Below are 227,604 nucleotides of genomic sequence, written 5' to 3'. Positions count from 1 at the left end.
AGGGCGAGGTGCTGCGCACGCGTCCCGTGCAATGCACTCTGGGCCAGGTCGTTGAGGTGCTGGACCGCTTCATGGGCCCGATCGCTCAGGTCCCCCCCATGCACAGCGCGCTCAAGAAGGATGGCAAGGCACTCTACGAATATGCCCGCGAAGGCCGGACGGTCGAGCGCGAGGCGCGCAATGTGGTGATTCACGAGCTGGAAATGCTGGATGTGCGACTGGAGGGTGACGAACCCTTCCTGCACCTGAAGGTTCAATGCTCGAAGGGCACGTATATCCGCACACTGGGTGAAGACATCGGCGAGGCACTGGGCTGCGGCGGCCATCTGCGCATGCTGCGGCGCGTGGACACGGGCGGCATCCATGTGGATCGCTGCGTCGGGCTCGCCGATCTGGAAGCCATGACCGAAGAAGAGCGCATGCAGCATGTGCATCCGGTCGAGACACTTTTGAACAAGCACACAACTGTCACGCTTGATGGCGAAAATGCCGGGCGTTTTCTCTCGGGCATGCGTCGTCGCGGCTCCTGGCCCGATGCGGCGGCTGTTGCGGTGTTCGGGGAGCAGCCGCGTGCGCTGCTCGGAGTCGGTCACGTCACGGGGGGAGAGCTGGTACCAGACCGCTTGCTCAGCCCCATTGAAATTCAACAAATTCTGGAAAGCTCGCCGCGGGCTGAACGCGGCACATTGGAAACAACGCTATGAGCACACAAATCCGCAATATTGCGATCATCGCGCACGTTGACCACGGCAAAACCACCATGGTCGACCAACTGCTGCGCCAGTCCGGCACCTTTGCCGAACACGAAAAAGTCGTGGACACCGTCATGGACAACAACGCCATCGAACGTGAGCGCGGCATCACGATTCTGGCGAAGAACTGCGCGGTGAGCTGGCAGGGCACGCACATCAACATCCTCGACACACCCGGTCACGCGGACTTCGGCGGCGAAGTGGAGCGTGCGCTGTCCATGGTCGATGGCGTGGTGCTGCTGATCGATGCGCAGGAAGGCCCCATGCCCCAGACGCGCTTCGTGACCAAGAAGGCACTGGCCCTGGGTCTCAAGCCGATCGTCGTGGTGAACAAGGTGGACAAGCCCGGTGCGCGCCCCGACTACGTGGTCAACGCGGCATTCGACCTGTTCGACAAGCTCGGCGCGACCGACGAGCAGCTCGACTTCCCGGTGGTGTATGCATCGGGCATCAACGGCTGGACATCGCTGGAAGAGGGTGCTCCGGGCGAACAATGGGGTCCCGACATGTCGGCCCTGTTCGACACCATCCTGAAGCACGTGCCTTCGGTGAAGGGTGATCCGACTGCTCCGCTGCAGATGCAGATTTCCGCGCTCGACTACTCCACGTTCGTGGGCCGTATCGGCGTGGGCCGTATCAACGCCGGTACCCTCAAGCCCGGCCAGGACGTGCTGGTGATGGCAGGCCCGGATGGCAATACCTACAAGGGCCGCGTGAACGAAGTGCTGAAGTTCCAGGGTCTGGATCGCGTGAAGGTCACCGAAGCCGGCCCGAGCGACATCGTGCTGGTCAACGGTATCGAAAACGTCGGTATCGGCGAGACGCTCACCGACCCGACCAATCCGCAGCCGCTGCCGATGCTCAAGATCGACGAGCCCACGCTGACCATGAACTTCTGCGTGAACACCTCGCCGCTCGCGGGCCGCGAAGGCAAGTTCGTGACCAGCCGCCAGATCTGGGACCGCCTGCAGAAGGAATTGCGCTCCAACGTGGCGCTGCGCGTGAAGGAAACCGACGAAGACGGCATCTTCGAAGTGGCTGGCCGCGGTGAACTGCACCTGACCATCCTGCTGGAAGAAATGCGCCGCGAAGGCTACGAGCTGGCTGTCTCCAAGCCGCGCGTGGTGTTCCGCGACATCGACGGCGTGAAGCACGAGCCGATCGAACTCGTCACGGCCGACCTCGAGGAAGGTCATCAGGGCGGCGTGATGCAGGCCCTGGGCGAGCGCAAGGGCGAACTGGTGAACATGGAGTCCGACGGCCGTGGCCGCGTTCGCCTTGAGTACCGCATTCCGGCCCGTGGCCTGATCGGCTTCACCAACGAATTCCTGAACCTCACACGCGGTTCCGGCCTGATCTCCAACATCTTCGACAGCTACGAGCCGCACAAGGGCGACATCGGTGGTCGCAAGAATGGCGTGCTGATCTCCATGGACGACGGTGAAATCTTCACCTACGCCCTGGGCAAGCTCGACGACCGTGGCCGCATGTTCGTGAAGGCCGGCGATCCGGTGTACGAAGGCATGATCGTGGGCGTGCACAACCGCGACAACGATCTGGTGGTGAACGCCACGCGTACCAAGCAGCTGACCAACTTCCGCGTGTCCGGCAAGGAAGACGCGATCAAGATCACGCCTCCGATCGACCTCACGCTGGAATACGGCGTCGAGTTCATCGAGGACGACGAACTGGCGGAAATCACGCCGAAGTCGGTGCGCCTGCGCAAGCGCCACCTGAAGGAACACGATCGCAAGCGCGCATCGCGCGAGTGATCGATGGATGGGGAGGGCAGCGGGATGTCCCGCAGCTTTCCCCATTCGCAATAAGAAAAGCGCACCTCGCAAGAGCGTGCGCTTTTTTCTTGGGTGATCGGTTCTCGCAGGATCCGCCCCGCCGCCGGGCGCGGCTTAAAAGGCTTTCGCTGATGTCGCCTCGCTTTTCAGGGCTGCCGCGCACGCGCGCCGAAGTATCCGAAGCTTGATCGGGCCAATGCCCTTGATTCCCAGCAGCTCATGGTCCGACGCCTGCATCAGGGATGTCGGCAAGACCAGCTTTCTTTCCCGCAAGACCTTTCTTGCGCCTATCGGCAGGTGCTCGATGTTGGTCAAAAAATCCATGGCTGGTCCCTCATAGTCAAATGGATAACGCAGGCTTCCTACGCAGTAACCGTGCCATGGGGTGGAATGCCGGCTGAGCCCTGTCTCTGGGGGCGGTGGCAGGTCTGTCTGACCTTATTTCGCTGGTTAACCCTGATCGGTATTCATACAGTTGTCTGATGTTTAGGCATTGCAAATGTCCGAGTATTGGTCAGTTATTTCATCCGCCTGTCATCTTTCCTTCATGTTCAAGGTGCCGTCTCCTGGCACGGAGCGTGCATTGGGCCTGCAACACAACGGGAGGGATTGCATTCCGTTTGGCGAGGCTCGGGGCATCTTCCATCCGGATGCGCCGGGACACATCCCGCAGGCGCGGCCGCGCCTTTTTTCCAGCGACTTCCATGAAGCGGAACCCCGGGCTACACGGGGCATCTGGAGGGCCTTCACGTACGAGGAACAGTGCGGGAAGGCCCCTGACGTCAGACCACATCAGGAGACAGACACATGGCTTTTTCACTCTTCCGCCCGGCGGCGCTTGCGGCTGCCTGCGCACTCTGGGGCGCCAGCGGCGCCTTTGCCGCGGTCAATCTGCCGGCGCTGAACATCGACAAGACCCAGACCACGGTATCGGGCCTCTCGGCGGGCGGCTTCATGTCCGTGCAGTTGCACGTGGCCTACTCGGCCACGTTCGCCAAGGGTGCCGGCATCGTGGCTGGCGGCCCGTTCTACTGCGCCGAGGGCTCCATCGTCAATGCGACGGGGCGCTGCATGGTCACGCCGACGGGCATTCCGACCAGCACCCTGGTCAGCACGACCAACACATGGGCCGGCCAGGGCAGCATCGATCCGGTGAGCAACCTGCAGAACTCGCGCGTCTACCTGTTCTCAGGCTCGCTCGACTCGGTGGTCAAGCCTGGTGTCATGGATGCCCTGCGCAGCTACTACGGCAGCTTCGTTCCAGCGGCGAACATCGTCTACAAGAAGGACCTGGCCGCAGAGCACGCGATGGTGACGGATGACTATGGCGGCACTTGTTCCTACAAGGGCGCGCCCTACATCAACAACTGCAATTTCGACCTGGCCGGCACACTGCTGCAACATCTGTACGGCCCGCTCAACGCACGCAATGCCGCGGCGCTGCCAGAGGACAACTTCGTCGAGTTCAACCAGGCCGAGTTCATTGCCAACCACGGGATGGGAACCACGGGTTGGGCCTATGTGCCCCAGTCATGCAAGGCGGGCAGCACCACGGCCTGTCGCCTGCACGTGGTGCTTCACGGATGCAAGCAGAACCTGACGGACGTGCAGCAGAAGTACGTGCGCAACACGGGCTACAACCGCTGGGCGGACACCAACAACATCGTGGTGCTGTATCCGCAGACAGGCACGGGAGCCACCAACAGTTGCTTCGACTGGTGGGGTTATGACAGCGCCAACTACGCCAAGAAGAGCGGCCCGCAGATGGTGGCCATCAAGGCCATGGTGGACCGCCTCGCGAGCGGCGGCGGCGGAACGACACCTACCGATCCCACGCTGCCCGCGCCCACGGGCCTGACACTCTCGGGCGCCACGGCGACCAGCATGAACCTTGCATGGACCGGTGTACCGGGGGCCAGCGGATACAACGTCTATCGCAATGGAAACAAGGCCAATGCGCTGACTGTCCCTGCCACCAGCTACACCGACACGGCGCTCGCCGCATCGACCACCTATGGCTGGACGGTGCGAGCCGTGGGCACCAGTGGCGCCGAAAGCGAGGCCTCGGCGGCCGTGAGCGGAACCACGCTGGCATCGACCACCCAGCCAGCGACCTGCACCACGGCCAGCAACTATGCCCACACGCAGGCGGGGCGAGCGTACCAGCAGGGAGGCTATGCGTATGCCAACGGCTCCAACCAGAACATGGGCCTGTGGAACCTGTTCGTGACCACGACGCTCAAGCAGACCGCATCGAACTATTACGTGATCGGCACCTGCCCCTGAGCGTCCGCGAAGCCGATACGAAACTCGTATCGGCTTCGCACTTTTTAGAATTGGACGCATATTCGGCCAATCCCAATAATCCCCTGACACGATAGACCGAGATGTCAGGAGACACTGCAGATGCAAGCAGATTCGCCCTACGCCGGGCCACTGGCCGGCGTGCGCGTGCTGGATTTGTCCAGCGTGATCTTTGGGCCCTACGCCAGCCAGGTGCTGGCGGACTACGGTGCCGAGGTCATCAAGATCGAGCCGCCCTCGGGCGACTCCACACGCCATACGGGTCCGGCGCGGGAGAAGGGCATGGCCGCCATGTTCCTCGGCAGCAACCGCAGCAAGAAAAGCGTGGCACTCGATCTCAAGCAGGCCGATGCGCAGCAGGCTCTGCAGGCGCTGCTGGCCACCGCCGACGTGTTCATGCACAGCATGCGCCCGCAGAAGCTGGCAGGGCTCGGGCTCGACGTGGCCACGCTGCGCAAGCGGTTTCCGCGGCTGGTCTATGTGGGCCTGCATGGCTTTGGTGAAGACGGTCCCTACGCCGGCCTGCCTGCTTACGACGATGTGATCCAGGGCATGAGCGGCCTGGCCGACCTGATGGACCGGCAGACAGGCGAGGCGCGCTATCTGCCGACCATTGCGGCGGACAAGACCTGCGGCCTGGTGGGGGCGCATGCCATCCTGGCCGCACTGTTCCAGCGCGAACGCACGGGCGAGGGCTGCTTTGTCGAGGTGCCGATGTACGAGACCATGGTGGGCTTCAACCTGGTCGAGCATTTCTACGGCATGCACTTCAATCCGCCGTTGAGCGCGCCGGGCTACCCGCGCGTGATGGCCGCCTCGCGCAGGCCCTACAGGACGCGCGATGGCTACGTCTGCATGATGCCCTACACCGACCAGCACTGGCGAAGGTTCTTCGAATCCATGGGCCGGCCCGAGTTGGCCTCGGACGAGCGCTATGCGAGCCAGGCGGCACGCACGCGGCATATCGATGAGCTGCTGAATCTGCTGGGCAGCTTTCTTGAGCAGAACGACACGGCGCACTGGCTTGCGTTGTGCGATCGGCTCGAGATACCCGCCGCGCCCGTGGCCCGGCTGGACGACCTGCCAAGCGACGAGCACCTGCGGGCCACGCAGTTCTTCGTATCGTTGCAGGACAAGGCCATGGGCGAGCTGCGTTTTGCGCGCTCGTCCGTGCGCATGGACGGCCGGCAGGCCCCGATGAGCGTGCCGCCGCGGCTGGGTGAACACACGGACGAGCTGCTGCGGCAGGCCGGCCTGAGCGATGCGCAGATCGCCGCGCTCAAGCGCTGAGCAACCCCATGAACAAGGACAGCAATACATGACACAGACCGCATTGCCCGATCCCGCCACCCTGAACGCCATCCCGCGCATGGGGCAGGGCGTCTATTGGCAGGACATTTCCGTGGGTCAGCAATGGCGCACGTTCCGCCGCACCATCACCGAAGCCGATCTGGTGGGCTTCATCAACGTGACGGGCATGGTGGAGGCCATCTTCATCGACGCCGCCTTCGAGTCCGGTGCCATCAACGGCCGGCCGGTGCCGGGCGCTCTCACGTACACGATGATCGAAGGCTTCATCCTGCAGTCGATGATCCAGGGAACGGGCCTTGCCATGCTGGAGCTGCACCAGAAGATCCTCGGCCCGGTGCTGGTGGGCGACTCGGTGCAGGCCCTGGTCGAGGTGACCGCCATACGTCCCACGAGCAAGAGCAACCGCGCCGTGGTGACCTCGCAGATCACGGTCTACAACCAGCGGCAGGAAGTGGTCATGGAGTACACGGCCACCCGGTTGCTCGCCGGACGGCCCTGATTGACTCTCTCTCGAACCCTGCGCATTCGATCCATTCAAGACATTCAAGACATTCAAAAAAAGGAGACAGACACCATGCATCATTCCGCTTCCCGGCGATCCACGGGCGCGCAGCGCCGGCTTGCCCTGCAGCTCATCGCAGCAGGCCTCGGCATGGCCGCCCTGGCCGGTGGGCCGGCCGCACGGGCCGACACCTGGCCTGCCAAGCCGATCACGCTGGTCGTGCCGTTCCCGCCAGGAGGCCCTACCGACATGGTGGCGCGTGTGCTCGCGCAGAGCGTGGGCGAGCAGCTCAAGCAATCGGTCATCGTGGACAACAAGCCGGGGGCCAATGGCAACATCGGCAATGCCTTCGTGGCCAAGGCAGCCGCTGACGGCTACACGGTGCTCTACAACACCTCCTCGATCGCGCTGAGTCCGTCGCTCTACAAGAAGCTCAGCTACAACCTGAACACCGAACTGGCCCCCGTGGTGCTGACGGCGGTGGTGCCGTTGGCGCTGGTGGTGAATCCGGGCAAGGTCAAGGCGGACACCGTGGCCGAGTATGTGCAGTTCGCCAAGGACCAGAAGGGCCGTATTTCCTATGGCTCGGCGGGCAACGGCAACGTGACGCACCTGGCGGCATACCAGTTCGTGCAGCACTACGGCATCGAGGCGACACATGTTCCCTACAAGGGCAGCGCGCCCGCGGACGTTGATCTGGTGGCCGGGCAGATCGATTTCCTGACCGACACGATCAATTCCGTGTCCGCCTTCATCAAGGATGGCAAGCTCAAGCTTTTGGCGGTGTCCACGCCCAGGCGCCTGCCCAATTTCCCGCAGGCGCCGACGCTCGCGGAGAGCGGCATGACCGGCTATGAGTCCGGCGCATGGCAGGGTGTGATGGTGCCCGCAAAGACGCCCAAGGAAGTGATCGACAGGCTCAACCAGGCATTCAACCATGCACTCAAGGACCCGGAGGTGCTCAGGAAGCTCGCCATCCAGAGCACGGAGCCGCTGGGTTCGACACCCGCCGAGTATGGCGACTACATCCAGAAAGAGCTCAAGCGCTGGGCGGGAGTGGTCAAGAGCACGGGCGTGTCCCTGGAGTGACCCTGGACGAGGGTTGTCGCGGATTGCCCATGAAATGGCGCAATCGAGGATGCGGCATCTGGAACGCTGTTGCACCAGGTGCCCATGTAGCCTATAGACTATCCGGTTGAGACAGGCCGCGCGGCGAACGCTCGCGGCCATTCGTGCAACCTTGATAGCTTCCCCTGGAAGGACGAAAAATGACGGAGATGGCGGCAGAAGTTCTGACCGAAGTACGTGGCCAAGTGGGCTTCATCACTCTCAATCGCGCGAAGGCGCTGAATGCGCTTTCGCTGGGCATGGTACGCGATCTGCTCGCCACGCTGCTTGCATGGCAGAAGGATGACAAGGTGCTGGCCGTGGCCATCCGCGGCAACGGCCGGGAAGGACCGTTCGGCGCGTTCTGCGCGGGTGGCGACATCCGTTTCCTGCACAAGGCGGGCTCGGTCGGCAACCCCGAGATCGAGGACTTCTTCACCGAGGAATATGCGCTGAACTACCTGATCCACGAGTTCGGCAAGCCCTACATCGCGTTCATGGACGGCATCGTCATGGGCGGCGGCATGGGCATCAGCCAGGGCGGCTCGGCGCGCATCGTCACCGAGCGCACCAAGATGGCCATGCCGGAGACCATCATCGGCCTGTTCCCCGACGTGGGCGGCGGGTACTTCCTGTCGCGCTGCCCGGGCCGCGTGGGCGAGTGGCTGGCGTTGACCGGCGACACCATCGACGGCGCATCCGCCATCGCCGCGAAGCTGGCCGATGGCTTCATGCCGTCCGACAAGCAGGCTGCCGTCTGGGAGCAACTCGGTGCAGAGAAGTTCGCCGACAGCGCCGCCGTGCAGAAGTGGATAGCATCGCAGTACGTCGCCGCGGGCGAAGGTGCGATCGGCAACCTGCCGCACATCGAGAAGTACTTTGCGCTGCCCACCGCGCGCGACATCGTGCAGGCGCTCGAGAAGGATGGCGACGAGTGGTGCCAGAAGACCGCCGCCGCGCTGCGCAAGCGCTCGCCGCTGATGCTGGAGGTGGTGCTCGAGCAGGTGCGCCGGGCCCGCGAGATGACGCTTGCCGAGGACCTGCGGATGGAGCGCGACATGGTGCGCCACTGCTTCTACCTGCGCCCCGGCCAGAGCGAGACCATCGAAGGCATTCGTGCGCTGGTCGTGGACAAGGACCACGCACCCCGGTGGAATCCCGCCCGCGTGGAGGAAGTGGATGCCGAGCTGGTGCAGGCCTTCTTCAAGAGCCCCTGGCCGGCGCACTCGCATCCGCTGGCATTCCTGGCCTGAGAACGTCATCGCGTTGCTTCAGGCTCCGGCCTCAGCCCCCTGCCTGTTCGCGGGCGGGGGTGCCAGTGACGACGGGGACAGCGCGGGAGTGAAGGACGGCACGACAAGGCCGGGTGGCTTCACGTTCGGCAGCCCGCCCAGGAAAAGATCTGCCACCACGGGCCCCATGGCGCTGTAGTTGAGCTCGCCATCGGGCCGCATCCAGGTGAACATCCAGTTGATCATGCCGAACAGCAGCATGGTCAGCGGCTTGGCCATTCCCGCCATATTTTTGCTGCCGTCGAGCTTGCCCGACTCGGCCACGGCCCGCGCGAATCCCTCGACCACGACGCGTTCCTTGTCGAGCACGCGCCGGCGGTCATCGTCCTCGAGGAACTTCACGTCCTCGGTCAACACGCGGTGCGCGCTCTGCGCATCGGCATATTCCTCGACGATGCGCTGGATCAGATGGCGCAGCCGTGCCTCGCCCTGCAGTTGCCGAACCTGCTCATCCTCGATCAGCGCCGCCAGTCGGGTGACGTGATCTTCCGCGATGCACACCAGCATCGCGTACTTGTCCCGGTAGTAGTGGTAGAGCGACGCCTTGGACAGGCCGCAGGCCTCGGCGACCTGGTTCATCGAGGTGGCCGAGTAGCCGCGCCGCGCGAACAGCTGCGCGGCCTGCTCCAGGATCATTTCGCGCTGATCGTCATAGTTGGCTGCGCGTCCGCGTGGCATGGAGGGAGTCCTTTGGTTGTCTCTGCAGGGGGCTGAATCAGGTCTTGGGATCAATCGCCTCGGCGGGTCTCGATCAGCGATTTCACCTCCACGGACTTCACGCTCGGGCGATTCGTCTCGACGGCCGTGAGCGGCTCGACCTCCTGCATGCTGGCCTGGCAGCGGCGCGTGAGATCCTGGTAGGTACGGGTGCCTTCGAGCTTCCAGGCGATCTCGTCGTCGGAGAGCTCGCGCCTGACCTTGGCGGGCATGCCGGCGACCAGGCTGCGCGGTGGAACCTTCATGCCCGCGGGCACGAACGCGCAGGCCGCCACGATGGATGCCGCGCCGACCTCCGCCTCGTCCATCACCACCGCATTCATCCCCACCAGCGCATCGCGCCGGATCACGCAGCTGTGCAGCACGGCCCCGTGGCCGATGTGGCCGTTTTCCTCGATCACCGTGTCCTGCCGCGGGAAGCCATGCACCACGCAGGTGTCCTGCACGTTCGCGCCGCGGTGCATGACGATGCGCCCGAAGTCGCCGCGCAGGCAGGCGGCCGGCCCCACGTAGCAGTCCGGGCCGACGATCACATCGCCGATCAGCACGGCGGTGGGGTGCACGTAGGCGCTGGAGTCGATCACCGGAATGACGCCTTCGATGGAATAGCAGGGCATGGGGGTCTCCTCACGGCAGCAGGGCAGGGTATGCACCTAATGCGGGTGGCTTGAAAGTTTGATTTGAGTCATCTTAAAATAAACCGAACGGTCGGTCAATTATGTTTTCATGCGACTTATCAAGCTGCAGCCAAGGAAGCGGTGAGCCGATCGACAGCAGATCCCTTCACGATGAAAGGCGAGTGATGACGATGGAGTCACTGGTTCTGGTGGAAGATGCCGGCGCGGTACGCACGCTGACGCTCAATCGCCCGGCGGCGATGAACAGCTTCACCTCCGAGATGCATGCGCAGTTGCGCGAAGCCCTGGACGCTGCAGCAGCCGAGGCTGCCGTTCGCTGCGTGGTCATCACGGGGGCCGGGCGGGGCTTCTGTGCGGGGCAGGACCTGGGAGACCCGCAGGCCGCGCCAGGGCAGGATCTGGGTGCATTGATCGCGCGGAACTACCTGCCCCTGGTCGAGACCCTCCGCGCCATGCCCGTTCCGGTCATCGCGGCCGTGAACGGGGTGGCGGCTGGAGCCGGAGCCAATCTCGCGCTGTGCTGTGACGTGGTGATTGCCGCGAAGTCGGCCAGCTTCATACAGGCGTTCGCCAGGATCGGGCTGATTCCCGACACCGGCGGCACCTGGCTGCTGCCTCGCCTGGTGGGCCACGCACGCGCCATGGCGCTGGCACTGACAGGCGACAGGCTGCCCGCCGAGCAGGCCGCGCAGATGGGCATGATCTGGCAATGCGTGGAGGATGCCGAACTGCGCGATGCCGTGCAGGCGCTGGCCGCGCGCCTTGCCGCGATGCCCACGAAGGCGCTGGTGGCCACGCGCCGGGCCTTGAATGAGGCGCAGCATCTCGACATGCGCGGTGCGCTGGAAATGGAAGCACGGGTGCAGGCGCAATTCGGCAGCTCGCATGATTACCTGGAAGGTGTGGATGCGTTCCGCGGCAAGCGCGCACCTCAGTTCACCGATCGCTGAGGCGAGAGCGACATGACGGCAGCCACCCCCAGCAGATCGCGGAACATGTGCGCGACCACATGTTCGGCAATGACCGCGCTTCGCGTGCGCTTGGCATGGAGGTCACGGCGATTGCGCCGGGCCGCGCAACGCTCACCATGCGGGTGCGGGGCGACATGCTCAACGGCCATCAGACCTGCCATGGTGGTTTCATCACCACCCTCGCAGACTCGGCATTCGCGTTCGCGTGCAACTCCTACAACGAGCTCGCGGTGGCCTCGTCGATCACGGTGGACTTTGTCGCGCCGGGCCGCGAAGGCGACGTGCTCACCGCGCATGCGGTGGAGGTTTCCCGCTCGGGACGCACCGGGCTCTACGACTGTGATGTCCGCAACCAGAACGGGGAGCGCATCGCGGCATTTCGCGGGCGCTCGTACACGATGAAGGGCAAGCCCGCTGTCGGTGAGCCGGTTTGATGATGCAGGAGACCAACCCATGACCGTGAAGATCCCGGACCCTGCCGACCTCTGCGACATCGAGAAGGCCAGCCGCGACGAGATTTCCGCGCTGCAGCTCAGGCGCCTGAAGGAGACGCTGCAGCACGCCTACGACAACGTGCCGCACTACCGCCGCGCGTTCGACGCCAAGGGCGTGCACCCGGACGATCTCAGGCAGCTCTCCGATCTGTCGAAGTTCCCGTTCACGGTGAAGGCCGACCTGCGCAACAACTATCCGTTCGGCCTGTTCGCGGTGCCCCGCGAGAAGATCGCCCGCATCCACGCATCGAGCGGCACCACGGGCAAGCCCACGGTGGTCGGCTACACATTGAACGATATCGGCACCTGGGCCGATCTGGTGGCGCGTTCGATCCGTGCGGCGGGAGGCCGGCCGGGCGACATGGTGCATGTGTCCTATGGCTACGGGCTGTTCACGGGCGGCCTCGGTGCCCACTATGGCGCGGAGCGTGCGGGCTGCACGGTGATCCCGATGTCGGGTGGGCAGAGCGAGAAGCAGGTGCAGCTCATCAACGACTTCAAGCCCGACATCATCATGGTCACGCCGAGCTACATGCAGGTGCTGATCGAGGAGTTCACGCGGCAGGGGCTGGACCCGGCCGCCAGTTCGCTGAAGGTGGGCATCTTCGGTGCCGAACCCTGGACCGAGGCCATGCGTCACGATATCGAGCGAAAGGCCGCGCTCGATGCTGTCGACATCTACGGGCTCTCCGAGGTGATGGGCCCGGGCGTGGCCAGCGAGTGCGTGGAGACCAAGGACGGCCCGGTGATCTGGGAAGACCATTTCTATCCCGAGATCATCCACCCGGAGACCGGCGAACCCGTGGCGGACGGCGAGGAGGGCGAACTGGTCTTCACCTCGCTCACCAAGGAGGCCATGCCCATCATCCGCTACCGCACGCGCGACCTCACGCGCCTCCTGCCGCCCACGGCACGCTCGTTCCGCCGCATGGGCAAGATCGTGGGCCGCAGCGACGACATGATGATCATCCGTGGCGTGAACGTGTTCCCCACGCAGGTCGAGGAAATCGTGCTGGCCCATGCCAAGCTCACCGGGCTCTATCAGATGCACCTGAGCCGCGAAGGCCTGCTCGATGAAGTCGAAGTGCACTGCGAGCTGCAGCCTGAGTTGCGCGGCACCGACGAGCGCGAGCGCGGCGAGATAGCGCAATGGGTGCAGCAGCGCATCAAGACGCTGATCGGCATTTCCACCCGGGTGCGGGTGATGGAGCCCGATTCCATCGAGCGCACGCTCACCGGAAAAGCCCGACGCGTGATCGACAAGCGCCCGCGCTGAGCAGCGCCGGGCCATCTTCATCAAGGAGCTTCCGTCATGTACACACAAGCCATGGACACGATGGGCAAGGAGCCTGCCGAAGGCGCTCTGCGCGCGGCCGAGGACCCACGTCTGCAGCAGCGCTTTGACGAACGCATCGATGCGGGCGAGTTCATCGAAGCGAAGGACTGGATGCCCGATCACTACCGCAAGACGCTGCTGCGCCAGATCAGCCAGCATGCGCACTCGGAGATCGTCGGCATGCTGCCCGAGGGCAACTGGATCACGCGTGCCCCCACGCTCAAGCGCAAGGCCATCCTGCTGGCCAAGGTGCAGGACGAGGGCGGGCACGGCCTGTACCTCTATGCGGCGGCGGAGACGTTGGGCACCTCGCGCGACCAGATGATCGATGCGCTGCACACCGGCAAGGCCAAGTACAGCTCGATCTTCAACTACCCCACGCTCACCTGGGCCGATATCGGCACCATTGGCTGGCTGGTGGATGGCGCGGCCATCATGAACCAGGTGCCGATCTGCCGCTGCTCGTATGCACCCTATGCGCGCGCCATGATCCGCATCTGCCGCGAGGAGAGCTTTCACCAGCGGCAGGGTTTCGATGCGTTGCTCACCATGATGACGAAGGGCACGCAGGCGCAGAAGGACATGGTGCAGGACGCCGTGAACCGCTGGTGGTGGCCGTCCATCATGATGTTCGGCCCGCCCGATGACCAATCCCCCAACAGCGCGCAGTCCATGCGCTGGGGCATCAAGCGCGTGAGCAATGACGAACTGCGGCAGAAGTTCATCGACGCCACGGTCGAGCAGGCGCGCATCCTGGGCGTGACCCTGCCGGATCCGGACCTTCGATGGAATGAAGAGCGCCAGGCCCACGACTTTGGCGCCATCGACTGGAACGAGTTCTGGCGCGTGATCGGCGGCGACGGCCCGTGCAACCGTGAGCGCCTCGCCGCGCGTGTGAACGCATGGGAAGAGGGCGCCTGGGTACGCGAGGCCGCACTCGCCCATGCCCGCAAGCAGCAGCAACGCAGCATCAAGGAGGCCGCATGAGCGCTACCGATACCACCAAGGCAGGCAACGCAAGCAATGCAAGCACGGAGTGGCCGCTGTGGGAGGTCTTCGTGCGCAGCAAGGCGGGCCTGGACCATAAGCACTGCGGCAGCCTGCACGCGGCCGACGCGAAGATGGCGATCCAGATGGCGCGCGACGTCTACACGCGCCGCCAGGAGGGCTCGAGCGTCTGGGTGGTGCAGTCCGACCAGATCGTCGCGAGCGATCCCGGCGATAAGGACATGTTCTTCGATCCCGCCGAAGACAAGGTATATCGCCACCCGACGTTCTTCCAATTGCCCAAGGAGGTGGATCACATGTGATCCGCCAGCAAGACCATGTCCAACGCATCCATACAACTCGAACTCACGCCTGCCGTGCAGTACCTGCTGCGCATCGGCGACTCGGCGCTGATCCTGGCGCAGCGCCTGGGCGAATGGACGGGGCGCGCTCCCATCCTTGAGGAAGACATCGCCATGGCGAACATCGCGCTCGACCTCATCGGCCAGTCGCGCGCGCTGCTCACGCTGGCGGGCAGCCTGCAGTCGCCGGCCCTGGACGAAGACCAGCTCGCGTTCCTGCGCGTGGAGCGCGACTATTTCAACGTGACCATGGCCGAGCTGCCGCGCGGCGATTTCGCGTTCTCCGTGCTGCGCAACGCCATGCTGTCCACCTGGTTCAAGCTGCTGTGGGCCCGGCTGGCGGAGGAGAGCGTCCACGATGAACTGCGGGCGATTGCCGCCAAGGCGCTGAAGGAGGCCCGCTACCATCAGCAGCACAGCGCGGACTGGGTGGTTCGCCTTGGTGACGGCAGCGAGGAGTCGCACCGCCGCATGCAGGTTGCGCTCGATGCCCTGTGGCGCTATGCAAGCGAACTCTTCGACACCGACGCAGCGGACGTTGCCGCGGCCGAAGCGGGCTGGGGGCCGCGCTGGTCCGAACTGCGCGAGGCCTGGATGCTGGAAATGAGTGCCATGCTGCAGGAAGCCACGCTGCCTGTGCCCGCGGACAGCAAGTTCCAGAGCGACGGCAAGCGCGGCCGGCACAGCGAGCACATGGGCTTCATGCTGGCCGACCTGCAGTACCTGCAGCGCGCGTTTCCGGGCGGAGCCTGGTGATGGCCGCTGCCGCCATCTCGGGCCAGGAGCGCATCGCCGCTGCCTGGCGTGTGCTGGGCGAGGTGCCGGACCCGGAAGTGCCCGCCATCTCGGTATGCGACCTGGGCATCGTGCGCGACGTGCAGGTGCTGCCCGATGATGTGCTCGAGATCGTGCTGACGCCTACCTACTCCGGCTGTCCGGCCACCGAGGTGATCGAGCAGGATGTGCTGAGTGCCATTCACGCCGCGGACCTGGGCACTGCACGCGTCACCTTGCGCCGTGCACCCGCGTGGACGACCGATTGGATCAGCGATGCCGGCCGCCGCAAGCTTGCCGAATACGGCATCGCGCCGCCCGGACCGGTGCATGCGGATGGTGCCGTGCCGATCCGTTTCTTTGGGCGTGCCCTGGCGGCATCGCCGCAGTGCCCGCGCTGCGGCAGCGCACAGACCGAGCGTCTTTCCTCCTTTGGTGCAACCGCATGCAAGGCACTCTACCGCTGCCTTGCATGCCGCGAGCCCTTCGAGCATTTCAAACCCCTCTAGCAGAGCTTGAAAGTGGTGCAACCATGAGCATTCTGTTCCATCCGCTGCGCGTGCGCGCCATCGAGCCCGACACCCACGAGGCCGTGATCGTCTCGTTCGACGTGCCTCCGGAACTGCGCGAGGTGTTCGGCTTCACGCAGGGCCAATACCTCACGCTGCGCTCCGAGATCGACGGCCAGGACCTGCGCCGCTCGTACTCGATCTGCGCGGGCGTGGACGATGGCGAACTGCGCGTGGGGGTGCGCAAGGTGCGCGGCGGCGTGTTCTCGAACTGGATCAATGAGCACCTGAAGCCCGGCGACACGCTGCAGGTGATGGCTCCGCAGGGGCGCTTCTTCGTTCCCATAGCTCCCGCATCGCGCCGCCACCATGTGGGTATCGCGGGCGGCAGCGGCATCACGCCGATTCTCTCGATCATGAAGACCGTGCTGGCGCGCGAGCCGGGAAGCCGCTTCACGCTCATCTATGGCAACCGCCAGCTGCGCTCCACGATGTTCAAGGAGGAGATCGAAGACCTCAAGAACCGCTACATGTCGCGCCTCGTGCTGCAGCATGTGTTCTCCGACGAGCACACGGACGCCCCCATCAACAGCGGCATGATGAACCGCGAGAAGATCACCGAGTTCCTGACGAGCGTGGTGCCTGTGGACAAGATCGATCATGTGTACATCTGCGGTCCGTTCCAGGTGAACGACGAGGCCGAGGCCGCGCTGCTGGCGGCGGGCGTCCCCGAGGAGCGCATCCATATCGAACGTTTTGGCGTGGCGCTGCCGGTGACCGGCCAGGCGAACGGTCAGGCAGGCGGCCAGGTCGGCGCCGTGGTGCATGAGGCCAGGCCGGGCGACGCCGAGACGGCGCGCATCACCATCATTCGTGACGGCCTCTCGCGCGAGATCGCCTACAGCAAGGGCCAGCCCAGCATTCTCGATGCGGCCTCTGCCGCGGGCATGGAGGTTCCGTACTCCTGCACCTCGGGCGTCTGCGGCACCTGCCGTGCCAAGCTCGTGGCGGGCGAGGTGCGCATGGAGCGCAATTTTGCGCTCGACAAGAAGGAGGTGGCCAACGGCTATGTGCTCACCTGCCAGTCCCACCCGCTCACGCCGCGCGTGGTGCTGTCGTTTGATGACCGCTGATAAGCTGGTGATCTCCGGCTTCAGATTTCGATCGTCGATTCAACCCAAGGTAACTTCATGATCAAATTTTCCGTCTTTTACCCGAATGAAGAAGGCAGCACCTTCGACATGGACTACTACGTGACCAAGCATATTCCGTTGTGCCGACAGCTCACCGGCGATGCGATGCGCAGGGCGGAAATCGACAAGGGCCTGGGTGGTGCGGCTCCCGGCTCCAAGCCGCCCTTCGTGGCCGCCGTGCACATGTATTTTGATTCGCTGGAGGCCTTCCAGGCCTCGTTCGTTCCCCACCGTATGATGCTGGCCGATGACGTGCCCAACTACACCAACATCCGGCCGGTGCTGCAGATGGCCGAAGTGCTCTGAAGGGGCTCAGTCCGTCGCGTCGGGACGGACGTTCGAGCAGTCCTTTTTCTTCTCATCGCCCTTGGCGGGCGTGACCAGGCAGCGGATTCTCGCGTCCTGGTTGCCCACAGAGGTCTTCGATGGGCTGATGCTTGTCGAACCGTCGGGATAGCTCACCAGATAGCGGTAGCGGTCCTTCGGGATGGACCGGGCCGTGACGGGCTTGTCGTCATGCACCTTGAAAACCAGGTACATCGTGCCCGAAGCCGATGGATCAAAGGTCGGCGGTAGAAAGAAACCGAGCGGCGCCAGCCGCAGCTCTTTTTCCGGAATGTCGTCGTCCGTGATGATCACCGGGACGTAGGGAAAAACCATTCTCACGTTGGGCGCGCGGATCGCGTCTTTCGCCTTCGCGAATTCAAAGCTGATCCGATGGGCCTGCACTTCCCTGCCTTGGACCAGCGGGTGCCGCGAGGTGTAGGCGAACGCGGTTTCCAGGGATGTCAACATCCATTGGCAGGGCCCGCCGGCATCAATGGCAAGGCGGGCCTTGTACTGATTGCCCGTCGGCTCCTTGACGAGTTCCAGGTCCTCGTAGTGGGAGGCCCGCATCATCGCGACGCCGCTTTGCGACTGTCCGCCCACGCCATAGCTGCGGGGCTCCTTGCATCGTGCCGAATCGTAGTGGAGCTTCACGGGCAGCGGTCTGGCATCTTCGGGAAGCGTCACTGCCAGCGTCAGCCAGCGTGCGTCGGCGGCAGGGCTTTGCGTGCGGTCGGCCTTCTGGCTGGTATCGAGCGCCGATGCGCAGCCCGCCATGAGGAGGCAGGCTGCGAGAAGTGGGGCACCCCAGGCGCGTTTCATGAGATTGGGCTGCGATTCAGCGGTGACGGCTCTTCATCGCGCGCTCGACCTCGCGCTTGCCTTCGCGGTCCTTGATCACGTCACGCTTGTCGTGCTCGGCCTTGCCCTTGGCCAGGGCGATGTCGCATTTGGCGCGGCCATCCTTCCAGTGCAGGTTGATGGGCACGAGCGTATAGCCCTTCTGCTCGACCTTGCCGATCAGGCGCTTGATCTCTTCCTTGTGCAGCAGCAGTTTCTTGATGCGCGCGGCATCGGGGCTGACGTGCGTGGAGGCTGTCTTGAGCGGATTGATCTGGCAGCCGATCAGGTAGAGCTCGCCATCCTTGATGATCACATAGCCATCAGTGAGCTGGGCCTTGCCTTCGCGCAGGGCCTTGACTTCCCAGCCGTGCAGGACCATGCCGGCCTCGTAGCGTTCCTCGAAGAAATAGTTGAAGCTCGCCTTCTTGTTATCCGCAATGCGCGACGATGTATCAGGTTTGTTTGCCATAGTTGAATAGTTGCGGGCGCACAGGAGGAATGGAAGTCCTCTCTACAATATTTGTCGTCTCGCACCGTCGGATTTTAGGCCCAGTGCGCCATCGGCACTCTGGAGCGCCGACAATCAGCCATTTGTCAACCCGCAGAGGTGCAGGGGTTCAGCAGTCTTTTCATGAAAACAGTCAACAAGTCCGTCCTGATCTGGTACAGCCCCGAGGAAATGTTCAAGCTCGTGACCGATGTGGCCAGGTACCCCGAATTCCTGCCATGGTGCGACTCCGCCAAGGTGCTGGAGGAGGACGAGCAGGGCATGACAGCCGAGGTCGGCATGTCGCTCGGCGGATTCCACAAATCGTTCATCACGCGCAATACGCACGAGCTCAACCGGCGCGTCGGCATGCGCCTGGTGAAGGGGCCGTTCTCCAAGCTTGAGGGCGACTGGTTCTTTCACCCCGTGGGCGATGGTTCGCAGCGCGCGTGCAAGGTGGAACTGCAGCTGACCTATGGCTTCGACAACTTCACGCTGTCCGCCATTGTCGGTCCGGTGTTCGACAAGATTGCGGGCTCCATGGTGGATGCCTTCATCGAGCGTGCCGAGAAGGTCTATGGCTGATCTCAAGGTGCCGAAGGTTGCTGCTGCTGTGCCAGTGCGCGTCACCGTTGTCACCTCCCCATCGGCGCGCGAAACCCGCGAGTGGCAGCTCGAGCTGCCAGCGGGCGCCACCGCACAGGATGCGCTTGTCGCTTGCGGTGTCGAGGGGGCGCGTGATGCGGACGACAAGGGCGGCTACAGCATCAGCATCTGGGGGCGCATCGCCGCGCCGCAGCGGCGCCTGCGCGATGGGGACCGCGTGGAGTGGTGCCGGGGCCTCAAGGTCGATCCGATGGTCGCGCGGCGCGAGCGCTTCGCCAGCCAGGGCAGCCGAGGTGCGGGGCTGTTCTCCAAACGCAGGGCAGGGGCCAAGTCAGGGTACTGACTTGCCACAGTCGGAGGCGATCACGCCGTCCGCTCGCTTGAGTTCGGCCTCCCGGGTGGCATCGTCCATGAATCCGCGTTCGCCCTGGGCATTCACGTGGCCGATCAGCCCGCCGGAGGTCAGCGTGTCCCTGGCCCGGCGCGCGCGCGCGCAATTGTCCTCGCGTGCCTTGGCTGTGCGATCGGCGTCTGCCTTCTTCTTGGCGGCTTCTTCGGCATCGGCCTTGGCCTTGGCTTCTTCCAGTTTCTTGTCCTTGCCCGAACCCAGCGCCGGGGCGGAGGCCGCGCTGGCAGGAGCGGCTGCGGCGCTTGCCGCATCCGCTGTGCCGGCGGCCTGCGGCGCCGGCCTTGACTGGCCCTTGCTGCCGCCTGGCTGCCTGAGGATGTTCTTCTGCGGCACTTCGATGGGTGGGGGTTGGTCGCTGAATACCTTGCGTCCGTCCTTGTCGAGCCATTGCCATTGCGCGGAGGCTGCCAGCGCCCACGTGCAGGCGATGGTCACCAGGAGAATCTTGTGGAGTTTCATGTGACCGAGTGTAGCGGTGGCCCGGGCCGCGATCCAAGTGCTTTTCATCGGCTTTCTGCAGAAATGTTACCTGGCGGGTACAATCGTTTTTTTGGAGCTTTCACATGCGCCTGCTCGGTAAAGCGCTCACCTTCGACGATGTGTTGCTGGTGCCCGCGTTCTCCCAGGTCCTGCCCAAGGACACTTCCCTCTCCACGCGCTTCACGCGCAACATCACCCTGAACCTGCCTCTCGTGTCCGCCGCCATGGACACCGTGACCGAAGCGCGCCTGGCCATTGCCATCGCCCAGGAAGGCGGTATCGGCGTCGTTCACAAGAACATGACTGCCGAGCAGCAGGCGGCCGAAGTCGCCAAGGTCAAGCGCCACGAATCGGGCGTGGTTCACGATCCCGTGGTGATCACCCCCGAACATACCGTCCTGCAGGTGCTGCAGCTCTCCGAAGAGCGCGGCATTTCGGGCTTCCCGGTGGTCGATGGCGGTAAGGTCGTCGGCATCGTGACCAGCCGCGACGTGCGCTTCGAGACGCGCTACGACGTCAAGGTCAAGGAGATCATGACGCCGCGCGAGCGCCTGGTCACCGTGAACGAGAAGGACGGCACCACGCCCGCCCAGGCCAAGGCGCTGCTGAACAAGCACAAGCTGGAGCGAATCCTCGTCGTGAACGACGCGTTCGAGCTCAAGGGCCTGATTACCGTGAAGGACATCAACAAGCAGACCAGCTTCCCCAATGCCGCGCGTGACTCCGCCGGCCGCCTGCGCGTGGCCGCCGCCGTGGGCGTGGGCGCTGGTACCGAAGAGCGCGTGGCCGCGCTGGTCAAGGCCGGTGTGGACGCGATCGTGGTGGACACGGCGCACGGGCACAGCAAGGGCGTGATCGATCGCGTTCGCTGGGTCAAGCAGAACTACCCGCAAGTCGACGTGATCGGCGGCAACATCGCCACGGGCGCTGCGGCCCTGGCACTCGTGGAGGCGGGTGCCGATGCGGTCAAGGTCGGCATCGGCCCGGGCTCCATCTGTACGACGCGTATCGTCGCGGGCGTGGGCGTTCCCCAGATCATGGCGATCGACAGCGTGGCCCAGGCCCTGCAGGGCACGGGCGTTCCGCTGATCGCCGACGGCGGCATCCGCTACTCGGGCGACATCGCCAAGGCCATCGCGGCCGGTGCATCCACCATCATGATGGGCGGCATGTTCGCGGGCACGGAAGAGGCTCCGGGCGAGGTCATCCTCTACCAGGGCCGTTCGTACAAGAGCTATCGCGGCATGGGCTCCATCGGCGCGATGCAGCAAGGCTCGGCAGACCGCTACTTCCAGGAAGCCACGACCGGCAACCCCAACGCCGACAAGCTGGTGCCGGAAGGCATCGAAGGCCGCGTCCCCTACAAGGGCTCGGTCATCGCCATCATCTTCCAGATGGCCGGCGGCGTACGTGCGGCCATGGGCTACTGCGGTTGCGCCACGATCCAGGAAATGAACGACAAGGCCGAGTTCGTGGAAATCACCTCGGCCGGTATCCGTGAATCGCACGTCCATGACGTCCAGATCACCAAGGAAGCGCCGAACTACCGTGCGGATTAATCTGACCTGAATTTTTAAAATTCTGGTCAGAATGATAGAATCTGGTCTGAGCTAATTGTTCAGGCCAGATTTTTTTATTTTCGGACCATGCAATCTGTCGGCATCTACGAAGCAAAGACCCGTTTTTCCGCTCTGATCGAGTTGGTCGAGCAGGGCGAGGAAGTGCGCATCACCCGCCACGGCAAGGAGGTGGTGCGCATGCTGCCCGTGCGCCGCCGCCCGGTGATCTCTGACGAGCAGATCGCGCGCGAGCTCGGCCAGATCGCCTCGTTGCAGGCCACCATCGCGCCTGCCGATGACGTGAAGCCATCCGCGGAGACGCTGCGCAGGGCGGGAAGGAGCCAGGCCGCATGACTGCCTTTGTGCTCGACGCCTCCGTCACCGCTGCCTGGCTGCTGCCCGACCATGCCAGCGAGGCCACGCAGCGCCTCTATGCGCGCATCCGCCGCGATGAACTCGATCCGCAGGCGCCCAATCTCTGGCAATGGGAATGCGGCAACCTGATTGCCAGCGGTGTGAACGCGGGCCGCATTCCCCATGGCTCCGTCGAAGGCCTGTGGGGGTGCTCGAAGCCATCCGCCATCGCGTGGAACTGCACGAACTGGCGCCCGCACAGCACAAGGCCGTGCTGGATGTGGCGCTGGAGACGGGCCTGCCCGTCTATGACGCGGCCTACCTCTGGCTTGCGCGTTCGCTCAAGCTGCCGTTGGCCACCTTCGACGAAGCACAGGCCAGGGCCGCCAGGAAGAGCGGCGTGGCCCTGCTGGATCTGACCGAACTCTGAACCACCCCATTCAACCCGATTTTTTTCTGCCCTTAACCACCATGCAACACGACAAGATCCTCATCCTCGATTTTGGCTCGCAGGTCACGCAGCTCATCGCACGCCGCGTTCGCGAAGCCCATGTGTACTGCGAAGTCCATCCCTGCGATGTGACAAGCGACTGGGTGCGCGAGTTCGCCGCCGACGGCAAGCTCAAGGGCGTGATCCTCTCGGGCAGCCACGCCAGCGTCTACGAGGTGGACGATCGTGCACCCGATGCGGTGTTCGAACTGGGCCTGCCCGTGCTGGGCATCTGCTACGGCATGCAGACCATGGCCACCCAGCTCGGCGGCAAGGTTGAAGGCTCCAACACCCGCGAGTTCGGCTACGCCGAGGTGCGAGCGCACGGCCATACACAACTGCTCGAAGGCATCGAGGACTTCAGCACGCCCGAAGGCCACGGCATGCTCAAGGTGTGGATGAGCCACGGCGACAAGGTCACCCAACTGCCGGAAGGCTTCAAGGTGATGGCCTCCACGCCGAGCTGCCCGATCGCCGGCATGGCGGACGAAGCGCGTCGCTACTACGCCGTGCAGTTCCACCCCGAAGTCACGCACACCGTGCAGGGCGCTGCCATGCTCAACCGCTTTGTGCGCGGCATCTGCGGTGCGAACGCGGACTGGATCATGGGCGACTACATCGAGGAAGCCGTCGCGAAGATCCGTGAGCAGGTGGGCGACGAGGAAGTCATCCTGGGCCTGTCCGGCGGCGTCGATTCCTCTGTGGCCGCTGCGCTGATCCACCGCGCGATCGGCGACCAGCTCACCTGCGTGTTCGTCGACCACGGCCTGCTGCGCCTGAACGAGGGCGACATGGTCATGGACATGTTCGAAGGCAAGCTGCACGCCAAGGTCGTGCGCGTCGATGCCTCCGACCTGTTCCTGGGTGAGCTCAAGGGCGTCACGGATCCGGAGCAGAAGCGCAAGATCATCGGCCGCCTGTTCGTCGACGTCTTCAAGGCGGAGGCCAGCAAGCTCAAGGCCGCCAACGCTCACGCCAAGGGGGCTACCTTCCTGGCCCAGGGCACGATCTACCCGGACGTCATCGAGTCCGGCGGCGCCAAGAGCAAGAAGGCCGTCACCATCAAGAGCCACCACAACGTGGGCGGCCTGCCCGAGCAGCTTGGCCTGAAGCTGCTCGAGCCCCTGCGCGACCTCTTCAAGGACGAAGTCCGCGAGCTTGGCGTGGCCCTCGGCCTGCCGCGCGAGATGGTCTACCGCCACCCGTTCCCCGGCCCGGGCCTGGGCGTGCGCATTCTTGGCGAAGTCAAGAAGGAATACGCAGACCTGCTGCGCCGCGCGGACGCGATCTTCATCGAAGAACTGCGCAACTGGATCGACGAAGCCACCGGCAAGAGCTGGTACGACCTCACCAGCCAGGCCTTCACCGTCTTCCTGCCCGTCAAGAGCGTGGGCGTGATGGGCGACGGCCGCACCTACGACTACGTGGTGGCGCTGCGCGCGGTGCAGACCAGCGACTTCATGACGGCGGACTGGGCAGAACTGCCTTACGGCCTGCTCAAGAAGACCTCCGGCCGCATCATCAACGAGGTGCGCGGCATCAACCGCGTGACCTACGACGTGAGCTCGAAGCCGCCGGCGACGATTGAGTGGGAGTGAAATAGCATCGTCTCAGGCGTGAAGTAGTGCCAGCCGGATGCACCAGGGTGCTTTATCCCAATGCATCCAAGCTCGTGCATTCGGCGTTGCCATAACGTGGATGCGCCTATTTCAATTCCAAAGTCGATTCCCGCTGATGTTGGATACAGCGGAAGGCAAGCGTTCCCCTTTACTGACTGAGCCCTGCGGTCTTGATCACGACTTCGTACTTTCGTGCTTCCTGCTGCACATAACTTTTGAACTGCGCATTGCTGCGCTCGTCGGGGTCTGCGCCCATGTCGTGCAGGCGCTGCTTGATTTCGGGTGTCTGCATGACCGCAGAGAGTTCCTTTCCGAGTCGCTGCTGCGCGACCTCGGGGGTCTTGGCGGGCGCGAACAGTGCGAACCAGGCGCTGACCTCGTAGTCCTTGAGACCGCTTTCGGCCACGGTGGGAACGTTGGGCAGCAAGGCACTGCGATGGGATGAAGTCACCGCCAGCGGCTTGAGCTTGTTCTGGCGGATGTTGGGCACCGACGTGCTCTGCAGGTCGAACATGATGGGTACATGCCCGGCCAGCACGTCCGCGAGGGCTGGCGCGCTGCCGCGATAGGGCACGTGCAGCAGCTTGACCTTGGCCGCCGTGGCGAACATTTCTCCCGCAAGGTGGTTGGAGGTGCCCGGTCCGGCCGAGGCATAGCTGATGGTGCCGGGCGCGGCCTGTGCCGCCGAGATCACATCGGCGAGTGTGTTGTAGGGCGACGCAGGGTTGGCGACCAGCACGAACGGAATCGAGGCGAGTGGAGCCACGGGCACGAAGTCGCGCACCGGGTCGTAGCCTACCTTGGTCATGGCGGGATTGATGGCGTGCGAACTCACCGTGCCCAGCAGCAGGGTGTATCCATCGGGGGTGACGTCGGCCACGTAGCGGGTACCAATGGCCGTGCCCGCTCCGGCCTTGTTTTCGACGATGACGGGTTGCCCCAGGCGTTCACCCAGCTTGACGCCCACCGCGCGTGCCAGCAGGTCAGCCGTGCCACCGGGTGGATAGGGCACCACGATGGTCACGGGCTTGGAGGGAAAGGTCTGTGCCGCGGCCTGGGCGCCGACGGCGATCAGCAGTGCCGCAACGCAGCGGGTCAGGTTGGGGGAGCGACGCAACTCGCGTGTCGTGGGCATGATCGATTCCTCGTGGTGTTTGGGACGGAGTGCTCTTGCGATTTCCGTGCCATTCATGATGAAAAACGCGCTGATTTGCGTCAAATACCAAGAAAGAATTACGCCATACGTTTCGTGATTCACTGCGCTTGACATGCCTGCGGCACGGGAGCAGAGGTGCGGCAGCGGCTGTTCATTCCGTGCTCTCCAGGCATTCCCGCACGGTGGCAAGGAACGCGTGGATGACGGGGTTGTCGTTGGCTTCGGCACGGGCCAGCACCAGGTCATAGGTGTGCACGATGTCGGGCTCCTCGATGTCGAGCAGCACGACGTCGTCCATGTGCAGCCGGCGCATGGCGGCAGGCACCAGTGCGATGCCGAGCCCGCCGGCCACCAGGGTCAGGATGGCCTGCATCTGCGAGGCCTCCTGCACGATATGGGGTGTGAATCCGGCCTGCCTGCACACCATCAGCAGGGCAGCGGTGAATCCTGCGCCCTCGACATTGGGGAAGGACACGAACGGTTCGTTGGCGAGATCCCGCACTCGTACGCTGCGGGCATTGCACGCCAGCGCGTGATCGGCGGGCATGGCCACCACAAAAGTCTGCGGCTTCAGTGCCTCGATGAGCAGGCCGCCAGCGTCGTGCACGGGCCCCACCACCAGCGCCAGGTCGGTGCGCCCGTTGCGCAGATCCTGCAACTGGCGTGTCGTGGTCTCGGCAGTCAGGTGCAGGCGCACGCCGGGGTAGGCCTGCTGGAACTGCTTGAACACTGCGGGCAGCACGTCCAGCGCGGCGCTCGGAACGAAGGACAGGCGCAGCGAGCCCTCGTGCCCCATTCCGGTGAGCCGCGCACGCTCCCGGGCTTGAGCGGTGTACTGCAGGATGCGCTTGGCCTCCTGGTAGAACACCGCGCCCGCCGGGGTGAGGCGCACATGGTGCTTGCTGCGGTCGAGCAGGGACACGCCCACGGCGTCCTCCAGGTTGCGCATGGCCACGGACAGTGGTGGCTGGGTCATGTGCAGCCGCTCGGCTGCACGGCGAAAGTTGAGTTCTTCTGCGACGACAACGAATTGCCGCATGAGTCGTAGTTCCAGCATCGGGCAGGTGAGTTCGGCAATTGAGGGGCGAAACTGATTCTGATACGTTCAATGTATATAGACCTATCGCAAATAGTATTTCAAATATCACGGATGCGTCGCTAGGATTTGTGCCAACCCCATCAACGATTCAGGAGAAATACATGCAGGCTTCGTTGCTCGAAGAGATCGTCACTGTTCCCAACCCTTACCCGGTCGTCGCTACGGTGGAGTACCCCGATGTCTGGCGGCTTTGCACGCAGGCACGTGACCTCGCCTGGGACCCCTTGTCCATCGACTGCTCCGATCTGCGGGACGCCGAACTACCGCCCGAAGTGCGCAAGGCCGGTGCCGAATGGTGGAGCCTGCGCGCCTGGATGGAGCATGGCGCGACGCCCTACGGCGCGGAGCGCCTGCGCGAGGCGATCTTCGACCACCAGCCGTTTGAGGTGAAGCAGCACATCACCAATTTCATCGCCGAGGAGTTTCGCCACCACGAGGCGAGCTTTCGCATTGCCCAGGCGCTGGATGTGTACGAGTCCACGCCGCGTGCGGATTATTTCAAGGACATCATTCCCAAGTTCCACAACGAGGAGGACGAGAAGGCGATGAGCTTTTTCGCGGGGCTCTCCGTCAACACCCTGTTCGAGCAGCTGTCGGGCGAACTGCTTCAGGCACGCTACGAGAACGCGCGCTTCGAGTCGATCCGCAAGTCGTGCCAGCTGATCCTGCGCGACGAGGCACGCCATATCCAGTTCGGCCGCATCATCATGCGCCGCTTCTTCAGCGAACTCTCCAGCACGGAAAAGCAGACCATCGGCGCCAAGGTGGCCAAGAAGTTGCGCGGCAGCCTGCTCAATGGCGTGTATGCGGTGGTCAATCTGCCCGCAGACGAGCGCGCGCGCTCCGGCCGCAACCGTGCACTGGCTGCGGAATACGGACTCGGTGCGACCCACCCCGATGAGGAGATGGACATCATCCGCCGGGGCGTGAACCAGATCCGCGAGGACGTGGGCGTGTATGGCGTGGAGATTCCGCACATTCCCGAACTGGATGGCGCGGCGTCGCCCGTGCATTGATGAAGCGTTGCGGATCCCACAGGGCAAAGGAGAGCGATACATGCGTCAGATAAATCCTCGGAACATTGCGCCGCCGGTGGGCGCATACAGCCACGGCATGGAAGTGCGGGGAGGCGGGCAATGGCTGCACGTAGCCGGGCAGATCGGCGTTGCGGCGGACGGTGAACTGTGTGAAGGCTTCGAGGCCCAGGTGCGCCAGGCCTGGGCCAACCTGATGGTGGTGCTGGCTGATGCGGGCATGGACGCGTCGCACCTGGTGAAGGTGAACAGCTTTCTGGTGGATGCCGCTCATTTGCCGCTGCTTGGGCCCGTGCGCCAGGGTTTCCTGGGAACGGCGCGCCCGGCTTCCACCCTGTTGGTGGTGCAGGCGCTTGCCAGGCCGCAATGGCTGTTTGAGGTCGATGCCGTGGCGTTCAAGCCGGACTGAAGGCTCGTCATGAGGGAGACGAGTTGCACATGCAAACGACCTTGCTGAGAGAGCCTGCCTTGACCGCGCAATTGCGCGCGCTGGGCCTGGCATGGCAATCCGACATTCGCGACGCCGGGGACCGCACCAAGGCGCTGTACGCGCCGCTGCTGGCCGCAGCACCCAAGGACGGCGTATCGACGATCAAGAACCTGCACTACGGTCCCGATGAGCGGCAGGTACTGGATATCTATCGTCCCGAAAAAGCGGCGGAGACGCCCGCGCCGGTCTTTGTGTTTGTGCATGGAGGTGCCTTCCTGCGCGGAGCCAAGGATATCAACGGCGAGATGTATGGCAACGTGCTGACCTGGTTTGCGCGGCAGGGCTGCGTGGGGGTGAATGTCGAGTACCGGCTGGCTCCGGGCGCTGCCTACCCGGGCGGCGCACAGGATGTTGCGCTGGCCTGCGACTGGATTGCCGCGAACATCGAGGATTGGGGCGGCGACGCGCGGCGGATCTGCCTGATAGGCCATTCCGCGGGGGGACGCATGCGGCGTCCTATGCGTGCGATCCGGCGTTGGGGCTCGCACCCAGGGTGCAAGCTCTGGTGCTGGTGTCGGCGCGGCTGCGCGCGGACGTGCGGGCCGACAACCCCAACGCGGCGGGTGTGCGGTCCTATTTCGGGGAGGACTCTGCACTGTATGGCGCGTTGTCACCCGTCGCCCATGCGGCGCACCTGCGCCTGCCCGTGATGGTGGTGAATGCCGAGTTCGAAAACCCCTGGCTTGACGTCTACGGGTTGGAGTTCGCGCACGCGGTCGGGATGGCGCGCGGGGCTGCGCCACTGCATCTGACGGTGGCCGATCACAACCACGTCTCCATCATGGCGCACTTCAATACACAAGAGCAGTGGCTGGGGGAGCAGATGCTGCAGTTCTGTGCCCGCGTGTTCGCGGACTGTCGATAGGGCCCAACGCACCAGGGACGGATGCGCCGCGGCGTGGATGCATGGCCGACCGCTGCTGTCACGTCTGCTATTTCCGGTGCCTCCATGCTGCCCACCTTTCGCCCATCGCATTGCGAAGTCGCCACGCTCTATATCGATCACCACGGCTGGCACAACCTGTTCGACAAGATGTACCCCAGCGCGTGTGGACGGCCTATGGCTCCAATCACTACGGCGAGCCGCGCAACGTGAGGGTGACGCTGCGCGGGCGGTTCTGATCCGGGCAGCGCCGGCAGGAAGCATGGTGGCGGGTAGGGGCAGGCATGCTGCCTTCTGAAATGAGTACAATCAAATGATATTGATTCGTATTTAAAAACTTCACCGCCGTTTGCCGGAACGCGGTGCGCGTGCCATGTCCACTGCTCCCAGTTCCCCGCATGCCGAGATCGCAGCGCTCTATGTCGATCACCACAGCTGGCTGAGGGGCTGGCTCCGCCGCCGCCTGGGATCGGCCGCTGAGGCCGCCGATCTGGCGCATGACACCTTTTTGCGGCTGCTCACCGGCAGGACGCAACGGTGCTTCGGCAGTGTTGGCGAGGCCCGGGCCTACCTGCGGACCACGGCGCAGAACCTGTGCATCAATCTCTGGCATCGCCAGGAGATCGAGCGGGCCTGGATGGACATGCTGGCGGCCACGCCGCAGGCCGGCTATCCCTCCGCGGAGCGCCAGGCCATCGTGCTGCAGGCGCTTGAGGAGATCGGCCGCATGCTGCAGTCGCTGTCACCCAAGGCGGCGCGGGCGTTCACACTGGCCGTGGTGTGCGAGATGACGGACGACGAGGTGGGCGCGGAGCTGGGTGTTTCCGGGCGGATGGTCCGCAAGTATGTGGCGCAGGCCATGCTCGGGTGCCTTGCGCTGAGTGCCCGCCAGACAGCCACGGAGTTGCGGCAGGAGGCCCTGCCGTGAGGCTGGGGCGGGCAGCGCAGGCTGGCGCGGCGACACCGTCCCATGCGGTTCTGGAGCAGGCGGCCCGCTGGTACGCCTGCCTGCGCGACGGCAACGCCAGCGTGCGCCAGCAAGCGGCCTGGCGGGCATGGGTGTCGGCTGCGGATTCGCATGCCACCGCATGGCAGTATGTGGAGGACATCAGTCGCGCGTTCGAGCCGGTGCGCTCGCTGCCCAACCCGCGCGACATCGCCGATCAGCTTCGTGCGGTGGATGACCGCATGCGTGCGCGAAGGCGTGTGCTGGCCGGCGTGGCGTTGCTCGGCAGCGGTGGCCTCATCGGCGCGCTCTGCTGGCGTCAGGCCTGGCTGCCGGGCGAGGTGATGGCCCTCGCTGCCGATATCCGCACCGCGAAGGGCGAGCAGCGGCGGGTGTTGCTCGACGATGGCACGACGTTGTGGCTCAACACCGCGAGCGCCGTCGATATCCGCTTCACTGCGCAGGAGCGCCGCATCGTCCTGCTGACGGGCGAGGCCTTCGTGGAAACCGCGCGGGACGAACGGCCGCTGCTGGTCCAGACACGGCAGGGCAGCATGCGTGCCCTGGGCACGCGCTTCAACGTGCTGTCGGATGGGGCGGCCACTCGCCTGGCCGTCTATGGCGGCGCGGTGGAAATCCGGACCGCGGCAACGGACGCGTCGCGCATCGTGGAGGCAGGACAGCAGACCTCCTTCACGGCGCACGGCATCGGGCAGGACGACGCGGCGGATGGGGCCCGGCTGGCATGGACGCAGGGCTCGCTGTTGGCGGACAACCTTCCGCTGCGCCGATTCGCGCAGGAGCTCGGCCGCTACCGCAAGGGGCATCTCGGCGTGGCCGACTCCGTGGCCGACCTGGTGGTCTACGGCAGTTTTCCGGCTGGCGATTCCGACCGGGCGCTGCAGATGATCGCGTCCGCATTGCCCGTGCGCATCGAGCAGACGCTGCCCTGGTGGACCACCATCGAAGCGCGGCGCTGATTTTTCAAGATTTTTCTGGAAATTTGTTGCCTGGAGGTTCCGGGTTGGGGCTCCTCGTTGGTTTCCCTTCATGAGAAGCCCTCGTTGCCATGGCTTCCGGCGCCCATTCACGCCTGGGTCGCCGGAGGGGTGGCGATCAGGGGGCTTCGCTTCATCGAACCTTTCCCAAGCCGGAGCAACCCGTCCATGTCCGTACCCAGAGCCCCGCGCGCCAGCAACAAGCTGCGCAGCAAGAATCCAACCCGCATGCTGGCCGTCCCGCTGCTCCTCGCAGCAGGCAGCCTGGGCATGGTCGCGCATGCGCCGCTTGCCGCAGCCCAGACGCCCGCCGCAGCGCAGGCCACACGCAGCTACGACATTCCCGCGGGACCGTTGAGCCAGGCGCTCACGCGCTTTGCTGCGGAGGCCGGCATCTACCTGGTTGGCAACGGCAGCATGGCCGCGGGCAAGAGCACTGCGGGACTCAGGGGCAGCTACAGCGTTCCGGCTGGGCTTTCCGCACTGCTTGCGAACACGGGGCTGGAGGCCTTCGTGCAGGCCGATGGCAGCTACGGCCTGCGCACGCGCGAGAGTGCGGCCCCGGCGGCCACCGGCAGTGCGTCGGCCCTGGGCACGGTGACGGTCACCGCGCAGGCCGACACGGGAGGGGCGTCCGAAGGCACGGGCAGCTACACACAGAAGGGCCCGAGCCGCACCGCCACCGGATTGAATCTCTCGCTGCGCGAGACACCGCAGTCGGTCTCGGTGATGACGCGCCAGCGCATGGACGACTTCAAGCTCGAGACGCTGACCGACGTGATGGAGCAGACGCCGGGCATTGCGGTCTACCGCCAGAACAACGCCTCCGACTTCCAGGCGCGCGGCACCAGCGTGAATCTGCAGACCGACGGCATGACGCAGGTGACCAGCGGCTGGTACTACCTCACCAGCACCATGTTCTCGCTCGACGACATGGCAGAGATCGACCGCGTGGAAGTGCTCAAGGGATCGTCGGGTCTCGTGGTGGGCAAGGGCAACTACGGTGCCACGGTCAACATGATCCGCAAGCGCCCCACGCATGACTTCCAGGCCAATGTGCGCGCGAACGCGGGCAGTTGGGACACCTATCGCGCGCAGGCCGATGTGAGCGGGCCGCTCAACGAGGCGGGCACGGTGCGCGGCCGGATCGTCGCCTCCGCCATGGATTCGGGAGGGTTCCGCGACTACGAGAAGGCCAGCAGCAAGATGCTGTTCGGCACGGTGGAGGCAGACCTCACACCCGATACGCTGCTCAATGTCGGGATGACCTACCGCGAACGCGATGCGAAGGGCATCGGCACCACGCAGCCGATCCAGCGCTACACGCGCGCAGGGGGGGAGGTGGCGTGGATGCCGCGTTCATTCAATACCGGTGCGCCCTGGGGCGGGTATGAGCAGAAGGGCCTCAACCTGTTCGGCAGCCTGGAGCAGCGGCTGGCCGATGACTGGACCGCTGCGCTGAAGTTCTCGCACCAGCGCGTGACCATGGATGACATGATCGCGGGCTACTACTACGATCAGGACCGTGCGAGCTTCGGCCGGTGGCGCAACATGGAGACCGACAACTGGACGGTGAACCTTGACGTCAAGGGATCGTTCGAGCTGCTCGGCCGCTCGCATGAGCTGCTCGCGGGTGCAGGCATCTCGCGCTTCTACAGCAACGTGCAGTTGCCGCTGAATTCGCTGAACCTCGTGCCGCTGGGCGAGCTTGGCGTGCGCATGGCGCAGGGCGGTGCCGCACTGCCCAAGCCCGACTACAGCGGGTTGATCTATGGCGACAACAGCTTCAGCCAGAAACAGCGCTATGCCTATGCGGCAGGGCGTTTCCGGCTCGCCGACCCGCTGCAGGTGATCGCGGGATTGCGGGTCACGCGGTTCGAGGAACGCGACATCACGCCGTACTGGTGGAACTACGACATGAAGGAGAACGGCGTGGTCACGCCCTACGCGGGCCTGGTCTACGAGGTCCATCCGAACGTGTCGCTGTATGCGAGCTACGCCAACATCTTCCAGCCGCAGACCGCGCAGGATGAGCGCGGCGCCACGCTTGCGCCCGAGGAGGGCAGCACCTACGAGATCGGGGCCAAGGGCGAGTTCTTCGACAAGCGCCTGAATGCGAGCATCGCCCACTTCTGGATGAAGACAAAGAACACCGCTGAAGAGAGCGGCGGGCTCACCCCGGGCGGCGACACGGCATACCGTGCGGTCTCGTCGGCCACGCGGCGGGGCTGGGAGCTCGAACTGTCGGGCGAACTCGCGCGGGGCTGGCAGGCCCAGGGCAGCCTGGTGCAGCAGGACAGCTCGCTCAACAATGCCAGCAAGTACCCGAAGTACCAGTTCAAGCTGGGCACCACCTACCGATTTGACGGCGGCATGCGGGGGCTGACCGTGGGCGCCTCCACGCGCTGGCAGGCAAAGACATCGGTGAACAACAGTGCCGCAGTGCTGTCCCAGGGAGGCTACGCGCTGCTGGACCTGATGGCGCGCTATCAGGTGGACAGGCACCTGTCCTTCAGCGTGAACGTGAACAACGCATTCGACAAGAAGTACCTTTCGGGCCTGACCAATTTCACCGCAGCGGGTCTTTTCTATACCTGGGGTGCCCCGCGCAGCGTGAACGTGGGCATGCGTTATGACTTCTGATGCCGAGCTCGCCGACGCCTTCCCCTGGGCAGTGCCGGGTGTGCTCCGGCCTGCTTCGCCGGCATGGGGGACGCGGCGATGAAAGAGGGATTCCGCCAATGCATGGCCTGGCTGCATACATGGACCGGACTCGTGGTCGGCTGGGTGCTGTTCTTTGTCTTCGCGACCGGCACGCCGGGGTACTTCCAGTACGACATCACGCGCTGGATGCAGCCCGAGCGGCCGCAGGTGCAGCGCGTGCAAATACCCGAGGCAGACAGGGCGCTCGTGCTTGGCAGGGCACTCGACCGGCTCGACCAGCTTGCGCCGACCGCCAATGGCTGGCGCATCACGCTGCCGCATGAATCGCTGTCTCCTCGCGGCTGGCAGGAGCTTTCCATCCGCTGGGAGGATGTGCCCAGGCCGGGCCACGAGCGCGGCGCCAGTGGCAGCGAGAGGCTGGATCCGCTGACGGGCGCGCTGCAGCCCGGCGAAGTGCAGCCGCGCGCAACCGCGGGCGGCCTGGGCCTCTACCGCATGCACTACATGCTGCACTACCTGCCGTATGACTGGGCGATTCGGCTGGTCGGGGTCTGCACCATGCTGATGCTGCTGGCGATCATCAGCGGGGTGATCGCGCACAAGCGGATCTTCAAGGATTTCTTCACCTTCAGGCCGGGCAAGGGCCAGCGCAGCTGGCTCGATGCGCATAACGCCCTCAGCGTGATGGCGCTGCCGTTCTTCCTGATGATCACCTACAGCGGCCTGGTGTTCTTCCTGTTCACCTACATGCCGGCGGGGCGCGACGTCCAGTATGGCAGCCACCAGGCGGCCAACAAGGTGTTCTATGACGAACTGCTGGAGCGCCATGCGCATGCGCCCATGACGCGCCCGAAGGCCGATGTGGCCGCTCTGGTGTCGCAGGCGGAAGACGCATGGGGCAAGGGCCGCGTTGCCTCGGTGTCCATCGAACGCCACGAGGGCGGGGCGGCCGAGATCGTCGTCACCCAGGCGGGCGCAGGCGATGGCGGCAACGGCGGCAGCCTCGATTTCTGGAATCCGCCCCGATTGCGCTTCGACGCAGACACCGGGGCACTGCTGCCCGAGGAGCCGAACCCCGGCGGTGGGGCACGGCTCACGCAAAGCGTGATGCTGAACCTGCATGAAGGCCTCTTTGCAGGCATCTGGGGACGGTGGCTGTACTTTGCGGCGGGGTTGCTGGGCTGCGCGATGATCGGCACGGGGCTGGTGCTCTGGACCGTCAAGCGCCGCCGTCACCACCTTGTCAGCGGACGCGAGTCCGCAGAGCATCCGGGCGTTCGGGTGGTGGAAATACTGAATGTCGCCACGATGGCCGGCCTGCCGCTGGCCATCGCTGCCTATTTCTGGGCGAACCGGCTGCTGCCGATCGACATGGCAGACCGGGCCGCGTGGGAGTTCCACAGCCTGTTTGCCGCGTGGCTGGGCACATTGTTCCTGGCCATGGCCCGGCCGCTTGCGCGTGCCTGGGTCGAGTTGCTGTGGGGCAGCTGCGTTGCGTTCGCGCTGGTGCCGGTGATCAATGCGCTCACCACCGACCGCCATCTGGGCAACAGCCTGCGCGCGGGCGATTGGGTGTTTGCGGGCTTCGATCTGACACAGCTGGGACTGGCGGCCCTCTTTGCCCTGATGGCGGTGAAGGTGCAGCGCCGGGTCATCCTCGGAAAGTCCCGCGATCCCGAGGTGTCCAGAGTGTCCAAGGTGCTCGGGGCGCGTCCTGCAGCGCGGGCGGAGGAGGGCCTGTGAGCACATCGACCACTACCGCCCGCCACCGCTGGGCGGTCGCATCGCGCGTGGCTGCAGCGGCGTTTGGCGGCTATGCGCTGGCGTCCGCCGCCACGGTGCTCATGGCGCTGCTGTGGCCCGCGACGCGGGCACAGGCGCTGCTGTGGGCCAGCATGCTGAGCTTTGCGGTCTATGGCATGGCCGTGATCTGGGTCTTCTGCACGCGCAACGCCTGGCGGGCATGGGCCGGCGTGGTGCTGGCAACCGCCGTGCTGGCAGTGCCCGCATGGGTTCTTACCACGGGAGGAGGCGCATGACACCCGATGTACAGACCGGAACGCACCTGATGATGCTGGTGCTGGGCCTGGCGGGGCTTCTCTCCCTGGCTTTCGCATCCGAGCGGCATGGCGAGCACCTGCTGGGCCGCATGCCCGACCCGCGCTGGCGCTGGTCCGCGCGCGCCGCGGGATGGCTGCTCCTGGCGCTCTCGCTGGCCTTGGGCATGGCCGCCATGGGCGCCGGTATCGGGAGCGCGCTGTGGCTGGGGTGGCTGAGCATTGCGGGGCTGGCATGGGTGTTCGTCTTTCCGCACTGGCCGTGGCGGCCGGCGCTGCGAGAGCGGCCGCCACGCGTGGTTCGGGAGGGCATCCGTGCAGAGGCAGCGGCCTTCCCCGATCCTGCTCGCCGGATGGGCCGCCGCATCGCTGCGGTGCTGCTGGTGTTCACGATCGTCCCCTTCGCCGTGGGTGTCTCGCGCGTGCAGATCCCGCCGCTTGAAAGGCCCGATGCCATCCAGGGCCAGATCGGCCCCTGGGCCTTCACGCTGGCGGAGTCCGACCGCAAGGCTCCGGAGATCGTCGACATGGACATTCCCATGAAGGAGTTCCGCCTGCGGTTCTGCGATGAATGCGACCGGCATATCCGCCAGGCCACGCTCAAGGTGAACAGGCCGCGCAGCGAGCGAGCCACCGGCATGGGCTTCGTGGGCCAGCGCTGGGAGCGCAAGGCGGAGATTCCCCTGCCCGCCACCCTGCGTGCCGACAGCGAGCTGTGGTTGACCGTGACCGGCAAGGACGGCAGCGTGCACCAGGCCTCCTGGCGCATGGACAAGGTTTCCCCCGCCACGGTGGCGTGGTTCGAGCAACAAAGGAGCGCACATGCCATACCCTGACCGCAGGATGCTGCGCCGCCTCCTTGCCGCCGTGCTCCTGTGTGCAGGGGCCGCCGCGGGAGCTCACGAACCCGTTGCCCGCTGCGTGCTGCTGGACGCCCAGACGGTGCGCTGCAGGGGCGCAAGCAACGACGGGGACGAGATGGCCGGTGCGCGCATGGACGTCATCGCGCACAGCGGCGAAACCTTGCTGGAAGGCCGTCTCGATGCCCGCTCTACGCTGACCTTCAAGCGCCCCGCGAAACCGTTCTACGTGCTGTTCGACATCGGACCCGGACTGCAGGCCGTCGTGGAGCAGGAGGAGATCGGCCCTGCGCCGGCGCGTGGTGCGCGCTGGATGCGGTAGGAAGAAATGAAAGGCCATCCGAGAGGCCATCCGCAGCGTCCTTCGACGCGACGGATGGCCGGGATGGTCTGTTGTCACGACCGGGGAAGCTCCCGGAGTTCCACCGTGCCGCCCGCCTCATACACGGGGTTGCCCGGCAGCAGCAGTTCCTTGGCGGCGGACAGCGATTCGGCGTGCACGCGGACGAATCCGCTCAGGTCATCGTCGCAGGGCCGGCCCGGCGTGCCCTTTCGCAGCCGCTCCCCAGGCCCGATCGCGCTGCCGCCGTCGAACAGCCCGGTGCCGCGCAGCCGCGCAAGGTAGCGTGCCCAGAGACCCGCATCGCTCGCGGCATCGGTGCCCGCGGCATCGTGGTGCATGAAAAGGATGTAGTCGTTCAAGGCGTGCGCGTCCAGGTGCGTTGATGGAGAGGGTGAGGGAGAGGGGGATACACCGCGCTTCAGCCCGGTTCAGCCCAGTGCCGTATCGAGGATCATCATCAGCACGAAGCCGACCATCAGTCCCGCGGTGGCGAAGGACTCGTGCCCCTTGCGGTGGGACTCGGGAATGATCTCGTGGCTGATCACGAACAGCATGGCACCCGCGGCGAAGCCGAGTCCCCAGGGAAGCATCCAGGCCGTTTGGCCGATGATCGACGCACCCAGCACGGCACCCACGGGCTCCACCAGGCCCGACAGCATGCCGAGGGCGACGGCGAACCCGCGTGTATAGCCTGCCGCCAGCAGGGCTGCGGCCACCACGAATCCCTCGGGAACGTCCTGGATCGATATGCCGATGGCCAGCGCATTCGCACGCAGCCCTTCGTTGGCCGCATAGCCCGCGCCGATGGCGAGCCCCTCCGGAATGTTGTGCAGCATGATCGCGAAGACGAACAGCCAGGTGCGCCGCACTTGCTCGGCGGATGCGCCTTCACGGCCCTTGATGAAGTGTTCGTGCGGCAGCAGTCGATCCATGATGAGCAGCGCCAGTCCGCCCAAAAGGATGGCGCTGCCCACCAGGCTGCCACCCGTCCATGGACTGCCTCCCGGTGCGCCTGAGGCCTGCACCGCGTTCAGCGCGGGAATGATGAGCGAGAACGCGCAGGCGGCCAGCATGACGCCGGCGCCGAATCCGAACAGGGTGTCCTGCGTGCGTACCGACGGCCTTTGCGCGAACAGCACCGGCAGTGTTCCCAGCGCGGTGGCCAGGGCGGCGAGGGAGCCGCCGGCGAGCGCCTGGCGTGCAAATGGAAGCTGCTGCAGGCCGTTCCAGATCACCGTGCACAGGATCAGCAGGCCCGCGGCGCAGATGATCATCCCGACGCGGGTGCGCCAGCGCATCGGGCGTGCCGTTTGCCCATGCTGCCCGTGCGCACAGGTGTGCGAGCCGGTGTTGGCCGCCGGGTGTTCCACAGGGGTGTCCAGAGCGCTGGAAGTCAGTTCGTTATGCATGTTCGCTCCATTCCGTCCTTTCCAGCCATCGTTCTCCGGCTGCATTCCCGCGGCCCGTATTCACTGCGGCGCGGCAAGGGCGTGGCGCCGCGCCACCTCGTCCCAATCGACCACGTTGTAGAACGCGGCGATGTAGTCGGGACGGCGGTTCTGGTAGAGCAGGTAGTAGGCGTGCTCCCAGACGTCCAGGCCCAGGATGGGCACATGGCCCGAGCCGATACCGTGCATCGCGGGGTTGTCCTGGTTGGCGCTGCTCTCCACTGTCAGCACACCCTCCGGGGTGACGCACAGCCAGGCCCAGCCACTGCCGAAGCGGCTCAGTGCCGCCTTGGTGAAGGCGTCCTTGAATGCATCCAAGCCGCCCAGGTCGCGATCAATGGCGCGGGCCAGCGCGCCTTCGGGGGCCGACCTGGCGCGAGGCGTCATCACCTGCCAGAACAGGCTGTGGTTGGCATGGCCGCCACCGTTGTTGCGCACGGACATGCGCAGCTCGGGAGGCAGGGACTCGACCTGCGCGATCAGCTCCTGCAGCGGCATGTCGGCGTAGGGAGTGCCCTGCAGCGATGCGTTCAGGTTGTTCACGTAGGCCTGGTGATGCTTGCTGTAGTGGATCTCCATGGTGCGCGCGTCGATGTGCGGCTCGAGTGCGTCGTAGGCATAGGGCAGGGGAGGCAGTGCATGGGTCACGATGGGTTCCTGGTGAGTGATGAAGAGGGCGTCAATGCAGGGTCGTGCTGGCGAGATGCGCGCCTTGCATCGCACGCTGCCGAAGCAGTGCCTGCTCCATGAGCGGATGGTCGCCGTGCTCCGCGCAGAATTCGTTCATGGCGGCCTGGCTTTCCCGCAGGTGGCGATAGGCCGCCATCCGCATTGGCTCGGGCGTGCTGTCGCTTGCAATCAGAGACAGCAACTGGTGGTGTGCGCAGCAAAGGCAATCGACCGCGTCGTTGCATTCGCCGAGTGCCGCATAGCAGTCGGCGAGATTGATGTGGGCGACGATGAACGCGGCCAGGCGGTCGTCATCGGCGATGCCGGAGCTCACGTGGTGGAACAGGTGGTGCGCGATCTGCAGCGCCTGCTGGTGCCAGGCAAGCGCGTGGGCAAGGCACTGTGCGCGGCTGGCGTTCAATCCCTCGGCCGTGACGCGGCGCCATTCGGCCAGCAGTGCGGCGGGTTCCTCCAAAGGCTCTGCCGAAGGGGCGTCCGGCGGGTTATCTGATGGGGTGTGCCAGGCAGTCATGACGTGATCTCCGATGTGTTGATGGGTGCGGTGGCAAGGGCCTCGGTCCTGCCGGACGGATGCACGCGCACGATCCGCAGGGCCTCGGGCTGGTCCACGAGCACGCAGGTCTTGCCGGTGCGCTTGCAGTGGTCCTCGACGCGCCAGAACGATCCCGCGCTGATGCATCCGGTCTGGCAGATGACCAGATCGGCCGCATGCAGGCTGCGCTCCAGGCACTGCTGGGCTGCGTCCGCCGGGCCTTCGGGCTCTGAAGGCGGCACGCTGGCCGACTCCACCCCGTGCTGGCGTGCCTCGGCGGCCTTGCGCGCCCGCCGGTGCTTCTCGCGCTCCCAGTGCGCGAGGCTTTTTTGAATGACCAGATCCGCACGCAGGCGGATGACCATTCCTTGCAACCTGTCGATCTCTTGCATCATGTGCCGTTGCTGCTCGCTGCACCGCGTTTGGAGAGCACCGCAGTGCTTCAGCAATACGCCGTATTCATGAGCCAACTGCACAACTTCGTCATGTGGATGGGGCATGGCGCATTCGCCTCCAAAGTCACTTGCACGCATGGCGTGCAGCGATGGTTGGACATATCAAATCAATTTAATTCTAAATGAGAATTATTATCAACATCCAATCGACGGACTTGTCCCTGCCTTCGTTGTGGGGTTCAGGGGGTGTTGTGCCGGTATCCGCCGGCGGCGTCCTGGCGTCAGCCGCGCTTCGTGCGTGGAGCGCCGGCAATGGCCGCGGGTGTCGGGGACGCGGTTGCGGGTGCACTGCTGCCCCTGGCCTTCAGGCTCACATCCAGGGCGTACCCGTCGGGTCCCATGTTCTCGCCCAGGCGGCTGAGCAGGTAGTGGCCGGCCTTCATGCCGACCTGCCGGATCGGCAGGTGCACGGTGGTGAGGGGCGGATTCACGTAGGCCGAGAAATCGTTGTCGTTGAAGCTGATGACGGAGATGTCGTCAGGCACCCGGATACCGTTCTGCTGCAGCCCGCGCATCGCGCCAACGGCCAGGTAGTCGCTCGCGCACAGGATGGCGGTGATGCCGGTGCCCGAGGCCAGTACCTTCTCCGCGGCCTGAAGGCCTTGCTCGAATCCGTGCTCGGTGTGGACGCAGGACTCGTGCACGATGGTGACTCCGCGCTCCTGGGCGGCGGCCATCACGCCCTGCAGGCGCTGGCGCGAGCGATAGCGCAGCGGACCTTCGACCTGGCCCCAGATCAGGCCGATGCGCGTGTGGCCCAGATCGGCGGCATGCGCGAGCGCGATCTGTCCGTTGCGGGCTTCGTCCAGGCCGATGCAGTGGCCGCCGCTCGCGGGGTTGGCCCACAGGTGCGCATAGGGCACGGGGTAGCGCGCGAGGATGCCCCGGGTCTCCTCCAGGCCTTCGAAGCCCAGCAGTGCGATGGCGTCGACACCGCGCGCCAGCATGGCGGCGAGGGCCGCGAATTCCGTCTTGCCGTCGGGAACAGGGGCCGACAGCAGCAGCGTGTAGCCCTTGCGGGCCACTTCGCTCTCCAGCCCCTCGACCACCTGCGAGAAGTTGGAGCTGCCGAACTTGAGGACCACGGCCCCGATGGTGTGGCTGCGCCGCATGGCGAGCGCGCGTGCCGCTCCATTGGCCACGTAGCCGAGCTGTTCAACGGCGCGCATCACGCGTTCCCGCGTTTCCTCGCTGATCATCTCCGGGCGGCTGAGTGTGCGCGAGACGGTGCCGGTGGAGACCCCTGCCATGGCCGCCACGTCGGCGAGCGAGGCGGGCCTGGTCTTGAGGGACGGGACATGCGGGTCGTTCATGGAGTCTCGGGCGGGTTGCTGTGCTGTTCCGTGCAGTTTACAAATTTGCGAGATCGGTCATGGTAATCCCCGAATCGACGGCGTACGGAATCGCCTTACTATTTTATGCAAGCGCTTGCATTGAGTTGAATCAGAAGAAAAAACCTCTGCGTGAACCTTCCGGCCGGCATCGGCCATGGGGATTCGTGCCGAGGCCCTCCCGAGCGTTTCACGACGACAAAACACATGGAGACAAGACATGCAACGACACCCCACAAGGCGCGCCTGCCTGGCGCTGGGAGCCATCGCGTTCGGCCTGGCAGGGCCGGCCTGCGTACTGGCGGACGAGGTCTGGCCGCAGCCTGGCAAGCCGATCCGCATCATCGTGCCGCTGCCCGCCGGGTCGGGCTCGGACGTGGCGGCGCGGCTGCTCGGCAAGCTCATGAGCGACGAGCTCAAGGGCCATCCCGTCATCATCGAGAACAAGCCGGGGGCATCGACCTTCATCGGCGCGCAGGAGGTCGCACGCGCTCCGGCCGATGGGCACACGCTGCTCTACACCATCGTCGTCACACACACCCAGAACCCGCATCTCTATGCGAAGTTGCCGTATGACCCGGTCAAGGATTTCACGCCGCTCGCGCAGGTGATGAAGTCGGCGACGGTGCTGATCGCGCCTCCCAATGCGCCGTTCAACAACCTGAAGGAACTGGTGGCGTATGCCAAGGCGCAGCCCGGCGCCCTGAACTATGCAAGCTACTCGCCAGGCTCCACATCGCACCTGAATGCCGAGCTGCTGCAGATGCGCACCGGCACGAAGATGCTCCATGTGCCCTACAAGGGGGCGACCGATGCCTCGCGCGCGCTGGTCGCCGGTGACGTGCAGATCTACTTCGATGGCACGGCCAGCGCCGTCTCGCTCATCAAGGCCGGCAAGGCCAAGGGCATCGGCGCGGCCACTCCCACGCGGGTGCCCGTGCTGCCCGACCTGCCCACCATTCAGGAGCAGGGCGTGGACGGCATCAACATCGTCGGCTGGCAGGGCGTCTTCGGCTCCGGAAAGATGTCTCCCGCGCTGACGGAAAAGGTCAGCACGGTGATCAGCAAGGCATCGCGCTCCAGGGAAATGCTCTCGCTGATCGAGACCCAGGGCAACGAGGCATCGGGGGCGGGGGCCGCGGAGTTCGCGCGCATCGTGGCGAGCGACAGCGTGAAGTGGGGCGAGGTCATCAAGGCCGCTGGTATTCGTCTGGATTGAAGGAAGCATGAGCATGTTTGATACCGTAATTCGTGGCGGCCGCATCGTCGATGGAACGGGAGCGCCAGCGTTCGAGGGCGACCTCGGCATTCGCGACGGAAAGATCGCGGCCGTGGGCGGCAAGCTCGGTGCCGGGGCCCGGGAGCTTCGCGTCGACGGCGCGCTGGTTACGCCGGGCTGGGTCGATGTGCATACGCATTTCGACGGGCAGGCGACGTGGGATCCCTACCTGAGTCCCTCCGCGGACCATGGCGTCACGAGCGTCGTCATGGGCAACTGCGGCGTGGGGTTCGCACCGGTGAAGGCGGATCGGCGCGACTGGCTGATCCGCGTGATGGAGGGCGTGGAGGACATCCCCGGAACGGTGCTGTCCGAAGGCATACGCTGGGACTGGGAGACGTTTCCCGAGTACCTCGACGCCCTCGCGCGGATGCCGCGCGCGATCGACGTCGGCGCGCAGATTCCCCATTCGGCGCTGCGCACCTATGTGATGGGAGAGCGCGGCATCACGCACGACGAGGCGACGCCCGACGACATCCGCCGGATGGTGGCGGCGGTGAAGGAAGGACTGCAGGCCGGTGCGCTGGGGTTCTCGACCACGCGCACCTTCATCCACAAGTATGAGACCCGCAAGTTCCCGCCGGGCACGTTCGCCACGCCCGACGAGATCCTGGGCATTGCACGCGCCATCAAGGAGGCAGGCCACGGGGTGTTCCAGATGACATCCAACCACTATCAGATGGAGACGGAATTCCCGTGGCTGCGGCAGATCGCGCAGGAGAACCAGCTGCCCGTGGCATTCGCACTGGTGCAGACCGACGGCACGGCGGAGAACTGGAGGCGGCTGCTGCAAAGTCTCGACCGGGCGCATGCCGATGGCGTGCCCATCTACGGCGCGATCGGGGGGCGTCCGGCCGGCATCCTGATGGCGTGGCAGGGATCGATCCACCCGTTCATGGCCCACGACGTCTGGAAACAGATCGCCCCGCTGCCATGGAACGAGAAAATCAACCGCCTGCGCGACCCGCAGGTGCGTGCGCAGCTCACCGACATGGACGCGCTGATGGCGTCGGCCGAGTTCGATTCGCGGCTGGCCTATCTCACGCAGAGCTTCCAGAAGATGTATGCGCTCGGCGCCGAGCCGGACTACGAGCCGCCGCAGGAGCGCAGCATTGCATCGATCGCGCAGCGCGATGGCCGCAGTCCGCTCGAGATCGCCTACGACATGCTGATGGCGCAGGACGGCAAGGGCATCATCTATTTTCCGAGCTTCAACTACGCCTACAACGACCTGAGCCAGCTGCACACCCAGCTGCAGCACCCGAACACCATGATGAGCCTGGCCGATGGTGGCGCGCACTGCGGCTACATCTGCGATGTGAGCGTGCCCACGTACATGCTCACGCACTGGGTGCGCGACCGCCAGCGCGGGCCGCGGCTGCCGCTCGAACACATCGTGAAAAAGCAGACCATGGAGACCGCAGGTATCTATGGCATGCGCGACCGCGGGCAACTCAAGCCGGGTTATCTGGCCGATGTGAACATCATCGACTTCGACCGCCTGCGCCTGCCGCCGCCCTACGTCGCCTTCGACCTGCCGGCGGGCGGGCGGCGCCTGAACCAGACGGCGGAAGGCTATGTGGCAACGCTCAAGCGCGGGCGGGTCATCATGCGGGATGGCCAGCCCACGGGCGAGTTGCCGGGCATGCTGATTCGCGGGCCGCAGGCGGAGCCTCTGTGAGAGCAGAGCCCGCGGTGGTGATCCACCGCGGGCCTGGCGGTGCAGTTTTCGCGGACGCGATGCAGTGGCAAGATGGAGGCCGTACACCGTCCGGGACAAGCCATGACGAATCCAGCCCATGCCAGCCGAGCGAATGAACAGTGGTCGTATGCGTTGCAGTGCTATGCGCGCCCTGGCGTGCCGCAGGCCTGCCTGCTGCTGCAGGACCGGCTGTCGCTGGACGTGCTGGTCCTGCTGCACGCGGCCTGTCTCGCGCATCGGCACGGCGTGAATGTCACCGGGCAGGAGGTCGCCCATGCGGATGCCGAGGTCCGGGACTGGCGCGAGCAGGTCGTCCGGCCCTTGCGCGCCGCGCGCCGCGCCATTGACAAGGAAGACGCATCACTGAGCGGCCTTCGCGCGCAGATCCAGCAGGCCGAACTGCAGGCGGAGAGGCATGCCATGGACCGCCTCGCGGCCATGCCGCTTCCGTCAGACCGGCATCAGGAGCCGCCCCCGAGCGCGGCGATCGCTGTGGTCGCGGACTTCTATGGTGCGCGCCATGCGGGTGACGCCGGCTGGAAAACACCCGAAGTAGAGCAGGCAATCGCGACGCTGGAGCATGCACTTGGCATGCCGCCGGCCCGGGCGTGATCGCGTTTCATTGAATCCCCTCCCTCTCTATTTCTTGCACCCCGGCATGACGCTGGGGTGATCATTGTTGCGTACAAATAAAGCTGCCCCGCAACAAGGCGGTCAGGGGGATGTGCGCTCATTTTTTCCTCCTCACAGGGAGGAGTGCATTGGAGGATGGGAGCGAATGATCCTATTGACATCTCCTTTTGTTGTTTTATAGTCCGGACAAATAAGACAACCCATTGGAGACTCAATGCATTCAGTGACAAGCCTGTCGGCCGCCATGGATGAAGCGCTGGCGAACGATGACCTGCTGCGCATCACGCGCGAGACCAACCCCTACCTCGAGGTGGCGGCAATTGCGCGGACCACGGACGCGGGACCGATGGTGGTGTTCGACAACGTGCGGGGGCACGAGGGCAAGCGGATCGTCACCAATGTGTTCGCGGATCGCAAGCGCATTGCGCGCTGGTGCGGGATCGATGCGCAGGACCTGCCCGCGCGACTTGCCGACGCGGCGCTGAACCCCATTGCGTCGCGGGAAACCGCCGAGGCGGCCTGCCAGCAGAACGTGATCACGAGCGGCATCGACCTGTTCAAGACACTGCCGCTCGCGCAGCAGACCTCCGCCGACGCGGGTTGCGTCATCACCGGGGGGCTGGCGCTGATCCGCGATCCGGATACGGGCGCATTCAACGGCTCCTACCATCGCATGCGGGTGCTGGGACCGGATCTCACCTGCATCACCATCCAGGCGGGCCGGCACCTGCTGGAGATCGCCCGCAAGATGCGCGCTCGGGGCGAGCGCCGCATCCCCATCAGCGTGAACATCGGTGCCGGGCCGGCCGTGCTGCTCGCGTGCTCGGGCAGCACGCAGCAGACGCTCACGCCGTTCGGCTACGACGAGATGGGCATGGCGGGAGCGCTGCAGGGCAAGGCGGTGGAATATGTGAAATGCCGCACGCAGGAGGGGGCGTGGAGCCTGGCGGAGGCCGAATACGTCCTGGAAGGCTATATCGACACCGACCGGCTGGCCTCGGAGGAGGACTCCGGCAAGGACGGGGAGAAGGGCATGATGCCCGAGGCCGGCGGCTACATGGGACGCGCATGGCGTGTCTGGGAATTCAACGTCACCGGCATCACGCACCGCAACAACCCGGTGTACTGGTTCCCGCTCGCGGTGAACGCGGAAACCACCAATCTCATGGCCCTGCCCGCGGAGGCATCCGTGTTCGACGCCTGCCGCCGCATCAGCCCCCGCGTGTTCGAGAACTGCCATGTGCTGCAGGCCATGCGCGGCTGCCTGGGCGTGGTGATCCGCATCCGGCGCAAGAGCTTTCGCGACGAGGGGCTGCAGAACAACCTCGCGTTCGGTGCGCTTTCCGCGCACTCCGACCTGGGGTGGGTGATTGCCGTGGACCACGACATCGACATTACCAACGCGGACGATGTCATGTGGGCGGTGATCACGCGCTCCGACATGCGGGAGGGACTGATGCTCTCGCCACGGGCCAAGGTCAGCGGCATGCTGGCCGAAGGGGACGCGGCGGGTACGGGGCGCAAGGTGTACATCGACGCCACCGCGCCATTCGCCAACTCGGATCGCTATACGCGAGGCGTTTTCGAGAACGTGGCGATCGAGGACTGGATCGGCGAGGAGGCCGCCGCCAGACTGCGGGCGCGCCAGCCCGACTATGTGAAGTCGCTGCTGTCGCGCAGGTATTGAGTCGAACGAGTCGAACCGGCAGGTTCCCGCTGAACAAGAATGAAAGGCCCACATCATGAGCGATGCATCCAACCCCACCAAGCCCGCACGGCCCTTCAACTGGGAGAAGTTCCAGGCCAACATGGGCTACACCGACGAGCAGATGGCCGAGTTCCGGGCTGATGAGCGCCGCCGCCGCGCGGCCGAGGCCATTCCCGAGGCCAACCGGCGAACTGTGGTCGCCACGGTCGTCTCGGCCCATGGCTGTGCCGCGGGCTTCAAGGAGGGCGACCGGATCGAGGTCAGCGCGGCGGGCGTCGTGAAATCGTGCAACGTCTGCATCTATGCCGTGGCACCGATGACGATCCACGCGGCCATGGCGCACGACCGCATCGCCGAGGGGCTGGACCCCGACGGCATGTGGTTCAACTCCTTCAGTTGCCAGGACGCGGGCTTCTGCAATGGAAGCTGGGGGCAGGTGTGCTTCAAGGTGAGCGTCGAATGAGCTCGCGCACTTCCGCACGCAAGCGCGTGGTGGTCGGGATCTCCGGCGCCAGCGGCAGTGCCTATGGCATCCGCCTGCTGGAGATGCTGCGCGCGGCCCCCGACGTCGAAACCCACCTCGTCGTGAGCCGTTCCGCGCGCCAGACGCTGCAACTCGAGACCTCGCTTGCCATCGAGCAGGTGGAGGCCCTGGCCGATGTGGTGCATTCCAGCGTGGACATCGGTGCGTCGATCTCGTCGGGCTCGTTCCGCATACACGCGATGGTGGTGGCTCCCTGCTCCATCAAGACCATGTCCAACCTGGCATGGGGCAATACGGGCGAGCTGATCGCCCGCGCGGCCGACGTGGCCCTCAAGGAGCGGCGGCGCGTTGTGCTGATGCTGCGCGAGACGCCGCTGCATGTGGGGCACATCGAGAGCATGCTGCGCGTGTCCCAGGCAGGGGCGATCGTGTTCCCGCCCGTGCCTGCCTTCTACAACCGGCCCCAGAGCGTTGCCGACATCGTGGATCACAGCGTGATGCGCTGCCTGGACCTGATCGACATCGAATGCGAGGCGGCTCCCCGCTGGGGCGAGACCAGCCGCGCGCTGCTGGCCGCCTCGACACGTACAACCCAAGAGACCCCGTCAGGAATTCCCCATGAGTGAAGTGATTGCTGAGATCGACCATGAAGACCTGGTGAACAGGCTCAACCAGCGCCTGCGGCTGCGCACCGCGCCGCTTGCGCTGAAGCTGTTCGAGACCGTGGACGAGATGAAGTCCATCAAGGGCATCCGCTGGCCTGCCGCGGGCGTGCGCTTCTCGATGTGCCAGCTTGTGGGGCAGGCGCGCTGGCTGGGCTGGACGCTTGGGGCCACGCACGAGAATGTGCCCGCCGCCAGCAACTGCGGAGGGGTCATGGGGCTCAATGCACCGGGCACCAAGTATCTTGATGGCAGCATGTTCCACGGCGTGTGGTTCGCCACCATAGAGGCCTCGCGCGAGCACCAGGCACAGATGCCGCGCGTGCCGCATGGCAAGTATGTGGGAGTGGTTCTCTCGCCCCTGGCCTCGGGGCGCCTGAAGGATCCCGACACGGTGCTGGTGTACGCAACCCCGGGACAGATGGTCACCCTGATCAATGCGCTCCAGCACCGCAGCTACGTGCGCTACCAGTTCGGCACCACCGGCGAATCGGCGTGCGCGGACAGCTGGGGCGCGGGCCTTGCCACGCGCGAGCCCAGCATGGCCATTCCCTGCTTTGCGGAGCGCAAGTTCGGCGGCGTGCAGGACGACGAGATGCTGATTGCGCTGCAGGTGTCCCATCTGCAGGAAATCGTGACGGGCCTGGAGTGGCTCGCGGGCCATGGAATCCGCTACCCCATCGCACCCTATGGCATCCAGTGCGACCCCGCGATGGCATTTCAGGCGAGTTACGCCGGCAAGCTCTGAGCACGCATTTCACAAGACAAAGACAAAGGAGACAAAGATGCAACGACGTCTACTGGTTCAAGGGCTTGCCGCGGCAGCTGCGGCACCCGGCCTGGCATGGGCGCAGGCGCAGGGCTATCCGGCCAAGCCGATCCATATCATCAATCCGTTCTCTGCCGGCGGCGCGCTCGACCAGCTCGCACGCCTGCTGGGGCAGCATCTGAGCGAGAAGCTTGGGCAACCCGTGATCGTGGAGAACAAGACGGGCGCGAGCGGCAACATCGGTGCGGAGTACGTGGCGCGGGCGGCGCCTGATGGATACACGCTGGTGATGGCGTCCAGCGCGACGCACGGGATCGCGCCGAGCATGTATGGTGCGCGCCTGCCGTTCGATGCGCTCAAGGACTTCTCCGCGATCTCGGCCACGGTGGTGCAGAAGAACGTGCTGGTGGTGCATCCGTCGATTGCCGCGCGCAATGTCCAGGAACTGATTGCACTGGCCAGGGCGCAACCGGGCAAGCTGTCGTTCGGCTCCTCCGGCGCCGGGACTTCCCAGCATCTGAGCGGCGAGCTTTTCAAGCACATGGCCCAGGTCGATATCCTGCACGTTCCCTACAAGGGCAGCGCACTGGCGATGCAGGACCTGATCGGCGGACAGGTGTCGATGATGTTCACCGACATTCCGATCGCCTTGCCCTACATCCGCTCCAACAGGTTGCGTGCGCTGGGCCTGACGGCCGCGCAGCCGTCGCCGGCGCTGCCCGAGGTTCAGCCGCTCGCGCAGCAGGGTCTGCCACATTTCGATCTCAAGGCATGGTACGGCGTGATGGGGCCGGCGAAGATGCCGGATGCCGTTGTGAAGCGCCTGAACGCGAGCATCGTCGAGTACCTCTCGGATGCCCGCAATCGCGAAAAGCTGCTCGGCATGGGCATGGAGCCCCTGCCGCTCGATGCCGCACAGTCCGGAAAATTCATCGCCGACGAACTCGCGAAATGGACTGAGGTGGTCAAGATGACGGGTGCCACCGTCTAGCACCGCGCCGAGTGAGTTGCCTCGCCCAGAAACAAACCGGCCTCGAGCCGGTTTGTTCTTTGGGACTTTGGGTCAGTGCCCCAGGCGGATGCGTTACTCGGGCTTGAGTCCGGCCGCCTTCACCATCTCGCCGGTCGCCTTGACCTCTTCCTGGATGACGGCCGCGAACTCCTCGGGGCTGCGCGTCGGGATCGCATAGCCGCGCTTGGCCATGTCCTCGCGGAACTCCGGCTGCTGGAGCACCGTGAGCATGTCCTTGTTGATCCTGGCCACGATGTCCCTGGGCGTGCCTTTCGGGGCGAACACGCCGTGCCAGGTGGCCACACGGAAATAGGGATAGCCGGACTCGGCGGAGGTCGGCACGTCGGGGTAGAGAGGGTCGCGCCGGTCCGAGTTGTAGTTCAGCACCTTGGTCTTGCCCGAGCGGATGGCGGCCTCTCCCGAGCCGCGGCCCGTGAGCGTCAGCATGGTTTCGCCGGCCATCACCGAGGTGAGGGCGGGCCCCAGCCCCTTGTATGGCACATGCGTGATCTGGATGTCCTCGCGCTTGTTGAACAGCTCCATGAGCAGGTGGGGCTGCGAGCCATTGCCGTAGGAGGCGTAGGTGACGCTGCCAGGGTCCTTTCTTGCCTGTGCGACCAGTTCCTTCAGCGAGTTCGCTGCAAGCGATTTGTGGGCCAGCAGCACCATGTCGATGTCGGCCAGCTGGGACACGGGGATGAGGTCCCTGTCGGGGTCGTAGGGCAGCGACTTGAAGAGATAGCGGTTGCTGACGATGGGGCCGTTGGTGGTGACCAGCAGCGTATAGCCATCGGGCGCCGCGCGGGCCACGCGCTGCGTGCCGATGATGGAACTTGCGCCGCTGACGTTCTCGACGACGACCGACTGTCCCCAGATGGACGACAGCTGCAGCGCGAGCTTGCGGGCCAGGATGTCCGTTCCGCCGCCGGCGGCCAGCGGAACGATGAACGTGACGGTCTTCTGGGGAAACGCTGCCTGACCCATGCAATGGGTACTGGCCGCTAGTGCGGCCGCAGCGGTGAGCAGGGCGATACGACGCTTCATACACAAGATCCTTGTGGAAAGTGCCAGAGCCACTCGGACCGATGCCGAAGCCTGACGTTGTCATGGAGGTGGGGTTGCGCGCGCTGATCCGGACAATAGCTTGTTGAACAATCTCATGTCAATGACGCGGTACATAGTGAATTCACCTAAGGCAATCTCCATGCATTGAATTGACACGCTCATTGATTCGAAATATTGTCCGGACATATTGATGAATCACGAATTGCGGCAATCCATGCAAATCACAGATCTCATTTACGAAAAGCGTGATGGCGCCGCCTGGATCACGATCAACCGGCCGGAGCGGCGCAATGCGCTCGGCGAGACGACGACACGCCAGCTGGTGCAGTTGTGCGAGCACGCGGCGACGGATGGCGGCGTGCGTGCCGTGGTGATCACGGGCGCGGGCAGCGATGCGTTCTGCGCGGGCGGCGACATGCGGGACACCTTCCAGCGCGGGGAGGGACATACGCAGCAGCAGTGGAGCGACCGGATTCGCCAGGGGCCGAACGTGCTGGCCCGCCTGCTGCAGGCCATGCCGAAACCGGTGGTGGCCAGCATCAACGGGGTGGCGGCGGGAGGTGGTGCAACCATTGCCCTGGCCTGCGACCTTCGCATTGCGTCGGACAAGGCGCGCTTCTGCTTTCCGTTTGCACGCATCGGCCTCACGCCGGAGTTCGGCTGCTCCTACCTTCTGCAGCGTACGGTGGGAGCGGGGCGTGCCAATGAGCTATTGCTGCTTGGAGACTTCGTGGACGCCGCGACGGCGGAGCGCTACGGCCTCGTGAACCGGCTGGCGTCGCCCCAGGAGCTCGGCCGCGTGACGCAGGAGGTGGTGGATCGGCTGGTGGCCCTGCCAGCCGGTGCGCTCGCGGGTATCAAGGGGCTCCAGCAGTTCGCGCGCTCGCGGGATCTGCGGGAAACGCTCGAGCAGGAGGCCCTGGCACTCGGGCGTGCATTCACGTCGAGCGAACACCGCAGCGCGGTATCCGCCTTTCTCAATCGCAAATCGCGGGCGCGGCCCGTCCATCAAGCGGGCGCGTAGTCCATCGGCAAAGCGGCCGTTCCGCATCAATAAAAAGGAGGCAATGACATGGAATTCGGTTTTACCCAGGAACAGCAGATGCTCCGGGAATCGGTGCGCAGGTTCATGAAGAAGGAGTGCACCCGCGAATACATCCGCGCGTGCAGCGACAACGATCGCTTTCCGTCCGAGCTGTACGAGAAGATGGCCGCACAGGGGTGGATGGGCATTCCCTTTCCCGAAAAATATGGCGGTGCGGGGCTCGGGCCGATGGAGCTCGCGATCTTCCTGGAAGAGGCCGGATACGGCTGGTACGGGGCGGGTACGTCGTACTTCTCCACGGTGGTGCTGGGTGCCTACAACATCATGACGTACGGGACCGAGGCGCAGAAGGATGAGTTCCTGCCCAAGGTGATCTCCGGTGAAACCCGGCTCGCCTTCGCGCTCAGCGAACCGAACGTGGGCTCCGACGCGGCCGCGGTCGAGCTGTTTGCCGAGGAGCGGGGCGATCACTTCGTGCTCAACGGCCAGAAGATGTTCACCACCAACGCGCACGTGGCCCACCAGATCGTCACGGTGACGCGCACCATCCGCAACCCCGAGAAGAAGCACGATGGAATCACTATCTTCCTGGTCGACGCGGATGCGCCGGGCATCGAGATCCGTCCCCTCAAGCAGATGGGCCGCTCGGCCACGCATACCAACGAGGTGTTCTTCCGCGACGTGCGGGTGCCGCGCTCGCGCATGATGGGCAAGCTGCACGAGGGCTGGGCCAACCTCAACAGCGGGCTGGGCATCGAGCGCCTCAGCGTGGCCATGATGTATTCGGGCACGTCGCAGGCCATGATCGACTACGTGGCGGCCTATGCCAAGGAGCGCCGGCAGTTCGGCCAGCCGATCTCCAAGTTCCAGGCGGTGCAGCACAAGCTGGCGGACATGCAGACCAAGGCCGAAATCGCACGGCTGCTGGGCTACCGCGTCGCCTGGATGCTGGAGCAGGGCCTGCCGTGCTTCAAGGAGATGTCCATGGCCAAGCTCTGGGCCAGCGAGGCGATGTTCGACATCGCCAACAATGGCGTGCAGATCATGGGCGGCTACGGTGTGCTCAAGGAGTACGACATGGAGCTGTTCTTCCGGGATTCGCGCATCGGGATGATCGGCGCGGGCGCATCGGAGATCCAGCGCACCATCATCGCCAAGCAGATGGGGCTGTGAATGGCGCAGACCCTCACCATCATCGGCGAGCAGCTCTGGAAACGGCGCGAAGGCCTGCCTGCACTGCGGTATGCCGAAGCGGAGATTGCAGAGGGCGAGCCTCTGGAGCTGGCACCCGGGATCTTTCTGCTGCGCCTGCCCCTGCCGTTCGCGCTCAACCACATCAACGTCTACCTGCTGCAGGAGCGCGACGGGTGGACCCTGGTCGACACAGGCATCCACACGCCTGCCAACCGCGCCCTGTGGGAGTCCGTCTTTCGCGCTCCCTGGTTCACGCGGCATGGGCCGCTGCGGCGCATCGTGGTGACCCACCACCATCCCGACCACGTCGGCATGGTGGGCTGGATCATGGAGCAGTTCGCCGTGCCGGTCCTCATGACGCCCGGCGAACTCGAAGTCGCGGGACGCTACGCCGACCCCGCGCGTGACGTGGTGTCCGAGCGCACGCCGCTCTGGCGCGAACACGGATTGCCCGATGCGGTGGCCGCCGAGCTGCTGCAGCACATGCCGCGCTATGGCACGCAGGTGTGCGCCCTGCCGCACGGGGTGATCGAGATCGATACCCGCGAGCCGCTGGAGCTCGGCGGGCGGCGCTGGGTGCCGATCATCGGGCGCGGTCATTCGCCGGAACATCTGAGCCTGTTGAGCGAGGATGGGGCGGTGTTGATCGGCGGCGATCAGGTGCTGCCCAAGATCACGCCCAACATCGCGGTGTGGCCGGGCGGCGATCCGAACCCATTGCACTCCTATCTCGCGACGCTGCAGCGCTTCGAGGACATCTCCGCTTCGACCCTGCTGCTGCCATCGCACAAGCAGCCGTTTTACGGCGTGGCACGGCGAGTGGAGGAGATACGCGCACACCACGAGGAGCGCCTGAGGGTGGTGCTCGACGCGTGTGTGCGGCCCATGACCGGGTACGAGTTCCTGCCCGCGCTGTTCGAGCGCGAGTTGCGCAACGAGCAGGTCGGCTTCGGGCTGGGCGAGGCCATCGCGCACCTGAACTTCCTGGAAAGCCAGGGACTGCTGGCGTCGTCCGTGGATGGCGCGCTCGTGCGCCGCTTCGAGCGCACGGGCCTCCATCCCGCGCATGGCCGCAACGAATGACCATCAACCAATACCGAGACATCACGTGAATACGATGACTGACACCATTGCCCTGCACGCGCCGCACGCCGGCCTGGGCACGCTTTTCCACCCTCGCTCGATCGCGTTCATCGGCGCTTCGGAGCGGCCGAACACGCCTGCGTCGCGCGGCCTGCGCAACTGCCTGCGCCATGGGTTCAAGGGGGGGCTCTATCCCATCAACCCCAAGTATCCCGAGCTGTTTGGCGTGCGCTGCTATCCGGCCCTGGCGGAGCTGCCGGAGGTGCCCGAGCTGGCCATGATCGCGCTCAGCGCGGAGATGACGCTGCAGGCCGTCGCCGAGTGCAAGGCCGCGGGTGTTCGCGTCGTGGTGGTCTGCAGTGCGGGATGGGAGGAGCAGGGCGCGGAAGGGGTCGAGCGGGCGCGCCGGCTCCAGCAGATCCTGAGCGGTGGGACGATGCGCATGCTGGGCCCGAACTGCCTTGGCGCCGGCAATCCCGCTGCGGGCCTTTGCCTGGGCTACAACAGCAGCTTCGAGTCGATGGCCCACTCGCGCACCGGGCGCGTGGGGCTCGTCACGCAAAGCGGCGCGATGATGGGCGGGCTGCTGCTCAACGGCGAGGACGCCGGGGCGGATGTGGGGCTCTATGCGCACGTCGGCAATGCCATGGACATCGGCATGGAGGAGATCGTCGAGTACATGCTGGGAGATGAGCAGATCGACGTCATCGCGTTGATGATCGAGGGGCTGCGCCAGCCCCGGCGGTTCGTCGATGCGGCCCGGCGCGCGCGCGCCGTCGGCAAGCCGCTGGTGGTGTTCAAGGCCGGAACCTCCGAGCTGGGGCGGCAGGCGGTGATGTCCCACACGGGGGCGCTGGCCGGTGCCGACGAGATCTTTGCGGCCGTGTGCCGCGAGGAAGGCATCCTGCGTGTGCAGGAGAGCGAGGACCTGCTGTCCACCGCGGCCTCGCTGGCACATTGGAAGGGCAGGCAGCCCGTGGGCCGCGGCGGGATGCTGGTGTTCACGCTGTCGGGAGGCGCGGCCTCCATCCTGGCCGACGAATGCGCGGAGGCCGGCGTGCCGCTCCCGGCACTGTCGGCAACGACCTTGCAAAAGCTCGAGGCGATCCTGCCAAGCTATGTCAAGGCGTCCAACCCCCTGGATGTGGGGGGAGCCGTGTTCAGTAATCCCGAGCTGCCAAGGCAGGCGCTGGCCATTGCGCTGGAAGACGATGCCATCGATTCGGTGCTGTGGGTTGGCGTGGGGGCGCCGCGGGACGAGCGCTCGCAGCTGTGGCTCGATCAGGCACTCGATGTGGTGGGCGTGAGCGACAAGGCGAGCGCCATCGTTCCTGTGTCGGGCCATGTGCAGGAGGCGGGCTTCGAGCGCGCACGCGCCCTGGGGATCCCGCTGGCGCGCAGCCTTCGCGCGGCAGCGCAGCTCAACGGGTTTGCGCGCAGGGCGAACCAGCCCCTGCTGGCGAGAGGCGACGCCGACGGCAGCGTTCCGGATCTTCCGGCGGTGGAGGGGCTGATCGACGAGGTTCAGTCCAAGGCGCTGGTCAAGGCGCTCGGAATCCGGGTGCCCGAGTCGCGCGTAGCCGCAAGCGTGGAGGAGGTCGCTTCCTGTGCCCGCGAGCTCGCGGGCCCGGTGGTCGTCAAGGGACTCGCGCGCGGCATTGCGCACAAGAGCGAGCATGGCCTGGTTGCCCTGAACCTCGCGACGCCCGAACTGGCCCAGGCTGCGGCGCAGAAGATGCGAGAGCAGGGCGGAGAGCTCGAGTTCACGGGTTTCCTGGTCGAGCGCATGGCCTCGCGCGGCGTGGAGGTGGTGCTGGGCATCAAGCGCGATCCCGCGTTCGGTCCCGTGCTCATGTTCGGCCTGGGAGGGGTCGCCGTGGAGCTGTTCAAGGATGTGGCGTTCGGCATGTGCCCGATGAGCCCCGACAGCGCCCGCGAATTGATCTCCATGACCCGGGCCGCGGCGCTGCTGCGCGGCTTTCGCGGCCAGCCACCTGCGGATGAAGAAGCGCTGGTCGAGGCGATGGTGCGCCTCTCCCAGTTCGCGTTCCGCCATGCCGACAGGCTCGCCGAGATGGACGTCAATCCTGTTATCGTACTGCCCCAAGGAGAAGGCGTGCTGGCGCTTGACGCCATGATTTCATGCAGCGGTCGCACCTGACGCCGCACCCGACTCCGAGCCATAGATTTGCGGCATGCCCCCCGGGGACTCTCCGGTGGCGGGCCGCTCCATCCAGCGAAGGTTCAGATTGGGCAAGCCTATATATGTAGAACTGGCGGAGACGCTGCAGCAGCAGATTGCATCGGGTGAATACCCCGTGGGCAGCACGCTGCCGCCGGAAATGAGCCTGTGCGAGATCCATGGCGTCAGCCGCTTCACCGCGCGTGCCGCCCTGGCGGCCCTGCAGCGTCAGGGGCTGGTGACGCGAAGGCCCCGCATCGGCAGCGTGGTCGTCGCCAGCAGCCCGCAGGGCTCCTACAGCGTCCAGACCAACAGCGCCAGCGATGTTCTGCGTTTCTCCTCGGCTGCGGATCTGCACCTGGTGAGCACGGAGGATGTCGTCGCGGACGCGCTGCTGGCGCGCGAACTGGGTTGCGAGACCGGCGAGTCGTGGATCAAGGTGTCCACCTTCCGCGACTCGCCAGACACCAAGGTGGCGGCCTCGTGGACGGATTTCTATCTGCGGCCCGAGCATCGCAGCGTGATCCCGATGATCGGGAACAAGCGCGGTTCGGTGTGGCAGTTCCTGGACGAGCTGCAGCAGCACCCCATCGACCGCATCGAGCAGACGGTGGAGGCGTGCAAGATTCCCCGGAACGTGGCAGACATCCTGGGCGTCCCGCCCAAGAGCCCCGCGCTGCGTACGGTGTACCGGCTTTACCGCGAGGGCGAAAGCAGCCGCTTCTACGTAGCCATCAGCCTCTATCCCGAGGGGCGCTTCAAGCTCTCCCAGACATTGCGGCGCGATCGGTAGGTAATCGGCGGGAGGCCGGCAAGGTGCCCGAAACGGTGCGCATCGCCATCCATGCCTGCTAGGATGGCGTCCAGTCTCACCCCGGATCGTATGAGGACACGAACGATGGCCGAGTGTTGTTCAGCTGAGTGGCAATCCTTGGCACCCGGCTTGTCGCCGCCCCCGCGCTGGCGTCGCCTGCTACTGTGCGGCTGCCTGATCGGGAGCCTGATGGCGGCGGGCATATGCCCGGCGTGGGGACAGCCTGTCGCGCCGGCGCTGAGTTTTGCAGAGGCGCAGCAGGCGCTGCTCGAGCGTTCGGACCAATGGGCCGCGGATGGCAAGGCGGTGGAGAGCGCCCGCCTGCGTCGCGAAGGGATGGACGGATTTGGCGGGCCGTCGGTGGCGGTCACCGGCATGGCCTACCGCTATTCGGTGAACGCGGACATCGATCTTGATCCGGCGCGGCGCATGCTCAACGGCGCGATCGGCATGCTGCCCTCCGAGCTGGGGTCTGCGCTGCCGGGACTGCCGCAGTTGCCCTCCAGCGTGGGACTCCAGCGGGAAAAGAACAACGCCTCGGCCAGCCTGTCGCTGGTCTGGCCCCTGTATGTGGGCGGGTTGTCGGATGCCGTGCGTTCCGGGCTCGATGCCGCCACCGATGAAGCCGTGGCTGACGCTACCCGCAGCCGTGAGTCATTGCAATCGCTGCTCGTGCAGCGCTACTTCGGCGCTCAGCTGGCCGAGCGGGCTGCGCAGTTGCGCATGCGCGCGTTGGATGCGGTGCGCCGGCACGACGCGGCCGCGCAGAGCATGCTCAAGGCGGGCGTGATCGCCAGGGTGGAGCGGCTGCAGGCAGGTGCGGCCCTGGCCGATGCCGAGCAGCAGGCACGCAAGGCGCGGGACGATGCGGATCTGGCCGCCACGGCGCTCGCGCGCACGGTCAGGGCGCAATCCCGGGTGTTGCCGAGCTCGCCGCTGTTCGTGAGCAGCCGGCCGCTGCCGCCGCTGCAGGAGTTCGTCTCGGCAGCCGAACGGCAGCATCCGGGGCTGGACAAGGTGCAGGCCAAGCGCCGCCAGGCCGGAGCCCTGCATGATGCACAGGAGGCCTTGCGCAAGCCGCAGGTGCTGGCTTTCGGCTCGCATGAACTGGCCACCAGCGGCAAGCCGAACTGGATCGCCGGCGTGGCCGTGCGCTGGACGCTGTGGGACAGCATCGACCGGAATGCCCTGGCGGCATCGTCGCAGCGCAAGATCGAGCAGGCCGACCTGATGGAAGCCCAGGCACGCAGCGACATTGCGCTGCTGGTCGAGAAGAACTGGATGGGCGTTGAGCAGGCCCGTCGCCAGTACCAGGCCCAGCAGGCGCAGGAGGACCTGGCACGCGAGCTGCTGCGCCTGCGCGAGGCCGGACTCCAGGAGGGCACCAGCACCGTGCTGGACCTGATCGACGCGCAGACGAATCTGGCCAAGGTGGAAACACAGCGCGCGGAGAGCGCGAACCAGTATGTGCAGGCGCTGGCGGCGCTGCTCGAGAGTTCGGGGCAGGGTGATGCCTTCGAGCGATACATGGCCCAGGCCGACATTCAGATTCCTTCCAACGCACCATGACCGACGATACGCACACTTCCCCCGAGCCCCGGGTGGCGCAGGCGCCCCGAGGAAAGCCGCCCCTTGTTGCCATCGTGGTGGTGGCCCTTGTGATTGCGCTGGTGGCCTGGGGCTTCTGGCGCGCCGCGCAGCCGGCGCCTGCCTATTTCCAAGGGCAGATGGAGGCGCGCGAGGCCGACATCGCGCCCAAGGTCACGGCCCGCATCGCCAAGGTGCTGGTCAAGGAAGGGCAACAGATCAAGCCCGGCGACCTGCTGGTCGAGATGGACAGCCCCGAGGTACGCGCCAAGCTCGCGCAGGCCGAGGCCGCGCGCGATGCGGCGCAGGCCGTGGCAGACAAGGCGCAGGCGGGAGCCAGGCCGCAGGAGGTGCAGATGGCGCGGCTGAACTGGCAGCGTGCGCAGGCGGCTGCCGAGCTGGCCGATACCTCGTACCGCCGCGTGCAAAGCCTCCATGACCAGGGCCTGGTGGCCGCGCAGAAGCGTGACGAGGCGCTGACCAACTACCGTGCCTCGCGCGACCAGGCGCTGGCGGCCAAGGCCCAGTACGACATGGCGGCCTCGGGCGCTCGCCAGGAGGACAAGGCCGCGGCCCAGGCCCAGGCTCGCCAGGTACAGGGCGTCGTGGCCGAGGTCGAGGCGGCGCGTGCCGAGACGCAGCTGAGCAGCCCCGTTGGCGGCGAGATCAGCCAGGTGCTCGCCAAGGAGGGGGAGCTGTCGCCACAGGGCGTTGCCGTGGTCACCGTGGTGGACCTGAGCGACCAGTGGGTGGTGCTGAATGTGCGCGAGGACCAGCTGGCCCGGTTTGCGCAGGGTAGCCACTTCACCGGGCGCCTGCCGGCGCTCGACAACCGCGAGGCGCGGTTCGAGGTCTACTACCTCGGCGTACTGCCCGACTTCGCCACCTGGCGAGCGACGCGCGCAGGGCAGGGTTTTGACGCCCGGACCTTCGAGGTGCGGGCGCGTCCGTCCCAACCCATCGCAGGGGCACGTCCCGGCATGAGCGTGGTGGTCGAAGCGGCCCGTTGACCGCCAGCCACTCCGCGAACCAGCGCATGACGAATCCCATGCTTGCCAGCATGCGCCGCGACGGGCGGCTGCTGCGCGGCCGTCCCTGGGATCTGGCCATGATCACCTGGGTACCGTTGCTGGCCGTGATGCTGCTGGCATGGATGTTCTCCGCGGGCCTGCCGCACCGTTTGCCAGTGGCCGTCTGGGACCAGGACCACAGCAGCCTGTCGCGCCAGCTGGTGCGCATGCTCGAGGCCACTCCGGGGCTGGCCGTGCGTGCGCAGGTGCTCAATGCCTCGGAGGCGCAATGGGAACTGCAGTCGATGGCGTCGTACGCAGTGGTGCAGATACCGCCGGGTTTTGCGCAGGATGTGAAACGTGGCCGGGCGGCCGACGTGGTGCTGATGCACAACGCCCAGTTGTCCACGCATTCGAGCCTGATCCAGCGCGATGTGCGGCAGGTGGTCGGCACCCTGTCGGCGGGCGTGGAGATGCAGGCGCGCGCCAAGCGCGGCGACCCGCGCCAGGCGCTTGCGGTGCGCATGGAGCCGGTGCGCACCAGTCTTGTGTCGCTCTTCAACATCTCGACGAACTATGAGCAATTCCTGGCGGCCGCGCTGATCCCGGCGCTGCTGCATATCCTGGGCATGACCGCAGGGGCCTGGAGCGTGGGCCGCGAGTTGCGCGACCACACCCTGGGTGAATGGATGGACGAGGCCGCGAATGGGCCACCCAATGGACAACCTGATGGGAAACGTCATGGCCGACCCGCCGGTGCGGCCACCGTGCTGGGGGCGCTTGCGGGCAAGCTGGCGCTGCCCTGGCTGAGCCTGACGCTGTGCGGCCTGCTTGCATTGCTGTGGCTCACGGTGGGGCGAGGCTGGGTCGTGGCGGGCAGCTTCTCGTGGGTGGGACTTGCGCTGGCCGCGCTCGTGGCCGTGAGCCTGGCCATGGGGGCCCTGCTCGCGGCGCTCACCCTGTCGCTGCGCACGGCGCTCTCGGGTGCGGGGCTGCTTTCGGCGCCGGCCTTTGCATTCAGCGGCGTGGGATTTCCGCTGCTGGGCATGCCGGCATCGGCGCGCGGCTGGGCGGTGTCCATGCCCTACACCCACTATGCACGGCTGCAGCTGGAGCAGTTCCAGATGGGGGCGCCCATCGTGCAGAGCCTGCCGACCCTCTGCAGCCTGGTACTGGCCACGCTGGTGTTGATGCTGCTGGCCACGGCGGGTGTCATGAGGGGCCTCCGGCGGCCCGACAAATGGGGAGGGCGCTGAGCATGATGGCGGACCGTCCTTCCTCTCGTTCCTCGTTCCTGCGCGCCTTCCTGGATGCACTGCGCGCCGTGGCGGGCGACAAGGGCGTGCTCATGCTGCTCATCGGTGCCCCGGTGCTCTACGGTTTTTTCTACCCCTGGTTCTACAGCCTGGAAGTGGTGCAGCGCGTGCCCGTGGCGGTGGTGCAGCAGGATGGCAGCGGGCTTGCGCGGCAGATGCTGCGCTTTGCGGAGGCCAGCCCGCGCATCGAGGTGGTCCTCACGACCGGCGACGAGGCCGAGGCGCAGCAGGCGCTGCTGCGCGGCGAGGTCATGGGCTATGCACTGCTGCCCCCGGACCTGAAGCGGGATGTGGTGCGCACGCAGAAGGTGGTGGTGCCCGTCTACGCGAACGGCGCCTATCCGCTGGTGGCCAAGCAGGTGCAGTACGGCTTTGCCGAGGCGGTCGGCACGGTGTCGGCGGGCATCGAACTGCGGCGCCTGGGGGCTGCCGGGCAGAGCCGCCTGCAGGCGGCAAGCAGCCGCTCGCCGATCAACCTGCAGATGGAGGCGCTGTTCAATCCCACCGAGGGCTACGGAAGCTTCGTGGTGGCGGCCGTGGCGGTTCTGATCCTGCAGCAGACCCTGCTGATGGGCGGTGCGCTGCTCGTGGGCACCTGGCGCGAGCGCGGCGAGGCCGCGGCGCCGGTGCGCATCTGGCTGGCGCGGCTGCTGGCGCTGTGCGCGCTGGGCTGGCTCTCGGGTCTGTATTACTTCGGCTGGATGTTCGTGTGGCACGACTTCCCCCGTGGCGGCAATCCGCTCGGGGCCTTGCTGCTGCTCGCGGTGTTCGTGCCCGCCGTCGCGGGCCTGGGCGTGCTGCTGGGCTGGTGGTTCGCCAACCGCGAGCGAGCGATGCAGGTGCTGCTCTTCACCTCGATCCCCCTGGCCTTCCTGGGCGGCTTCAGCTGGCCCGCCGAGGCGTTGCCGACCATCCTGCAATGGCTGCGCTGGCTGTCGCCGAGCACGGCGGCCATCCAGGCATCGTTGCGGCTCAACCAGATGGGAGCCCCCGCGCAGGCCGCGGCCTTCCACCTGTCCGTGCTGCTGGCCCTGGCGCTGGCAAGCTGGCTGGCCGTGCTGTGGGTGGGGCGCCGCAGGGCCGGTGCCGGTACGGCAGGGCACATAGGGCGGCCGGACTAGGGTTTGTGCCCTCCCGGAATCGCTGCTTATCGTCCGATGCGACGATAGGCACGCCCGAGGCTTCTTCTGACAATGCGTGCATGCAGGCCGTTCAAGGCGCAGACAGGGCTTGAATGGCCGCCGGCTTACCCCATGCTCGTTCAATTCAGGAGACACCACATGCCGTACAGGGCCCCTTCCACATTGCGCCTCGTTGCCGTCCACCTGGCGCTTGCCGCGTTCACCCAGCACGCGGTCGCGCAGACGAAGAGCATCTCTGACGACGAGGTGCGGATCGGCGTTCTCACGGACCTCTCGGGCGTCTATTCCGATGCAAGCGGCAGGGGATCGGTGCTGGCCGCGCAGATGGCGATCGACGACTTTGTTGCGCAGAACAAGCCCAGCTTCAAGATCAAGCTGCTGTCGGCGGACATGCAGCTCAAGCCGGACATCGGCGCATCGATCGCGCGTACGTGGTTCGACCGCGAGGGGGTGGACATGATCACCGACCTGCCTTCGTCGGCCGTCACGCTGGCCGTGATGAACCTGGCGGTCGAGAAGAACAAGGTGGTCATCCCGACAGGGCCGGCCTCGCTGCGCATCACCAACGAGGACTGCAACGCGACGACCATGCACTGGGCCTATGATGAGTACTCGCAGGGCCAGGGGACGGCGCGTGCCATCACCGAAGGCGGCAAGAAGAACTGGTACTTCATCGAGGCCGACTACGCGGGCGGCAAGGCCCTGCGCGGCGGGTTCGAGGAGGCGATCAAGAATGCCGGCGGCAAGGTGCTGGGCGGCTCCAAGCATGCCCTGGGCGCGGCGGACTTCTCCTCGCAGATCGTGCAGGCGCAGAGCTCGAAGGCCGACGTCATCGGCCTGGCCAATGCGGCGGGCGACACGGCCAACGTGATCAAGCAGGCGGCTGAGTTCGGCGTCACGCCCAAGCAGGTGCTCGCCGCTTCGCTGATCCACATCACCGAGATCCACGGCATCGGCTTGAAGACGGCCAAGGGCCTGTACCTGACCGATGGCTTCTACTGGGACCGCAACGATGCCTCCCGTGCCTGGTCGCAGCGATTCTTCGACCAGCGCAAGAAAATGCCCACCATCGTGCAGGCAGGCACCTATTCCGCCGTGCTGCATTACCTGAAGGGCGTGCAGGCAGCCGGCACCGACGAGGCCAAGGCAACGGTGGCCGCGATGAAGAAACTGCCGGTGAACGACGTGTTCGCTGAAAACGGCCGCATCCGCGACGATGGCCGCATGGTGCACGACATGTACCTCTACGAGGTCAAGTCGCCGGAGGAGTCGACCAAGCCCTGGGACTACTACAAGCTGAAGGCCGTGATTCCGGCAGACAAGGCATTCAGGCCCATCGAGCAGAGCAGCTGCAAGCTGGTGAAGAAGTAGGCGGCCCGGTGCTCCGTGCATCCCAGGGGCTCTGGCCCCGGGTGCATCGATCCCGGAACGTCGGGGCCGGTGGCCCGCAAGGTGAGCGTGGACAGTTGACGCGAGACACCTGGACTCTAAACAAGCCTTGAGCACAAGACAGGCAAGTCAAATTTGCCGTCGTCGCGTATTGAGATAGGTCATGAGCGCGTCATATTGACGCATACTCATGGAATGCGTTTTTCTCTTCTGGGAGCGGTATCGCTCCTGTCTGTTTCATGGGCCTTGCTGCCGGCGGCCCACGCCGAATCCTTTGCGGATTGTCCGCAGTTCTTTCCCGCCAAACCCCCGGCAGTCACCCAGTTCCAGCGGTTGCGCGAGCTGTGCTTCAACGAATTCGCCGTGCTGCATTCGGGCGAAACCAAGACACCGGTCTATGTCGTGCAGCGGCTGAATGCGCGCAAGCTCGAGCAGGGCGCGAACATCAAGCGCAAGGACAGGTTCTACCCCGAGGCGCGGCTGCCGTCGGCCGACAGGGCGCAGCTCGACGACTACAAGCGCTCGGGCTTTTCGCGCGGCCACATGGCTGCGGCAGGGGACATGAGCACCGAGGAAGGCAAGGCGCAGACGTTCTCGCTGGCCAACATGGTGCCGCAGGACCCCAAGCACAACGGCGGCGCCTGGGGGCGCATCGAGCAGGACACGCGGCGCTACATCCGCCGCGCGGGCGGAGATGTGTTCGTGATCACCGGGCCGGTGTTCGGTGATGCGCGGCAGACCATCGGCGCAGGCAGGGTGCGTGTGCCGCAGGCGCTGTTCAAGCTTGTGTACGACCCGGGGACGGGAAAGAGCTGGGTGCACTGGCAGCAGAACGCGGCCGATACGCGCGTGACCGAGCCGATCAGCTACGCGGAGTTCGTGCGCCGCACCGGGCTGGAATTCCTGCGCGACTGATTGAATGTTGGACTGACAGAACGCCCGCAGACCGCGCGGGCGGCTGTTCCTCGTCAGCGCTTGTCGCTGCCTGGTTGCTCGCTCGGAAGGGCCTTGGGGGCAGCGGTCTTGTCGATGAGGGTGCAATCGTCGCCCGCCGGTGTGAAAACGAGGTGCGCACCCGGGGCGAAGCGTTTCCGGATGGCCTCGGCCACGGGCTGGCGCATGTCGATGGGGCTTTGCGTGTCCTGGAAAATCAGCTGGTTGTCGCGGTCGTAGACCGAATAGCATTGCGCGTTGGCCAGCGTCGGCGCGATGCCGGCTGCCATCAGCGCCATGGCGCTCAAGAACTTGCCCATCTTCTCATTCCCCTGTGGTCTGGTTTTGGTTTTGATGTTGGTGGCCCGCCGGTCCTGCGCATGCGCCAAGGCGGCGCAGCCTCGGGCGTGGCTGGATATGTTTGATTCTATGGATTAGCGAAACAAGTTGTGGCAAATCCGACATGAAATCCGGTCAATTGGCAAATGGCCAGGCTGCCTTGGGGCGACGCAGAGTCTTCTATGATCCATGTCTGTCGGGGAGCATTGACGGCTCCCGTTCTGGCCTGCGCCCGGGGCGCGGGTGAGTGAAGAGGAGCAATCTATGAAACCAAGGCTGACAGCTGCGTTTGGCGCTGTGGGTGTTGCGGCCATGCTGGTGTTGACCGGCTGTGCGGGCAGCAGTGAGAAAAAAGTCGAGAAAGGCATCGCGGCGCAGATCAAGCAGGATGTCACCCCCTCGGGCGACAAGCTGGTGTCCGTGCAGCCGTATCGCGTGAGCTGCAACCTGGGGCAGAGCCAGGTGCAGACCACCTACCAATGCCCGGTGATCGGAGCGGACTGGACCAGCGCCCGTGCCGGCATCGCCCGGCTGACCATCGGCGTGCCCAATGTGAAGGATGTCAACGTGACGGGGGCGGACTTTCACTTCGGCTCGAGCGAGGTGATCCGCGTGCGCAGCAAGTCCTCGGTTCAGCCGGAAGGAAGCAGCTACCCTGCGACGTCGTTCGATGTGCCGCTGACGTTCGTCGAGAAGCTGGCCTACAGCCCGCGCAGTTGGGTGCGTGTCTACACGGGAGAGCGCTTCTCCGATGCGAACATCAACACGGGCGAGGAGACCGGCAAGGCCGTGGAGTCGCTGGCCTATTTCATGAAGTCGGTGGATGAGGTGAGCGGCCGCACTCCCAGCCCGGCGGCCAAGGGCGGAGGCCTGTTCGATCGCCTGGGCATCGGCGGCGACGAGGGCTCGTCGGGCGGCGGCGTCGAGGGAATGCATCCGCGCTGAGCACCTCGACATGAGGCACCGGGTGCAGTGGAGGGGGAGTTCTGATGCTTGAGGTGTTCCTGGTGTTCCTGCGCCTGGGGATCACCTCGTTCGGAGGCCCCGTTGCGCATCTCGGATATTTCCGGCAGGAGTTCGTCGAGCGGCGAGGGTGGCTGGACGACCGCCGCTATTCCGATCTGGTCGCCCTGTGCCAGTTCCTGCCCGGCCCCGCCAGCAGCCAGCTGGGCATGGCGCTGGGCCAGCTGCGCGCGGGCTATGGGGGCGCGGTGGCGGCATGGCTGGGATTCACATTGCCCTCTGCCGTACTGATGGTGCTGTTTGCATTCGGTGCCACGCGGTGGGTGGGCATCGCCTCGTCGGGCGTGGTGCATGGATTGAAGGTGGTGGCCGTGGCCGTGGTGGCGCAGGCGGTGCTTGGCATGTCCCGCACGCTGTGCCCCGACCGCGCGAGGGCGGGGATCGCGATGGGTGCCGCGCTGCTGGTGCTGCTCGTACCTGGCGCGCTGGCGCAGGCGGGAGCCATGGTGGTCGGCGCGGTGCTGGGCTGGTGGATGGTGCCGGCGGCCTCGTCGGAACCCGGTGGCGACGCCATACCGGCAACCCGGGGCAGGGGCATCGCCGTCGCGCTGCTGGTCATTTTCATGGGGCTTCTGCTGGCACTGCCCGCTGCCGCCATGCTGTGGCCGGGCACCATCTGGCCGGTGGCGGCCGATTTCTATCGGGCCGGCTCGCTGGTCTTTGGCGGCGGGCACGTGGTGCTGCCGTTGCTGCAGACGGCGGTGGTACCGCAGGGGCTGATGGGCAACGACGTCTTTCTGGCGGGCTATGGCGCGGCGCAGGCGGTGCCGGGACCGTTGTTCACCCTGGCTGCGTACCTCGGGGCGGCGCTGCCTGTTTCCATGCAGTTCCTGGGCGGCTGGGGTTCGGCTCTGGTGCTGCTGGTGGCGATCTTTCTGCCGGCGTTCCTGCTCGTGATGGGTGCGTTGCCGTTCTGGGACGCACTGCGTCACCGGCGCGGCGTGCAGCGGGTCATGGCGGGGGTGAACGCCGCCGTTGTGGGGGTGCTTCTGGCCGCGCTGTATGACCCGGTATGGACCAGCGCCATCCATTCACGCGCGGACTTCGCGCTGGCGCTTGCCTCGTTCGGTGGCCTGGTGCTGGCACGCTGGTCGCCGGTGGTGGTCGTGCTGCTGGCGGCTGCGGCAGGTGCGCTGATGGCCTGGTGACCGGGGGTGGGGGAAGAACACTTCCCCGGGCCTTGTCCTTCTTTTCCTACTTGCGTGCCCAGGTGTGCTGCAGCAGCATGCCGACGATCATGGAGATGACGAAGATCGTCACCTCCTTGTGGAAGGTGAGCAGGTTCATCAGCGCGGGGCCCGGGCAGAAACCGGCAATGCCCCAGCCGATGCCGAACATGGCGGCGCCCAGCAGCAGGCGCGTGTCGATCTTGGTTGCGGTAGGCAGCTGCATCGGCTCGCCGAGCAGTGCCGTCTTGCGGCGCCGTGCCCAGGCGAAGGCGACCAGGCCAACGGCGATCGCGCCGACCATCACCAGCGCGAGCGAAGGGTCCCAGGTGCCGAAGAAGTCCAGGAAATTCTGGACCTTGGCCGGGTTGCCCATGCCCGAGAGAATCAGGCCCAGGCCGAAGACCAGGCCGGCGAGGAGTGCGAAAAGGATGGAGAGCATGGCGTGTCTTTCCCTGAAGGTAGATGCAGAGGTCAGTTCAGGACGTGGCGCATCACGAACACGGTGAGCGCGCCGAAGAACATGAAGGTGAGCGTGGCGGCCAGCGAGCGCGGAGACAGCCGTGAGAGCCCGCAGACACCATGCCCGCTGGTGCAGCCCGAACCCAGGCGCGTGCCAAAGCCCACCAGCAGGCCCGCCAGCACGATGAGGCGCGGGTTGTCCGGCAACTCGATGGCGGGAAGCGGGGCGAACAGCTGGTAGACAAGGGGCGAGGCCAGCAATCCGCCCAGGAATGCCACGCGCCAGCCCCAGGCGAAGTGGTGCGCCCAGGCATCGCGCTGCATCAGCGTTCCCAGGATGCCGCTGATGCCCGCGATGCGGCCGATCATCACGATCAGGATCGCGCTGGCCACGCCGATCAGAACGCCGCCCGCAAGGGCGGTGGCGGGTTGAAACGAGTCCCAGAGGATGTGGGTCATGAACGCGCTCCTTTCGCGCAAAAGTGTCGGTAAGGGTCGGTAAGGGTCGGTGAATGTGCTGGATCGGGCCCGGGAATCGCGCAAGGTCGCGTTCCGCGCGCTCCCGAACTGGCCGCTGTGCTGAATATATCGCCGGATCCCTGTCACAGGATCAGGTTGCAGGCACGCGCGGCTCTCGGTGAGCTCTCGGTGCCTCAGCGCCTCAACCCATCAACACTTCAGCGTGTGCGCGCGATCTGCTCCATGTGCTGCGCAAGCGTGGCATGCGACAGTTCACCCGAACGGATCGCCACCTGCCGCCCCTCGGCGTTGAAGAACAGCGTGGTCGGCAGCGCACGCTGTTGCAGCATGCGGCCCAGGCCCTCCTCGGTGTCCATCAGCACATCCGATGGCGACAGGCCGATCTGCTGGATGTAGCGCAGCACCGCTTCGGGCTTCTCGCCCTGGTTCACCCACAGAAAACGCACGTCGGGATGTGCCTTCTGCGCCGCGAGCAATGCGGGCATCTCGCGCCGGCAAGGCGGGCACCAGGTGGCCCAGAGATTGACGACCACCGGCTGGCCCTTGAGCGAGGGCAGCGACAACGTGCTTGCGTCCAGCGCCACGGCCTGGAATTCGGGGAGTTGGGCATTCCGCGGCGAGAGCGCCGTGAGCAGGCCGCCCGCGCCGAGCCAGATCGCGGCAAACGCGACGACACCGGCAGTCACCGCCTTGGCGGCGGCGTGATGCCAGATCCAGAGGGCGAGGGCATAAACGCCGATGGCCACGAGGCCCGCGACGGGCTCCCAGCCGCCGTCGCGGATGTCGATGATGCTCAGGGGATTGCCGGCATAGGCGGACGCGTATTGCACGACGAACGCAAGCCGCGCTGCAGCCAAGCCGATCAGCGCGGTTGCCCAGCTGTGAAACTCCGCCTTGAGGCCCTGCCGGCGCGCAAGCCATCCGCAGAGCCAGGTCGCGGCGAAGTAGCCCGCCAGAAAAACGATGAAGGCCCACGGAAGAACGAGTGGACCGAGTTGCAGTGTGTGCCCCATGCGCAGTGATACCTGAAGATGATGAAGGAGGCTCCCTCTTTCTCTTCAAAGGAGGGAGCCCCGGAGCATATCGACCACGGCAAGTCCACTTGGTTCCCTTTTGAAGGGCCAAGGCGGGCGGGCAGGGGGATCAGGCCAGCGTCATCAGGCTGGCGTTGCCGCCGGCCGCCGCCGTGTTGATGCTGAGTGCGCGCTCCAGCACCAGCCTCTCCAGCACGACGTTGTCGCCGTCGGCCACATGCGTGACACCGACGATGGCGCCCGGGCGCTGGGCGACGCGCTCGCACAGTTGCTGCAGTGATGTGCCGTTGCCCGCATGGAGGACGGCATCGAAATGGACGGAGTCGCGCGTCCAGTCGTTGGCCAGCACGATGCGCTGCTGCACGGCTTGCGGCAGCTGCGCGTGAAGCGCCTGTGCCGCGGCGGGCCACAGCGCCCGCGACCCCACCGCCAGCACGGCGCTCAACTGCACCAGCAGGGCGTCGTCGCTGTCGGCGATGCACAGCACCTGCTCGCGCGGCAGCACGCGGTACTCGTTGCGCTCGCCGGTCGGGCCCGGCAGGGTGCAGAGAACGCCGGCGCACGCCGATTGCGCATGCGCGGCACATGCCTGTGCCACGCGCTGGCGACCAGCAGCGCCCGCCCATTCGGCCAGTGCTGCAAGCGGGGCCTGCAATGCCTGCTGCGCGCCGGCATCCGGTGTCTTCGCGGCGGTACCGGCAAGCGCTGCGCGTGCCGCGCCATCGGGGCGACGCGCCATCAGGCGCAGCATGTACAGCGGCCCTCCGGCCTTCGGGCCGGTGCCGGACAGGCCTTCTCCGCCGAACGGCTGTACGCCGACCACGGCGCCCACGATGTTGCGGTTCACGTAGACATTGCCTGCCTGGGCGCGGTCGACCACCCTGGCGACGGTCTCGTCGATCCGGGTATGCAGGCCCTGGGTGAGGCCGTAGCCCGTGCCGTTGATCTGGTCGAGCAATTGCTCCAGGTTCTCGCGCTCGTAGCGCACGAGGTGCAGCACCGGGCCGAACACCTCGCGGCCCAGTTCGGAAATGCTGTTCAGCGTGATGAGCGTGGGCTTGACGAAGCTGCCTGCCGCGACTTCCGCATCGTCCACCGTGGACTGGTAGACGTCGTGGCCCTTGCCGCGCATGCGCGCGATGTGGGATTCGATGGTGGCGCGTGCGTCCTCGTCGATCACCGGGCCCATGTCCACCGCCAGCCGGGTCGGATTGCCGACATGCAGTTCCTGCATCGCCCCGCACAGCATGGCGCCGACGCGGTCGGCCACGTCGGCCTGCACGCAGAGCACGCGCAGCGCAGAGCAGCGCTGGCCTGCGCTGTCGAAGGCGCTGGACACCACGTCGACCACCACCTGCTCGACCAGCGCGGAGGAGTCCACGATCAGCGCGTTCTGCCCTCCGGTTTCCGCGATCAGCGGGATGGGCTGGCCGTGCGCATCGAAGCGGCCCGCGAGGTTGCGCTGCAGGATGCGTGCAACTTCGGTGGAGCCGGTGAACATCACGCCCATCACGCGCGCATCGCCCACCAGCTGCGCGCCCACGGTTTCACCGCGGCCCGGCAGCAGTTGCACGGCAGCCTGCGGGACGCCTGCGCGATGCAGGAGGCGCACCGCGCTCGCAGCGATCAGCGGCGTCTGCTCGGCCGGCTTGGCGAGCACGGTGTTGCCCGCGGCCAGCGCGGCGCACACCTGGCCCATGAAGATGGCCAGCGGGAAATTCCACGGGCTGATGCAGGTGACCGGCCCGAGCGGCACGCAGCCCGGCGCCTCCTGTTCCAGCAGCCGTGCCTGCGCGGCGTAGTAGCGCAGGAAGTCCACCGCCTCGCGCACTTCGGCCACGGCGTTGGCGGCCGTCTTGCCGGCCTCGCGCATGGTGAGGGCGACCAGCGGCAGGAGTTCGGATTCCAGCAGGTCGGCCGCGCGCTGCAGCATGTCCGCACGTTCGGACGGTGCCGTGGCGGCCCATGCGGGCTGTGCGGCCTGGGCTGCGCGCAGCGCGGCATCGACATCACTCGCCGATGCCTCCTGCACCTGGCCGATGATCTCGCTGCGATCCGAGGGGTTGGTGACGGCCGTCACCAGACCGCCGCCATCGTGGCCGGCCGTCCTGTCCCCGACCATCGGTGTCGCACTGTGGGGCTGCGCCGCGCTGGCACGCAGTGCCGCATCGATGTCGGCCAGCACGAATTCGCTGGACAGGTCGATGCCCGCCGAGTTGCGGCGAGCGGCACCGTACAGCGCGGGCGGCAGGGGAATGCGCGGGTGGGGCAGGGCGACGCCGCCCTCGTTCTTCGCGTCCGCATCGACCGTGGCGACCGGGTTCTCGATCAGTGTCTCGAGCGGCAGCGTGGCATCGGCCACGCGGTTCACGAACGAGGTGTTGGCGCCGTTTTCCAGCAGGCGGCGCACCAGGTAGGCCAGCAGTGTCTCGTGCGTGCCCACCGGCGCATACACGCGGCAGGGACGGCCCAGCTTGCCCTTGGCGGCCTGGCCGACCACCTGCTCGTACAGCGGCTCGCCCATGCCGTGCAGGCACTGGAATTCATATTGGCCGGGCTGGTACGTGGCCGGCTCCGCCATGGTGAAGATGGTGGCCAGCGTCTGCGCGTTGTGCGTGGCGAACTGGGGGTAGATCGCATCGGGCGCGGCCAGCAGCTTGCGCGCGCAGGCGATGTAGGACACGTCGGTGTGTGACTTGCGGGTATAGACCGGATAGTCGGCGAGGCCGTCGACCTGCGCGCGCTTGATCTCGCTGTCCCAGTATGCGCCCTTGACCAGGCGCACCATCAGGCGGTGCTGCGTGCGACGTGCCAGATCGATCACGAAATCGATGACGAACGGGCAGCGTTTCTGGTAGGCCTGGATCACGAAGCCGATGCCCTTGAAGCCTGCGAGCGAGGGCTCGTGGCACAGGCGCTCCAGCAGGTCGAGCGAGAGTTCAAGGCGATCGGCCTCCTCGGCATCGATGTTCAGGCCGATGTCGTACCGGCAGGCCAGGTCGGCAAGGCGCAGCACGCGCGGATAGAGCTCTTCCATCACGCGCTGGTGTTGCGCGCGGCTGTAGCGTGGGTGCAGTGCGCTGAGCTTGATCGAGATGCCGGGGCCTTCGTACACGCCGCGTCCGTTCGACGCCTTGCCAATGGCATTGATCGCATCCACGTAGGACTGCATGTAGCGCTCGGCATCCTCGGCCGTCAGTGCGGCCTCGCCCAGCATGTCGTACGAATAGCGGAAGCCCTCGGCCTCCAGTGGCGCGGCATGCTTGAGCGCCTCGGCAATGGTCTCGCCGGTCACGAACTGCTCGCCCATCATGCGCATGGCCATGTCCACGCCCTTGCGGATCAGCGGCTCGCCGCCACGCGCCGTGATGCGGCGCAGCGCGTCCTTGAGACCGCCTTCGCTGTGCGTGCTGACCAGTTTCCCGGTGATCAGCAGTCCCCAGGTCGCGGCATTCACGAACAGCGAGGGGCTCTTGCCGAGATGGCGGTCCCACTCGCCATGGCTGATCTTGTCGCGGATGAGTGCATCGCGCGTGGCGCTGTCGGGAATGCGCAGCAGCGCTTCGGCCAGGCACATCAGCGCAACGCCCTCCTGCGAGGACAGCGCGAACTCCTGCAGCAGGCCCTGCACCAGCCCGGCGCGCCCCTGGTCGGACTTGCGCTCGCGCAGCGTGCCCGCCAGCTGCAGCGCCAGGTCGTGCGCCTGGCGCTGCTGTTCGGCCGGGATGCGTGCCAGGTCGAGCAATGGCGCCAGTGCCTGGGGTTCGGGAATGCGGTACGCGGCGGTGATGTTCTCGCGCAAGGCGCCGTCAGTCTGCGGGCGCGGGGCGAAGGGGGCGGTCATGGTCTGAGCGATGGGTTGCATGATCGGTTTCTAAAACGGAAAGGGGCGATGATGCTTGTTTTTTCATTGAATTAATGTTCAAAATATAGGGTCATTCGATGAATAAATATTTTTAGATTGGATGTTTGGTAGTGGAAATAGATAGGATTGACAGAAAAATACTGCATATCCTTCAAAAGGATGGCCGTATCGCCAATCTCAAGCTCGCGGAAGAGGTCGCGCTGTCCCCGACCGCCGTGCTGGCGCGCGTGCAGCGGCTCACCCGCGACGGCTACATCCTGGGCTATGAGGCGCGGCTCAACCCGCTGTTGCTGGGCGCCGGCATGCTGGTGTTCGTGGAGGTGCTGCTCGACCGCACCACGCCCCATGTGTTCGAGGAGTTCAGCGCGGCGGTGCAGACGCGGCCCGAGATCATGGAGTGCCACATGGTGGCAGGCGGCTTCGACTACCTCCTCAAGACACGGCAGGCCGACATGGAGGCCTATCGCCGCTTCGCGGGCGAGGTGCTGTGGCAACTGCCCGGCGTGCGCGAAACCCGCACCTACGCCGTGATGGAGGAGGTCAAGAACTCCACCCACCTGCATGTCCATGGGTGACCGCCCGGGCTGCTGCGTCCGCCGCCGGTCCGGTTTGACAATAAAAGACTATGGTTTTCAGCGACGAGTTGGCAATAATGAATGACAACACGCATTGAGGAGGTGGTTCCCCATGACGAAGTCTTCGATCCTGCGCCGGGGCGGCTTTCTGGCACTCGCTGCTGCCGGGGTGCTGGCAACAACGCAGGTACAGGCCGCATGCTATGAACTTTACGGCTCCAACCAGCAGCTGATCTACCGTTCGTCCCGCTCACCGGTCGACCTGTCCAAGCCGCTGCACCAGACCGTACCGCGCCTGGCGCCGGGAGCCAGGCTGGTGTTCACGCCCAGCAACCAGGGCTGCGAGATCGAATACAACCGCCTTGAACCCCAGGCCATCGTGGAAATCGAGGGAGACGGCTTCCGCACCGTGAGCCCGCGCAACCCCCGGCGGTCGGGAAAAGGCTGACCGTCCCTGAATAGCAGGGCTTGAATTGTAAGAAAACTTCAACTCCGCAAGGGGGCACCCTCAGGGGAAGCGAGTACCTTGGTTTACCGATGGATACAGCGATGGCAACTTTCAGACACAACATCGCTCCAACAACATGACATCCTAGAAGGCATGTCGCGCGTTAAGGGAACAAACCCTATCGCCGAACCAAGCGAGCAGGATTGCACGGCGAACCGCTCGCCCTTTGTTCCAAGGAGAAATTCATGATCCAACGTCGCTCTCTGTATGCCCTGGCAGCCAGTGCAGGTGTGGCCCTGGCTTTGCTGACAGGCGCCGGTGCGGCTCAGGCGCACGGTGGTGTGTCGTGGTCGGTCGGCATCGGCGTGCCCGGTGTGGCCGTGGGCGTGGCGGCACCGCAACCCTACTATGCTCCGCCCCCGCCGGTCTATTACGCACCGCAGCCGGTTTACGTGCCCCCGCCGCCGGTCTACTACCGTCCCGCCCGTCCCGTGTACTACGCGCCGCCTGTCATGGTTGCGCCTCCAGCCGTCTATATCGGCGGTGGTGGTTACCGCCATGGCCACCGCGGCCACGGACACAGACACGGCCGCCACTGGCGCTGAAGTTTCCGCCCCGCCCTGGCGCAGGGCGGAATCTTCTTTTGATTCGAGCATGCAACGGCCCTGTGGGGCCGTTTTGTCGTGTGCCGCGAACGCATAATGCAGGATCAACGCACACCGGGACCCTGCTGGAGACGCAAGGTCCTCATGCATGACAGAAGAGAAGAAGACGACACCATGACGCAAACCGTTTTTGTCCTCAACGGACCCAATCTGAACCTGCTCGGTACCCGGGAGCCGGCCGTCTACGGGTCGCAGACCCTGGCCGACGTGGAGCGGATCTGCGCGGCAGCCTGCCAGCGCCACGGGTTCGGGCTGGTCTTTCGCCAGAGCAATCATGAGGGCGAGCTGGTGGACTGGATTCACGAGGCCGGCCGCCTGCATGCCGCCGGTTCGCTGCGCGGCCTGGTCCTGAACGCGGCGGCCTATACCCATACCAGCGTGGCCCTGCTCGATGCCGTCAAGGGCACCGGCGTACCCATGATCGAGCTGCACATCAGCAATGTGCATGCGCGCGAGGCGTTCCGCCACCACTCGTTCCTGTCGGCGGCTGCCAAGGCCGTGATGTGCGGCTTTGGCGTAAACGGCTACGGCCTGGCCATCGATGCGATGGCGGGGTGGACGTCGGCGTGACCATGCGCAATGAAACCGTGGCGCAACTGCCCCTGCCGGAACGCGCGCGCAGCCTTGTCTCCGAAGCGACGGTGCATCGCACGCCGAGCGGCGACGGCGATGTGGTCTGGCATGTGTGGGGCACGCTGGCGGACGGCGACCGGCCTCTGGTGCTCTTTCACGGCGGCAGCGGCAGCTGGATGCACTGGATCCGCAACATCCGGGATCTCGTGGCGGCCGGCCGCCAGGTGTGGGCCGTGGACTTGCCGGGCTTTGGCGACTCGGTGGCCCCGCCCGCGGGTAGCGATGCGGATGCCATCATCGAGCCGCTGTGCGAGAGCTTCCGCGCGCTGTTCGGCCCCTGTGCCGTCGACCTGGTGGGGTTTTCCTTCGGCGGCATGACCGCAGGGATGCTGCTTGCTGCGCACCCCGAACTGGCCCGCCAGCTGGTGCTGGTGGGCGCGCCTGCGATGGGCGTGGTGCCCAGGCGGCAGTTCGAGCTCAAGGCATGGCGCCACCTGCCTCCCGAGGAACAGATGAACGCGCACCGCTTCAACCTGGGCGCGCTGATGCTCGGCGATCACTCGCTGATCGAGGGCGAGGCGCTTGCCGTGCATGTGAACAACGTGGTGCGCGACCGCATGCAGCGCAGGCGTCTCGCGCACACCGACATTCTTGCCCGTTCATTGCCGCAGGTGAGCTGCCCTGTGCATGCAATCTATGGCGCCAACGATTCGCTCTACAAGGAGTGGATCAGCGTGCTCGCTCGGGCATATGAGGATGCGGCTCCCGATTTCAGGGGCTTCGAGCTGATTGCCGACAGCGGCCACTGGGTGCAGTTCGAGCGCCCCGAGGCCTTCCTCAGGGCCTTGCTCGCCGCGTTGGCGGACGGTGCCGACTGATGGTGGTGCGCGTGCAGGTCGACGAGCGCGAGGTGGACATCAAGGCCATTCGAGCGCAGGGGGCGGGCGGCCAGAACGTGAACAAGGTCTCGAGCGCCGTTCACCTGCGCTTTGACGTGGCGGCCTCGTCGCTGCCCGACGAGATCAAGGAGCGGCTGCTGGCGCTCAGCGACCAGCGGCTCACGCAGGACGGGGTCATCGTCATCAAGGCCCAGCAATACCGGACCCAGGAAGCCAACCGGCTCGATGCGCTGGGCCGCCTGCAGGAACTGGTGGACAGCGTGGCGGAGGTGCGCCGCGCCCGCCGCGCAACGAAGCCCACCTGGTCCTCGCGGCAACGGCGCCTCGAAGGCAAGTCGCAGCGTTCTGGCGTCAAGGCCCTGCGCGGCAAGGTGCGCGGAGCGGACTGAGCTCGCGCCGCGCGGGCCATCCTCCTCGATTCACGCCCCGCGCGCAAAGCACGCGCTCAACAGCGACACCGCAGGCGGTATTGCAAAGCACCACATGCCGAAGAAGTAGTAGGCCAGTGCGCCCAATGCACAGCCCAGGGCAAAGATGGCGATGGCGGGCAGCATCTTGTGCAGTTGCGCCATGGCCGAGGCGCGTGTCTCTCCCTGCACGCCCTGCAGCAGGTCGGCCAGATTGATCATCACCTGGGTGGTGTTGCCGGTCATGAGCGTGGACGGCGGCATGCTGCCCAGGTGGATGCGCTGCATGGCGTTCTGCACCGCCATCGCTCCGACCATGAGCATGCCGGCCACGAAGGCGGGCAGGGCATTGGCGTCCTGGAAAGGCCCGAGCCCGATCATCATCGCTGCGGCAGCGAGCAGAAGCAGCGTCTTTGCCGTGATGAGCCAGCGCATGGGCGTGGCAGCGCCGCGTCCCGCGAGTGCGTTGCTGGCGAGGCGCGCGAGCATCACGAACAGGCAGAACACCGGCAGCGCCATCAGCTTGGACAATGCCCCGGATGTACCGTTGATCAACGAGGCGCCGAGCGTGACGAAGTTTCCGGTGACGTGGGCCGTGAACAGGCCATTGAGCGCGAGAAAGCCCACCGTGTCGACATAGCCCGCGTTGAAGCCGAGAAGGCCGGTAAGCGTGGTGGGCTGCGGATTTCCTGTGTTCATGCGTGATCCTCCTGCTGGAGATGGCGAATGGAAGTGGTGGAGAAGGCTGGCATGGTGGCGTGGGACGGGATGGGCGGCCGTCACATCCAGCACGAGCAGCCCAGGGCGCCGAAGAAGCCCTTGAGATCCGAGGCCGGGACGCTGGACGCCCACGCGCTCGCGTGGTCATGGCCATGCATGCCGCAGCCGCTGGCGCATGTGCACGAGGCGATCGCCTGATAGCGTGCCGGGTGCAGCGAGTTCCTGCCGGCGCCCTCCGGATCTCCCCATGCCGCGAAACCACCGTAGCGACGCACAGGCGACCAGTCGGGCATGGCAGGGGGCAGCGGGTTGTCGTCAAGCGTGGCGAAATCGCCCGCGCCGTAGACGATGCGTCCGCCCACCACTGTGAGGTCGGAGGTGAGGAAGGAGATGTCGTCCTCGGGGATGGAGAAGTAGTCGCGATCGGGAACGATCATGTCGGCGAACTGGCCCTCGCGGATCTGCCCGCGCTGGCCCACCTCGTTGGAGAACCACGCAACGTTCTCGGTCCACATGCGCAGTGCGGTCTCACGGTCGAGCAGGTTGCGCTCCGGATAGAGCCGCGTGCCGCCGACGGTCTTGCCGGTGATCATCCACGACAACGAGACCCATGGGTTGTACGAGGCGACGCGCGTGGCATCCGTGCCTGCGGACACCTTCACGCCTTTTTCGAGCATGCGCTTGACGGGCGGAGTGGCCTCGGCTGCACGAGCGCCATAGCGTTCGATGAAGTATTCGCCCTGGTAGGCCATGCGGTGTTGCACGGCGATGCCGCCACCCAGCGCAGCGATGCGGTCGATCGATCGGTCGGAAATGGTTTCCGCGTGATCGAAGAACCAATGGAGGCCTCCGATCGGAGTTTCCCTGTCCACCTTCTCGAACACGTCGAGCGCGCGCGAGATGGTTTCGTCATACGTTGCATGAAGACGCCATGGCCAGCGATTCTGCACAAGCACCTGCACCACGCCCTCGAGATCGGCTTCCATGCTGGAGGGCATGTCCGGGCGCGGCTGCCGGAAATCCTCGAAATCAGCGGCCGAGTACACCAGCATCTCGCCCGCGCCGTTGTGGCGGAAATAGTCGTTGCCCTGCTTGTAGGTGACTTGCGAGGTCCATTTCAGGAAGTCCTCCTTTTCCTGCTTGGGCTTTTGGGTGAACAGGTTGTAGGCCAGGCGCACGGTGATCTGTCTGTCCTCGTCCAGCTTCCGGATGACCTCGTAGTCCTCGGGGTAGTTCTGCGATCCGCCGCCCGCATCGATCACGCCGGTCACGCCAAGGCGGTTCAGCTCGCGCATGAAATGGCGCGTGGAGTTGAGCTGGTATTCGAAGGGCAGCTTCGGTCCCTTGGCGAGCGTCGCATACAGGATCGTCGCATTCGGTTTGGCCAGCAGCAGGCCGACGGGGTTGCCACTGCCGTCACGCACGATCTCGCCACCCGGTGGCTGTGGCGTGTCCCTGGTGTAGCCGACCGCACGCAACGCCGCCGCATTGAGCAATGCGCGGTCGTAGAGATGGAGCAGGAAGACAGGGGTATCGGGGGCCACGGCGTTGATTTCCTCCAGCGTGGGCAGGCGCTTCTCCACGAACTGGTGCTCGGTGAAGCCGCCCACCACGCGCACCCATTGCGGGGCAGGCGTGCAGGCGACCTGGCGACGCAGCATGTCCATCGCATCCGCCAGCGACCGCACGCCATCCCAGCGCAATTCCAGGTTGTAGTTGAGGCCGCCGCGGATCACATGCGTGTGGTTGTCGGTGAGACCGGGCAGCACGCTGCGGCCCCTCAGGTCGATCCGGCGCGTGGGGCCGGAGGCCAGCCGCAGGACTTCCTCGTCGCTGCCGACGGCAACGAACCGGCCATCCTTTACCGCCACCGCGCTGGCGACGGGTCTGCTGCGGTCCAGTGTGGTGATGCGTGCGTTGTGGAAGATGACGTCGGGCTCTACATCGGACATGGCTTGGATTCCTTGAATGCGAAAGACGGCGTGTTGCAGGAGAGGGAGTTCAGGCGCTGTCCCGGTCGGACGGGTTGCGTGCGCCGGGTGGCGGCGTAGGCACTGCGGTGGTGGCTGGGGCGGGGCGGCCGGGCAGTGCGCCCAGCACATGATCGGTCGCGTGCGTCTGGTTGCAGGCCGACCTGAAGGAGTCGCCCGCGAGCAGTTGCTTGCCCACCGGAATGATCTGTTCGCCGAGCAGGATGCCCAGCAGCCCGACGAGGGCGACCAGCGGCGGCGCGGGCGAGCGCACGCTCAGCAGGCTGTAGACGATGCCGACGAGTACGCCGGCGGCCAGTGACAGGGCATAGAGTTTCATGCGTGGACTCCCGAAAATGGCGGGGGAAAAGATACCACTTCCCCGCATGTGCGGGGAGGTGGCCATGGAAGCATCAGGACCTGGCGGGGTTGGGGCCGATGGTGGCACCGTGCTGCACGCGCTCGGGTGCCTTGTGCACCATGGTGTAGGCATAGTCCACGCCCATACCGTAGGCGCCGGAGTGTTCGCGCACGATGTCCATCACCGCGTCATAGGTGTTCTTGCGTGCCCAGTCGCGCTGCCACTCCAGCAATACTTGTTGCCAGGTCACGGGCACCACGCCGGCCTGCACCATGCGGTCCATGGCGTACTTGTGCGCATCGGACGAGGTGCCGCCCGATGCGTCGGCCACCATGTAGATTTCGTAGTCGCCTTCCTTCATGGCGCAGAGGGCGAAGGTGATGTTGCAGACCTCGGTCCAGAGGCCCGACACCACGATCTTCCGGCGCTGATTCGCCGCGAGTGCATCGCGCACGTTCTGGTCGTCCCACGAGTTCATCGAGCTGCGCTCGAGCAGCTTGTTCTCGGGAAACACGTTCAGCAGTTCAGGGTAGGTGTGGCCCGAGAAGCTGGCTGTCTCCACCGTGGTGATGGTCGTGGGAATGCCGAACGCCTTTGCGCCCTTGGCGAGGCCGACCACATTGTTCTTGAGCGTCTGGCGGTCGATCGACTGTACGCCGAAGGCCATCTGCGGCTGTTGGTCGATGAAGATGAGCTGGCTGTTGTCGGGGGTCAGCAGGTCGAGGTAGTGGCTGGACATCGGGAGATCCTTTCAGCAGGGGGTGGAGGAATTTCGAAGAAGTGGAGGAAGTCTAGGGCCGCCCGATGGCAAAGAAAATACAATCAATGGAATACCATTCTTTCCAAAAATGATGTGATTGATTCGATGGAAATGATGGATAAGTTCCAGTGCGGACGATGAATTCCGTATTCCCTCACGCTTTTTCACACCTTGCCTGCACGATGAAAAAACTGCCTGATCTCGAGGCCTGGGCGATCTTCGCGAAGATCGCGGAGACAGGTTCATTTGCCCGCGCCGCCGCGGAGTTTTCGCTGTCGCAGGCGACGGTCTCCAAGGCCGTCACGCGCCTGGAGACGCGCCTGAAGACCGTGCTGTTCCATCGCACGTCGAGGCGGATGTCGCTCACGGAAAGCGGACTCTCGGCGCTCGAGCGAGCTGCGCGCATCCTGGAAGATGGCGAGGCGGTCGAGGCCGAGGTGGCGGAGCAGTCGAGCAGCCTGCGCGGGCTGATCCGTGTCGCCGCGCCCATGTCGTTCGGCATTGCCCGCTTGGCACCTGCGCTGCCGCAGTTCATGGAAAGGCATCCCGAGATCGAGCTCGACGTGCAGTTCAACGACATGCAGGTGGATGTGGTGGCCGAGCGCTTCGACGTGGCCCTGCGCATTGCCAATCTCGTCGATTCCAGCTTGCTGGCAAGGCAGTTGTGCCAGGTGAGGATTCTGCTGGTGGGAACTCCCGCCTATTTCGAGCGCCATGGCCGGCCGGGCCATCCGAGGGACCTTGCGGGCCACAAGGCGCTGCAGTATTCCTACCAGCGCAGCGGGACGAACTGGCGCTTCGGCCACCGACGCCACGGGGAATTCACGCAGCCCATGCAGGTGACCATGCAGTCGAACAATGCCGAGGCGTTGATGCCGCCGCTGTTGGCGGGGGCGGGCGTGGCATTGCAGCCTGCGTTCCTCGTTTGGCAGCAGCTCCAGTCGGGCGAGCTCGAAACGGTGATGGACGACTGGCAGGTCGAGCCGATCGCGCTGCACATCGTGACGCCGCCCGGACGCCGCAGGCCCGCACGCGTGCAGGCGCTCATCGAGTACCTGTGCCAGCACTACGCCAACGAACCGTGGGCGCTGGTCCCCGGCGCACCGCAGGCGGGAAAGGACGGGGTATGAGCGTGTCGCCGATCCCCATGATCGGGCCTCAGGATTGCCGCCCGAGGGTGGCGCACGCAGGCCACAATGCCGGAGGCGCGGGTGCGGCCGGGATCGCGGGGCGTGTTTGCGCGCTCGGCGTCATCGGCGCTCTTGGTATGACTCTTTTTCTTTTCTATGCTCGATCTACCTCTCAGTTTTCTGCATCGGCCGGCGTCGGCGGGTGACGACAATGCCTGGCTGCTGGTGCTCATGCACGGCGTGGGCAGCAACGAACAGGATCTGTTCGGCCTGGCTCCCTACGTTCCCGGCAATTTCCATGTGCTCAGCCTGCGTGCTCCGTACCGCATGGGACCGAATGCGAACGCCTGGTTCGAGTTCTCGGTGAACGCCGACGGCTCGCGCACGATTAACGTCCCGCAGGAGGCCGCAAGCCGCGCGTTGGTGATCCAGACGCTCGAGGCTGCCGCGCGCCAACTGCGCATCCCCGCTTCGCGCGTGATCGTGGGCGGCTTCAGCCAGGGCGGCATCATGTCGTTGTCGGTGCTGCTCACCCGGCCTGACACCGTGGCCGGCGCCGTCGCGCTGCACAGCCGCCTGCTGCCCGAAATCATCCCGCATATCCGGCCCGCCGCCGCCTTTGCGGGCAAGCTCCTGTGGGTGAGCCAGGGTCTTCAGGACAACGTGATCCCGCCCGTCGCGGGCGCGGTGATCCGGGATGCGGTCAAGGAGTTGCCGCTGCGCCTCTCCTGCACCGAGTTCGAAGGCGCGCACGAGATCCGGGCCGAAGAGCTGGGCGCGCTGATCGCATGGCTGGAGCGCACTGCGGCCGAGGAGGCCTGAGCAGGCACGATGTCGTCCATCCGCCTGCCAGCAACCGGCGCGCTGATTGCCTTCGAGGCGGCCGCGCGCCACCTGAGCTTCCGCCTGGCCGCGGACGAGCTGCACCTGACGCCGAGCGCCATCAGCCAGCAGATCCGCGTGCTGGAGCAGCAGGTGGGCGTGTCGCTGTTCGCACGGGTGCGCCAGCGCGTGCTGCTCACCAGTGCCGGTGAGCGATATCTGCTCGAGGTGCGCCGCATCCTGCAGGATCTGCGGGAGGTGACATACCAGACGCTCGCCAGCGGCGACAAGGAGCAGCTCAACCTCGCGGTCGTTCCGACCTTCGCTGTGAAATGGCTGATCCCGCGCCTGCCGGACTTCGTCGCACGGCATCCCGACGTGCATCTGAACATCGTCTCGCGCAACGCACCGTTCGACTTCGCGCGCGAAGCATTCGATGCAGCGATCCACTACGGGGAGGCCATCTGGCCCGGGGCGCGGCTCGCATTCCTGATGGCCGAGGAGATGACGCCGGTCTGCAGTCGCACGTTGCGCGAGAGCCTGGACATCCGGATGCCGGCCGATCTGCTGCGTGCGCCGCTGCTGCAGCAATTCACGAGGCCGTCGGCGTGGAGCGACTGGTTCGCCCACCAGGGAATCGAGTCGGCGCATGCGTTCGAGGGACCGCGCTTCGACAGCTTCAACATGATTCTGGAGGCGGTGCGCGCAGGCATGGGCGCGGCCCTGCTGCCCCGCTTCATGGTGGAGGAGGAGGGCGGGCAGATCGTGCGCATCAGCGAGGCGTGCCTGCCGTCCACGCGCGGCTACCACCTCGTGTGGCCGGAGGCCAGGGGCGAGATCGCCGCTGTGCGCAAGTTGAGTGCGTGGTTGCAGCTGCAGACGGCTGTACAGATGGTTGATTAGTTTTTCTGTCCATCAGGGCACAATTTATCGCTTTATGGTGAGAAACCATGGCCCCAGAATTTCAGGGTCAACATGATTTTTCATCACTGAGCCATGCCATCACCTGCTACCCGCCCGGACCGCCGCTGGAAGGATCCCATCCTTCCCCTGGTGCTGAACCCGACCCCGGAGCGTCTTTCCGCCCCGGTTGTCGCGGCGCTCGCCGGCATCGACGTGCAGCGCATTGCAGATGCCGTGGGCCGGATGTATACGTGCCAGCCGCAGCTGCACTCGCTCACTGCTACGGCAAGACCGCTGTGCGGCACGGCCGTGACCGCCAAGTGCCCGCCCGGCGACAACCTGGGCCTGATGGCGGCGATCCGCCAGTTGCAGCAGGGCGATGTGCTGGTGATCGACGGCCAGGGCTTCACCAGCTGGTGCATGGGCGGAGCCGAGCTGCTGAAGTTCGCCCGCGACGAGTACGGCATGGCGGGGCTGGTGGTCAACGGGGCATGGCGCGACGTGCAGGAGATCGAGGAGGCGCGGATTCCGGTGTATGGCCTGGGCGTGTCACCCTATTCGGGCCCCAAGCTCGGGCCTGCCGAAATCAACGTGCCGGTGGCATGCGGCGGGGTGATCGTGCATCCCGGTGATGTGGTCTGCGCCAGCATCGAGGGCATTGCCGTCGTTCCACGCGCGCATGCGCAGCGGGTTGCCGACCACCTGGCTGCCCAGCCCGCAGGGCATGGCATATCGGCGTTCATGGACGACATGGATGGGCTCGTCGCCCAGTGGCTCGACAGGGGCGCATGATGGGCATCGTTCAGGCCGAGCCGACGGACGCCGCCGAAGCAGTCGAGGGCGCTACCGGCCTCACCCGTTTTCTCGCGCGGCGGATAGGGGCCGCGCGCTTTTCGGATCTGAATGCGGCAACGCTGGAGCAGTCACGCCTGGGCATCGCCGACTGCATGGCCTGTGCGCTGGCCGGCGCGCACGATGCCAGCGTGCACATGCTGGCGGGAACGTTTGCGCAGGAGCAGGGCGACTGCGCACTGTGGGGCCGGGAGGGGCGTGCGGCCCCCCATGCCGCGGCACTTGTCAACGCAACGGCCGCGCATGTGCATGCGCTTGACGACACGAACGAGTCGATGCGCGGGCATCCGAGCGTCGTGGTCTGGCCTGCCGTGGCCGCGCTGGGCGAGAAGCTCGGCGCGAGCGGCGAGGACTTGCTGCTCGCATACTGCGTCGGCGTGGAGACGGCCGCCAAGCTGGGCCGGGTGGTCAACGATCACCATTCGCGCCTGGGCTGGCACACCACCAGCACGCTGGGCCCGATCGGCGCGGCGGCGGCGTGTGCCACGTTGCTGGGGCTCGACGAAGACCGCTGCGCGCATGCGTTGGGCATCGCAGCGTCGATGGCTGGAGGCCTGCGCGTGAACTTCGCAAGCATGACGAAGGCACTGCACGCGGGCTGGTCCGCGCACAACGGCGTCGTGGCGGCCACGCTGGCCGCGCAGGGCTTCACCGCCAGCCAGGAAGCGCTGGAGGGCCACGAAGGATTCGTCGCGCTGTTTTGCGGCGCCGACCATGCCGACCTCGATGCGGCACGCGATGCATGGGGCAACCCATGGGAGCTCGAGGCACCCGGCATCGTCATCAAGCAGTATCCGACCTGTTCGCTGCAGCATGCCCTGATCGACCTGGTGCTCGAGGCCCGCGCGCAGCGCCTGCTGGAGGGGCCCGGCCTGCGGATCGAATGCGACATCAGCCAGCGGCTCGACGTGGTGAGGACGCAAGGGTGGCCCGTGCGTGGCGCCAGCGCCAAGTTCAGCGTGGAGTACGGCGTGGCCACCGCCGCGCTGCATGGCAGGCAGGGTATTGCCGATTTCACCGATCAGGCGGTGGAGGACGCCGCCGTGCACTCGATGGCCGCGCGGATCTCGGTGCGCGTGGGCGAGCAGCTCACACCCGGCAACGGCGACGCAGCCGCGCTGCGGGTGTTTCGAGGCGATGTGCTGGTGCACGAGGCCCGGCGTGAAAAGCCCCTGGGCCACCCCTCGAACCCGTTGCCGGAGGCAGTCTTCGGGCGGAAATTCTTCTCGCTCAGCGAGCCCGTGCTGGGTGCGCGGCGCGCGCAGGACCTGCGCAAGGCGCTTCAGGGGCTGCCGCGTGATGGCGCGCGCGCGCTGGCGGGGCTGGCGTGCCCAGCGCGTTGAGCTATCCGCTTCCCGACTTTCCATTGACCGCCATTTCATTATTTCGAGGAGACCTTCATGACCCTGCTGCAACGCCGCCGATTCATTGCCTGCGCTGTCGCTGCGCCTCTTGCCCTGCACGCCGGCATCGGCCGTGCGGCCGGCAAGCCGATGACCATCATCGTTCCCTACCCCGCAGGCGGATCGCTGGACGCCATGGCGCGCGTGATCGCGCAGGGGCTGGGCGACCTCCGGGGCCACAGCGTGGTGGTCGACAACAAGCCCGGGTTCTCGGGCAACATCGGCGCGCAGTACGTGGCCAAGTCCACACCCGACGGCAGCACGCTGCTCATGACCGCGCTGACCAGCTATGCGATCAATGCCAGCCTCATGGGCAAGGCCATGGGCTATGACCTGCTCAAGGATCTGGACCATGTGGCCATCGTCGGCGATCTGCCCAATGTGCTGATCGCGCCCGCGGGGCTGCCGGTGAACAATGTGGCGGAGTTCGTGCAGTACGCGAAATCACGGCCCGGGCAGCTTTCCTATGCCACGACGGGCTCAGGCTCGCTGGAGCACATCGCCGGCGAGATGCTGTGCCGCGCCGCCGGCATCGAGATGGTGGCCGTGCCTTACAAGGGCTCGACGCCCGGTGTGACGGATCTGATCGGCGGCCTGATCCAGGCGCAATTCGTGAACACCTCCACGGCGATCAACAACCTCAAGTCCGGCCGCATCAAGGTGCTGGGCATCGCGGGCCCCGCCACGGTGAAGGCCCTGCCGGGTGTGCAGACGTTCGCTGCCCAGAACGTGAAGATGATGAACGATGTGGTCTCCATCTTCGGCATCGCCGCGCCGGCCGGAACGCCGAAGGACTTCGTCGAAGCGCTCAATGCGGACATCAACAGGGTGCTCGGCAAGCCGGATGTCCACACGCGCTTCGACAGCCTGGGCGTGGACGTCGTGACGAAGTCCGGGGCCTATGCCACCGACCGCATCCGCAAGGAAATCGCCATCTGGGACAAGGTGGTGAAGACCACCGGGATCTCCCTGAACTGAGCGCGGAACTCAGCGTTCGCGCGGCACCGCGTGGGGCAGGGGCAGCGCGGTCTTGTAGCGCACCTGCTTGAGTGCAAAGCTGGAGCGGATCTTCTCGATGCCCGCGATCGGTGTCAGCTGTTCGATGATGAAGCGCTCCAGTGCCGCGATGTCGGGCAGCGCCACGCGGATCAGGTAGTCGGAATCGCCGCTCATCAGGTAGCACTCCATGACCTCGGCGTGCTCGGCAATGCGCTGCTCGAACAGGGCGAGCGCCTCCTTGTTCTGCGATTTCAGGCTGATGCTGATGAACACGTTCAGGCCCAGGCCCAGGGTCGCGGCATCGGCCAGCGCCACATAGCGTGCGATCACGCCCGACGACTCGAGCGCCTTCACGCGCGCAAGGCAGGGAGAGGGCGAGAGGTGCACCCGCCGGGCGAGCTCCACGTTGGAGAGCGAGCCGTCGGCCTGCAGTTCGGCAAGAATCCGTAAGTCGGTGGCGTCCAGCTTCATATGCTTCTCAAATTGCTTGATATGGCATATTGTGCTGAATATTGGGGTGCATGAAACGCAAACAGCATCACATTTTTCGAGACATTTCATACAGTCACGGATATGAATGCTCCACTGCCCCTCCACTCATTGAACATGGCCCACATCACCATGGATGCGAATCCCGAGGAAACCGCCGAATGGCGCGATGCGTTCATCGCGCTGGTTGCCACCGAGGGGCCGGAACGCGCCCGCTTCATGCTGGACGAGCTGGCGCGCATGGCGCGCGCCGGGCGTATCGGCTGGCAGCCGCACTTGAACACACCGTACGTCAACACGGTGAGCGTGGAGTCGCAGCCGGTATTCCCGGGAGACCTGGCGGTAGAGGAGAAGCTGGCCTCCATCATGCGCTGGAATGCGTTGGCCATGGTGGTGCGGGCGAACAAGGCCTATGGCGAACTCGGTGGGCATATCGCGAGCTATGCCAGCGCGGCAGACCTGTTCGAGATCGGCTTCAACCATTTCTTCCATGCCCGCAACGACGCGGGCGGCCATCGCGGCGACCTGGTGTTCTTCCAGCCGCACAGCGCGCCCGGCGTGTATGCGCGTGCCTACCTGGAGGGTCGCCTGGACGAGGATGACCTCGCGCACTACCGGCAGGAGATCTCGGCCGCCGGTGCGGGGGCCGAGGGACTGTCGAGCTATCCCCACCCGTGGCTCATGCCGGACTTCTGGCAGTTTCCCACGGGGTCGATGGGCATCGGGCCGATCAGCAGCATCTACCATGCCCGCTTCATGCGCTACCTCACGCACCGCAACCTGCTCGACTGCGCGGGGCGCAAGGTCTGGGGCGTGTTCGGTGATGGCGAAATGGACGAGCCGGAGAGCATGAGCGCGCTGACACTGGCGGCGCGCGAGGGCCTGGACAACCTGGTGTGGGTGGTCAACTGCAACCTGCAGCGCCTCGACGGCCCGGTGCGCGGCAATGGCCGGGTGATCGATGAACTGGAGCGCCTGTTCTCCGGTGCGGGCTGGAACGTGATCAAGCTGCTGTGGGGCAGCGACTGGGATGGCCTGTTCGCTCGCGACCTCACGGGGGCGCTGACGCGCGCGCTGGGCAGCACGGTCGACGGCCAGATGCAGACCTTCGCCGCCAAGGACGGTCGCTACAACCGTGACCACTTCTTTGGCCAGAGTCCCGAGCTCATTGCCCTGGCGCAGGGCATGACGGACGAGCAGATCGACCGCCTCAAGCGCGGCGGCCACGACCTGGTGAAGATCTACGCGGCCTATGCCGAGGCCGCAAAGGCCTCGGGCAAGCCCACCGTGATCCTCGCGCACACCAAGAAGGGCTACGGCATGGGCAGCGCGGGCCAGGGCAAGATGACCACGCACAGCCAGAAGAAGCTGGACGAAACGGACCTGATCGAGTTCCGCAACCGCTTCAACCTGCCCCTGTCCGACGAGCAGGCGACCAGCCTGAGTTTCTTCAGGCCCGCGGAAGACAGCGCCGAGATGAAATACCTGCGCGAGCGCCGTACGCAGCTCGGCGGCTACCTGCCGCGCCGCCTGACCGCCTGCGAGGCCGTTCCCGTGCCGCCCGTGGAGCAGTTCGCTCAGTTTGCCCTCAAGGCCGACGGCAAGGAGATGAGCACGACGATGGCCTTCGTGCGCATGCTCGGCACGCTGCTCAAGGATGCCCAACTGGGCAAACGCATCGTGCCCATCGTGGCCGACGAGGCGCGCACCTTCGGCATGGCCAACCTGTTCAAGCAGGTGGGCATCTACTCCAGCGTCGGCCAGCAGTACGCGCCCGAGGACATCGGCTCGGTGCTGAGCTACCGGGAGGCGCTCGACGGCCAGATCCTGGAGGAGGGCATCAGCGAGGCGGGCGCCATCGCCAGCTGGACGGCTGCGGCCACGAGCTACAGCGTGCACGGCCTCGCCATGCTGCCGTTCTACATCTACTACTCGATGTTCGGCTTCCAGCGCGTGGGCGATGCCATCTGGGCCGCGGCAGACCAGCGCGCCCGGGGCTTTCTGCTGGGAGCGACTTCCGGCCGCACCACGCTGGGCGGCGAAGGCCTGCAGCACCAGGACGGCAGCAGCCATCTCGTGGCGGCCACCATTCCCAACTGCAAGGCCTACGACCCGGCGTTCGCGGGCGAGCTTGCGGTGATCCTGGATGCCGGCATGCGCGAGATGATGGTGGAGCAGAAGGATGTCTTCTACTACGTCACGCTCATGAACGAGAACTACGCGCAACCGGACCTGCCCGAGGGCGTGGCCGACGGCGTGCTGCGGGGCGCATACCGCATGGAGCAGGTCGGCACCGCAGAGGAGGCGGGCAGGCGCGTGACGCTGCTCGGCTCGGGTGCCATCCTCACCGAGGTGCGCAAGGCCGCCGCCGTGCTCGCGCAGGAAGGCTGGCTGGTCGACGTGGTGAGCGTGACCAGCTGGAGCGAACTGGCCCGCGACGGCGTGCTGCAGGAGACGCGCGAGCTGAACGGCGAGGCCGGAGCGCAGGCACCCTGGATCACCGAACTGCTGGAGCGCACGACGGGCGGAGCGGTGATCGCCGCAACCGACTATGTCCGCGCGGTGCCGGAGTCGGTCCGTGCCTTCATCCCGGCCGGTCGCCGGTATGTCACGCTGGGCACCGACGGTTTCGGGCGCAGCGACACGCGTGCAGCGCTGCGCGAATTCTTCAGCGTGGATGCGCAGAGCATCGTGCGCGCGGCGAAGGCGGCAGCGTCGGGGCGCTGATCAGCGGATGACGCCGGTGCGGCGTGAACACTCAGTCAACTGCTCCACGAACAGCCGCACGGCCTCGGAGTGGTTGTCGGTGTTCCAGACCACGCCCACGGGGCCGAAGCGGATCGCCGTGTCCAGCGGCAGGATCTTCATGCAGCCGAGCGACGCCTGATACCGCGCCATCGCCTCGGAACATACGCCGATGTAGTTGCCGGTATGCACCAGCGCCTGCAGGGTGGTGATGGCGGCGGTCTCCACCTTGGGCAGCAGCCATGAGAATCCCTGCTCCAGCAAAAGCGCATCAAGCTGCGTACGGGTGAGCGTACCCTTGGGCGGCATGATCCAGTTCTCGTCCTGCAGATCGGCCAGGCGCACCATGGGCTCGCTGCTGTGCCACAGCGGGCTGCCCTGTCCGACCACGAGGCAGACGTTGTCCTCGAACAGTTCGCGGTGCTCCAGGCGCTCTCGGTAGGCGCGCGCATCGAGCGAGCCGACCACCACGTCGAGTTCCTTGTTCGCCAGCCCCTCCAGCAGATTGGTGAAGGGGCTCTCGGTCACGTAGACCGAGATGTGCGGGTAGCGTGCCTGGAACTCGGCGAGCGCTCGCGGCACGATATGGGCCACCCCGGCCCAGACGCTGCCGATCTGCAGCCGCGCGGTGAGGCCCTGTGCGACCGCGCCCAGTTCCTTGTGCGTGCGCGAAATGTCGCCCAGCACGCTGATCGCAAGCCGCTTGACCAGCACTCCCGCCGGCGTGAGCTGAATGCGCCGCCCGCGCGTGACCAGCGGCATGCCCACGAGCTCCTCCAGGTCGGCCAGCCAGTGCGACATCGCGGACTGCGTCATGTGCATGCGGGCGGCGGCCTCGGTGAGCGTGCCGGCCTCGTCGAGCACGAGGAACGACTCCAGATGCTTGACCTTGAGCCGCCGGGCCCATGCCATCTGTTCGGATTGAATCATGAGTGAATACTAATACATGTATCTCATCAATTCACTGGTGTAACGCGTGATACCCGCAAATAATGGGTGTTTTGCGGCCGCTGGCCGTTCGAGACAACCAGACTGGATCACGGACATGAAGAAATATTCCTGCCTTATCACTCAATTCGTGGCATCTGCCCTGACCCTGGGCGTGATGGCCCACGCGCCCGCCGCCATGGCGCAGGATGCGGGCAACTACCCGAACCGTCCGATCCGCCTGGTCGTGTCACAGCAGGCCGGAGGCAGTTCCGACACCGTCGCGCGGCTGTGGGCGGAACATGCGGGCAAGGCCCTGCATGGCAGCATCGTCGTCGAGAACAAGCCCGGCGCGGGCGGCATCATTGCGGCGCAGCAGGCATTGAGCCAGCCGGCCGACGGCTACACGCTGATGTTCGGCGGCGTCTCGCAGATGGTGCTCAACAAGTTCACCTACAAGCCGCTGCCCTACGATCCCGAAAAGGACTTCACCGGGGTTGGCATGCTGACCACCGTGCCGTTCGTGCTCGTGGCCAATCCGCAGTCCGGATTCAAGACCCTCGATGACCTGATCAAGTACGCCAAGGCCCATCCCGACAAGCTCAATTTTGCGTCGGCGGGTCTTGGCAACTCCACGCAACTGGCCGTGGAGCTTCTGCAGAAGAAGCTCGGCATCTCGATGGTCCACGTACCGTTCAAGGGAGAGCCCGACGGCGTGATGGCCACCATCGGCGGCCAGACGCAGGTGATGGCCCCCGTGGTGGGCACGGCGCTTCCGCACATCAAGAGCGGCAAGGTCACGCCGCTGGTCGTGCTGGCGCCCAAGCGCCTGGCCGAACTGCCCAACGTGCCCGCGGCCAATGAGCTGGGCGTGAAGGATTTCGACTACATGGGCTGGAGCGGCATCGTCGCGAAGACGGGCACCCCTGCGGCGATCATCCAGAAGCTGAACGAGGCGACCAAGGCGTTCCACAACAGCCCCGAAGTGCAGGAAAAACTCAAGACGATGATGGTGATCCCGATGGCAGGCCCCGCCAGCCAGGTGATGGAGGTGACCAGGCGCGACACCGCCGCATGGGGCCCCACCCTGGATTCGCTGAACCTGAGCAACAAGTAAGCGGCAACGATCCTCCGAGCGGGAAAGCAATATGAAAAGACAAGCGATGGTCTCGTGCGCCCAGCCTGAAGCGGCCGAGTCGGGCATCGAGATCCTGAAGGCCGGCGGCAATGCCGTCGACGCGGCCGTGGCCACGGCGCTTGCGCAGACCGTGGTGGACCCGCTGATGTGCGGCATCGCGGGCTTCGGCACAGCCGCCGTGTACATGCCGGGCAAGTCCACGCATGAGTACTTCGACTTCCACTCGCCCGCGCCGCTCGCCGCGCGCGAGGACATGTGGGAGTCGCTGCTCGAGGGCGAGACCAAGGATGGCTTCGGCTTCATCCTCAAGGGCGCGGTCAACGACATCGGCCCGCAGTCGATCGCGGTGCCCGCGACGCTCAAGGGCCTGTTCGAGATGCACGCCGCGCACGGCAGGCTGCCATGGAGCGTGGTGGTCGAACCCGCCATCCGCTGGGCAAGCGAGGGCTGCATCGTGCGGCCGGGCATGTACTCGTTCTGGATCGACAAGCCGCTCGCGGGTCGCGTGAGCAACCTGGCGCGCCTGCATTACTGCGAGGAAGCCCGCAGGCTCTATTGCAATGCCGACGGCACGCCCAAGACCATCGGTACGCCGCTGGTCAACCAGGACATGGCGGGCGTGCTCTCGCAGATCGCGAAGGAGGGCATCGCGCCGTTCTACGAGGGCGATCTGGCGCGCAGGATGATCGATCACCTGCAGTCGCTGGGCGGCCTGCTGTCGATGGAGGATCTGAAGCAGTGCTCCGTCAAGCGCGTGAAGCCCCTGGTGGGCCACTACCGCGACCGCACCATCACCACCAACCAGCCGCCCGGCGGTGGCGCGATGCTGCTGGAGATGCTGAACATCCTGGAGCAGTTCGATCTCGGCTCCATGGAGCACGGCAGCGTCGAATATCTCAAGCTCGTGAGCGAGGCGATGAAGAAGGCCACCACGGACAAGGACCGCTACATCGGCGATCCGGCCTTCGTCGACGTGCCGCTCGATGACCTGCTGTCCAAGGAGCGCGCCGCGCTGATCGCCGCCGAGATCCGCCTGGGCAGGCGCTTCGAGGTGGTGCGTGTGAATCCCGGGGCACCTGTGCCCAAGGACACCACGCACCTGAGCGTGGTCGATGCCGACGGCAACTGCGTGTCGCTCACGCATTCGCTGGCCATGCCTTCGGGTGTCATCACGCCCGGGCTGGGCTTCTACTACAACGGCTGCATGGGCGTGTTCGATCCGCGTCCGGGCCGCGCGGGCAGCATCCAGCCGGGCAAGAGCCGCTTTTCATCGGCCTGCCCGAGCATCGTGTTCGACAGGAACGGCAAGCCCGAGATCGTGCTGGGCGCCCCGGGCGGAACGCAGATCGCGATGGGCGTGCTGCATGTGCTGCTGAACATGATCGATCACGGCATGGGCATGCAGGAGGCTATTTCGGCGCCGCGCTTCTCGTCCACCAGCAACTCGATCGATGTCTGCAACCGCATCCCGCACTTCGTCACGCGCGAGCTGCAGGCGCAGGGCTACGAGGTCGGACGCAACCCCTACAACTACACCATCGGCTGGGTGCACGGCGTGCAGATCACCGAGGACGGTCTCAAGGGCGGAGCCGATCCCGGCCGCGACGGTGTGGCGCTGGGCGTGACGCTGGGCTGAGGGCAGCCGCCCGGGAGCGTCAGCACGCCCCGGCGTGGCGTCATGACGTGCCATGAAGCGCCATGACGCATCCTGCCGGGTTGCAAGGCATCAAGGCCGCATGCCCTGCGGTACAGTGACGGGTTGATTCACCTCAGAAGTTGCCCCCGATGCCTCCCCAGTTCAAGCCCGTAGCCTCGGGTGCCCGCCTTGCCGACCAGGTTGCCGACACGCTGGCGGCCGAGATCCGCAGCGGCCGGCTGGAGGTCGGGGCGCGCCTGCCCACGGAGGCCGTGCTGGCATCGCAGTTCGAGGTCAGCCGCACCGTGGTGCGCGAGGCCGTCTCACGGCTCAAGTCGCTCGGGCTGGTGGCTTCCCGGCAGGGCAGCGGCGTCTTTGTGCGCGAGCCCGAGGCCGAACCGCTGCGCTTCGAGGTCGCGCACATGGCCTCGCGCGATGCGGTGGTGCAGATGGCCGAACTGCGCCGCCCCCTCGAGTCCGAGGTGGCGGCATTGGCCGCCGAGCGCAAGACGCCGGAGGACATGGCCCGGATCCGCGCGGCCATCGAGGCGCTGGAGCAGGCCGTTGCCCGCGGCGAGAGCGGGGCGGAGCAGGACCTGGCGTTTCACCTGGCCGTGGCCGGCGCCGCGCACAACACCTTCCTCATCGGCACGCTGCAATACCTGCACGGGCTGCTGCAGGGCGCGATCCGCGTCACGCGTGCCAACGAGGCACGGCGCAATGATTTCACACACGCCGTGGCCAACGAACATGCGCGCATCGCCGATGCGATTGCGTCTGGTGACGCCAAGGCAGCCCGCGAGGCCGCCAAGACGCACATGGACAATGCCATCAAGCGCATCCTTCACGCCGACCCCGCCTTCTGGCAGCAGGAAGGCACGCGGCTTGCGCAGCCTTTGATCCAGGTGAGCCCATCGGGCACATCCTGAGTTCCTGAGTTCGTTATCACGTTCTTTCGAGGGTTTACCCGGTGCTGATTTTTGGTCTTAAATTTGTATGATGACCTGACAAATTCAATTCACCCAACCTTCAAAACCCTCGTTCGGCGAGGAGCCATCTGATGTCCGTGAACCCCGCTATCCAAGGGCCAGGCGCTGTGCCCGGTGACGATGCGCTCGAGAAGCGCACCTATTCCAAAGTCTTCTGGCGCATCGTTCCCTTCCTGATGCTGTGCTACGTGATCGCCTACCTCGACCGCGTGAACGTCGGCTTTGCCAAGCTGCAGATGTCGCAGGACCTGGGTTTCAGCGAGGCAGTCTTCGGCCTCGGTGCCGGCATCTTCTTCCTGGGCTATTTCTTCTTCGAGGTGCCCAGCAACCTGCTGCTGCACAAGGTGGGCGCGCGCGTGTGGATCGCCCGCATCATGATCACCTGGGGCATCCTCTCGGGATGCTTCGTGTTCGTGGAGTCGGTCACGAGCTTCTACATCCTGCGCTTCCTGCTGGGCCTGGCCGAGGCGGGCTTCTACCCCGGCGTGATCCTCTACCTCACCTACTGGTATCCGGCCCACCGGCGCGCGCGCATCGTGGCGGTGTTCATGTCGGCGATTCCCGTGGCGGGCATCTTCGGCAACCCGCTCTCGGGCTGGATCATGGACGCCTTCCACGGCGTATCGTCGATGCATGGCTGGCAGTGGATGTTCCTGATCGAGGCGGTCCCGGCGGTCCTCGTCGGCATCCTGGTGCTGTTCTGGCTGGACAACAGCATAGAGAAGGCCAAGTGGCTGAACGCCGAGGAGAAGGCCCTGCTGCAACGCGCAGTGAAAGAGGACCAGGCCGCCGGTGACAAGGGCCCGCACTCGGTGAAGGGCGTGTTCATGGACTCGCGCATGTGGTGGATGGCCGCGATCTATTTCGCGTTCGTGATGGGCCAGTACGCGATCACCTTCTGGTTGCCCACGCTGGTGAAGGCCACGGGGGTGCAGGGCAACCTGCACATCGGTTTGCTGAGTGCCATTCCTTTCCTGTGCGCCATCGTCGCGATGAACCTGTTCGGCCGCAGCGCCGACCATCGTCGCGAGCGCCGCTGGCACCTGATCATTCCCGCGATGATGGGCGCGATCGGCTTTGCGGTCTCCGCTTCGTTCACGCAGAACACCGCCGTGTCGCTGCTGTTCCTGTCGCTGGCTGCCGCAGGCGTGCTCACCTGTGCACCGCTGTTCTGGTCGCTGCCGACAGCCTTTCTCTCGGGGACCGCCGCCGCCGCGGGCATTGCCGCAATCAATTCCGTGGGCAATATTGCAGGGTTCGTGAGCCCCTACCTGATCGGTACGCTCAAGGACATGACCGGCAGCACCGCGATCGGCATGTATATGCTGTCAGCCGTGCTGGTGCTGGGCGCGATCGGCGTCTGGCTGGTGCCCAAGAAGCTGGTCAACCGCTGATCGCAGGTGGATGCAGGCAATGAGTGCAGGAGATGATGCATGGCTTCCAACATGAATATGAACTCGAATGAACCGCCCGTGGTGGGCGTCATCGGCCTCGGTGCGATGGGCATGGGCATGGCGCAGTCGCTGCGCCGCGCGGGCTTCGCGCCACACGTCTTCGACCTGCGAAGCGAGGTGGCCCAGGGCTTTGCCAAGGACGGCGGAGTGGCCTGCGCGAGCCTTGGGGAACTTGGCTCCCGATGCGACGTGGTGATTTCGGTGGTCGTCAACGCCGCGCAGACAGAGAGCGTGCTGTTCGGCGAGGAGGGCAAGGGCGGAGTCGTTTCAACGATGCGCACCGGCAGCCTGTTCGTGATGTGCTCCACCGTGGATCCGAACTGGTCCGTCGCCATGGAGGCGCGCCTGGCCGAAAGAGGCCTGCTGTATCTCGACGCTCCCATCTCAGGCGGCGCAGCAAAGGCCGCGAGCGGCCAGATCACGATGATGACGGCAGGCACGGCCGCAGCCTATGACAAGGCAGGCGGGGCCCTCGACGCCATGGCCGCCAAGGTCTACCGTCTGGGCGACAGGGCGGGGGCCGGCAGCAAGGTGAAGATCATCAACCAGCTGCTCGCGGGCGTGCACATCGCCGCTGCCGCCGAGGCCATGGCGCTGGGGCTGCGCGAGGGTGTCGATCCCGATGCGCTCTACGAGGTGATCACGCACAGCGCGGGCAACAGCTGGATGTTCGAGAACCGCATGGCCCACGTGCTCGCAGGAGACTACACGCCGCTGTCCGCCGTGGACATCTTCGTGAAGGACCTGGGTCTTGTGCTCGACGTGGCGCGCGCCAGCAAGTTCCCGCTGCCGCTGTCGTCCACGGCGCACCAGATGTTCATGCAGGCGTCCACGGCGGGCTTTGCGCGCGAGGACGACAGCGCCGTCATCAAGATCTTTCCGGGCATCACGGTGCCCGCCCCCAAGAACTCCCACTCCTGAATCCGGAACACACCATGAACATTCTCATCACAGGCGGCAGCGGCTTTCTGGGCGCACGGCTTGCGCGCACCCTGCTGCAGATGGGCGAGCTGTCCCTGAATGGCGGCGCGCCCGAATCCATCCGCCGTGTCACGCTCGCAGACCGTGTCGCACCGCCCGCCGACCTGCTGGCCGATGCGCGCGTGCATGCGGTAGAGGGCGATCTGGCCGAGCAGGTCGCGCAAGGCGCACTGCAGCTGGCCGACACGCAGCTGGTGGTTCATCTTGCCGCAGCCGTGAGCGGTGAATGCGAGGCGGACTTCGACCTCGGCATGCGCAGCAACCTGGACACCACGCGCCAGCTGCTCGATGCGTGCCGCCGGGCGGGCCATGCCCCCGTGTTCGTGTTCTCCAGCTCGGTCGCCGTGTTTGGCGATTCGCCCGAGCAGCCGCTGCCCTCCGTCATCGAGGACACCAGCCTGCCAACCCCGCAGAACAGCTACGGCATCCAGAAGTTCATTGGCGAGCAGCTTGTGGCTGACTACACCCGCAAGGGCTTTGTGCAGGGTCGCAATGTGCGCCTGATGACGGTGAGCGTGCGCCCGGGCCGCCCCAACGGTGCGGCATCGAGCTTCCTGAGCGGCATGCTGCGCGAGCCGCTGGCGGGCGAGCGTGCGCGCTGCCCCGTTGCGCCGGACACGGCCGTTGCGCTGTCCTCGCCCGGCAACACGGTGCGCGGCATTGTGCGCGCTGCGACGGCAAGCGCCAGGGAGTGGGGCGCGCGCACCGCGGTGAACCTGCCCGCGCTCACCACCACCGTGCGCGAGATGGCAGAGGCCCTGGAGCGCGTGGCGGGCACCGAGGCCACCTCGCTCATCGACTGGGAGCCGGATGCCCAGGTCGCCAGGATCATCACGAGCTGGCCCAGCCGCTTCCGTCCCGCGCGCGCCGAAGGCCTGGGGCTGCGGGCCGACGAGAGCTTCGAAGCGATCCTGCGCGAGTATGTGCGCGAGAATCCCCAGGCCGTCAAGCTGCCCGTGAAGGGCTGAGTGCCATGAACATGACGATGGGCGTGACGATGAACGTGACACAGAAGAAGATCCTGCTCGGCTGTATCGCCGACGACTTTACCGGTGCGACCGACCTGGCCAACAACCTCGTGCGAGCGGGCATGCGCGTGGTGCAGACCATCGGCGTGCCGGCCGAACCCCTCGCCGCGGACGTGGACGCGGTGGTGGTCGCGCTCAAGTCGCGCACCATTGCAGCCGCGGAAGCCGTCAGCCAGTCGCTTGCGGCACTGCGCTGGCTGCAGGAGCAGGGCGCAAGGCAGTTCTACTTCAAGTACTGCTCCACGTTCGACAGCCTTTTCAGCGGCGAGGTTCGCGGCAATATCGGGCCGGTCACCGAAGCGCTGATGGATGCGCTCGGCACGGACTTCACGATCGCCACGCCGGCCTTCCCCGACAACAAGCGCACCGTATTCAAGGGATACCTGTTCGTGGGCGACGTGCTGCTGAGCGAAAGCGGCATGCAGAACCATCCGCTCACGCCCATGACGGATCCGAACCTCGTGCGCGTGATGCAGGCTCAGTGCCAACGCAAGGTCGGCCTGATTGACCACGCGGTCGTCGCGCGCGGCGCGGACGCCGTGACGCAGCGCATCGAGGGGTTGAAGGCCGAGGGCGTCTCGATCGCCGTGGTCGATGCCGTTTCCAACGATGATCTCGTGCGCATGGGGCCTGCGCTTGCTGCCTTGCCGCTGCTCACGGCGGGCTCGGGGGTGGCGATCGCGCTGCCCGCCAACTTCGGGCTTGAACCGTCGTCGCAGGCTGGCGCACTGCCGCCCGCAAAAGGCCTCCGAGCCATCGTCTCCGGAAGCTGCTCGCTGGCAACCAACGGGCAGGTCCGGCATTTCATCGAGAACGGCGGTGCGGCGATGGCGCTCGATCCGCTGCGCATCGCTGCGGGCGCTGACGTGGTGGGCGAGGTGCTGGCCTGGGCCGGGCCGTTGCTGGCAAACGGACCGGTGCTGGTGTACTCCACGGCGCAGAGCGATGCGGTGAAATCGGTCCAGTCCCGGCTTGGCGTGGAAGAGGCCGGCGCCATGGTCGAACGCACCGTGGCGGCCATCGCGCGCGGCCTGGTGGAGCAGGGCGTCCGTCAGCTTGTCGTCGCGGGCGGCGAAACGTCGGGTGCCTGTGTGCAGGCGCTGCAGATCGCGCAGATGCAGATTGGCTCACAGATCGACCCGGGTGTTCCATGGTGCCACGCGCACAGCCCGGCAGCCGGCGCCGAGGGGCTGCATGTCACGCTCAAGTCCGGCAATTTTGGTGGTGAAGATTTCTTCACGCGCGCCTTCGAGGTGCTTGCATGAACGAGTCGCAGGCTCGCGAAGAGATCTGCCGCGTGGGACGAAGCCTGTTCGAGCGCGGCTACGTCCATGCCACCGCGGGCAACATCAGCGTGCGGCTTGCGGACGGCGGCTTCCTCATCACGCCGACCGACGCCTGCCTTGGCTTTCTCGATCCGGCGCGGCTCGCGCGGCTTGATGCGCAGGGCGTGCAGATAGGCGGTGATCGTGCGAGCAAGACGATCGCGCTGCATCGCCGGATCTACTCGGCCGCCTCCACGCTGTCGCCGCAGACGGCGTGCGTGATCCACACGCACAGCACCCACTGCGTGGCGCTCACCTTGGGCGATCAGGCCGGCGAGGCTGAGTTGCTGCCCGCCATCACGCCGTACTTCGTGATGAAGGTGGGGCATGTTCCGCTCATCCCCTACCATCGGCCAGGCGCGCCCGAGGCGGCGCAGGAGGTGGAAAAGACCATTGGAGAATACGCCGCGCGCGGCATCGCCCTGCGCGCGGTGATGCTGTCGCGCCTCGGGCCCAATGTCTGGCACGACACGCCCGCCGCGGCGATGGCGACGTTGGAGGAGCTCGAGGAGACGGCGCGGCTGTGGGCCATGTCCCGGCCACGTCCCCGGCCCCTCGATGACCTGCAGATCGAGGAGCTGCGCACGACCTTCGGCGCGCAGTGGTGAGCCGAACGGGCTCCAGCAGGCTCTTACGCATTCACATCACAGACCACAGGATTTCAGGAGTTCCCGTCCATGCCCCGCTTTGCAGCCAATCTCTCGATGCTCTACAACGAGCACGATTTCCTCGATCGTTTCGCCGCCGCCGCGCGTGACGGTTTCAAGGGCGTCGAATATCTGTTTCCCTATGCCTTCGCGGCATCCGATCTGGCTGCGCGCCTTGCGGACAATGGCCTGCAGCAGGTGTTGTTCAACGCTCCGCCGGGTGACTGGGACCGTGGCGAGCGTGGCACGGCCTGCCTTCCCGGGCGCGAGTCGGAGTTCCGCGAGGGCTTTCTGCGCGCACTTGAATATGCCGAGGCGCTCGACTGCCCGCGCATCCATGTCATGGCCGGCCTGATGCCTGCGGGCTCATCGAAGGACGAGCTCCGTGCCACCTACGTGGGCAATGTGGGCTGGGCCGCCGAGCAGGCCGCCAAGGCCGGCCGCCAGGTGCTGCTGGAGCCCATCAACACGCGCGACATGCCGGGCTTCTTCCTGAATTACCAGGAGGAAGCGCATGCGATCGTGCAGGGCGTGGGCGCGAAGAACCTGCAGGTGCAGTTCGATCTGTACCACTGCCAGATCATGGAGGGTGACCTCGCGGCGAAGATCCGCAAGTACCTGCCCACGGGTCGCGTAGGCCATTTCCAGATTGCCGGTGTGCCCGAGCGCCACGAGCCGGACATCGGCGAGATCAACCATCCCTATCTGTTCGGCGTGATCGACGAGGTGGAGGCGCAGTGCGGATGGCAGGGATGGATCGGCTGCGAGTACCGCCCGCGGCGCGGCGCGGTGCCGGGTGGAACCAGTGACGGACTGGGTTGGCTCAGGGCCTTGCGACTGTCCGGGCTGGCCGGTTGAACAGCGCATCCAGCAGCGGAGACAGCGCCGGAAACTCCTGCGCGAAGCGGCTGTGGTTCACGAAGTAGGCCTCGCATGCCACCGCAAAGAATTCCTCGGGCGCGGTGGCTCCGTAGCTGTTCAGCCATTGCTTCTCGCCGCCGAACCGCTGCGCGATGATGACTTTCTCGCGGAAACCATCGTAGGCGCGGGTCCATGTGTCGGCCCAGAGCCTGCGTCCTTCGGCGGCGCTGCTCGTTCCTGCAAAGCCCAGTTGCAGCGGCGGCCGCCCGTTGACAGCGCCGTCCTTCATGTCGATCTTGTGGATGAACTCGTGGATCACCACGCTGGTGGCGTCCTCCGGGTCCTGTCCGGCGCTTTCCACCGCAGGCCAGGCCAGCATGACGGGGCCGCGCTCCATGGCCTCGCCGAGCAGCACCTGGCTGTACTGGTGCGTCACGCCCGCCGCATCAGTGGATTGCCTGACGGCAACGGCCTCGGCAGGATGTACCACAATGCCGACGAAGTCGTCGTACCAATCGAGTGCCTTGGCCGGGTCGCCCCAATGCAGCAGTGGCAGGCAGGCCTGGGCCGCGATGGCGACGGCCATGGCGTCGGTCACCTCCATGCCATGGGCGCCGGTGAATTCCTTCTGTTGCAGGAAGAGGGCGCTGATCGCGCGCAGCTTGGACTGCTCCTCCATGTCCAGCGCCGCCAGGAACGGGAATTGGCGCACCGTCGAGAGCCAGAGCTCTGCGGGGATTTCGGGCACGGGCGCGAGACGGGAGCGTAGGCTGTTGCTCGCGCGGCGCAGGAGTCGGGTGAGGGCTGCTGGAGGGTGCATGCGCCCTACTTGGGGGCGATGGCTATCCGTTCCAAGCCCCCCGGGCTCAATCTCAACACCTCCGCTCGTGGCGGGGTGGCGGCAAGGTCCCAGTCGGAGAGCACGATGCGTTGTGCCCGGGTGCCATCTTGGCCCTGGAGTTCATGGTCCGCAGGGCGGTGGGTATGCCCGTGAATCAGCACGCGGCTGTTTGCGGCTTGAAGCCATTGGAACGCGGCTTCGGTGTCCACGTCGCCGTAGAACGCCTCGGGTGAGTGCTTGCGCGCTTCGCTTTGCTGGCGCGCGCTGCGGCCCTGTGCGCGCCGCGCAGCGAGGGGAAGCGAGAGCAGTTGCGCCTGCCATTGCGGGTTGCGAGCCACCGTGCGGAACTTCTGGTACTCGACATCGTCCAGGCAGAGTGCATCGCCATGGCTCAGCAGCCAGCGCTTGCCATCCAGGACCAGCACCGTTGGATCCGCCAGCAGCCGCACGCCGGTGCGCTCTGCGAAATGCATGCCGACCAGGAAGTCGCGGTTGCCGTGCATGAAATACATCGGCCGCGCTCTGGCTGCCTGCGACAGCAGCGCGCAGCATTCGGCCTCGAAACTGCCGGATTCGTCGATGCTGTCGTCTCCCACCCAGACCTCGAACACATCGCCCAGCAGGAAGATGGCATCGGCCTGCGAGTCCCGCAGATAGCGAGCGAAAGCGTCGACGGTTTCGGGCTCTTCGCGCTGAAGGTGCAGATCAGAAACGAACTCGACCGTGCGCCATTCCGCTGGGGCAACGAGTTCCGGGGCGGAGGGCGTGGACGGCAGGGTCATCGATGAAGTGCGGCCTTGGCAAGCCTGGACAGCGGCGAACCAGGCTATCCGGGCTTGGCCAAGGGCAGGGCTTTGTAAAAATTACAGGGCAACAGCCTTTTCGATGACCACGTCTTCCTTTGGCACGTCGTCATGGAAGCCCTTGCGGCCAGTCACCACGCCCTTGATCTTGTCGATCACTTCGGTGCCCTGGACGACCTTGCCGAACACGGCATAGCCCCAGCCCTGGGCCGTGGGGGCTGTGTGGTTCAGGAAGCCGTTGTCCACCACGTTGATGAAGAACTGTGCGGTGGCGGAGTGCGGATCGCTCGTGCGGGCCATGGCCAGCGTGTACTTGTCGTTCTTCAGGCCGTTGTTGGCTTCGTTCTCGATGGGCTTTTCAGTCGTCTTCTGCTGCATGCCGGCCGTGAAGCCGCCGCCCTGAACCATGAAGTTCTTGATGACGCGGTGGAAGATGGTGCCGTCGTAGAAGCCGGACTTCACATAGTTCAGGAAGTTCTCAGTGGACTTGGGGGCCTTCACTGCGTCCAGTTCGATCACGATCGTGCCGTAGCCGGCGATGGTCATTTCAACTTGTGGGTTGCTCATGGTACGGATTACTTTCGAAAATGAGGGGGTCTATGGGAGAAAACAGATGCGGCAAGCTTACTTCACCAGCGTGGCCGACTCGATCACCACGGGCGTATTTGGCACATTCTGGTGCGGGCCTTTGTTGCCCGTGGCCACGGCCTTGATCTTGTCGACGACGTCCGTGCCGCTCACGACCTTGCCGAACACCGCGTAGCCATGGCCGTCGGGGTTCGGGGCATTGAGCATGTCGTTGTTCTTCACGTTGATGAAGAACTGCGAGGTGGCCGAGTTCGGATTGCCGGTGCGTGCCATCGCGATGGTGTACTTGTCGTTCTTCAGGCCGTTGCTGGCCTCGAGCGGAATCGGCGCCTTGGTGGCCTTCTGCTGCATGTCGGCGGTGAAGCCGCCACCCTGGATCATGAAGCCGTCGATCACGCGATGAAAGATGGTGCCGTCGTAGTGCTTGTCCTTCACGTAGGAGAGGAAGTTCTCCACGGTCTTGGGCGCCTTGGCCGCATCGAGCTGAACGACGATGTCGCCCATCGACGTGGCGATCTTGACCTTGGGGGCAGCGTCCTGCGCGAGTGCGGGAGCGGAGCCGATCAGCGCGGCAGCGGCAATGCCGGCCATGGCCAGCAGCGAGTTGCGACGGGAAAACATGGAAATCACTCCTTGGTTCGACGAATGGTTGGGAAGCCCATGTGACGGTGCGCGCGGATGCGTGCTGGCAATGTGGCGCAGGGGCTGCGCGGGTCACATGGATAAAACATGGCAAAAGTTAGCACAGTCCCCGCGTTGACCATGGGGTCGCAGCGGTTTTCAGGGGCTGGTGCACGGGCGCACGCGCGGGAAGGCGACAGTCGGACAAGGGCCGTGAGGTTCAGTTCGCGGGCTTGCTCGCGGAGGGTGAGGTCGGCAGGGCGGTCGCCGGCGCGGCGAGGGAGGGCGCCGGGTTGGCACCGCCATTGAACATCTGGCGCAACTGCTTGAGCTTGGGAGCCGTGGTCACCGCGATGCGTGGGTCGAGGCGCTGGGCCTTGTCATACGACTCGGCCGCCAGCCGTGCGTAGATATCGCCCAGGTTCTCATGGGCAACGGCATAGTTCGGATTGCCGCGCACGGCCATCTCGAGCGCGCGGCGTGCCTTCTCGAGCTCGTTCTGCTTGGCATACAGCACCGCGAGGTTGTTGTAGGGCTCGGGCAGTTCGGGGTAGAGTTGGGTGAGCTGCGTGAAGGTCTCAATGGCATCACCCGCCTTGCCCAGATCGCTTTGCGCAACACCGCGCAGGAACAGGAGCTGCGGGTCGCGTGGCGTGGCATCGATGCGCTTGTTCACGGCAACGAGCGCCTGATCGGCCTTCTTTTGCTTGAGCAGTGTCGTGATGCTGGAATAGTCGTCCGCATGGGCCCAGGGGGACCCCATGGCACAGGCCATAACGGCCAGCCGCAGGAGGGATTGAACTGAGGTGCGTACAGGATTCATGTGTGGCAAAAGACTGAGGAGACCAGCCAGAATGCGGCGCGGGCTTATACTGCGGTGAATTGTAGCTGAGGGGTGTGTCATGTCCGCACGCTGTTGTCACTGCTGACGCCACGGGCGTGAAACGCTCTGCGATCAGATGCGTGATCGTCTTTTCGAGTGTTCGTTATTCCCTCCATCGCCTGCCGTGGTTGCGGGCGAAGCTACACACAGATTACCCATTTTTATTCCATGAGCTTGCGAATCTACAACACGCTGTCGCGTGCGTTGGAGAATTTTTCCCCGCTTCAGGCCGGTCATGTGCGCATGTATGTCTGCGGCATGACGGTCTACGACCTCTGCCATCTCGGACACGCACGTTCGATGATCGCCTTCGACATCGTGCAGCGCTGGCTGCGCGCCAGCGGCCTGTCGGTCAACTATGTTCGCAACATCACCGACATCGACGACAAGATCATCAGGCGCGCGCTGGAGAACGGCGAGACCATCCGCAGCCTCACGGATCGCATGATCGACGCGCTGCACCAGGATGCTGATGCCCTGGGCATCGAGCGCCCCACGCATGAACCGCGCGCGACCGACTACGTCCCGCAGATGCTCGAGATGATCGGCACGCTGGAGCGCAAGGGCCTGGCCTACCGTTCTCCCAATGGTGACGTGAACTATGCGGTGCGCAAGTTCCCCGGCTACGGCAAGCTTTCGGGCAAGTCGCTCGACGAGCTGCATGCGGGCGAGCGCGTGGCGGTGCTCGACGGCAAGGAAGACCCGCTCGACTTCGTGCTCTGGAAGACGGCCAAGCCCACCGAGCCTGCCGAAGCCAAGTGGGATGGCGCGTACGGCCTGGGCCGTCCGGGCTGGCACATCGAATGCTCGGCCATGAGCTGCGAGCTGCTGGGCGAGACGTTCGACATCCATGCCGGCGGCGCCGACCTGCAGTTCCCGCATCACGAAAACGAGATTGCGCAGAGCGAGGGTGCGAACGGCAAGCCACTGGCCATCACCTGGATGCACAACGGCTTCATCAACGTGGACAACGAGAAGATGTCCAAGTCGCTGGGCAATTTCTTCACGATCCGCGATGTGCTCAAGGAATACGACGCCGAGACCGTGCGCTTCTTCGTGGTGCGCGCGCACTACCGCAGTCCGCTGAACTACAGCGACGTGCACCTGGACGATGCGCGCAATGCGCTCAAGCGCCTCTACACGGCGCTGAGCCTGGTACCGGCGGCAGAGGTTGCATCGATCGACTGGACGAATCCCTATGCTGCGCGCTTCAAGGCCGCCATGGACGAGGACTTCGGCACGCCCGAGGCGGTGGCCGTGCTGTTCGACCTGGCGGGTGAGGTCAACCGTGGCAAGTCCTCCGAGGCGGCGGGCCTGCTCAAGGCGCTGGGTGGCGTGATCGGGCTGTTGCAGGCCGACCCGCAGGGCTTCCTGCAGTCCGGTGCGTCGACCGCACTGGACTCCGCAGCCATCGAGGCCCAGATCGCGGCGCGCGCCGCGGCCAAGGCGGCCAAGAATTGGGCAGAGGCCGATCGCATCCGCAAGGAACTGCTGGAGCAGGGCGTTGTGCTGAAGGACTCCGCCGCGGGCACGACCTGGGAGGCGGCGCAGTGAAGAGCAGCAGTTTTCCTGTCGGCAGCGGGCCGGCAGAGGTGCCCGCAACGGCCTCGGTGGGAGTGCATTGATCAATGGTCACTACCAAGAAGACGCCGGATGACAGTACCGCCAGCCTCAAGCCGCCCAGTTACTGGCAGGAAGCCTGCAAGCACCTGATGAAGAAGGACCGCGTGATGCGGCGCCTGATTCCCCAGTTGGGCGACGTCTCGCTCACGCTGCGCGGCGATGCTTTCACCACGCTGGCACGCAGCATCGTGGGTCAGCAGGTCTCGGTTGCTTCCGCTCAGCGTGTCTGGGAGAAGTTTGCGCTGCTCCATGCCGAGATGACGCCCAGCAACGTGCTGCTGCTGAAGGTGGACGACATGCGCGCCTCGGGCCTGTCGGCCCGCAAGGTGGAGTACATCGTCGATCTCGCGCTGCACTTCGACAGCGGCCGGCTGCATGTGAAGGAGTGGGACGGCATGTCCGACGAGGCGATCATCGCCGAACTGATCGCCATCCGTGGCATCAGCCGCTGGACCGCGGACATGTTCCTGCTGTTCCACCTGGGTCGTCCCAACGTGCTTCCGCTTGATGACCCCACTCTGCTGCAAGGTATCAGCAACCAGTATTTCTCGGGTGAGCCGGTCAGCCGAAGCGATGCCCGTGAGGTGGCCGAAGCATGGAAGCCCTGGTGCAGTGTCGCAAGTTGGTATATTTGGAGATCGCTTGCTCCGATGCCAGTTTGATGCTGGCTATTGATCTGCGCTTATCAATGTCAATGCGCAGAGTGCCTCAAGAGGTCTGAATCCCCGCCCTTCAGCGGAACAGGAACAGCAAGCACCCGGAGCAGTTTGGGTCTACAGTGCCCAAGGAGAATTACGTTGGCTAAAAAAACATTTCTGGATTTCGAGCAACCTATCGCGGAGCTGGAGTCCAAGATCGACGAACTGCGCTACGTCCAGAACGAAAGCGCGGTGGACATCTCCGAGGAGATCGATCAGCTCAGCAAGAAGAGCCACCAGCTCACCAAGGACATCTACAGCGACCTGACGCCGTGGCAGATCACCAAGATCGCACGCCACCCCGAGCGCCCCTACACCATGGACTATGTCCGCGAGATCTTTACCGATTTCGTGGAAATGCATGGTGATCGCCACTTCGCCGATGACCTGTCGATCGTCGGTGGTCTTGCACGCTTCAATGGCCATGCCTGCATGGTGATCGGCCAGCAGAAGGGCCGCGACACCAAGGAGCGCGCCGCGCGCAACTTCGGCATGAGCCGTCCCGAAGGCTACCGCAAGGCCCTGCGCCTGATGAAGACCGCAGAGAAGTTCAAGCTGCCGGTGTTCACCTTCGTCGACACTCCCGGTGCCTATCCGGGCATCGACGCCGAGGAGCGCGGCCAGTCCGAGGCCATCGGCCGCAACATCTTCGAGATGGCGCAGCTGGAAGTGCCCATCATCACCACGGTGATCGGCGAGGGCGGTTCGGGCGGCGCGCTGGCGATCTCGGTGGCCGACCAGGTCATCATGCTGCAGTACTCGGTCTACTCCGTGATCAGCCCGGAAGGCTGTGCATCCATTCTCTGGAAGACCAGCGACAAGGCGCAGGAAGCCGCGGACGCGATGGGCATCACCGCCCACCGACTGAAGGCACTGGGCCTGATCGACAAGATCGTCAACGAACCCGTGGGCGGTGCGCACCGCGACCACAAGCAGATGGCTTCGTTCCTGAAGCGTGCGCTGGGTGATGCCTATCGCCAGTTGGCCGACCTCAAGCCCAAGGAACTGCTGGATCGCCGCTACGAGCGCGTGCAGAGCTACGGCAGGTTCAACGATACCAAGGCGGAAAACGCCTGACCGGACGGTAATCCGGTCATCGCGCTTGATGCTGCATCGGCCCTTCGGGGCCGTTGGTGTTTCTGAAGCTCCCGGCTAGAGCACCCCGCTTTGAGCCGATATTTCCCGACACGACAATCCCATGGCCCTGTCCTTCGAGTCCGCCCTGCAGTCCTTCAAGCCCGCGCTGCCCCTGGCCGTGGGACTGAGTGGAGGTGCCGATTCGAGCGCCTTGCTCGTGGCCTGCGCGCGCCGCTGGCCGGGCCGGGTACAAGCATTCCATGTCCATCATGGCCTGCAGGCGGCGGCCGATACCTTCGAGGCGCATTGCCGGACGCTGTGCGACACGCTCGGCGTCCCGCTGCATGTCAGCCATGTGGATGCCAGGAACGCCGCAGGCCAGAGCCCGGAGGATGCGGCCCGGCAGGCGCGCTATGGCGCATTCGAGGCGCTGTTGCTGGACGCGCCGGAGATCCGCGGCATCGCCCTCGCGCAACACGCCGACGATCAGGTCGAAACCATCCTGCTCGCGCTGTCGCGTGGTGCGGGCGTGGCCGGGCTGGCGGCCATGCCTGCGCAATGGCTGCGCGCCGGTGCGCAAGGCGTGCAGTGGTATCGCCCGCTGCTCGGCACGAGCGCCGTGGAAATCCGCAGCTGGCTCGACCGGCAGGGCATTGCATATGTGGAGGACCCGACCAACGCGGACGAGCGCTATACGCGCAATCGCATCCGCAAGCATGTATTGCCGGCGCTTGAGCAGACGTTTCCCCAGTTTCGCGAGACCTTCGGCCGCAGCGCGGACAACGCAGCGCAGGCGGCGCAACTGCTCGACGAGCTTGCCCAGATCGATCTGGAGCGCGTGGGCCATCCCCCGTCCATCAAGGCCTTGCAGGCCCTGAGCCGCGCGCGCCAGGCCAATGTCCTGCGGCATTGGCTCAAGCATGTACATGCCACCACGCCGAGCTCCGCGCAGCTCGGTGAACTGCTTGACCAGCTCGCGGCGTGCACCACGCGCGGCCACAGGATCCACCTCAAGACGGGGCGTGGTTACATACAGAGAAAAGACGGCGTCCTCGATTGGTACAATTAGCAGGTTTTGGATTCAACTTTTTGTACGAAACGTCGGCGCGCCAAGCCAAAACAGCCCTCAGTCCGTTTGCGCCGTGATTGAAAAAAGTTTCGTCGCCCCGAAAATTCCATGGCACTGATCGTTCATAAATACGGCGGCACCTCGATGGGCTCGACAGAGCGCATCCGCAATGTCGCAAAGCGCGTGGCCAAGTGGGCGCGGGCCGGCCACCAGATGGTGGTGGTGCCCAGCGCCATGAGTGGTGAAACCAACCGCCTGCTGGGCCTGGCCAAAGAGCTGGCTCCCTCGCGCGCCGCCACGGCCTATCATCGTGAGCTGGACATGCTGGCCGCCACTGGCGAGCAGGCTTCGTCCGCGCTGCTGGCCATTGCAATGCAGGCCGAAGGCCTCGAGTCTGTGAGCTTCACCGGCTGGCAAGTGCCTGTGCGCACCGACAGCTCGTTCACGAAGGCTCGCATCGAGTCCATTGACGACAAGCGCGTGCGTGCCGAACTGGACGCAGGCAAGGTGGTGATCGTGACCGGCTTCCAGGGTATCGACCCCGAAGGCCATATCACCACGCTCGGCCGGGGCGGCTCGGACACCTCCGCCGTGGCGATCGCTGCCGCCATGAAAGCCTCCGAATGCCTGATCTACACCGACGTGGATGGCGTGTACACCACCGACCCGCGCGTGGTGCCCGAGGCTCGCCGCCTCGCGACGCTCAGCTTCGAGGAAATGCTTGAAATGGCGAGTCTGGGCAGCAAGGTGCTGCAGATCCGCTCCGTCGAATTCGCCGGCAAGTACAAGGTGCCGCTGCGCGTGCTCTCCAGCTTCACGCCCGTGGACATCGACATCAATGAAGAAGCCGTCTCCGGCACGCTGATTACTTTTGAGGAAGACGAAAAAATGGAAAAAGCCGTTGTCTCCGGCATCGCTTTCACCCGCGACGAAGCCAAGATTTCCGTCCTGGGCGTGCCAGACACCCCCGGCATCGCCTACCAGATCCTGGGCGAAGTGGCTGACGCCAACATCGATGTGGACGTGATCATCCAGAACGTGAGCAAGGACGGCAAGACCGACTTCAGCTTCACCGTGAACCGCAACGACTACCAGCGCACCATCGACCTGCTGAAGGAAAAAGTGCTGCCCAAGCTCGGCGCCCAGGAAGTCGTCGGCGACACCAAGATCGCCAAGGTCAGCATCGTCGGCATCGGCATGCGCAGCCACGTCGGCGTGGCCAGCAAGATGTTCAAGTCGCTGAGCGAAGAGGGTATCAACATCAAGATGATCTCCACCTCCGAAATCAAGACCTCGGTCGTGATCGACGAGAAGTACGTCGAGCTCGCGGTGCGCGCACTGCACAAGGCCTTCGATCTCGACCAGGCCTGACGACGACGGATGGATGTCGGGCCAAAAAAATTGGCCCGATTTCCAGAAACCCCTATTTGAGTGGGTTACAATAGCTGTATTGGAAACGTGACCGAGTGGCCGAAGGTGCTCCCCTGCTAAGGGAGTATGGGGTGTAGAGCCTCATCGAGGGTTCGAATCCCTCCGTTTCCGCCAAGATGGCTTAAAAATCAATGACTTGCGAGATGATTTGATTTTTGTACCACTTAAAGTACCACAAAAAGCAAAGGCTGTAGACTTCGGTTTGCAGCCTTTTGTTTTTTCCAGCTTGGCCTATGTGAGATGTTGAGTGGACACATGTCGCCTTTGCAGCGAGGCTGTGTGAAAACCCTCTCGCGGCCTGCCGCATGGGCCGGTAGAGTCCGTGTAGACATATTGAGCACCGGAGTCAATATGTCCAGATACATCGAGGGTCAGGACCGGCTGCAGGTCACGTTGCTGCCAGAGTGCCTGGACGACTTCATCGCCGAGGACAACACAGTTCGAATCGTTGATGCCTTCATCAACGAGCTGGATCTAGTGGCCTTGGAGTTTCGGGGCCTACAGCCGGCTTTAACCGGCAGGCCTTCGTATCACCCCGCAGTGCTTCTGAAGCTGTATCTATACGGCTATCTCAATCGTATCCAGTCTAGTCGCCGACTGGAGCGCGAGTGCCAGCGCAACGTGGAGTTGATGTGGCTGATCGGTCGGCTTGCCTCGGACTTCAAGACCATCGCGGACTTCCGGCGCGATAACGGCAAAGGCATCCGCAATGTCTGCCGTCGCTTCGTCGTGCTGTGCCGCGAGTTGAACTTGTTCACCAACGCCGTGGTGGCCATCGACGGCAGTAAGTTCAAGGCCGTTAACAACCGTGAGCGCAACTTCACGCCTGGCAAGATTGAGTGCCGTGAGCGCGAACTGGAGGAAAGCATCCAGCGCTACCTCGACGCTTTGGAGACGGCAGACCGGACTCAGCCTGCGGAGATGCAGGCCAAGACAGAGCGGTTACACAGAAAGATCCAGAAGATGCGCCGGCGCCTGCAGGACCTGCAGGTGGTCAAGGCACGGCTGGAGACCCTGCCGGATCGTCAGATCTCCCAGACGGATCCTGATGCAAGCGCCATGAACACCTACAGCGCCAAGGGCACGGCCATGGTGGGCTACAACGTGCAAGCTGCGGTAGATACGCCGACGCGGCGCAGGCCACATACGACGGTCATTTCGACTACAGCGCCAACAACCGGCCACGCTTCAGGGCAATTGGCAGAAGGTGCTGCTGCTCTTCAAGCAGTACAGCCAGAACATGGTCTACACCTTCGCGCGCAGCGCTCAAGGGTGCTTCTCCGGAGGACCGCGCGGTGGCCCGCAAGACGCTGGCCGGCCTGCTGACGACGCATGCCATGGCGGCCGGCGTGCTGGGCTTGCCGATGGTCACTATGATGCTGGCCGCCGCGTCGATGCTAGGCGGAGACGATGACGAGCCCTGGGATGCGCAGGTGGCGCTGCAGAACTTGCTGGCGGACATGGCCTGTCGCGCCTGGCTCCCTGGGATATCTCCGGGCGGGTAGGCTTGGACAAGCTGATCTTCCCGGACGTGCAGGAAGGCCTGGAAAGGCTGCGCCTGGGCGAGTCGGCGATGACTGCCGCCCTGGGCCCGGTCGCCGCGATCGGGGTGAACGCGCTCAAGGGCCTGCAGGAGATGAGCTAAGGGCGCTATGCCCGAGGCCTCGAGACCATGGCTCCGACCGTGCTGTGCGGGCCGCTCAAGGCCTTGCGCTACGGCACCGAGGGCGTGAAGGACAAGAGCGGCATTGTGATCCAGGATGAGGTGGACGCCGCCGCGTTGCTTGGCCAGGCTCCCGGCTTCTCGCCTTCAGAGGTCCGCAACGCCTACGAGGGAAAGTCGGCCGTCGTGGGGCACGACAAGGCGCTGATGGCGCGGCGCAGTGCGCTCGTGGAGCGATTCGCCATGGCGGCCATGGCTAAGGACGAGGAGGGCAAGGCCGAGGCGCGCGCCGCGATCGCGAAGTTCAACGAGAAGAATCCGGCTCGTCGGATACTCCCGATGCAACTGGCGCAGAGTGTGCACGCCCGAGAGAAGCGGATCCGGGAGGCCCAGGACGGCTTCTACCTGCCGAAGAAGCGGCGCGATGCACTTGAACTGGGGCAGTTCTCAAGGGGCGAGTGATTGATGTCAACTTGCCGGAGCAGGCGCCGGTGTGACACTTAACATTTAGAGCACGCAGGGAATCAGGCTGCCGCCTGAGAAGTAAATCTTTCCGAGCACGGTTTAAGGTCATTAAAAGGAGTACTGTGGGTGCAGGTGATCCATCTTGGTTCACCGCCATAGACCGGAGGTCTATATGCTTATGCCCCCCCTCCCCAAACACAAACCCACTTTGTGGGAATCTGTGAAGGCGATTTTCGCACCAAAAACCAAAACACCTCTCCCTGCCTCGGAACAAGGAAAAAAGCTTCCCAAAGAAGCTGAGAGCGGTGAGCGTAAGGGAACAACTTTCCCTAGTCCAAGTGATTTCTAACTTGCTTGGAGAACGTCATGTCCTACAAAGACAAAACAATTCACAACATTCGCGCTAGAAGGCGTGTGCTGCCAGACGTGCAGAGTCGAAATATTTCTGACGACGACTATGTTTTTCAAGGGCCAAGTACCGCTACTCTTGAGCAAGAGGATAGGGCGTTGGAAAAACGAGCTCGTGCAAAAAAAAGGATCGAAACTCAGGAAGATTACGCTGATCTATGTGATTAGCGGAATCACCTATCAGTACACCTGTACAACTGCACGACTAGTGCAAAAGCGAGATTAGGAGCTCGCAAAGGGCAGATAGGCACTATGTCCGTATACCGGCACTAGAGATGGCGCTATAGATTGCGTCGGTGACAACTAGTGGCGGCTGGCCGAGAGATTGGTCTCGGAATTTTCACCTAAATTTAGACCGGAGGTCTATATGTTTCAAACCACACACTCTCCAGGCGGGGCATTTTGGAAATCGAGCTTGGCTGCTCTTGGGGCAACGCAGCCTAACTACCCAGAAGATCCTGACGATGATGATCAGCAGGAGCAGCCAAGCCAGCCGGACAGGGACGACATACCAAAGCCCATGACGATTGCGCCGCTCAGCCAGTACTGATTGCGGGCTTAACCACTCTGGTGGTTCACATGCAATACTTGAAGAAGTTTTCCTTGCTCGCACACAAGCGAGAGCTGGAGTTCAATCGAGATATGCGAGATTTATTTCGCATATCCATATTGGATATTGTGCCGGTAGCTATCGATGAGCAGCCTATCGACACTATTCCGAGAAACAATGCCTGCTCATCTGCAGACATAGATCGGAGGTATGTATGTTCATACTCCCCCTCAGACGCATAGGTGGCACGTTCTTGGGTTTTTTACAGTCGATGTGGAATCCTCCGGAAGCAATCTTAGACCCAAAAGATGGGGTGGCACCTATCCCACCGAAGACAGAGGATCAGAAAGGAGCAATAGATAAAATAGCTCATGAATACTGAAACTAAGTCAGATACATTTGACCCGCCTAGTGCGGGTTCTTTGTTTTTGATAGTACTGCCGCAGGTGGTGGTGAAAAATATTTGTTAGGTACATGCACCATCATGGGGTTTCGAATGCCACAAGATGAGCATGTACAAATCATGATGTAAGTTCCTGAATGTCCTACATCTATTTATATCCGATGAGAGCACACTAAAGATCAGTGCAATGTAGAAGCAAAACACTGATCCGAGAGGTGCTCCTGCTAGCGACCGAAAGCACCTTGTCACTCACTTGATTTAAGGAAACATCATGCCTCAGCAACAACAGCAGAATCCCAGCCAAAAACAACCTGATCAAGATCAGAAAAAATCTGATCAACAGCAACAACAGAGCCCCGGTCAGAAGCAAAATGCAGATGAAAAGCGGGCGGAAACTCCTCAGAAGTAATTGAGCGTTGTTCTCAGCTGGACGGATTGATCTCCGTTCTTTGCAGCCCGCTTCGGCGGGCTTTTTTCATGTGCGCCCAGCATGGGCGCACTCCTGCGGGTGAAAGTCCCGCCGTAAGTTGGTCATAACGAACGAAGCGAAGCGCAACTGCGTAAGGGTGACCGAGCGTGGGAAGGAAGCGTGGAACATAAATCGCGAGCCGATGAACAAGAACCGCATAGAAGGCGCTGCCGAGCAGGGCGAGTGGGCATGAAACCACAAAGCTCTCATGACCAAGGCGTGGTGGCGTAGATGCGGCGGTTGTGCGGTGAAGGAGTGCGTTCTTACCTGGGGAGATCTCGCCTTGAGGGTGAAAGCCTGACAGCGTTGTGCTGGAGCGAGAAGTCAGCAGAGGTCGTAGTAGTCGAAGTAGCGGGCTGCTGAAGCCATCAGTGAAACGGCGAAGGGCCGAACGAGAGTGAGTCAGCCAAGGACACAGGGATGCCAAAGACCATGCGTCAGATGCCGGAGCCATCCGGGCGGGCGAGCGTAGCGGGCGGTGAAGCCGCGCGTGATCTTGCCAGCGACGAAGTCTGCGGCCCGCTCTGGGAACACCGTGCTACAGGGTCGGCCATGCCAAAAGCGAGCACTGGTGGTTTGCTTGCGGCGGCGCTGACGAGAGAGAACCTGCAACGGGCCTGGAGACGGGTCAGAGCCAACAAGGGAGGGGCAGGCGTTGATGGGCTGGACATCCAGCAAACCGGCGAGCTGCTCAAAGCGAGTTGGAAGGACGTGCGTGAGCAGGTCCTGGCAGGCACGTACCGGCCCAAACCGGTACGCAGGCAGCTGATTCCCAAAGCCGACGGGAGCAAGCGCGAGTTGGGTATCCCGACGGTGCTGGACAGGCTGATACAGCAGGCTTTGCTACAAGTGCTGCAGCCCCTGATCGACCCCACGTTCAGTGAACACAGCCACGGCTTGCGTCCTGGCAGGCGGGCGCACGATGCGGTCAAAGCCGCCAGGCGCTATGTCCAGTCGGGCAAGCGGGTTGTGGTGGATGTGGACTTGGCCCAGTTCTTTGACCGGGTCAACCATGACATTCTGATGAACCGCCTGAGCAGGCGCATCGATGACGCCGCAGTCTTGCGGCTGATTCGTGCGTATCTGAACGCGGGAATCATGGATGGAGGGGTGCTGATCGAGCGGGTAAAGGGCATGCCGCAGGGCGGGCCGCTGAGCCCATTGCTGGCCAATGTGCTGCTAGACGAGGTGGACAAGGTGTTGGAGGTGCGGGGCTACAGCTTCGCCCGCTACGCCGACGACTGCAACGTCTACGTGGGCAGCAAGAAGGCGGGTGAGCGGGTGATGCGGCTGCTGAGGAAACTGTACGCTCGCTTGAAGCTTCAAATCAATGAGGCCAAAAGCGCAGTGGCAAGTGCCCTCGGGCGTAAGTTCCTTGGGTATGAGCTGTGGGAAGCCAAAGGCGGCGAAGTCAAATGCGGGGTAGCAAACAAGGCCCTGGCAGACTTCAAAGCACGAATCAGGCAGGTGACGCGCCGCACTTGCGGACGCAGCATAAGCGAAGTGGTGCAAGAGCTGAGGCCTTATCTGATGGGTTGGAAGGCGTACTTCGAGTTGGCGCAGACGCCAAAGATCTGGCGAGAGCTGGATGAGTGGCTGCGTCACCGAATGCGAGCGCTACAGCTAAAACATTGGAGACGAGGCAAGGTGATTTACCGTGAACTCATGGCACTGGGGGCAAAAGGGGCAGTAGCGCAAACAGTGGCAGCCAACAGCCACCGCTGGTGGCGTAACAGCGCCAAACTGCTCAATAGTGTGCTGACCATTGCCTACTTCGATCAGCTGGGGCTGCCCAGGCTCTCATGACCTCAAGCTCTCGAACCGCCCGGTGCGGACCCGCATGCCGGGTGGTGTGGCAGGGGTGCAGCCAGTTGGCTGCCCCCTATGCCGATTGCCTGTTTCATTTGCCTTTCATTGGTTCTCGCCAATGAACATGGGACAGGCTTCATGATTGTGCGTATGAGGATGATGTAGCGCACCTGTTTGAGAGGGGAGACTTGTGGCGCGGCTTTTGATAGCGCTGCAGCACAATCGCTCGCGGAGCAGAACGTCTCCTATCAAGAAGAGGCCCTCAACATCTTCGCGCTCGAGTCTGTCGATGTCTTCGGCCATCCACCTTGCAAGTCTGACGGTGGTCTCCCGTGGGGCGAGCAGGTCGCTATCTGCAGCTAACGCATCTGCTCGGTTGCGGAGCATGTCGATGATGGGGCGCTCTGGATTTTTCATAAAGGGCGTCCTTCAGCGACAAATCGAGATCTCGAGCAGAAAAGCCACCCGTAGGTGGCTTTTCGTCTGCTTGGAAGCGAAATCACGTCACGTTGTGCGCAAGGGTCGCGTCGCGGCCTGCTGTGATTTGCTGCTGCTCCTCTTCCTCCTTCTTGTTGGGCGGGATCTTCTTCTCTTGTTCCTGCGGTGGATGGTTGCCAGCGTTGGGGAAAAGCATATTTTTAGTGACCTCCCAGAACGATGGTGAGGACACTGGTATTGGATGCAAAAACATATAGACCTCCGGTCTATGGCGGCAGATCAGGATGGATTGCCTGGACCCACAGTACTCCTTTTAATGACCTTAAACCGTCGGTCTCCAAAAGAAAAACCGCCCGAAGGCGGCTCTCAGATCAGCCTTGACGGCGTCGGCTTCGCGCCAGCCCGAACATAGCGAGCAGCGATGACAGTGCGATCACGCCCCATTCACCGAGAGTCGGCACCGGTGTCGGCGCGGCCACTACAGGCGCAGCGGCCACGGTGATGCTGAAGCTCTGCGTGACGCTGTGCACGGCGGCCTTGGCCATCGCAGATTGCGGCAGGAGAGTGCTGTCCTCAATGGTGACGCTGAACGTGCTGGTCTGGGCCTTGGTCGGCGTACCGGTAATGGCTCCGGTCGTCGGGTTCAGGATCAGCCCTTCAGGCAGGTCGCCGGTGAGCGTGAACGAGTACGGGGGCACGCCGCCTGCCACCACGATGCTCGCGTTGTACGCTTGGCCAACCTGCCCGCCTGGCAGGGTCTGGGTGGACACAGTCAAATCGAGCTGATCCACGACGATGGTGAACTGGGCGCTCTTGACCTGGCCTGCGTCATCCGTGACTGTGACAGTGACCTGCGATGTTCCTGCCGCCGTCGGCGTTCCGCTGATGATGCCGGTTGCCGGGTCGATCGTCAGGTCTGCAGGGAGTCCGGTGGCCGACCAGGCGTAGGGCGCAACGCCACCAGTTGCAACAATTGTCTGAGTGTAGGGCGTGCCTATGGTTGCCGGCGCCAAGCTCGTGGTGCTCAGGGCCAAGGGAGCTGGGTTGATGGTCAGGGGCAGGGCCACGGTGATTGTGCGCGGTGTCGCACTGCTGTCAGTCACAGCGACCTGCACAGAGAAGCTACCGTGTTGCGTTGGCATTCCGACGAGAACGCCGGCACTCGACAGGCTCATGCCATTTGGCAAGCCTGTAGCGCTCCAACTCAAGGAGCCGATACCTCCTGTGGCACTCAGGGTAGTCGTCGGATAGACAATGCCAATCTGGCCAACTGGCAAGGTGACCGCGTTAATGACCAACAGTGGCGTAATGACCACTCGGCCGTCTCCAGAGCCCGCTGAGATCACTGCGGTGGGATTTGTACCCGCATTGAACGAGCCAGCGCCACCTGCGATTACGCCGCTATCTCCTCCGGAATAGCCACCTCCCCCACCACCGCCCCTACTACCGTTGCCTGCTGTCATGGTCAAGCTTTTTCGGACACCCAGCTAAGGTATTTTAGGTACTGGCCTGTTCGTATTCCACAGGGCTTCGGTAGCCCAATGCGGAGTGCAACCTGCGTGCGTTGTAGAAGTTGACGATGTAATCAGCAATATCCGCGATGGCCTCGGTATGGTTGGCATATTGACGCCGCCACACGCGCTCCATCTTCAGGTTCAGGAGGAAACGCTCCATAACTGTGGTGTCCCAACAATTTCCTTTGCGGCTCATGCTGGCGATGCAGTGGTTGCGCCTCAGCAATTCGCTGTGCGCGGCGCTGGCGTACTGGCTGCCGCGATCACTGTGCACTATCAAGCCCTTGGGTGGTTGGCGCAGCGTGATGGCCATCTGCAGTGCACTGCAGACCAGGTCGGCAGGCATGCTCGGTGACATCGACCAACCCACCACCTTGCGCGAATGCAGGTCCAGAACCGCAGCCAGATACAGCCAGCCGCTGGCCGTGCGGATGTAGGTGATGTCGCTCACCCAGGCCTTGTTGATGGCATCCGGATTGAAGTGACGATTCAGCACGTTGTCTGCCACCGGCAGGTCATGCCTACTGTCGGTGGTGTGACGAAACTTGCGGCTCCAGCGCGCACGCAGCTCCAGGCGCCTCATCAATGTGCGCGTGCGATACCTGCCCATGGCAAAGCCACGTGCCTGCATGGCTTTGCTCAGTCTGCGACTTCCGTAGGTCTGGGCACTGTCTGCAAAAGCTGCCTGCAATTGCGTTTCCTGCATGCTCACAATGCGAGGACGCGAGAGTCTGCTGCGTGCTGCATAGAAGCCTGAGCGACTGATGCCAAGCAGCGGACACAGACGGGCGATGGCGGCTTTCTCGCGCATATGAGTGATCAGTGTCTGTATCACTTCATAGCCTGGGCGAAGAAAGCCGACGCTTTTTTTAACAGCTCAACGTCCCCCTTCAAACGTTGATTCTCGCGCTCAAGCTGACGGATGCGCTGCTGCTCCGGCGTCAGCGGCATTGCGCCCGTGAGCTTGCCGTTGCACTCGCCCTCGTGCTGGGCAAGCCAGCGGCGCACTGCGCTGTCCACCAAGTTCAGATCTCGGCAGACCTGAGACACAGGAATGCCTTGGTCCTTGATCATCTTGATGACCTGCCGCTTGAAGGTGGTGTCGAAGGTTCTGCGGGTGCGTTGTGGTGTCATGGTTCATTGGTCCTCGGGCTGGGGGTGTTCCCTTATCGAGGTGTCCATTTAGATTGGACCATGACACAAGTCCTGCGATCCCAAATAATTTCAGTCATATATCCCTGACGTGATGCGGTAGCGGTTTGCTGCGAAGCGAGCTGTTCTGCATTGACTTCATCTCCCATCCATCCATTCAGCGCCCCTGGCTTTCGAGCCCGGGGCGCTTTTCTTTACTTCAGGAGTTTCTATGTCTATCCAATGTCCCCATTGCCATTCTCTGAATGTGCGCGTCAAGGGTGTTGCCAAGGAGCTGGGCCAGCGTGTCGGTTCTGCCGCTGGTACGGCCACGGGTATCGCCGGTGCCATGCAAGGCGCCACCACTGGCGCATCCGTCGGGCTTGTGGCCGGCCCCGTCGGTGGCGTCCTCGGCTCCTTGCTCGGCGCCATCATCGGTGGTGTGCTCGGCGGCACCGTGGGTCACGAAGTCGGCGGCCGTATCGGCGAGCAGATCGACGAGACCTATCTGGACAACTACGAGTGCCAAAGCTGTGGCAATTCGTTCAAGGCTTGATGCAAGGAGATCACCATGTCCCATCTCGTCGAAACCATGGCCTATGCAGGCCAGACCCCCTGGCACCAACTGGGCAACCACCTGCCTCGCAAGCAATCTCTGGATGTCTGGGCGCAAGCCGCAGGCATGCAGTGGCAGATTCTCGAAACGCCTGTGCGCTATCTGGCGGCCGACAGCTCGGATGCGTCGTCTGCCATGTATGCCGAGCCCATGGAGTTCCCGGACCAGAAGGTGCTCTACCGCAGCGACACCAAGGCACCACTGTCAGTGGTCAGCAACCGCTACCAGGTGGTGCAACCCCGCGATGTGCTGGAGTTCTACCGGGATCTTACAGAGGTCGCCGGTTATGAACTGGAGACAGCCGGAGTACTCAAGGCGGGTCGCAAGTTCTGGGCTTTGGCCCGGACTGGCAAATCAGCGGCCCTTAAGGGTGATGACGTCGTCCATGGCTACCTGCTCTTGGCAACCTCCTGTGACGGGACCTTGGCCACGGTCGCCATGCCCACCACCGTACGGGTGGTCTGCAACAACACTCTGGCGATTGCCCTGCAGGGAGCAACCAACGCCGTGAAGGTCTCCCACTCCACCCGTTTCGATGCCCAGGCCGTCAAACGCCAGTTGGGAATTGCCGTCGGCCAATGGGACTCCTTCATGTACCAGATGCGCACCTTGGCAGAGCGCAAGGTCAAGAGCCACGAGGCCATGAACTTCTTCCTGAAGGTGCTTTGCACGTCAGACAAACCCGGTATCGGCGGAGCAGGGCAGTCTACGGGTCTGACCAATGAGCGGGCCTTGCAGAAGGCGCAAATGCTCTTTGACGGCCACGGGCGCGGCGCCACCCTGTCAGCAGCCCAGGGGACGGCCTGGGGCTTGCTCTGTTCCATCACCGAGTACGTGGACCACGAACGCCGGGCTCGCAGCCAGGACAACCGCCTGGACAGTGCCTGGTTCGGTGTGGGGGCTGCGGTCAAGCAGCGTGCACTGGAGCATGCCTTGCAACTGGTGGCCTGAATCCACCGGCTTGCGGCGCGCCTTTCGCCCTTTGCCCCGTCGGCCTTCTCCCTCTGTCCCTTCCTTTCTCATTCAAAGCTTTCCAACGTCATAGGCCCTCACCACTGCGGTGAGGGCTTTGTGCTTTGGGCTTTCGAGATTTTGAGGGCAGGGGAGTGGAGAAGGAAGGCAGTCGCCTGCATTGGTCTTTCATTGCCTGTTTCTTTGTCTATTTCTTCACCCATTTCACTGGAGGCACCATGCCGACACCTGTTTCTACACATATACCTGCTTCACAGAACAGACGTCCTGCGCTGCGCCTGGTCAGACGTCCTGCGCTGCGCCTGGTTTCCACCCGGGACATGCCGCGCGAGATCTGGCTGGATGTGCGTCGCCAAGGCATCGGCAGCTCCGACGCTGCGGCGGCCGTAGGGCTCAACCCCTACCAGTCCCAACTGGAGTTGTGGATGCACAAGACCGGCAAGGGCCATCTCTTGCCGACCGTGGATCCCAACGACGAGACCAGCCCCATGTACTGGGGCACCTTGCTCGAGCCTATCGTCGCCGCCCACTACACCAAACGCACCGGCAACAAGGTGCGCCGGGTCAATGCTGTCCTGGGCCATCCCCAGATGCCCTGGATGCTCGCCAACATCGACCGGGAAGTGGTGGGAGCTTCCGATGTCCAGATCCTCGAATGCAAGACCGCAGGCATCAACGGTGCCAAGCTCTGGAGAGATGGCGTTCCGGAATACATCCAACTGCAGGTCATGCACCAACTGGCCGTGACGGGCAAGAAGGCGGCCGATGTAGCGGTCCTGATCTGTGGGCAGGAGTTGCAGATCCACCGCATCAAGCGCGATGAAACCATGATCACCCAATTGATGGCCTTGGAGGCGCAGTTCTGGGAGAGGGTGCAGTCTGGACAGGCGCCCGATGCAGATGCGTCGGACAGCGCAGCAGTTGCGTTGCGCAGTCTGTATCCCCAAGACAGCGGTGACACCTTGGATCTGTCCGAGGACGAGAGTGTTTGCAGTGCATTTGCCAAGCTACTTCACGTCCGAAAGCTCCTGCAGGACTGGGAAGCCCAGGAGGCATTGCTGAAGCACCAGATCCAGCAGCGCATGGGGGCGGCATCGTACGCGACCTTCCCTGGTGGCTCGGTGAGCTGGAAACGCTCCAAGGACGGCAAGGCATTCAACACCGCTGCCTTCGAGAAAGACCATCCTGACCTAGCCAAGGCCTATACGAGCGCCAAAGCCGGATCACGGAGATTCCTGCTGCAGGAGGCGTGCTGAGCGGGCTGCTCAGGCCAGCACCCTGCAATCACTGATCACCAATATCCAATCACCTATCAGAGGCCGGCAGTTCATCTGCCCACCCACTTATCTATTCACCCATTCATCAACCGATCAGCCCCTTGCTTCTTCTCTGGAGCAAGGGGCTTTTGCATTTCTGGAGAAACACCATGATCAAAGGACTGATGATGACGCCCCCTGTGGTGGGGCGCATCTCCATCGGCAAGGTCATCGAGCGCAATGGCAAGCGATTGCCGGAGAAAGATGACGAATTCACCATCACCACCCAGGTCCAAAGCCGCAGGGGCTGGGTACTACATCCGATGGATGCCATCCTGCGCGCGGAGATCACCCACCGGGCATTGATGACAACAGGCGTGGAAGTGACGGAGTTGCAAGCCCTGCCTCCAGAGTTCCAAGATGCACCGAAACCGCCGAAACAGACTTTGCAGGACAAGCTTGCCAGACGGGCGCGAGCAACACAATTATCTCAGGCTACGAAGGGAGATAGCGAGCAAGGCACCAACCTGGAGCAGAAGACGATGACGGAGGTTGACAGCCTTGCCGATGGCAATGCGCCAGCCCATGCCCACGCTGCCAAACCCAAGCTGCGCAGTATCCCCATCCGTGTGCTGTTCAACGACCCGGCACTGAACCTGCGGGCCAACTACACCTTGTTCGACCGGGCAACGGCGCGGCCCCTCTGTGTGGGAGATGGGCAGACCTGCAAGCGGATGACAGGCAAGGGCATCGAAGCTAGCCCTTGCGAAGGCCCGGACCTGTGTGCACTCGCTATTGAAGGCGGGTGCAAGCCGTTCGGCCGATTCCATATGCGCATTGACCATCCGGACAACCAGGCGGACGCCATGAGCACCTTTGTGCTGCGCACCACCGGGATCAACTCCCTGCGCACCTTGATGACCCGCATGCAGTACCTGCAAGCGGCCAGTGGCGGATTGCTGGCATATCTCCCACTGGAGCTGCGCCTGCGCGCCAAGTCCACGGCCATGTCGCACCGCACGCCGATCTACTACGTGGATCTGGGTATCCGAAATGGAATGCCGCTCGACGCAGCCATCAGCCAGGCAGCGCAGGCTGCGGACTATGCGCAGAAGGTCGGCCACGACCAGGAAGCGTTGGAGCAAGCAGCCAGAGAAGGCTATGCGCTGGGCTTGTTTGAGGAACTGGAGCAGGAGGCGACGGAGATCGTTCAGGAGTTTTATCCAGCAGCAGCGGAACCCACGGGGCAGAGGATGCATTTGAAGGAGGTGCGTCAACCCGCGAGAGGGCGAGGCAAGCAGCATGGCTGACTCTGCAGAAAAGGGGCTCGTCCACCGTTACATGCATGGCATCCGGTTTGATGGCCCGTGGGAATACCGAGTAACGAGCCCATCGGGGCGCAGGCGCTGGAGCTATATGTCTCCGGATACCGATCGCGGCAGCGTATCGGATCCGGAAGGACTGGAATGGTGCCTGAGGCGCAGTGCGGCAGTGATGACGCGACGGCCTTTGCGCAGCATTGCTGTCTCTTGGTCATTGAGCTCACCTATAGATGACCACCATGGGTGGAGCGCACTGTTTCCGGGATGCGAGATCCGGAGCGCCACGACCACTGGAACCGAGTCGATGAACTGTCTAGGAACTGCTCTGGAGCGCGGAGGCTGTGCACTGCTCAAGCTGGTATTGCATCGCAGGCACTACGGCCAGTTGGAGGACGCAGCTTACTGGGCCTGGGCGGTAGGTGTAGAGATGACGGCGTTGCCTGAAACGACAGGGGGAAACACACCCCGACCAAGTGCCATCAGGGCTGCACTAGTCGTCAGTCATGCGTGGAGCGCGCCATGGGGCAGCGGCTTTGGCACTCGTGTTTCATGGGATGCGCTTGGGCAATGCATTCTCTGCTCTGTGGACGGAGATCGATTGCAAGGCCGATGTGCGGAGGTTGTGACGATCTCTCCCAAACAATCTCAACATTCGACCTGAGAAAAGAAAAGGATGAACCCGGCAGGCGCCGGGTTCATCTTTTCTGATTCTCTTTTTTCTTTTGCGGCTATGGCATTCCTGGAGCTACGAGTGCGTCTCCGGCGGCTTGATCAATGTCCAGGCCTTCACATCCAGCGCTTGCGCGATGCGCTCGATATTGGCCGGCGACACATTCCAGCGCGATCGCTCCACGGCTGATACGTACGTCCTGTCCAATTCGCATTCCAGTGCCAGGCGCTCCTGCGACCAGCCTTTCTCGACGCGTTTGAGGCGCACCCAGTACGCAAATACATCGCGGAGGTTGTCGGGATCAGGAAGATGAGTAGGGGGAGTGGGTTTGGCAGACACCCTCCAAGCATCTGTTTCTGATACATTTACATCTACGGAGTTTGCTTCACATATCGATACAGGATGAAACCTAATCCGGCATCAGCGGGGCTTCTCCCCATACCGAATACCAAGAAAAGGAGTGTGTGCATGCGCTTGGAGCGTCTGTTGCCTTGGGTGTTGATGCCCAATATCGCCGTGGCAGGCGGGGGAGGGGGAGGCATCGTCCTGGGCCTGATCATCTTTCTGCCCATCCTGGTATGGGGCTTCATTAAGCTTTGGAAGTTCTGGTTCCAGATGATCTTTGGAGGCCTGGGCCGTGCGCAACCGCAGCAAGGTGGATCACACCCCATCGCCCAGCCCATGGCGCAGGCTACAAAGGACTGTCCCTACTGCGCAGAACCTATTCTGGCCAAGGCCAGGAAGTGCAAGCACTGCGGCTCTGATTTGAGTTGATCATGAGTAGGGGCATCGATCTGACGGGACAATCAGCAACAGCCTTTGGCGTTCCATCTGTGAGTTGCCGGATCCCATCTTCATTGCCTGTCTCGTCACTGGCGCACTCCCACTGAACCACCCCTGACGGAATACTGACCGGATGTACTCCTTGCTCCAGCTTTGGCCTTGGTGCGTTCTGATTTGATGAGTTTGCTTCACTTATAGGGCTATAGAGGTCAGACCGCTGCTGGTTATGTCCATCTGCAGCACCACCAATAACGACAAGAGGAAGAGTCACAAATGCAAGAGAAATACAACGTTGTGCTGAGCGGGAAGCACCCTGCAGCAGATGCACACCAAGTGGCGCAAAAGCTCGCGACCCTCTTCAAGTGCATGCCCGAGCAGGCAGGTCGTTTGCTGTCGCAACCATGCTGTGTGGTCAAGAAGGATGTGACGGCAGAAGTTGCTGACAAGTACAAGCGGGCCATTGAGAGCACGGGCGCCCAATGCATCATCCAGTTGGTCCCTCAGGACGCGCCGTTGGACTTTGATGTGGTGCCCGTTCTCTCAGCTGATCCCGTTCCTGCATCCTCATCGCCGTCCGTTTCTGCTGGTGGAGTTGGAATGCAAGTCTCTTCTGCAGTTGCTGCTGACGCCATTCAGGCGCCCGCAGCGGTAACTACTCCTGTATCTGCTCCTGTTGCACCTCCAACTGTCACCTCCGCGCCGGCAATGCAACCACGATCTGCTGCAGCTTCATCATTGCCCCGCCAGGAGGCCATCCAGATCTTTGTTGGCAAGAACCATGGCTACTTCGAGCGCAAGTGGAAGGAGGCAGCGCAGCGCAAGCACCAACTGTCCTGGAACTGGGCTGCCTTTCTGGTCGGCTTTGGCTGGATAGGGTATCGCAAGATGTATCTCTATTCCTGGATCTTCATGGGCGTAGTGGCTGCTGAGCTGATTGCAGAACTTGCCATTGGCGTTCCCAGTTCCATTGCGAGCAGCATCAACCTAGGTATTGCGATTGGCTTTGGCCTCAAGGGCAATGCCTGGTACCAGCAGCATGTGAATCAGCGGGTGGACCAGATCCTGGCATCTCATGAACCCGAGCAGGCCCGCATCGAACTGGCCCGGCAGGGTAGTACCAACATCGGCGCAGCCGTCGGCTTTGTGGCCGCGCTGCTTGTCTTGCTCGGAATGATCGGCGTCATTGCGGAAGGTTGACCCCTCTGATCCAGCAAACCGTCCTGGTGGATCGCATCAACCGGTGCGACTTCCATGGTTCCTCGATTCCGATTTTCCGCGGTGCGTTAGATCGCCGGGCTCCTTTGACCACCAATATCCATCTCTGACTCCTCCATGAAACTGACAACATGCGCCGCCTTACTCATGGCCGTAGCCCTGGCGGGATGCACGGACCGTGCACGAGATCACGTCTCTACTTTGGTCGAGCGCGCCAAATCGGTCTTTGGCTCCAAGGACACCAAAGAGCCAGCGCCAGCGACGTCGGACTTGCTCACCCAACTGATCTCCTGGAATGCCATCGGCATGAATTTGGCATATGTGCAGCAAAGGGCAGGGCCCGCTATTCGGTCCGAAGACCACCGACATCACTACATGGCCAAAGGTTGTCAATTGGTGCTGGGGAGCGATCAACAGGACAAAGCCATACGCTCGGTCCAGGTGGCACTCTCGCCGGAGTGTGATGTGGACGTTGGTGGGTTGCTGGGCATGTCTCGGCTGCAACCACTCAATACTCTGACCTTCGGGGCGTTTGATGAAGCCACGGGCTCAGGGCAGTACCTGGCAGACTGTCTTCGGGACTGCGGCAATGCTTATGTTCCCAATGTCTACCTGGTCGCGCAAGGGAGCAGGGCGTTGCAGTTCAGGCAGGTGATGCTTACTGCTGAACTGGCAGCGGATCCGGCCATGGAGGCAGCAGGGCAGTGGGCTGACGCCATGGCGGCGAAGGAATCTGAAGATTGGGTGGAGAGAGATCTGGGGTTCAACTGCCAGCCCCAGAAATACCGGGATGCGGCGGAGCAGGCGCTGCGCACTGTCAAACCCAAGTTCTTCAGCTTTGGGGACGAGTTGGAGTTCCCCAAATGTCCAACGGCAGAGGCGGCAGCAAATAGCGAACCGAAGGCAGGGGCATTGACTGTCCCCAACGGCATGGTCATGGTCCCGCAGCTAGCAGGACTGTGCGATATGGACTACGACAAGCGGCTACGCGCTGCAGGTCTGAAAGCGAACGAGGTCTCCATCCATGGACCCGAGGACGAGGACTTCAAGGGCTATGGGTGTGCCTACCGCATCACGCCCGCTCCAGGCAATACGGTGCCGCCCGGCTCGACGGTGACCTATCGCAGTGCATGGGAGGCTGGATGAGCTTCGGACATGCCGGCTATCTATCTCGGCCCTCTATGGCTTCCCATCATGGACCGCGACAGCGTCTCCATTCACCTCTCTCACACCTATGAAAAATCTCTCCCTCGTTGTGGCTTGCTCCACCATTGCTCTTTCTGCTTGCAGTAAAAGCCCCGTTGACATCGTCAAGTCCAGCTATATCGATGCTGCTCGCACCACGACAGTCGCCAACGGCCTGGGCAATCGGCCACTGTGCAAAAGTACCCATTGGGATAGCTTCAAGGACGAAAAGGGCCGTGTGGTGGTGCAGTACAAGTGCAGCATCGCAGATGGCAATGACTTCTTGAAGGAGAGGAGAGATGATTACCTGGAGCGCACAACCAAAGATGCGGAGATTGCTTTGAAGCGTGCGGTGAGGGAGCGTGACAGCATCGTGCAACGAATTGAAGAAGACTACCCCGACTCCCGGCGAGACATTGAGCGTTTGCAAAGGGGGATCGAGAGGTTTCGGGCACTGCCCAAACAGGGACTGACCGAGAAGGAGCAAATAGATGGCCGATTGTTCCAGATACAGGAAATAGAACGGGCTCTGGGTGAGAGGCGGCGCGATGCCCAGCGCGAGTTGGACTCCTCAGAGCGAGACATCGTGAGTGCCCAGAAGAGGAACGATCCCGAGACGCTGAAGAAAGAGGCGTTTGCACAGCACCCCGTTTACAAGGAGGCTTCAGAGATCTTCCAGTGGATCGTGAACGGGGAAGGGCAGGCAGTCCTCACCTATGGCGAGATCCAGGCAGTGGGTGCCAATGGTCAGGAGCAGACGCTGATGAAATACAACCAACCGCGGGCAATGCTCAATTTTGCGGCTCAGACGCAGGAAAGCAAGATCCTGGACTACATGCGTGGGATCGGTCTGGCTTCTTTTACGGGAGCACTCGGAAGGTAATTTTCGCGCCGAACATGAGCGATAACTGGCCAGCATTTCCGCAAGTACAGATTGCGCTGCGACGTCGGTTTTAGGCTGGTTGCAGTCTTTTGGTCGATGCTCGGTGAGCGACCGCTTGCCCCTTCCTGCCCACACAGGTTGCTTGGAATGGACGCCTAAAGCATGCCTTTGAGAGGTTAGCTCACGCTGATGCGTGCCGCGGAAATACGCACGCAATTCAAGGCAGGCTTCCTCCACGCCAAGCCCGGGGCGATGGGTACTCTCCGCGCTGCTCCTGCACCTTCCTCACCGCAGGCTCACGCACCTCAGGCGAGAACTTGTTTGTCTTCTTCATGGCTCAATCCTCTCAGAGTGTTGAGTTTCCGCAAAAACCGGGGCGATTCACGACTGTGGTGAACACACGACTTCGCATGGAAGAGGGAGACAGGCGTTGCCGAAGTCTTCGACCGCTGCCATTGACTTCAGAGCGCTTTGGCGATAACCGTAGAGGTCCCCTTGATTGCGGGACATAGATCGCGAACAGCACCATTCGGAATTGCTTGGGCACCACCTACAGGGACTGCTGCATCTGCATAGCGTTGAAGTCCGGCATGAACGGCACCATGATCGCTCGTGACAGCGGTAATTGCTCGATATTCAGCCGCTCGGCAGCGCGTGCGAAGTGGAGTTCTTTGGCCACTGCCTGAAAGTATCGGAGGTGGCGCATTTCCATTGGAGTATCTACTCTGAAGGCGCTGCGTCGTGAGCAAAGAGTTGCTGTGCGACTTGTATAGCATCGTCGGAGTTTTCGACGGTTCTGAGCGGCACACCGAAGACTTTGGAAAGGTCCACTTCCCTTGCGCGAGCGGCTTCACGTTCGCTCGCATCTGGCTCGATACTGATGAGCGCACGGCACACACCGCCGAGACGTTGTTTGTTTGCTTTGAACCACAGGATGCGCCATTTGCGATCTTCGTGATCCTCCGTCTCAGGTCGGCCGGATGGGAAGATAATGACAAATGGCTGCTGTTGGTCGATCAGTCGCTCTAACTCGGCCTCCCACTGTTGCGCATAACCGGGCCGGATGGCGTCGTTGCGCATGGTGACGATTGGGAATTGCTGGATGTCGTAGATTGAGAACGTAATCGGATCAAGCATCATGTTTTACTTCGAGATTGAGTGTTCGGGAAACATGCGTTTCTCCCTAGCTGCTTGAGGTAGACGTACGATTTAGCAGCAGCGAAGCCAGCGCAGAGACGATGCTGACCAGTCCCGCGATCAGGAATGCCATGTGATATCCGGCCAGTTCAGCAACTTGCAGCATCTCGCCAGCCGTCAGGTGAGTCATGGTTACGCCATGAGCCACAGAAGCCAGGATGGCAATGCCAATGGCCCCCCCCAATTGACGTGACGTGTTTTGCAAACCTGCTACCAATCCAGAATCCTGACGCGGAACGCCAGCCAGCACGGCCTGGGTCGCGCTCATCATCACCAAGCCGTTACCTGCGCCGACCAACAAGGTTGGCAGCAGCAATTCGGTCGCATACACCGGATGCATGGGCAGCCAATAAAGCCAGATCAACCCCGCTGCCGCGATCAAGCCCCCAATCAGCGGCAAACGGGTGAAACCGGCATCACGCAGAGAACGGGAAGCCATGGCCGCGATTGCCAGGGCAACAGCCATCGGTAATAGCGCCAAGCCCGTTTCCAGTGCGTTGCGGCCATCTATGCGCTGTAGTGCCAAAGACAGAAAGAACGCCGACGCCGTAAGAATTGCGCCAAGGCCCGCGACCATGACCATTCCGATAGGAACATTGCGCAATCTGAAGATGCCAAACTGGATCAGTGGCTGCTCGGCGCGAACCTCCCTGACGAGGAAAGCCAGGAACATTACCAGCGCAAAAACCATTGCGCTGAATACGATCTTGTCGCTCCAACCCGCATGAACCGATTGCGAGATGGCGTAAAGAAATGATGCCAACGACAGTGTCACCGTGATGGCTCCTGGCATGTCCAGTTTGTCCCTTGGCGTATCCGGATGCAGTGGGCTCAGGCTGAACATGACCGTCACGAACAGAATCAAGCCAAGTGGTACATTGACGAACATGACCCAGCGCCAATCGACCAAGCTGGTCAGCACACCGCCGATGACCACCCCGAAAGCAGATCCCATCGCAGCACACGCTGCCCAACAACCAATCGCTCGATCTTGACTGGCTCCACGGGGATGAGCAGCCACGATCACAGCCAACGGTGACGTTGCCAGCGCTGCGGCACCAAATCCTTGCACTGCGCGAGCGATCAGCAGAACTGCGCCTGATTGCGCCAAGCCGCCCATCAGGCAGGCGCCAGTGAACAACGCCAAGCCCCATAGCAACACGTTTCGCCGACCGTAGATATCACTGGCGCGAGCCGCCAGCAGCATGAACCCACCAAGCAGCAAAAGGTAGATATCGACGACCCATTGCAGCTGTTCCGCAGACAGCCCCAGGTCATCTCTCATTGCAGGGAGCGCGACACTCACGATAGCGCCGTCCATCACGACCATGAAGGCGCATAGGCAGGCTACCAGGGTGGCAACCCAAGTTGAAACCCCCTCGCGTAAAAGCGACGGAGGCATTACTGGTGAAGAGGTGGAAGACATGTGTACCCGATCCTGAATGAACAATGGTCAATCAATCGTTATGCAACTTGCAGATAGGCCATTGTGGAAGAAGGCGGGTAAACTGATATAACGGCAAATGGACTAAAAATAGTGAAAAATGGCCAATACGAATGGTCTCGCCCAGATATTCCCAACTGTTGATCTCAGCGAGTGGATTGAAGGGCCTTCTCTTATCGCTCTCAGGGGCAATGACAATCCCGATAACGAATTTCAGCTCGGGACGCGCGAGTACGACTGGCATCAGCATGCGAGGGGCCAAGTCTTCTGTGTCGAAGCGGGGATGATTCAGGTCAGGACACCACATGGTTCATGGCTGCTGCCCCCACACCGTGCAGGCTGGATACCGCCAAACGTCGCGCATCAGGTGCGGGTAAGTGGGGCGCTGTCGGGCTGGAGCTTGCTCATCACGCCAAAGATAGGCAGACAGCTACCGAAACAGCCGTGCGTCATCGGTATTTCAGAGGTCTTGCATGCTCTGGTGCGGCGTGCGGAGAATTGGGATAATCAAGCGCAGCTCACACCGGAGCAGGCGCGCATCGCCACAGTCATCATCGACGAAATCCGCCGCGCACCGCACGAGTCGCTTCACATTCCCATGCCTTCCGACCCGCGCCTGGTCCGTGTGGCTCAGGCGATTCTGGAAGATCCTGGCAGCCCGCGCACATTGGAGGATTGGGCGCAGTGGGGAGCCATGTCGGCCCGAACCTTGAGGAGGCTGATCCTGTCGGAAACAGGCTTGAGTTTCGCGCAATGGCGCCAGCAGGTGCAGTTAGGCCATGCGCTGGAAATGCTGGCGCATGGTGCATCAGTGACGGATGTTTCCGATCAATTGGGCTACGCCTCGCCAAGCAACTTCATTGCTATGTTCCGTCGTGCCTTCGGAGATTCGCCTGCACACTACTTCTTGACCAAAACAGGAAGTTAGAGATGGTAATGCGAAAAGTGTCGAACCTGCTGGTCCGCACTGCTGTTCACGGCTAGAGTGAGGCTTGTCTGGCGTGCTGCTTTTCTCGGATTTTTAGACCCTCATGAATATCCATGTTTTCATAGATCCAGCCAGTGTTCGTTCGGACTGCGGCCTGATCGCGACACCGATTTCAGGAAGACATGCAGCGGTATTACACAGTAGCGCTGTCTCGCTATAAAGCTAAGGCTCTCTGACACATGGTCACTATCCGCCCCGCCACAGCCGCAGATGTCGGCGCACTGCAGACGATTTATGCGAGAAGCATTTCGGAAGCTGTATGGCTTCCTGAGAGAGCAAAGATAAGCCCTGTATTTGCCGACGCTTCAATTGGCGAACTCGTTCATGTAGCTGTGTCAGCGTCTGACGTTGTAGTTGGTCTGGTGTCGGTGTACGTAGCTGATTCATTCATTCACCATCTCTATGTACACCCTGACGCGCGCAGAAGCTCTGTTGGGCAGGCTTTGCTGGCATCGCTTGGCGCCTGGTTGCCACGGCCTTGGCGCTTGAAGTGCGTTCTCCAGAACTCTGAGGCACTAAGGTTCTATCGACGCGGCGGCTGGAGTGAAGTCGACTTTGGGGAGTCAGAACATGGGCCATTTGTGGTCCTGTCTTTCCCGTAGAGCCCTAAACAGTCGCCCAAGCCAACTCGCATCGGCAAACCACCGCGCGTGGCTCAATTCAAACGTCAGGACTCGCGAGACATGCGAAAGACCCGACTTGCGTTATCCGGCCTTTTTGCCGGATCTTTTTGCGTTTTGGATTAGGCCGCTGAAGTGAAGAACGGCGGCTATCGACCGAGGCTGTGTGGAAACTCAAAAACTTCATCGGCATCTCAGTCAACGAATCGATAGATTTCTCCCCTTTCCTAGCGTCGAAGATTTTTCCAGCTATTGATGTTCTCGGAATTCATGACATCACCGGAGCGTAGCCTGCATCCAGCATGCGGCGATGGGCTTTCGAGATTTTGAGGGCAGGGAACGCGGGAAGGAGGGCAGTCGCCTGTATGGGGCTTTCACTCCCTATTTCTTTGTCTATTTCTTCCCCCATTTCACTGGAGGCACCATGCCGACACCTGTTTTTAAACCTGTATCAGCCTCACAGGCCAGACGTCCTGCGCTACGCTTGGTTTCCACACGGGACATGCCGCGTGAGACCTGGCCGGACGTGCACCGCATGCAACCAGGCTCGTTCTCTGTTGCTGATTGGGCGAGAGTTGCAGCCTACCTGGGCTTGAGGCTACGGAGCTAAAGCTGTACTCACCGATGAGGGGAACTGGATGGTCCGCGGTGTGGATGGTCAGGCGTGGACGGGGGTGTTCAGCTCACTCATCGTCATGGTGCCACGTTGAGGCGAATCCACTTGGATCCCGACATGTTGCCTGCCATCGGGCCGGTCATTTCGGAAATCTTGTCAATCGTTACCCATCGCGAGCTCATTTCCCTTGCTCCTTCCTGATCCTGTTCACCTTGCGCAGTGCCTGTTTTGCAATGTGTAGTTTTGTTTTGCTATAAGCGAAATCACACGGCTCTCAGTCCATCTTTACGTTGTAAATGCTGGAAATAATGCTGTTTAGCACGCGAAGTGCATTTGCAATTCGAGGACGATCGATTACGATTTTTCGATGCAAGAACGCAAATGGAAACCTATAGATGTTCAGTTTCAGCTGACGGCCCATTTGCGGAGTTTTGCAGCAAGTGCGAACGTGACTGTTCTGTGGTTTTGCGATGCCGTCCATCTGATCAACGCGACAAACAGAGGAAGCACGGTGCTTCTTTTTGTTCATAATTTTTGGCGGTGTCTTGCGGCTGAAACACCAGAAGTTCAAGCCACTACTTTGCAAGCGATTCGTGCCTTTGTTGTCGAGAAGTACCGATTTCCTGAAGACGCGTACACATACTTCATTGAGGTGCCAAATTTTCTTGAAAACAGCTGAGCGCGCAGCTTTGTCGATCCACGTCCTTTGCTGATTTACGCGTGTAGCGATCAGCGCCTCCGCGGTGCCGGTGTAGACAGCCTGGCGGTGGTCGAGCTGGCGCATAACGCCGGGATGGATCTCGATGTGGTCAGTCATTCAAACACCCTCATCTTTCTTGCTTCGACTGCTCGGTTGACAGCGTCATCCAGCATGTCCTTGGAAACGGTCAAGACGGTGAGGCTTGCGCACAGGAGCATGCATCCCAAGCGATCATTGATGTCATCCAGTACCGCGATTACCTTTGCGATTTCTGGGGACAGATACGACGTAGTGCTGTTCTCCCATGGAGTCTCGTTGCCGGCCTCCTTCTTGAACAAACCTTCGAGCCGCTCCATCAGTGAAGTAAGTCCCCATACCGCATCGTCTTCGTTCGGAAGCGCTGATGCATCGATAACGTTGAAGGCCTCATTGATCAGCGTGTGCGCGTCAGGGATTGCGTGCAGCAGCGATGACACATCCTGAGTCACCACAGCCTTCTTGTTTGGTGTCTGGTGGACAGGCTGATGCCCCACAATAAATCCGTTGATCCCGCGTGATGTCTCATCCTTGAGAAGGTCTGCCAGTACGTCCCCCACCTCAGTCAGCAGGCGCTTTCGCTCTCGCGATGGCACTTCGTCGGAGTGCATAAGCGCTGCCTTGGCGATCGCGGCGATGTCATACAACTGGCCTTCTGCAGCATCAACAGTCGCGTGGGTCTGCGCGAGCACATTTGCGATGCCTGCGGCGGTGGAAAGAAGACGATTGCTGTCGTCGTATTCAGCGCCAGCTTCTGGCGTCTGCAGATCCTTTGGGGCAAATCGCATCGTCTGACTGAACAGATGTGCATGCTCTGGTTTGTGGATCGCGTCCTTTCCTTCAGCCTCTACAATGCGCTGCAGCTTATTGCCCGCACCCCCAAAACGTGGATCGACACCGTCGGGGCCAGGGGGCAGAAAGCGCGGATTTATTTCGGGCTCATAGCTAACCGGATGCTTCATGGCCGTAACAAGGGGAATGCTTACTGCTTCGTCCTCGGAGGGCTGATTGATGCTCTTCATGATCTCGGCTTGGACTTCATTGGGGATGAGTTCCACCGCCTCGTCGATCAGATTCACCAGGCGCCTAGGTATGTCATTGCGACGCATCAGCGCCCACACTGTGCTCGCATGCTTGAAGCCGCGCTTCTCGGCCTCATGGAGGGTGCGCTCGACGATCCGCATGGCATTTGTGCGGCCCTGCGGGGTGGTCTACCTCGTTCGATGCATGCACTCGACCACAGTCAATGCAGGTGTAGGAGCCGGCGACCAGTGCGGCCCGTCTGATCTTCATCCACGTGCTGCCACGGATGCGAGGGGTTGCCCCAGCCTTGGTGTCCAGCAGTCGAATGCCTGTTGTGCCGAGGATGGGCAGTGAGGACTTAAGGGTTTTGAGAGACATAGCCCCCACCTTCCGATCGATTGAATGGGCGACCCGATTGCACCAATCTGCATTCGTACCTGGGCATCACTGTCACGATCTTGCCAACCATAACGGGTTGACTCCATTCCGCACACGTTCGCCACCTCGCTCCGCACAAGATGGCACGCATCCAGCGAGCACAACAAACACCAGGATCAACACAAAAAATTTGAGGGATCGATTGGTTGTCATGAATCCGCCTTGATTGATGAATGCACCCATCGGACTACCCGCCTGGGCTGAGTTCTGCCGTTCGCTCTGCAAGCGCCCCATGAGCTTGGGGTAAGGAATGCCCGCGCAATCAAACCTCTCATGCGCGGCCCAGGCTTGCTCCGGGTCGAAATGAAAAAGCCCCGCGTGATGCGAGGCTCAATGGAGTTAGGCGACTTGACGTGACGGCACTTTCTGACCCAACTTGCAGTAAATTGTGTGCAGAGGGGGCAACAACTCCAATCATTCAGGAGCGAACATGGCCCGAACAACAGATATCAGCCGATGGCTCGACGCGCTCAACCTGCGCGACCCCGCTGACATTTACGCCCTCTATTGCTCTATTGACCAAGAAGGTTCTTTCGCCAGCTTCAGAGCCAAACGAGCTCCAAGCAGGGCACTTATCGTCAGCGGCCCTGAAGGTGTTCCGAACCTAGTGCTCGCTTCGGAAAGTGCCAAGACTGCTGCTCTAAACCTTATATGCAAAAGGCATGTTCATAGTCGAATGGATATTGGTACGTGGCATGCCATTCAAGCAAAGCGCTCTGGCGACTAGCCACTGCTCGACCATGCGTCTCAATCAGAGGCCCGGAAGGAGTCTAGCCCTCATCGTTCGGTTCGTAGCCGGAAGTCCTGTCCATTGAACGACAAGCCCGTAAACGCAAAAGCCGCCCACTAGGGACGGCTTGGTAGATCCATTGGCAGTAACTTAGACGGGTCAGCTCATTCAACAGAGCCTTGCTTGACGATGATTTCGAAAGGGCCGACCTCAACCACATCACCAGTGAACAGTATCTTGTGTCTGACTGGAATCCCATTCACACGAATCCCGTTCGTGCTGTCGTTGTCTTTCAGACTCACGAGATTTGACCACCGCTTGATCACGCCATGCACGCGGCTGACAAAAGGCGATGGAAGGTTGATCGCATTCCCCGGCTCTCGACCAAAAGTGTTCAAGCCTTGCTCCAACGCGATCAAGTGAACCTCTGAGGAACCTTTTCGTTTTATCTGTATTTCTGGATTGTGCATCTCCGCCTCCCAGTGCCCAGCTATCTCACCGCTCTGGTAAAACGCCACTAGGCACACGATGCAACAATCATAGTTGTTAGCTAACAAATCAAATACAACAATAGTCAATAGAAAGATTCTGGACAAAAAGCAAAAGCCCCGACCGATCTCTGATCGGAGCCTTTGCCACTCTATCTATCTCTACCTACGTCTTCGGCTGCCATTAGGCAACCGGGGCGCACGACTTAGTGTGGCGGAGTATAGGCGCGGTTATGGCAGGCTTTTCGCAAGTGCCTGCTGAAATAGACGGCCCAAAAGCGCCTCAGCCCCTCGGTCAGATAGCCCTCCCACTGGCTGGCCGTGATGCGCATGTGCCGGCGCGCGACCATGGGGTGCCGTCGCTGCGGCACATAGATCGTGAACAGCACCATCCGGAATTGCTTGGGCACCACCTGCAGGGACTGCTGCACGTGCATGGCGTTGAGGTCCGGCATGAAGGGCACCATGGACGCGCTGTCTCGATCCGGGTCCACCGCAGGCGGCGGCACATACTTCCCCTCGGCGCTCGCGCAATGCTGTTTCTTGTACCGGTCCTGCGCCCACTGCACTGAACCCCGCGCACCTCGTTGGTCTTCCAATCCCGCATGGGCACAACGAGTGCACCATCAGGAGCGACCAGCCCCTCCATTTGAGTGAAGCCTTTCAGGTACAGATAGTTGTGCCTGGCCGGCTTGGTCTCGCGCAGCGTCTCCGCAGCTAACACGGCGGCGCGCCCGCGCTTCTACTCCTCTGCTTTTCGGGCTGCATCACGCTTTGCTCGCCATGCGGCCTTTCCCGCCTCTGTCCATGGCTTCGCGTTCGGGTCGTTGAACCACTGCACGCGTGCCTCACCATCCCAGGCGAACACCCAGCTCCGTTGCCCATCCCAAAAGTACGCGCTGTTTTTGCTGCGTGGGTGAGCCTCCGTAGGACAACGCTTGACCTTCTCACTGGCGTACAGCTTGCCCGGGGCAATGTCCACGCCGTGAGCCCGAGCGAAGTTGATGAATGTCGTCATGCGGCCGCCCTCGATTTCGCACGGCGAATGCTCTCGGCAGTCAAGCGGCTGCGCACAGCGTCAGAAATTTGCACCTCAGGTGCGCCATCAAAGCTACAGGAGCGCGGGCGCCAATCACCCGTCCAGTCCTTGAACTTCGCCTTGCAGAACGCCTCCCTGCGCTGAATGCGAGGGTGCGCGTGGGCGTATGCCACGAGCTGGTTCCACAGATGCCAGCGCGCATCAAACAACCGCTACAGGCTGCAGGCCAGCCCAGCCAGGGGTAGCGCTGCGACTTCATGGTCGATGCACTATGGTCGGGACGGCGCTTCAGGACCTTCAACGTCATCGACGAGTTCAATCGTGAGGGTCTGCGCATCGAGGTCGATACCAGTCTGCCTGCTTCGCGTGTCATTCAAGCTTTGAACGAGTTGGTGGAAGTCCGAGGTGCGCCGGTGTCGATTCGCCTGGACAACGGGCCCGAGTTCATCGCCGATGCATTAGCGAAATGGGCGCAGACCAAGGGCATTGCCCTTAACCATATCCAGCCTGGAAAGCCTATGCAGAACGCCTATGTCGAACGATTCAACAAGACCTATCGTACCGAGGTACTCGATTGCTACGTCTTTGACAACCTACAGGAGGTACGTGACATGACGGTCGACTGGCTGTACCGCTACAACCACCATCGACCTCACGAAGCCCTCGGCCGAATCCCGCCTGTCGAGTACCGTGTCAAACTGTTCCCCAACCTCTACTTCTGACTGGCTCAGGAAATCGTGGGGACTTCAACTTCTTGATAATTCCGTACGCCATGCGCGCCATCTTGGCCGCCACGGCCTTGAGCGCCTTGCGCTTGAGGTCGGGGTCCTTGGGGTTGCAACTGACGTATCGGTCGTACTTCTCCCGAAACGAGTTCTCGCGGATTCGAATAGCCTCGACGGCGGCCAACCAGAATGCCAGGCGCAGACGGGCATTGCCCCGCTTGGAGAGCTGCTCCCGACCGCGATGGACACCCGACTGGCTCTTGGCCAGGTCAAAGCCGCAGAACTTCAGGAACTGGCGATGATGTCCAAACCGGCGCAGATTCCCGGCCTCCGCCAGGATGGTCAATGCAGTAATGGGGCCGACGCCTGGCAGCGACATCAGGTTGTTGTAGTCCGCATCGTTTGCCAGCAGATCCTGCGCTTGCTGCTCGAGCTGGTTGCGCTCGTGGTTGTAGTAGTGGACGTAATCATGCACGCCCGCTTCGAGCGCATCAATGCTGTCGGGTTTGTCGAGATGGAAGTACTCGGCTTTCAGTGTGCCGAAGTAGCTTTCAATCGCTGCGTTGTCGAAGCAGTTGCCTTTGCGGCTCATGCTTTGCTTGACACCATGACTCGCCAGTATCGCTCTGTAGGGCTGCATCTTGTAGTGCCAACCTTGGTCGGAGTGCACGATCAGGCCAGCGGCGCAACTGGTCCGCGAGAGCGCGGCCTCAAGCATGCTGGAAACCATCTCGAAGACCGGCCGCCTTGCCATGCGGTACGCTACGATCTCGCGGTTATACAGGTCCATGCAGGCCGACAGGTAGAGCTTGTGGCCGCGTACATTGAACTCGGTGATATCGGTCGCCCACTTCGGGAGTCACGCTGCAGAACGTTGGGTACCTGCACATCGTCCGTGCTCGGGACACGCCAAGAACGCTTCCTCGCCCGGATCAACGCATGCAGCCCCATTTTTTGCATCAGACGCGCTTTGTCGGCGCAGCTGCTGGCGCAGTTGCCAGACGCGTTCGAGCACTTCAACGAAATCCATCCATTCTCGAGTTTGAAGATGATGTCGCCCAGGGAATTCCGAAGACGGCAGAATCACCCCGCCCACGAGGGCTAATGTAGCGAATGGACAGGGTCCGGGACTACAGGGGCAAGATCACCTGATGAGCCAGCACCTGGAACTTGAACTGCGCACTGTACGCGCTGCGCTTAGGGCGCAAACCGTCGATGTCGTGCAGGCGGTAGTGGCTCACCCATGTGCGGATCTTCTCCTCGGGAACCGACCACCGCCGAGCCAAAAGCTTCGCGCCGCCTTCGCCTGCCAAGAAGCTTTGGACCACTTCCAGCTTGAACTCCGTTTTGTACTCCTTCATGAAACGCCTTGAAGTTTGTCCAACTTATGGGGGGCAGTTCAATCCCGGGGCGATTCACTTCGTGCACAAAAAAGCCCACCGAAGTGGGCTTGATTACTATTCAGTGATTCTCTTTCTTGTGAAGAATCCTGCAAATCCGATCGTCAAGGCAGAGAGTAGCAGGAGCCCCCAGTCGTTCAACGACGGCACCGGCGTGGCGTTGTTGCTCCCTGGATTAGTGGTGCCAGAATTCACAACTACGGTTACTTTTGCCGTAGCGCACGCAGGTTGAGGATACGGTCCTTGTACTGTACAAATTTGATACTCGAAGGTATCTATACCTGTGAATCCAGTGGCCGGATTGTACGTGGCAGTGCCATCGGCGTTATAGACAACCGTACCGTGAGCAGGAGCAGAAACTTCTGTGGCCACACCGGCCAGTGGTGCGTTGGCAGGGGCAGTAGACGCATCATTGCCCAGAATGCTGATCGTCACCGGAGTATCTTTTTTTGTTGTGGCTGAGTCTGCGGAGGCGCTAACTCCCAGAACACTCACACTCACTGTCGCAGTCTTACACTGAGTTGGTGCTGTCTGCACACACACTTGGTAGGTGAATGTGTCGGTGCCGGAGAAGCCTGCATTGGGCGTATAGATAGCGTTGCCGGAACCATCAATGGTGACGGATCCATTAGTAGGTTGCTGTGTAATGGTTGGCGTTGTCAGACTAGTAGCGGGCGAGGAGGTGGTGTCATTCGAGCGCACGTCAATAGTCACCGGCTGGCCTTGAGTGGTGTTGCCAGTGTCATTGATCGGGTTGGGGGTTGGCGGGATGCCGAGCATCATGTCGACAGTGGAATGTCGAGGCAGGCCAAGCTCCTTAGATCTGATTTCACAGACATCGTTAGTTTTAACGATCAGGCCCGCAGTAACGCCAGGAATACCACCAGCGACAGGGCTCGCCAATTTCCAGAAGGAGTCCGTAGCGCCCGCAACGGGGGCGTTTGCACAGGGTTGTTCGCTGTTGCTATCTGCAAAAATTCAACGGCGGTCGCGTCAATTTGAGTACCGTCACAACGGTAGAAGCGATACTCCATAGCATCGGTACTGTCGAAATCATGGCTGAACAAGGTCGTGCCCCAAACCATAGGGGATTGAAATTTCACGGAAACTTCGCCAGCACCAACTTCCCACACATTTCCTGGTTCTGTAGGAAGGCCAATGTTAGGAGGAAGATCAGTTGAACCCATTAAGTTGGTGACCGTGCTGCCACCCCAAGTTCTCCATTGGCTTGGAGCTGGGTCCAGAGTGTTGATCTCGAATGCGACACCTCCTAGGGTCGCATTGATTGGAACTCCCGCAGTCGGTGTAGTGACTCGTGTCCCAAACTTGGCCATTTGCCAGCCGGTGAAATATTGGGAATTTGCCATCACTGGTGCTTCAGCATAGGCTGCCGCGCAAGCCAGCAATGCTCCGCATAGTGTCCAGATCTTGTTGGTCGTTCGCATCTTGATCCTCAGAAATCGCAAAAATTAACTGATGTTATTAGCCTATTAGTTTTTGCAAATTGAGGGTTGTCCATCAAGTATTGTTGACACTTACTTTGCTTTTCAGCCACACCCATTCCCATTGTCGACAGTCATGCACCTAGCGCCGCTACAGTGCGTCGGTTGCCTCGCTCTGGAGCGGTGTGCGAGCGTCTGGCGAGCCGTTCTGGGGCCACATTGGAGTGTGTGGAAAGTGGCTGCGAGGCTGGGAAAAAGTTCCCGCAAAGTCTCCGATGGGATGGAGAAAAGCCTAAGTCATTGGTTTCATTGCAAGGCAATGGCCTCTCCGACAGGACTTGAACCTGTACCTAGGTGTTGCTGAACGGCGCGCAGCCTTATCAAGCTACTGTAGTTTCGGATGCGCTAGAGGCACCCATTGGTTGTCCTAGATGCTAGGTGGTTTGATCAATGTCCAGGCTTTCACATCCAGCGCTTGCGCGATCCGCTCGATATTGGCAAGCGACACATTCCAGCGGGACCGCTCCACAGCTGATACGTAGGTCCTGTCCAATTCGCATTCGAGCGCCAGGCGCTCCTGCGACCAGCCTTTCTCAACGCGTTTGAGACGCACCCAGTACGCAAACACATCGCGCAGGTTGTTCGGATCGGGAAGATGAGTAGGGGGAGTGGGTTTGGCAGACACTCCCTAAGCATCTGTTTTTGATAAATTTACATCTACGGAGTTTGCTTCACATATTGGTGCAGGAAGAAACCTAATCTGGCATCGGCCCAGCATCTCCCCGTACCGAATACCAAGAAAAGGAGTGCGCGCATGCGCTTGGAGCGTCTGTTGCCTTGGGTGTGGATGCCCAACATCGCTATGGCAGGTAGTGGAGGGGGAGGCGTCGTCCTGGGTCTGATCATCTTTTTGCCCATCCCGGTATGGGGCTTCATCAAGCTCTGGAAATTCTGGTTCCAGATGATCTTTGGAGGCCTGGGGCGAGCACAGCCGCGGCAAGGCGGCCTACACCCCATCGCCCAGCCCATGGTGCAGGCTACGAAGGACTGTCCTTACTGCGCAGAACCCATTCTGGTCAAAGCCAGGAAGTGCAAGCACTGCGGCTCTGATTCCTGTTCTCCGAGTGTGGGGCTGACATCGCTGCCCTCCTTGCTGACTATGGTCGGGCTGGTGCGAAGCCGCAGGCGTCAACGCTGAACAGAGAGCCGCCTATGGGCGGCTCACGCCCCGGCAGGCTTCCCGAGCAGGCGGCGTCGGCGTGGGTCAAGTCATACAGCGCGCTCACTTCGGCGTCTCGGCATCCGAGATCCGCGCGGCGTTCTGCGATCCCACCCGCCTGATGTCCCCTGTGGATGTCGTGAATAAGAGATTTGACAAGAGCTCTATCCATGTTGCTTCAACACGGGCCGTTCGCGAATGGGATATGTGCGGAACGCCAGAGACCCCACATGCCACATTTTTGCCGATATACCGGAATCGCGGGCATGAAGAAAAGCCCGCCGGGCTATGGGCGGGCTTTGCATATCGAGAGCCAATTAGCTGGCACGTCTACGGCTTCGCGTGAGCCCGAACATCCCGAGTAGCGATGACAGAGCGATCAGGCCCCATTCGCCGAGCGTTGGTACGGGAGTGGCAGCAGGAGCAGGCAACGCAGTGACTGATACAGATTGGCTCACAGGAGTTGCTGCAGTGAAGTAGTCATTGCCGAGCTGATTTGCCTCAATGATGCAGGAGCCAGTGGCTAAGACTCGCACAGCGCTTCCTGCCATCGTACATATGTCAGGAGTGAGGCTTGTATAAGTAACTGCTAAGCCAGAAGTGGCAGTGGCCACGGGAGCCAAATTAAATGAGCTTCCAGTTACTACGCTTTGCGCGGTTTGAGCCGGAAAGCTAATGGTTTGTGCACTTTGCACTGTCACGTTCTGGGAAACCTGGGGTGCGGCATTGAATGCTACGGCGCCCACCGTGCCTCCAGCCTGATTGGCTGCGATCGTGCAAAGACCTCCAGCTACTGGCGTCACAGTAGTACCAGACACTGTGCAGACGGAAGGGGTCAGACTGGAGTAGGTTACGGGTAACGTCGAGCTGGCAGTAGCAACGGGATCAATGCTGAATGTTCCACTTGTCACATTGCGTGGTGTGGTTTGTACTGGGAACGTGATGCTCTGATCTGGCGGCGCATCGATTTGCATGCTTTGTTGCACCGGAGCTGCTGCTTTGACGTTGTATGTAGTTCCACCGATCACTTGTGTTCCAGCAGCTGCATTTGCCTCAATCGTGCACAATCCAGAAATTGCTGGGGTGACTAGAGTTACCACACCGGTCGATGCGTTTACGGTGCAGACAGATGCTGTCAAGCTACTATATGTGACCGGTAGGCCTGCACTGCTGCTGGTAGGTGGAGCAGCTGTCCAGGTTACAGTGGCACCATTCATTGCTGAATAGACGGCTGGATCTGGTTGAACAAAGTTGATGACTTGAGTCGTGGGATCAAGCTCCTTCAGGCGCGCAATGCCATTGCGCGCCATGCCGGCCACGCTGGTAAATGCGCCACCCAAATAGACCGTGCCATCACTATTGGGCAGCACGGCCCATACTGGTAAATTGGTGCCATTGGACGTATCGAAATCCGCGTCCACAGTCCCATCGGCATTGAAGCGGGCAATGCCGTATCGCACAACGTCCGTGCCGACAGTAGCATCGGTCGCAACATCACGCTGCCCCACTACAGTGAAGCGGCCGCCAGCGAGAATCTTCTCCTCACTCCCTACCGTTTGCAGTGCAATAGAGTAGCCCCAATCATTGATGAATGGATTGAAGGCGGTATCGGGTGTTCCATTGGCGTTCAGCCGCACCACGCCGCGATGCCACTCGTCGGCAAATTTAAGTGGTCCCCCGTTGACCACGATTTTGTTGTCCGCCTGGATTGCGATTTGGTACACGGGGAACAATCCACCAGAAGAACCATTAGGGGCCGATGGTGCATTTGCATTTGGCACAAAGGTTGTGTCCAGCGTGCCGTCGGCGTTCAAGCGCGCTACTCCGCGAATGGTGGTGCCTTGCACCTGGGTGAACGATCCTGCAATCACGATCTTGCCATCGGCTTGCAGCTTCACATCCTCAACGCCATCGTTGGCCCCAGTTCCCACATTGAAGCTGGTGTCCAAGGTGCCATTGACATTTAGACGCGCAATACGATTGATAGGAGTGCCGTCGATGGCGTTGAAATAGCCCACGATGACAATCTTGCCATCCGGCTGCACAGCGATACTGCGCACATTGCCATTGGCCTTGACTCTCCCTGCAGGCGCGTTCTGGAAACTGGCGTCCAGCGTGCCGTCGGCATTTAGGCGGGCAATTCCCCAAAAGGGTGTCCAAGTGGAAGCACCTGTCGGCATAACGGCGGTGAAAGCGCCACCAATCAATATCTTCCCATCAGCCTGCACTGCAAGAGTTTTTACAAATAAATTGGTGGCCACCTTGAGGGAGGTATCCAACGAGTCATCTGCATTGAATCGCGCCAACCCCTGATAGCCCGCTTGACCTTGTACTGTTGTGAAAGCTCCGCCGATAACCACACGGCCTGAGCTGTCCTTAACCATTGCGTAGGTTTCAAGATTGGTGCCGCCCGTAGATGCGAAATTGTCTGGGGTGTAGACAGCACCATATGCCATGCACAATGAGCATGCAAGCACAGTTGCTACCAGGCTTTTTAGAAGTGTTCTTTTTTGGCGTTTTTGCGTCAAGACAGACTGCATTGGATTACTCCATCTTTATTTTGGAAAGGTATAGGCAAGAAATTATGGGTGCTTTCTTTTTATTGATGTTTGGTTAATTTATTTTTTCATTGATTTTGTGATGTCTTGGGAGGTTTTTTAGCATTGCTTGCTTTGGCGCCTCAGGAGTGATAAGGCCCACTATGGAATATGGATTTCCATGGGCTGTTTAGTGGATGGGGAGCCAGATGCGGGGTGTAAGATATTGTCAGGGAAGGCGCTTGTTTCGTCGAAATTCAGAAAAAAGCTGTAAGTGATGGCGGTCGGATGCGGGCTGGTCTAGAGGGGGGGGCTGAAAAACTCACTTCTGGCGCCGTGCGCGATGAAGGCGCGCATTTAAGGCTGCGATGGATGGCTGTCCGATGCGGCACCGCTTCAGAAGGTGTTGCAAACACCTTGTTCAAGCGCTCCCAGGCTGTTTGCAAACGTACCTATGCCAGAACAAGGCCCAGAGCTTTTTGCGTGCCCTCCACAGATTAACTTGTACAAACAACGTCACGATCTGTCCGGGGGATGCGGATAAAAACTTGGACTGGTTTACACCGCAAGTCCAAGGCTCGCCCGACAGGGCTGAGAGAGCCAATGGATATCTTGATCCGCTCCCTGGACCTGGGGGGCACACAACTTGATTTATAGAGAATAGGACCGTCGTACCTACTATCTCAAATACGTCTTTTCACTTGTTAACAATCCATCAGAATGTCACCACAGCCGGGGAAAAAGCTGTCAGAACCATTGATTTTCTTAGTAATTAGGACATCAATTGTCTGTTTTTTTTGCGTGATTAAATAAAATAACTATCAACACCACCGTTTGATTTGTTTTGCAAAAGCGATCCATAGACATTTCTTATAGACTGAAGCTTCTGCAACTTGTAGATACATATCTGCATGATCTGGCATCACCAGCACGAGTGCCTGCAGCTCGATCCATCGCTGGTAGTTTCTTTTTCACTAGAGCCCAACCATTCCATGCGAATTCCTTTGCATGCTTGCGCAGCATTACCCATGTCTCGTTCAGAGCATCAGCCAGCAGCAAGCTTCACGCCTCCATCTTCGTTCCGCATTCGCTTGCTCGCCGGCCTGCTCGTTGCCGCGGTATGGGGAGTGACGAGTGGCAACGCCCTGGCCGCCACGGAATTGGATCTGCAAGTCAACCACCAAATCCACTCATATGGCAACGACGCTGTCAACCCGCAAGATGGGCCGGTAGGCGGCAAGTACACCTTTAGTACCGAATCTGGCATCAATGGCAGCAGTGGCACTGTGACCAACGCTGTGCTTAAGCAGAGGCTGCCAGAGGGCGCTATTTTCCTGGGTATCGCAGCGCCAGCCGGGGACAATTGCTCGGGTCAGCCCCCGTGAATCAACCCGTTCCCGCCAATTCGATCATCAGTTGCACGTTTTCCACCTTGTTGGCCGGTGCGCCTCAGCGGGTGGATTTCAACGTCATTCTGCCCGTCAAAGGCCTGGCCACCAAAGCCTTTGCATCATTAGCATCGGCTGACAACGTCGATAAAAACCCCGACAACAACGACAACATCGAACGGAACATTACGCTGTACGAGCGTGCTGATCTGAGCGTCAAGTTCGCTGGCCCTGCCAACGGCAGCACCCAACAGCAAGGCATGGTGGTCAATTACGCCATCCAGGCCAGCAACGCCAATTCGCCCTATGCCTTCCCTCTGGCAGCTGGTGAGAAAGCCGTGGTGCGCTTTGCATTGCCCGCTGGCACATCTTGGCAAGGGGATCCCATATCTCCTGGCAATGTCTGGTCATGTGTCAAGAGCAACGACACGACCTCCACTCCACCCACTTCGGCGCAAATCTGTACCTACACGGCTCCAGTCGGTGGTATTGGCAAAGGCGTGGATTTGCCACTGCTGACCATTCCTGTGACGGTGACGGAGAGCTCGGGTAATACCGATGCCACGGTTTCGGTTGCAGGGCAAACCTCAGGCGGCATCACATTCGTCGATTCCGATCCTGACAACAACAATGACAAGGTAGGCATCACGTTCGCCCCCAACACCCAGCTCGATATGAAGCTGGCCAAATCTGTCACTCCGACAGTGTTGGACAAGAAGGAAACCGCCTCCCAGAACGTCACCTATACCATGAAGGCCAGCCGCAATTCTGGCGGGATGCTGCCTTCGGGAGCCATCTCGATTACCGACACGCTGCCGGCAGGTATCACGTACGGTGACGCCAGCCAAGCAGCAAAAGATGCGGGTTGGTCTTGTAGTGCGGTGAGTCAGGTCCTGACTTGCCTCTTCACAGGCACGGTCAATGGAGATGGCAGTCTGCCCGACTTGGTGTTCACCGCAGCTGTGAATGTAGGCGGTGCTGCCATTAATCCCGTAACTGGCAACACGGTGCTGACAAACACGGCAACGTTGGATGTAGAAAATGAGCCCGCTGCCAACAAGGGGCCTAACAATCAGTCCTCCGCCAACGTCACCATCAGCGACAAGGCTAGTCTGAAAGTCGAAAAGGCAGCAAGCGTGACTGGTGCCATCAAGGATCGCACCCAATTTAGCTGGACGATCAAATTAACCAATACCAGTGACGTGAAGGTGCTGGCGACCAATACCGTCACTGTGAGCGACGAGTTGGATCCAAAGCTGGAATATGTGAAAGATGCCGCGGCTGAGGCACCTTGGGTCTGCACGGCTTCCCCCGCAGCATGGACGACAACCACGCCACAAACAGTCACCTGCACGTTGAATGAGGAGATTGCCGAAAACGCTGTCAAGAACTTGAACATCAAGGTTGAAGCGCATATTCCGAATGGACAGGATTGGGCCACGATCCAGAATACGGCATCAGCAGCCTGCCCCACGGGCCGCACCTGCCCGGGTCTTGGAACGGATGGCTTCTTATCCAACAAGAGCATGGTCAACCTGTCTGAAAAGGTGGCGGACCTGTCGATTTCTAAATTGGCTGCAGTCACCCCAGATTCCAGCACCTACGGCCCGACAGCCTCAGGCGCTGAAGTGGAGTACACGCTGAACGTCCAGAATGCCATTCCTACCCCACTGCCCAGCGGCATGTTGGTATCGGACTTCCAGACTGCCCAGACCGTGGTGGTGGAGGATGTAATCACGAACCTGTTGAACGCCAACGAAAGCGCTGCCGCGCATCCAGTGACCGGCACCCCACGCTATAGCAACAACCGCTTCGTGGAGGCCACGTACACCCCTGTGAACGGCGTGACTGGATCATGCGATTACTCCACCACGGGGCTGCCTGCAAACCAGGTCAAGGTCACTTGCACCTTGAACAACGTTCCTGTGGGCAATACCGTGTATCCCATCACTATCAAGGCACGTCAGTTCGTGAACCCCACAGGCGACGCCGACCAGCCAGGCAAGATCACCAACACCGCCACGGTCAAATCGGATGACACAGCCGAGCACGATGGCGGCAATAACAGCTCCAGCGCAGACGTCACGCTGACGGCGCTGACTAATTTGAAAGCGTCCAAGACGGCAACACCGATCGCGGCATTGGCTGGTCAGCCTGTCACCTACACCATTGGCGTGCAGAACCAAGGCCCTTCGGCGGCCCGTATAGTGAAACTGGTCGACTCCCTGCCTGTTGGCATGATCTGGGTCACTGCACCCAGCACTACCAACGGCAGTACATGTTCCCTATCTGGTGGTGGCGTGATCGCTGCCGGTGCGAAGGTGGAAGACGGCAAGAACACCTTGACTTGCGCATGGCCCGCCAATCAAGCATTTGGCGTGAGCACTCGCACCATTGCTTACACTCTGCGTTCCGCCAATACAGATTATCCGGCATCGGTGACCAACAACGTGCAGGTAGAAACGGCGACTCAGGAAACCATTCCGCTGGCTGATCCGAATACGGACAATAAGGCCAGCCAGATTGTGACCCTGGACAAGCCCCAGTTGGACGTGCGCATCACCATGGAGCACACGGCTGACCGCCTGCCGATCAACAGTGGCGCCAGTAGCCGCACCGAGTACACCATCAAGGTGATGAACAGTGGTGCCTCCACCTCGTACGCCACCAACGTGCAGATGCTGGACAAGTTCCCCGCTGCGGGCTCGACTGCAGGCTTTGTGCTGAACGGTGCAGCCGTGACCAGCGTGGTTTCCCTGGGCAAGGACGGCAAGCCCACCAGCACCAACCGCTTTGACCCGAGCCTATGCACGTTCAGCGCGGATGGACTCGTCTGCAACTTCCCTTGGTTGGCTCCTGGCGAATCGGCCGAGATCAAGTTCGAGATGGATGCAGCGACCATCAACAATGGTGACTTGCCTTATGGCACCATCCGCCACGAAGCCAGTGTCAGTGCCGATGGTGAATACCTCCCTAATCTGCCTGCAGGCGAGGACGTGACGGATAACAACAAGGTCACGGATCGCACCTCTGCCTATGACCCTGCGAGCGGTTTTGACCCTGATGAACTGAAAGATGTGGATCTGTCCATCACCAAGACATCGGAAGCTGTAAATGCCACAGTAGGCGATACCATCGCCTACCGACTGACGGTGAAGAACGAGGAAACTGCCACACCACCTAAGCATTTGACAGGCGGCAATGCCAAGGTAACTGATGTGCTGCCAGAAGGCCTGGAATTGCTGTTGCCAGCGCCAAGTCAGTGCAACTACAAGGCCGCGACCCGTACTCTGGAATGCACGGTGACCGACCTGAACCAGGGTGCGTCGGTTGGCTTTGACTTCAGTGCCAAGGTCAGCACCCTGGCACAGGGCCAGACGGAAGTGGTCAATACGGCAACAGTCACCAGCCCGGGCGATCTGAACCCGTCGAATGACCGCAGCGAGAAGAAGGTCCCTTCGACACCACCTGCGGTGGATCTGTCGATCACCAAGACCTCTGACACCACCAGCACCAAGGTGGGCGGCACCATTGCCTATCGCCTAACGGTGAAAAACGAGGAGACCGCGACCCCGCCCAAGGACCTGAAGAATGGCAACGCCAAGGTGACTGATGTCCTGCCAGAAGGTCTGGAATTGATGCAGCCCGTGCCGAATCAGTGCACCTATGCAAGTGCGACGCGCACGCTGGAATGCACGGTGACTGACCTGAGCCAGGGTGCGTTAGTTACCTTTGACTTCAGCGCCAAGGTCAACACACTCGCTCAGGGTCAAAAAGAAGTGGTCAACACGGCTACGGTCACCAGCTCAGGTGACCCGAACCCAGGGAATGACCAGAGCAAGAAAGTGGTGCCCTCGGATCCGCCCGTTGTGCCATCGCCAACACCAGTTCCCACCCTCTCCGCATGGGCGATGATGGTTCTGTCGATGATGTTGGCTGGATTTGCACTGCGCCGCATGGCACCGCGGAGCTCCCGCCGCTAAGCGCTGCTACGCACAGTGACCTGAGCACTGCCGTCGCAATGCCCATGAGGGGGTTGCGGCGGCTTTTTTATAACCCGTAACCGCCGCCGCACGTTGGCTCGCGCGCAGGCTTCCTGTGAACAGCCAGTTGTTGACCCCCGGCAATGGGCCGGATCTGGTTTTCGATCCAGCTGTTGTCCACAGGCAGTCGCCCGTCGGTAGTAAAGTGGGTGAGCGCTCTCCGGTGGTTGAGACTGTAGCCTATGGCCTAGGCCGTCGCTGAGCTGTCGAGTAGTTGCTGACGTTGCAGCAGCATCCATTCATGCAGTGCGTTGAGGATCGGCTGGCCGCGCTCTTGCACCATCATCTTTCGTTCCCGGTGAGATAGCCCCTGAATCTCCGAACACGGTCGATCGCTTATCTTCGAGATAGGCATAGGACTGTGCATGTGACTAGGCATACAGAGACGATTGAGATCATTACCCGAGACCAGCGCAGGAGGCGCTGGTCTGCTGCTGAGAAGGCGGCAGCCTTGGTTCGCAAGACGTATGAACCCGGCATGAGCGTCTCGCTCGTGGCCCGCCAGGAGGGCGTGTCGGCGAGCTTGCTATTCACTTGGCGGCGACTCGAGCGCGAAGGCGCGCTGGTGGCCGTGAGCGCGGGGAAGCGGTTGTTCCAGCTTCGGAGTTGACCGCAGCTCGCGCCGAGATCACCAAGCTGCAACGCGTGTTGGGCAAAAAGACCTTGGAGAACGAGATACTCAAGGAGGCCGTGGAGATCGCTGCAGCAAAAAAAATGGATTGCGCGCTCGCCCTTGTTGCCCGGGGACGACCAATGAAGCCGGTCTGCTCGGTGCTGGGCGTGGCGCGCTCGAATCTGCATGTGCGGCATCACCGCCCTGGCCACTGGCAGGAAAGCCGCAAAGGCCGCACTCCAGCCCAGGGTGAGGCATTGCTGCTGGCCTCGATCAAGGAGTCCGTGGCAACAGTAAGCCGAACAGACATTTGATGGTCAGGCAAAACTGGATAGCAGTATCTGACAAGGTGCGATTGCGGCCACGCTTGCCGCTTGGAGGGGCCAACCACTGCAGTCCAAAGTCCAGCCAGATGGTCAAGTCGCCTCGGGCCTTCAATGCTGCGTTGTACGCCTTCCAGTTTGTGGTGCGGTAACGCTTGCGCCCCCAGCTCGATTCACTCATCAGGCGAGCCTACCGCACTGCAGAGCTGGAGTTGTGCAACAACGCCGCTCGGAGAAAGTACGCCCCAAGGCCGATCCATCGATTCGGACTCAACCTTTGCGTCTGAGCTACTCAATTCGGAAGGCGTTGCGGTGATGCCTGGTAGTGCCTTTGGCGTACCTGGTCACTTTCGAACGACCTTTGCCTCTGCGGCAAACCTTGGGCTTGGTGCAGTCGTTACTCAAATTGATGGGCCTGCCTTGGGCTGCGCCCGACTACAGCACGGTGTGCCGTAGGCAAAAGAGTCTGGATGTTCTGGTGCACTACCGTCCAAGCAGCCAGGGCCTGCACATGCTCGCTGACTCCACGGGCATCAAGTTCCTGGGTGGCACCGTCAATGGCGCAAGGTGCATCTGGGTATTGATGCCGACACTATGCAGATCCGGGCCATCGTTGTGACCACCAATGAAGTCGGTGACTCGCCAGTGGGTGCCGAGTTACTGAATCAAATCCCCAGCCATGAAACTGTGGTCAGCCTCACGGGTGATGGAGCGTATGACACGCAGGATGTGCATGAGGCTTGTCACAGGCGGGGAGTCATCCCCGTCATCCCGCCGCGCAAAGGACTGGCATTCACCCATCGCAATGAGGCAGTCAAGGCATGCAAGCGATTGGGTCGTGCCATCTGGAAACGCTGGAGCGGCTACCACCGTAGATCACTGGTGGAGACGAAGATGAATTGCTTCAAGCGCTTGGGTGAGAAGGTGATGTCCAGGACATTTGAGCGACAAGTAGTCGAGCTCAACATTCGGGCATCCATCCTCAATCGCTTCACCGAGCTGGGCACGCCCCAGACGGTTGCCCTGGCATAACTACGTCTGGGGTTTGGGGAGACTCAGCCTCAGACCGATTTGAATACGAAGGACTTCCCACCACTTTGGCACTTTTTGATGTGCGGTGCCAAGATGGAGAGGCAAGCAAATTTCTTCGTCACTCATCTGGAGTCGTGCCATGCAAACCATCGTCCGTGTCGGAGTGGATCTCGCAAAGAATGTGCTTCAAGTCCACGCCGTAGATGCCCAAGGAAAAACGATTACCAATCGAGCCATCCAGCGCAGCAAATTCTTGGAATGGTGCGTTCAATTGCCAGCTCGGTGCTTGGTGGTCATGGAGGCTTGTGGAGGCGCGCACCACTGGTGTCGGCACTTGATACGCATGGGGTTTGATGCCCGGATGATCGCTGCCGCGTTGGTGTCTCCCTACCGGATGCAAGGCAAGAGCGGTAAAAACGATGCTAATGATGCCGCAGCTATTTGCGAAGCCGCGAGCCGTCCTCAAATGCGCTTTGTACAAGTCAAGACCTTGGATCAGCAAGGCATGCTGTGCGTGCATCGGCTGCGCGAAGGCTTTAAAGAAGAGCGCACAGCCTGCATCAACCGCATTCGTGGCTTGCTGGCTGAGTTTGGTATCGTGCTGGCGCAAAGCCCCAGAGTCTTACGCGCTCATTTGCATGACATTCTGGAAGACGCGAGTAATGAAGTTGCAGGCACGGCTCGCATCGCACTGCAGCGTGCGTTCATGCATTGGCAAGAGCTCGATGAACATATCCATTGGTGTGAGCAACGTATTACCGCGCACAACAAACAAGATGAGCAGGTGCAGCGCGCTGCTTCCATCAAAGGCTTGGGACCACTCACGGCATCAGCCATTGTCGCAACCGTTGGTGACTTCAAGCAGTTCAAAAATGGTGCACAGTTTGCGGCCTGGCTGGGGTTGACTCCCCGCCAACATTCCAGTGGCGGGAAATCCAACCTGGGAGGCGTTACCAAGCGCGGCGACAGTTATCTACGCTCTTTGCTGGTACAAGGCGCAAAGGCTGCAGTGCTCACGGGCAAACACAATCAGGACCCCATCTCATAATGGGCTATTGCCCTGAGGCAGCGCAGCGGCTGGCAAAAGGCCGTCGTTGCATTGGCCAACAAGAATGCTCGTATCCTGTGGGCTCTCATGGTCCATGAGCGCCCTTACGAGGCTGCACATATCAGCACGCGCCCAACGCAACCCCCTATTTGCTGGCGCATAAGCCAAACGATGGATTCAACATGCCAGACGTGAAATCAAAGATGCAATGAACAGGTCAGACCAGCAGCAAGCAAGCTCGATTGTTGCATTGTGAGTCGCAAGACATCACGGGATTTGAATGGAGCCTTGCTGCGCGGTTTGTTTCTTGGGGCGCACATCTGTGCTGAACCCCGTCTGTAGATGTGCAGTCTGTTCCTCGTTTTACGCGCTTTGATCGTCTTGACTGACGGGACATGCTTGTTTGTCAAAAGAATTCCGGCCAGTGCTTGCATTCATGGGAAGTCCCTGTAATGCAACAAGGCCGCAGAATCGTGGTGAGGGAGGCTTGGCTTCAGCGGGAAATTTGCAGGCCTTCTTTAGATGTCTTGAATTTTATAATAAAAATATCGAAGATATTCCTGAGTGAATGCGGTTAACTATCAAAATTTTATATCGTTTGTATTGCGATTAATGGCCCAGGTATATGGGATTTCGAAATCTAAAAAATATGGTAACTCCCTTTCAGGTGAAAGATGGAGCCTGTGCCCTGTTGAGCATAAGTGGTTTTGTTGTTTTTTTGCCAGCAAGGCGATATTTTCAAAAAATCAAAATAATATTGAATTTTCCAAAATAATGTAGTGTTGAGTAGAGGTAAAAATTCATGGGCGAAAAATGTTAGGTCCCCTAGTGATTTCAGCTTGACTTCAAGTTGAGCGGTCAGCATTGCTGGGTACTATCATGATGGTGAGTTGGTTTGAAAAATTTATGAATCGTCCAATGTTCATAGGATGGAAGTGGTCATCGAATAACTTCAAACCTGCGGTTGATGTTGTGATGTTGTTAACTAGCTTGGGGCAGGACACTCGTTTTTATCAATGGAGTAATGAATGAAAATTACTGGAATCACTGGAGCTTGTACTATCCACAAAGCGGCGGCACCAATCGCTGTTACTTTTCTTGGGTTGTTCGCGCTGGGAGGCGCTCAAGCCGCTACGCTGACTTGCGGTACGCCGTTACGTGTATCCACATCATCTGCTGCAGGATGGTCAACCGATGCGAAGTTGGTTGCGAACTCGACAGTCACAGCAACAGTGGTCGATAATTTTCGGTTAACGACCTTGATTCCTTGGTTTGACCCAGCAACGCAGTCTCCAGCGTTGCCGAGCAAGTGGCTGTCTTTCGGCATGGGCACTGCGACTGACCCTGCTACGGGTTCGACCTATCCCGTCGTGAATGTTACTGGCAATGCCGACGCTTGGGTGAGCGGCCGGGCGACGATTTACGCTAATGAGCCCGTCAATGTTGCCAGCAATGTGAACCTGTCGACGATAAGGATTACAGGTACTGGCGGCGCGGACAACGGCGCGCAATTCCTGGTCAAGCCTTCTACCTTGCCTGGCGGAGTGGTCAACACTGCCTGGGTTAAGACTACGCAAATGCTGAGCACTTGGAGTTCCCCTGCGGCTATCGACCTAAGTGGAGGCAATCTAGGCTTTTACTACGGTGACAATACCATCGGCTTCGCCCTTACCAGCGAGGCCACAACAGCGAGCGCCCCCACCGGCGTGTATGCAGATCTGGAGATCACCGCCGATTGCTTGGCTGAACCTGCTCCCCAACCCACGACAGCTTTGTCCTGTCCTGCTGGTAACCAAGCTGGTGATGCAGTCCGCATTGGCCCATTCACGACCAACGCGCGTGACTGGAAGTGGACTTGGCGTAATAACGCCGGCACGCTGGAGAATGTGGAGCAGCCACTATACGACAGCTACCGCTACCGTAGCTACTTTGACCCAAGTACCCTTGCTGAGCCAACCACGGCTCGCTGGATTAGCCCGGGCACCACGGATCCTGCGGGAGCCGACACCCCAGGCGTGCCCTACCCATCTGCAACGGGTCAAGCCAAAGCGGGTTATCACGCTTCTGTGTTCCAAATGAACCAACCGATTACGGTGGGTAGTAATGTGGATCTGGCAAGTATCAAACTGGATGGCAGGTTTGGGTTTGATGACTACGGCAATACCGTGTTTGTCCAACCGGTGGGAGGAACTCCCGTTTTCGATAATTCCGGCTTATACCTGCCGAACGGGTATGCGTCATTCTCAACGGCCACGACACCTGCTATCCCCGGTTTTCAGCGTGGGCAGAATACCATTGGTTTGATGCTTGATGGTGGTCAGAACACCAACGACTGTAATGGTGGCTTATGCGCATTAGCGGCCATTGCTGATTTTTACGTGACGGCCACATGCACCGGAGAGGATCCAATCCCTCCGTCGAATCAAACTATTACCTTTCCCGCGCAAACCAGCCCACGCAGCTTAGCCGGTGGCGTGTTCGCTCTTAGTCCTGCGGCTACTGCCAGTTCGACGCTACCAGTTGCTTACACGAGCCTGACACCTGATGTGTGCACGGTGTCGGGTGTTACGGTTACACCGGTAGCAGTTGGCGAATGCCAGATTGCTGCAGACCAAGCTGGTGGGACGGTTGGTACGACCGTATATAACGCTGCTCCGCGGGTGGTGCAAAGCGTGACATTGCAAAATGCCCCAGTTGTCTCTTCCGCAACCCCAGTACCTACACTTGGATTGGCTGGCCTGAGCTTGCTTGGTCTGCTGAGCGCTGGTGTAGGGGGAATGGCGCTGCGCCGCCGCCAGCGGTCCTGATAGGAGACGGCTAAATGAAAAAAGGGGCTGCACATTCGTGCAACTCCCTTTTTTGTCAAAGCGACCCCATCTCTTAACCGTCATAGTTGCCAAGAGTTATCTTCACCCACTTCGCTCTTCATCAGCCACATAGTACGCTTTTCCACTTTGCGATTCTCTGGGTTTATCAAGAACTTATCATTGCAAACTCGCTTCTATGGCGTCGCGTACTTGTGCTCTTTTCCGTACTGCCACTTATAGAATTATCGATCTATCAAAATCGTACGTGGCATTGTGTGAGTATTACTTTGGTCGCAATGACCAAGCCGATTTAACTAGGTCACAAAAGGAAATCGAAGATGGCAGCTTTTATCTGTTCTTAGATTGGCCTAACTCCGATACTCTCGCTGCTGGGAGGTACATGTTTAGCGGTAACAATGGGTCGTTGTGCAACCTGCTCGCATCCTGAGACGGCGGTGGCATTATTTGCCCTTATCGTTCTGCTGGCAGATGTCGCGCGCATTGAAACATAGAGAAAAGTTCCACACCCAGATTGCACTTACCAAAGCGGAGTGTCAGTGTGTTCAGTTTTTTATTTCTCAATCTACGAGAACCAACCATGCAGTTACGCTTATCATCCACATGTCTGTCAATATCGTCCTCCGTGCAACGGAGAGTGCTGCGAGAGGCGCGACGTTCTTTCAGAAAGAATAAGTTGGTCCTTGCACTGGGTGTGGCTCTAACAACCAGTGTACAGGCTGCGGGAATCACATGGACGGGTGCCGATTCGTCGGACTTTGGGGCCCTGAACAATTGGAATCCGGCCCATTCGGGGACGAATTTCAATGACACCGTATATATCAATGGCGCGGGAACTCCGCCATCGCTGGTAGGCTCCGCAGCCCTGAATTGGTTGAGCTTCAGCGGGGATTTTCTGATAGGGACGGGCAGCGGTGCCAATGGTGGCCTGGGCATCAAGGTCGATCCTGCAGAAGCTCGATTGAATATGATGATCTTCGGCGCTCCCGGTGGTTTAGAGCCGACAGTCCGCGTTGGCGACCAAGGAGGAAGCGGAGCGGTAGATATTGATTTGCTGACTCCTCCGGTAAATTCTCAAGAGTATCCACGAGTTTTCATCACCTCTGCGGGTCTGGGTGTCGGAACAGAAGGTGCGGGTGTCTTGACTGCCAAAGGCACGGGCATTGCATCGAATCCCATCACTGGCAATGACCCCAACTTGGTTGGATTCTTGCAAGTTCAACGAAATGGCGTGGTTGGTAGAGGCGTCGGTGGCAGCGGCACATTGAACCTGGACGGTGCAGGATTGGCCTATGCATACTCTCCTGCGAGCCCGTCAGACACCATCGACAGCGTGCCTAGTCTCGCTATTGGCGTGAGCGGCGGCACTGGGAAGGTCAACATACTTCATGGCGGCAAGCTCGGGGCTGCCGACGGCTCCGATACCAATCCAGCCGACCCTGCCTTGACGCGCGGCTTCATCGGAAAAGATGGAGGCGTGGGTGTTGTCAGCATGCACGACCCCGCTGCCGGTGCTCGCAATATTGCCCAGTTCTCCAATGGACTGATTGTGGGGTCAGGAGGCGGGCAGGGCACGCTGGACGTATTGGGTGCCGGCAAGGTTTCAGTGAGCAATGGGGCTACATCCACTGCTTGTTCGAATGCCGCACCAACAGCGACCACACCATTGCAGATTGGCGGCTCGGGAGTGGGATTGGTCAAAATGAGTGGCAGCGGCGCAGATCTTCTGGTGAACGGCCACTACATCATGGGTGAAGATCCATCACTGAACCTGCAAAGTAATGTTCACGACCACCACATCGGGAAAATTCAGATCGGCAATGATGGAGCGTTGGTGACTGCCGATCAGGCTTCGGTCAAGGTTGGCGCTGCACAAATCTGGAACTTCCAGGGTGCATTCAGCGGCGGTATCCCGCTCTCTTACGAAACCTATGGCATCGGGCCGATCCTGGTCGATGGAACAGGGCAGATTTACTATGGATCGGAAACCGCTACTCCCTCGGCTCCGGGCAGCATCCAGGCTTCCCACATCCAGTTGACAACACCCACCAGCGTGCTGCACTTCAACCATACCAGCGGCAATCTCAGTTTCGATGTTCCACTCAAGGGCGTGGGCCGGCTGGTGCAGGAGTCAGGAACAACCACGATGGCACAGGTTCCTGCCTTGCCAGCGTTTCCCGTGGAAAGCGGTTGCGCTCCAACCATTGACCACCCCGTTAACCAGCAGGCCTTTACCGGACCGGTCGAGGTGACCGCGGGCACCCTCGTTCTGCCGACAAACGATGTCCTGAGCAACGCCCAGTCGTTCACGGTGGCTGGCGGAACCCTGATGCAGGGCGGCACGAGCCAGACCCTGAACCAGGTGACCTTGGGGGCCAATGGCATCTTGCAGTTGACCGACAGTGGCCAGAGCACCAGCGACATCGCCAGGGCCAGCAGCTGGAGCGGCGGTGGCGCGGTGCTGCTCGACACGGTGCTGGGGGCCTGCGGCAGCGCCAGCGACAAGCTGGTCATCACCGGAGCCATCACGGGCGAGACCCGGCTGAAGATCACCAATGCGAGCGGGCCCGGAGCGGCAACCAGCGGCTGCGACGGCATTCTCGTCGTGGATGCGGCCGCTGCCAGCGGCGCAGGCACCTTTGTGCTTGATGGCGGGCCCATCACGCAAGGCGGATTCCAGTACCAACTGGTCAAGGCGGGCAACGGCAACTGGTACCTGCAGGCCACCGAGGCGCCGGGGCAGATCGTCATCCAGCAGACGGTGACACCCTCCGGCGGCGCACCGGCATTCACCGGCAGCATTCCCTTCACGCTGAACTGCACGACGCCCAGCTACCAGTACAGCGGCAACATCACCGTGACCAACAACGTGGGCAACTCGGCTCCGGTTACCGTGGCGGCGGGCAGCCAGTGCTCTGTTGCGCAAGGCTCGCCGATGCCTGCGGTGACGGGCTACCAGTGGAGTGCTGCCACCTACGGTCCTTCGGGTACGGCCATGCCCGTGGGAGGCTCGCAGACGCTGACCATGTCCAACAACCTGACCAAGAGCGGCGGCGGCGGCCCCGGCGACGGCGGAGGTACTCCGGGGTCGGGCAACGCTGTGCCGGTTCCCGCGCTGGGTGCCGGAGGGCTGGGTGCGCTTGCGGGCATGATGATGGCCGCAGCGGCATTCATCGGCCGCCGGCGCCAGCAGGTCCGGGCCTGACCACGGACGTGGCGTGCCGATCCCTGCGTGCCTTGCGGGCACGCGGGGATCGCGCAGAATAGAGGTTTCGGCCATGGGGGCCGAACACCCTCGGTTTGCAGCAAGGTTCATGAATACGTCCTCTACGCCACCCCTGCCCATGTTCTACCGCGAACTGCAGCCACTGGATCCTGTGCGGCATCTGGGCTTTGGCGTGCGAGGCACGCCGAACTTCCGCGCGGCATGCAACGCCAACGCGGTGCCCCTGGGCATCAGTGAGTTCGCGCTGGCCGCGCGCAGCTATCCGATCGTCTTCGGGCCCGCCGAGAGCGCGGGAATCCCCATCGCGGTGACTGCGTTGGTGGAGGGGCGCAACCTGTTCGTGGATGCCGAGGGGCGGTGGTTGCCCGAGACCTATGTCCCGGGCTATCTGCGCCGCTATCCGTTCTGGATGCGTGTGGATGGCGATGGGCGCAGCGCCAGCTTTTTCTTCGATCCGCACGCAGGACAGGTCGTCCCCCTCGAGAGTGATGCCACGGCGCGCCCGTTGTTCGACTTCCAGGGGCAGCCCAACACGGCGCTCGGCGAGATCGTGGGCTTCTGCCGGCAATGCCTGCAGGACGAGCAGATGACGCGGCACTTCATGGCGGCCCTGGAGCGCGAACGCCTGCTCGTGCCCCGACAGGCCCGCATCGAACTGGCGCCCGGACAGTACTACGAACTCGGCGGCTTTCGCGTGGTGGACATGGATGCCTACCACCGGCTGCCCGATGCCACGCTGGCCGACTGGGTCCGGCAGGGCTACGCGGCGCTGGTCGCGGTGCATCAATGGTCGATGGCGAACAACTGGCAGCAACTGCTGGCGCTGCACCAGCGTCAGGCACTCCCGGCGGCGGCTCAGGCGGAGACGGCATGAGCGGATTCTCGATCTCGCTGCAGCAGCCCGTGCAGCAAGCCTCTCAGGGCGGCCCGGTGCGTGTGGAAACCAGCAACTTCGTGGTGCGTAGCCTCACGGCAGCCGATGTGACCCCGGAGTTCGCACGCTGGTTCGACGACCCGCTCATGCTGCAGGGACTCAATCTCTCCGCGCTGCACTTTTCCGTGGAAGGACTCAGGGCCTTCATCGCCAGCTTCAACAACCTGGACAACTACTTCATCGGCGTGCTGGACAAGCACAGCCAGAGCCTGCAGGGGTTCTACAACTTCTCGGTCAACCGCGTGCACCGTGTGGCGACGCTCACCATGGGCATGGCGCCTCATACACAGGTGGCCCGGCAGATACTGTGGGAAGTCTCGGAGCCCCTTTTCGACGAGATGTTCTCCCGCCCCGACATCGAGAAGATCTCCGCGCGTGTGCTGGCCAGCAACCGCCGCGTGCTCTTTGCGCTGGCCAACAACGAGCACTTCGTACCCGAGGCCCTGTTGCGGCAGGAGTGCCTGGGGGTGGATGGCAAGCGCCTGGATGTGCTGGCCATCGCGTGCTTCAAGGATCTGGCGCTGCGCCCACCCAAACGGCCGCTGGAGCGTCCCGCTTCCGCCGTGCCGGCAGGCCAGGGCGGCAATGCCTGAGCGTCGGGAGCGCCGCATCGGCGGGTTCGCGAACCTGCTGGAGGCTGCCGAGCATGCGGCATGCTTTCCCGACCGGGGCCTGACTTTCTTCGATGGCCTCGGCCAGCAGCAGGCATTCCTGAGCCATGCGCGGCTATGGCAGGCGGCGCGGCAGCTGGCGGGATATCTGCGCTGCACCCATTCCCTGGCGAAGGGGGCAAGGGTCGGGCTCGTCGCGCAGACCGGCCCCGACTTCATCACGCATTTCCTGGCCTGCCAGTTGCTGGGCTGGGCTCCTTGTCCGCTGCCGCTGCCGTCCGCGCTGCAAGGCAACGCGCGCTACCAGCGTGTGCTGCAGGGCATGCTGGAGGCTGCGGGCATGTCGCTTCTGGTGGCTCCCCGGCCCATGCTGCCCATCCTGCAGGCCGAGGGCCTGTCTGCACGCCTTCCATGCGTGGACTACGAGACGGCAACAGAGGCCATGGCCGCTGGAGCGGACCATCCCCAGGCATGTTCGTGGGAGATGCCGGCCCCGGGTGATACCGCCTATGTGCAGTTCTCGTCGGGGTCCACATCGCATCCCAAGGGCATCGCCATTTCCCATGGCGCACTGATGGCGAATGTGGACGATATTCTTCGCAGCGGCATGCAGTTGAGCGCATCGGACCGGGCATTCTCGTGGCTGCCTTTCTATCACGACATGGGGCTGGTCGGCATGCTGCTGGCGCCGCTGTGCGCGCAGGTCTGCGTGGACTATCTTGCACCCACTGCCTTTGTGCGCAGGCCCCAGCTCTGGACCCGGCTGATGAGCAGCAGGGCCAGCACCATCACCTATGCCCCCGGTTTCGGATACGCACTCGCGGCCGGCCGTGCGGCAGCCGAGGAGGATGCCTCCCTTTGCTTGCAGGCCCTGCGCATTGCCGGTGTTGGCGGTGACCGGATCATCCCGTCGCAACTGCAATCCTTTGCCGACCGCCATGCCGGGGCGGGCTTCCACGCCGACGCGTTCAGGCCCAGCTACGGCCTCGCGGAGGCGACCCTCGCCGTGACCGTGTGCGATCTTCCATGGGCACGGGCGCATCGGCGGTTCATCGTGGATCCCGCAGGTGGTGTTGCCGATGCGGAAAATGCCGTTTCCGGCGCGCAGGAGTTCGTCAATTGCGGCAGGCCGCTGCCCGGCTGGCGAGTGACGGTGCGGGATGAGCGCGGGGCGGCGCTTCCCGCCGGCACGGTGGGCGATGTCGTGGTGCAGGGTGCCGCGCAGATGTCCGGCATCTACGAACGTGCCAGCCTGCAGCCGCTGGAGCCCGCGGCCGGCGTGGCCACGGGCGACATGGGTTTTCTCGATGCACAGGGCGATCTGTTCATCACGGGCCGCAGGAAGGACGTCATGATCGTGCGCGGCAGGAATGTCTGGCCGCAGGATGTCGAGCAGGCCGTGGCGGAGATCCTGTGCTCGGAGACGGACGATATCCTGCTGTTCCAGGATCAGGAGGCGTTGCCTGAGTCCGACCTGTTCCTGCTGGTGCATGAGAAGGCGGTGCGCCAATCCGCCCATCCGCACGCGCTCGGGTCCATCGCCTCGACCGCCGCCGGCCTGCTGGGCGCTCCGCCCGCCGTGCACGTCGTCTCCAATGGTTGCATCGAGCGAACCTCCTCGGGCAAGAAGGCCCGGGCCGCGACGCGCGAACGTTTTTTGAGCGGGAAGATCATGACGCTGCCCGCATTGTCTCCATGAAGCCCAAGACCTATGAGCCAAGATAGCCTGGAAATCACCCGCCGCCTGATTGCGGAGACGCTGCTGATCCCGCAGGACAGCATCCAAGCGCATGACGAGATAGCGCAGCTGAAGAACATCGACAGCCTGTCATTCGAGATGATCATCGTCGCCATCGAGACCGAGACGGGAAAAGCCATCGACCCCATGCGCATGTTCGAGCTCAAGACAGTGGGCGACCTGGCAAGGCTGCTGTGATCGATGGAAAGACGGGAGCAGGGGCCGCCGATGAGCCAGCAGTTTTCCAATGATTTCTGGAATCGCATGTACGAGCTCGCGCGTGAGGCGCCGGGCCGGAATGCCGAGGTCATGCATGACGGCGGCCGTGTGGTGGTGGTGCAGGACCTGGATGACGCCGATGCCGTGCTGCGCAAGCGCCTGGCCAACTATCCCAAGAATCTGCAATGGTTTGCCCAGGTGGGCGGGCAGTCGCGGCTGACCGAGGATGGCGACCAGTGGCGTTTCCGCGCGGGGCTGTCGCAGCCGTCCTTCAGCCGGTACGACCATGACCGCGGCTACGCCATCAGCGCCAGGCAGGCGCGGCGGATGGCCGGCCTGCTTGCGGCCAACACCAAGGCGCCGCTGCTGGACGAGGACGCGATCCATCACAGCATCCTGTCCATCTTCACGGAGATGTTCCTTGACGTGGAGCTCGACAGGATACCCATGGCACATGACGGCCCATCGCGGCTGATCGAGCTCGCGTCCAGGTACACCTGCATCCATCGCGGGCAGGGCCAGGACGCGCACACCAAGGAACATATCCGGCAGATTCTCGAATCGCGCCGGCAGGTGTTCGGCGGCATGCAATGCCTGCGCGACGCAGGTGAGTACGACAGCGCCATGATGCGCAGGATGCTGGCGGCGGAGGCCGTGCCGGGCTATGACTTCCGTTTTGAAAAGGAAATGACGACGCTTTTCGTTGCCGGGGCCGACACCGCATCGAACTCCACCGGGTGGGCGCTGCACCTGCTGGCAACCTACCCCGAACTGCAGGAGCGCCTGCATGCGGGGCAGCGCGCCATCCATGCATCCCTGCCGGATGGCCCCGAGCGTTGCAAAGCGATCCTTGCCGATCAGGACCTGAAGGCCTTCGTCTCCGAACTGCTGCGCCTGCATTCGCCGCTGCCGTTCGTGACGCGCGTGGCGAGGGCGGACGACCGCCTGTCGGACATCGACGTGCACGCCGGGGACGTGGTGATCGTGTCCCTCATCGGAGTGAACCGCAAGGCGATGGCGCGGCCGGATTTCTGGATTCCGGACATCGATGCCGCAGCGCGCGAGGGGGTGGGCATGGGAACCGGCATCCACTCCAGCTTCACCTGGGGCGCGAGAGTCTGCGGCGGGCGGAACTTCGCACTGCTGGAGTTGACGACCGTATTGAGCTTCCTGATCGCCGAGCTGCGCCTGGAGCTGTCCGAAGACCTGCCGGTCGAGAACGAGTGGGTGGGGCAGATGCGAAGAAAAGGCGGCCACCGCGTACGCGTAACGCCGAGAGTGCTGTTTTCGCCGATATTTGACCAATAGGGTTGAGGTTAGTTATAGATAGAATAGGCTAATATTTTATGTGAAAAATATTTGCAGCAAGTGCTCTGGCTAATCTCATTGCACTCTTGGTTGTATTGTCAATGTAGCTCCTTTCAATCTGACTGGAAGATAGAAATAAATTCTCGTTCAGCAAATTTGAAAGCTCATTGAATTGCTCTTTTTTCTCTTGCGAAAAAATCATCGAGCGGAGAGCTTTAATATCATTCCTGGCCTTATTGAGTTGCATTCTTAAATCGAGCTGCCAAGGCTCAATCTGAGGCAAAATTTCAAGAAGAGCCTGAATTAAATCATCTAGTTGTTCTATTGAATTGCTAATTTTTGATATTGAAAGTGTATCATTGCTTTTTATGTGTTTTGGTTTGAATGTTTTGCTTATTTTAATTTTGCCGTTTTTTTGAATTTTGTTCATGTCATGACGTGATATGTGGTCTCTGATCTGCTAGAGGATTAATTTCATTGAATTGTTATTGAATAATTGAAATTATAAATTGCCTATACTTTTTTATTGCTTCTATGATGGGTTGATTGAGTCAAATGGCGCTCGAGTGCCAGAGGGGTTGTTGATCCGCATCACTAGATGTATCTTTGCTTACTACTGATTTTTTTGTTTTTGTTTAGATAAAAAAATTTTTGTTTTTATAAAAATACTGCAGGCTCCTGAATTGCTGGTTAGACTGATTTGGGAAGGGTTGTAAAACTTTCCCTAAAGACAGTCACTATCTCCTCGACTCTGGAGTCATGTACGCATGAAGAAAAATCAGTCTTGGTCTGAGCCAATCGACCTATAAACTCGCAAGCGCGAAATTGAATCGCCCCGGCTTCCCTAGGGAAATCTGACTGGATTGAACGTCTGCTGCAGCGCAGGCATTAAAACGTCGTTGTCGTGGCATTGGCCAACAAGATGGCACGAACTGCTTGGGCAGTCTTGGCCAAAGGGGTGGCCTTCGACCGAGGTCGCTGGAACCCGCTTGAGATTGTGGCCACCTGATCCGTGACTACGACATTCGCTTACCGAACAAACCGTTTTGAAGGAGAACCTGCAAAAAGCGTGGTGATGGAATGACGGTCAAACCAGGTTGGGAAATTCCGATGAATCGCCAGTACCTTGAGTACATCCCCGGGATAGAAACCCCAGTCGTATAGCTATCATGGGCAGCAGCAAACGCTGCACCAATAGCCCGGATATGAGGCAGCAAACCCCTTCAACCTTTCATCACGCAAAAGCTTGTTCTTCTTGGGCGGATCATGTAAGGCGATTCAGCCACTTCAGGCCCGGCAGCTGCCGATGCCCTCGATCTGCTCAGCCGGGCTGACGCGCAAGCAGCAGAGCTGGCGGAGTTCGCTGACGCGGCCCGCGCCGCCGGTCTCACTGCGAGTGGGGCTACGACGCGTTGACCAAACCGAGTCGCCCGTAGGTTATTATCAAGTCAGCCCTGAATTCGGCGGCCCCGAGCCGGCCCGATCTCATAGAGCGCTGCTCCGGCCCTGAGAGTAGGGCGCTTCACCTGCGTGTAAATACAGATGCCAAAGATGGAGCCCTAGAGGGCAGCGCCCTTCCACTCCTGGCCTAAGTCCAACTGCAATACATTGGTGGCAAGCAAAGTGATGAGCTTGATAAGCTCGGTCTGCCTGTATCCAGTCGGAATCAGTTGGCATCAATTCCATCAGGGATATAGAGTACACCCCTAATATTTGGTGCTACCACTTTAATATTTCAAGTGCTTGGTGTTTGAAGATTTAAATCATAAGAATTTTTTTTGAAAAAATCAATGGAACTATCGATTGGTTTCAAGCGATCTAATTGCGCGCAAGGCCTTGTTATCTGATATTTTTCAGAAAATTCATTTCTGTTGGTTGTTGAGGTGGTCAACGTAGTCGTCAATGAAAGACTCATCGACATGTGGCAGTCCCTGTTGAAGCCAGAATCTCAGGCAGGCGATGAGATCCGCCTGATGGCGAAGGAAGTCTTTGAGTTCGTCGGGAAAGTTGAGGACCAGTGCGCCAGGATGATTGCTCCTAATGGTGAATTCGTGGACATCAGACTGCTCTACACGACGAATAGGCGGCTGCGGGCGGTCACGGAATGGCTTCATCCCCTCGAGACACAGTCATTGAGAACGTGCATGCGCTGAAGGTTCGGGACATCATGGACGCATCCACGATGCTGTTGGCGAAGTCGATCGCCTCAGGAAGGATGCGCACATGGATTGCCGGCACTGCGCTTGGTGGCTTGTGCTCAGTGATGCGCATGGCCGCGCGCAGCATCAGCACAACCGTGTTCAGGTCCCGCCATACCGAACTGCGAACATCCTCGCCTTCTGGCATCACGCTCCACAGCCCAGTGGTTATGTCCGTTGCCTCTACCACCAGCCCCTGAATCAGTTCAGGAGCGTCATGCTCGCTCCTGTCCACCAGGTTGAAAAGCAGGTCGCTCAGCTTGCGGATGTGAGGCAGCGAGAGCGCGAACCAGTCGGGCTGTTTAGGGCTGATTGGCTCGGCCTCAGGTGCCTGAGGCTGTTGTGTCGCCGGTACGGCCTTTGGGGCATGCGTTTTGCCCTTTGGTGAGCGTATGATAACCTCGACCATGGATCGACTCCTTAATTGCACTTGGTTTTGATCTAGAAGCCCTGAAGCGCGCTCACCTGCTTCAGGGCTTCGCCTTTTGTGGGGGGGGCCACTTTGCCGCGATCTGGTGGAAAACAGTAAGTGGTGTGCACCAATGATTCATGCCACTGGCTCACAGCAGTGCTCCCTGGGGCTCTGCAATGGGTGTTGCTACCTTCTTGGGGCGTTTAGCAGCCTTTGCGGCGGCACGCTGGGCGATTGCTACCTCTACCATTGGCTGAATCAGCTCGATAACCTTGACGTACCAACCTACGCGGTGGCCTGTGTGTTGCTGCTTTTCCGCCTGATTGGGAGCCATGGCACCGAACACTTTGCTCGCCTCGGTCAGAATCCATTTACTACGCGGCTGGCCCTTAGGCGTTTCCCGATGCTTCTTTACTTGGAAACCCAGTTGCTCGAGAGCACTGTTCACCATCTCGGAGGTGACACCGTTGCTCAGGTGTTCGGCAATCTCCTTGGGCGTTATTGGCGGGTTTTTTGTGACCGTGACATGCGTCAGAAGCGGCGTGTAGTCCAGACCCGTGACATTGCGCACTTCCACAAATCAGCACGATGCTGGACAGAGTGAGGATATATTGCTCGCCATCCGGATGGCGGGTGAACATGGGTTTTTGGACATGATGCTCTTCAAAGACGTTGGCGGGCAGCGCGCTCGACCTCGGTGCGGTGCTCGATGTGTGAACGGCAGGTGCTGGATGTGATTGCGCCAGAGCAGGCCTTCGGCCCAACGAGCAGAAAGCAGAAGGCCTTCCTTGCGGCGCATGCAAACCAAGTTGTAGAAGATGAGGAGGGCGTTCATACCCGCCTCCAGATGTGCGCTCAGTATTGCGACGGACACGCCGCGACGATGCCTCGAATGGAGTCATTGAGTACCTCTGTGGAACGTTGGAGGCACGCTTGCGTGCAGGCAAAAAAAAGCTCGCACGGATGGCGAGCTGGGTGAAAAAAACCGCTGTCTTGAAGACTGCCGATTTAAGCCAACAGGGTTATGCTGGCATAGAGGGGGGGCAAACTGAATCGGCGCGGTGCAAACTGTATTTAGGAATATTTATAGCACGCGTAAAATCAGTAGATAGCGTGAATCGAAAACTTTTTTTTGTTCTCAACATGCTTGGCGCTGCTTTTCCAAAACATGGAGTGCTTAAGCAAAGAACTTCAGTTTGACCTGCATGGGTAGGGCTTTCGCGCTGGGATTTGCCGCTCTTGTGCACGGCTGCAACCCTGTGTAGATTTCCAACGGACCGTAGTTTGAGGCAGGTAGTTTTTCTGGAGTAGCAGGATGCGATGGACCCAAAATTTAATGATTCTGGCGGTAGTGGTTTCCTTCCACGTCCATGCCCAGAATGCGCCGACAGCCCCGCTAGACAACTCTGCAGCAAATTGCCGCTTCCCTACCCGCAATCCAGCTGATCCATGTCTAGATCGTTTCATGACGCCTGAACTTGATGCAGTCACTCACGCTATGTCGACACACTGGGAGCGTGTCCAGGCCTCGTTGGGTTCGGCCTACGCAGGTACATGGCTTGACTACGATTCCAATGACAAGGCATATCAAGTAGTTGCACTCACGCGCCCGATGCCCATCGACAAGGACTACGCGACACAAGCACGCCTGAAAACCGTCTACGTCACGTACAGCGATGCAGAACTACAAGCTGTTAGCAACGACATTGCTCAGCGGTTCATGCTTCCGTTCACTAAACGAGAAGAGATTCGTATTACTTCGGTTGGTCCGGACGTGAAAAACAACTGTGTCAGGGTGGATGTCCTTAAAAAGGAACTGGAAAACATTGGCAATCAACTGACCCAAGCAGGCTACAACATGAACTTGATTTGCCTTCGCGAAGGTCAACTCATCACAGTTGGTGTTGGCAATTCGGTAAAGGTGCTGCAGGATTGAACGGATTTCATCAGTATCAACTGTCTCCTGTTTGAAACCTACAGCGCCTGCCCGTGGCGCTCTGGGTTTGCCCCTCATGAGAAAGGCTCCGACCGTATCTTTCCGGCCTGTCAGCGCTTTCACGCTGGGCTTTGCTGTTCTTGGCAACCCTGTTTGCCTCACCCTTTCAACCTTGCCAGGTCGCAGCGGGACACTGCTGAAGAGCTGCAGCCATGCCTGCAAATGTGAGATAGCCCCCTGAATCTCCGGACACGGTCTATCGCGTATCTTCAGGATAGGCATAGGACTGTGAATATGACTAGGGCCTGTTAACACTAATTGCGATGGCTGAAATTGTGATTGACACTGCTAGGCATGGAGATCACCGCCGAGCAATTCGCACTCATCGAGCACTGTCTTCCGAGGCAGCGCGGCAATGTCAGCATGACTAACTTGCAAGTCATCAACGCCGTGCTGTACGTGGCCGAGCATGGTTGCAAGTGGCGCGGCCTGCCAAAGCGGTTCGGAAACTGGCACACGGTCTACACCCGTATGCGCCGATGGGCCAAGGCGGGAGTGCTGGACAAGATGTTCGAGGAACTCCAGCGCGAGCAGGTGGTGCGCATCCGCATCGAGGCTGTGTCGCTGGACAGCACCAGCATCAAGGTGCATCCCGATGGAACCGGCGCTTTAAAAAAACGGACCGCAAGCCATTGGAAAGTCCCGAGGCGGATGGAACACCAAGGTTCATCTGGTTGCCGCGGATGCTCGAACGGCCGTGACGTTTTGCTTGTCGCCCGGACAGGCGCATGACGCAGCCGAAGGAAGGCGGTTGCTCCAGACTCTCGGCCCAACAAGTCGGCCGGTGCACCTGCTCATGGATCGAGCCTACGAGGGCAAACAGACGAGGCAACTGGCGCTTGACCTGGGCTTCATTCCGGTTGTGCCGCCAACCAGGAAGCGCCTGGACCCGTGGGAGTATGACCGTGAGATGTACAAGCGGCGCAACGAAGTCGAGCGGTTGTTCCGACGGCTCAAAGGTTACCGCCGCATCTTCTCGCGCTTCGAGAAGCTCGACGCGATGTTCCTCGGCTTCATCAGCTTCGTGCTGGTAGCCGACGGGCTTCGTGGTTTGTGTTAACACGCCCTAGGCATACAGAGATGATTGAAGTCATTACCCGAGATCAGCGCAGACGACGCGGGTCGGCAGCAGAGAAGGCGGCCTTGGTTCGCAAGACGTATGAACCAGGCATGAACGTATCGCTCGTGGCTCGTCAGGAGGGCGTGTCGGCAAGCCTGCTGTTCACTTGGCGCCGTCTGGATCGCGAAGGCGCGTTGGTTGCAGTGAGCGCAGGAGAAGCGGTTGTGCCGGCGTCGGAGCTGGCCGCAGCCCGCGCCGAGATTGCCAAGCTGCAACGCGTGTTTGTATTGACCCAGCGGTTTCTGCACAGGTCAGGCTGCTAAAGCATAAGTCTCAGCAGGGGTCTTCATGCCCAGCGCCTGGTGAGGGCGCCGGTGGTTGTACCAGCCGATCCAGTCCGCGATCAAGCGGCTGGCGTGCTGCAGGGTTTCAAACCGATGGCGGTGCACACACTGGTCCTTGAGCGTGCGGATCACGCGCTCGACCATGCCGTTCTGTTCAGGGCTGTACGGAGTGATGAACTCCTGCTGCAGGCCGTAGCGCTTGACCAGGGCCGTGTAGCTGCGGCTGGTGAACACCAGGCCGTTGTCCGACCTCAGCAAGAACGGATGCTTGACCTTGCCCAGACAGCCGTAGCGTGCAATCAGGGCTTGTTCCAGCGCTGACTCGGCCGTCTTCGATTTCCCGCTGCGCGACAGGTGCCAGCCCAGCAACTCGCGGCTATAGCAGTCGATCACCAGGGCCAATGAGGCCCAGCCATCGCGCCCCGTCCACACACGGCACAGGTCAGTGGCCCAACGTTCATCGGGCGCCTTGGCCACCGAGGGAAAGGCCTGGATGCGAGGTCTGAAGCCCACTGGCCGCTTGCGCACCTGCCAGCCTTTGATCTGGAAGATGCGCTGCACGGTGTTCTTTCGAACCCAAGCAGGTGGGCCACCGTGCGGTAGCCAAACGAGGGGTTCTCCTCAATCAGGGCCTTGATGTGGTGAACCAGATGCTCCTGCACCTTGGGGGCCGATTTGGCGCTGCGGTAGTACACCGTGCGCCTGGGGATCTTGAACCACTGGCATAGCTTGACCAAGCTGACCAGCACACCGTCTTCGGCCAATCCCTGCTGAAGGCTGAGGATCATTTCTCGTCCTCGTTGCCCAGCAGGGATGCCAGCTTTTTTCTGGCGCGCAACTCCAACATGGCCTCACCGTAGGCCTGCTGTAGATCACTGAGCTGGCGCTCGTACTGCTCTTTGATTTCAAGGGGCTTGCTACGCAGCGCGTTCTCCATACCGCGTTTGCCTTCATCGACCCACTGTTCAACCTCGGAAGGATTGAGGTCGTAGGCCCGGCTGGCTTCCGAGACTGTGGTCTTTCCTTGAATGATGTCCAGAACCAGGGTCGTCTTGCGCTTGGCCGTCCAGCGTTTGATGTCGTCTTCCATCAGGGTGCTCATCGTCGTTTCCTTCAACGTTAACACCTGTGCAGGAATTCACTGGGTCAATACATGTTGGGCAAGAAGACCTTGGAGAATGAGATCCTCAAGGAAGCTGTGGAGATCGCTGCCTCAAAAAAGTGGATTGCGCGCTCACCCTTGTTGCCCGGGGACGAGCAATGAAATCGGTCTGCTCGGTGCTGGGTGTGGCGCGCTCGAATCTGCATGTGTGGCATCACCGCAGCGGTGACTACAGAAATGGACGCTGTGGCCGCACGCATGCCCAGGATGAGGCATTGCTGGCCGACATACGACGTCACATCGCCGATCTGCCCAGCTATGGTTATCGCAGGGCTGGTGCGCTGCTCAATCGAGAAAGGCGCTCGCAAGGTCTGAGCATGTTCAACCACAAGCGCATCTACCGCATCATGGCGCGGCATCAACTGCTGCTGCCCAAAGCACCCAAGCGTCGGCATTCGAGCCGCGTTCACGATGGCCAAGTCAGCGTACCGATGAGCAATGTGCGCTGGTGCTCCGATGGTTTCGAGATCAAGTGCGATTCGGGAGAGACGGTCACCGCCACCTTCGCCAAGGACTGCTGCGATCGGGAGATACTGGCGTGGCGGGCCTGGGAGGGCAAAGGGCTGTCAGGTGAACCGGTGCGCGATATGCTGGAGGAAGCAGTGGAGCGGCGCTTTGGCACGGTTGAGGCCATCCCCCAGACGTGCGAACTGGAGTTCCTCACCGACAATGGCACCGCCTATATCGCACATGAGACACGCGGCATTGCCAGATCGTTGGGCCTGAAGCCAATCAACACGCCGGTTTGCAGTCCGCAGAGCAATGGCATGGCCGAGAGCTTCGTGAACACCTTCAAGCGCGACTACATGAGCCGCATGGACCTGTGCGACGCACCGACGGTGCTGGCGCAGTTGCCAGACGCGTTCGAGCACTTCAACGAAATCCATCCACACTCGAGTTTGAAGATGATGTCGCCCAGGGAATTCCGAAGACGGCAGAATCACCCCGCCCACGAGGGCTAATGTAGCGAATGGACAGTGTCCGGGACTACAGAGGCAAGATCAATCAAGCCATGATCGAAGGGCTGCAGGAGCAGATCAAGCAGCTCAAGGAACGCAACGAGCTGATGGGCGCGAAGGACACAGCGGACAAGGCCGCCGAGTAACAGGAGAGGTCAAGGATCAGTTCACCGATACCGTCAAGCAGGTTGACGCGAACGGCGAGATCTGCGAGGCGGGGCTATGAAACCTGTGGTCTGCTGCGCTTTCATTGCCCTGGCTGTAATACCAGCCACGCCGTTCAACACGGCAGTGACTTCGGCCCTAACTGGGAATGGAATGGATCACTCGCAAAGCCGACATTCACGCCCTCGGTGCTTGTCACCTACGAGGGCAAGGACTCAGGCCGCGATGGCGCTCCGCTGGCTGTGTGCCATTCATTCGTGACAGACGGGCGAATTCAGATCCTGACCGACTGCACTCACGCATTGGCGGGCAGACCGTCGATCTTCCGGAGTGGCCGACATGACCACGAACCTCAAGGTATTGGTCGCCCTGGCCATCTTCGCCACGGGGCTGGCCGCCGGCTGGGTCGTCAACGGCTGGCGCAAGGATGTGGAGATATCGCGTATTCGCGTCTCGAACGCGGAGATCCTGCGCGGCATTGCGAACAAGACAGACGCCGCTGTACGCGCATTCCGTGCCACTGAAACAGCGTGGCGCACCCGAATCGAAAAGGAGAAAGGAGGCTTCCGATGGCAAAGCCCACATTGATGCTGCGCGCCGCGACGCCGGCACTGCTCGCGCTGCTTCTCACCGCCTGCGCGACGAACTCGCCCGTTATCGCGCCGCCGCCCGAGCCGCCAGCAATCCCGGCTCTGCCGCTACAGGCCCGCCAGCCGCCGACGCCCTCGATCTGCTCGCCGACCTGCTCAGCCGGGCTGACGCGCGAGCGGCAGAGTTGGCGGAATTCGCTGACGCGGCCCACGCCGCAGGACTCACCTGCCAGCGCAGCTACGACGCGTTGACCAAACAGAGCCGGCCGGATGCTGGCGCCACTGAACCAAACTTGAATCCGAGACGAGTGGCCGCCCGGCTCATCAATCAGTGACACGGTAAGCGCTCAAAAAATCGAAAGATGAATTTGTGCACATGAATTGTCTGAAAACAGCCAAAATGTCATCTTTTGATTGATATGTATCAAATTTCTTCCTTAAGGCATAGATCATGAAAGTTTCAGTTTGCGCTAAGGCCATTTCGCTGTTGTCGGTAACGATGGCAAGTCATGCATTCGCGGCAGATTGCACGAACGGTGTGAATGCGACGGGTAGTTGTACTGTGCCAGTCGGAGTGAGCAGCATCGTCATTGAGGTTTGGGGAGGCGGCGGCGGAGGCGGCGCCAATGCCGAAGCCTTCAGTGGTGGCGGCGGAGGTGGTGGTAGCTATTGCAAGAACACATTTGCAGTTGCAGCTGGGACGATCCTGAATGTCCAAACAGGTGAAGCTGGTGGTCTATCCCGAGGTGGGGGGATTTCATCCGTGACTGGAGATGGTGTATCCGGTATGACGGCCAATGGCGGGGGCGGCGGAGGCAATGCGAGTTTTGGTGGTGCTGGAGGTCCTGGCGGAGGCGCTGGGTCAGTTCAAGGTGGAGTCGGCGGAACCGGAGGGAAGGGTGTCGATGGCAATCCCGGACAACCGGGTGCCGTTGGGCAAGTGGGTGCACCCGCTACCAACGATCCCAATAACCCATCGCGTGGAGGGAAGGGTGGCGATGGAGCTTATGGGGGAGATGGCGGCATAGGCGGCAATGGTGGTGGAGGCGGAAGCGGCATCACTGGCGGCGCCGGTGGTGCGGGTGGCGTAGGCGGCGTTGGTGGTAATGGAGGCGTAGGCGGCAAAGGCGGTCCTATGGGGACTGAGAGTCCTCCGGACTTCATCTATCGAACCGGTGGCGATGGTGGCAACGGAGGTGGCGGCGGTGAGGGGGGCGTTGGTGGTTCAGGAGGTCCGGGAGGGAGCGGTGTGACTCCAGGGATGGGGGGGCAAAGAGCTTGGGGCGGCTTTGGCGGGCGTGCCGCAGAAGGGGGTGATCCAGGCGAAGCAGGCGAACCTGGGAATGCTCGTTCCCCCTATGGAGGGACACCCGGGAAGATTGGTTTGCCAGGCTTGCCAGGCGACTTAGGCAGCGCCGGGACTCAGATCGATAATCTGTCGGCATGTGTTGGGGGAGAATCGGGCGGTGCCGGCCAAGGTTCTAATGGTGGCGTAGCGGGTGGCCCTCAAGTAAGCGCCGGAGGTGGTGGCGCTGCTGGTGCAGTCGGCCAAGCTGGTATGGTGCGATTGAGTTTCAAAGTGACTGGTCCTTCCGGGACGGCGCAACCTGTTCCTAGCTTGTCGGTTGTGTCGTTGATGGCCCTCACATGCGTTGTTGGTCTACTGGGGTGGCGTCGTCGTTTTCGCGCTTGATGTCGGTGTGAATACTCCGTATCAGTAACTATCTCTGTGCTCGATTTCTTGAAGTCGATGCACAGGTTTTAAGTGTGTATTGCGAGTCTCTGCAGGCCTGCGATGTTTGTCGGGATGAGCAATTTTTCCCGAAAACCCAAGCCGACGCCCAGCTCCGCCGCGATCTCGCGGATCGATTCGAAGGCCTCGAGGTGGTCGCAGAACTCCGCGCGGATCTTAGGCGGCGAGACGCCGAAGTGAGCGCGCTGTGTGACCTGGCCAACGCCGACGCGGCGCTGCTGGGGGAGCAAGGTCGTGCATGCATGGTTGATGTGCTCGATCTTCACTGAATCGAAAAAAATTCGATCTTCGAGCCGCCCTGAATGTTGGCGGCGGAACTTTTTTGCGTTACCAGAAAGGCAAAAAAAGTACATTCAAGTGGCCCGATTTCAGCCTGTATTTGATCGAGCTATTTCGGGGGGGCTCACTACTGCTCTAGAGTCGCCGATCGCGCGGCCTTTGAAATTGAGGCAATGCACGGGAGCTTCTTTTCCTCCTCGCTTTCTGGTGTACAGGACACAAACTTCGGTCACGGATGTCCACCATCTGCAGGCGACTGCGATATTCCACCCAACGGTTCAAAAGTGTCTAGCGAAGCCGGGGCGATTCAGTCCAAGCATGTAAGGCCCGGCTTCCCGGGCCGTTTCAAACTACGCAGAATTGATTGGAAGCTTACGCTTCGTCATCTATCTGCCTTCGGGCAAAGCACACACCCAGCACAGCCATGAGTGCCATCAGAGCAGCAAGCAGAGCATTACTCAGTACAGGGACTGGCATTGGCGAGGATTTACCCACAAAAACTGTGACCATGGCTTCCTTACACACCGTGGCGTTAGGAGCAGCCAGACACACCTCGTAGGTGTAGGTATCGGTGCCAGTGAACCCCGGGTTTGGCGTGTAAGTGCATGCGCCTGCAGAACAACTGACAGCACCGTTCACCGGTGGTTGGGTGCTCGTGGGCTTTACGCTGCCTGGGTCAATGCTTCCACCCCCGATAGGCATATCGTTTGCCACGACTGGTGTTGAGACAGGTGCCCCGACTGGGGTGGTGGCAGTATCAGGATTGGCCTGGATGCCCGGAGAGGCGGCAGTGATCGTCACAGTAACCGAAGTTTCTCCGCATACCGTGGCGTTAGGAGCAGCCAGACACACCTCGTAGGTGTAGGTATCGGTGCCGGTGAACCCCGGGTTTGGCGTGTAAGTGCATGCGCCTGCAGAACAACTGACAGCACCGTTAGCTGGTGGCTGAGTGCTCGTGGGTTTTACGCTGGATGGGTCGATGCTTCCACCCCCGATAGGCATATCGTTCGTCACAACTGGTGTTGAGACAGGTGTCCCGACTGGAGTGGTGGCCGCATCAGGATTGGCCTGGATGCCAGGAGAAACATTCACCGTGACGGTAGTTTCACTACAAACCGTCGCATTGGGTGCTGCCAAGCAAACCTCGTAAGTATAGGTGTCGGTTCCGGCGAACCCCGGATTTGGCGTATATGTGCACGCACCTCCAGAGCAACTGACCGTCCCGTTAGCTGGTGGCTGAGTGCCCGTAGGCTTTACGCTGGCTGGGTCAATGCTTCCACCTCCGATGGGCATATCATTCGTCACAACTGGCGTTGAGACGGATGTCCCGACTGAAGTTATGGCCGTATCTGGATTTGCCTGGACGCCTGGATTGACGGTCACAGTGACCGTGGTTTCGCTACACACCGTGGCGTTAGGATCAGCCAGACACACCTCGTAGGTATAGGTATCGGTGCCAGTGAATCCCGGGTTTGGTGTATACGTGCACGCGCCAGCAGAACAACTGACAGTACCGTTGGTCGGAGGCTGGGTTCCCGTGGGCTTTACGCTGGATGGGTCGATGCTTCCACCTCCAAGAGGCGTGTCGTTAGTCGCAACTGGGGTGGTAATTGGTATGCCGACTGCAGTGGTGTCGTTATCAGGATTGGCAACGACTGCTGAATTCACCACGCGTACACGATGATCCTCGATTTCGCCATCGGCGGCAAAGCCCAGAGCCCGGGCATCCTCACCGCTGCGTATCGTCACATTAGCCGCTGGAAACAACTCATTGTACGGACTGGAGCCGGTCTTGGTAGTGATGCGCAGACGAATGTAGCGATAGCCCTCGGTCAAGCCGCTGACGGCGGGCCATGAGAGCGAAATCACACCACTGCCACCTGCAGCGGCTGGAGTGCTAGCGTATTCACTGGTTTCAAAAATCCCGTTGTCGTTCCAATCTACCCAGGCATGAACTGTGGCCGTTGTACCGGTCTGATTGGTATATGCCACCTGCATTGCGTAGGTCGTCTGAGTGGTAAGAATACCTGGTAGATCACCGCCGGCCATGGTCACGGCTGTCAAATTGCCCATGGGTCCAGTGGCTTGGGTTATCCCGTCTTCCTCCAACGTTAGTGGCGAGGCAATGAAATCGCCGTTCGCCCCCACATTGGCGGCCCCGCTTACTACATTTTTTGGTAGATCATCACTGGCCTGCGGCGGCAGAGCACCTAGGAACAGGATGTTGTTGGTATAGGCGTGCATGGCTTGGTTGCTTCCGCCGCCGTTTTCATAGACGCTTGGAGCGTCCCCATTGTCAAAGCCCGTTGCGCCGCAAATATTCACCACGGGAGTCTGGCTGCAGTTGAAGGCGTTTTGGGTCGCACCTGCGATTACGCCATCGCCCATACTCCCATTCACTTGGTGACCGACATAGCAAAACTGAGCGCTGTCCTTAGGCAGATAGACCATGGTATGTCCACCAACTTCGACCAACCGAGCGGGAAGCGCTCCCCCGGTGGTAACCGGTTGCCCCAAATGGAAGACCGTGTTTGAGCCCACACTAACCCCACCCGTGGTTGTCGCGCGGCCGATCATGCCGTTATGGTTACTTCCCCACGTATAGACCGTGTCGTTGACAGTGATCAAAGCACCCGCCGCGCCACCACTAGAGGTAGTGGTGCCCGAATCGTGTTCCTGCACGCTGAAAGACTTTACTTTGCCGCGCCACGTAGCTTCTGCCTCCCCAAACCCATGAACCACCTGCCAGGTAGTCACCTCGGGTGTAGTTTCAGGCAGGTTAGCACCCAATTGACGCTGATTATTGGCGCCTACCGAATACAAGGTGCCCGTGGTAGAGAGCACAAACATCGTGCTGGAGACAGCATTGCCAGTCACACCAATCATCTTCGGAGTGATATCCGCCCCTCCCTCTTGTGGCAGAGTCATCAGTGTTGCAAAGGGCGTGGGCGTGGCTGTGATGCCGTTACCGAAGTAAGGCTTGTTGCCCCAGGCATAAAGCTTGCCATCTGCTGTCTGAGCCATCATTGCGCCCAACGTTGTAGGGCTGCCTGACAATCCGCCGACTTGGCCTCGGACAGCCACTACATTACTTAAATCGGTGACGGAGTCGATCTTGACGCGATGCCATTTGTTGTTGCTGGCCGTATCAGTCGTGCCGTCGCCACGAAAGTTAGTAAAGCCCGCCTCAGCGTGGTTGACCAGTACCCACAACTGTCCGCCATGTGCTGGCTTGGTGACAACAGCCAACATGCGATAGCTGCCAAAAAGTTGGGACACGTCTGTTGGGCTGACGCCCGGTGGCAACCCATCCGCCTTGCCATCCACGGCAAAGGCTGCAGCCCGGGTGGCGCTTTTAACTGATGAGTTAAGAATAAGAGGGAAACCCCAGGAAAACAAACCTTGCGTTGTCAGTGCTACGGTTTGTTCCGTGGCGTTGGCGCTAGCCACTGTGATCAGTAGCGGTTCGCCAACTAAGCCTACCTGGCCGCTCGGCCAGTTGCCTCCTGCGGCCTCCCATGTACTGCCGGCTTTAATATCCAGTGGTCGTGGCACCGAACGGCCATCGTAGGTCGTTCCAGTCGCTCCAGTCGACCCGAGAGAACCCATCGTAGCGCCCCAGCCGGCCCAAGAACCATCGGTGCGTTGGACAGCTGTTTGGTGAAAAGAACTAACAATATGATCGTAAGACTTGTCGGGATCGCAGGTCTGTGCGAAAGCCTGCGATCCGACTACCAATGTCACCGCAATAGCCCGCCTCATCCACGATGCATTTGATCGTTGAATTGACGATATGTACTTAGCGATCATTGAATCTCTCCTGGGAAAAGTGAATCGAAAGCGCTCTGCGCGCGACGCTTTGGATGTCAGCAGAAACATGCGAAACCGCTTCGAATCAATTGATTCGAGGCGGTTTGCTTTGCAGGTTAATTGACGCGTTGACGGCGGCGTAAGGCTGCCGCGCCTATGCCCGCAGACAGCAGACCAAGCAAGCTCAGCCCTGCAAGGTCCATTACAGGAACAGGGGTGGCTGCACCCGCAATCGGGCCAGTCGCCACGGTGTCGCTATCGGTAGCGCTATTGTTGGCCGGTGTGGGGTCAGTCATGCCAGCTGGTGCTGCAATGGTCGCAGTACTTGACAGCGTGCCAGTCGCGGTAGAAGCCACCGTCGCCTTCACTGTGTATGTCACGCTGGCCCCCATGGGCAGGTTCACCGTGTCGTTGATGCTGCCGCTACCCGATGCAGTGCAGGTGCCGCCACCAGAGGCGGTGCAGGTCCAAGTTGCATTGGTAAGGGCTGCCGGCAACGTATCCGTCACCGTGGCACCCGTAACACCCGCAGGACCTGCATTGCTCGCGGTGACGGTGTAGGTCACGCTGCTGCCAGGGGTCACACTGGTTGCACCATTGGTGTTCGTGATAGAGAGATCCGCCGTGGGGGGGGTTACGACAGGATCAGCCCCCGTGCAAGTCGCAGTCACATAGAAGTCAGCGATAGCCGCCAAAGCGCAGGTACCACCATTGCAATCATTGGTATTTTGACCACCATCCAGCATGAAGCCAATGGTGTTCTGACCTTGCTGAAAGCCAGGGATGGCAGGTGTCGTTGCCGTTGAGAACGATCCATACCCATTGGGCATGTACAGGCCGGAGTTGTCAAAAACCGCAGCTCCGCCCACAGGCTGGACAAAAACAGTATTGCCGTAGTCATCAAATCCAAATCGGCCGTCCAATTTGATGCTCGCCAGATCCACGTTGTTGCCCACAGTGATGGGCTGGTTCATTTGGAATACAGAAGCGTGGAAACCAGCTTTGGCTTGACCTGTTGCTGACGGATAGGGCACGCCCGGGATATCGGTACCCGCAGGATCGGTGGTGCCTGGGCTGATCCAGCGAGCAGCCGTTGCCTGAGCAAGAGTGCTCGGATCAAAATAGCTACGATAGCGATAACTGTCGTACAGCGGCTGCTCCACATTCTCCAACGTGCCGGCGTTATTACGCCAGGTCCACTTCCAGTCACGCGCGTTGGTGGTGAACGGGCCGATGCGGACTGTGTCGCCGGCCACATTGCCCGCCGGGCACATCAAGGCTTCAGTGGGCTGCGGCGCTGGAGTATCCAGGCAGTCGGCTGTGATCTCGAAGTCGGCAATCACCCCAATGACATTGGAGGGCTGTGTGTCTGCGGCGAAAACGCTGCTGAGAGCTAAGCCAATGGTGTTGGGGCCGTAGTAAAAACCCAATCCGTTCGTGTCACCATCCAGCGACATCAGGGTGGCGGCAGCATCGTTGTTCATGCCTGCACCGGAGCCAGCAGTGGTGCGAATCCAGTTGGTGGCGCCAGATGGAGTGGTGTCGGGCTTGACCAGGAACAAGGCATTATTGTCAAAGCCCCCTGTCCCCCGGATCTTGATAGACGACAGATTGACATTGCTGGCAATGTTGATTTTTTCGTTGTAGGTGAAAGACACGCGGCCAGCCACCAGCGCACCATTGGCGACGTTACCGTTGGTAATCACGGATGGGCTCTCGCCAAACGAAATCCAGTCGCCTTGAATCGGTCCTGTCAGTGTCGACCCGGGCAGCGCGCTGGCAGCGGCAAGGTGATTGGTCGTTGTTTTGTCAAACCATCCAGACCATTGATAGTCATCCACCAGGGGGGCGGCGGGACCTGTAGGATCGCTCACGTAGCGCCCATCCGCCGTCCAGGTAGCCTTTGCAGTATGGATGCGTAATGGCGAACTTCCGGGGCCGCAGGAAAGTTGCGCCGCCTGTACGCTACCGAGACATCCGACACCCAGTAATACAGACAATGCCGAAATATTTTGGCACGCTCGCCAACTTCCGGCAGATCTTAGTTTGCGGAATGCGTATGTCATAAAAATCCTTTCATTCTTAGATAATTAATAGATGCAATCTATTGGGGAAGACTATAAGACAGTCCTTGATATGTTTACTTTCACAAGTCACTTCGATGATTTGGTTAATTACGCACTTTTTTGCTTATATGTTGTTTTGCTTTATTTAATACTTTTTTGTTGCGATAAAACGCCAGATGGAAGCCATCGTGCTTCAGGTATCGATGGCCATGTGGATGCCGAGTGTTCCCGTGCAAGATGTCGGGGGAGACTCCTTGTCAATTACATGAGGGGCCAGCCACTCTACAATGACTGGAACAGCCCGCGTGGTCGCACGCAGTATGCGCATTCGACAATGAGAACCAGGGGCAGCCGTGTTCATTTGTTGGATTTATGGCGATCTGCTTGATAACCAAAGCTTCTTGTCACTCTGGTGATGTGATATCCGAGTTTTGCTAGCCTCTGTTCGTTTGTTACATTGGATTCAACTTCAAGAATTATTCCAAGATGAGCCTGAGCATAAATAACAAGATGAAAAGTGCAAATTTCTCGTGATGGCTCTTTTCCTAATTCAAAAATAGAAAAATAGGCAATATCGGGATATCCTTTACGTGAAGCCGTATAAGTTATTTTTATTTTTTTCATACAAGTTTCAACAGATACAAGCACCACCGAGGGGAAAAATTTACGATTGAATTCGTTATTTATATAGATATCGCACCACAGGCCACTCTTCTAATTTTCATGTTTCTTTGCTTTTTCAACCCATGAGGTTCGACAGAGGGTCGTAAACACCGATTGTCTGCTAGCGTCAACCATACCCTGCACCAATCTAGCGATAGTGAAAACGGGGACTGGCCTGATATATAGAATGGCTGGACAAGGCCAACATCGAGGCTGATCAAGGAATGATTTCATTGAGGAGCCACCTGCACTTGATGCCGCGCCCCATTGCCTAAAGCGAGCAGAAAACACTCCCAAGAGCCCCCAGCCTTAAAAACTAAGACTTTGGCGGAGCATCCTTCAGCACGGATAGTTTGCGCGCCAGAGGGCGTTGATTGTGGGACTTTCTACAGCATCACTAGCGATCACCTCTGATATCGGCCTTCACCGACACGACGACAATATTGAGTTCACGGACATCCGCTACAAATCGAGAGTGATTTGAGACTTTGATTGCGGCTCCAGTAATCCTACACTGACTGCAGCAATAGTTGTCTCGTGATTTGTGCTCAGTGGACTTCAATTGCCCAATTATCCGAGCCAGTTCATATTCGCAATCGACAACCGCTGCCTGCCACGAGGGACTCTTTGGTTGAAAACGCTTTGACCACCTCAATATGGACCATGTACGTAGAATGGCGGGGGCTAAAAACGTCCGTTCCGTATGATTGAGTCCCTTTCGACGCCTCCAAAGGACTTGTCTGACGGGAGAGAAAAAATTCGACTATGTGTATGTAAGAATTACGCCTCTATTCAAACTCGGCAGATTCATGAATACGAACTCCAGCGCCGCTCTCGTCATTCGACGACTTTCCTCAGCTGAATGGCCCCAAGCCTTCTCTGTTATCTCGGAGTTGCGCAAGCTTGAAGAAGCCGATTTTCTCCGAAGGGCCCTCAGACAATCCCATTCCGGGTATGAATTGGTCGGAGCCTTCAGGGGCAGCGAACTTATCGGCGTCTTGGGAATGCGACCAGTCCACACCTTGGCACGCGGAGCGTATCTGCATGTCGATGATTTGGTGGTCGCAGCGGAAGCACGGGGAAGCGGTACAGGAGATGCCCTGATGGAATTTGCTGAGGCGGATGCACGCGCACGCGAAATGAGTGCCGTAGTTCTCGACGCGAGACCAGAATCCGTCGCGTTCTATGAGCGTCGAGATTTCGTGCTTCATCCTGCGCCGACGATGAAAAAGATCCTCTAATCACGCGCCGCACACACTGCTGGCATTCGTCTGAAAGCAGCTCTCCTTTGACCTCTCCTGGCCGGGTCCGTGAATCACACCGGTTTTGGTGGAGGCTAGTTAGTTGAAGTACAGGTTTCAATCTTCACAAATTTGGCAACTTGCCGCCAGTAGTGTGCCTCAGCTTGTGCGGGCGGTATATGCCCGATGGGTTCCAGCAACCGCTCGTGGTTAAACCAGTGCACCCATTGCAAAGTGGTCAGCTCAAGGGATTCACGCGTTTTCCACGGCCCGCGCTTGTAGATAACCTCCGTTTTTATAGACCGTTGATGGTCTCGGCCAGCGCGTTGTCATAGGAATCGCCGGTGCTCCCCACAGAAGACATCAGCCCCGCTTGTACAAGACGCTCGGTGTAGCGTAAAGAAAGGTATTGGCTACCCTTGTCGGATTGATGTACCAAACCACCATCGTGCGGCGCAGGTTGCCTGTCATAGAGGGCTTGCTCCAGTGCATCGACCACAAAGTCTGTACGCATATGGCTGCTCACCCGCCAGCCCACTATCCGGCGGGCATAGACATCAATCACAAAGGCTACGAACATCTGGCCCTGCCATGTCGACACGTAGGTGAAGTCCGCCATCCACAGCTGGTTTGGGCGCTCAGCATTGAACTGACGATTGACTAGGTCCAGCGGGCATGGCCTTGCAGCATCTGGGCGCGTCGTGCGCACCTTCTTGCCACGCCGTGCCCCTTCCAGACCGACTCCGCCAGCAGCCGAACGGATTGGAGGGGCTGGGTCAGGCCTGAACCGGAGTCAACCGGCCATCCGCCACCACAGGTAAAGCGCCGTCACGGCCATGGTGGCCATCGTCACAGGTACGCCGATGCGGGCGTGACGCCGCCAGTCGATGACGACCCCGCGGCGCGCCGCGGCATCGACGACGATGATGTTGGCGATGCTGCCAACGATGAGCAGGTTGCCGGCAAAGGTGCTCGCCAAGGCCAGCAAGGGCCCCGCGAACGGGTGGTGGGCGACAGGCAGCAGCAGCATCACCGCAGGGACGTTGGAAACGATATTGGACAGCACGAAAGCCGCCCCAAACAGCGGAGCCGGGTGGTCCAGATGAAGGCCCAGCGCTGTCGAATCCGCCACCAGCTGCGCCGGGATGCCGGTGCGTTGCAGTGCATCGTTCACGACGAACAGGCCCATGAAGAGCACCAGCAACTCCCAGTCGATCAGGCCCAGCATCCTGCTCGAATGCAGGCGCCGGCTCATCAGCAGCACACCGGCGGCGGCCAGCGCCACAATCTCTCTCGGCCAGGGGGCAAACAGGAACAGCAGCAGGATCACGAGCGCCACGAGCAGTCCCTTGGCGGTCTGCCAGCGGTCCAGGGCCTGCGCCTCGGACTCCGGCCGTACCTCGGTCTGCGCGCTGACCGCAAGCTGCCACTGCCCCCCGACACGGGCGACGATCACCGCCCAGGTCAGTACCAGCCCGACGAGCACAGGCATGGCCGCTTCGGCCGCATAGCCTACAAAGGACATGTGCAGAGTCTGGCCAATGAGCATGTTCTGTGGATTGCCGATCAAGGTGGCCGCCGACCCGATATTGGCCGCACATGCTAGGCCCAGCAGGAAAGGGATCGGGTCCAGGCTGCGGCGCATGCAGGCATCCACCAGCACGGGAGCGACGGCCAGGCAGACGATGTCGTTGCTGAACACGGCAGACAACAGCGCCACGACCGCTATCAACACGCCCAACAGCGCCGGCGGCGTGACTGGCAACGCCGACAGGCGCACGGTGATCCAGTCATAGAAGCCCCCGAGACGCATCTGCGCGGACACCACCATGAAGGCAAACAGCAGCAACACCGTCGGCAGGTCGATCGAGCGCGCGGCCTGCTCGACGGAAACCGCTTCGGTGGCGATCATGGCGATCGCACCAAGCAGCGCGATGCCGGTGCGATCCAATTGCAGGAACGGCAGGCCCCCAAGAATCATCCCAAGGTACACCAATCCGAAAATCGCCAGCACAGTTGCAGTCATGGGTGGATTATCCGTGCTGCACGTCAGGCCCCCAAGATGGAGGACTGTCCCGGCACCGATCGGTGCCGGGACACCTCCTGCCCTGCCGGCTTTGCACCGAATGCGAAGATTCCAGCGTCCACTGCCGCGCCAGCAGCGCCCGTGGACAAAAAATCGCCGATAGATGGTGAGGCCCATTTGCGCCGGATCCTTGACGGCCCATCACACACGGCCCTATGCAAGTGCAGTCGCTACTACCTAGTGCATGCTGAAACGTGCCTCATTGGCACTGCGTGGCCGCTGGTAGCACGCGATATCGAGAGCCGGCCTGTATGTCGCACCCGAACCTTCTCGATGTCCTGCTCCCTCGTGCTGAGTCACCACCAACATATCCTGCCCATGTCTGAATTAGGCTGATTAGGGCACATGATTTGCGGCCATGTCCAACACCATCAGGAGGCCGCTTTTGCATGTGCCGAGATGGTGCTGCCGCCCCATTGCTAGCATTGGCAAACGCACATCTAGGCCGTGCTCTGGAGCGAGCCATCCTGCCTGTCGTCTCAATGAAGAAGTCAGCAGGCCTTGGCCATGCAATAGGAGTTGACGAACCTTGCGGTGTGCTGCAAAGACTGGCGTATGTCCGGCTTGGCTATGCCATGCCGGTTGGCAAATTGCTCGGCCGCCGCTGTGTCGAAACGAGTAGTCTGGATAAAGTCCAATGCTTCTGCGTCTGTATTAAAGAACCGCGCAATGGGGGGAATGCTTAATAACAGCTTCAGCAGTCGGAGCGGAATGTGATGCTTGGGAGCCTTCAAGCCCAAAGGCTGCGCCACCTGCACCAGGAGTTCTTGCAGGTGGGGGGTTTGGTCATCAAGCGCCAGCAGTTCCTGCCTCCCCATGGCAGGATCAAAAGCGCAAGCCGCCACCAGCTCAACCAGGTGGTCCACGGTGACCAATGGCAGCCAATGCTCGGCAGTACCCGGCACCGCTGTAAGCTTTCCCTGCACAAGGTTGCGTATTAGTTCCACCAACGGCTGGCCGTCAAGGATATGTCCCGTGCGGCTGTGACCGCACACCGTCGCAGGGTGGACAATGGTCATCTCCCCACCCTTGGCGGACATGAGCTCCAATACCGCAAAATGGGCCTCGAGCTTGCTCCCCTCGTAAGCCCCGACATGCTGGTAGACGGTAAGCCAATTTGTCAGTTCCGGACAGCGAGGATCAATTCCGATGCGTTGCAGATGCTCCTGGTTTTTCAGCATGTAGCCACCAAGCATCACTAGCCGGCTTTTCTGTTCGGCAGCCAACAGCGCCACGCGCTTTGCCCCTTCTACATTTACCGCACGAGAATGCTCCACTGAAAGCCCCCAAGCGAAGTGGGCCCCAAGATGGAACACGACCCCGACGTGCCTTAGCACTTCTCGGTCAGCAAGGCTCAGCCCGAGATTGTCCCGTTCCAGATCGCCAGCCACGGCAAACACTCGGGACGCACATCCTCCCAAATTGTTGATTTGCTCCCGCAGTGCTGCCAGTCTCTCCGGGCGACGCATCAGCACCCGAATGGTGTGACCTTTTGCACTCAGGTACGCCACCAAATGCTGACCGATGAATCCGGTACCTCCAGTGACAAAGCACTCCACGCTCATTTCCCGTTCCTTGGTAAGGTAAAAATCGAGTGTAAAGTGTCGACCCAACTCTACAGTCAAGCGTTATTTCATGAAAATCGGTGAACTCGAGGCCCGAAGTGGTGCCAGCCGTCATACGCTGCGTTACTACGAGCAAATCGGCCTGATCTCGCCACTGCGGCAAACCAACAACTATCGCGTGTACACAACGCAGACTCTGCAGGATCTGGACTTTATCCAGCGGGCGCAAAGCATGGGGTTTTCGTTGGGAGAAATAGGCGAGATCCTGGATGCCCAGCGGAACAAGCTGATCGATTGCGCTGACGGCGCCAGACTGATTGAAAAGAAGATGGTCGAGATCAGACAGAAGATCACCGACCTCCAAAGCATTTACCGGTATCTAGATGCAGAACGTGCCAATCTCGAAGCTAGCGCTGCCAAGCAACTTGAGCTTCAGCAACTAAAAAGCTCTTCGAACTGAGCAATCAACATCCGGAAAAGGTAAGTTGCCGCATGCTTCCTGGTTGCACCCGCGCTTACGCATGTTTCTACAACCTTTCGGACTGAGCTATCCAGCATCTACCACCAACTGCTGGCTCAACTGGCCTTTGCCGCAGGCATGCGGGTCTACGTCCTCAACGCCAAAGACGTGAGCCTGTAGCCTGGGGCGTATGGAAGTCGGGTAAAGCGTTTGAGCCTGAGCGATATATGACAGAGAGTGCTTGCGTAAAAACATAGAACCTGCTTGCTACGGGATGGCCACCCCGTGTGCTGGAACCACGCCAACTGCGATGTCTTCGTCGATGCGGCAGCCGACCTGTGGAAGGATTGGTGACGCCAAGAGGCCTACCCTGATGCGGTCACAAGCCAGTAACCGCTTTTTGGCCATCAGCGGCCAGCCAGCGAGATGGCCTCGACCGGCTGCAATCGCTGTAGAGCTGAAGTTGGTGTTCGAGGGCCTGCTTCAGGCTGATCTCCGTCACTCGCGCACAGGTTTCTGAGCGACAGCAATCACCAGCACATGCTGTTGGGCGCCGTCTGCCTAGAAGTGCCGCTTCACCCTCAAGACGCCGGTCACCCGATTGCGTGGATCGTCGTGCCTCTAGACGAAGGACCACTTCCGCGTGCCCCGACAGGCTTGTGTCGACCCGTTGCAGTTGTTCCGCGTTGGCTTACAGACGTCGGCCTTGCAGCGATTGCCGCTGCTCGTAGTCGCAATGCTTCCTAACGGTCACCCCCCATACCGGCCACCCGTTCCGAGTGATCAAGCAGCAATTGGGTATGCAAGCTGCGCTACAGGGGCCTCCAAAAGAACACGGCACGGCTGACGATGCTGTTTGCGCTGGGCAATCTGTGGATGGCCAGGAAGCGGATCATTGCGCTACAGGTGGGGGTGCGTCTGCGGGGTGCCGAGGTGGCACCGCAAGGGCTGAAACGGGCCTGTAAACCATGTCAATCGGGCCTAAGCGGATTGCGCAGGAATCAGGCGACCAGCCGCTCAACATCGGGCTGTGCTGGGCTCGCGAATGGGGTTTTGCAGACCTTCCCTAGGCCTTCACGCCAACATCTGTAAACATACAAGCGACCCTAATTGCACCACATCAAGGGCCGGGCGCTCTATTTAGCCCGTTGTTGTCGCGCTGAATGCTCCAAGGCCTTAAATCGGGTGCGCGCTATGGCTGTCCATTGCGCGCTCCTTGCTCCGCAATGCCAGTGTATGTATGCCGGAAAAATCGAACCTCTCCAACATTTCTTTGAGTAGGGCAGTGAACGGCGCATGACTGGACCGTTGGCAATGAAATTCGATCCAGCTTTCGATATCCGTGAGACGACCGTGCAATGCCAGGTTGGCAAGCTCATCCAAGGCCGCCTTTTCCGGTAGAGCCTGCCCGGGCAAGTCCAGATCTTGCGGCGGTTCGCCATGGCATGCCATGCTCGGAGGGACAATAGACCAATTCGAATCAGCGTCACTGAACTCAGGAACGGACAACGCGAAAGAAAAGGTGGAGCCTTGACCAACGGTACTGGTGACGTGCATGGTGCTGCCCATGGCTGAAAGAATGCGCTGTGCAATGAATAAGCCCAACCCCGTGCTTCCGCTTGTGGCCTGAACCTGCTGAAAGGCGCCGAATATATCGATGTTGGAATTCAAGTCGATTCCAACTCCCGTATCACTCACAGCGAAGTGCAGGGAGTGCCCTTCTTCTTCGGGCTCCAGAGTGACAGACAGGTTTATCGCTCCGTTACGTGTAAATTTTGCTGCGTTGGAGAGCAGATTGAGCAGCACCTGCCGCAGGCGATTGCCATCCAAGTACATCACCCTGGGGATTCTCTGGGGCAGTTGACAGCGAAAGCGGTTGTTCTGTTTTGAACATAAAGCGAGCGCATACCCCGAAATATCATTCAATAAAGGAAGTAGTTCCGTTGTTGTGGGCTTCAGGGCAAGTGGATGCAATTCCAGCGTAGAGTAATCCTGCAACTCATCTATTAAGCTTAATTGATATTTAATATTGTCCTGAATTGATATCAAGGCCTTTCTTTGCGCGTCAGTGGCATCATTGAGTAATAGTTCAGCATATCCAGAGATAGTCGCCAGGGGTGCACGCAGATCATGACTGATAAAACCCAAGGTTTCTGTCTTTTGTTGGTTTTTCACCTTGGCATCGGCCAGCGATTTTTGCTGCAATAAATAATTCCCATTGATCATCAAACAGATAGCGGTAATGGGCATGACTGCAGAAAAGACAAAAACGTAAGCGATTTGAATGTAAGAAGCTCCTGTGGGACCAGTAGGCACCAGATCAGGGATGAACAAGGTTGTGAAGCGGGTCAAGTAGACCAAGCATTCGATGGCCAGTGAAGTCGAGAGCAGGCGATTAATGAAGGACTTATCACCGTATCGAATGACAGTAATGAATTGAATGAATACAAAAACAAATAAAAAAGAGGTAAAGCTCATCAGTCGATATGGGTAATTTGGATTTCCCCACATGAACCAAAAAACCAAAACCTCAGAGATCACAGTGCAAGGTATAATTAAATACCGCATCAAGGGCTGGCCGTAGAATTTTCTAATGCCAAGCGTTTGCACGGCCACACCCAGCGTCAATAGATGATTCCCAATGGATGAATAGGAGTAGATTGTTGGGTTGTTATTAAACCACCCGGCATACAAACACACAGCCAAAGTGGCGATAAAAAATCCCAGTGTGTAAAGACCAATTCTGTTGATGCCAATCTGACGAATATGATTTGACAGAAGCAGAGGAATCAGTACAAGCCCTGAAACAAAGGCCGACGTAGCAAAGAATAGATTGTAGTTAATGGTGGTCATCTTGAGCTCGCTGTCAGATTACCCTCAACTTATTCGAAAAGACCAATGGCTATTGCGTGGCGCTGGGATCCATGGCCAGCGCAGAACTGATCTTGGAGTTGAACGTACATCGTCATGAGCCTTGCGTACAGATGTCGTAAGACTTTAGCACCTGGCAGCCCCTTGGCTCGCCGCTTGACCGTGACCAACTCATTGCCCTGAGTCTTCTCCCTCTGGATGACTCGATAGAAGGCTGCTTCAGTGATCACGAGGGGCATGACTGTTCTGGTTGCTGACAACGTTCGATTGTCGCTGGGCCGATGCAGCCTGCCTAAATGGGCATTTCCCTAATTGAGTCTGCTCTGACTGAATCGCCCCGGGTTTGAACTGACCCCCAGAAGTTGGACGAACTTGAAGGGGTTTCATGAAGAAGTACGAGACGGAGTTCAAACTGGAAGTGGTCCAGAGCTTCTTGGCAGGCGAAGGCGGCGCGAAGCTTTTGGCTCGTCGGTGGTCGGTGCCTGAGGAGAAGGTCCGCACCTGGGTGAGCCACTACCGACTGCACGGCATCGACGGCTTGCGCCCCAAGCGCAGCGCGTACAGTGCGCAGTTCAAGCTGCAGGTGCTGGTTCATCAGGATCGAGAGCAGCTCTCCAGCCGCCAGGTCGCAGCGCTCTATGACATCCGCAATCCCAATCAGGTCGTGGTCTGGCGACGCAATCTCGATCAAGGCCGCCTGCAGGCGCGCAAGAGCGGGAAAGAAGAACAGCCCAAGATGAAGCCAAAACGACGTTCTGCAGAACCGTTGAGCACGGTCGTTGCCGATGCGGAGAAAATCCTGCGAGAAGAGAACGACCGACTGCGCGCGGAGGTCGCGTACCTAAAAAAATTGCATGCCTTGATCCGGTCGAAGATGTCAGCTGCGCCGACAAAGCGCGCCTGATTACCGGGTTGAGGCATGACTATAAGCTGGCGGACCTGTTGGAGGTAGCAGGCTTGGCGCGCAGCACGTTCTACTACCAGTGCCAGGCGGCCCAGCGCGTCGACCAACAACGAGCCATGGAGGCCAGAATTCGTACTGTGTATGACGAGCACAAGGGCCGCTACGGATACCGGCGGATCACGGCAGCGCTGTGTAATTCAATGGCGGAGCCGGTCAACCACAAGTGCGTGCAGCGTCTGATGCAAAAGATGGGGCTGCGTGCGTTGATCCGGGCGAAGAAGCGCTCCCGGCATATCCCGGGCATGAGTGATGCGCACGTACCCAACGTTCTGCGGCGTGACTTCTGCGCGACTGCGCCGAACCAGAAGTGGGCGACCGATGTCACCGAGTTCAATGTACGCGGCCAAAAGCTTTACCTGTCAGCCTGCATGGACCTGTACTGCGGCGAGATCGTCTCGTACCGCATGGCACGGCGGTCAGTCTTCGAGCTGGTTTCCGGCACGCTCGAGACAGCGCTCTCGCGCGCCAAGTCCGCCGCTGACCTGATCGTGCACTCCGACCAAGGTTGGCACTACAAGATGCAGCCCTACAGAGCGATGCTGGCGAGTCATGGTGTCAAGCAAAGCATGAGCCGCAAAGGCAACTGCTTCGACAACGCAGCGATTGAAAGCTTCTTCGGCACACTGAAAGCCGAGTACTTCCATCTCGACAAACCCGACAGCATTGATGCGCTCGAAGCGGGCGTGCATGATTACGTCCACTACTACAACCACGAGCGCATCAAGTTCGGGCTGCAAGGGCTCAGCCCGGTGGAGTACCGGCTGAGAAGCACCGCCTGATCGGCGGAATCGTGACCGTCCAACTTCTGGGGGTCAGTTCAATCCCGGGGCGATTCAGTATTTGGACATATTTACCTCGGTGCTCAATATGTCTACGGACTCTACTGGCCCATGCGGCAGACTGCGAGAGGGTTTTCAAACAGCCTCGCTGCTTCTCAGCCATCTCTCGGCGATAGAATTTCTCGAGAAAATTCACAAGGGTCTCTATTGAATTAGAGACCCTTCACCTATGTCATCTAGTGTGAGTCAGATTCTGCTACACCCAAAGGTATGGAAACCTTGTCCAAACTCCTTGGTTGCCATCTTGCACAAATAGCTAGATCGAAAGAAGGCCTCATCGAAAGATTGAGGATCATCCCTTCTAATCAGATATGTGGGATTCTGGGGAATGTGGATCAGCCCTACCAGATCATCCATCAAAACACCTAAGGCGCGTGCCCAGGCCTTGTGAATACGGCTGTACATGTTGTTGCTCTCTAGGTTGAAATCACCAATATGAGCATATGCGTCGTGATTCAGTAGAAGAGTGAGATGGTAGTGAACTCTGCCAGTGCTGCTTACCTCTCGCACCCATGTATATCGCACATCGGTTTCATGAACACGATTTCCCAACTTCCGACTTCGGTGTTGGGAGCACTGAATCTGAGAGCGCAGAGATGAAAAGAACTTATTGACTAAGTCATTGTCGTTCAATACTGCTGAAAAGTAGTTGTCAGGAATATGTAAATCGAATCGCATCGCGCATACGCGGGGATATTTTTCTAATGCTTTGTTAAAGCAATTTAGTGTCCTCGAAAGATTTTCTTCAATTAATGGACCGTGATTGATTTGTACCTCATGGTCTTGATAGAAAGGGTCGTAATGAAGGCGGTTATTTGTGTTGAATGGGTTGCGTTTCATGATGTATGCATTGAGGTTGTTGAATGCATACGTTTGGCATTTCATGGGAAATTTTGACATTTCAACATCAATGGCTGGAGTTAATTTGGTTGCATGGTGTTTGATTGGCTTTGATAAAGCATTGAGTTTTATATTATTGTTAATTTAATTAATAATACTTAAACATACAAGAGCATGTAAATATTTTATAAATGTTTCTTGGGTAATCCTTGGTAAACATGGCAAAGGGCAGTCAATAGACTGCCCTTTGCTTTTTGCTTTTCACTCTTGGAAGTAACTAATTGATGCTCTGATCTCTAATGGCGATCTTGCTCTGAATCCATGTCTCAACCTCTGACTCTAGCCAACCAACTGCACGCAGTCCTAGCGGGATAGGTTTGGGAAAGGATGCATTCTTGATGAGCATGTATAGAGAGGTCCTTCCCAGACTTGTTCTGTGTAGCACTTCTTTTAATTTGAGAACTCGCATGATGAATTTCAATGTTTATGACATTGAATTGCTCGCAGACGGTTATTCTCGAGTTTTCAAAATTACGACAGCTATGTGGCTGTTGCCTAGATACTTCTATTGCTTAGGAGTCGGATTAATTAGATGTGCACAGTCTTTCGTTTGAGAATTTCGATGGCGGTATTCTTGGGTCGAGTGAAAAAATCAAGATTTCCATAGGATGGTTAACGAAGCCTAGCTACTGTAGCAACTGTAGCGAAGATATTTTTGATCTTTTTTGAAATTTCAATTAAATTCATACTGAATATTTTCTCAATAGATCATCATGATCGGTAAAGCGCTGGGTAATAAGACGCACTGTCATTGGTTTGGTGTGAGGGAGAAAGAGGATTTCTTTACGCCGCTCCAGATTTTTAATTGCAGTCATCATTTTATCTTTTGAGCGTATGGAATATGGGCCAAACTGATAAAGGTCTCTTACTTCAATATCTATGTCTCTTAAGTTATGGCGGCTATTTAAGTGAGTTAATAGGAGGTTTCCCATTTCATCTTCAGTTATTTCTTTTTTCATGTGCCGTATGAACTTTATATATTGGTGTGAATACCATTCTGTGATGTGCCATGCAGATCTAACTGATGCAATTCCTATTTCATCTGAGTTTTCTTCTGGAGAAAAAGAATGGATGAGCGCTGATATCCTTGCTAAATTATTTCCTAGCTTGGAGGCCATGGCGCTGTGTTCGTGTAATAATCCGCTGGGTCTGATATGATCTTCAATATTCTGAAGCAACGATAGGTATTGTTTTTCAGCTTCCTCGGTAAATGATAGTTCCTTGTGTAGGGCGTCGGCAAGAATTCGATTTTCACTGAAGGCGAGCCAATGCTGCAATTTATCGAAGAAGTGCTTCAGGGTGCCTGCTGATCTCAAATCTCTTGGTATTCTTTCTATTGCTCGATAACCTTGGGTTGTCGTAGGCATTGTGATTAGGAATCTTGCCATAAATCCAGAGTTAAAGGATTGATTGTTTTTTCTATTGAAGTAGTCAATAATAACTCCGGGTTGAATCATCAATGAGATGCTAAGACGAGCATTGGTTAGAAGAAATTTGTTTTCCTTTCTTTTTACACTTACGGGGTCTCCATCCCACAATTCGTTCCAATGACCTGGCTTGCTTAAAGATCGACTGCTTATAACTGTAATACCTTCGCTTGAATGAAGGGCCGCAGATGGCCAATCTTCTTCAAGACCTTCCAGTAGTGCTTCACTTGTCACATCTGAATAGAGGATGCGCATTTGTTTTGGGGCTCTTGGCTCATTTTTAAAATGATTATGCATTTCAGCATAGTAAGCAGATTTATCTTCTTTATTTTTGTTGGCCAGCTTAATTGATTTGGCCAAATCCTTTTCCTCTAGTTCCCAGATGAACTTTTTGCTCAAGTACTGAAACATCTCTTCTTTTACCGATTTTGCATGTTCTTGTTCTAATTCTCTTATGATGTCTGTGAAGATGTTGTCGGTACTACTTTTGCGCTCTCCTGAGTCAGCAATGGTTAATATGTACAGGCTTGTTGGTAAAAGATGTCCAATTGGTGTTCGTACATTGAAGGCGCCTTGGCATGCAATTGACATAGTCGATAGCATCGACGAAGCAATTAGGCCGATTGGAGATTGAGAAATTCTAGCGACCTCTAGGATGGTATTTTTTAGTAGATCGGGAAGTTTATCGAGAGGAAAATTGTCGGGATTCGATGTCGATTGCTGTGTTTGCATGAGATGCCAGGGTTCATTAAAGAAAATATTATTATGATATTTCAATAAATTATGCCGTGTGAGCAATGAATTTTGCCCATTCTTGCATCATCTGGCGGCGCTTTTCCAGTGCGTCTCCTCGTCGATAAGCTGCCTCCACTTTGCTCTCCAAGGTGTGTGCAAGTGCCTGCTCGGCAACTTCTCTGGGAAAATTGGTTTTCTCCCCAGCCCAGTCTCTGAATGTAGAGCGGAACCCATGGGGGACAGCATCGATATTCATGCGTCGCATGACTGCCGTCATCGTCATATCAGAGAGAGGTTGGTCTTTGGTTCCAGGAAATAGCAGCTCGGTTCCTGCAATACGTGGAAGTGATTTCAAGAGGTGAAGGGCGGCATCCGATAGCGGCACCCGATGTTCCACTCCTGCTTTCATGCGCTCAGCAGGCACAGTCCAGATAGCGTTCTTGAAATCTATTTCTGTCCATATGGCACCTCTGACTTCTCCCGAGCGTGCTGCTGTCAGGATGACGAATTCCAGAGCGCGAGCAGCTATGCCGACACGTGACTGGAGGGCTGTCATGAACGACGGCATGTCATCGACTGCCAGGGCGCGGTGGTGCTCCACCTTTTGGATCTTCGATGGCGCGGCCAGCACTTTGTCCAGGTGGCCTTTCCAGCGGGCAGGGTTTTCTCCGGTGCGGTATTTGCGCACCGCTGCCCAGTCCAAGACGGATTCAATGCGGCCGCGCAAGCGACTGGCCGTTTCATTCTTGCTGCTCCAGATGGGCTCAAGGCACGCGAGCACGTGGGGCAGGTCAATCACAGAGACGGCGAGGTCCGCGAGAGCGGGCATGGCATAAGTCTCGAGGGTGTTTTCCCATTGCTGGCGATGCTTGGCATTTTTCCACTCGGAGGACTTGGCCTTGAGGAATTCTTCTGTGCACCAGCGGAAGGTTTTTTCTGTGGCCGCTTGCGCCAGGAGTGCTTGGCGCTGTTGGCGCCGGGGTGCCACGGGAGCATGCCCTTCACGAATGCTCTCGTGAATCTTCCAAGCGCGCTCCCGAGCTTCTGCTAGGCTCACCACAGGATAGGCGCCAAGTCCTATATCTTTGCGAGCATCTCCAACTTTGACGCGAAGCACCCAGCCTCGGTGGCCTGCAGATACGCGCAGGTGCAATCCTGCTACACCGCCTACGGCGTGGCGACCCTCTGCTTTGAGGGCCGCCACGGCGCGGTCAGAAAGTTGTTTGGCGATCTTTGGCATTGCGGGATTCCTTGATAGAGTTGTCCCACATTATGCCCACATAAAGCAATGGAAGTAATCGAATCTTGTTGAACGTTGATGAACTGCATGATGATTTAAAAGTGTTTTAAATCAAATGCTTATTGATTTATTAAGCATTGCATTGAACGCTATTTTGGAGGACTCCGTTTCCGCCAAAACAGAAACCCCTAAGTGACTGGTTCACTCAGGGGTTTTTTGTTGCCTTCTGAGGTGCTCTGGAGGCCGCACCTAAATTACTCCAAAATCATCTCGCACAGAAATACCTCGACTTCATCCGGCGCAAATGGGTTCGGGTTGGGCTTCTGCGTTTTCTGATTGTCGATACCTTCCGTCGCGTTCACTATGCGGCGAACTGGCTTGCGGATCATTTCGAACACGGCGCGTCGCGGGATCATGATGTTGTTCTGGGCCTTGCGACGCAAGGCGCGGAGGGTGCGCCCGGTGTTCACATAGAACCTTTCCTTGCTCAACTCGGCGAGCCGCTTGAGCACCACCTCGTGCGTGATCTTCTCGGGGCGCAGCGCACGTAAATGGCACGCGGAAATGCTCAACCTATCCGGGCAACCGCACCCAGAGCGCGAGCGGCTTTTCCGGTGCGCCGGTGACTGCCCCGGCTACTGCTGCGACACCTGCGGCAGCTCCGGCAACGTCCGGCGGCGGTGTTGCGGCAGGCTTCATGCCGGCATCGCGCGCCGTCTACAACGAATCCGGCAAGGAAATCGCCAATCTGGCTTCCCAGGGGCGCTACGGTGCAGCCGCGGGCGAAGCAGTGCGCGGCGCTGCTGCGTACATTCCCGCTGTTGCTGACGGCGTCGTGGGCGGTGCGGTGCGCGCCATTGCCCCGGGGATCATCGACGCGGGCAAGCAGGTATTCGGGTTGAACAGCGCGCAGGCCGCGCAGGCGACTCCGGCTGCTGCGCCCCCACCATCCGCCACCGGTGTGTCCGCGATCACGAATCCTACGGACGCACGGCTTGCCGCGGGCACGCAAACCACACCCGGCGCGGCTGCGCCAGCAGCACCCACAGCGGCACCAGCACCATCGGCCGCCCCAGCGCCGTCCGGCATGGTCACGCGTGGCGGCAACAGCTACTCCGGCACCAACGTGGCGGGCGATATCACCATCAACGGGGCGGCACCCCGCAATGGCGGCGCAATTAGCGCGCGCAACGACCAGGCCGCCGAGAATCTGGCCGCCGGCTTCCGGCCGGGCATGGGTAACCAAATCGCCGCGGCGCCACAGCCCGGCCTTGGCTTCGGCCCAGGCTCTGTACTGGAGCGCCAGCAGCAGGCAGGATTCACCGGCGTCATCGGCCAACAGGGTGGCAATGGCAATATGTGGGCCCGAACCCCCGAGCAGCAGCGCCGCGACGCCGAAGTGCAGCCATCGTCCATCCACGGACGCACCGCCGCGCTGGGCGTCAATGCGCTGCGCTCCTTCGAGGCGCAGGACGTGGAGAACGTGCGCGGCGCCAATGCGCTGCAGCGCGCGTCACTCGAGCAGTCAGCCGCGAATGCACGTTCCGCCGACCAGAACGCGACGGAGCTCCAACGGACCGGCATGCGCGAGCAGGGCGAAACCACACGGGCTGGCTTCCGCGCACGCTCCGACGCAGAGCGCAACCAGATGGAGCGCGAGCGCCTGAACATGGACCAGACCGCCCGCGGCTTCCAGACCCGCGCTGCAACGCGGCTCGAGGCACTGCAGAACGCGTATACCGCGGCAAAGACGCCGGAAGAGCAGGGAGCCATCGCCAAGCAGATCCGCGAGATTCAGGGCACAGAGAAGCCGGATCAGTGGTCATTCGCGCCTGGTGGGCAAATCGTTGATCCGAAGACCAATATGGTGGTCACCCAACCTGGCGTGATCTTCAACCGGGGAACAGGCGCGCTTCTGAATCAGCAGGGCGGGCAGGCTGCTGGCCCGATCGACAAGAATCAACAAGCACTTGCGATCAAAAATGACACCAGCATGTCGCTGGAGCAACGCGCCGATGCGCTTCGAAAGCTCGGCTACTCCTAGTTCTATGGCTTTTGAGGTGGCGCATCCTTGAGGAACTCCGCAATTTCGCTGCGGGGTTTCTCATTTCCGGGTGCTGTGGCGGCTGGTGGGATTGGAGGCTGTTGCCGCTCAATCGTCACAGTTCCTCCGCTGCCCAGCGCGATCAAGACCACCACGAGGGTGATGGCAGCAAACACAATGCCGAGAACAGCGACAACCTTGGCCAGCATGCTCCATACCGTCGGGCCGGTGTAGATGCCGGCCGCGCGCAACGTGCCGACATTCACTGCGATGGAGTAAACGCAAAGCCCTATACCTGCGAACATGGCCAGAGCGCTGCCTGGGGTGGCAGATACAAGCGCCAATGCCCAGATCAGAGAGCCCAGGAAGCCGTATCCCCAGTACGTTTTCGCGAGGCCTGCGCGGCCGGCCCAGACTGTCGAGATGATGTCCATGTCAGACCTCCAGCATGCGCAGGTTCGCGCGTTGCGTCGCTTGGCGGGCGTGGTGCAGGGCAGAGGTGGGCGTGGCTGCTGCTGTGGTCATGGGGTGTCTCCTGGCGGGATGATACAAGCAGTGACATGCACCATAATGAATCATTTCAAGGAGGACGCATGACTGTTTGTGTTGCTGCGCTGAGTTCAGATGGAGCGTCAGTTGTCGGTGCTTCAGATAGGATGGTTTCGACAACGGACAATCAAACGCGTCGCATGAAGATCCATCATCTTACAGATCAAATAGTTGCGATGATTGCTGGAGATGTTGCGTTGCACACCGAGTTGCTTAATGAGATAAGAGCAGCAATAGCAATTAATGCAGATACTCCTGAAAATATTTCTGTCAAATCTATCGCCGACACTTATGCCAGTGCGTTTTGGGAGGCCAAGAGAAGACGAGCAGAGCAACAGTTTCTTGCGCCGCTTGGACTAAATACAGGTACGTTCTTAGAACAGCAACGAAGTTTAAATGACAAGATCGTTGCTGACATCACGAGAGAAATCGTTGGATTTCAAATGCCTTCGTGTTCAGCGCTGATAATTGGCAAAGATGCAAGTTTAGGATATGTCAGAGCGCATATTTATGCCATGGAGTCAGGCGTTATAACATGCCATAATGAGACTGGATTTGCTTCGATTGGAGTCGGTTGGTATCAAGCAATGTCAAGTCTGATGTTTGCCGGGCATAGGGCTGAGCTCACGCTAGATTCGGTATTGTATATGACTCTTGCTGCGAAAAAGCGTGCAGAAGTTGCACCAGGTGTTGGTCAAGAAACCGATATGGTGGCGATTACTGTCCCAGACGAGAATTATGTGCTTTTTTCGGCTTCAACAATGGAACGGATGGAGTCGATTTATGCGCGATCAGAAGGTCATCATGATGCCATTAACCAAAATGCGATAAGGGAATGCCATGAGTTTTTCGATACCTTCCGTAATCCGCCCGCAAAACCTGATGTTGAGGAAAGAGTTGAACTCTCGGGAACACAGCCTCAACCAAATGACGTTGATCAATCAGGATCAGTTGCAGAAGCCCAAGCGCGGACTGACCCTGCCAGTGTTTAATCCGATGTTGGCAAAAGTTAATAAAGTTAAGAAGTCATCGACTGTTAATTGAGTCAACACTCTTTCTGAGATGGTCTAAATATTTTTTGGAGATGAGCATGAAATTAAAAATTATAGTTTCAGCCTTGTTTATTATGTCCTTTTTAACACCTTTTGTGGTTAAGGCTGACACTGTTTACTTTGCACAGCCTGTATTTTCTGGTGTTTCGGGGAAAGTTTTTTCTGATGTTGCGACAGGAAATGTTCTGGGTATTTATTCATACGGTGTTGGTGACATCACTAATTCGTTCGGTGGCTGGGCTATTTCCGACTTTACGGGGTTTAATGTAGGTGCGCCGCTATCTACATATCAGTCTGGAGCAGCGAGTGGTGTAAATACATATGGTTCAACCTCAGTTCAGATGAAGGGTGAGTATGTTGGGGTGATGCTTAATGGATTCACTGGCCCCGCAAATACTGCAATCAAAAATATCGGATACGGCCGAGCAGGCACTAATCTGTATCCGTGGTCTTCATCTCTGGGTGGTGATCCAAATGTCTGTATTTCATTTGATTTGAGTGTCCCGCAGTACTATACGGAAGGTGCGGCACTCTATATTGTTGCGTCACTCTATCTGATTGATAAAGTAACTGACAAGAGATTCTCACTGCTTATAACTGCTTGGGACAATCGTGAGGTGGTAACGACCGAAGGATATGTTGGGTACGATAGCAATACATATAGTTATATGTATGGCACCTATTTCGGAAGTGGCTCAAACTTTGTGACCAAACGGTCTGCTAGTAGTAATTCTTTAACCGGAACCGTTCCGAGTCTCAACTGGATGAGCGCTTGTGTATCCCGTAGTAATGTTGTAAATTTAATTAACGATGCAAACTCCAGTACGCATGGGTTTGGATTCAGTACGAATCCTGATAATTATTTGCTGGAATCCTATGGTGTTCAAACTGAGTCAGGTGAGATTGGTGGAAAAAAGGGATGGGTCGCTGCTAAAATTGGGGCGTTATGGATGATTAGAACAAACTGAGACTTCTAATCCCAGCCCTCCCCGCGAGGGCTTTTTCACGCGTGGGCTTGGCGGTGGGGCAGGGTTTTCGCCTAGTCTTTTTGTACTATGGCATCCTGGTTGACAATGCGTTACTGTTCGCAACTATGCCGAACACAATCTCACGTAACATCCGCGCCTCCTTGATTTCAGCTCTCACGGCTTTCCTTTCGCTAGGAATGCTGGCAGCGCCAGTCAAGGCACAGAGCATCGATACGGTATCCAACTGGCCTGGAAACTTCTGGTTTGGAGCGATGGGATTTCCAGATGTTCAGACCATTGGTCAAACGATCACGGCCCCCACCCAGGCATCTGTATTGCAGGGCTTTGGATTTCGCCTCAATCCTCGGGGAGTCGCATTCCCCCTCAAGCTCTATGTTTATGAGTGGGATGCAGTCAATCGCAGTGCGGTCGGCCAAGCACTATATACCAGCCCGGAGCAGAGAACCCAGGCAGTTGAACGTACTGAAACTCACGAGGTCACGGGGCTGGAGGTAGGTCTAATACCAGGTAAGCAATATGTGTTGTTTGGCAGCTTGGTGGGATTAGCCAATCAACCAGAATCTGCCTTCTGGTGGGGGGTTGCAAATCAATCTGCCTATACAGGTGGCGATTCGTTTTTCCTCTTAAATTCTCAAGGCACATGGACTAATAGCTCATGGAATCCCATTAATTCCCCGCTTGCCTTCACTGCAACGATTGTCTATACGAATCCGCCCGTGGCGCCTAGCCTCACCCTTGATTCCCGCAGTGACAATCAAGCAATATTCAGCGTGAGTCTCGCGGATTCAGGTGCTTATCCTCTTAAGCACTACGCTGTAAGTTGCACATCACAAGGTGGTGGTTCAACAGTATCTGCCACAGGCGCTAGTGGCCCAATCACTGTCACAGGCCTGACGAACGGTACAACATACGATTGTGCAGCAACCGCCACCAATCAGGGTGACATTACTGGACCTGCCTCTGCTCCAGTGAGTGTCACGCCAATCTCTGCACCAGCCATTACGGATCCTGGAACGCTGCCGACCGGCCGAATCAACCAGCCATACAGCTTGGCGCTGCAGGCCGCGGGAGGTGTTGCCCCCTACGCCTGGTCGGCCACGGGCCTTCCTGGCGACCTGACGATCGACCCGGCAACCGGCATCATCAGCGGAACACCGACAGTTGCGGGCACGTCGCAGTTCACCGTCACAGTCACGGATGACGCAGGTCAAGTCAAGAGAGCCCAGTTCACCATCGTCGTGGATCCGCTCGACCTGACCGTGACCACCCAGGCCCTGCCAGGCGGGCAGGTTGGCCAAGCCTACAACGCGAGCATCGTTGTCGCGGGTGGCGTGTCGCCGTACTCGTTCACGCTCACCGGTGACCTGCCTGAAGGGCTGACCCTGAACCCGGCGACTGGCGCCATCACCGGCAAGCCGACCAAGGCACAGACCAGCACATTCAGCGTCACGATCGAGGACAGCACGCTCCAGCCGCAGTCTGCGATGGCCAAGGCCGCCGTGCACAGCGTCACGCAGAGCTTCAGCATCACCGTGGCTGCCGCGCCTGTGGTGGCCGCTCCGACACCAGTGCCGACCCTCGGCGAATGGGGCGTGATCGCTCTGTCTTCACTGCTGGCGATGTTCGGGCTGGCGCGAAGCCGACGTCGTCAGGGCTGATCTGAGAGCCGCCTTCGGGCGGCTTTTTTCCGCGTGGAGACGAAAGCGCCGGAAGCGAATGCCCTCAACGTCAACTTCACCATCGGGTTCAAACCCCAGTCTGATAACCCCTTTTGTTTTGCTTCTGGTGGTTGGGAGAAGGATTGTGATGGAGTCCATCTGCATGCTGGTGAAAGCACGTTTGATGATCTCTTGATAGATGGCCTTGCCACATCCCCAGAAGCGCGGATGGAGCACCAGCGCAAGATCGGCATCACCATCCTCGTGCTGCAGGCCTCCCCAACCTGCAAACTGCTCATCAATTACAAATGCCCAGGGACCGTAGCCGTGTTGCTCCCATTGGGCATCCTTCTGACAGACCCATTCTTTGGCCTTTGCCTCGTCAAAGTTGGGACTGCCAAGAGGCATTTGGCGCAGCACTTCTGGGTGGTTGTTGAGTGCGATGATGTTCTGTAGATCGACTTCGGTGAGTCGCTTGAACTCCAAGTTCATTGTTCTGGATGTATGTGATCGTTTATTGGTCGGATCTGAAGGCTATCAGAGGAACGTTTGACCACTACAAAATTGGCCTTCTGGTGGGCTTTCGCGGAGTGCTGTACGATGCACCGAGGGTAGATGAAAACAACCCTTCTTTCGCCACCTCCGGGTGGCGTTTCTTTTGGGCCCGTCGTACCATCCGCCCATGATCCAGCTCACAGGAAACCCAGCCGTCGATTGGAAGCAGGCCCTCAAGCATGCGCGCAGGTGGGCGATTGGACTGTTACTGTATTGCCTCGTCTTCTCAGCTGCTTTCGCGAATGGGGGCGGAGTCCGCGTTGCCACAAGCAACTCGCCATCACTGTCACGCGTCATTGAGCTGCGCAAGTTAAAAGACAAGATTGATCACTCTGTCGATGCATGGGCTGAGAAACAAATTCTAGGTGTCTATCTGGATGAACAGCGTGATGTCGTGGTCATCGTTCATGGGCGATTTGGCACGCCTGACAGCGTGAGATCTTGGCTTGCCAGAAAAGATATAGGCTCAGACAACATTGCTATTCAACCAAGCACGTCGATGGTTGAAACCTGGCGCGACCCGTTCCACCATCAGAATTGACAGCAGCTCCCTTCTAGGGTTCGACCCCTGAGCCATTGACCGCGCAGTGGGGGTATGGCAAACCGTTCCTTTTCCTACGAAGAAGCCTTCGGGCCATCTCCATCCAAGCCGAAGAGCAACACTCCGGTTGAGAAGCAGACCTTCTCGTACGAGGATGCTTTTTCTCCGCCAGCGGAATCCAGGTCGCGTTCAATCGGCGCAGCTCTCAACGACACGGTCATCGAGGTGGCCAACGCGGCCGCGGGTGGCCTGTCCTCTGCGGCCAACTTTCTCCTCCCAGGCAACTCCTTGTCGAAGTTCGTGGACAAGAATATCGTCGAGGACGGTGAATCGACGCAGTCTGTTCTGATCAAGGCGGGGAAGCAGAAATTCCGCACCGAGATGGAGAACGCCAAGGGCGTGGGCGATGAGGTCGCCGCTATTGGCAACTATGTCGTTAACACCCCGTGTTGGCCGCGGGTCAGGCCGTTGGTTCTTTTGTCGTTCCGGGCGCGGCGGTCAAGGGTGGAGGTGCGCTCGCGCGGGGTGGGCGCTGACGCCAATGCCGTGACGCGCGCGCAGGGCAGGGCAGGCTGGCGGAGCTGTGGCAGGCGCGGCCATGGCCGGCGGCGATGCTGCTGGCACTGCGCGCGAGCTCGCGAGCAAGGCGGGCGCCACGGAAGAGCAGGCAGTTTCCGCCGGGCGTGACGCGAGTGTGCTGCCGGCCATCATCGGCGGGCTGCCCAGGCCGGCCCAACTGGACACGCAGCGTATGGAAGAGGCCGCAGGCTTGCGGCTTCTGTAGGGGAGCAGGACACCAGTGGGTCTCTCTCCTCGATGATGGCGCGCCTGCAGTGCCAGAGAGCAAACCGCGAGTCAGCGCATGGGACTGGATCCGCGTGTTGGCTCGCTGCCGCGCTGGCGCAAATCTCTGACCTGCTCGAATCATCTTCATGCCAAGCCGCAGCCTGGATTCCCGGTGCGTATGTCATGCCTTGCACATGCATGAACTGGGCTCAGGCGCTTGAGTCGACCAGCACGGGGTACAGGGACAGCAGCAGCAGGCCGGCCATGCACCAGTTGAAGCGGCGCAACGCCTGGGGTGAATGCAGCGCACGCCCTACGGCGCTGCCGAACAAGGTCCAGATGCTGATGCTGGGGTAGTTGACCACGCCCAGCACCAAGGCGGCCAGAACCAGATTGGCGAAGAAGTTCTCGCGCGGTGTATAGGTGGCAATGACACCGATGGCCATGACCCAGGCCTTGGGATTCACCCACTGGAATGCCGCCGCCTGCCAGAAACCGAAGGGTTTGGTGCTTGCACTGCTACCGTCCATGCCTGCGCTGCCCGCGATCTTCCAGGCCAGCCAGACCAGATAGGCCGCGCCCAGGTACTTGAGCGCGGTGTAGATCACCGGCAACTGTTCGAAGACTGCGCCCAGGCCGACACCTACCAGCAGCACCATGACGACCACGCCCAGGGTGATGCCCAGCATGTGGGGCACCGTGCGGCGGTAGCCGAAGCTGGCACCCGAGGCCGTCAGCATCACATTGTTGGGGCCGGGTGTGACGGAGCTGACGAAGGCGAACATGGCCAGCGGCAGCAGGAACGAGGTGGGGGCAAGATGGTCAGGCATGGTCAACGGGCATGAAGCAAATCCGGCGCCCTGTCCGCGCATGTCGCGAGCCGCGGCGCCGTCGGTCCATGCTAATTGCAGAGATCAGTACAGTAGCGGTACACTTTGCCGGATTGATTTGCTAACTGGCCTGCTCGCATGACCCTGACACTTGTTCCGGCGGCCGACGCCAACGCTGCCGTTCACCCCTCTGGCACCGCCTTCAAGGCCGTGGCGCCCTGGCGCCCGCTGCGATCCTCGGGCCTTTCGCTGGTAGAGCAACTGGTGGACCACTACGGTGGCCTGATCCGTCATCATGGGCTGCGCGCCGGCTCGCGCCTGCCTTCGGTACGCGTGCTGGCACAGGAGACGGGCGTCAGTCGTGACACCGTCGTCCAGGCCTACGACCGGCTGGCTGCACAGGGGCTGGTGCATTCTCGGCGTGGATCGGGTGTCTTCGTCAGCGCCCAGCGTGCGACCCAGATGGTGCCCCGCGTCAGCGATGTCTTGCCAACCCTTGAGCAGGGAGCGGCCTTCGACACGGCGTATCTGTTGCGCAGCATGTTCCGTGATGGCACGGAGCATTCAGGCAGCGCGGGCATGCTGCCACCGGACTGGCTGGACCAGGAGATGCTCGCTTCGGCCCTGCGCGCCGTGGGCCGCGGCAAGGGGCACGGACTGTTGACCTATGGCGTGCCCCAGGGCTACCTGCCGCTGCGCCAGCAGATCGCCTCCGTGCTGCAGGCCCAGGACGTGCCTGCCCACCCAGAGGACCACCTGATGACCGTGTCCGGGGCCACGCAGGGGCTGGATCTGATTGTGCGCAGCCTGGTGCGCGCCGGCGACACGGTCCTGGTCGAGGACCCCGGCTGGTTCCTGGTCTTCGGCCGGCTCAATGCCCTGGGTGTGAACGTGGTCGGCGTGCCCCGTCTGCCCGGTGGCCCCGACGTGGAGGCCCTGGAGCGGCTGGCCCGCCAGCATCAGCCCCGCCTGTTCATCCTGAACACCGCCGTGCACAACCCCACGGGGCAGACCCTGTCTGCCGGGGTGGCACACGAGGTGCTGCGCATTGCCGAGCGCCATGACTTCTATCTGGCGGAGGACGATACCTATTCTGACTTCCTGCCAGGCGTGCCCGTGCGCCTGGCCGCCATGGACCGTTTGCAACGCGTGCTGCTGGTGGGCGGCTATTCCAAGACGCTGGCTGGCAGCCTGCGCGTAGGTTATGTGGCAGCCCATGGGGACCTGATCCGGCGGTTGACCGATCTGAAACTACTGGGCGGCCTGACCACGGCACTTCCGGGCGAACAGGTCGTGCACCGCGTACTCGCCGATGGCCAGTACCGCAAGCACGTGGATCGCCTGCGCGAGCGCGTGGACCGCGCGCGCAACCGTTGCCTGCGTATGCTGGAAAACCTTGACTGCCGTGCGCAGCACGAACCGCAGGCCGGCATGTTCGCCTGGGTGGATTGCGGCATGGACTCGGAGGTGCTGGCCCGTCACGCTGCGGCGCAGGGCCTGTTGCTGGCGCCGGGCCTGTTGTTCTCGCCACGCCAGGCGGCAGGCAGCATGCTGCGTATTCCCGTTCCCATGGTGGAGCAACCCAAGGCCTGGAAGATCCTGGGTCACCTGCTGGCGCAGTTCCGGGGCCGATGAAGGCATACAGATGGGCCAAACCGGGAACCACCCCGCTGCAACCATATCGCCTCGCTGCATTGCAATTCCATGGTGGAATAACCGTTATGCAAAGCCACGCTGCCGCACCGTGTGCGCGCACGGCACCGACATATCCAGGAACAGCCCGACTCCTTCCGATGCCTGCCGCACGGCCATCCACAGACAGGGTTGCATGCACCACCTTGGTTGCCAGCAACGAGGGGGTACCGCCGCGCAAAGCCTGGGCCTGGTTCATCGGCGTGCTATTTCAATGGGATTCATCGCTTCCTCGTTCCGTGTGTGATGTAGGCACGACCGGAAAATTGCGAGCCTGTCGATGGCGCAGGGCAGGGCGCGCAAAAAGGTGTCCGGCAGGCAAACCGGCCCGTCGGATTCGATTGCGGTCTTGAAGCAACACTTGGGTAACTTCTATGAAAGGCGTGTTCCATCGTCATGCAAAGTGACTCGTGATACGGGTAGTACACCGGTACCAGACCCGATCACATTCCACATGCATAACAAAGGATGGGTATGAAAAAGACTCTGCTAGTGCTGGCCGCCGCTGCGGCGTGTGCCAGTGCTGCGCAAGCGCAATCGAACGTGCGGATCACGGGCCTGGCGGACATGTATATCGGCTCGATGAAAAAACCCGGAGACAGCGGCCGCACCCATGCTGTCAACAGCGGCGGCATGACCACCTCGTGGTTTGGATTCCAGGGTAGCGAAGACCTGGGAGGCGGCCTGAAGGCCGAGTTCGCGTTGAATGCATTTTTCCGTGGCGACACCGGCACGCCCGGCCGCTTCGATGGCGACCCGTTCTTTTCGCGGGATGCCTATCTGGCGCTGAGCGGCGGCTTTGGCCGCGTGTTGCTGGGCCGCAGCGTTGCACCCAACTTCCTGCCCACCATTCTGTTCAACCCCTATGGCGACTCATTCACGTTCTCGCCTCTGGTGCTGCACCAGAACGTATCGCTGTTCAACGCATCGGGCTGGAAGGGTACCAATCCCTCCGATACCGGATGGTCGAACCAGGTGATCTATAGCACTCCTGACTTCAACGGACTGAAGGCCAACCTGCACTACCAATTCGGTGAGCAGGCCGACAAGAGCAGCAAGAAGAACGTCGGCCTCAACGTGCTGTACTTTAGCGGTCCGCTGAGCATGACGGCCTTCTACGAAGACGTCGGCATGTCCGATCCGGTCCCCGCCGTGTTGCCGGATGGACGCAAGAACTGGATGTTGGGTGCTGCCTATGACTTCAGCGTAGTGAAGGCCTACGCCACCTACGGGCAGACCAAGGGGAAGAACGACGGCTTCAAGGGCAAGACGGCTTCTCTGGGCGCCACGGTTCCGCTGGCAGCCAACAGCCGGATCATGGCAGCCTGGGCGCAGACCAAGCTCGACCAGTCCGACGCCAAGCGCAACACCGTTTCGCTAGGCTACAACTACGATCTCTCCAAGCGCACCGACGTCTATGCCATCGTGATGCACGACAAGATCACGAACTTCGGCAACGGTACGAGCGTGGGCTTCGGCATTCGCCACCGCTTCTGATCGCGGCACGGCCCGCGGAAGCCTGGTACTCCAACGGGGGAGCGTGGGAGCCACATTCCTTGTTCCGGGCTTCCTTGCGGTCACTGCGATCGGCGTATTTCGATAGTCTGGAAACCATGCAAACCACCCTCTTCAAGAAGACGGAGCTCGGCACCCAAGCCCTCAAGACGCGCGACCCCTTGCTGCCGCAACGCCTGCGCACGGCCTTCATCCTGTTCGATGGCCACAAGACCGTGGCGCAGGTAGCCGCCCTGCTGCCGGCGACCGGGCCGGGCTCGCTGAGCGCCGAGGATGTGCAGGGACTGATTCAGTCGGGCCTGCTGGACAGCGCGGACGCTTTGCCCCTCGCGGTGGCACCCCTCAGGGATCGCGCCACCTCGCCCCATTCCTCACTTTCCCCGGCCGAGCAAAGTCGACGCTACACCAGCGCCTACTATCTGGCAGATGAGCTGGTGGTGAAACTGGGTCTGCGCGGCTTGCGGCTGCTGCGCGCGCTGGAAAAGACCACGGGTTACAACGACCTGGTGGCGCTACTGCCCAGGTTGCGCGAAGCCATCGCAGCATCGGACATGGAGCCACTGGAAGAGTTGTTGTTCGAGCCGACCGGCGGGTGAGGCCGGAACGCCACATGCCCCCGCTGCTGCACAACGCGCCTCCAGGGGTGTTATAAAAACTAACAAGAATCATTATCAATTATGATAGGCGCCGTTTATAGAACTTCCACACTGACGCGCCATGCCATCGATTCAGTTCCAAGCCGAAGCGGATGACATCTTTCGCCAGCACCATGCATGGCTGCGCAGCCGCCTGACGCGGCACGTATCCAGTCACAGCGATGCGGAGGACGTGGCCTCGGAGACCTTCCTGCAGTTGGCGGAGGATGGCGGCCGATCGGAGATTCGGGAGCCGCGCGCGTTTCTCACGACGATCGCCAAGCGCATTCTGATCAAGCTCTGGCAACGCCAGGACCTCGAGCGGGCCTACGAGGACACGCTGCGCCACATGCCCGAAGCCGTGGCCCTTTCGCCGGAAGAGCATTCGATGCTGGTGGAGGCCATCTGCCAGATCGACCGAGCCCTGGCCGCATTGCCGCAGCAGGTCAAGACCGCATTCCTGCTGTCGCGACTCGACGGCATGACCTACCCGCAGATTGCCGAACACATGGGCATTTCGCTTGCTACCGTGGAACGCCATATGAAACGCGCCTTGCTGCAATGTGTGAGGTGCGCACCATGACGAGAGCGTCGGCAGACCCGCAGGTGATGCATGCTGCTGTGGACTGGCTGGTTCGCCATGAAGCCGAGACACTCAGCGATGCAGATCGGCAGGCCTTCGAGCACTGGCTGGGCGGGGATCCCGCGCACCTGGCAGCCTGGTCCCGGGTGAACTCCGCGCTGGCCAGCCCGCTCACAACGGTGCGTCATCTGCAGGCGCACGCCGATGGAGTGCATGTGCAGGCCGCCATGCAGGCACTGTTTCGTACGCGCAGGCGCCGCGTGCTGCAAGGCGCCCTGGCGCTGGGCGGAGTGAGTGTGGCAGCGGCCGTGGCCACCGACCGGCTGATGCCCATCGGCCAGATCATGGCCGACCTGTACACCGGCACGGGCGAGCGGCGCGAGTTCACGCTGGCCGACGGCTCGACGGTGTTGCTGGATGCACGTTCGGCCGTGGATGTGAGCGACGCATCCGGCGCGCCGGAGCTGCTGCATCGCGCAGGCGGATTGATCGTGGCTCGTTCGCATGCGGGGGCGGAACCGCTCAGGATCCGCACCAGGGATGGCTTCGCGCTGCTGGAGTCGGGGCGCATGATGAGCCGCGTTCGCGCGGATCGCACCGAAATGGTGGCCATGGATCGTCCCGTTGTCCTGCAGCCGCGTGAGTACCGGCAGGTGCTCCTGAATGCCGGCGAAGGGGTGAACTTCAGTGCGCAGAGGACCGAACCGATGCGCGGCAATCCCTTGCATCGCGCCTCCTGGCAGCAAGGCATGCTGGCGGTCGATGACTGGCCGCTGGGGGAGGTCGTCCAGGCACTTCAGGCCTATTTCCCGGGCTTCATCCGGGTTGCTCCGTCGGTCTCGGAACTGCGGGTATTCGGCATCTTCCGGCTGGATGTGGACGAGATGTTGAGCACGCTTGGCCAGATCCTGCCGGTGCGGGTTCGCCGTCTGGGGCCACTGATCTCGCTGGACGGACCGGGCGCTCGCTGACATCGAATGAAAAATAGTTGAGGGGTTTTTCCGTTTCGCCGCACAAGCCGGATAGTACAGAGCGAAAAGGATCTTCCAGTGACTACTCCCGGCCTCCAGCACATTCCACTCCGACGACACACGCTGCACGCCCTTGCGTTGGCTGCGCTCGTGGCCTGTGCTGCCATTCCCCTTGCAAGCCGAGCAGCCGATCCCTCCCAGGCATCGGCGGTGCGCATCGACATTCCGGGGGGCACGCTCGCGGAGGCGCTCACCCGCATCGGCCAGCAAACGGGGCGCAGCATCGTTGCGGATCCTGCTCTGCTCAAGGGACTGCGCGCCCAGCCCATCCAAGGCGCGTGGACGGCGGAGCAAGCCGTGCGCAAGGTGCTGGAAGGCTCCCGGCTTTCGGTTCAGGCACTGCCCGGTGGGGCCCTTCAGATTCGTGAGCAGGCGGCGCCTGCGCAGCCTTCCTCCTCGGCGGCAGCCTCCGCATCTGGCGAGGCGGCTGCCGCACCGGTCGAGCCCGCAAGCCAGCTGCCCACGGTGATCGTCACGGATCAGCGCTCGGACAGCTCGCTGATGCAGCCGACCCGGCAGGTCACGGTCATCGAAGGCCAGGAACTGGAAGACCTGCGCGCCACCTCGCCCAATCTGAGCACCATGCTGGCCAAGAGCGTTCCGGGCCTTTCGGATTCCAGCCGCAATCTCAGCGACTTCGGCATGACGCTGCGGGGGCGCAATGTGCTGGTGCTGGTCGATGGCATCCCGCTCAACACCAACCGGGACACGTCGCGCAACCTGGTGAACGTCGAGTTGAGCCGCATTGAGCGCGTCGAGGTACTGCGGGGCAGCAACGCCATCTACGGCAGCGGCGCTACCGGCGGCGTGATTTCCGTGACGACGCGCCCCGTTGGAGGCGAGCCCGTGGCTCGCACCACCGTGGGCTTCGATTCGTCGCTCTCGCACCTCAGCAGCGAGGGGTTGGGCGCGCAGGTACAGCACTATCTGTCGGGTGCGGGCGAGGTCATCGACTACGAGGTCGATATCTCGGCACGCCGCACCGGCGGCGCCTTCGACGGTCATGGGGACCGCATCGCTCCGGATGCGAGCCAGGGTGACCTGTTCGACTCCAACACCTACAGCCTTGGAGGCAAGCTCGGCTTGCGCATCGACGGCAACCAGCGCATACAGTTGGCAGCCAGCCATCTTCGCACCCATCAGAAAACAGATTATGCGAACGACCCGGCCGTCAATCGCGCGGCCCTTGGCAGCGTTGCCGCCAGAGCCATCAAGGGCCTGAGCCTGGCAGAGCAGAACCAGGTGGAGAACACGTTGCTGAGTGCGAGCTACGAGAACAAGGACCTTGCAGGAAGCATGCTGACCGCCATGGTTTACGGCCGTGACAACTACGTGCGATTTGCCCCGTTCGATGCGCGCAGCAACACCAACCGCGGCAACTTTGTCGATCAGGTCATGCAGAACAACAAGGTGTTCGGCGGCCGCCTGACCGTCACCACGCCGTTTGGCGAAGACAAGCACACCAAGCTCGTCTGGGGGGCGGACTACATCCAGGAGCGCAGCAACATGCCGCTGGACACCTTCGACGCGGCCACCTACGACGCCAGTGGCGGCCTGGTGTTCCGGCGTACGGGGCAGCGCATCTACATGCCGTGGGTGAGCGTGAAGAGCGCTGGTGCGTTCGGGCAGCTCCAGCACAAATTCAACGATCAATGGTCGGCGGAAGGAGGTTTGCGCTACGAGAAGTCGCAGGCAAGCCTCGATGACTTCCAGCCGCTTTCGCAGTCACGCCTGCCCCATCCCGCGACCGTGTCCGGAGGCAAGGTGTCCTACGACGCGGTGCTCTACAACGCCGGGGTGACGTTCAAGCCGGTGAAGAACCACGAGGTCTATACATCGTTCAGCCAGGGCTTCGACCTGCCCGACGTAGGCCTGCAGCTGCGCAACGCCGGAGCCAACTTCGACATCAACTCGTCCGAGCTGGAGCCGGTCAAGACCGACAACTACGAAATTGGCTGGCGCGGTACGTTCGGCAACACGCTGGCGACACTCGCCGTGTTCCATTCGCGCTCCAACCTGGGGGCCGTGCAGTCGTTCAACAACGGACTGCACCTCACCCGCACGCGCGAGCGTATTCGCGGCGTGGAGCTGACCGCCGATCACTATGGCGACGAATGGGCCACGGGCGGCACCCTGACATGGATGCAGGGCCGGGAGACGCCGCCCGGTGCGACCAGCGACCAGAACATGACGGGCTACCGCATCCCGCCGCTCAAGATCACCGGCTATGTGCAATACAGTCCCAGCGAGCGCTGGAGCCTGCGCACCCAGTTCAACTGGTTCGGCTCGCGAGACTATCGCCTCGCCGACGGCAAGACCCAGTTCGCACGAGCGGACGTGAAGAGCTACTACAGCGTGGATGTCGTGGGCCGATACCAGTTCGACAGCAAGAACCAGCTCACCGTCGGAGTCCAGAACCTGTTCAACAAGTACTACCTGCCGCTGTACAGCCAGCTCATGCGCAGCGGCAAGAACGACAGCCGCCTGCCCGCAGCCGGCGCGACCCTGACGGCCACCTACACACACCACTGGTGATCCTGTGACGGGCCGTAAGTTCTGGGTGGCGCTGCATCGCTATCTCGGCCTTGCCATGCTGTTGTTCCTGCTGGTGATCTCGGTCACCGGCAGCCTTCTGGTGTTCGGACACGAGATCGACGCATGGCTCAACCCACGCCTGCTGCGTATCTCCCACGAACAGCCCGCTGCCCATGCACCGCCCGCCCTGGGCGCGGACGAGCTGCTCAGGCGCATCGAGCAGGCGGAGCCACGCCTGCGCGTCAGTCTCATGCCGCTGAGTGCCCCGGAGGGGGAGTCCTACGAGGTGCGGGTGGAGCCGCGCATCGATGTCGCCACGGGCAGGCCCCATGCGGTCGACTTCAACCGGCTGTATGTCGACCCGGCCACCGGGCAGATTCTTGGCCGGCGCCAATGGGGAGCGATAAGGCTGGATCGCGCGCACTTCATCCCCTTCATCGACGTGCTGCACCGTACCTTGCACCTGCCCGGCAAGTGGGGCATGTGGCTGACGGGGGCGGTCGCCATCGTATGGCTGGTGTCCTCGCTGCTTGGCGCATGGCTCACGCTCCCGCGCATGGCGTCGTCGGGGCAGGGGTTCTGGCGCAAATGGAAGCCCGCATGGAGCATCAAACGCGGCGCAGCAGCCTCCAGGACCGTCTTCGACCTGCATCGCTGCGTCGGACTGTGGAGCCTGCCGGTGGCTGTCGTGCTGAGCACATCGGGGGTGTACTTCAATCTGGCCGATGAGGTTTTCAAGCCGCTGGTCAGCTGGTTTTCAACGGTGCACCCGCATCCGGTGCGATCGCTGCCCGTTGTTGCGGAAGGGAATCGCCAACCTGCCTTCGGCATCGATGAAGCAGTGATGCGTGCTCGTGCTCACCTGGCCCCGGCAACCCGGCACTACCAGCCCTGGTATGCCAATCATCTCGCCAGGCAAGGCGTGTATCGCATTGCCTTCAAGGAGCCCGGAATGCTGGAGCGCGCCCTCAGCGTACGCTACGAGCAGATCTACCTGGACGACCAGACCGGCGATTTGCGCGCCCTCTATGGCTACGACAACGGCACGAAGGGCGAGCGCTTCGTGATCTGGCAATACCCCTTGCACACGGGGCGCGCTCTTGGCTGGGGAGGGCGCCTGATCGTGCTGCTGGGCGGGCTGGCGGTCTGCACCATGATCATGGCAGGCCTCCTGGTCTGGCGCAGCAGACGACGGGCTCGGGGCGGGCCTCGCCTGGGGCTCAATACTCGAAGCGAGGGCCCGATTTTCCCTCGCGAACCCACGTCCAGCCATGAAGATGCTTGCGGGAAAACAGCAGGCTCTGTTCACTTCGGTCGGGATCGCACCCCAGACCTCTGAGTGCCATGCGAATGCATTCGTCCATGTAACTCTCGGGGTTGGGCACACCCTTGCCAAGAGAGCCAATTCCCGCGACGAGGGTGCTCAGCTCGATATCCAGTGCCACATGGTCGTCGGCATAGTTGAATTGCCCCATCGCTCTGCCTTGCTTGAGGTCTTCGCGCATGTACCCGGCCATCAGCTGCTTGTTGTCCAGCGGTGCCGCACGAATCATGAAAGAAGCCCATTGGGGGTCCGCAGTGGCACGCATGAGGAACAGGCGGCAGCCCACGGCGAATCGCTGGCAAGGCTCCTGCAACATGTCATAAAGGGGCAGGCACGCGCGCGTCATCTCGTCGCTCTGCTGCTGCACCAGTGCTTGCAAGGCCTGTTCCAGCGTTTGGAAATGCAGATAGAAAGTGCCGCGTGCAACCTGGGCGCAGCTGACGATGTCTCCAATGTCGGGAGCCGACTTGCCCTCCTGTGTGAAGGCCGCAAAGGTGGCTTCGAGCAGCCGGCTGCGCATCGTCTCACGCCTGCGCGCGGCCACCTCGACGCGATGGTCGGGCAGAGGGGGCGCCTTGTCTCCAGATGTACCTCTCATGAAGTCTTCTTCCTGTGCCCTTGAGATCAAGCTGACGACTTGTCATTTTGACGTCGGGAAAGTGATCTTCATTCTATTGCAGGCAATTCATAAAGTTGCACTTACTCGTTAAGCCCGATGGGCAGTACCACCACGGAGAGGGCGCTGGCAAATGGCGCACTTTGATCGCGGCGGTACGTGCGCACGAGATCTATTGCAACTTAGGAAGGAAGAGACATGAAAGAGCTGAATGTTCCCGTTTTGATCGTAGGCGGTGGCGGGGCTGGTCTGACTGCGTCGATGACGTTGTCGTCGCTGGGTGTGAGGCACCTGCTGGTCAGCGCGTTTCCGGGCACCTCGATTCTGCCCAAGGCCCATGTACTGAATCAGCGCAGTATGGAGATTTTCACTGAAGTGGGCGTGGCTGAAGCCATCTACGAGCGCAGCACGCCAGCCGAGAACATGCGCGCCACCGGATGGTATGCGGGCATGGCTGGGGACCACGAAGCCTATGGTCGTACCTTGGGTCACTTGGAAGCCTGGGGCGCTGGCTACACCGACCCGGACTACATTGCTGCAAGCCCTTGCCGGACCTGCAATCTGCCGCAGATTCGACTGGAGCCGCTGCTGCGTGCCCATGCGGAAAAGCTCAATCCCGGCAACGTGCGCTTTCACCACGAACTCACGGGGCTCAAGCAGGATGCGGAAGGCGTGGTTGCCACCATCCTGAACAAGGACACCAATGAGACCTTGCAGGTGCGTGCCCGCTACCTGCTGGCAGCCGATGGAGGCCGCACGGTGGGCCCGATCGTGGGAGTCAGCCTGACGGGCCAGCGTGACATCATCAAGATGGTGTCGATCCACATGACGGCGGATCTGTCACCCTGGCTGCACGACGACGATGTCCTGATCCGCTGGCTTGTCAACCCTTCGTTCGGCGGCTCATGGGCCAGCGGTGTGCTCGTGGGCATGGGGCCTGAGCACTGGGGAACGAAGTCGGAGGAGTGGGTCTTCCACATGAAATATGCGACCGACGATCCTGATGCGATGAAGGACGAAAATGTGCTCGCCCGCATGCGTGCCACGTTGGGGGTGAAGGATCTCTCGGCCAAGGTCCACAAGATCTCCACCTGGATGATGGAGGGCGTGCTCGCCGACCACTTCCGCAAGGACAGTGTCTTCTTTCTGGGTGATGCGGCCCACCGCCACCCGCCCACGGGCGGCCTGGGACTGAACTCCGCCGTGCACGACGCCTACAACCTGTGCTGGAAGCTGTCTCTGGTACTAGCGGGCAAGGCGGGTGATGGCCTGCTCGACACCTACGAGGCAGAGCGCAAGCCCGTCGACAAGGCCAATATCGATTGCTCCATTGGCAATGCGATGAATCACTTCAAGATCGACCAGGCGCTCAACCTCTCAAGCGACAAGTCGGCGGAGGACAACTGGGCCGAACTCATGCCGTTGTGGGACGACAGTCTGCCGGGCTCCGCGGAGAAAAAGCACGCGCTGAACGCTGCCATTGCATCCCAGACCATGGAGTTTCACCACCACAACGTGGAGTTCGGCTACCGCTACCACTCCACGGCGGTGATCGACGACGGCAGCCCCGCTTACGTACCGCTGGACCCCGTGCGCCTCTATGAGCCGAGCACCAGGCCCGGGCATCCTCTGCCGCATGCCTTTGTCGAAATGCAGGGCGAGCGTGTCGCGTTGAGCGGCCTCGTCGCAAGTGGCCAGTTCCTGGTGATTGCCGGTGAGCAAGGCGGAGCATGGGTCGAGGCAGCCAGGACGCTGGCGCAAGCCAGGGGCTTGCCCATCAAGGCCTTTACCCTGGGCCTGGCTGACAGTGACTACATCGACGTGCGCATGGCATGGCTGAAGAACCGGGCGATCAGCGCCAGGGGAGTGATCGTTGTGCGCCCGGACCGATACGTCGCATACCGCTCGCTCGCGGAGCACGCCGACCCCGAGGCCGAGCTTGCAAGCGTCTTCGATTCGATCCTGTCCGTATCGAGCGATGAGGATGGCAGCTTGGCCGTGGCCCGTGCCGGTTCGGTGGAACTGGTGTAGTGGGGCGCGCCCCTTCGTTTTCACAGGAGGAAGCCATCATGTCCACATCACGCAGGTACGACCGCCTGGGCGTGCATTCGATCGGCGAGTTCCACATGACCGTGCCCTCCCTGGCCGATGCGGAGCAGTTCTACAGCGCCTTCGGCCTGCGCGTAAGCCGCGAAGGCGCGGGCCTGGTACTGCGCGCCGCGAATGATGCGCATGTCTGGGGACGCTTGAGTCAAGGTGCGAAGAAGCGATTCGACCGCCTCAGTTTCAATTGTTTCGCGGACGAGGCTGAGCGGCTCTACGTACATATCGAGGCGCAAGGCTTTCTGCCCATCGCCACGCCTGCGGGAGCCCATGCCGATACGGATGCCGTTGGCCGCTGGTACCGAGATCCCGATGGCCTTGAAGTGCAGGTGCGGCCGGGGCCCAAGACGACCATCGACGAAGCCCGTCACCAAAGCCCGGCGCTGCCGCTCGACGGTACCCGGTGCGCGCCGATGCGCAGCAAGGCCAAGCCCGCGCTGCCGCAGAGGTTGTCGCACCTGGCCTTGATGACACCGTCGGTGCCGGCGCGCATGGCTTTCTATGTGGGCGCGCTGGGCCTGCGCCTGTCGGATCGCTCCGGCGATGGCGTGGCCTTCCTGCATGCTCCCCATGGTGGCGATCATCACCTGATCGCGCTGGCCAGGGCGCCAGGTGCTGCGTTGCATCACCTGAGCTGGGACGTACCCACCATCGAGGACGTGGGCAGCGGCATGAGCCGTCTGCAGGCCGCAGGCTACACGACTGGCTGGGGAGTGGGGCGGCATGTACTGGGCTCGAACTACTTCTACTACGCACAGGATCCCTGGGGGAGCTGGAGCGAACTCTCCGCCACCATGGACTACATCCCCGCGTCCGCCGACTGGGAAGGTCTGGACCACCCTGCCGAGGATTCGTTCTACCTGTGGGGGCCGCCGCTCGATCCGGTTTTCTTCGCAAATTCCGAAGCCTGAAGCTGCGTTATCTGCTTTGTAAAAATACCAAAGGAATTCCATGAAACTCATTACTTTCGAATGTCGCGGCCATAACTCCATCGGCAAGGTGGTCGATAACCAGGTGATCGACCTGCCCGCAAGTGACGCTGCGCTGCCGCGAACCATGCGCGAGTTGCTGCAGGCCGGGCCGGTCGCGCTGGAGCGTGTGCGTGCGTTGAAATTGGAAAATTCCGTCAGCTGGCCGCTGGCCGACGTGCGACTGCAGGCGCCGGTTCCCAATCCGGAGAAGTTCCTGGCCATCGGCATGAACTACACCAAGCACAAGCAAGAGGCCCTGGATGCCGGCATGCAGGTGCCCAACACCCAGATCTGGTTCAACAAGCAGGTCTCTTGCGTCAACGGCCCATTCGATCCGGTCCACCTGCCCCGCGCATCGGACAAGGTAGACTACGAAGCCGAACTCGGCGTGATCATCGGCCGCCGCTGCCGCCATGTCAGCGTGGCCGATGCGCCCTCGGTCGTCGCTGGCTACGTGGTCATCAACGATGTGTCGGTGCGCGACTGGCAGATGGCCTCGCCCACCATGACCCTGGGTAAGAGCTTCAACACGCATGGCCCCTTCGGCCCCTGGATCGTGACAGCAGACGAAGTGCCCGATCCGCACAATCTGAACATGCGCATGCTGGTCAACGGCGAAGTGCGCCAGGAGGTCAACACCGGCGAGTTGATCTACAACATCTGGGAGCAGATTGCGCATCTGTCCACTGTGATGACGCTGGAGCCCGGCGACGTTCTCGCCACAGGCACGCCGTCCGGTGTGGGCGTGGCGCTCAAGCCACCACAGTTCCGCAAGCTGGGCGACGTGATGCGTGTGGAGATCGACGGCATCGGTCACATCGAGAACGTGGTCGTTGCCGAGCCTGCCTGAAGGAGATCCCACCATGGCACGCAAAGTCATCATCACCTGCGCCGTCACCGGCTCCATCCACACGCCGAGCATGTCGCCGCATCTGCCGCTCACGCCCGACGAGATCGCTGAACAGGCGATAGAGGCAGCGCAAGCTGGAGCCTCCATCCTACATTTGCACGCCCGTGACCCGAAGGATGGACGCCCCGCGTTCGATCCCGCGATTTACCGGCAGTTTCTGCCGCGCATCCATGCCGCCACCGATGCGGTGATCAACATCACCACGGGCGGCTCCATCACCATGACGCTGGAGCAGCGCATGGCTGGCGCCCTCGATGTGTCGGCCGAGATGGCCTCCTGCAACATGGGCTCGATGAACTTTGCCATCTTCCCGGCACTGGAGAAGATGAAGGAGTTCCGCCATGACTGGGAGCGCGACTACATCGAGGGCACGAGGAGCAGCATCTTCCGCAATACCTTCGCCGATATCGAGCAGATCTTCGAGCGCCTGGGCCATGGGAATGGAACGCGCTTCGAGTTCGAGTGCTATGAGGTGGGGCATCTGTACAACCTCAAGCACTTCGTGGATCGCGGCCTGGTGCAAGGGCCGATCTTCCTGCAGTTCGTGCTGGGGGTCCTCGGCGGCATTGGACCCGACCCGGAGAACCTGGTGCACATGAAACGCATGGCTGACAAGCTCTTCGGCGACCAGTACCAATGGAGCGTGCTGGGCGCGGGGCGCCACCAAATGCCGTTGATCACCCAGGCAGCGCTGATGGGCGGCAACGTGCGCGTCGGGCTGGAGGATTCCCTCTCAGTGGGAGCCGGCAAGCTCGCAACGTCAAACGCCGAACAGGTGCGATTGATCCGCAGCGTGCTTGAGACCTTGGGCATGGAAATCGCCACGCCTGCCGAGGCTCGGCAGATGCTCGGGCTCAAGGGCCGCGACAAGACCCGGCTGTAGGCCGCCTGCCCCTGCGCTGGAGCCGAGTCGCGGCGGGCTTCCCCCATTTTGATGATGTCGGACACCGGATCGGGCTTCACGGGCTACCGGTGGAGGACGAGTGTCGCTTAAAAAAGGAGACAAAGCATGTGGACGTTCAAGTATGATTCAAAGGCGGTCTGCGGGGCCGTCTTGCTGGGATCGGTGGCGAGTACGGCAGCAGTGGGTGCGGAGCCGCTGCTCAATTCCGTGCAGTTGGGCGTGGCCTCCGTGAGGTTCCATACGAATTCCGGATACCTGAGTGGGCCACCCGGCACCACGCCGGAGGGGGCGCAGGCCGACGTCAAGGATCGGGGTGCCCTGGCATTCCTCTACGAGCGACGCCTTGGTGGTCCGTGGTCTGTCACCGTGCAGGGCGGTGTACCGCCGATCGTGACCATGAAAGGGGCGGGAACCGCCGCGCCGCTGGGCGAAATCGGTTCCGTGCGTGCATGGTTTCCGGCCGTGCTTGGTCACTACAACTGGGAGCCCACGCCATCGCTGACCTTGCATGCAGGTGCAGGGGTGCACTACACCTTCTTCACGGATGGCGTTGGAAACGACGTCTATAACTCCGCATTCGGCGGCACCTCCACCCGCGTGCATTTCTCGCCATCGCTTGGGCCGGTGATCAAGGTAGGGGCCTCATGGTCGTTTGATCGCAACTGGTTTGTGGATCTTTCATATAACCGTTACTGGATCCGGACGACCGCAAAGGCCACCACACAAACGCCGGGCGTGGGGGAGATCACGCGCAGGGTCAAGGTGCGTACGGAGCCCGATGTCTTTGCTCTGACGCTGGGCTATCGTTTCTGAGTCTAGACACACCCAGGAAGCCCTGATTGCCGCTTGCGTGCCCTGTACGCGATTGCGCGCCCCGAACTCCTTGTAGACATGCATGTAGACGAGGGGAGGATGATGCTTGGGGCCGAAGAAGCCGATGGCAGGGCCCAGTGCATTGACTCGTTGTGCTGGGGTGGCGCAGAGCGGCCCCGCCTGTGTGCGCGACGGGATGGCATGTCATATACTGTGTATTAATACAGTGTTATTGACCAATACCCATGCAAACTGATCAGATCGCTATCGCCATCCTCGGAATCCTGGCTGTATGGACGTCGCAGTCCCGCAGCGACGTGGTTCGCCGTTGGGCCTGCATCTTCGGGCTGCTGGGGCAGCCGCTCTGGTTCTATACCTCATGGTCCGCGGAGGATTGGGGCCTCTTCGCCATGAATGTGCTGTATGCGCTGGCCTGGATGAGGGGCCTGTGGGTGTATTGGTTCAGGCCCGCGCGCCGCCGGGCCAAGTCAGAGCTGGGCGTCATCCAATTGGCGCCTGAAGCAAGGAAATGAGACATTCATTGGCTGGGATGATGGCTTTGCAGGGGCTCCCTGATTGACTCATATCAATCACCTTGGCATTTGAGCCCCACTCGTGAAAGCGATACCCCTTCTGCTCATCCGAAGTGTGAATATTTGCTTCATATGTCGCTAGACTGCGGACACTGTCGTCATTGACAAAGTCATTTGCAGGAGGAGACATGACATTGAATTCCCTATCGTTTGCCTGCCGGCAACTGCGTGCCGTGGCTGCCCTGTGTTCTGGGCTGGGCATGGCATCGGCGGCGCAGGCCGACATCCTGATCGGCCAGACCACGGCCGTGACGGGGCCCGTGGCGGCCAGCGTGGGTGAAACCTTGGTGGGCGTGAACCTGTATCTGAACAGCATCAATGCCAAGGGAGGGGTGCATGGGGAGAAGATCCGCCTGATCACGCTCGATGACAAGTTCGAACCGAAGCAGGCCGGCGAAAACGCCCGTCGCCTGATCGAGCAGGACAACGTGGTCGCGCTGTTCATGAGCCGCGCCACTCCGCATACGGAGGCCATCCTGCCGCACCTGGCCAGGCATGGCGTTGCATTGGTGGCGCCGTCCACGGGCGCCATGATCTTTCATCAGCCGGTCAATCCGCTGGTGTTCAATGTGCGGCCGAGCTATCAGGCCGAAACCGAGAAGGCCGTCGAGCACCTGAAACTGCTCAACCTGAGCCGCATCGCGGTCGTGCATGTGGACGACAGCTTCGGTGAGGACTGTCTGGCCGGCGCGATGAAAGGGTTCAACAAGGCCGGCATGAAGCCCGCCGCCGTCGTCAAGGCCGATCGCAGCAAGCCTGACTATGCCGCCATCGTTCCGCAACTGCTGGAGGCCGAGACCCAGGCCGTCATCTGGATCGGCTCCAGCGTGGCGGTGAGCGATGGCGTCAAGGCCCTGCGCAAGGCCGGTTCTGCGATGCAGGTGATCACCGTGTCCAACAACGCTTCGTCGGGCTTCACCAAGCAGCTGGGCGATGCCGTGCGGGGCGTGATCGTGACCCAGGTGTTCCCGAGCGAGCGCTCGATGAGCTATGCCATGAACCGTGAGGCCGCCGCGCTGGCGAAGGCCGACAGCAATGTGACCTTGTCGCCCTCGGCCATGGAGGGTTTCGCATCGGCCAAGGTGCTGGTGGAGGGCCTGCGCCGCGCCGGCCCCAAGCCCACGCGCGAGAAGGTGGTGGCGGCATTGGCCGGCATGAACCACTTCGACCTGGGCGGGCTCGAACTGGGCTACGGCCCGAACGACCGCACCGGGCTGAGTTTCGTGGAGCTGTCGATCATCGACGCAAGCGGCCAGTTCAGGCGGTGATGCGGTCCCCGCCCAGGCCGACACGGGCAGATTCCCTGTGCCGGATTCCATGCTCCCATGCGGGTGAACCGGGATTTCGGTGTTATCTTCGCCCCCCATGCAAAGTCTTTTTCATCTCGCTTATCACGTCACCGATCTCGAAGAGGCGCGCAAGTTCTATCGCGATGTTCTGGGCTGTGCCGAAGGCCGCAGCACGGAGACATGGGTGGATTTCAATTTCTTCGGGCACCAGATCTCGCTGCACCTGGGCGAGCCTTTTCCCGTGACCAATACCGGCCGCGTCGGCAATCACATGGTGCCGATGCCGCACCTCGGGCTGGTGCTGCTCAAGCCGGACTGGCTGGCGCTGGCCGAGCGCCTGAAGGCGGCCGGCACGCAGTTCGTCCTCGAGCCCCAGGTGCGCTTCGAGGGCGAGCCGGGCGAGCAGTGGACGATGTTCTTCCGCGATCCCTGCGGCAACCCGATCGAGGTGAAGGGATTCACCAGCTGGGAGCGCGTGTACGAGCATTGAGAACGTGCCCGCGATCTCCACGGGCCCACGGGCGTGTCCGCAGGCGCGGCCTCGGGCGGTGATCGCTCCGGCCGCTCTCAAATCCTCACATCCACGCCCTGCAGCACCTTGCCCACGCGGTCGTAGTCGGCAAGCAGTTCGGTGCGCAGACTGGGGGAGTCGCGGTGCGTTCCGGACTCGAAGCCCGCATTGCCAAGCACCGTCTTGAAGGCGGGTGCATCCATGGCCTGGTGCACGAGCTTCTGGATCATCAGCTGTTTTTCGGCGGGCAGGGCACTGTTGCACCACAGCCCCATCCAGCCGGTGTAGGTGAGCTGCGGGAAGCCCAGTTCCTGGAAGGTCGGCACGTCAGGCAGCAACGGCGAGCGCTGGGGTGACGTGATCGCGATGGCCCGGATCTTGCCCGACTGGATGAAGGGCAGCGATGTCGCCAGGCCGTCGAACATCAGCGGGATGTGGCTTCCCATCACGTCATTGAGGCCCGCCGTTGATCCCTTGTATGCGACATGTTCCAGCCTGGCCCCGGACGCCTGGCCCAGGATGAGCCCGGCCACGTGGGACATCGTGCCGGGACTGTACGAGGCATAGCTCAGGCCTTGTTTGCTGGATTTGCTCAGCGCGATCACGTCCTTGAGGCTCTTCACGGGCAGGTCGGGCGCTGCCACCAGCACGATGCCGCCGCGCGCGAGTTCGGCCAGCGGCATGATGGCCTTGCGGGTGTCGTGGCGCATCTTCACGATGTGCGGAATCTCGCTCACGATCGAGCTCACCCCGACCATCAGCGTGTACGGATCGACCGGTGCCTGCAGCAGGTCGTTCACCGCGATCACGCCAGCGGCGCCCGGCTTGGGCTCGACGATGAAAGGCTGCTTTGCCGTGCGATTGATCTGGTCGCTCAGTGCGCGCGCCACCACGTCGGCCGATCCCCCGGCAGGCCCCGCCACATAGATGTGCACGGGCTTGTCCGGCCACTGGGCCTGTGCCGTGTCACCCTTGGCCTGCGAGAAGGCCAGGCCGGGCACGGTACTGCCGAGTGCCATGGCGGATGCGGCGCGCAGCAGGCTGCGGCGGGGAAGGCTGCTGTATTCGGTGTTCATGGGGATGTCTCCTGTTCAGGGGTCTGCCGCGATTTGCAGCATTGTTTTCCACTCCAATGTAGAAAAAAGATAGAGTTTGTTTTTCTCTTTTCATGTCATTTACTTCTCTTTTGACGATGGGCGCTATAAACCCTGATCGAAATCAGTGTGAAGTCGAGAAAACTTTGAGTCGTCTTTGGGGTTGCGCGTTATGGATACATTGGTCAGGGCTGTCACGCTGAACGGGTTCTTGCATGTCTGCCATCAGCATGGCGTCAACTCCCATGCGCTGCTCAGGCAGGTCGGGCTGGATGCGAGCGCGCTGGTCGACTCGGATCGGCACATCTCGGGAGAGACGCTCTGCAAGGTGCTGGAACTGGCCGCCGAGGCGTCGTCCTGCGCGGCCTTCGGGATCCAGATGGCGCATCACCGGCAGACGCTCGACTTCGGCATCCTGGGCGTGCTCATGCGACACAAGCCCAGCCTGCGCGACATGTGGCAGAGCGCCATCCAGTACCGCAAGCTGCTCAACGATGCCACGGCGATATCGCTGGAGGAATCGGGCGAGCTCAGCGTGCTGCGCTTCGAACTGCTGATCGACTCGCAGATTCCGCAGCGCCAGGCCTGCGAGCTGGTTGCGGGAGTGATGCTGCGCACCTGCCAGTCGGTCCTGGGAACCGCCTGGGCCCCGAAGGAGGTGCGCTTCATGCATCCCGCGCCTCAGGAGCAATACCAGCACAAGCAGTTTTTCGGGTGCCCGGTCACCTTCAACAGCGAGTTCAACGGCATGGTCCTGCGCCACGTCGACATGGCCGCACCCAATCCGGCGGCCGATCCCGAACTGGTGCGCTACGCCGAGAACATCCTCATGCCGATGCGGGCCTTCGGCGAGAACGCGCTGCTGCAGGAAGTGCGCAAGAACATCTATCTTCTGATGCCGCTCGAGCAGGCCTGCATCGAGCGAGTGGCCGAGCAGATGCACCTGAGCACGCGCACGCTCCAGCGCCAACTGGACCACAACGGCACCAGCTTTTCGGAACTGCTCGACACCGTGCGCAAGAACCTGGTGCTGCGCTACATGAACAACAGCCGCTATTCGATCGGCCAGGTGGCGTCGCTCACCGGCTATTCGCGCCAGGCCTCGTTCACCCGGTGGTTTCAGGCGAACTTCGGCACGAGCCCGCGCCAGTGGCGGCAGACGCATCTGGCCTGATGCCCGCTTTCCTCTTCTGATTCAATGATTTGGCGCCCCAGGGCGCCCGCTTAAGTGTTTTCCATGAGTGGCGCTCATGGAAAAAAATCTGGCGCGAATAGAGAAATTCAAGCCAACCCGGTTTCTATAGTTCGATCAGGCAATTTCATTGCAAACGAGCAGGAGACGACGGGTGACAAGCGCCGCAATCAATCATCGAGCAAGCGCGGGAAATGAGTTTCCCGTATCCCCCAGGCGGGCGTGGTTTGCGTTCGCCATGATCTTCCTGCTGATGCTCTCCGATTACATCGACCGTCAGATCGTCGTGTCGCTGTTTCCCCATCTGAAGGAGGAGTGGCACCTGTCGGACAAACAGCTTGGCGCGCTGGTCTCGGTGATCTCCGTGGTCGTGGCGCTGGGCAGCCTGCCGGTGGCGATGCTGGCCGACCGCCTCGGGCGTGTGAAGAGTGTCGTGGCCATGGCCGCCATTTGGAGCGGCGCCACCATCGCCTGCATGTTCGCGGGCAACTATGCACAGCTGTTCGCGGCCCGCGCCGTGGTGGGCCTCGGCGAGACCGGCTATGGCGCGGTCGGCGCGGCGCTCGTCAACGGCCTGTTCCCCAAGCGCTTTCATTCGACGCTGCTGGGGGCGTTTTTCGCCGCTTCGGCGCTGGGTGCCGTTCTCGGCGTGGTGCTGGGGGCTTCATCGCGGAGCACTGGGGCTGGCGTGCTGCCTTCGGCGCGGTGGGCATTCCAGGAATGGTGCTGGCGCTGCTCTTCATCTTCGTTCCCGACTACAAGACCACGCGTGCGCCCTCCGCCCCGAAGAAGGCCGGCGGCCGTGCGGGTGGGCATCCCGGGCCGTTGCTGCGCACCTTGTACGAATCGCTGACCCAGGGCCCGACATTGATCTGGATCTGCTGCGCCGGTGCGCTGCAGCTCATCGTGGTGTCCACGCTCTGGGCCTGGATGCCGAGCTATTTCAACCGATACCAGGGCATGGACGCGGCGCAGGCCGCACGGCATGCGGCGCTCGGCGTGCTGTGCTGCGCAGCCGGAGCCCTGTTCTGGGGCTGGATGGCCGATCGCGTGAGCCTGCGCACGCCGCGCAACAAGCTGCTGCTGATGTGCGCGGTCACGGTGCTGACCTTCGTCGTGTTCTCCACGGCATTCATGGCGCCCCTGGTGGTGGGCACGCAGTACGCCCTGATCCTGCTTGGCTGCTTTCTCATGACCTGCACGGTGGGCGTGGTGACCAGTTCGGTCCTCAACGTGACCCATCCCAGCCTGCGCGCCACGGGCAGCGCCGTGCTCGCACTGTTCCAGAACCTGCTGGGCCTGGCGATCGGGCCGCTGGCCGGAGGGGTGATTTCCGACTACTGGGGACTGAATGCCGCGCTGGCGACCCTGCCGGCTCTGGGATTGCTCAGCGCTGCCTGTTTCTGGAAGGCGTCGCGCACCTATGAGGCCGATATGGGCCGCGTAGCCACCCGCGTGGCGAATGAGGAGCGGGCCGCGGCACGCGCCGGGCGTACCGATCACGCAGGCATGGACGGCGCACAGGCACAGCCCGCCTGAGCGCAGGCCGCATTCCTTATCCCTACGGGTGCGTTGCACCTGCCGTTTTTCGATTTTTTCTCGACGTTCTGTTCACAGGAGTAAGCAAGCATGGCAAAGATGATCCGTTTTCATGAAGTAGGCGGCCCGGAAGTTCTGCGTTATGAGGATGTGGAGGTCGGCCAGCCCGGAGCGGGGCAGGTACGCCTGCAGCACGGGGCTGTCGCGCTCAACTTTGCCGACACGTATTTCCGCTCGGGTCTGTATCCCGCTCCGATGCCCTCGGGTATCGGCAGCGATGCCTGCGGCACGGTGACGGCGGTGGGCGAGGGCGTTACGGCCTTCAAGGTGGGTGACCGCGTGACCTATACCGGTGCGCACAATACGCTGGGGGCCTATAGCACCGAGCGGTTGATCGACGCTTCGGCACTGATTGCGCTGCCCGATGCCATCGACTTCGAGACAGCGGCTGCCATCACCATGCGCGGTCTCACGGCGGCCTATCTGATGCGCCGCATCCACGAGTTCAAGGGGGGTGAAAGCATTCTGCTGCACGCCGCCGCGGGCGGTGTCGGCCTGCTGGTATCCCAATGGGCCAAGCTGCTGGGGCTCACGGTGATCGGCACCGTGTCCTCGGAGGCCAAGGCCGAGGTGGCCAGGGCCCACGGCTGCGACCATGTCATCAACTACAGCCACGAGGACGTGGCGGCGCGTGTGCGCGAAATCACCGCAGGTGTGGGTGTCGACGTGGTGTACGACAGCGTGGGCAAGGACACTTTCGAAGGGTCGCTGAACAGCCTCAAGCGCCGGGGCCTGATGGTCTGCGTGGGGACGGCATCGGGAATGATTCCGCCGTTCAATCCGCAGATCCTCGCGATGAAGGGCTCGCTGTTCCTCACGCGCCCCGCATCGGCCGACTATCTGGCCGATCGGAGCGAACGCGCGCAGCTCGCCGAGGAACTGTTCGGCCACGTGGTGGCAGGTCGCATCCGCGTGGACATTTCCAGGCGCTACGCGCTCGCGGACGCCGTGCAGGCGCACCGCGACCTGGAGGCGCGAAAGATCATCGGCTCCGCCATCTTCACCGTCTGACCGCCATCCGAGGAGGCCCTTCCATGCAAGTAGAACAACTCACCTGCGCCATCGGCGCAGAGCTCACGGGCGTGACGCTGAGCGACGCGGTGCACGACGATGCGCTGTTTGCAGAGATTCGCAAGGCACTGCTCAAGCACCGTGTGCTGTTCCTGCGCAACCAGGACATCGCGCGCGCGGACCACGTGGCGTTCGCGCGCCGGTTCGGCGACCTGGAGGACCATCCCGTGGTCGGGTCCGACCCGGAGCACCCGGGCCTGCTGCAGATCTA

209 protein-coding genes, 2 tRNA genes and 16 pseudogenes (2 of these 227 only partly in view) are annotated in these 227,604 nt (G+C 61.5%); 150 read left to right on the top strand and 77 right to left on the bottom strand.

The genetic code is table 11. The features are described from left to right. A protein-coding gene (gene truB / locus H9K76_RS14785) for a tRNA pseudouridine(55) synthase TruB (RefSeq protein WP_187596137.1) crosses the window boundary here: on the top strand, positions 1-704 show its 3' portion. The gene continues 280 nt to the left of window position 1, outside the view; the window shows 704 of its 984 coding nt (coding positions 281-984); the start codon falls outside the window, past its left edge; its stop codon occupies positions 702-704. Beyond that, on the top strand, positions 701-2,524 hold the full coding sequence (gene typA, locus H9K76_RS14780) for a translational GTPase TypA (protein ID WP_187596136.1): 1,824 nt from the start codon (positions 701-703) through the stop codon (positions 2,522-2,524). The genes truB and typA overlap by 4 nt, the downstream gene beginning before the upstream one ends. A 135-nt stretch (positions 2,525-2,659) precedes the next feature. Here the strand turns inward: typA and H9K76_RS14775 are convergent, their stop codons facing one another. After that, entirely contained in the window at positions 2,660-2,869 is a 210-nt protein-coding gene (locus H9K76_RS14775) for a hypothetical protein (protein ID WP_187596135.1), read from the bottom strand. Positions 2,870-3,352: 483 nt separating this feature from the next. On the opposite strand from H9K76_RS14775, the gene H9K76_RS14770 reads away from it, so the two are divergent. The 5 genes from H9K76_RS14770 (at position 3,353) to H9K76_RS14750 (ending at position 9,022) form a co-directional block, all read left to right on the top strand. Then, a complete protein-coding gene (locus tag H9K76_RS14770; RefSeq protein WP_187596134.1) occupies positions 3,353-4,831 on the top strand; it encodes an extracellular catalytic domain type 2 short-chain-length polyhydroxyalkanoate depolymerase in 1,479 nt (492 codons plus the stop codon). A 120-nt stretch (positions 4,832-4,951) separates the two neighbouring features. Beyond that, positions 4,952-6,139 (top strand): CaiB/BaiF CoA transferase family protein, encoded by a 1,188-nt coding sequence (locus tag H9K76_RS14765; protein WP_187596133.1) that lies wholly within the window; start codon positions 4,952-4,954, stop codon positions 6,137-6,139. Positions 6,140-6,167: 28 nt separating this feature from the next. After that, positions 6,168-6,659: a MaoC family dehydratase gene (locus tag H9K76_RS14760; RefSeq protein WP_187596132.1), complete on the top strand. Its 492-nt coding sequence runs from the start codon at positions 6,168-6,170 to the stop codon at positions 6,657-6,659. Positions 6,660-6,734: 75 nt separating this feature from the next. Then, the gene (locus H9K76_RS14755; RefSeq protein ID WP_187596131.1) at positions 6,735-7,751 is read left to right on the top strand and encodes a Bug family tripartite tricarboxylate transporter substrate binding protein; all 1,017 of its coding nucleotides are present in this window, start codon (positions 6,735-6,737) and stop codon (positions 7,749-7,751) included. Between the two features lie 179 nt (positions 7,752-7,930). After that, the gene (locus H9K76_RS14750) at positions 7,931-9,022 is read left to right on the top strand and encodes an enoyl-CoA hydratase/isomerase family protein (RefSeq protein WP_187596130.1); all 1,092 of its coding nucleotides are present in this window, start codon (positions 7,931-7,933) and stop codon (positions 9,020-9,022) included. 18 nt (positions 9,023-9,040) lie between these two features. Here the strand turns inward: H9K76_RS14750 and H9K76_RS14745 are convergent, their stop codons facing one another. Next, on the bottom strand, positions 9,041-9,739 hold the full coding sequence (locus H9K76_RS14745) for a TetR/AcrR family transcriptional regulator (RefSeq protein ID WP_187596129.1): 699 nt from the start codon (positions 9,737-9,739) through the stop codon (positions 9,041-9,043). 50 nt (positions 9,740-9,789) lie between these two features. After that, entirely contained in the window at positions 9,790-10,395 is a 606-nt protein-coding gene (locus H9K76_RS14740) for a phenylacetic acid degradation protein PaaY (protein ID WP_187596128.1), read from the bottom strand. Positions 10,396-10,586: 191 nt separating this feature from the next. Between H9K76_RS14740 and H9K76_RS14735 the strand changes: the two genes are divergently transcribed. The 9 genes from H9K76_RS14735 to H9K76_RS14695 are packed head-to-tail and all read left to right on the top strand — an operon-like array spanning position 10,587 to position 17,348. Further along, positions 10,587-11,366: an enoyl-CoA hydratase-related protein gene (locus H9K76_RS14735; protein WP_425489594.1), complete on the top strand. Its 780-nt coding sequence runs from the start codon at positions 10,587-10,589 to the stop codon at positions 11,364-11,366. Positions 11,367-11,425: 59 nt separating this feature from the next. Beyond that, positions 11,426-11,821 (top strand): hydroxyphenylacetyl-CoA thioesterase PaaI, encoded by a 396-nt coding sequence (gene paaI / locus H9K76_RS14730; protein WP_187600656.1) that lies wholly within the window; start codon positions 11,426-11,428, stop codon positions 11,819-11,821. Between the two features lie 19 nt (positions 11,822-11,840). Continuing rightward, positions 11,841-13,157, top strand: a complete 1,317-nt coding sequence (paaK, locus tag H9K76_RS14725; protein ID WP_187596126.1) for a phenylacetate--CoA ligase PaaK — start codon at positions 11,841-11,843, stop codon at positions 13,155-13,157. Between the two features lie 36 nt (positions 13,158-13,193). Beyond that, positions 13,194-14,204 carry a 1,2-phenylacetyl-CoA epoxidase subunit PaaA gene (gene paaA / locus H9K76_RS14720; RefSeq protein WP_187596125.1) on the top strand — a complete coding sequence of 337 codons (1,011 nt, stop codon included), beginning with the start codon at positions 13,194-13,196 and terminating at the stop codon, positions 14,202-14,204. Then, positions 14,201-14,527, top strand: coding sequence for a 1,2-phenylacetyl-CoA epoxidase subunit PaaB (paaB, locus tag H9K76_RS14715; RefSeq protein ID WP_187596124.1), 327 nt, complete (start codon positions 14,201-14,203; stop codon positions 14,525-14,527). The genes paaA and paaB overlap by 4 nt, the downstream gene beginning before the upstream one ends. Before the next feature lie 15 nt (positions 14,528-14,542). Then, positions 14,543-15,322 carry a 1,2-phenylacetyl-CoA epoxidase subunit PaaC gene (paaC, locus tag H9K76_RS14710; RefSeq protein WP_187596123.1) on the top strand — a complete coding sequence of 260 codons (780 nt, stop codon included), beginning with the start codon at positions 14,543-14,545 and terminating at the stop codon, positions 15,320-15,322. Next, positions 15,322-15,849 carry a 1,2-phenylacetyl-CoA epoxidase subunit PaaD gene (paaD, locus tag H9K76_RS14705; RefSeq protein ID WP_187596122.1) on the top strand — a complete coding sequence of 176 codons (528 nt, stop codon included), beginning with the start codon at positions 15,322-15,324 and terminating at the stop codon, positions 15,847-15,849. The genes paaC and paaD overlap by 1 nt, the downstream gene beginning before the upstream one ends. A 23-nt stretch (positions 15,850-15,872) precedes the next feature. Next, positions 15,873-16,982 carry a 1,2-phenylacetyl-CoA epoxidase subunit PaaE gene (paaE, locus tag H9K76_RS14700; RefSeq protein ID WP_187596121.1) on the top strand — a complete coding sequence of 370 codons (1,110 nt, stop codon included), beginning with the start codon at positions 15,873-15,875 and terminating at the stop codon, positions 16,980-16,982. A gap of 57 nt (positions 16,983-17,039) precedes the next feature. After that, positions 17,040-17,348, top strand: coding sequence for an EthD family reductase (locus H9K76_RS14695; protein WP_187596120.1), 309 nt, complete (start codon positions 17,040-17,042; stop codon positions 17,346-17,348). 6 nt (positions 17,349-17,354) lie between these two features. Here H9K76_RS14695 and H9K76_RS14690 read toward each other — a convergent pair whose 3' ends face one another. Beyond that, positions 17,355-18,191 (bottom strand): hypothetical protein, encoded by an 837-nt coding sequence (locus tag H9K76_RS14690; RefSeq protein ID WP_187596119.1) that lies wholly within the window; start codon positions 18,189-18,191, stop codon positions 17,355-17,357. Between the two features lie 16 nt (positions 18,192-18,207). After that, positions 18,208-18,681 (bottom strand): SsrA-binding protein SmpB, encoded by a 474-nt coding sequence (smpB, locus tag H9K76_RS14685; protein WP_187596118.1) that lies wholly within the window; start codon positions 18,679-18,681, stop codon positions 18,208-18,210. Positions 18,682-18,843: 162 nt separating this feature from the next. Here smpB and H9K76_RS14680 point away from each other — a divergent pair, with 162 nt between their 5' ends. Both H9K76_RS14680 and H9K76_RS14675 read left to right on the top strand, forming a co-directional pair. Beyond that, positions 18,844-19,284 (top strand): type II toxin-antitoxin system RatA family toxin, encoded by a 441-nt coding sequence (locus H9K76_RS14680; RefSeq protein ID WP_187596117.1) that lies wholly within the window; start codon positions 18,844-18,846, stop codon positions 19,282-19,284. Beyond that, positions 19,277-19,648: an RnfH family protein gene (locus tag H9K76_RS14675; protein WP_187596116.1), complete on the top strand. Its 372-nt coding sequence runs from the start codon at positions 19,277-19,279 to the stop codon at positions 19,646-19,648. Before H9K76_RS14680 ends, H9K76_RS14675 begins: the two co-directional genes overlap by 8 nt. Here H9K76_RS14675 and H9K76_RS14670 read toward each other — a convergent pair. Next, the gene (locus H9K76_RS14670; RefSeq protein ID WP_187596115.1) at positions 19,637-20,173 is read right to left on the bottom strand and encodes a DUF4124 domain-containing protein; all 537 of its coding nucleotides are present in this window, start codon (positions 20,171-20,173) and stop codon (positions 19,637-19,639) included. The genes H9K76_RS14675 and H9K76_RS14670 overlap by 12 nt on opposite strands. 104 nt (positions 20,174-20,277) lie before the next feature. Between H9K76_RS14670 and guaB the strand changes: the two genes are divergently transcribed. The 4 genes and pseudogenes from guaB to guaA all read left to right on the top strand — a co-directional run bounded on the left by guaB (position 20,278) and on the right by guaA (position 24,195). Further along, positions 20,278-21,753, top strand: coding sequence for an IMP dehydrogenase (gene guaB, locus H9K76_RS14665; RefSeq protein WP_187596114.1), 1,476 nt, complete (start codon positions 20,278-20,280; stop codon positions 21,751-21,753). 87 nt (positions 21,754-21,840) lie between these two features. Further along, a complete protein-coding gene (locus tag H9K76_RS14660) occupies positions 21,841-22,107 on the top strand; it encodes a type II toxin-antitoxin system Phd/YefM family antitoxin (protein ID WP_187596113.1) in 267 nt (88 codons plus the stop codon). Then, positions 22,104-22,537: pseudogene (locus tag H9K76_RS14655) on the top strand (type II toxin-antitoxin system VapC family toxin). Before H9K76_RS14660 ends, H9K76_RS14655 begins: the two are co-directional and overlap by 4 nt. Positions 22,538-22,578: 41 nt before the next feature. Further along, positions 22,579-24,195 (top strand): glutamine-hydrolyzing GMP synthase, encoded by a 1,617-nt coding sequence (gene guaA, locus H9K76_RS14650; RefSeq protein WP_187596112.1) that lies wholly within the window; start codon positions 22,579-22,581, stop codon positions 24,193-24,195. Between the two features lie 169 nt (positions 24,196-24,364). On the opposite strand, the gene H9K76_RS14645 is transcribed toward guaA, so the two are convergent. Both H9K76_RS14645 and H9K76_RS14640 read right to left on the bottom strand, forming a co-directional pair. Beyond that, positions 24,365-25,351, bottom strand: coding sequence for a Bug family tripartite tricarboxylate transporter substrate binding protein (locus H9K76_RS14645; RefSeq protein ID WP_187596111.1), 987 nt, complete (start codon positions 25,349-25,351; stop codon positions 24,365-24,367). A 172-nt stretch (positions 25,352-25,523) separates the two neighbouring features. Continuing rightward, positions 25,524-26,411 carry a LysR family transcriptional regulator gene (locus H9K76_RS14640; protein ID WP_246475037.1) on the bottom strand — a complete coding sequence of 296 codons (888 nt, stop codon included), beginning with the start codon at positions 26,409-26,411 and terminating at the stop codon, positions 25,524-25,526. Between the two features lie 161 nt (positions 26,412-26,572). Here H9K76_RS14640 and H9K76_RS14635 point away from each other — a divergent pair, with 161 nt between their 5' ends. The 11 genes and pseudogenes from H9K76_RS14635 (at position 26,573) to H9K76_RS14590 (ending at position 36,725) form a co-directional block, all read left to right on the top strand. After that, complete coding sequence (locus tag H9K76_RS14635; RefSeq protein WP_187596109.1) at positions 26,573-27,487, top strand: ferritin family protein; 915 nt, start codon at positions 26,573-26,575, stop codon at positions 27,485-27,487. A 40-nt stretch (positions 27,488-27,527) separates the two neighbouring features. Continuing rightward, positions 27,528-27,914 carry a RidA family protein gene (locus tag H9K76_RS14630; RefSeq protein ID WP_187596108.1) on the top strand — a complete coding sequence of 129 codons (387 nt, stop codon included), beginning with the start codon at positions 27,528-27,530 and terminating at the stop codon, positions 27,912-27,914. A 29-nt stretch (positions 27,915-27,943) separates the two neighbouring features. Further along, a complete protein-coding gene (locus H9K76_RS14625) occupies positions 27,944-28,645 on the top strand; it encodes an alpha/beta hydrolase (protein ID WP_246475036.1) in 702 nt (233 codons plus the stop codon). After that, positions 28,603-28,860, top strand: coding sequence for a hypothetical protein (locus H9K76_RS23475; RefSeq protein WP_246475034.1), 258 nt, complete (start codon positions 28,603-28,605; stop codon positions 28,858-28,860). The genes H9K76_RS14625 and H9K76_RS23475 overlap by 43 nt, the downstream gene beginning before the upstream one ends. A 391-nt stretch (positions 28,861-29,251) precedes the next feature. Next, the gene (locus tag H9K76_RS14620) at positions 29,252-29,806 is read left to right on the top strand and encodes a sigma-70 family RNA polymerase sigma factor (protein WP_187596107.1); all 555 of its coding nucleotides are present in this window, start codon (positions 29,252-29,254) and stop codon (positions 29,804-29,806) included. Continuing rightward, positions 29,746-30,399, top strand: a pseudogene (locus H9K76_RS23710) (FecR domain-containing protein); the annotation flags it as partial. The gene H9K76_RS14620 and the pseudogene H9K76_RS23710, both read left to right, overlap by 61 nt. Positions 30,400-31,050: 651 nt before the next feature. Continuing rightward, complete coding sequence (locus H9K76_RS14610; protein ID WP_187600655.1) at positions 31,051-33,465, top strand: TonB-dependent siderophore receptor; 2,415 nt, start codon at positions 31,051-31,053, stop codon at positions 33,463-33,465. 102 nt (positions 33,466-33,567) lie between these two features. Next, positions 33,568-35,229: a PepSY-associated TM helix domain-containing protein gene (locus H9K76_RS14605; RefSeq protein WP_246475031.1), complete on the top strand. Its 1,662-nt coding sequence runs from the start codon at positions 33,568-33,570 to the stop codon at positions 35,227-35,229. Beyond that, entirely contained in the window at positions 35,226-35,525 is a 300-nt protein-coding gene (locus tag H9K76_RS14600) for a DUF3649 domain-containing protein (RefSeq protein WP_187596104.1), read from the top strand. Before H9K76_RS14605 ends, H9K76_RS14600 begins: the two co-directional genes overlap by 4 nt. Next, positions 35,522-36,379 (top strand): DUF3325 domain-containing protein, encoded by an 858-nt coding sequence (locus H9K76_RS14595; RefSeq protein ID WP_187596103.1) that lies wholly within the window; start codon positions 35,522-35,524, stop codon positions 36,377-36,379. Before H9K76_RS14600 ends, H9K76_RS14595 begins: the two co-directional genes overlap by 4 nt. Then, positions 36,366-36,725 (top strand): hypothetical protein, encoded by a 360-nt coding sequence (locus tag H9K76_RS14590; RefSeq protein WP_187596102.1) that lies wholly within the window; start codon positions 36,366-36,368, stop codon positions 36,723-36,725. The genes H9K76_RS14595 and H9K76_RS14590 overlap by 14 nt, the downstream gene beginning before the upstream one ends. Positions 36,726-36,799: 74 nt before the next feature. On the opposite strand, the gene H9K76_RS14585 is transcribed toward H9K76_RS14590, so the two are convergent. The 6 genes from H9K76_RS14585 to H9K76_RS14560 all read right to left on the bottom strand — a co-directional run bounded on the left by H9K76_RS14585 (position 36,800) and on the right by H9K76_RS14560 (position 41,184). Continuing rightward, a complete protein-coding gene (locus tag H9K76_RS14585; RefSeq protein ID WP_187596101.1) occupies positions 36,800-37,105 on the bottom strand; it encodes a hypothetical protein in 306 nt (101 codons plus the stop codon). Positions 37,106-37,174: 69 nt separating this feature from the next. Beyond that, positions 37,175-38,044 carry a ZIP family metal transporter gene (locus H9K76_RS14580; protein WP_187600654.1) on the bottom strand — a complete coding sequence of 290 codons (870 nt, stop codon included), beginning with the start codon at positions 38,042-38,044 and terminating at the stop codon, positions 37,175-37,177. Between the two features lie 171 nt (positions 38,045-38,215). Continuing rightward, positions 38,216-38,842 carry a superoxide dismutase gene (locus H9K76_RS14575; protein ID WP_223196246.1) on the bottom strand — a complete coding sequence of 209 codons (627 nt, stop codon included), beginning with the start codon at positions 38,840-38,842 and terminating at the stop codon, positions 38,216-38,218. Positions 38,843-38,873: 31 nt separating this feature from the next. After that, a complete protein-coding gene (locus tag H9K76_RS14570; RefSeq protein WP_187596100.1) occupies positions 38,874-39,395 on the bottom strand; it encodes a hypothetical protein in 522 nt (173 codons plus the stop codon). Then, positions 39,392-39,811 (bottom strand): DUF2325 domain-containing protein, encoded by a 420-nt coding sequence (locus H9K76_RS14565; protein WP_187596099.1) that lies wholly within the window; start codon positions 39,809-39,811, stop codon positions 39,392-39,394. The genes H9K76_RS14570 and H9K76_RS14565 overlap by 4 nt, the downstream gene beginning before the upstream one ends. Positions 39,812-40,092: 281 nt before the next feature. After that, positions 40,093-41,184, bottom strand: coding sequence for a LacI family DNA-binding transcriptional regulator (locus tag H9K76_RS14560; RefSeq protein ID WP_187596098.1), 1,092 nt, complete (start codon positions 41,182-41,184; stop codon positions 40,093-40,095). Between the two features lie 238 nt (positions 41,185-41,422). Here H9K76_RS14560 and H9K76_RS14555 point away from each other — a divergent pair, with 238 nt between their 5' ends. The 8 genes from H9K76_RS14555 (at position 41,423) to H9K76_RS14520 (ending at position 49,430) form a co-directional block, all read left to right on the top strand. Next, on the top strand, positions 41,423-42,421 hold the full coding sequence (locus tag H9K76_RS14555; RefSeq protein WP_187596097.1) for a Bug family tripartite tricarboxylate transporter substrate binding protein: 999 nt from the start codon (positions 41,423-41,425) through the stop codon (positions 42,419-42,421). A gap of 13 nt (positions 42,422-42,434) precedes the next feature. Then, on the top strand, positions 42,435-44,162 hold the full coding sequence (locus tag H9K76_RS14550) for an N-acyl-D-amino-acid deacylase family protein (RefSeq protein WP_187596096.1): 1,728 nt from the start codon (positions 42,435-42,437) through the stop codon (positions 44,160-44,162). Between the two features lie 102 nt (positions 44,163-44,264). Next, positions 44,265-44,795, top strand: a complete 531-nt coding sequence (locus H9K76_RS14545; RefSeq protein WP_187596095.1) for a TIGR02444 family protein — start codon at positions 44,265-44,267, stop codon at positions 44,793-44,795. 235 nt (positions 44,796-45,030) lie between these two features. Continuing rightward, entirely contained in the window at positions 45,031-46,503 is a 1,473-nt protein-coding gene (locus H9K76_RS14540; RefSeq protein ID WP_187596094.1) for a UbiD family decarboxylase, read from the top strand. A gap of 55 nt (positions 46,504-46,558) precedes the next feature. Beyond that, the gene (locus tag H9K76_RS14535) at positions 46,559-46,987 is read left to right on the top strand and encodes a hypothetical protein (protein ID WP_187596093.1); all 429 of its coding nucleotides are present in this window, start codon (positions 46,559-46,561) and stop codon (positions 46,985-46,987) included. After that, the gene (locus H9K76_RS14530) at positions 46,984-47,634 is read left to right on the top strand and encodes a UbiX family flavin prenyltransferase (RefSeq protein WP_187596092.1); all 651 of its coding nucleotides are present in this window, start codon (positions 46,984-46,986) and stop codon (positions 47,632-47,634) included. The genes H9K76_RS14535 and H9K76_RS14530 overlap by 4 nt, the downstream gene beginning before the upstream one ends. Then, positions 47,627-48,418, top strand: coding sequence for a DUF169 domain-containing protein (locus tag H9K76_RS14525; protein ID WP_246475029.1), 792 nt, complete (start codon positions 47,627-47,629; stop codon positions 48,416-48,418). Before H9K76_RS14530 ends, H9K76_RS14525 begins: the two co-directional genes overlap by 8 nt. Before the next feature lie 37 nt (positions 48,419-48,455). Then, on the top strand, positions 48,456-49,430 hold the full coding sequence (locus H9K76_RS14520) for a Bug family tripartite tricarboxylate transporter substrate binding protein (protein ID WP_187596091.1): 975 nt from the start codon (positions 48,456-48,458) through the stop codon (positions 49,428-49,430). 93 nt (positions 49,431-49,523) lie between these two features. Here the strand turns inward: H9K76_RS14520 and H9K76_RS14515 are convergent, their stop codons facing one another. Then, entirely contained in the window at positions 49,524-50,495 is a 972-nt protein-coding gene (locus H9K76_RS14515) for a Bug family tripartite tricarboxylate transporter substrate binding protein (RefSeq protein ID WP_187596090.1), read from the bottom strand. 235 nt (positions 50,496-50,730) lie between these two features. Between H9K76_RS14515 and H9K76_RS14510 the strand changes: the two genes are divergently transcribed. The 11 genes from H9K76_RS14510 (at position 50,731) to H9K76_RS14460 (ending at position 64,193) form a co-directional block, all read left to right on the top strand. Then, on the top strand, positions 50,731-51,540 hold the full coding sequence (locus H9K76_RS14510; RefSeq protein ID WP_187596089.1) for an enoyl-CoA hydratase/isomerase family protein: 810 nt from the start codon (positions 50,731-50,733) through the stop codon (positions 51,538-51,540). A 48-nt stretch (positions 51,541-51,588) separates the two neighbouring features. Then, on the top strand, positions 51,589-52,734 hold the full coding sequence (locus tag H9K76_RS14505) for an acyl-CoA dehydrogenase family protein (RefSeq protein WP_187596088.1): 1,146 nt from the start codon (positions 51,589-51,591) through the stop codon (positions 52,732-52,734). Then, entirely contained in the window at positions 52,735-53,838 is a 1,104-nt protein-coding gene (locus H9K76_RS14500; RefSeq protein WP_187596087.1) for an MBL fold metallo-hydrolase, read from the top strand. A 34-nt stretch (positions 53,839-53,872) separates the two neighbouring features. Continuing rightward, the gene (locus tag H9K76_RS14495; protein ID WP_246475536.1) at positions 53,873-55,999 is read left to right on the top strand and encodes an acetate--CoA ligase family protein; all 2,127 of its coding nucleotides are present in this window, start codon (positions 53,873-53,875) and stop codon (positions 55,997-55,999) included. A gap of 34 nt (positions 56,000-56,033) precedes the next feature. Beyond that, complete coding sequence (locus tag H9K76_RS14490) at positions 56,034-56,813, top strand: GntR family transcriptional regulator (protein ID WP_187596085.1); 780 nt, start codon at positions 56,034-56,036, stop codon at positions 56,811-56,813. A gap of 138 nt (positions 56,814-56,951) precedes the next feature. Then, the gene (locus H9K76_RS14485; protein WP_246475026.1) at positions 56,952-58,403 is read left to right on the top strand and encodes a TolC family protein; all 1,452 of its coding nucleotides are present in this window, start codon (positions 56,952-56,954) and stop codon (positions 58,401-58,403) included. Continuing rightward, positions 58,400-59,431, top strand: coding sequence for an HlyD family secretion protein (locus tag H9K76_RS14480; RefSeq protein WP_187596084.1), 1,032 nt, complete (start codon positions 58,400-58,402; stop codon positions 59,429-59,431). The genes H9K76_RS14485 and H9K76_RS14480 overlap by 4 nt, the downstream gene beginning before the upstream one ends. Positions 59,432-59,457: 26 nt before the next feature. After that, entirely contained in the window at positions 59,458-60,687 is a 1,230-nt protein-coding gene (locus tag H9K76_RS14475) for an ABC transporter permease (protein WP_187596083.1), read from the top strand. A gap of 2 nt (positions 60,688-60,689) precedes the next feature. Then, complete coding sequence (locus H9K76_RS14470) at positions 60,690-61,868, top strand: ABC transporter permease (RefSeq protein WP_425489593.1); 1,179 nt, start codon at positions 60,690-60,692, stop codon at positions 61,866-61,868. Between the two features lie 159 nt (positions 61,869-62,027). Continuing rightward, on the top strand, positions 62,028-63,260 hold the full coding sequence (locus H9K76_RS14465; RefSeq protein ID WP_187596082.1) for an ABC transporter substrate-binding protein: 1,233 nt from the start codon (positions 62,028-62,030) through the stop codon (positions 63,258-63,260). A gap of 213 nt (positions 63,261-63,473) precedes the next feature. After that, a complete protein-coding gene (locus H9K76_RS14460) occupies positions 63,474-64,193 on the top strand; it encodes a DNA/RNA non-specific endonuclease (protein ID WP_187596081.1) in 720 nt (239 codons plus the stop codon). Between the two features lie 53 nt (positions 64,194-64,246). On the opposite strand, the gene H9K76_RS14455 is transcribed toward H9K76_RS14460, so the two are convergent. Next, positions 64,247-64,531 (bottom strand): hypothetical protein, encoded by a 285-nt coding sequence (locus H9K76_RS14455; protein ID WP_187596080.1) that lies wholly within the window; start codon positions 64,529-64,531, stop codon positions 64,247-64,249. Positions 64,532-64,814: 283 nt separating this feature from the next. On the opposite strand from H9K76_RS14455, the gene H9K76_RS14450 reads away from it, so the two are divergent. Further along, positions 64,815-65,495: a hypothetical protein gene (locus H9K76_RS14450; RefSeq protein WP_187596079.1), complete on the top strand. Its 681-nt coding sequence runs from the start codon at positions 64,815-64,817 to the stop codon at positions 65,493-65,495. A 44-nt stretch (positions 65,496-65,539) separates the two neighbouring features. Next, complete coding sequence (gene chrA, locus H9K76_RS14445; RefSeq protein WP_187596078.1) at positions 65,540-66,721, top strand: chromate efflux transporter; 1,182 nt, start codon at positions 65,540-65,542, stop codon at positions 66,719-66,721. Positions 66,722-66,767: 46 nt separating this feature from the next. On the opposite strand, the gene H9K76_RS14440 is transcribed toward chrA, so the two are convergent. The 4 genes from H9K76_RS14440 to putA all read right to left on the bottom strand — a co-directional run bounded on the left by H9K76_RS14440 (position 66,768) and on the right by putA (position 72,580). Further along, positions 66,768-67,181, bottom strand: coding sequence for a YeeE/YedE family protein (locus tag H9K76_RS14440; protein ID WP_187596077.1), 414 nt, complete (start codon positions 67,179-67,181; stop codon positions 66,768-66,770). Between the two features lie 32 nt (positions 67,182-67,213). After that, positions 67,214-67,660, bottom strand: coding sequence for a YeeE/YedE family protein (locus H9K76_RS14435; RefSeq protein ID WP_187596076.1), 447 nt, complete (start codon positions 67,658-67,660; stop codon positions 67,214-67,216). Positions 67,661-67,878: 218 nt separating this feature from the next. Next, positions 67,879-68,694 (bottom strand): TlpA disulfide reductase family protein, encoded by an 816-nt coding sequence (locus tag H9K76_RS14430; RefSeq protein WP_187596075.1) that lies wholly within the window; start codon positions 68,692-68,694, stop codon positions 67,879-67,881. A 130-nt stretch (positions 68,695-68,824) separates the two neighbouring features. Continuing rightward, positions 68,825-72,580 carry a trifunctional transcriptional regulator/proline dehydrogenase/L-glutamate gamma-semialdehyde dehydrogenase gene (putA, locus tag H9K76_RS14425; protein ID WP_187596074.1) on the bottom strand — a complete coding sequence of 1,252 codons (3,756 nt, stop codon included), beginning with the start codon at positions 72,578-72,580 and terminating at the stop codon, positions 68,825-68,827. Positions 72,581-72,690: 110 nt separating this feature from the next. On the opposite strand from putA, the gene H9K76_RS14420 reads away from it, so the two are divergent. The 6 genes from H9K76_RS14420 to arfB all read left to right on the top strand — a co-directional run bounded on the left by H9K76_RS14420 (position 72,691) and on the right by arfB (position 76,129). Next, entirely contained in the window at positions 72,691-73,155 is a 465-nt protein-coding gene (locus tag H9K76_RS14420; protein WP_425489592.1) for an Lrp/AsnC ligand binding domain-containing protein, read from the top strand. Between the two features lie 112 nt (positions 73,156-73,267). Beyond that, positions 73,268-73,603 carry a hypothetical protein gene (locus H9K76_RS14415; RefSeq protein ID WP_187596072.1) on the top strand — a complete coding sequence of 112 codons (336 nt, stop codon included), beginning with the start codon at positions 73,268-73,270 and terminating at the stop codon, positions 73,601-73,603. Between the two features lie 245 nt (positions 73,604-73,848). After that, positions 73,849-74,208 carry a hypothetical protein gene (locus tag H9K76_RS14410; RefSeq protein WP_187596071.1) on the top strand — a complete coding sequence of 120 codons (360 nt, stop codon included), beginning with the start codon at positions 73,849-73,851 and terminating at the stop codon, positions 74,206-74,208. A 174-nt stretch (positions 74,209-74,382) separates the two neighbouring features. Next, positions 74,383-74,838, top strand: coding sequence for a type II 3-dehydroquinate dehydratase (gene aroQ / locus H9K76_RS14405; RefSeq protein ID WP_187596070.1), 456 nt, complete (start codon positions 74,383-74,385; stop codon positions 74,836-74,838). 2 nt (positions 74,839-74,840) lie between these two features. Beyond that, positions 74,841-75,719: an alpha/beta fold hydrolase gene (locus H9K76_RS14400; protein WP_187600649.1), complete on the top strand. Its 879-nt coding sequence runs from the start codon at positions 74,841-74,843 to the stop codon at positions 75,717-75,719. Then, positions 75,719-76,129, top strand: a complete 411-nt coding sequence (arfB, locus tag H9K76_RS14395; protein WP_187596069.1) for an alternative ribosome rescue aminoacyl-tRNA hydrolase ArfB — start codon at positions 75,719-75,721, stop codon at positions 76,127-76,129. The genes H9K76_RS14400 and arfB overlap by 1 nt, the downstream gene beginning before the upstream one ends. A 30-nt stretch (positions 76,130-76,159) precedes the next feature. Here the strand turns inward: arfB and H9K76_RS14390 are convergent, their stop codons facing one another. The 4 genes from H9K76_RS14390 to H9K76_RS14375 form a co-directional block, all read right to left on the bottom strand. After that, entirely contained in the window at positions 76,160-76,846 is a 687-nt protein-coding gene (locus tag H9K76_RS14390) for a YoaK family protein (protein WP_187596068.1), read from the bottom strand. Between the two features lie 80 nt (positions 76,847-76,926). Next, positions 76,927-78,819: an amidohydrolase gene (locus tag H9K76_RS14385; RefSeq protein ID WP_187596067.1), complete on the bottom strand. Its 1,893-nt coding sequence runs from the start codon at positions 78,817-78,819 to the stop codon at positions 76,927-76,929. Positions 78,820-78,868: 49 nt separating this feature from the next. Beyond that, on the bottom strand, positions 78,869-79,177 hold the full coding sequence (locus tag H9K76_RS14380; protein ID WP_187596066.1) for a XapX domain-containing protein: 309 nt from the start codon (positions 79,175-79,177) through the stop codon (positions 78,869-78,871). 73 nt (positions 79,178-79,250) lie between these two features. Further along, positions 79,251-79,937 carry a hydrolase gene (locus H9K76_RS14375; RefSeq protein ID WP_187596065.1) on the bottom strand — a complete coding sequence of 229 codons (687 nt, stop codon included), beginning with the start codon at positions 79,935-79,937 and terminating at the stop codon, positions 79,251-79,253. A gap of 203 nt (positions 79,938-80,140) precedes the next feature. Between H9K76_RS14375 and H9K76_RS14370 the strand changes: the two genes are divergently transcribed. The 6 genes from H9K76_RS14370 to H9K76_RS14345 all read left to right on the top strand — a co-directional run bounded on the left by H9K76_RS14370 (position 80,141) and on the right by H9K76_RS14345 (position 86,046). Then, a complete protein-coding gene (locus H9K76_RS14370; protein WP_187596064.1) occupies positions 80,141-81,088 on the top strand; it encodes a LysR family transcriptional regulator in 948 nt (315 codons plus the stop codon). Positions 81,089-81,244: 156 nt separating this feature from the next. Then, positions 81,245-81,910 (top strand): alpha/beta hydrolase, encoded by a 666-nt coding sequence (locus H9K76_RS14365; RefSeq protein ID WP_187596063.1) that lies wholly within the window; start codon positions 81,245-81,247, stop codon positions 81,908-81,910. Between the two features lie 9 nt (positions 81,911-81,919). Beyond that, a complete protein-coding gene (locus H9K76_RS14360; RefSeq protein ID WP_187596062.1) occupies positions 81,920-82,813 on the top strand; it encodes a LysR family transcriptional regulator in 894 nt (297 codons plus the stop codon). Between the two features lie 93 nt (positions 82,814-82,906). After that, positions 82,907-83,605 carry an RraA family protein gene (locus H9K76_RS14355; RefSeq protein WP_187596061.1) on the top strand — a complete coding sequence of 233 codons (699 nt, stop codon included), beginning with the start codon at positions 82,907-82,909 and terminating at the stop codon, positions 83,603-83,605. Beyond that, positions 83,602-85,008 (top strand): MmgE/PrpD family protein, encoded by a 1,407-nt coding sequence (locus tag H9K76_RS14350; protein ID WP_187596060.1) that lies wholly within the window; start codon positions 83,602-83,604, stop codon positions 85,006-85,008. Before H9K76_RS14355 ends, H9K76_RS14350 begins: the two co-directional genes overlap by 4 nt. A gap of 57 nt (positions 85,009-85,065) precedes the next feature. Further along, on the top strand, positions 85,066-86,046 hold the full coding sequence (locus H9K76_RS14345; protein WP_187596059.1) for a Bug family tripartite tricarboxylate transporter substrate binding protein: 981 nt from the start codon (positions 85,066-85,068) through the stop codon (positions 86,044-86,046). Positions 86,047-86,055: 9 nt separating this feature from the next. Here the strand turns inward: H9K76_RS14345 and H9K76_RS14340 are convergent, their stop codons facing one another. Further along, positions 86,056-86,538: an Lrp/AsnC family transcriptional regulator gene (locus tag H9K76_RS14340; protein WP_187596058.1), complete on the bottom strand. Its 483-nt coding sequence runs from the start codon at positions 86,536-86,538 to the stop codon at positions 86,056-86,058. Between the two features lie 102 nt (positions 86,539-86,640). Between H9K76_RS14340 and mdeB the strand changes: the two genes are divergently transcribed. Next, positions 86,641-89,283 carry an alpha-ketoglutarate dehydrogenase gene (gene mdeB, locus H9K76_RS14335; protein WP_187596057.1) on the top strand — a complete coding sequence of 881 codons (2,643 nt, stop codon included), beginning with the start codon at positions 86,641-86,643 and terminating at the stop codon, positions 89,281-89,283. On the opposite strand, the gene H9K76_RS14330 is transcribed toward mdeB, so the two are convergent. After that, positions 89,284-90,231 carry a LysR family transcriptional regulator gene (locus tag H9K76_RS14330; RefSeq protein ID WP_187596056.1) on the bottom strand — a complete coding sequence of 316 codons (948 nt, stop codon included), beginning with the start codon at positions 90,229-90,231 and terminating at the stop codon, positions 89,284-89,286. Between the two features lie 115 nt (positions 90,232-90,346). Here H9K76_RS14330 and H9K76_RS14325 point away from each other — a divergent pair, with 115 nt between their 5' ends. The 9 genes from H9K76_RS14325 to otnI all read left to right on the top strand — a co-directional run bounded on the left by H9K76_RS14325 (position 90,347) and on the right by otnI (position 100,284). Further along, positions 90,347-91,345 (top strand): Bug family tripartite tricarboxylate transporter substrate binding protein, encoded by a 999-nt coding sequence (locus H9K76_RS14325; protein WP_187596055.1) that lies wholly within the window; start codon positions 90,347-90,349, stop codon positions 91,343-91,345. A 31-nt stretch (positions 91,346-91,376) separates the two neighbouring features. Next, on the top strand, positions 91,377-93,002 hold the full coding sequence (gene ggt / locus H9K76_RS14320) for a gamma-glutamyltransferase (RefSeq protein WP_187596054.1): 1,626 nt from the start codon (positions 91,377-91,379) through the stop codon (positions 93,000-93,002). A 149-nt stretch (positions 93,003-93,151) separates the two neighbouring features. Then, on the top strand, positions 93,152-93,931 hold the full coding sequence (locus tag H9K76_RS14315; protein WP_187596053.1) for a FadR/GntR family transcriptional regulator: 780 nt from the start codon (positions 93,152-93,154) through the stop codon (positions 93,929-93,931). A 131-nt stretch (positions 93,932-94,062) separates the two neighbouring features. Next, on the top strand, positions 94,063-95,385 hold the full coding sequence (locus tag H9K76_RS14310; RefSeq protein ID WP_187596052.1) for an MFS transporter: 1,323 nt from the start codon (positions 94,063-94,065) through the stop codon (positions 95,383-95,385). 57 nt (positions 95,386-95,442) lie between these two features. Further along, positions 95,443-96,366, top strand: coding sequence for an L-threonate dehydrogenase (gene ltnD / locus H9K76_RS14305; RefSeq protein ID WP_425489706.1), 924 nt, complete (start codon positions 95,443-95,445; stop codon positions 96,364-96,366). Between the two features lie 14 nt (positions 96,367-96,380). Further along, positions 96,381-97,394 carry a D-erythronate dehydrogenase gene (gene denD, locus H9K76_RS14300; protein ID WP_187596051.1) on the top strand — a complete coding sequence of 338 codons (1,014 nt, stop codon included), beginning with the start codon at positions 96,381-96,383 and terminating at the stop codon, positions 97,392-97,394. A gap of 5 nt (positions 97,395-97,399) precedes the next feature. Beyond that, the gene (gene otnK / locus H9K76_RS14295; protein ID WP_246475023.1) at positions 97,400-98,719 is read left to right on the top strand and encodes a 3-oxo-tetronate kinase; all 1,320 of its coding nucleotides are present in this window, start codon (positions 97,400-97,402) and stop codon (positions 98,717-98,719) included. Continuing rightward, entirely contained in the window at positions 98,716-99,387 is a 672-nt protein-coding gene (locus H9K76_RS14290; protein WP_187596050.1) for a class II aldolase/adducin family protein, read from the top strand. The genes otnK and H9K76_RS14290 overlap by 4 nt, the downstream gene beginning before the upstream one ends. 69 nt (positions 99,388-99,456) lie before the next feature. Next, on the top strand, positions 99,457-100,284 hold the full coding sequence (gene otnI, locus H9K76_RS14285) for a 2-oxo-tetronate isomerase (protein ID WP_187596049.1): 828 nt from the start codon (positions 99,457-99,459) through the stop codon (positions 100,282-100,284). Here the strand turns inward: otnI and H9K76_RS14280 are convergent. The 5 genes from H9K76_RS14280 to H9K76_RS14260 all read right to left on the bottom strand — a co-directional run bounded on the left by H9K76_RS14280 (position 100,250) and on the right by H9K76_RS14260 (position 103,903). After that, positions 100,250-101,107, bottom strand: coding sequence for a M90 family metallopeptidase (locus H9K76_RS14280; protein ID WP_187596048.1), 858 nt, complete (start codon positions 101,105-101,107; stop codon positions 100,250-100,252). The two genes, otnI and H9K76_RS14280, sit on opposite strands and share 35 nt — an antisense overlap. Before the next feature lie 5 nt (positions 101,108-101,112). Beyond that, on the bottom strand, positions 101,113-101,910 hold the full coding sequence (locus tag H9K76_RS14275; RefSeq protein WP_187596047.1) for a UDP-2,3-diacylglucosamine diphosphatase: 798 nt from the start codon (positions 101,908-101,910) through the stop codon (positions 101,113-101,115). Between the two features lie 81 nt (positions 101,911-101,991). Beyond that, a complete protein-coding gene (locus tag H9K76_RS14270) occupies positions 101,992-102,498 on the bottom strand; it encodes a peptidylprolyl isomerase (RefSeq protein ID WP_187596046.1) in 507 nt (168 codons plus the stop codon). Between the two features lie 57 nt (positions 102,499-102,555). Beyond that, positions 102,556-103,140: a peptidylprolyl isomerase gene (locus H9K76_RS14265; protein ID WP_187596045.1), complete on the bottom strand. Its 585-nt coding sequence runs from the start codon at positions 103,138-103,140 to the stop codon at positions 102,556-102,558. Positions 103,141-103,360: 220 nt separating this feature from the next. After that, on the bottom strand, positions 103,361-103,903 hold the full coding sequence (locus H9K76_RS14260) for a tetratricopeptide repeat protein (RefSeq protein ID WP_187596044.1): 543 nt from the start codon (positions 103,901-103,903) through the stop codon (positions 103,361-103,363). Between the two features lie 288 nt (positions 103,904-104,191). Between H9K76_RS14260 and cysS the strand changes: the two genes are divergently transcribed. The 13 genes and pseudogenes from cysS (at position 104,192) to ltrA (ending at position 115,685) form a co-directional block, all read left to right on the top strand. Further along, entirely contained in the window at positions 104,192-105,577 is a 1,386-nt protein-coding gene (gene cysS, locus H9K76_RS14255) for a cysteine--tRNA ligase (protein ID WP_187596043.1), read from the top strand. Positions 105,578-105,651: 74 nt separating this feature from the next. Then, positions 105,652-106,308: a DNA-3-methyladenine glycosylase family protein gene (locus H9K76_RS14250; protein ID WP_187596042.1), complete on the top strand. Its 657-nt coding sequence runs from the start codon at positions 105,652-105,654 to the stop codon at positions 106,306-106,308. Between the two features lie 135 nt (positions 106,309-106,443). Further along, positions 106,444-107,421 (top strand): acetyl-CoA carboxylase carboxyltransferase subunit alpha, encoded by a 978-nt coding sequence (locus H9K76_RS14245; protein WP_187596041.1) that lies wholly within the window; start codon positions 106,444-106,446, stop codon positions 107,419-107,421. 121 nt (positions 107,422-107,542) lie between these two features. Then, the gene (tilS, locus tag H9K76_RS14240) at positions 107,543-108,490 is read left to right on the top strand and encodes a tRNA lysidine(34) synthetase TilS (RefSeq protein WP_187596040.1); all 948 of its coding nucleotides are present in this window, start codon (positions 107,543-107,545) and stop codon (positions 108,488-108,490) included. A gap of 108 nt (positions 108,491-108,598) precedes the next feature. Next, the gene (locus H9K76_RS14235) at positions 108,599-109,861 is read left to right on the top strand and encodes an aspartate kinase (RefSeq protein WP_187596039.1); all 1,263 of its coding nucleotides are present in this window, start codon (positions 108,599-108,601) and stop codon (positions 109,859-109,861) included. 81 nt (positions 109,862-109,942) lie between these two features. After that, positions 109,943-110,035: transfer RNA gene (locus tag H9K76_RS14230), tRNA-Ser, on the top strand. A 237-nt stretch (positions 110,036-110,272) separates the two neighbouring features. Then, positions 110,273-111,043, top strand: a pseudogene (locus H9K76_RS14225) (transposase); the annotation flags it as partial. A 173-nt stretch (positions 111,044-111,216) separates the two neighbouring features. Further along, positions 111,217-111,426: a hypothetical protein gene (locus H9K76_RS14220; protein ID WP_187596038.1), complete on the top strand. Its 210-nt coding sequence runs from the start codon at positions 111,217-111,219 to the stop codon at positions 111,424-111,426. A gap of 2 nt (positions 111,427-111,428) precedes the next feature. Continuing rightward, a complete protein-coding gene (locus tag H9K76_RS14215) occupies positions 111,429-111,566 on the top strand; it encodes a hypothetical protein (RefSeq protein WP_187596037.1) in 138 nt (45 codons plus the stop codon). A gap of 27 nt (positions 111,567-111,593) precedes the next feature. Then, positions 111,594-112,046, top strand: a complete 453-nt coding sequence (locus H9K76_RS14210) for a PLxRFG domain-containing protein (RefSeq protein WP_187596036.1) — start codon at positions 111,594-111,596, stop codon at positions 112,044-112,046. Between the two features lie 369 nt (positions 112,047-112,415). After that, positions 112,416-112,625 (top strand): hypothetical protein, encoded by a 210-nt coding sequence (locus H9K76_RS14205; protein WP_187596035.1) that lies wholly within the window; start codon positions 112,416-112,418, stop codon positions 112,623-112,625. A 1,056-nt stretch (positions 112,626-113,681) separates the two neighbouring features. Then, positions 113,682-113,819: a hypothetical protein gene (locus tag H9K76_RS14200; protein WP_187596034.1), complete on the top strand. Its 138-nt coding sequence runs from the start codon at positions 113,682-113,684 to the stop codon at positions 113,817-113,819. Between the two features lie 480 nt (positions 113,820-114,299). Next, positions 114,300-115,685, top strand: a complete 1,386-nt coding sequence (gene ltrA / locus H9K76_RS14195; protein WP_187596033.1) for a group II intron reverse transcriptase/maturase — start codon at positions 114,300-114,302, stop codon at positions 115,683-115,685. 502 nt (positions 115,686-116,187) lie between these two features. Here the strand turns inward: ltrA and H9K76_RS23595 are convergent. From H9K76_RS23595 to H9K76_RS14180, 4 genes and pseudogenes are all read right to left on the bottom strand, one after another. Further along, the gene (locus tag H9K76_RS23595) at positions 116,188-116,322 is read right to left on the bottom strand and encodes a hypothetical protein (protein WP_281394083.1); all 135 of its coding nucleotides are present in this window, start codon (positions 116,320-116,322) and stop codon (positions 116,188-116,190) included. Between the two features lie 175 nt (positions 116,323-116,497). Then, entirely contained in the window at positions 116,498-117,229 is a 732-nt protein-coding gene (locus H9K76_RS14185; protein ID WP_246475021.1) for an IPTL-CTERM sorting domain-containing protein, read from the bottom strand. 21 nt (positions 117,230-117,250) lie between these two features. Further along, positions 117,251-117,589: pseudogene (locus H9K76_RS23705) on the bottom strand (hypothetical protein); the annotation flags it as partial. A gap of 34 nt (positions 117,590-117,623) precedes the next feature. Then, positions 117,624-118,774, bottom strand: a protein-coding gene (locus H9K76_RS14180) for an IS3 family transposase (RefSeq protein ID WP_187596031.1) whose coding sequence is annotated in 2 segments (ribosomal slippage) — positions 117,624-118,501 and positions 118,501-118,774 — 1,152 coding nt in all. Because the reading frame shifts where the segments join, the coding sequence is not laid out codon by codon here. A gap of 229 nt (positions 118,775-119,003) precedes the next feature. Here H9K76_RS14180 and H9K76_RS14175 point away from each other — a divergent pair. The 4 genes from H9K76_RS14175 to H9K76_RS23320 all read left to right on the top strand — a co-directional run bounded on the left by H9K76_RS14175 (position 119,004) and on the right by H9K76_RS23320 (position 122,925). Then, complete coding sequence (locus H9K76_RS14175; RefSeq protein WP_187596030.1) at positions 119,004-119,327, top strand: hypothetical protein; 324 nt, start codon at positions 119,004-119,006, stop codon at positions 119,325-119,327. A gap of 15 nt (positions 119,328-119,342) precedes the next feature. Next, a complete protein-coding gene (locus H9K76_RS14170) occupies positions 119,343-120,338 on the top strand; it encodes a DUF932 domain-containing protein (protein WP_187596029.1) in 996 nt (331 codons plus the stop codon). Positions 120,339-120,679: 341 nt separating this feature from the next. Beyond that, positions 120,680-121,615, top strand: a complete 936-nt coding sequence (locus H9K76_RS14165; RefSeq protein ID WP_246475534.1) for a YqaJ viral recombinase family nuclease — start codon at positions 120,680-120,682, stop codon at positions 121,613-121,615. Between the two features lie 170 nt (positions 121,616-121,785). Next, positions 121,786-122,925 carry a recombination directionality factor gene (locus tag H9K76_RS23320; RefSeq protein WP_223196245.1) on the top strand — a complete coding sequence of 380 codons (1,140 nt, stop codon included), beginning with the start codon at positions 121,786-121,788 and terminating at the stop codon, positions 122,923-122,925. A 757-nt stretch (positions 122,926-123,682) separates the two neighbouring features. On the opposite strand, the gene H9K76_RS14155 is transcribed toward H9K76_RS23320, so the two are convergent. Further along, positions 123,683-123,874, bottom strand: a complete 192-nt coding sequence (locus H9K76_RS14155; protein WP_425489590.1) for a helix-turn-helix domain-containing protein — start codon at positions 123,872-123,874, stop codon at positions 123,683-123,685. A 201-nt stretch (positions 123,875-124,075) separates the two neighbouring features. Between H9K76_RS14155 and H9K76_RS14150 the strand changes: the two genes are divergently transcribed. The 4 genes from H9K76_RS14150 to H9K76_RS14135 all read left to right on the top strand — a co-directional run bounded on the left by H9K76_RS14150 (position 124,076) and on the right by H9K76_RS14135 (position 127,673). Then, positions 124,076-124,381 carry a zinc ribbon domain-containing protein gene (locus tag H9K76_RS14150; RefSeq protein WP_187600819.1) on the top strand — a complete coding sequence of 102 codons (306 nt, stop codon included), beginning with the start codon at positions 124,076-124,078 and terminating at the stop codon, positions 124,379-124,381. A gap of 282 nt (positions 124,382-124,663) precedes the next feature. Continuing rightward, positions 124,664-125,587 (top strand): DUF2628 domain-containing protein, encoded by a 924-nt coding sequence (locus H9K76_RS14145; RefSeq protein ID WP_187596027.1) that lies wholly within the window; start codon positions 124,664-124,666, stop codon positions 125,585-125,587. 135 nt (positions 125,588-125,722) lie between these two features. Beyond that, the gene (locus H9K76_RS14140; RefSeq protein ID WP_187596026.1) at positions 125,723-126,751 is read left to right on the top strand and encodes a PASTA domain-containing protein; all 1,029 of its coding nucleotides are present in this window, start codon (positions 125,723-125,725) and stop codon (positions 126,749-126,751) included. 88 nt (positions 126,752-126,839) lie between these two features. After that, a complete protein-coding gene (locus H9K76_RS14135) occupies positions 126,840-127,673 on the top strand; it encodes a hypothetical protein (RefSeq protein WP_187596025.1) in 834 nt (277 codons plus the stop codon). A gap of 604 nt (positions 127,674-128,277) precedes the next feature. On the opposite strand, the pseudogene H9K76_RS14130 reads toward H9K76_RS14135, so the two are convergent. The 3 genes and pseudogenes from H9K76_RS14130 to H9K76_RS14120 all read right to left on the bottom strand — a co-directional run. Beyond that, positions 128,278-128,385 (bottom strand): annotated as a pseudogene (locus H9K76_RS14130) (LysR family transcriptional regulator); the annotation flags it as partial. 8 nt (positions 128,386-128,393) lie between these two features. Further along, on the bottom strand, positions 128,394-128,813 hold the full coding sequence (locus H9K76_RS14125) for a hypothetical protein (RefSeq protein WP_187596024.1): 420 nt from the start codon (positions 128,811-128,813) through the stop codon (positions 128,394-128,396). Between the two features lie 43 nt (positions 128,814-128,856). Next, positions 128,857-130,296 (bottom strand): MFS transporter, encoded by a 1,440-nt coding sequence (locus H9K76_RS14120; RefSeq protein WP_187596023.1) that lies wholly within the window; start codon positions 130,294-130,296, stop codon positions 128,857-128,859. Between the two features lie 118 nt (positions 130,297-130,414). On the opposite strand from H9K76_RS14120, the gene H9K76_RS14115 reads away from it, so the two are divergent. Then, positions 130,415-131,242 (top strand): AraC family transcriptional regulator, encoded by an 828-nt coding sequence (locus tag H9K76_RS14115; RefSeq protein WP_187596022.1) that lies wholly within the window; start codon positions 130,415-130,417, stop codon positions 131,240-131,242. A 239-nt stretch (positions 131,243-131,481) separates the two neighbouring features. After that, the gene (locus H9K76_RS23700; RefSeq protein ID WP_187596021.1) at positions 131,482-131,904 is read left to right on the top strand and encodes a GNAT family N-acetyltransferase; all 423 of its coding nucleotides are present in this window, start codon (positions 131,482-131,484) and stop codon (positions 131,902-131,904) included. Between the two features lie 908 nt (positions 131,905-132,812). Here the strand turns inward: H9K76_RS23700 and H9K76_RS14105 are convergent. The 6 genes from H9K76_RS14105 to H9K76_RS14080 all read right to left on the bottom strand — a co-directional run bounded on the left by H9K76_RS14105 (position 132,813) and on the right by H9K76_RS14080 (position 136,971). Continuing rightward, the gene (locus H9K76_RS14105) at positions 132,813-133,355 is read right to left on the bottom strand and encodes a hypothetical protein (protein WP_187596020.1); all 543 of its coding nucleotides are present in this window, start codon (positions 133,353-133,355) and stop codon (positions 132,813-132,815) included. Further along, complete coding sequence (locus H9K76_RS14100) at positions 133,352-134,458, bottom strand: hypothetical protein (RefSeq protein ID WP_187596019.1); 1,107 nt, start codon at positions 134,456-134,458, stop codon at positions 133,352-133,354. The genes H9K76_RS14105 and H9K76_RS14100 overlap by 4 nt, the downstream gene beginning before the upstream one ends. Before the next feature lie 1,031 nt (positions 134,459-135,489). Beyond that, positions 135,490-135,561 (bottom strand) — tRNA-Arg (locus tag H9K76_RS14095). 68 nt (positions 135,562-135,629) lie between these two features. After that, on the bottom strand, positions 135,630-135,935 hold the full coding sequence (locus H9K76_RS14090; protein WP_187596018.1) for an FHA domain-containing protein: 306 nt from the start codon (positions 135,933-135,935) through the stop codon (positions 135,630-135,632). 224 nt (positions 135,936-136,159) lie between these two features. Then, positions 136,160-136,420: a hypothetical protein gene (locus tag H9K76_RS14085; RefSeq protein WP_187596017.1), complete on the bottom strand. Its 261-nt coding sequence runs from the start codon at positions 136,418-136,420 to the stop codon at positions 136,160-136,162. Positions 136,421-136,695: 275 nt separating this feature from the next. After that, complete coding sequence (locus H9K76_RS14080; RefSeq protein WP_187596016.1) at positions 136,696-136,971, bottom strand: hypothetical protein; 276 nt, start codon at positions 136,969-136,971, stop codon at positions 136,696-136,698. A 272-nt stretch (positions 136,972-137,243) separates the two neighbouring features. Here H9K76_RS14080 and H9K76_RS14075 point away from each other — a divergent pair. Then, a pseudogene (locus H9K76_RS14075) lies at positions 137,244-137,714 on the top strand (integrase core domain-containing protein); the annotation flags it as partial. Here H9K76_RS14075 and H9K76_RS14070 read toward each other — a convergent pair. From H9K76_RS14070 to H9K76_RS14045, 6 genes are all read right to left on the bottom strand, one after another. Further along, positions 137,686-138,519: a transposase gene (locus H9K76_RS14070; RefSeq protein ID WP_425489705.1), complete on the bottom strand. Its 834-nt coding sequence runs from the start codon at positions 138,517-138,519 to the stop codon at positions 137,686-137,688. The pseudogene H9K76_RS14075 and the gene H9K76_RS14070 overlap by 29 nt on opposite strands. Positions 138,520-138,847: 328 nt before the next feature. After that, on the bottom strand, positions 138,848-139,078 hold the full coding sequence (locus tag H9K76_RS14065) for a transposase (protein WP_187596014.1): 231 nt from the start codon (positions 139,076-139,078) through the stop codon (positions 138,848-138,850). 96 nt (positions 139,079-139,174) lie between these two features. After that, entirely contained in the window at positions 139,175-139,900 is a 726-nt protein-coding gene (locus H9K76_RS14060; RefSeq protein WP_187600643.1) for an IPTL-CTERM sorting domain-containing protein, read from the bottom strand. 71 nt (positions 139,901-139,971) lie between these two features. Next, complete coding sequence (locus H9K76_RS14055; protein ID WP_187596013.1) at positions 139,972-140,562, bottom strand: hypothetical protein; 591 nt, start codon at positions 140,560-140,562, stop codon at positions 139,972-139,974. A gap of 424 nt (positions 140,563-140,986) precedes the next feature. After that, entirely contained in the window at positions 140,987-141,244 is a 258-nt protein-coding gene (locus H9K76_RS14050) for a helix-turn-helix domain-containing protein (protein WP_187596012.1), read from the bottom strand. Positions 141,245-142,095: 851 nt separating this feature from the next. Further along, complete coding sequence (locus tag H9K76_RS14045; RefSeq protein ID WP_187596011.1) at positions 142,096-144,318, bottom strand: IPTL-CTERM sorting domain-containing protein; 2,223 nt, start codon at positions 144,316-144,318, stop codon at positions 142,096-142,098. Positions 144,319-145,226: 908 nt separating this feature from the next. On the opposite strand from H9K76_RS14045, the gene H9K76_RS14040 reads away from it, so the two are divergent. Together H9K76_RS14040 and H9K76_RS14035 are read left to right on the top strand one after the other, a co-directional pair. After that, on the top strand, positions 145,227-145,700 hold the full coding sequence (locus H9K76_RS14040) for a hypothetical protein (RefSeq protein WP_187596010.1): 474 nt from the start codon (positions 145,227-145,229) through the stop codon (positions 145,698-145,700). Continuing rightward, entirely contained in the window at positions 145,697-149,686 is a 3,990-nt protein-coding gene (locus tag H9K76_RS14035; RefSeq protein WP_187596009.1) for an IPTL-CTERM sorting domain-containing protein, read from the top strand. Before H9K76_RS14040 ends, H9K76_RS14035 begins: the two co-directional genes overlap by 4 nt. 67 nt (positions 149,687-149,753) lie before the next feature. Here the strand turns inward: H9K76_RS14035 and H9K76_RS14030 are convergent, their stop codons facing one another. Next, the gene (locus H9K76_RS14030; RefSeq protein ID WP_187600642.1) at positions 149,754-149,930 is read right to left on the bottom strand and encodes an IS66 family transposase; all 177 of its coding nucleotides are present in this window, start codon (positions 149,928-149,930) and stop codon (positions 149,754-149,756) included. Positions 149,931-150,113: 183 nt separating this feature from the next. Between H9K76_RS14030 and H9K76_RS14025 the strand changes: the two are divergent. Next, positions 150,114-150,649: pseudogene (locus H9K76_RS14025) on the top strand (transposase); the annotation flags it as partial. Here the strand turns inward: H9K76_RS14025 and H9K76_RS14020 are convergent. Beyond that, positions 150,648-150,863 (bottom strand): annotated as a pseudogene (locus tag H9K76_RS14020) (transposase); the annotation flags it as partial. The pseudogenes H9K76_RS14025 and H9K76_RS14020 sit on opposite strands and share 2 nt — an antisense overlap. A gap of 180 nt (positions 150,864-151,043) precedes the next feature. On the opposite strand from H9K76_RS14020, the pseudogene H9K76_RS14015 reads away from it, so the two are divergent. From H9K76_RS14015 to H9K76_RS13975, 9 genes and pseudogenes are all read left to right on the top strand, one after another. Then, positions 151,044-151,714: pseudogene (locus tag H9K76_RS14015) on the top strand (IS5 family transposase); the annotation flags it as partial. A gap of 139 nt (positions 151,715-151,853) precedes the next feature. Beyond that, positions 151,854-152,957, top strand: a pseudogene (locus H9K76_RS14010) (IS110 family RNA-guided transposase). A gap of 833 nt (positions 152,958-153,790) precedes the next feature. Next, positions 153,791-155,569 carry a hypothetical protein gene (locus H9K76_RS14005; RefSeq protein WP_187596008.1) on the top strand — a complete coding sequence of 593 codons (1,779 nt, stop codon included), beginning with the start codon at positions 153,791-153,793 and terminating at the stop codon, positions 155,567-155,569. 1,720 nt (positions 155,570-157,289) lie between these two features. Continuing rightward, complete coding sequence (locus H9K76_RS14000) at positions 157,290-158,792, top strand: autotransporter outer membrane beta-barrel domain-containing protein (protein WP_187596007.1); 1,503 nt, start codon at positions 157,290-157,292, stop codon at positions 158,790-158,792. Positions 158,793-158,901: 109 nt separating this feature from the next. Further along, positions 158,902-159,687: a SapC family protein gene (locus H9K76_RS13995; RefSeq protein WP_187596006.1), complete on the top strand. Its 786-nt coding sequence runs from the start codon at positions 158,902-158,904 to the stop codon at positions 159,685-159,687. Then, positions 159,684-160,340 (top strand): GNAT family protein, encoded by a 657-nt coding sequence (locus H9K76_RS13990; protein ID WP_187596005.1) that lies wholly within the window; start codon positions 159,684-159,686, stop codon positions 160,338-160,340. The genes H9K76_RS13995 and H9K76_RS13990 overlap by 4 nt, the downstream gene beginning before the upstream one ends. Continuing rightward, entirely contained in the window at positions 160,333-162,057 is a 1,725-nt protein-coding gene (locus H9K76_RS13985) for an AMP-binding protein (RefSeq protein ID WP_187596004.1), read from the top strand. Before H9K76_RS13990 ends, H9K76_RS13985 begins: the two co-directional genes overlap by 8 nt. Positions 162,058-162,069: 12 nt before the next feature. Continuing rightward, the gene (locus H9K76_RS13980) at positions 162,070-162,294 is read left to right on the top strand and encodes an acyl carrier protein (protein ID WP_187596003.1); all 225 of its coding nucleotides are present in this window, start codon (positions 162,070-162,072) and stop codon (positions 162,292-162,294) included. Positions 162,295-162,324: 30 nt separating this feature from the next. Beyond that, positions 162,325-163,623, top strand: coding sequence for a cytochrome P450 (locus H9K76_RS13975; RefSeq protein ID WP_187596002.1), 1,299 nt, complete (start codon positions 162,325-162,327; stop codon positions 163,621-163,623). 28 nt (positions 163,624-163,651) lie between these two features. On the opposite strand, the gene H9K76_RS13970 is transcribed toward H9K76_RS13975, so the two are convergent. Further along, positions 163,652-164,053 (bottom strand): hypothetical protein, encoded by a 402-nt coding sequence (locus H9K76_RS13970; RefSeq protein ID WP_187596001.1) that lies wholly within the window; start codon positions 164,051-164,053, stop codon positions 163,652-163,654. Positions 164,054-164,473: 420 nt separating this feature from the next. On the opposite strand from H9K76_RS13970, the pseudogene H9K76_RS13965 reads away from it, so the two are divergent. After that, positions 164,474-164,632, top strand: a pseudogene (locus H9K76_RS13965) (IS110 family transposase); the annotation flags it as partial. 853 nt (positions 164,633-165,485) lie between these two features. On the opposite strand, the gene H9K76_RS13960 reads toward H9K76_RS13965, so the two are convergent. The 3 genes from H9K76_RS13960 to H9K76_RS13950 form a co-directional block, all read right to left on the bottom strand. Continuing rightward, the gene (locus H9K76_RS13960; RefSeq protein WP_187596000.1) at positions 165,486-165,737 is read right to left on the bottom strand and encodes a hypothetical protein; all 252 of its coding nucleotides are present in this window, start codon (positions 165,735-165,737) and stop codon (positions 165,486-165,488) included. Continuing rightward, on the bottom strand, positions 165,721-166,230 hold the full coding sequence (locus H9K76_RS13955) for a hypothetical protein (RefSeq protein WP_187595999.1): 510 nt from the start codon (positions 166,228-166,230) through the stop codon (positions 165,721-165,723). The genes H9K76_RS13960 and H9K76_RS13955 overlap by 17 nt, the downstream gene beginning before the upstream one ends. Before the next feature lie 151 nt (positions 166,231-166,381). Beyond that, positions 166,382-166,810 (bottom strand): hypothetical protein, encoded by a 429-nt coding sequence (locus H9K76_RS13950; protein ID WP_187595998.1) that lies wholly within the window; start codon positions 166,808-166,810, stop codon positions 166,382-166,384. Positions 166,811-167,166: 356 nt separating this feature from the next. On the opposite strand from H9K76_RS13950, the gene H9K76_RS13945 reads away from it, so the two are divergent. The 4 genes and pseudogenes from H9K76_RS13945 to H9K76_RS13930 form a co-directional block, all read left to right on the top strand. After that, on the top strand, positions 167,167-167,433 hold the full coding sequence (locus tag H9K76_RS13945; RefSeq protein ID WP_187595997.1) for a hypothetical protein: 267 nt from the start codon (positions 167,167-167,169) through the stop codon (positions 167,431-167,433). Between the two features lie 115 nt (positions 167,434-167,548). After that, positions 167,549-168,169, top strand: a complete 621-nt coding sequence (locus H9K76_RS13940) for a hypothetical protein (protein WP_187595996.1) — start codon at positions 167,549-167,551, stop codon at positions 168,167-168,169. Between the two features lie 354 nt (positions 168,170-168,523). After that, a protein-coding gene (locus H9K76_RS13935; RefSeq protein WP_246475019.1) for an IS5 family transposase occupies positions 168,524-169,289 on the top strand; the annotation gives its coding sequence in 2 pieces (ribosomal slippage) (positions 168,524-168,843 and positions 168,842-169,289; 768 coding nt in all). 20 nt (positions 169,290-169,309) lie between these two features. Further along, positions 169,310-169,570: pseudogene (locus tag H9K76_RS13930) on the top strand (transposase); the annotation flags it as partial. A 30-nt stretch (positions 169,571-169,600) separates the two neighbouring features. Here H9K76_RS13930 and H9K76_RS13925 read toward each other — a convergent pair. Both H9K76_RS13925 and H9K76_RS13920 read right to left on the bottom strand, forming a co-directional pair. Further along, positions 169,601-170,194, bottom strand: coding sequence for an IS3 family transposase (locus H9K76_RS13925; RefSeq protein ID WP_246475017.1), 594 nt, complete (start codon positions 170,192-170,194; stop codon positions 169,601-169,603). Between the two features lie 223 nt (positions 170,195-170,417). Continuing rightward, positions 170,418-170,735 carry a DUF1153 domain-containing protein gene (locus H9K76_RS13920; protein WP_187595995.1) on the bottom strand — a complete coding sequence of 106 codons (318 nt, stop codon included), beginning with the start codon at positions 170,733-170,735 and terminating at the stop codon, positions 170,418-170,420. Between the two features lie 45 nt (positions 170,736-170,780). Between H9K76_RS13920 and H9K76_RS13915 the strand changes: the two are divergent. The 4 genes and pseudogenes from H9K76_RS13915 to H9K76_RS13910 all read left to right on the top strand — a co-directional run. Continuing rightward, a pseudogene (locus H9K76_RS13915) lies at positions 170,781-171,757 on the top strand (IS3 family transposase); the annotation flags it as partial. A 185-nt stretch (positions 171,758-171,942) separates the two neighbouring features. Then, positions 171,943-172,140, top strand: a pseudogene (locus H9K76_RS23695) (ubiquitination-like system serine protease family protein); the annotation flags it as partial. Positions 172,141-172,258: 118 nt separating this feature from the next. Next, a complete protein-coding gene (locus tag H9K76_RS23470) occupies positions 172,259-172,507 on the top strand; it encodes a hypothetical protein (protein ID WP_246475016.1) in 249 nt (82 codons plus the stop codon). After that, on the top strand, positions 172,434-172,844 hold the full coding sequence (locus H9K76_RS13910) for a DUF2514 family protein (RefSeq protein WP_246475015.1): 411 nt from the start codon (positions 172,434-172,436) through the stop codon (positions 172,842-172,844). Before H9K76_RS23470 ends, H9K76_RS13910 begins: the two co-directional genes overlap by 74 nt. A gap of 1,426 nt (positions 172,845-174,270) precedes the next feature. Here H9K76_RS13910 and H9K76_RS13905 read toward each other — a convergent pair. The 4 genes from H9K76_RS13905 to H9K76_RS13890 all read right to left on the bottom strand — a co-directional run bounded on the left by H9K76_RS13905 (position 174,271) and on the right by H9K76_RS13890 (position 181,041). Continuing rightward, the gene (locus H9K76_RS13905) at positions 174,271-174,528 is read right to left on the bottom strand and encodes a hypothetical protein (RefSeq protein ID WP_187595993.1); all 258 of its coding nucleotides are present in this window, start codon (positions 174,526-174,528) and stop codon (positions 174,271-174,273) included. A 385-nt stretch (positions 174,529-174,913) separates the two neighbouring features. Then, a complete protein-coding gene (locus tag H9K76_RS13900) occupies positions 174,914-178,351 on the bottom strand; it encodes an Ig-like domain-containing protein (protein ID WP_187595992.1) in 3,438 nt (1,145 codons plus the stop codon). Positions 178,352-178,467: 116 nt separating this feature from the next. Next, a complete protein-coding gene (locus tag H9K76_RS13895; RefSeq protein ID WP_187595991.1) occupies positions 178,468-180,225 on the bottom strand; it encodes a DUF11 domain-containing protein in 1,758 nt (585 codons plus the stop codon). A 549-nt stretch (positions 180,226-180,774) separates the two neighbouring features. Continuing rightward, complete coding sequence (locus H9K76_RS13890; RefSeq protein ID WP_187595990.1) at positions 180,775-181,041, bottom strand: hypothetical protein; 267 nt, start codon at positions 181,039-181,041, stop codon at positions 180,775-180,777. 848 nt (positions 181,042-181,889) lie between these two features. On the opposite strand from H9K76_RS13890, the gene H9K76_RS13885 reads away from it, so the two are divergent. After that, a complete protein-coding gene (locus tag H9K76_RS13885) occupies positions 181,890-182,321 on the top strand; it encodes a GNAT family N-acetyltransferase (RefSeq protein ID WP_187595989.1) in 432 nt (143 codons plus the stop codon). A 95-nt stretch (positions 182,322-182,416) separates the two neighbouring features. On the opposite strand, the pseudogene H9K76_RS13880 reads toward H9K76_RS13885, so the two are convergent. From H9K76_RS13880 to H9K76_RS13870, 3 genes and pseudogenes are all read right to left on the bottom strand, one after another. Continuing rightward, positions 182,417-183,063, bottom strand: a pseudogene (locus tag H9K76_RS13880) (IS3 family transposase); the annotation flags it as partial. Between the two features lie 51 nt (positions 183,064-183,114). After that, on the bottom strand, positions 183,115-184,347 hold the full coding sequence (locus H9K76_RS13875; RefSeq protein ID WP_187595988.1) for an anion transporter: 1,233 nt from the start codon (positions 184,345-184,347) through the stop codon (positions 183,115-183,117). Positions 184,348-184,898: 551 nt separating this feature from the next. Further along, entirely contained in the window at positions 184,899-185,972 is a 1,074-nt protein-coding gene (locus H9K76_RS13870) for an SDR family oxidoreductase (RefSeq protein WP_187600641.1), read from the bottom strand. A 70-nt stretch (positions 185,973-186,042) separates the two neighbouring features. Here H9K76_RS13870 and H9K76_RS13865 point away from each other — a divergent pair, with 70 nt between their 5' ends. Both H9K76_RS13865 and H9K76_RS13860 read left to right on the top strand, forming a co-directional pair. Beyond that, positions 186,043-186,432: a MerR family transcriptional regulator gene (locus tag H9K76_RS13865; RefSeq protein ID WP_187595987.1), complete on the top strand. Its 390-nt coding sequence runs from the start codon at positions 186,043-186,045 to the stop codon at positions 186,430-186,432. A gap of 767 nt (positions 186,433-187,199) precedes the next feature. Continuing rightward, a pseudogene (locus tag H9K76_RS13860) lies at positions 187,200-187,338 on the top strand (IS5/IS1182 family transposase); the annotation flags it as partial. Positions 187,339-187,608: 270 nt separating this feature from the next. Here the strand turns inward: H9K76_RS13860 and H9K76_RS13855 are convergent. Beyond that, positions 187,609-189,285 (bottom strand): sensor histidine kinase, encoded by a 1,677-nt coding sequence (locus tag H9K76_RS13855; RefSeq protein WP_187595986.1) that lies wholly within the window; start codon positions 189,283-189,285, stop codon positions 187,609-187,611. 403 nt (positions 189,286-189,688) lie between these two features. Between H9K76_RS13855 and H9K76_RS13850 the strand changes: the two genes are divergently transcribed. Further along, a protein-coding gene (locus tag H9K76_RS13850) for an IS3 family transposase (protein ID WP_246475014.1) occupies positions 189,689-191,046 on the top strand; the annotation gives its coding sequence in 2 pieces (ribosomal slippage) (positions 189,689-190,154 and positions 190,154-191,046; 1,359 coding nt in all). Between the two features lie 246 nt (positions 191,047-191,292). Here the strand turns inward: H9K76_RS13850 and H9K76_RS13845 are convergent. The 5 genes from H9K76_RS13845 to H9K76_RS13825 form a co-directional block, all read right to left on the bottom strand. Next, positions 191,293-191,946 (bottom strand): inovirus Gp2 family protein, encoded by a 654-nt coding sequence (locus H9K76_RS13845; protein ID WP_187595985.1) that lies wholly within the window; start codon positions 191,944-191,946, stop codon positions 191,293-191,295. Between the two features lie 277 nt (positions 191,947-192,223). After that, positions 192,224-192,415 carry a helix-turn-helix transcriptional regulator gene (locus tag H9K76_RS23690; RefSeq protein WP_187595984.1) on the bottom strand — a complete coding sequence of 64 codons (192 nt, stop codon included), beginning with the start codon at positions 192,413-192,415 and terminating at the stop codon, positions 192,224-192,226. A 274-nt stretch (positions 192,416-192,689) separates the two neighbouring features. Continuing rightward, positions 192,690-194,165 (bottom strand): YfjI family protein, encoded by a 1,476-nt coding sequence (locus H9K76_RS13835; protein ID WP_187595983.1) that lies wholly within the window; start codon positions 194,163-194,165, stop codon positions 192,690-192,692. Positions 194,166-194,214: 49 nt separating this feature from the next. Then, positions 194,215-195,408 (bottom strand): tyrosine-type recombinase/integrase, encoded by a 1,194-nt coding sequence (locus tag H9K76_RS13830; RefSeq protein WP_187595982.1) that lies wholly within the window; start codon positions 195,406-195,408, stop codon positions 194,215-194,217. Positions 195,409-195,662: 254 nt separating this feature from the next. After that, positions 195,663-195,980: a hypothetical protein gene (locus H9K76_RS13825; RefSeq protein ID WP_187595981.1), complete on the bottom strand. Its 318-nt coding sequence runs from the start codon at positions 195,978-195,980 to the stop codon at positions 195,663-195,665. A 125-nt stretch (positions 195,981-196,105) separates the two neighbouring features. Between H9K76_RS13825 and H9K76_RS13820 the strand changes: the two genes are divergently transcribed. After that, positions 196,106-197,452 carry a hypothetical protein gene (locus H9K76_RS13820; protein WP_187595980.1) on the top strand — a complete coding sequence of 449 codons (1,347 nt, stop codon included), beginning with the start codon at positions 196,106-196,108 and terminating at the stop codon, positions 197,450-197,452. Positions 197,453-197,454: 2 nt separating this feature from the next. Here H9K76_RS13820 and H9K76_RS13815 read toward each other — a convergent pair whose 3' ends face one another. Beyond that, a complete protein-coding gene (locus H9K76_RS13815) occupies positions 197,455-197,886 on the bottom strand; it encodes a hypothetical protein (RefSeq protein WP_187595979.1) in 432 nt (143 codons plus the stop codon). 126 nt (positions 197,887-198,012) lie between these two features. On the opposite strand from H9K76_RS13815, the gene H9K76_RS13810 reads away from it, so the two are divergent. The 3 genes from H9K76_RS13810 (at position 198,013) to H9K76_RS13800 (ending at position 201,700) form a co-directional block, all read left to right on the top strand. After that, positions 198,013-198,993 (top strand): hypothetical protein, encoded by a 981-nt coding sequence (locus tag H9K76_RS13810; protein ID WP_187595978.1) that lies wholly within the window; start codon positions 198,013-198,015, stop codon positions 198,991-198,993. 98 nt (positions 198,994-199,091) lie between these two features. Continuing rightward, on the top strand, positions 199,092-200,021 hold the full coding sequence (locus H9K76_RS13805) for a hypothetical protein (protein WP_187595977.1): 930 nt from the start codon (positions 199,092-199,094) through the stop codon (positions 200,019-200,021). A gap of 1,070 nt (positions 200,022-201,091) precedes the next feature. Continuing rightward, positions 201,092-201,700 carry an IPTL-CTERM sorting domain-containing protein gene (locus H9K76_RS13800; RefSeq protein WP_187595976.1) on the top strand — a complete coding sequence of 203 codons (609 nt, stop codon included), beginning with the start codon at positions 201,092-201,094 and terminating at the stop codon, positions 201,698-201,700. Here H9K76_RS13800 and H9K76_RS13795 read toward each other — a convergent pair. Next, positions 201,650-202,192, bottom strand: coding sequence for a GNAT family N-acetyltransferase (locus H9K76_RS13795; RefSeq protein WP_187595975.1), 543 nt, complete (start codon positions 202,190-202,192; stop codon positions 201,650-201,652). The two genes, H9K76_RS13800 and H9K76_RS13795, sit on opposite strands and share 51 nt — an antisense overlap. 190 nt (positions 202,193-202,382) lie before the next feature. On the opposite strand from H9K76_RS13795, the gene H9K76_RS13790 reads away from it, so the two are divergent. Both H9K76_RS13790 and H9K76_RS13785 read left to right on the top strand, forming a co-directional pair. Beyond that, positions 202,383-202,796, top strand: coding sequence for a hypothetical protein (locus tag H9K76_RS13790; protein ID WP_187595974.1), 414 nt, complete (start codon positions 202,383-202,385; stop codon positions 202,794-202,796). Between the two features lie 54 nt (positions 202,797-202,850). Beyond that, positions 202,851-203,483, top strand: coding sequence for a hypothetical protein (locus H9K76_RS13785; protein ID WP_187595973.1), 633 nt, complete (start codon positions 202,851-202,853; stop codon positions 203,481-203,483). A 308-nt stretch (positions 203,484-203,791) separates the two neighbouring features. Here the strand turns inward: H9K76_RS13785 and H9K76_RS13780 are convergent, their stop codons facing one another. Further along, the gene (locus tag H9K76_RS13780; RefSeq protein ID WP_187595972.1) at positions 203,792-204,412 is read right to left on the bottom strand and encodes a LysE family translocator; all 621 of its coding nucleotides are present in this window, start codon (positions 204,410-204,412) and stop codon (positions 203,792-203,794) included. A 138-nt stretch (positions 204,413-204,550) separates the two neighbouring features. On the opposite strand from H9K76_RS13780, the gene H9K76_RS13775 reads away from it, so the two are divergent. The 7 genes from H9K76_RS13775 to H9K76_RS13745 all read left to right on the top strand — a co-directional run bounded on the left by H9K76_RS13775 (position 204,551) and on the right by H9K76_RS13745 (position 213,742). Next, on the top strand, positions 204,551-206,047 hold the full coding sequence (locus H9K76_RS13775; protein ID WP_187595971.1) for an aminotransferase-like domain-containing protein: 1,497 nt from the start codon (positions 204,551-204,553) through the stop codon (positions 206,045-206,047). A gap of 531 nt (positions 206,048-206,578) precedes the next feature. Beyond that, the gene (locus tag H9K76_RS13770; RefSeq protein WP_187595970.1) at positions 206,579-207,601 is read left to right on the top strand and encodes a porin; all 1,023 of its coding nucleotides are present in this window, start codon (positions 206,579-206,581) and stop codon (positions 207,599-207,601) included. A 116-nt stretch (positions 207,602-207,717) separates the two neighbouring features. Continuing rightward, complete coding sequence (locus tag H9K76_RS13765; RefSeq protein ID WP_187595969.1) at positions 207,718-208,215, top strand: hypothetical protein; 498 nt, start codon at positions 207,718-207,720, stop codon at positions 208,213-208,215. Positions 208,216-208,336: 121 nt separating this feature from the next. Next, on the top strand, positions 208,337-208,837 hold the full coding sequence (locus tag H9K76_RS13760) for a sigma-70 family RNA polymerase sigma factor (RefSeq protein ID WP_187595968.1): 501 nt from the start codon (positions 208,337-208,339) through the stop codon (positions 208,835-208,837). Further along, positions 208,834-209,808 (top strand): FecR family protein, encoded by a 975-nt coding sequence (locus H9K76_RS13755; RefSeq protein WP_187595967.1) that lies wholly within the window; start codon positions 208,834-208,836, stop codon positions 209,806-209,808. The genes H9K76_RS13760 and H9K76_RS13755 overlap by 4 nt, the downstream gene beginning before the upstream one ends. A gap of 78 nt (positions 209,809-209,886) precedes the next feature. Then, positions 209,887-212,403 (top strand): TonB-dependent receptor, encoded by a 2,517-nt coding sequence (locus tag H9K76_RS13750; RefSeq protein WP_246475013.1) that lies wholly within the window; start codon positions 209,887-209,889, stop codon positions 212,401-212,403. A 4-nt stretch (positions 212,404-212,407) separates the two neighbouring features. Beyond that, positions 212,408-213,742 carry a PepSY-associated TM helix domain-containing protein gene (locus tag H9K76_RS13745; RefSeq protein ID WP_187595966.1) on the top strand — a complete coding sequence of 445 codons (1,335 nt, stop codon included), beginning with the start codon at positions 212,408-212,410 and terminating at the stop codon, positions 213,740-213,742. On the opposite strand, the gene H9K76_RS13740 is transcribed toward H9K76_RS13745, so the two are convergent. Next, the gene (locus H9K76_RS13740; RefSeq protein WP_187595965.1) at positions 213,624-214,247 is read right to left on the bottom strand and encodes a TetR/AcrR family transcriptional regulator; all 624 of its coding nucleotides are present in this window, start codon (positions 214,245-214,247) and stop codon (positions 213,624-213,626) included. The two genes, H9K76_RS13745 and H9K76_RS13740, sit on opposite strands and share 119 nt — an antisense overlap. A gap of 294 nt (positions 214,248-214,541) precedes the next feature. Between H9K76_RS13740 and H9K76_RS13735 the strand changes: the two genes are divergently transcribed. The 8 genes from H9K76_RS13735 (at position 214,542) to H9K76_RS13700 (ending at position 222,416) form a co-directional block, all read left to right on the top strand. Continuing rightward, the gene (locus H9K76_RS13735; protein ID WP_187595964.1) at positions 214,542-216,374 is read left to right on the top strand and encodes an FAD-dependent monooxygenase; all 1,833 of its coding nucleotides are present in this window, start codon (positions 214,542-214,544) and stop codon (positions 216,372-216,374) included. Positions 216,375-216,412: 38 nt separating this feature from the next. Beyond that, positions 216,413-217,357, top strand: coding sequence for a VOC family protein (locus tag H9K76_RS13730; protein WP_187595963.1), 945 nt, complete (start codon positions 216,413-216,415; stop codon positions 217,355-217,357). 40 nt (positions 217,358-217,397) lie between these two features. After that, the gene (locus tag H9K76_RS13725) at positions 217,398-218,267 is read left to right on the top strand and encodes a fumarylacetoacetate hydrolase family protein (RefSeq protein ID WP_187595962.1); all 870 of its coding nucleotides are present in this window, start codon (positions 217,398-217,400) and stop codon (positions 218,265-218,267) included. A gap of 13 nt (positions 218,268-218,280) precedes the next feature. Next, entirely contained in the window at positions 218,281-219,210 is a 930-nt protein-coding gene (gene kce, locus H9K76_RS13720) for a 3,5-dioxohexanoate:acetyl-CoA acetone transferase (protein ID WP_187595961.1), read from the top strand. 126 nt (positions 219,211-219,336) lie between these two features. Further along, positions 219,337-220,044, top strand: a complete 708-nt coding sequence (locus tag H9K76_RS13715) for an OmpW/AlkL family protein (protein WP_187595960.1) — start codon at positions 219,337-219,339, stop codon at positions 220,042-220,044. Between the two features lie 245 nt (positions 220,045-220,289). Continuing rightward, complete coding sequence (locus H9K76_RS13710; protein ID WP_187595959.1) at positions 220,290-220,577, top strand: hypothetical protein; 288 nt, start codon at positions 220,290-220,292, stop codon at positions 220,575-220,577. A 188-nt stretch (positions 220,578-220,765) separates the two neighbouring features. Beyond that, positions 220,766-221,905, top strand: coding sequence for an ABC transporter substrate-binding protein (locus tag H9K76_RS13705; RefSeq protein WP_425489588.1), 1,140 nt, complete (start codon positions 220,766-220,768; stop codon positions 221,903-221,905). Between the two features lie 97 nt (positions 221,906-222,002). After that, complete coding sequence (locus H9K76_RS13700) at positions 222,003-222,416, top strand: VOC family protein (protein ID WP_187595958.1); 414 nt, start codon at positions 222,003-222,005, stop codon at positions 222,414-222,416. Between the two features lie 77 nt (positions 222,417-222,493). Here the strand turns inward: H9K76_RS13700 and H9K76_RS13695 are convergent, their stop codons facing one another. Beyond that, entirely contained in the window at positions 222,494-223,513 is a 1,020-nt protein-coding gene (locus H9K76_RS13695) for a tripartite tricarboxylate transporter substrate binding protein (RefSeq protein WP_187595957.1), read from the bottom strand. 190 nt (positions 223,514-223,703) lie between these two features. Here H9K76_RS13695 and H9K76_RS13690 point away from each other — a divergent pair, with 190 nt between their 5' ends. The 4 genes from H9K76_RS13690 to H9K76_RS13675 form a co-directional block, all read left to right on the top strand. Next, entirely contained in the window at positions 223,704-224,705 is a 1,002-nt protein-coding gene (locus tag H9K76_RS13690; RefSeq protein WP_187595956.1) for an AraC family transcriptional regulator, read from the top strand. Between the two features lie 256 nt (positions 224,706-224,961). Next, positions 224,962-225,576 carry an MFS transporter gene (locus H9K76_RS23465; protein ID WP_425489586.1) on the top strand — a complete coding sequence of 205 codons (615 nt, stop codon included), beginning with the start codon at positions 224,962-224,964 and terminating at the stop codon, positions 225,574-225,576. A 776-nt stretch (positions 225,577-226,352) separates the two neighbouring features. After that, positions 226,353-227,333 carry a quinone oxidoreductase family protein gene (locus H9K76_RS13680; RefSeq protein ID WP_187595955.1) on the top strand — a complete coding sequence of 327 codons (981 nt, stop codon included), beginning with the start codon at positions 226,353-226,355 and terminating at the stop codon, positions 227,331-227,333. Positions 227,334-227,356: 23 nt separating this feature from the next. Beyond that, on the top strand, positions 227,357-227,604 hold the 5' end (the start) of the coding sequence (locus tag H9K76_RS13675) for a TauD/TfdA dioxygenase family protein (protein WP_187595954.1). Its footprint extends 601 nt past the window's final position; the window shows 248 of its 849 coding nt (coding positions 1-248); its start codon is at positions 227,357-227,359; the stop codon falls past the right edge of the window.

It is taken from the genome of Diaphorobacter ruginosibacter (genome assembly GCF_014395975.1).
Taxonomy (GTDB): Bacteria; Pseudomonadota; Gammaproteobacteria; order Burkholderiales; family Burkholderiaceae_C; genus Diaphorobacter_A; species Diaphorobacter_A ruginosibacter.
Note: the sequence above shows the minus strand (reverse complement) of the source record. Positions and strands in the feature narration are given on the sequence as shown.

What these genes read in the sequence shown, in the direction of transcription:
- typA (WP_187596136.1), top strand. Translation starts at nt 701, where the DNA reads ATGAGCACACAAATCCGCAATATTGCGATCATCGCGCACGTTGACCAC.
- H9K76_RS14775 (WP_187596135.1), bottom strand. Translation starts at nt 2,869, where the DNA reads ATGGATTTTTTGACCAACATCGAGCACCTGCCGATAGGCGCAAGAAAG.
- H9K76_RS14770 (WP_187596134.1), top strand. Translation starts at nt 3,353, where the DNA reads ATGGCTTTTTCACTCTTCCGCCCGGCGGCGCTTGCGGCTGCCTGCGCA.
- H9K76_RS14765 (WP_187596133.1), top strand. Translation starts at nt 4,952, where the DNA reads ATGCAAGCAGATTCGCCCTACGCCGGGCCACTGGCCGGCGTGCGCGTG.
- H9K76_RS14760 (WP_187596132.1), top strand. Translation starts at nt 6,168, where the DNA reads ATGACACAGACCGCATTGCCCGATCCCGCCACCCTGAACGCCATCCCG.
- H9K76_RS14755 (WP_187596131.1), top strand. Translation starts at nt 6,735, where the DNA reads ATGCATCATTCCGCTTCCCGGCGATCCACGGGCGCGCAGCGCCGGCTT.
- H9K76_RS14750 (WP_187596130.1), top strand. Translation starts at nt 7,931, where the DNA reads ATGACGGAGATGGCGGCAGAAGTTCTGACCGAAGTACGTGGCCAAGTG.
- H9K76_RS14745 (WP_187596129.1), bottom strand. Translation starts at nt 9,739, where the DNA reads ATGCCACGCGGACGCGCAGCCAACTATGACGATCAGCGCGAAATGATC.
- H9K76_RS14740 (WP_187596128.1), bottom strand. Translation starts at nt 10,395, where the DNA reads ATGCCCTGCTATTCCATCGAAGGCGTCATTCCGGTGATCGACTCCAGC.
- H9K76_RS14735 (WP_425489594.1), top strand. Translation starts at nt 10,587, where the DNA reads ATGGAGTCACTGGTTCTGGTGGAAGATGCCGGCGCGGTACGCACGCTG.
- paaI (WP_187600656.1), top strand. Translation starts at nt 11,426, where the DNA reads ATGTTCGGCAATGACCGCGCTTCGCGTGCGCTTGGCATGGAGGTCACG.
- paaK (WP_187596126.1), top strand. Translation starts at nt 11,841, where the DNA reads ATGACCGTGAAGATCCCGGACCCTGCCGACCTCTGCGACATCGAGAAG.
- paaA (WP_187596125.1), top strand. Translation starts at nt 13,194, where the DNA reads ATGTACACACAAGCCATGGACACGATGGGCAAGGAGCCTGCCGAAGGC.
- paaB (WP_187596124.1), top strand. Translation starts at nt 14,201, where the DNA reads ATGAGCGCTACCGATACCACCAAGGCAGGCAACGCAAGCAATGCAAGC.
- paaC (WP_187596123.1), top strand. Translation starts at nt 14,543, where the DNA reads ATGTCCAACGCATCCATACAACTCGAACTCACGCCTGCCGTGCAGTAC.
- paaD (WP_187596122.1), top strand. Translation starts at nt 15,322, where the DNA reads ATGGCCGCTGCCGCCATCTCGGGCCAGGAGCGCATCGCCGCTGCCTGG.
- paaE (WP_187596121.1), top strand. Translation starts at nt 15,873, where the DNA reads ATGAGCATTCTGTTCCATCCGCTGCGCGTGCGCGCCATCGAGCCCGAC.
- H9K76_RS14695 (WP_187596120.1), top strand. Translation starts at nt 17,040, where the DNA reads ATGATCAAATTTTCCGTCTTTTACCCGAATGAAGAAGGCAGCACCTTC.
- H9K76_RS14690 (WP_187596119.1), bottom strand. Translation starts at nt 18,191, where the DNA reads ATGAAACGCGCCTGGGGTGCCCCACTTCTCGCAGCCTGCCTCCTCATG.
- smpB (WP_187596118.1), bottom strand. Translation starts at nt 18,681, where the DNA reads ATGGCAAACAAACCTGATACATCGTCGCGCATTGCGGATAACAAGAAG.
- H9K76_RS14680 (WP_187596117.1), top strand. Translation starts at nt 18,844, where the DNA reads ATGAAAACAGTCAACAAGTCCGTCCTGATCTGGTACAGCCCCGAGGAA.
- H9K76_RS14675 (WP_187596116.1), top strand. Translation starts at nt 19,277, where the DNA reads ATGGCTGATCTCAAGGTGCCGAAGGTTGCTGCTGCTGTGCCAGTGCGC.
- H9K76_RS14670 (WP_187596115.1), bottom strand. Translation starts at nt 20,173, where the DNA reads ATGAAACTCCACAAGATTCTCCTGGTGACCATCGCCTGCACGTGGGCG.
- guaB (WP_187596114.1), top strand. Translation starts at nt 20,278, where the DNA reads ATGCGCCTGCTCGGTAAAGCGCTCACCTTCGACGATGTGTTGCTGGTG.
- H9K76_RS14660 (WP_187596113.1), top strand. Translation starts at nt 21,841, where the DNA reads ATGCAATCTGTCGGCATCTACGAAGCAAAGACCCGTTTTTCCGCTCTG.
- guaA (WP_187596112.1), top strand. Translation starts at nt 22,579, where the DNA reads ATGCAACACGACAAGATCCTCATCCTCGATTTTGGCTCGCAGGTCACG.
- H9K76_RS14645 (WP_187596111.1), bottom strand. Translation starts at nt 25,351, where the DNA reads ATGCCCACGACACGCGAGTTGCGTCGCTCCCCCAACCTGACCCGCTGC.
- H9K76_RS14640 (WP_246475037.1), bottom strand. Translation starts at nt 26,411, where the DNA reads ATGCGGCAATTCGTTGTCGTCGCAGAAGAACTCAACTTTCGCCGTGCA.
- H9K76_RS14635 (WP_187596109.1), top strand. Translation starts at nt 26,573, where the DNA reads ATGCAGGCTTCGTTGCTCGAAGAGATCGTCACTGTTCCCAACCCTTAC.
- H9K76_RS14630 (WP_187596108.1), top strand. Translation starts at nt 27,528, where the DNA reads ATGCGTCAGATAAATCCTCGGAACATTGCGCCGCCGGTGGGCGCATAC.
- H9K76_RS14625 (WP_246475036.1), top strand. Translation starts at nt 27,944, where the DNA reads ATGCAAACGACCTTGCTGAGAGAGCCTGCCTTGACCGCGCAATTGCGC.
- H9K76_RS14620 (WP_187596107.1), top strand. Translation starts at nt 29,252, where the DNA reads ATGTCCACTGCTCCCAGTTCCCCGCATGCCGAGATCGCAGCGCTCTAT.
- H9K76_RS14610 (WP_187600655.1), top strand. Translation starts at nt 31,051, where the DNA reads ATGCTGGCCGTCCCGCTGCTCCTCGCAGCAGGCAGCCTGGGCATGGTC.
- H9K76_RS14605 (WP_246475031.1), top strand. Translation starts at nt 33,568, where the DNA reads ATGGCCTGGCTGCATACATGGACCGGACTCGTGGTCGGCTGGGTGCTG.
- H9K76_RS14595 (WP_187596103.1), top strand. Translation starts at nt 35,522, where the DNA reads ATGACACCCGATGTACAGACCGGAACGCACCTGATGATGCTGGTGCTG.
- H9K76_RS14590 (WP_187596102.1), top strand. Translation starts at nt 36,366, where the DNA reads ATGCCATACCCTGACCGCAGGATGCTGCGCCGCCTCCTTGCCGCCGTG.
- H9K76_RS14580 (WP_187600654.1), bottom strand. Translation starts at nt 38,044, where the DNA reads ATGCGCTGGCGCACCCGCGTCGGGATGATCATCTGCGCCGCGGGCCTG.
- H9K76_RS14570 (WP_187596100.1), bottom strand. Translation starts at nt 39,395, where the DNA reads ATGACTGCCTGGCACACCCCATCAGATAACCCGCCGGACGCCCCTTCG.
- H9K76_RS14565 (WP_187596099.1), bottom strand. Translation starts at nt 39,811, where the DNA reads ATGATGCAAGAGATCGACAGGTTGCAAGGAATGGTCATCCGCCTGCGT.
- H9K76_RS14560 (WP_187596098.1), bottom strand. Translation starts at nt 41,184, where the DNA reads ATGAACGACCCGCATGTCCCGTCCCTCAAGACCAGGCCCGCCTCGCTC.
- H9K76_RS14555 (WP_187596097.1), top strand. Translation starts at nt 41,423, where the DNA reads ATGCAACGACACCCCACAAGGCGCGCCTGCCTGGCGCTGGGAGCCATC.
- H9K76_RS14550 (WP_187596096.1), top strand. Translation starts at nt 42,435, where the DNA reads ATGTTTGATACCGTAATTCGTGGCGGCCGCATCGTCGATGGAACGGGA.
- H9K76_RS14545 (WP_187596095.1), top strand. Translation starts at nt 44,265, where the DNA reads ATGACGAATCCAGCCCATGCCAGCCGAGCGAATGAACAGTGGTCGTAT.
- H9K76_RS14540 (WP_187596094.1), top strand. Translation starts at nt 45,031, where the DNA reads ATGCATTCAGTGACAAGCCTGTCGGCCGCCATGGATGAAGCGCTGGCG.
- H9K76_RS14535 (WP_187596093.1), top strand. Translation starts at nt 46,559, where the DNA reads ATGAGCGATGCATCCAACCCCACCAAGCCCGCACGGCCCTTCAACTGG.
- H9K76_RS14530 (WP_187596092.1), top strand. Translation starts at nt 46,984, where the DNA reads ATGAGCTCGCGCACTTCCGCACGCAAGCGCGTGGTGGTCGGGATCTCC.
- H9K76_RS14525 (WP_246475029.1), top strand. Translation starts at nt 47,627, where the DNA reads ATGAGTGAAGTGATTGCTGAGATCGACCATGAAGACCTGGTGAACAGG.
- H9K76_RS14520 (WP_187596091.1), top strand. Translation starts at nt 48,456, where the DNA reads ATGCAACGACGTCTACTGGTTCAAGGGCTTGCCGCGGCAGCTGCGGCA.
- H9K76_RS14515 (WP_187596090.1), bottom strand. Translation starts at nt 50,495, where the DNA reads ATGAAGCGTCGTATCGCCCTGCTCACCGCTGCGGCCGCACTAGCGGCC.
- H9K76_RS14510 (WP_187596089.1), top strand. Translation starts at nt 50,731, where the DNA reads ATGCAAATCACAGATCTCATTTACGAAAAGCGTGATGGCGCCGCCTGG.
- H9K76_RS14505 (WP_187596088.1), top strand. Translation starts at nt 51,589, where the DNA reads ATGGAATTCGGTTTTACCCAGGAACAGCAGATGCTCCGGGAATCGGTG.
- H9K76_RS14500 (WP_187596087.1), top strand. Translation starts at nt 52,735, where the DNA reads ATGGCGCAGACCCTCACCATCATCGGCGAGCAGCTCTGGAAACGGCGC.
- H9K76_RS14495 (WP_246475536.1), top strand. Translation starts at nt 53,873, where the DNA reads ATGACTGACACCATTGCCCTGCACGCGCCGCACGCCGGCCTGGGCACG.
- H9K76_RS14490 (WP_187596085.1), top strand. Translation starts at nt 56,034, where the DNA reads ATGCCCCCCGGGGACTCTCCGGTGGCGGGCCGCTCCATCCAGCGAAGG.
- H9K76_RS14480 (WP_187596084.1), top strand. Translation starts at nt 58,400, where the DNA reads ATGACCGACGATACGCACACTTCCCCCGAGCCCCGGGTGGCGCAGGCG.
- H9K76_RS14475 (WP_187596083.1), top strand. Translation starts at nt 59,458, where the DNA reads ATGACGAATCCCATGCTTGCCAGCATGCGCCGCGACGGGCGGCTGCTG.
- H9K76_RS14470 (WP_425489593.1), top strand. Translation starts at nt 60,690, where the DNA reads ATGATGGCGGACCGTCCTTCCTCTCGTTCCTCGTTCCTGCGCGCCTTC.
- H9K76_RS14465 (WP_187596082.1), top strand. Translation starts at nt 62,028, where the DNA reads ATGCCGTACAGGGCCCCTTCCACATTGCGCCTCGTTGCCGTCCACCTG.
- H9K76_RS14460 (WP_187596081.1), top strand. Translation starts at nt 63,474, where the DNA reads ATGCGTTTTTCTCTTCTGGGAGCGGTATCGCTCCTGTCTGTTTCATGG.
- H9K76_RS14455 (WP_187596080.1), bottom strand. Translation starts at nt 64,531, where the DNA reads ATGGGCAAGTTCTTGAGCGCCATGGCGCTGATGGCAGCCGGCATCGCG.
- H9K76_RS14450 (WP_187596079.1), top strand. Translation starts at nt 64,815, where the DNA reads ATGAAACCAAGGCTGACAGCTGCGTTTGGCGCTGTGGGTGTTGCGGCC.
- chrA (WP_187596078.1), top strand. Translation starts at nt 65,540, where the DNA reads ATGCTTGAGGTGTTCCTGGTGTTCCTGCGCCTGGGGATCACCTCGTTC.
- H9K76_RS14440 (WP_187596077.1), bottom strand. Translation starts at nt 67,181, where the DNA reads ATGCTCTCCATCCTTTTCGCACTCCTCGCCGGCCTGGTCTTCGGCCTG.
- H9K76_RS14435 (WP_187596076.1), bottom strand. Translation starts at nt 67,660, where the DNA reads ATGACCCACATCCTCTGGGACTCGTTTCAACCCGCCACCGCCCTTGCG.
- H9K76_RS14430 (WP_187596075.1), bottom strand. Translation starts at nt 68,694, where the DNA reads ATGGGGCACACACTGCAACTCGGTCCACTCGTTCTTCCGTGGGCCTTC.
- putA (WP_187596074.1), bottom strand. Translation starts at nt 72,580, where the DNA reads ATGCAACCCATCGCTCAGACCATGACCGCCCCCTTCGCCCCGCGCCCG.
- H9K76_RS14415 (WP_187596072.1), top strand. Translation starts at nt 73,268, where the DNA reads ATGACGAAGTCTTCGATCCTGCGCCGGGGCGGCTTTCTGGCACTCGCT.
- H9K76_RS14410 (WP_187596071.1), top strand. Translation starts at nt 73,849, where the DNA reads ATGATCCAACGTCGCTCTCTGTATGCCCTGGCAGCCAGTGCAGGTGTG.
- aroQ (WP_187596070.1), top strand. Translation starts at nt 74,383, where the DNA reads ATGACGCAAACCGTTTTTGTCCTCAACGGACCCAATCTGAACCTGCTC.
- H9K76_RS14400 (WP_187600649.1), top strand. Translation starts at nt 74,841, where the DNA reads ATGCGCAATGAAACCGTGGCGCAACTGCCCCTGCCGGAACGCGCGCGC.
- arfB (WP_187596069.1), top strand. Translation starts at nt 75,719, where the DNA reads ATGGTGGTGCGCGTGCAGGTCGACGAGCGCGAGGTGGACATCAAGGCC.
- H9K76_RS14390 (WP_187596068.1), bottom strand. Translation starts at nt 76,846, where the DNA reads ATGAACACAGGAAATCCGCAGCCCACCACGCTTACCGGCCTTCTCGGC.
- H9K76_RS14385 (WP_187596067.1), bottom strand. Translation starts at nt 78,819, where the DNA reads ATGTCCGATGTAGAGCCCGACGTCATCTTCCACAACGCACGCATCACC.
- H9K76_RS14380 (WP_187596066.1), bottom strand. Translation starts at nt 79,177, where the DNA reads ATGAAACTCTATGCCCTGTCACTGGCCGCCGGCGTACTCGTCGGCATC.
- H9K76_RS14375 (WP_187596065.1), bottom strand. Translation starts at nt 79,937, where the DNA reads ATGTCCAGCCACTACCTCGACCTGCTGACCCCCGACAACAGCCAGCTC.
- H9K76_RS14370 (WP_187596064.1), top strand. Translation starts at nt 80,141, where the DNA reads ATGAAAAAACTGCCTGATCTCGAGGCCTGGGCGATCTTCGCGAAGATC.
- H9K76_RS14365 (WP_187596063.1), top strand. Translation starts at nt 81,245, where the DNA reads ATGCTCGATCTACCTCTCAGTTTTCTGCATCGGCCGGCGTCGGCGGGT.
- H9K76_RS14360 (WP_187596062.1), top strand. Translation starts at nt 81,920, where the DNA reads ATGTCGTCCATCCGCCTGCCAGCAACCGGCGCGCTGATTGCCTTCGAG.
- H9K76_RS14355 (WP_187596061.1), top strand. Translation starts at nt 82,907, where the DNA reads ATGCCATCACCTGCTACCCGCCCGGACCGCCGCTGGAAGGATCCCATC.
- H9K76_RS14350 (WP_187596060.1), top strand. Translation starts at nt 83,602, where the DNA reads ATGATGGGCATCGTTCAGGCCGAGCCGACGGACGCCGCCGAAGCAGTC.
- H9K76_RS14345 (WP_187596059.1), top strand. Translation starts at nt 85,066, where the DNA reads ATGACCCTGCTGCAACGCCGCCGATTCATTGCCTGCGCTGTCGCTGCG.
- H9K76_RS14340 (WP_187596058.1), bottom strand. Translation starts at nt 86,538, where the DNA reads ATGAAGCTGGACGCCACCGACTTACGGATTCTTGCCGAACTGCAGGCC.
- mdeB (WP_187596057.1), top strand. Translation starts at nt 86,641, where the DNA reads ATGAATGCTCCACTGCCCCTCCACTCATTGAACATGGCCCACATCACC.
- H9K76_RS14330 (WP_187596056.1), bottom strand. Translation starts at nt 90,231, where the DNA reads ATGATTCAATCCGAACAGATGGCATGGGCCCGGCGGCTCAAGGTCAAG.
- H9K76_RS14325 (WP_187596055.1), top strand. Translation starts at nt 90,347, where the DNA reads ATGAAGAAATATTCCTGCCTTATCACTCAATTCGTGGCATCTGCCCTG.
- ggt (WP_187596054.1), top strand. Translation starts at nt 91,377, where the DNA reads ATGAAAAGACAAGCGATGGTCTCGTGCGCCCAGCCTGAAGCGGCCGAG.
- H9K76_RS14315 (WP_187596053.1), top strand. Translation starts at nt 93,152, where the DNA reads ATGCCTCCCCAGTTCAAGCCCGTAGCCTCGGGTGCCCGCCTTGCCGAC.
- H9K76_RS14310 (WP_187596052.1), top strand. Translation starts at nt 94,063, where the DNA reads ATGTCCGTGAACCCCGCTATCCAAGGGCCAGGCGCTGTGCCCGGTGAC.
- ltnD (WP_425489706.1), top strand. Translation starts at nt 95,443, where the DNA reads ATGAACTCGAATGAACCGCCCGTGGTGGGCGTCATCGGCCTCGGTGCG.
- denD (WP_187596051.1), top strand. Translation starts at nt 96,381, where the DNA reads ATGAACATTCTCATCACAGGCGGCAGCGGCTTTCTGGGCGCACGGCTT.
- otnK (WP_246475023.1), top strand. Translation starts at nt 97,400, where the DNA reads ATGAACATGACGATGGGCGTGACGATGAACGTGACACAGAAGAAGATC.
- H9K76_RS14290 (WP_187596050.1), top strand. Translation starts at nt 98,716, where the DNA reads ATGAACGAGTCGCAGGCTCGCGAAGAGATCTGCCGCGTGGGACGAAGC.
- otnI (WP_187596049.1), top strand. Translation starts at nt 99,457, where the DNA reads ATGCCCCGCTTTGCAGCCAATCTCTCGATGCTCTACAACGAGCACGAT.
- H9K76_RS14280 (WP_187596048.1), bottom strand. Translation starts at nt 101,107, where the DNA reads ATGCACCCTCCAGCAGCCCTCACCCGACTCCTGCGCCGCGCGAGCAAC.
- H9K76_RS14275 (WP_187596047.1), bottom strand. Translation starts at nt 101,910, where the DNA reads ATGACCCTGCCGTCCACGCCCTCCGCCCCGGAACTCGTTGCCCCAGCG.
- H9K76_RS14270 (WP_187596046.1), bottom strand. Translation starts at nt 102,498, where the DNA reads ATGAGCAACCCACAAGTTGAAATGACCATCGCCGGCTACGGCACGATC.
- H9K76_RS14265 (WP_187596045.1), bottom strand. Translation starts at nt 103,140, where the DNA reads ATGTTTTCCCGTCGCAACTCGCTGCTGGCCATGGCCGGCATTGCCGCT.
- H9K76_RS14260 (WP_187596044.1), bottom strand. Translation starts at nt 103,903, where the DNA reads ATGGGGTCCCCCTGGGCCCATGCGGACGACTATTCCAGCATCACGACA.
- cysS (WP_187596043.1), top strand. Translation starts at nt 104,192, where the DNA reads ATGAGCTTGCGAATCTACAACACGCTGTCGCGTGCGTTGGAGAATTTT.
- H9K76_RS14250 (WP_187596042.1), top strand. Translation starts at nt 105,652, where the DNA reads ATGGTCACTACCAAGAAGACGCCGGATGACAGTACCGCCAGCCTCAAG.
- tilS (WP_187596040.1), top strand. Translation starts at nt 107,543, where the DNA reads ATGGCCCTGTCCTTCGAGTCCGCCCTGCAGTCCTTCAAGCCCGCGCTG.
- H9K76_RS14235 (WP_187596039.1), top strand. Translation starts at nt 108,599, where the DNA reads ATGGCACTGATCGTTCATAAATACGGCGGCACCTCGATGGGCTCGACA.
- H9K76_RS14210 (WP_187596036.1), top strand. Translation starts at nt 111,594, where the DNA reads ATGGCTCCGACCGTGCTGTGCGGGCCGCTCAAGGCCTTGCGCTACGGC.
- H9K76_RS14205 (WP_187596035.1), top strand. Translation starts at nt 112,416, where the DNA reads ATGTCCTACAAAGACAAAACAATTCACAACATTCGCGCTAGAAGGCGT.
- H9K76_RS14200 (WP_187596034.1), top strand. Translation starts at nt 113,682, where the DNA reads ATGCCTCAGCAACAACAGCAGAATCCCAGCCAAAAACAACCTGATCAA.
- ltrA (WP_187596033.1), top strand. Translation starts at nt 114,300, where the DNA reads ATGCCAAAGACCATGCGTCAGATGCCGGAGCCATCCGGGCGGGCGAGC.
- H9K76_RS23595 (WP_281394083.1), bottom strand. Translation starts at nt 116,322, where the DNA reads ATGCTTTTCCCCAACGCTGGCAACCATCCACCGCAGGAACAAGAGAAG.
- H9K76_RS14175 (WP_187596030.1), top strand. Translation starts at nt 119,004, where the DNA reads ATGTCTATCCAATGTCCCCATTGCCATTCTCTGAATGTGCGCGTCAAG.
- H9K76_RS14170 (WP_187596029.1), top strand. Translation starts at nt 119,343, where the DNA reads ATGTCCCATCTCGTCGAAACCATGGCCTATGCAGGCCAGACCCCCTGG.
- H9K76_RS14165 (WP_246475534.1), top strand. Translation starts at nt 120,680, where the DNA reads ATGCCGCGCGAGATCTGGCTGGATGTGCGTCGCCAAGGCATCGGCAGC.
- H9K76_RS23320 (WP_223196245.1), top strand. Translation starts at nt 121,786, where the DNA reads ATGATCAAAGGACTGATGATGACGCCCCCTGTGGTGGGGCGCATCTCC.
- H9K76_RS14150 (WP_187600819.1), top strand. Translation starts at nt 124,076, where the DNA reads ATGCGCTTGGAGCGTCTGTTGCCTTGGGTGTTGATGCCCAATATCGCC.
- H9K76_RS14145 (WP_187596027.1), top strand. Translation starts at nt 124,664, where the DNA reads ATGCAAGAGAAATACAACGTTGTGCTGAGCGGGAAGCACCCTGCAGCA.
- H9K76_RS14140 (WP_187596026.1), top strand. Translation starts at nt 125,723, where the DNA reads ATGAAACTGACAACATGCGCCGCCTTACTCATGGCCGTAGCCCTGGCG.
- H9K76_RS14135 (WP_187596025.1), top strand. Translation starts at nt 126,840, where the DNA reads ATGAAAAATCTCTCCCTCGTTGTGGCTTGCTCCACCATTGCTCTTTCT.
- H9K76_RS14125 (WP_187596024.1), bottom strand. Translation starts at nt 128,813, where the DNA reads ATGATGCTTGATCCGATTACGTTCTCAATCTACGACATCCAGCAATTC.
- H9K76_RS14120 (WP_187596023.1), bottom strand. Translation starts at nt 130,296, where the DNA reads ATGTCTTCCACCTCTTCACCAGTAATGCCTCCGTCGCTTTTACGCGAG.
- H9K76_RS14115 (WP_187596022.1), top strand. Translation starts at nt 130,415, where the DNA reads ATGGCCAATACGAATGGTCTCGCCCAGATATTCCCAACTGTTGATCTC.
- H9K76_RS23700 (WP_187596021.1), top strand. Translation starts at nt 131,482, where the DNA reads ATGGTCACTATCCGCCCCGCCACAGCCGCAGATGTCGGCGCACTGCAG.
- H9K76_RS14105 (WP_187596020.1), bottom strand. Translation starts at nt 133,355, where the DNA reads ATGACTGACCACATCGAGATCCATCCCGGCGTTATGCGCCAGCTCGAC.
- H9K76_RS14100 (WP_187596019.1), bottom strand. Translation starts at nt 134,458, where the DNA reads ATGCGGATCGTCGAGCGCACCCTCCATGAGGCCGAGAAGCGCGGCTTC.
- H9K76_RS14090 (WP_187596018.1), bottom strand. Translation starts at nt 135,935, where the DNA reads ATGCACAATCCAGAAATACAGATAAAACGAAAAGGTTCCTCAGAGGTT.
- H9K76_RS14085 (WP_187596017.1), bottom strand. Translation starts at nt 136,420, where the DNA reads ATGGTGCCCTTCATGCCGGACCTCAACGCCATGCACGTGCAGCAGTCC.
- H9K76_RS14080 (WP_187596016.1), bottom strand. Translation starts at nt 136,971, where the DNA reads ATGACGACATTCATCAACTTCGCTCGGGCTCACGGCGTGGACATTGCC.
- H9K76_RS14065 (WP_187596014.1), bottom strand. Translation starts at nt 139,078, where the DNA reads ATGAAGGAGTACAAAACGGAGTTCAAGCTGGAAGTGGTCCAAAGCTTC.
- H9K76_RS14060 (WP_187600643.1), bottom strand. Translation starts at nt 139,900, where the DNA reads ATGATGCTCGGCATCCCGCCAACCCCCAACCCGATCAATGACACTGGC.
- H9K76_RS14055 (WP_187596013.1), bottom strand. Translation starts at nt 140,562, where the DNA reads ATGCGAACGACCAACAAGATCTGGACACTATGCGGAGCATTGCTGGCT.
- H9K76_RS14045 (WP_187596011.1), bottom strand. Translation starts at nt 144,318, where the DNA reads ATGCAGTCTGTCTTGACGCAAAAACGCCAAAAAAGAACACTTCTAAAA.
- H9K76_RS14040 (WP_187596010.1), top strand. Translation starts at nt 145,227, where the DNA reads ATGATCTGGCATCACCAGCACGAGTGCCTGCAGCTCGATCCATCGCTG.
- H9K76_RS14005 (WP_187596008.1), top strand. Translation starts at nt 153,791, where the DNA reads ATGAAAATTACTGGAATCACTGGAGCTTGTACTATCCACAAAGCGGCG.
- H9K76_RS14000 (WP_187596007.1), top strand. Translation starts at nt 157,290, where the DNA reads ATGAGTGGCAGCGGCGCAGATCTTCTGGTGAACGGCCACTACATCATG.
- H9K76_RS13995 (WP_187596006.1), top strand. Translation starts at nt 158,902, where the DNA reads ATGAATACGTCCTCTACGCCACCCCTGCCCATGTTCTACCGCGAACTG.
- H9K76_RS13990 (WP_187596005.1), top strand. Translation starts at nt 159,684, where the DNA reads ATGAGCGGATTCTCGATCTCGCTGCAGCAGCCCGTGCAGCAAGCCTCT.
- H9K76_RS13985 (WP_187596004.1), top strand. Translation starts at nt 160,333, where the DNA reads ATGCCTGAGCGTCGGGAGCGCCGCATCGGCGGGTTCGCGAACCTGCTG.
- H9K76_RS13980 (WP_187596003.1), top strand. Translation starts at nt 162,070, where the DNA reads ATGAGCCAAGATAGCCTGGAAATCACCCGCCGCCTGATTGCGGAGACG.
- H9K76_RS13975 (WP_187596002.1), top strand. Translation starts at nt 162,325, where the DNA reads ATGAGCCAGCAGTTTTCCAATGATTTCTGGAATCGCATGTACGAGCTC.
- H9K76_RS13970 (WP_187596001.1), bottom strand. Translation starts at nt 164,053, where the DNA reads ATGAACAAAATTCAAAAAAACGGCAAAATTAAAATAAGCAAAACATTC.
- H9K76_RS13960 (WP_187596000.1), bottom strand. Translation starts at nt 165,737, where the DNA reads ATGAAGCCATTCCGTGACCGCCCGCAGCCGCCTATTCGTCGTGTAGAG.
- H9K76_RS13955 (WP_187595999.1), bottom strand. Translation starts at nt 166,230, where the DNA reads ATGGTCGAGGTTATCATACGCTCACCAAAGGGCAAAACGCATGCCCCA.
- H9K76_RS13940 (WP_187595996.1), top strand. Translation starts at nt 167,549, where the DNA reads ATGCGATGGACCCAAAATTTAATGATTCTGGCGGTAGTGGTTTCCTTC.
- H9K76_RS13920 (WP_187595995.1), bottom strand. Translation starts at nt 170,735, where the DNA reads ATGAGCACCCTGATGGAAGACGACATCAAACGCTGGACGGCCAAGCGC.
- H9K76_RS23470 (WP_246475016.1), top strand. Translation starts at nt 172,259, where the DNA reads ATGACCACGAACCTCAAGGTATTGGTCGCCCTGGCCATCTTCGCCACG.
- H9K76_RS13900 (WP_187595992.1), bottom strand. Translation starts at nt 178,351, where the DNA reads ATGATCGCTAAGTACATATCGTCAATTCAACGATCAAATGCATCGTGG.
- H9K76_RS13890 (WP_187595990.1), bottom strand. Translation starts at nt 181,041, where the DNA reads ATGAAAAAAATAAAAATAACTTATACGGCTTCACGTAAAGGATATCCC.
- H9K76_RS13885 (WP_187595989.1), top strand. Translation starts at nt 181,890, where the DNA reads ATGAATACGAACTCCAGCGCCGCTCTCGTCATTCGACGACTTTCCTCA.
- H9K76_RS13875 (WP_187595988.1), bottom strand. Translation starts at nt 184,347, where the DNA reads ATGACTGCAACTGTGCTGGCGATTTTCGGATTGGTGTACCTTGGGATG.
- H9K76_RS13870 (WP_187600641.1), bottom strand. Translation starts at nt 185,972, where the DNA reads ATGAGCGTGGAGTGCTTTGTCACTGGAGGTACCGGATTCATCGGTCAG.
- H9K76_RS13865 (WP_187595987.1), top strand. Translation starts at nt 186,043, where the DNA reads ATGAAAATCGGTGAACTCGAGGCCCGAAGTGGTGCCAGCCGTCATACG.
- H9K76_RS13855 (WP_187595986.1), bottom strand. Translation starts at nt 189,285, where the DNA reads ATGACCACCATTAACTACAATCTATTCTTTGCTACGTCGGCCTTTGTT.
- H9K76_RS13845 (WP_187595985.1), bottom strand. Translation starts at nt 191,946, where the DNA reads ATGAAACGCAACCCATTCAACACAAATAACCGCCTTCATTACGACCCT.
- H9K76_RS23690 (WP_187595984.1), bottom strand. Translation starts at nt 192,415, where the DNA reads ATGCGAGTTCTCAAATTAAAAGAAGTGCTACACAGAACAAGTCTGGGA.
- H9K76_RS13835 (WP_187595983.1), bottom strand. Translation starts at nt 194,165, where the DNA reads ATGCAAACACAGCAATCGACATCGAATCCCGACAATTTTCCTCTCGAT.
- H9K76_RS13830 (WP_187595982.1), bottom strand. Translation starts at nt 195,408, where the DNA reads ATGCCAAAGATCGCCAAACAACTTTCTGACCGCGCCGTGGCGGCCCTC.
- H9K76_RS13820 (WP_187595980.1), top strand. Translation starts at nt 196,106, where the DNA reads ATGCCGGCATCGCGCGCCGTCTACAACGAATCCGGCAAGGAAATCGCC.
- H9K76_RS13815 (WP_187595979.1), bottom strand. Translation starts at nt 197,886, where the DNA reads ATGGACATCATCTCGACAGTCTGGGCCGGCCGCGCAGGCCTCGCGAAA.
- H9K76_RS13810 (WP_187595978.1), top strand. Translation starts at nt 198,013, where the DNA reads ATGCACCATAATGAATCATTTCAAGGAGGACGCATGACTGTTTGTGTT.
- H9K76_RS13805 (WP_187595977.1), top strand. Translation starts at nt 199,092, where the DNA reads ATGAAATTAAAAATTATAGTTTCAGCCTTGTTTATTATGTCCTTTTTA.
- H9K76_RS13795 (WP_187595975.1), bottom strand. Translation starts at nt 202,192, where the DNA reads ATGAACTTGGAGTTCAAGCGACTCACCGAAGTCGATCTACAGAACATC.
- H9K76_RS13790 (WP_187595974.1), top strand. Translation starts at nt 202,383, where the DNA reads ATGATCCAGCTCACAGGAAACCCAGCCGTCGATTGGAAGCAGGCCCTC.
- H9K76_RS13785 (WP_187595973.1), top strand. Translation starts at nt 202,851, where the DNA reads ATGGCAAACCGTTCCTTTTCCTACGAAGAAGCCTTCGGGCCATCTCCA.
- H9K76_RS13780 (WP_187595972.1), bottom strand. Translation starts at nt 204,412, where the DNA reads ATGCCTGACCATCTTGCCCCCACCTCGTTCCTGCTGCCGCTGGCCATG.
- H9K76_RS13775 (WP_187595971.1), top strand. Translation starts at nt 204,551, where the DNA reads ATGACCCTGACACTTGTTCCGGCGGCCGACGCCAACGCTGCCGTTCAC.
- H9K76_RS13770 (WP_187595970.1), top strand. Translation starts at nt 206,579, where the DNA reads ATGAAAAAGACTCTGCTAGTGCTGGCCGCCGCTGCGGCGTGTGCCAGT.
- H9K76_RS13765 (WP_187595969.1), top strand. Translation starts at nt 207,718, where the DNA reads ATGCAAACCACCCTCTTCAAGAAGACGGAGCTCGGCACCCAAGCCCTC.
- H9K76_RS13760 (WP_187595968.1), top strand. Translation starts at nt 208,337, where the DNA reads ATGCCATCGATTCAGTTCCAAGCCGAAGCGGATGACATCTTTCGCCAG.
- H9K76_RS13755 (WP_187595967.1), top strand. Translation starts at nt 208,834, where the DNA reads ATGACGAGAGCGTCGGCAGACCCGCAGGTGATGCATGCTGCTGTGGAC.
- H9K76_RS13740 (WP_187595965.1), bottom strand. Translation starts at nt 214,247, where the DNA reads ATGCGCAGCCGGCTGCTCGAAGCCACCTTTGCGGCCTTCACACAGGAG.
- H9K76_RS13735 (WP_187595964.1), top strand. Translation starts at nt 214,542, where the DNA reads ATGAAAGAGCTGAATGTTCCCGTTTTGATCGTAGGCGGTGGCGGGGCT.
- H9K76_RS13730 (WP_187595963.1), top strand. Translation starts at nt 216,413, where the DNA reads ATGTCCACATCACGCAGGTACGACCGCCTGGGCGTGCATTCGATCGGC.
- H9K76_RS13725 (WP_187595962.1), top strand. Translation starts at nt 217,398, where the DNA reads ATGAAACTCATTACTTTCGAATGTCGCGGCCATAACTCCATCGGCAAG.
- kce (WP_187595961.1), top strand. Translation starts at nt 218,281, where the DNA reads ATGGCACGCAAAGTCATCATCACCTGCGCCGTCACCGGCTCCATCCAC.
- H9K76_RS13715 (WP_187595960.1), top strand. Translation starts at nt 219,337, where the DNA reads ATGTGGACGTTCAAGTATGATTCAAAGGCGGTCTGCGGGGCCGTCTTG.
- H9K76_RS13710 (WP_187595959.1), top strand. Translation starts at nt 220,290, where the DNA reads ATGCAAACTGATCAGATCGCTATCGCCATCCTCGGAATCCTGGCTGTA.
- H9K76_RS13705 (WP_425489588.1), top strand. Translation starts at nt 220,766, where the DNA reads ATGACATTGAATTCCCTATCGTTTGCCTGCCGGCAACTGCGTGCCGTG.
- H9K76_RS13700 (WP_187595958.1), top strand. Translation starts at nt 222,003, where the DNA reads ATGCAAAGTCTTTTTCATCTCGCTTATCACGTCACCGATCTCGAAGAG.
- H9K76_RS13695 (WP_187595957.1), bottom strand. Translation starts at nt 223,513, where the DNA reads ATGAACACCGAATACAGCAGCCTTCCCCGCCGCAGCCTGCTGCGCGCC.
- H9K76_RS13690 (WP_187595956.1), top strand. Translation starts at nt 223,704, where the DNA reads ATGGATACATTGGTCAGGGCTGTCACGCTGAACGGGTTCTTGCATGTC.
- H9K76_RS23465 (WP_425489586.1), top strand. Translation starts at nt 224,962, where the DNA reads ATGATCTTCCTGCTGATGCTCTCCGATTACATCGACCGTCAGATCGTC.
- H9K76_RS13680 (WP_187595955.1), top strand. Translation starts at nt 226,353, where the DNA reads ATGGCAAAGATGATCCGTTTTCATGAAGTAGGCGGCCCGGAAGTTCTG.